Below are 228,945 nucleotides of genomic sequence, written 5' to 3'. Positions count from 1 at the left end.
CGCCTACCAGCGGCCGGAGGGACGGCGCTTCGGTGACGGCGATGAGCACACCGTCGAATCGGCCGTGCTCCTCGACCCGGAGTCGCGTCTGGCCGCGGACGGAACATACGCCCGATGAGCATTGTCGGAGTGGGGATCGACATGGTGTCGGTTCCCGAGTTCAGCGAGCAGTTGTCGACACCCGGCTCGACGTTCATCGGCCACTTCTCGGTCGGTGAACGGCGGGACGTCGCAGATCGCACCGGCGACGGCGCACGGAACCTCGCGGTCCGCTGGGCGGCGCGTGAGGCTGTCATCAAAGCGTGGTCGTCGAGCCGGTTCGGCCTGACGCCCCTGCTGCCGGACACCGCCGTCAACCAGGTGGAGATCCAGTCGGACGCCTACGGTCGGCCGCGTGTGCGGCTGCACGGCGATCTAGCGAATGCGATCGGGCACTTGAACATTCATGTGTCGTTGACTCACGACGGCGACATGGCTGGCGCCGTCGCGATCCTCGAAGAGCCTGCCGCCGGGTAGGAGGAGTGGCCCGACCGGTGCGGGTCAGACGCGCTGGGGGTCAGACGCGGTCGACGGACTCTTCGAGGAGCAGATAGCCGGCGAGCATCCGCTTGAGTTCGCCGACCACGCTGTCGTGGTCGTGCGGCGCCTGCACCGAGAAACTCAGCAGCGAGTACGCGGCGTGCACGAGGACCTCGGCCATCATCTGGCGGCGGTCCCGCTCGGACGTCGGCGTCAGCGGGGCGAGGATGCGCGCGACCTGCTCGGCGAGGATCTTCTCGGTGATCGACGCCGTCGCGCGGGTGGCGGGCGTCGACTGGACGGCCAGCCACACCGCGCGACGGGACGGGTCGGTGCGCCACAGGTCGGCGAGATGGTCCAAGAACTTCTCGAGGAGTTGCGGCCACTGCAGTGACGGGATCTCCGACGCGAACGCCGAGAGCTCCTCGCTCACCGCGGTCGTGTCCTGGCGGTCGAGCTCGCACACCACGACGTACTTGTTGGCGAAGTACTGGTAGATGGTGCCGATGGGGAGCTCGGCGCGCTGCGCGATCTGCTCGCACGTCAACGACTCGAAGCCGACGTCGGTCAGCACGTCTCGTGCCGACGTCAGAATGGCTTCGAAGGTGCGCCGACTCCGTTCCTGCGTCGGTCGTTTACGCGGGACCAAGGGTTCCGGCGCCGGCTCTGGCTCGGTCATGCCGCCTCGCGTCAGATCGAGAGGTCGCGTCGCAGCTTCGCGACGTGTCCGGTGGCGCGCACGTTGTATTGGGCGGCTTGGATGACGCCGTTCTCGTCGACGAGAAACGTCGACCGGATGACGCCCTGTACGACCTTGCCGTACATCTTCTTCTCGCCGAACGCGCCCCATGCGGTGAGCACAGTCTTGTCGGGGTCACTCAGGAGCGGGAACGTGAGCTCGTCGCGTTCGACGAATTTCGCGAGCTTGGCGGGCTTGTCGGGCGAGACGCCGATGACGTCGATCCCCTGACCGTTGAGCTCGGCGAGGCTGTCGCGGAAGTCGCACGCCTGTTTGGTGCATCCGGGCGTCATCGCCGCAGGGTAGAAGTAGACGATCACCTTGCGTCCCGCGTAGTCCGAGAGGGACACCGGCTTCTCAGCCGAGTCGAGAAGAGTGAAATCGGGGGCGGTGTCGCCGACGGAAAGACGCGCGTTCTCAGACATACCGCCAGGCTATCCGATGGGAGTGACACTGAACTCCCATAGGCGTCAACACCTTGTAGGCTTCAACCCGAAGTAGAACCCTGATAAGTCGACGAGTAGTGGAGGACGACCGTGGCCGGTGACACCGAACGGATCGAGAAGGACATCGCCCAGGCGCGCGAGGATCTCGCGAAGACCCTCGATCAGCTGGCGGTGAAGGCGAATCCGCAGCGTCTGGCCGACGATGTGAAGACCAAGGCACTCGCGATCGCGAACACGCCCGCCGTGAAGTACGGCGCCGCAGGGGTTGGCGTCCTCGTCCTGGTCGTGGTGATCCGCAAGATTCTGCGCTGACACTCTGCTGGTCAGCACGCCCGCATGGCCCGTCGGTCTGATTCAGACTGGCGGGCCATGCTGCGTCCCGGACCCGATAGCCGATCCCGACCAGGCGATTTGGGTTATCTCGACGCGTGCTGTTAATGTTTCTTTTCGCAAGGCCAAGCGCCATTAGCTCAATTGGCAGAGCAGCTGACTCTTAATCAGCGGGTTCGGGGTTCAAGTCCCTGATGGCGCACTTTCGAAACCCCCGGTCTGGACCGTCTGGTCCGACGGGGGTTTCTCGGTTCTCCGAAGTCAGGCCTCGACCACGTCCGGGTTCCGCATCGACTCCAGGAGCATGATCGCTTCAGTCGTCGCACCGTGAACCGATACCGGCTCCTTCTCGTGAGTCGCCGCACGCAGCAGCACTCGCTGCCGTCGAGACCGTGTAGTACGTAATCTTTGCGCGCCGACGTGCGCGGCGGCTATAGATCAGGCCGCGAGGTGGTGTCGGTCCTCTCGCTTGATGGTGACAGCGGCGACGAGCACGCCGATGGCCACTCCGATGAGGGTGTCGCAGACGCGCGTCGCGGCGACCGCGGCGCCACCGGACGCGCCGAGACTGGTCAGCACCAGCGCCACTGTGGTGATGAAGATCTGGGCGACGGCGTAGTTGCGGGTCACGAACATCTCGCCGCAGGTCTGGCAGACTATCGCGACGACGACCAGCGGCCAGTATCCGGGCTCGACCGCGAAGATGCCGACGGCGATCATCGCGCCGACGACGTTCCCCATGACGCGCTGGATGCCGCGCTGCACGGTGTGTCGATAGTGTGCGCCCTGCAGGGCGGTCAGTGCGCCGATAGTGGCCCACAGTGGATGATCCAAGCCCAGGGCTGCGGCGACGAGTCCGGCGATCAGGCATGCCGCGGTCAGCCGAGCGACGTCCAACAGGATGCCGCGGTCGCCGACGCGCCGTACTCCCTCACGGAAGACGCCGTCGGGTCGAAGCGCTTCGATGCCGGCGATCTCGGTCGTCGACGGCGGGCGGACGTCGGCGCGGATTCTGCGCAGGTCTGCGGTGAGACCGGCGAAGTCGCGGTGCGCGGGATCGAGGCCGTCGCGTGAGCCGCCGTCGACGACCCTCTCGGCGGCGTCGATGAGCGCGAACAGTTCGCGGGTGTGCTCGTCGACGCGTCGCCGCGGGGTCAGCGCGACGACCTCGCGCGCCTGTGAGACGGCGTGCCGTGCTGCGGATTCCGACGCGTCGTCGCCGGCCTCGATCGCAGATGCGGCGGCGAGTGCACGCGCCACCGCGACGCGGGCGGGGGCGTGCGGGTGCAGCAGCGCGGGCCACATCGTGACGACCCACCCGAACACCGCGCCGACGGTGATCGCGAGGGTGACCACGCCGACGTCGTGAGCGGTGTCGGCGAACCCGGCGGCGCCTGCGGCCGCGAAAACCATGATGGCCGCGCCGGGACCGGTGATGCGGAAGGCCTGCAGCAGCCAGAAGGCGAGGCCGCCTGCGGCCGACAGCAGGACGACCTGCGTCCAGATGGTCAATCCGAGGGCGCCGAGCGCGGCGCCGAAGGCTGCGCAGACGATGACGGCTCCGACGACGACCGCCAGTTTGGGAGCCAGTCGCGGGTACGGCTCGTAACGCAGGAACGCCGAGCTGAGTGTGCCGAGGGCTGCGAACGCGGCGACGTCGGTGAATCCGAGGAGCCCGCACCCGACGAGCGCGACCATGGTGGCGAACCCGACTCGCAGTGCGAGCGCCACGGTCGGGTCGGCCTGACGCATCTCAAGAGCTCCCCGCCATGCTGCGGGCGATGCCACATGCGCCAGTGCCAGCCCCGACTGGCGAGCGCGAGTCTGGGGGACAGGGGAGGGGGCGGTGCGCATGAACTCAGAATAATAGTTCACGGATAAAATATCTATGAAATACTTCCGCGAACTCGGTATGGTGTGTCACATGGCTCCGCAAACCACTCCGGGTGGACCCGATACCCCGGGTGAACTCGACGCTCCGGGTGGGCTCGACGCTCCGGGTGGACTCGACTACGTGGAGCGGGCTCGCAGCGATTGGGCGAAGCGGTTTCCGGGCATGGATGTGCGGCCGATCGACGTCATCGGACGCATCACGCGGATCAGCACGCTCGCGCTCGCGCGTTTCGAACGCGAACTCGACGCCACCGGCATCGGCCGCACCGAGTTCGATGTGCTGAGCGCGTTGGCGCGCAGTGACCATCCGTTGCGTGCGAGTGAGGTGACCTCGGTGACCGGGGCATCGGCCGCCTCGACCACCAAGCATGCGGAGCGGCTCGCGACGATGGGGCTGATCGAGCGTGAGCGACTCGAACGCGATGGTCGAGTCGTGCTCCTATCGTTGACCGAGGCCGGCCGCGAGGTCGTCCACGAGCAGTTTCCTCGGCGGGTCGAGAGTGAACTGCAGATGCTCGACGGGCTCGATGACGGTGAGATCCGGTTGCTCACCGACATGCTCAGGCGGATCACCGAGAACGTCGAGAAGCGGAGCTGAGGCTCGGTACCGCGTGTCCGGTGATTTGCCTGGTGGTGGGCGCGAGACCTCAACCTCTGGTCGACGTTGGAACCCATTCGACCGAATGGGTTACAGCAATGTGATCTTCGGGTCGGTGCTGTGGTCGATGTCGGACCTACCAGGTACTGTCGGAGTCGATTCATCGAGGTAGTGGAGCTTCTGTTCATCGGTAACGTCGCCGACCGCAGCGACGACAAATTGGACAGTGCTGCACCTGCGTGTGGCGAATCGGTCCGGCCGTTCTCGACGACGAGGAAAGCGGTCGGCATCTCGTACAATCGACGAGAACCGGAACACGGTCCGCTTTGGGTCCCATGACCATGTGTCGGGGACGGTAAGAAGAGGTTTGGGAGCAAGATGGGCATCACTCGGAGTGGTCGACGCCGATCCGCAGTCAAGATTTGGGCGATCATGTTACTGGTCGGGGCGACCGCATTCGTGTCGGCCTGTGGCAGTACGTATGGCACTGAAGTGCATGCGAACGGCGAGTTCGCCGACATGATCAAGCCTGCGGTCTCGGTTACCGACACGGCCGGTAAGGCGCTTGATAAGAACGAGGTCGATGTCCAGCCCGGGCAGCCGATCGTGGTGAAGGCGACCGAGGGCGCCATCACCGACGTGAAGATCAAGAAGGCGAGCGGCGGCTACATCAAGGGCGACGTCAGCGACGACGGTGCTACCTGGACGAGCGCGGAGGCGTTCGGTTACGGCCGCACCTACTCGGTCAAGGCGACCGCCTCGGGTGTCGGTGGCACCACCACCAGCACCACGAGATTCACCACGCGCTCTCCGGAGAATCAGACGGCCGCCTACATCAGCCCGCCGGACGGCGAGACCGTCGGCGTCGCGCAGACGGTCGGCGTCCGATTCGACGAGCCGATCGCCGATCGCGAGGCCGCACAGAAGGCCATCACGATCACGACCAACCCGAAGACCGAGGGTGCGTTCTACTGGATCAGCGACCAAGAGGTCCGCTGGCGTCCCAAGGAGTTCTGGAAGACCGGCACCAAGGTCGACGTGAAGGTCAACATCTTCGGCATCGATCTCGGCGCCGGGACGTTCGGCCAGGACAACGTGTCGTCGAGCTTCAAGGTCGGGCGCGACATGCAGTTGTCGGTCGACGACAGCAACAAGATGGTCGTCGTCAAGCGTGACGGCAAGGTGATCCGCCGGATGCCCACGTCGCTGGGCAAGGATGCGACCCCCACCGACAACGGCATCTACATCATCGGCGACCGCCTCGACCACATCATCATGGACTCGTCGACCTACGGTGTGCCCACCAACTCACCTGACGGCTACCGCACCCCGATCGACTATGCGACGCAGATGTCCTACAGCGGCATCTACCTGCACGCGTTGCCTGCGACCGTCTGGGCCCAGGGCAACACCAACACGTCGCACGGCTGCCTCAACCTGAGCAACGAAGATGCGCTCTGGGTGGTGCAGAACACACTGCGCGGCGACCCGGTGACTGTCTCGGGCACCGTCGGCGGAACTCTGTCGGGGACCGATGGGCTCGGAGACTGGAACATTCCCTGGTCTGAGTGGTCGAAGGGTAACGCGTAGCCACGGAGACGCGCGCCGGGACATTCCTCGGCTGCCATAAGTGAACATATGATGCAGGGTCCGGCCGAGTGTTCTCGGCCGGACCCTGCCATTGGTTGGTGTTAGTATCGCCTCCGATAGAAAAAATCACTGAAGATTGGTATGCACACCATGGCTCGTCCCTCCTGGGAAACTGAGGATCTGACCGCGCTGCGTGAGATGGCGCGTGCCTTCTGTGAGAAGGAGATCGCCCCCAACACCGAGCGGTACATCGACCAGCACCACGTCGACCGCGATCTCTGGAGCAAGGCAGGCGAACTCGGCCTCCTCTGCATGTCGATCCCGGAGGAGTACGGCGGCGGTGGCGGCACCTTCGCCCACGAGGCCGTCCTGATCGAGGAACAGGCCCGCGTCGTCGACTCGTCGTGGGGCCAGAGCCTGCACAACGGGATCATCGCGCATTACATCCTGGCCTACGGTTCCGAGGACCTGAAGAAGAAGTGGCTGCCGAAGCTGGCCTCCGGTGAGGTCGTCGGCGCCATCGCCATGACCGAGCCCGGCACCGGCTCGGACCTGCAGAGCGTTAAGACCAAAGCGATCAAGGACGGCGACGACTACGTCATCGACGGCTCCAAGACGTTCATCACCAACGGCGGCCAGGCAGACCTCGTGATCGTCGTCGCCAAGACCGATCCGACGGCAGGCGGCAAGGGGATCTCGCTGATCCTCGTCGAGACCGACCGCGACGGTTTCAGCCGCGGCCGCATCCTCGACAAGGTCGGCATGCGCGGCCAGGACACCGCCGAACTGAACTTCGCCGGTGTGCGCGTTCCGCAGTCGAACCTGCTCGGTGAGCAAGAGGGCCTCGGCTTCATCCAGCTGATGACACAGCTGCCGCAGGAACGACTGATCATCGCCGTCGCATCCGTGGCGGGTATGGAGACCGCCCTGCAGAAGACCCTCGAATACACCAAAGAGCGCACCGCATTCGGCAAGCCGGTGTTCGCGTTCCAGAACACCAAGTTCAAGCTGGCCGAGGTCGCGACCGAAGCACACATCGCACGCCTGTTCGTCGACGACTGCATCGAGAAGCATCTGCGCGGCGAACTCGACATCCCGACCGTCGCGATGGCCAAGTGGTGGACCACCGATCGCGCCATGCAGGTCGCCGACACCTGCCTCCAACTGTTCGGCGGCTACGGCTACATGAACGAGTACCCGATCGCCCGCCTGTGGGCCGACAACCGCGTCCAGCTGATCTACGGCGGCACCAACGAGATCATGAAGGAAATCATCTCGCGCTCGTTGTGAGACGTCGGCGGTCGAGCCGCATCGACTGACGGGAAGGGCCCGGTCACCAGCGGTGGCCGGGCTCTTCTGCTGGCCCCCTTCCGTTGTCCCCCTCCGTCGTCGCAGGTTCACGGGGCCGGATTCGAGTACGCGGCCAAGAACTCGGCGAGCATCTTCGCAGTGACGAGCTTCGGCAGCGACTCGATGGCGGCGATCACCGCACTCAGGTCGAGCGAGCCCGCGGCGTCGGACGGATCGGTGTGCGGGTCGATACCCGCGCCGACGAGAACAGCTTCGGTGGAGGCGGAGTCGAGCGCCAGCGCGTCGTCGACGCTCACGGCTCCGGAGTCGAACGCGGCCGCGAGCTCCCGCAACATGGCAGGCGCCACCGAGCGTTCGAGTCCGCGTGCCGCGTCCGCGCCGTCGCGCAGTGCGTGCGACAGCTCGTCGACGACGGCCGAGGTCACGGGCGTGATCGTCAGGTGGGTGCTCGCGGCGAGCGTCGACCCGTCGGCCTGCACATACGCCGGCTGCGGTTGCAACGTGAATCCGCGTGCGGCCACCTCGTCGGCCCAGCGGTGCGGATCGATCGGCGTCGCCGCGTCGGGGTCGGCCGCGACGGCGAACACCGGTCCCGTCGGATCGCCGACGACACGCAGCCCGTCGATGCCGCCGACGACGTCAACCAGCCGCCCGGCAGTGGCCGCGATGTCGGCGACGAGCCGGGTGAACCCGGCCGCGCCGAGGTACCGCGTGATGGCCCACGCGGCGGTCGCGCCCGCCGCCGACTTCGATCCGAGAAGGGTGGGGCTGACCACCGGATACCCCGGCCAGTCGGTGGTCGCGAAGAAGGCGGCGCGATGTCGGTCGCGGTCGGTGTGCAGGAGTACGGACGCGCCCTTCGGTGCGTAGCCGTACTTATGGAAGTCGGCGGACAGACTCGTGACGCCGGGTGCCGTGAGGTCCCAGTCGGGCAGCGGCGTCGGCCACCAAGCCAGGGCGAGTCCGCCGAGGCACGCGTCGACGTGGAGGCCGACCCCTCGTCGTAGGGCTAGATCTCCGAGTTCGACGATCGGGTCGAGTGTTCCGGTCGGATAGTTCGGAGCCGACCCGACCAGCAGTATGGTGTCGTCGTCGATTGCACCCGCCATCGCGTCGACGTCGGCCCGCGTGGTGGTCGGATCCACCGGCACGCGTCGCACCGTGACTCCGAGAAGCTTCCCGGCCTTGTCGAACGCGGCGTGAGCCGTCGAGGGGACGACGACATTGCCCGCTCCGGCGGGCGTGCGCGTGTATTCGCGCGCGGACAACACCGCCAGAACGCAACTCTCGGTTCCGCCGGAGGTCACCGAGCCGACCGCGTCCGACGATCCGAAAGCAGTGCGCGAGAACGAGATCAGGTCGCGTTCGATGGCTGCCACCGAACCGAACGTCGTCGGGTCCAGACCGTTGACCGGCTGCACGAGCGCTGCGGCGTCGGCGGCGAGCCGGTCGACGGCCGCCAGACCCGAATCGTAAACGTAGGAGAGGATCCGTCCACCGTGAGTCGGGGCGTCCGTGGCCCGGAGACGTCGGAGTTCGGCGACTATCTCCTCGGGGGTGTTCACCGGTTCGGTGTCCTTTCGTAGCGCAGGAGTACGACGATGCTGACCGCGACCAGGACTGCGGGCAGGAGCGAGAATCCGCCTGCGACGCCGGCGACGGCCGTGTCGGTCTGGGTGTGCGTCTCGTCGCCGGTCGACGAGACGAAACCGGTCACCGCGAGCACGAGCAGATATGCACCGGGACCGAGCGCCAGCCCCAGCGTCTCGCCCGCGGTCCACAGTCCCGACAGCGCGCCGCCCTGGTCGCGACCGCGCGCGGTGGACACCTCGTCGATCACATCGGGGAGCATCGCGAGCGGGAACGTCTGCATGCCCGCATAGCCGATTCCGGCGACAGCGACCAGCCCGAAGATCCACGGCCCCGGCGCGGTCATCGCTCCGGCCAGCCCGAGCGCGGCGACACCGAACAGCAGCGACGCGACGATCAACGCGACACGTTTGCCGTAACGGGCGCCGACCCGGACCCACACCGGCATCACGAGGAGCGCGGGCCCGACGAGCGCCGCGAACAGGTAGGTCAACGCGGCCGAGTCGTCCAGTACGTACGTCGCCATATACTGCGCGCCCGCGAGCATCACCGCGCTCGCCAACGCCTGCACGACGAAGACCGTCAGGAGGATCCGGTAGTGGGCGTTCTCGCGCACCGCGGTGAACGCGTCGCGGTGGTGGACGCGAGCATCGTCGACGACGGATCGCGCGCGAGTACCGGTCGCCGCGAACGAGGTGGCGGCGACCATCCCTGCCGCGATGAGGGTCGCGGCCGCGGCCGCCATGACCAGGTATCCGACGGCTCCGCCGCCCAATGCGTCCCGGATCGCGGGCGCCCCCGCACCGACGATGAGGATCGTCAACGCCAACACCGCGATACGGACCGAGATGAGGCGGGTCCGCTCGTCGTACCCGTCGGTGAGTTCGGCTGGCAACGCGATGTACGGGACCTGGAAGCATGCGTACGCGATCGCTCCCGCGGTGAAGAACAGCAGGACCCAGACGGCCGAGGCCGCGGGGCCGAATCCGGTCGGAGTCGCGAACGTCAGAACGAACGTCGGCACGAGTGCGGCCGCACCGAACCACATCAACCCGGTGCGGGTGCCCGCCGTCGCAGCATGGCGGTCGCTGATCGCACCGATGACCGGGTTGACGACGACGTCGACCGCTTTGGGAACCACGACGACGATCGACGCGACGAGGGCGGCGACCCCGAGGGTGTCGGTGAGGTAGTACGCGAGAACCAGCCCAGGCAGGACCCCGAAGCCGCCCGTCCCGACGCTGCCGGCCGCGTAACCTGCGACGATGCGGCGACTGAGCCGACCGGCGGTGCGTTGCGACGTCACGCCCGGCGACTTTCGACGCGCTCCGGCGTGTGTGCGGTGGCCATTTCGTGAACCTATCGGACCAGGCGAGAATTGTCGCCGAGTTCAGCCTATGGCGCTCACGGGTCCCGTCCGCGTCACGCCCACCGCGGCCGTGTAGAACGGGAGGCATGCTGACCAACGACGACCGGATCGCAGCACTCGAGGCGATCGAGTCGATCAAGAGCCTCAAACACGGCTACTGGCGAGCCTGCGACGCCAAAGACCCGGACGGGTTCGCGGCGTCGTTCATCGCCGACGGTGCGGTGATCGACTACGGGCCCCTCGGCAGATTCGATGACGTGAAGCCGATGGTGGACATCTTCCGCACCATCGCGTGCCGCAAAGTCGACGGGCGGTACGCGGTGCTCGACATGCACCACGGCACGCACCCGATGATCGAGTTGACGGCGCACGACACCGCGGTCGGCCGCTGGTCGTTGCGGTTCCGTCAGGTGAACACGATCGAGCGGACCGAGACCGTGAGCATCGGAGAATACGACGACGAGTACCGCTTCTCCGACGGCGCGTGGCGCATGTCGGTGTGCCGATTCACGCAGCGGTGGTCGATCACGAGGCCGCTGAGTGACGACGTGGTGCTCGAAGAGGGTATTTTCGATAACCGTGGTTGACTTCGCATATGTGATCGCCGGCTCGGAAGCGACCGGCGGCGCCGGTATCCAGACCGACCTCAAGACCTTCCAGACGCTGGGCGCGTTCGGACTCGGCACCATCACGTGCATCGTGTCGTTCGATCCGAAGAACGGGTGGGGTCACCGGTTCGTGCCGATCGAACCGGCCGTCATCGCCGACCAGATCGAGGCAGCGACGAGCGCATACGATCTCGACGTCGTCAAGATCGGAATGCTCGGCACACCCGCCACCATTGATGTCGTGGCCGATGCGTTGGCGGCGCAGCCCTGGCGGCACGTGGTCCTCGACCCGGTGCTGATCTGTAAGGGGCAGGAGCCCGGTGCGGCGCTCGACACCGATCAAGCGTTGCGGGCGAAAGTGCTGCCGCACGCTACCGTCGTCACCCCGAACCTGTTCGAGTCGCAGACCCTGTCGGGGATGGACGAGATCACCACCGTCGACCAACTCGCTGAAGCCGCGCGACGGATCGCCGAGCACGGACCCCGGTACGTGCTGGCCAAAGGCGGGGTCGAACTACCGGGCGACGAGGCGGTCGACGTTCTGTTCGACGGTCAGGATGTGACCGTGCTGCGCGCACCGAAGATCGGTGGCGAACGGGTCTCCGGCGCAGGCTGCACGCTGGCTGCGGCCCTCACCGCCGAACTCGCGAAGGGCGCGGGTGTCCTCGACGCTGCCCGTCGTGCCAAAGAGTTCACCAGGGCGGCGATCGAAGCCCGGGTGAGCGGCAACCTCCCGTTCGACGCGGTCCGGCAAGGAACGTAGGGGTTCAGCCTTCGCCTAACTGGCCGGACAGGCGGTCGCGGCGTTCGGCGGACGGCTGGTTCAATCCGACGATCTCCACCTGCTTGCCCTTGGCGTGGTACTTCGCCTCGATGGCGTCGAGCGCGGCGACCGTCGATGCGTCCCACACATGTGTGTCGGCGAGATCGATGACGATGCGTTCGGGATCGTCGACGTAGTCGAACTGGTAGACGAGGTCGTTACTGGAGGCGAAGAACAGTTCGCCGCGCACATGGTAGGTCCGGACGGTGTGGCCGTCGTGGACACTGTCGGCGTGCGTGACCTCGGTGAAGTGGGCGACTCGCCGCACGAACAGCAGAGTCGCGACGACGACGCCCGAGATGACGCCGATCGCGAGGTTGCTGGTGACGACGGTCGCGACGACGGCGATCACCATGACGGCCGTCTCGCTCTTCGGCATCCGGCGGAGGGTGGACAGACGGATGCTGTGCCAGTTGAACGTGGTCGCCGAGACCATGATCATGACGGCGACGAGCGCAGCCATCGGGATCTGCCCGACGATGTCGCCCAACCCGACGACGAGCACCAGCAGCGCCACACCGGTCAGGAACGTCGAGATGCGGGTGCGCGCGCCCGCCGTCTTCACGTTGACCATCGTCTGGCCGATCATGGCGCAGCCGCCGATCCCGCCGAAGAAGCCGGTGACAACATTCGCGACACCCTGGCCCCAGGCTTCACGAGTCTTGTTCGAGTGGGTGTCGGTGATGTCGTCGACCAGTTTCGCGGTCATCAGTGACTCGAGCAGCCCGACGAGCGCCATGCCGACCGCGTACGGGGCGATGATCTGCAACGTCTGGAGGTCGAACGGGACGTCGGGGATCAACCACTGCGGTAGGGAACTGGGGAGCTCGCCCTCGTCGCCGACTGTTGGCACGCCCACGCCGAAGGCCATCGCGACGGCCGTCAACACGATGATCGCGATGAGCGGCGACGGCACGACGGTGGTGAGTCTCGGCAGCCCGACGATGATGGCGAGTCCGGCCGCGATCATCGGATACACCATCCACGGAACATTCAGCATGTGCTGGACCTGCGCGGAGAAGATCAGAATGGCGAGAGCGTTGACGAAGCCGACCATCACACTGCGCGGAATGAACCGCATCAGTTTCGCGACCCCGCACACGCTGAACACGATTTGCAGGACACCCGCGAGAATGACGGTCGCCAACAGGTAGTCGATGCCGTGATCGCGGACGACGGGCGCGATCACGAGTGCGGTGGATCCGGCGGCGCCCGAGATCATGGCGGGACGTCCGCCGACGATGGAGATCGACACCGCCATCGTGAAGGACGCGAACAACCCCATCCGCGGGTCGACGCCTGCGGCGATCGAGAACGAGATCGCTTCGGGGATCAACGCGAGCGCGGTCACCACACCGGCCAGCGTCTCCCGTGTCAGGAGGCGAGGACTCCGCAGCGCGGTGATGACTGGTCCGTCGACGAGGCGGGACGCCGGTGCCTGCACTGCGGGCTACTCCTGACGGTCGATGGCTCTACAACCGGGGAAACGATACCCCGATGGTCGTGCAACCTTCGTGTCAGGAACGCAGGAGGTCCGCGAGGATCCCGAGGCCGCGGTCCGCCTGGTCTGTGTCGGCGTGGCTGAAGTCCAGGCGCGCTCCCCACCCCGGATCGGTGACCGCGTCGAGCACGATGTGCTGCGACAGCCGGGAGGTGTGCAGGTCTGTCGCCTGCTTGACCATGACGAGTCTGTCGAAGAGGTCATCGGACGCCGCGATGAACCCGAGGCGCAGTCCCGGCGCGAACGTCTTGGAGAACGAGCCCTGGTAGATCCATGAACCGCCGCCCATCCGGGCCGCGATCGGCGTGCGGTCGCAGGTGTCGTAGACGAGATCGCGGTAAGGGTCGTCTTCGAACAGCACCCGCTGAGGATCATGACGCGATCCGGGGGAGCGTCCACGCCCAGTCCGCGCAGTTGCCGGGACACCGCCGCCCGCAGTTCGGGTTCGCCTTCCGTCGGGCCGTACTGGAGGGTCGACGCCGGCACGACGCCAGAGAGTTGCGGGAGGGTGTCGGTCGCGGGGAGACCGCCGGCGAACGAGATCATGCCGGGCCGGTCGATCACGTCGAGGATCGCACGGATCGGCGACGGTCGGAGACCTTCGATAAGCTGCGAGAACACTCCGGAACCTGTCGGACCAGATCCTCGCCGAGTACGATCTCGGGCGCGCGCGCTCAACTCGAACTTCTGGAGTCGGTGTTCGCCGACGTCGACTCGCATGCCGAGCGCGGACGGCGTGATGTGATGGCGCGCCTGGCTGGTGACGGGGAGGTGCGCACGGATGACCTCTGCTGGTTGGGAATATAAGCGGACCGCGGTACGGTTACGGTCGATATGAAGAAGATCGGATTCCTGTCGTTCGGACATTGGTCGGACGCGCCGGGCTCACAGGCTCGGACCGCGGCCGACGTCCTCCACCAGTCGATCGACCTCGCGGTCGCCGCCGAAGAACTCGGCGCCGACGGCGCCTACCTCCGTGTTCACCACTTCGCGCGGCAACTCGGCTCGCCGTTCCCTCTGCTGGCCGCGATCGGCGCGAAGACGAACAGCATCGAGATCGGTACCGGCGTCATCGACATGCGGTACGAGAACCCGCTGTACATGGCCGAAGACGCAGGTGCGGCCGATCTCATCTCGGACGGCAGGCTGCAGCTCGGCATCTCGCGGGGATCACCGGAGCAGGTGATCGACGGCTACAAGTACTTCGGATACGTGCCGGACGACACGGAGTCCGACGCCGACATGGCGCGCAAGCACACCGACGTCTTCTTGAAGGTCCTCGAGGGTGAGGGCTTCGCGCAGCCGAATCCGCAGCCCATGTTCCCGAACCCGCCCGGACTGCTGCGCGTGGAACCGCACTCGGACGGCCTGCGCGAGCGCATCTGGTGGGGTGCGGGATCGCGGGCGACGGCCGAGTGGACCGCCCGGCAGGGGATGAACCTGATGTCGTCGACCTTGTTGACCGAAGACACCGGGGTGCCGTTCCACCGTTTGCAAGCCGAACAGATCCAGCGCTTCCGTGACGAGTGGGCCAAGCACGGGTTCGACCATGAGCCCCGAGTCTCGGTGAGCCGCAGCATCTTCCCGTTGCTCGACGACATGGACCGCGCATACTTCGGCGGCCGCGGCGACGATCGGGACCAGGTCGGTCACATCGACGGCGGCAGTGCGCGATTCGGCCGGTCGTACGCCGACGAACCGGATCGACTCATCGAGCAGCTGCGTGACGACGAGGCGATCGCGGCGGCGGACACCCTCCTGCTCACTGTGCCGAACCAGCTCGGCGTGGACTACAACGCGCACGTGATCGACGGGATCCTCCAGCACGTCGCACCCGGGCTGGGGTGGCGCTGAGCTTCGCGGGAAATGTCGCGTACTCTCGCTCCCGCGGCCGGCGCCAAGACACGTACGTCCCACGTCGTGGAGTTCACACTCGATCCGGTCTCGACGCAGCTCGTCGCGTCCGATCCGATGAAGGCGGCCGTGTCGTTGGCACGATCACCCGGCGGCAGCATGATCGGCGAGGACGCCTGGTTCGCGATGCTGACGGTGGGCCACATGGCAGACACCATTCGTCAGACGCGCGGACCGCGGCCGTGCCTCGTCGGCACCTATGAGCTGTCGGCGACCGACAGTGCGCGAAGTGCGACGTGGAGCGTCGACCGCTCGTGTGCACGTGTCGTGCCCGAGTTCGCTCGGGTGATCCGCACGTCGGAGCGCGGCCCGGACGGGCGGCCGATCGGCTCGGTCCGTGAGCGTCCCGCCACCGGATGATGCTCGGTATCCTGAGATCATGACGGTCACGCTGCGCGCGCAAGAAGCGTCGGACACCGAATTTCTGCATTCGCTGTTCAGCGACCCGACGGCCGCCCGCTACTGGTTCATCGAGCCATATCTCACTCGGGCGGACGTGCAGACCCAGTTCGAGCGTCGTCGCGGCGACGTCACCGCACGCCGCTTCGTCATCAGCGATGACGGCGCGGACGTCGGGATCGTCGAACTCGTCGACATCTCGCCGTTGCATCGGACGTGCGAATTCCAGATCATCGTCGCGCCCGGCAATCAGGGTCGCGGATACGCGCAGGTTGGGACGCGTCTCGTGGTGGACTACGCATTCGGGACGTTGAACCTGCACAAGGTGTATCTGCTCGTCGACGTCGAGAACGCCGGTGCGATTCATGTGTACGGCAAGGTCGGTTTCGAGACCGAGGCGACGCTGCGGGAGGAGTTCTACGCAGGCGGCAGGTACCGGGATGTCGTGCGGATGGTGATCTTCGCGAGGGATTGGGACGGAGTCTGACCTCGAGTTCCCCGCTCAGCGTCACCATCGACCGGTGAGGCGATGCCGGGCCTGAGCGGGGAATATGACGTCACGGGCTCGGAACGACCCGCGTTCCGTGGTCGTCGACGAGCAGTGCTTGATCGTCGTCGAGCGCGAGCAGACGGAAACGGCTGCCGAACTCGGTGAAAGTCCGCTCGATCGCGGCGGGCGGATACGCGGGCAGCATCCCGCCAGCGTGCGGCACCGGAACCTGCGGGATCCAACCGAAGCCCGCCGTGCTCGACAGACCGGGCGCGTCGGCGGGGTCGTCGAGCAGGCCTGCGGGTTCGATGTCGGGGCCTGCGATCACCGAGCCCGCGCTGAGTCCGATGTAGGGGAGACCGTCGCGGACCCGTTCGTCGAGTAGTGCGGCCGTACCCGATTCGGTGAGCTCGTGCCAGAGGGTGAACGTATTGCCGCCGCCGACGTACACCGCGTCGACGTCGTCCGGCGACGCCGCGAAGTCGATTACCCGGAAGCCTCTGTCGACCAGCAGTTCTCGACCGGCCCCAATCACGTGGCCGATCGTCACCTCGCGCGGGGGCCGCCCGGTCGCGGCGGTGACGAAGCGCACGAGCGCCCCGTCACCGAGGGACAGGAGAAGTAGACGCACGGGAGCGAAGTTACACGTCTCGGGGGTCGTCACCCATCCGATCTCCGAGTCGCTCCGAATCACCCTCGTACGTGTCGTCTGTGATTGGAGAGATTCTCATGTTCCGTCGTCTCATCGTTGCCGCGGTCGCCGCAGCGTCGTTCGCCGCAGTCCTGCCCGTCGCCGCTCCCGCCGACGCCGCACCGCTGCGTCCCGTGCCGCGCGTCGACCTCGAGCGCTATCTGGGCACGTGGCACCAGTTGGCCGCCAATCCTGCGCCTTACAACATCGACTGCGTACGGGACACCACCGCGAAGTATTCGCTCATCGACAGTCGCACTGTTCGCGTGCAGAACTCCTGCACCACGGTGACCGGCCAGAAGCGGTCGATTCTGGGGCGCGCGAGGGTCAACGGACCCGCATCTCTGCACGTGTCGTTCCCGAGCGTTCCGGGACAGAACCGAGTCGACGGACCGAGCAACTACCTGGTCGCGCACATCGCGGACGACTATTCGTGGGCGTTCGTCGGCGATCCGAGCCGCGTCTCCGGATTCGTCCTGTCGCGGAAGGGGTCGGTGGATAGCTCGACGTGGAAGCAGATCCGGACGGTCGTCGAACGCCAGGGCTACAACTCGTGCCTCATGCTGACGTCTCCGGTGACCGGCGGATTCCGTGACATCCGCCCGTTGTGCACCGTCAATTCTTGATCTGCGACCAGCGGTCGAGCGCATCGAGGCGCTCGGCCGCGTGGTCGACGATCTGCGCGGGGTAGTCGTTTGGGCGGTCGTGTCGCAGGCGATGGACTTCGCGTCCGGGGACTGACCGCAGTTCGGGGACCCAGCGGCGGATGTAGTCGCCGTCCGGATCGAACCTTTCGCCCTGCACGGTCGGGTTGAACACCCGGAAATACGGTGCGGCGTCGGTACCCGAACCGGCCACCCACTGCCATCCGTGCTGATTGGACGCGAGATCGCCGTCGATGAGCAGGTCCATGAAGTGGCGGGCGCCCCACTGCCACGGTACGTGGAGGTCCTTGGTGAGGAACGACGCGACGATCATGCGAACCCGATTGTGCATCCAGCCCTCGGCAGCGAGCTGGCGCATCCCGGCGTCGACGATCGGGTAGCCGGTACGGCCGTCGCGCCAGGCGCGGAACGCGGCGTCCGCCTCCGGTCCGGAATCGTAGGGCAGGCGCGCGAACCGCTCGTCGAAATTCTCATAGGCCGTGTCAGGCCGGTGGTGCAGGACGTCGGCGTAGAACTCCCGCCAGCACAGTTCGCTGCGAAACTTCGACGCGTCGGTGTCCGACCTGTCACGCAAGTCGTGCAGCAACGTCCTCGGATGCAGGCACCCGACCTTCAGATACGCGGACAGTCTGCTGGTGCGGTCCAGATCCGGTCGATCGCGATCGCCCGCATAACCGTCGAGCGCATCTCGGAACTGCGTCCAGCGCCGCAGGGCGGCGTCTTCTCCGGGAGCCGTCTTCGGGTCCGCGGCCGGTGGGGGCAGCGGGTTTCGTTCGCCGACGTCCGCCGGGTCGATCCAGGCCACGGTCGAGGCGTCCGTCGATGCGGGGGAACGCCACCCGTGGTCGTGCCACGCCCGCTGATAGGGGCCGAAGACGCGGTACTCGCCGCCGTCGGCCTTGCGGATGCGCCCGGGTGCGACGGCGTACGGCGAACCGGTCCGCACCAACGGGGTGTCGCCGAGTGCCCGTTCGACACGCTCGTCACGACGGACACCGTACGGCGAGTAGTCGGCCGAGACGTGCACAGACCCCGCGCCGAGCCGATTGACGAGTTCCGGCAGCACGACGGCCGGGTCGCCGTCGAGGACGATCAGCCGGTTCTCAAGCGCACGATCGTGCTCGGCCAGGCACGCGAGGAAGAAGTCGGTGCGGGGGCCGGGACGCGCGACGCGGCTGTCGAACACGAACACTGCTGCCGCGCTCTCGGCGTCAGCGGCCGCAGCCGACAGCGTCGGCAGATCGTGGACGCGCAGGTCGCGGCGGAACCACACGATGGCGGGACTCGTCTGATGATCGATCTGCAGCTCCTGTTCGTCGCACGACCGATTCCGACATCCGATGCGTCGGCCGATCGTATCCGCAACGGTAGTCGCGGTGAGCCCCCACGCGATGAATCGGTCATCGAGACCGTCCCGGTCAAGGGGTGTTGCTCATACCCTTACAGTGGCAGGGTCGAAGTATGGACACTTCAGGATCTGCAACCGATCAGCGGTGGCGTGAGACCTCCGATGGACTCGTCGCCACCTTCGCAACCGGCTCGATGGTGCGGGGCCTTGACTTCGTGACCCGCGTCGTCGCCGCGGCGGAAGCCGCCAACCACCACCCGGACATCGACTTTCGGTATCCCAAGGTTGGGCTGACTCTCATCACGCATGACGCCGAGGACACCGTCACCGATAAGGACCGTGCGCTGGCGCGGGAGATCTCGGCGATCGCGGGGGAGATGACGATCGACTAGCCCTGTTTCACCTGGTCATTCGTTCGGCTGACACGGCGGGGCGATGAGTGGTTCTCGGGGCGGAAATGTCGTACCTGCGCGTTAGTTTCCGATTAGCCCGATGATCATCGGTGCCTTCCAGCAATCGAAAGTGTTGCGATGACCAACCCCGACCTCTCCTCCCCGGACCCGTCCTTCGACCAGTACCACGACGCCGAACGTCCTTCGCCGCCGCAGGATCATTACCCGCCGCAGAGTTATGCTTCGCCGCAGGGCTATGTCTCACCGCAGGGCTATGTCTCACCTCAGGGATACGTCTCACCTCAGGGATATGCCCAGCCGCCGATGCCACCGACACCGAAGCGGCGGAACACAGTCGGCCTCGTCGCACTGATCTTTGCGATCATCGGATTCGTATTCGGGTGTATCCCCGGAGCCCTGATCGTCGGCTGGGTGCTCTTGCCGATCGCCTTCATCCTCGGCATCGTCGGACTGTTTCAGGCGGGACAGCCGAAGAAGACGTCGATTTCGGCCATCATCATCTCGGCGATCGGCACGATCGTCGCCGCCGTGGTGTTCCTGACCGTCGTCAGCGACGCGATCGACGACGCGTTCACGCCGGACACGGCTACCGTCGTCGAGGAGGGACAGTCCCAGTCCGACGGTGTCGGCACGCGCGACAACCCGGCGAAGATCGGCGCAACGCTGACCGGGGACGAGTGGAAAGTCGTCGTCAACGGCTTCACCGCAGATGCGACCGATCAGGTCATGGCCGCTAATGAGTTCAACGACGAGCCGAAACCTGGGAACGCATACGCTCTGGTCAACCTGACCGTGACCTACACCGGCGACGAGTCCAGTTACGCGGACTTCGTCTCCGTGGCGTTCGTCGCCGCCGACGGGACCCACCTACAAGCCGTACGATTCGTCGGCGGTCACACCCGAACCGGCTCTCGACGGAGAGCTCTACAACGGAGGCACCGCGACCGGAAACGTCGACATCGAGATTCCGAAGAATGCCGCCGGTCTGCTTCGCATCGAACTCGGACCGCTCGGAGACGAGGCATTCGTCGCGATCCCGTAGGCAGACGTGAAGGTGCGCCGCCCGAGCCGTCGGCTCGAGCGGCGCACCTTCAGGCAAACATCGGCCCACCCCAACTACGATTCTGACCATGACTGACGACGCCGATCAGGCAGCATCCGCCGAACCCACCGAGCACGACGAACGACGTGCCGCGCTGAAGTCCTGGAAACTGTGGCTCGCGCCGGTGATCGCTGTGGTGATCGCGATGGGTGCGATGGCGGGGCTGTACCTGAGCAGCATCCTCGATCCCGTCAAGAATCTGAGTTCGTTTCCGATCGCCGTGGTCAACGAAGATCAGGGTGCGGCCGGTCCGACGGGCGAGCAGAACCTCGGCGACACGATGCAAACCACCGTCGAGCAGAAAGTCGACCGCGACAAAGTCTCGTTGGAGAACCTCAGTTGGGCGGACGCGCAGGAGAAGATGCGCGACGGCGACGTGTACGGAACCATTCGTGTGCCCGCCGACTTCAGCGCGAAGACGATGGCGCTCGCAGAAGGAGCGATGACACCGACGCCGGTCGAGCGGCCCCAGGTCATCGTGTACACGAACCCGAGGTCGGGCACATTGGGTAGCTCGCTCGTCACCGCGCTGAGCAAGGAAGCGCTCGCCGAGATGAACAGGCAGATCGGCGACCAGCTGACGGCGGCCGTCGCCGAACAGACGGCTGCGATGACTCCGCGGCCGGAAGTCAGCGGTGCTGCCGCAACCGTTCTCGCATCACCGGTGGACATCGTGTCGACGACGTTCGACCCGCTGCCGGCAGGCACCGGGATGGGGTTGTCGGCCTTCTACTTCGCGCTCCTCGTCCTCCTCGCGGGATTCACCGGCGCGATGCTCATCAACTCGCTCGTCGACTCGAGCCTCGGGTACATCGCGTCAGAAATCGGCCCCCGCGTCATCGTGCGGAAATCGCTCGACCTCACCAGAACGTCGGTTCTGCTCATCAAATGGGCGATCATGGTCGCCGCGAGCCTCGTCGTCTCCGGTGTGTACATCGGAATAGCCGCGGCCCTCGACATGCCGATCGATCACGGTTGGGCACTGTGGGCCTACAGCGCACTCGCGGCGTCGGCCGTCGGCATCACGGCAATGGCGGTGATCTCGGCGTTCGGCACCATCGGCCTCCTGATCAACATGTTCGTGTTCATCTTCCTCGGCCTGCCGTCCGCAGGAGCGACGACGCCCATCCAGGCGGCGCCCGGCTTCTTCGCCTGGCTGGCGTCGTTCGAGCCGCTGCACCAGGTGTACGAAGCGATCCGCGCGATCCTCTACTTCGACGCCCGCGGCAGCGCAGGCCTCACCCACGGGCTGGTCATGACCGTCATTGGCCTCGCCGTCGGCGTGGTCCTCGGGCTCGGCGTCAATTGGTACTACGACCACAAGGGCCTCTCGCGTGCCACCGTCGGCGAACTGACGCAACCCCAACTATCTCGTCGCAACGTCAATCCGTCGTAGCAACCTGAGCGCAGGCTGCTGAGACAGGTCGAGGTTGCGGGAAGGTAGGTGAGGGTGCGACGACGGAGTTGAGGCTGCGGTAAGGGCGGTTCAGCCGAGGAAGTGGGTGGAGTCGGTGGTGAGGTCGAGGAGCCATTGGGGGAAGATGCCCAACAGGAGCGTCAGGCCAGCGCTGATCGCGATCGGGACGGTCGTCAACGGGCTCGGAGTGATCACCGTCGGCGCGTCGGCGGGCGGGTCGGCGAAGAACATTGTGACGATCACGCGAACGTAGAAGTAGGCGGCGATCGCACTGCACAGGACTCCGACGATCACCAGCGGCCACGACCCCGCGTCGCCTGCCGCGGAGAACACCGCGAACTTGGCGATGAAACCGCCCGTCAACGGGATACCTGCGAACGACAGCAGCAACAGTGACATCATCGCGCCCACCAGCGGATGCCGTCTGCCGAGCCCGGCCCACGCCGCCAAGTCGGACTCCTCGCGGCCCGCCGCGTCCCGCACCACTGAGAGCAGGGCGAATCCACCGAACGCCGACACCGCGTACACGGCGACGTAGAACAACGTCGCGCCGACCGCGTCCGAGGTGATCGTGATCGCGCCGACCAGCGCGAAACCCACATGGCTCACCGACGAATAGGCGAGCATCCGTTTCACGTCGTTCTGCGTCACCGCCATCACCGTCGCGATCACCATGGTCGCGATCGTCACCGTCCACAACGCCGGACGCGCCACATCCGCGAGATCCGGGAAACCGACATGCAGAACCCGGAGGAGCGCGCCGAACGCCGCGGCCTTCGTCGCCGACGCCATCAACGACGTGACCGGCGTCGGAGCCCCCTGGTAGACATCGGGCACCCACGAACCGAATGGGACCGCGCCGACTTTGAACAGCAGACCGACGGCGATCAGACACAACGCGATGACGCCGAACGTCCGCTCGTCGGCGGCGAACAGAGTGGCGCCGATGTCGCGCAGCGAGAGGGAGCCGCTCGCGCCGTACGCGAACGCCGTGCCGAACAGGAAGATCGCCGATGAGAAGGCACCCAACAGGAAGTATTTGAGCGACGCCTCCTGCGACAACAATCGGCGGCGCCGCGCCAACCCGCACAACACGTACAGCGGCAGCGACAGCACCTCCAGCGCGATGAACATGGTCAGCAGATCTCCGCACGACCCGAACAGCATCATGCCGCCGACCGCGAACAACGTCAGCGGATACACCTCGGTCGTCAAGAAGCCGGCGCGGCCCGCGGCGAGCTCGTCGGCCGAACCGGGCACCGTCGCGCCCGACGGCGTGAACGCGTCCGCCGCCAGATCGGCGTCCTCGACGTCGGCGACCTCGTCCGGCCCGCCGCCGACCGCGATCCGCTCGCCCGCGGCGGTACGGACCTCGACGGATGCCCACACCCGGTCGAGTCGTCGCTCGCCCATGAACGCGACCGCGCCGAGCGCCACGACGAGCACTACCGCCTGCACGAACAGTCCCGGCCCGTCGACGAGGACCGCTCCGCTCATCAACGAGCGGGCGGCAGCCGAATCACCGGACGCGGTGGCGGCGACGAAACCGAGCGCGACCATTGCCGCGACGAGTCCCACGCACGTGAGCGACAGTTGCGTCCGGTAGCGGACGCGCGACGACACGAACGCCTCCACCAGGACGCTGACCACGGCGACACCGAACACGATGAGCATCGGCGAGAGCCGGTAATAGTCGATGCTCGGCGCTTCGAGCGCGACGACGTCGACGGTCGCAATCATCGGTCACCTCCGTGCACGGTCGAGACACTGATGTCGACGGTCGGATTCACGAAGTCCAGAATCAACCGCGGATAGAAGCCGAGAACGACGAGCGCGGCGATCAACGGCACCACGACCACCTTCTCCCGGACTCCCAGATCGGTGATCGGCGACGACGATTCCCGTACCGGACCGCCCATCATCCGCTGGTAGGTCCACAAGATGTAGACGGCCGACAGGACGAGCGCGATCGACGCGATGATCCCGGCGACCGGGTAGCGCGTGAACGCTCCGATCAACACCAGGAACTCGCTGATGAACGGTCCGAGACCCGGCAGCGACAACGTGGCGAGCCCGGCGACGAGGAACGTCCCGGCCAGGACGGGCGCGATCTTCTGGACGCCGCCGTAGTCGGCGATCAGGGAACTGCCGCGTCTGCTGACGAGGAACCCGGCGATCAGGAACAGTGCCGCCGTCGACACCCCGTGGTTGACCATGTAGAGCGCCGACCCGCTCTGGCCCTGCGCCGTCAACGCGAAGACGCCGAGGACGATGAACCCGAAATGCGAGATCGACGTGTACGCGATCAACCGCATCACGTCGCGCTGCCCGATCGCCATGACTGCGCCGTACACGATGCTGACCACGGCGAGCGTGCACAACAGTGGCGCGAACGTCGACGACGCGTCCGGGAACAGGCCGACACAGAACCGCAGCATCGCGAAGGTGCCGACCTTGTCCATCACCGCCATCATCATCACGGCGGCGGCCGGCGTCGTCGACACCGCGGCGTTCGGCAGCCACGTGTGCAACGGCCACAACGGTGCCTTCACCGCGAACGCGAACACGAACCCGCCGAACAGCAGATTCTGCGTCGTCGCCGACATGTCGAGCGACCCGTCGGCGACCCCCGAGGAGATCGCGATGAAGTCGAAATCGCCTGCCACCACATACAAGCCGATCACCGCGGCCAACATCACGAGGCCGCCGAGCAGGTTGTAGAGCAGGAACGTGACCGCGGCGCGCGAACGTGCAGGCCGGACACCGGGGCCGGTCGGGCCGAAACCGCCGATCAGGAAGTACATCGGGACGAGCATCGCCTCGAAGAAGATGTAGAACAGCAGAACGTCCGTGGCGACGAAACTCATCAACACCATCGCCTCGACGGCGAGAAGCAACGCCACATAGATGTGGACGGACTTCCCGCCGCTCGAGCCGTCGGCCCGAGACGCGTCGACACCGTCGGCCCGAGACGCGTCGACACCGTCGGCGTCCCGCCACCCGGCGATCAACAGGAGCGGAGTGAGCGCCGCCGTCAACAGGATCAACGCGAGACCCAGGCCGTCGAGAGCGAGCGAGTAGCGCGCGCCGAACTCCGGAATCCAACTGGTGTCCTCGACCAACTGGAACCGGTCGCCGCCCGAGTCGAAACGGAACGCGACGATCACCGCCCACACCAGCACGATCAACGACGCGCCGACCCCCGTCGTCTTCACCTGCGCCGCGCGGTCGGCCGGTAAGAACATGACGACGCCCGACGCGACGGCAGGCAGGAGCCACAACACGGTGAGCCAGGGCATCGTCACAGTACGTTCACCACCAATGTGAGTGCGGCGATCACCACGGTCCCCGCCAGGATCGACAACGCATACGACCGGACGAACCCGTTCTGCGCCCGCCTGGTCACTTCCGACACCTCGGTCACCGCGGTGCCGATACCGGACGGGACAGCGCCGAGACCATGATCGTCGACGACGACCAGGGCGGACGTCGCGGCAGTGCCCGGCCCGACGATCACCTTCTCGTTGAACGCGTCGCCGTACAGGTCGGCGCGCGCCGCCAGCGTCAACGCCGACACGTCGTCCGGCGCCGTCTCCGGGATCGGCGCACGACCGTACTTTGCCCACGCGATCGCCGCACCAGCGACGACGCAGACCAGCACGATCACCGTGACCGCCCACGCGGGCACGCCGCCCTCGTGTTCGGGCACCTCTCCCACGACCGGGGCGAGCCAGTCCTTCAATGTCCCGCCGATCGCCAGGAGGCCGCCGGCCGCGACCGAACCGACCGCCAACGCGATCATCGGCGCTGTCATCGAACCGCCCGACTCGTGCGGATGCGGGGCTCCGCCCTCGGCATCGCTCCGCCACCGTCGAGGTCCGAAGAACGTCATCACCATGACGCGGGTCATGTAGAACGCGGTGATCGCCGCGCCGAGGATCGTCGCGCCGCCGAGCACGACCCCGCGGGCGCCGCCCTCCGCGACCGCCGCTTCGATGATCGAATCCTTGGAGAAGAACCCGGAGAACGGCGGGATCCCGATGATCGCGAGATACCCGAGACCGAACGTCACGAACGTGATCGGCATGACCCGCCACAGGCCGCCGAACCGCCGCATGTCGGTCTCGTCGTTCATCGCATGCATGATCGACCCGGCTCCGAGGAACAGTCCGGCCTTGAAGAACCCGTGCGCCAGCAGATGCATGATCGCGAACGCGTAGCCGGCCGGTCCGAGCCCCGCCGCCAACACCATGTACCCGATCTGACTCATCGTCGACGCCGCGAGCGCCTTCTTGATGTCGTCCTTCGCGCAGCCGACGATCGCACCGAACAGCAACGTCACCGCGCCGACCACCACCACCCCGGTCTGGGCGTTCGGCGCGAGATCGAACAGCGGCCCGGACCGGGTGATCAGATAGACGCCCGCGGTGACCATCGTCGCCGCGTGGATGAGCGCGGACACCGGGGTCGGGCCCTCCATCGCGTCACCCAGCCACGCCTGTAACGGCACCTGCGCCGACTTGCCGCACGCCGCCAACAGCAGCATGAAACCGATACCGGTGACGGTCGCCTCGCTCGCCGACGACGCCGACGCGAACACGTCGTCGAAGTTCACCGACCCGAACGTCGAGAACATCAACATCATCGCGATCGCCAGACCCATGTCGCCGACCCGGTTCATCACGAACGCCTTCTTCGCCGCGGTCGCGGCCGACGGCTTGTCCTGCCAGAAACCGATCAACAGGTACGACGCGACACCGACGCCCTCCCAACCGAGATACAGGCCGAGATAGTTGTTCGACAAGACCAGCACCAGCATCGCCGCCACGAACAGATTCAGGTAGGCGAAGAAGCGGTAGCGGTCCGGGTCGTCCCGCATGTAGCCGATCGAGTAGACGTGGATCAGCGATCCGACCACCGTGATCAGCAGCACGAAGCACATCGACAACTGGTCGAGCGTCATTCCGAAATCGACTCGGAGCTCGCCGACCGGCACCCACGAGTACAGCTCGCTCGTCGCGGCCTTGTCCGGGCCGCCCCGACCGATCATCGCGAGCCACATGACGATCGCGAGCACCGCGGACGCCGAGACGAGCGTCGTAGTCAACAGGTGCGCCCACGCCCGCGTCCGACGACCGGCGATCAACACCGATGCGGCGCCGACCGCGGGCAGAGCCGGAATCAACCAGAGCAGATGGCCGGTCAGCGACTGGTCCATGCCGTCACCGCCTCAACAAGTCTGCGTCGTCCACCGAAGCGGAACGGCGGGTACGGAAGATCGTCATAATGATCGCGAGCCCGATCACCACTTCGGCCGCGGCCACCACCATCGTGAAGAACGCGATCACCTGGCCGTCGAAGCTGCCGTGCATGCGAGCGAACGTGACGAACGCCAGATTGGCCGCGTTCAACATCAACTCGATGCACATGAAGACGACGATCGCGTTGCGCCGCAACAAGACTCCCGCAGCACCGATCGCGAAGACGATCGCGGCGAGATAGAGGTAGTTGGCGGGATTCACGATCTCGGCTCCGCTCGCTCCGAGGTGTTCGGCTGTGAGGTGTGCGACTCCGAGGTGTTCGACTGCGGTGTTCTCGACGCTGGTGGCGAGTCGGCGGCGGGGAGAGCGTGCCCCGCCTCGGTCAGGGCCCGCGGCGTCAGGCGGTTGTTCACCGAGAGGCGGGACGGGCTCCCGTCGGGGAGACGGCCGGGAATGTCGACCGCGTTGTGGCGGGCGTACACGCCGGGCGCCGGGAGCCCCGTGACGTGACCGCCGTGCCGGAAACGCTCGACGGACAGTTCGCGCTGGCCTCGAACGGGCCCGGTCCGTCGGCGGTGGGCGAGGACCATCGCGCCGAGCGTCGCCGTGATCAACAGGGCACCGGTCAGCTCGAACGCCCACAGATAGCGGACGAAGATGATCTCGGCGAGCGCCCGAATGTTGGCGTTGCCGCCGCCGGGAGCCGTGCCGTCGCTCAGATCAGGAGCGCCGACGAACGGGGCGATGGACGCCGAGCCGATCGCCGCGACCAACAGCACACCGAAACCGAGCGAGAGGCCGATCGCGACGAGACGCTGGCCGCGGACGGCCTCCACGAGGGAGTCCGACGAGTCGACACCGATCAGCATCAACACGAACAGGAAGAGCATCATCACCGCGCCCGTGTACACGACCACCTGGACGACACCGAGGAACAGTGCGCCCTGCATCACGTAGAAGACCGCGAAGATGATCATCGTCATCGCGAGGAACACCGCCGAGTACACGGCCTTCGGGCTGAGGACGACGCCGAGTGCGCCGATCACCACGATGACGCCGAGAATCCAGAACGTGACCGCTTCCGTCCCGGGCGTCGTCGCCAGGCTCGCGGCGAGAACCGCGCTCATACCTCACCGCGGTAGTAGTCTTCGGGCCGCGTGCCCTCGGCCATCGGATGCGGTGGCTCCTCCATCGAATCGCTGAGCGGAGCCAGTAGTTGGTCCTTCTCGAAGATCATGCTGTCGCGGTCGGTGCCGACGATCTCGTACTCGCCGGTCATGGTGAGAGCCCGCGTCGGACACGCTTCGATGCACAGACCGCAGCCGATGCAACGCAGATAGTTGATCTGGTAGACGCGGCCGTACCGTTCGCCGGGCGAGTACCGCTCCTCCTCGGTGTTGTCGGCTCCTTCGACGAAGATCGCGTCGGCCGGACACGCCCACGCACACAACTCGCAGCCGATGCACTTCTCCAACCCGTCGTCGTACCGGTTCAGTTGGTGTCGGCCGTGCGAACGGGCCGGCGCGGGCTTGCGCTCCTCTGGGTACTGCTCGGTGATCGGCGTACGGAACATCGACGCGAATGTCGTACCGAATCCGGCGACCGGCTTCAGTCTGTCGGGGATCTCGGGCATCACGGGGCTCCCTTCTGATCGACGGCGAGTTTCTTCTCGAGAGGATGGTCGGGCAGGGTCTGACCGGGAAGGGGCGGGACGGGGAATCCGCCTGCCATCGGATCGAACGGCTCGCGCCCGTCCGGCCGGCGGGGCGCGGAGTCCGGAGGGCGCGGACGGCTCAGCCGGCTGATCGCGTAGATGAGCAGCGCGGTGACGCAGACGCCGGCGGCCGCGAGGATCAACGAGGTCACCAGGTCGGACTGTCCGCGGGTGGCCTGATCGATCACGCCGACCACCATCACCCAGCCGAGGGCGACCGGGATGAGCACCTTCCAGCCGAGGTTCATGAACTGGTCGTAGCGCAGCCGCGGAAGCGCCGTCCGCAGCCAGAAGAACATGAACAGGAAGCACCACATCTTCGCGGTGAACCACAGCAACGGCCACCAGCCGGAGTTCGCGCCGTCCCACACGCTGATCGGCCACGGCGCCTGCCAGCCGCCGAGGAACAGCGTGGTGGCCAGCGCCGACACGGTCGCCATGTTGACGTACTCGGCGAGCATGAACATCGCGAACTTGAGTGACGAGTACTCGGTGTGGAACCCGCCGACGAGCTCCCCCTCGGCCTCGGGGAGATCGAACGGGGCACGATTGGTCTCGCCGACCATTGAGATCAGGTAGATCACGAACGACGGCAGAACCAGCAGGAGATACCAGTGGTGTCGTTGTCCGCCGACGATCTCCGACGTCGACATGGTCGCCGAGATCAGGAACACCGACGCGAACGAGAGCCCCATCGCGATCTCGTACGAGATGACCTGGGCCGTCGACCGTAGACCGCCGAGCAGCGGGTACGTCGAACTCGACGCCCACCCGGCCAGGATGATGCCGTAGACGCCGATCGACGTGATCGCCAGGACATAGAGAACACCGACCGGGAGGTCGGTCAGCTGCAACGGGGTGACGTGACCGAACACCGAGACCTGCGGGCCCATCGGGATGACGGCGAACGCGGTGATCGCCGGGACCACCGCGATGATCGGCGCCAGCAGATAGATCACCTTGTCGACGCCCGCAGGGGTCAGCCCCTCTTTCAACGCGAGCTTCACCCCGTCGGCCAACGACTGGAGGAGACCGCCCGGGCCGAGACGGTTGGGGCCGAGCCGCCTCTGCATGCGCGCCATGATCTTGCGTTCGATCAGGATCCCGGCGAGGACCGTCACGACGAGGAACACGAAGATGCCGATGGCTTTCGCGAGCATCAGCCACCACGGGTCGTACCCGAAGTCGGCGAGCGTCGGATAGTCGGTGGCCGCGATCATTGCGCGCTCCCGATGACGACGGTGTCGCCCGGCCGGGCGCGCAGTGTCGGATACAACCGTGATCCGGGGGAGTTCATCGGCAGCCAGACGACGTCGTCGGTCATCTCGGTGACCGCGAGCGGCAGAGTGATGCGGCCGTGCTCGGTCGACACTGTGAGCGACTGGCCGTCGGCGACACCGATCTCGTCGGCGGTGGCCGACGACAGTCGCGCGACCGGCGGCCGTGCCGTCCCGGCCAGATACGGTTCGCCATCCTGCATGCGACCGAGGTCGAGGAGCATCCGCCAGGAGGCGAGCACCGCGTGCCCGGCGCCGCGGTCGGACCGCGCCACTGCGGCCACCGACTCTGCGGTGTGACGGGGACCGTCCCACGCGCCGACCCGGCCGAACTCGTCGTGGATCGCCGCGGCGTCGTCACAGTTCAGGTCGGTGCCCATCTCGGTGGAGAGTGCGTGCAGCACCCGATGATCCGACAGTGGGACGCTTCCCGCCTCGGTGGACAGCGCCGCCGCGAACGGCCGCGGACGTCCCTCCCAGTCGACGAACGTGCCGGCCTTCTCCGGGGCGGCGGCGACCGGCAGCACCACATCGGCGAGAGCAGTCACCGCCGACTCGCGCTGTTCCAGACTCACCACGAAAGTCGCGGCCCGGAGCGCGTCGGCGGCGGCCGCGGGATCGGGCAGGTCGTCCAGTCCGACGCCGCCCACGACGACGGCGTCCAGGTCACCCGCGGTGAGCGCGTGCAGGATCTGCGACGTCGACCGGCCCGGCCCCGTGGGGATCTCGGCGCCCCAGACCGCGCCGATCTCGGTGCGCGCCCGCTCCGACGACACCGGGCGACCCGCGGGCAGCAGATTGGGCGCCGCACCGACGTCGAGGGCTCCGCGTTCACCCGCGCGGCGCGGGATCCAGGCGAGGCGTGCGCCCGACTGGACTGCCGCAGTCAACGCGCCCGGACTGCCCGCGAGACGTTCGCCGACCACGAGGATCGCGCCCGGTTCGGCCAGGAGATCGGCGACGTCGCCGCTGCGCAGCGCGTGCGCTTCGTCGCCGGGGACACAGCCGATCAACGTCGCCGACAGCTTCTGTGCACCCGCGCTGAGCAGCGGGGCAATCGTGTGCACGCGCTGCCCGCTGGTGCGCACGGCCTTCCGCAGACGCAGAAAGACGATCGGCGACTCCTCCTCGGGCTCGAACCCGGCGAGCACCACCACCGGCGCGGTTTCGAGGTCGGCGTAGGTGACGCCGACTCCGGTGCCCGCGACGTGCGCGGCGAGGAAGTCGGTCTCCTCGGCCGACTCCGCACGGGCACGGAAGTCGACGTCGGACGTGCCGAGGGCGACACGTGCGAACTTCCCGTACGCGTACGCGTCCTCGACCGTCGCTCGACCGCCGACCAGGACGCCGACCCGTGCCGACCCGAGTGCCGCCGCGGCCACCGCGAGCGCATGCGGCCACGACGTCGAGGCGAGTGTCCCGTCGTCACCGCGCACCATCGGCGCGGTGATCCGGTCGCGTTCGGTGACGTAGGCGTGCGCCCACCGCCCCTTGTCGCAGTTCCACTCCTCGTTGACGTCGGGATCGTCACCGGCCAAACGTCGCAACACCTGTCCGCGACGGTGGTCGGTGCGCTGAGCGCAGCCGGACGCACAGTGCTCGCAGACGCTCGGTGACGAGGTCAGATCGAACGGGCGCGACCGGAATCGGTACGCGGCGCCGGTGAGCGCGCCGACCGGACAGATCTGGACGGTGTTCCCCGAGAAATACGACATGAACGGGTCGTCCGCGTAGGCCGAGACCTGCTGCAGGGCACCGCGATCGGCGAGCTCGATCAGCGGATCGCCTGCGATCTGCTCGGCGAATCGCGTGCAACGCGCACACAGTACGCAGCGTTCACGGTCGAGCAGCACCTCCGACGAGAGGGGGACCGGCTTCGTGTACGTCCGTTTCACGCCGCCGAATCGGGACACGGGCCTACCCGCCGACATCGCCTGGTTCTGCAGTGGGCACTCACCGCCCTTGTCACAGGTCGGACAGTCGAGTGGATGGTTGATGAGCAGCAGTTCCATCACTCCGCGCTGGGCCGACGCCGCTTCCACTGACGAATGCTGGGTGCGGACGACCATGTCGGGACTGACCACCGTCGTGCACGAGGCCATCGGCTTGCGCATGCCCTCGATCTCGACCAGGCACTGTCGGCATGCGCCGACCGGAGCCAGCAGCGGGTGATCGCAGAAGCGGGGGATGTCGACGCCGATCATCTCGGCCGCGCGGATCACCAGCGTGCCTGTGGGCACTGAGATCTCGACGTCGTCGATCGTGAGAGTCACCAGGTCGGCCGTTGTGCCCGTCATACCGCACCTCCGCTGGGGAACACCGTCGAGAGCGCTGGGTCGAACGGGCAGCCGCCGTCGCGCACGTGCGCGAGATACTCGTCGCGGAAGTACTCCAGCGACGAGGTGATCGGGCTGCCGGCGCCGTCACCGAGCGCACAGAAACTCTTGCCGACGACGTTGCCGGTGGTCTCGGCGAGCAGTTCGATGTCGGCTTCGGTCCCCGTCCCGTCCTCGATGCGCTGCAAGATCTCGACCAGCCAGTACGTGCCTTCGCGGCACGGCGTGCACTTGCCGCACGACTCGTGTTTGTAGAACTCGGTCCACCGCAGCACCGCGCGCACCACGCACGTCGTCTCGTCGAAGAGTTGGACGGCTTTCGTGCCGAGCATCGATCCGGCTGCGCCGACGCCCTCGTAGTCGAGGGGGACGTCGAGGTGGTCGGCGGTGAACATCGGTGTCGACGACCCGCCAGGCGTCCAGAACTTGAGTTCGTGGCCGTCTCGGATGCCGCCCGCGAGGTCGAGGAGTTCGCGGAGGGTGACGCCCAGCGGCGCCTCGTACTGTCCGGGGCGGGTGACGTGGCCGGACAGCGAGTACAGGGTGAAGCCGGGTGACTTCTCGGTGCCCATCGACCGGAACCAGTCGACGCCGTTGCGCAGGATCGACGGAACGCTCGCGATCGACTCGACGTTGTTGACGACGGTCGGGCTCGCGTACAGGCCTTCGCTCGCCGGGAACGGCGGCCGCAGCCGCGGCTGGCCGCGGCGGCCTTCGAGGGAGTCGAGCAGGGCCGTCTCCTCGCCGCAGATGTAGGCGCCCGCGCCCGCGTGGACCACGACGTCAAGGTCGAAGCCCGACCCGAAGATGTGCGTGCCGAGCAGCCCGATCTCGTACGCTTCGTCGACCGCGGCCCGCAGCCGACGGATGACCGAGGCGACCTCGCCGCGCACATAGATGAACGCGTGCCGCGCACGGATCGCGTACGCCGCGATGATCACGCCTTCGACGAGGGTGTGCGGCGTCGCCAGCATGAGCGGCATGTCCTTGCACGTGCCCGGCTCGGACTCGTCCGCATTCACCACGAGATAGTGCGGTTTGGGGTGTTCTTCGCGCTGCGGGATGAACGACCATTTGGTGCCGACCGGGAAGCCCGCGCCGCCGCGCCCCCGGAGACCGGAAGCCTTGACCAGCTCGATGACCTCATCGGGGGACATCTGCAAGGCCGCCTTGAGACCCTGATAACCGTTGCGGTGCACATAGTTCCGCAGCAACCACGGTTCGTCGTCCGACCAGTACCGCGACAGGACGGGCACCTGCGCGGGCTCGGCGTCCGGGGTGGGGAGGTCGATGGCGATCATGCGGGGCCCTGCTCGTCGAGTCCGGCGAGAAGCCGTGCCGTCTGCCGGAACGTGCATAGTGACGACGCGCCGCGACTCGGCGCCGGAGGCGTCCCGCCGCGCAGCGAGTCGACGAGCGCGCCCGCCGAGTCTGGCGTCTGCGCGTCGAAGAACTCCCAGTTCACCATCACGACCGGTGCGTGGTCGCACGCCGCGTTGCATTCGATGCGCTCGAGAGTGACCGCACCGTCCGCGGTGGTCTCGCCGTCTCCGATACCGAGCTCGGCGGACAGGTGCTCGGCGATCGCGTCGCCGCCCATCACCGCGCACAGCGTGTTGGTGCAGACGCCGACCAGATAGTCACCGGTCGGTTCGCGCCGATACATCGTGTAAAACGTCGCGACGGACGCCACCTGTGCCGTCGTGAGACGCAGCCGTTCCGCGCAGAACGTGATGCCAGCCCGGGTGAGGTAGCCGTCGACGCTCTGCACGAGGTGCAGCAGCGGGAGCAGCGCCGACCGGGACTGCGGGTAGCGCTGGACGATCTCGTCGGCTTCGGCACGCAGCGTGTCGACGACGTCTGCAGGAAAGGCATCAGGTCCGGTGAACTCGATCGGCGGCGTCGGCTCCGACGTCGAGAACAGGATCGGAAGCAGTTCGCGCTTGATGGGTTCGGCGCTCATCGGTCCACTCCTCCCATCACCGGGTCGATGCTGGCGACGGCGGTGATCACGTCGGCGATCAGACCGCCCTCGCACATGGCGGCGACGGCCTGCAGATTCGTGAACGACGGGTCCCGGAAGTGCACGCGGTACGGGCGCGTCCCGCCGTCGGACACCATGTGGACGCCCAACTCTCCTCGTGGCGACTCGATCGACACGTAGCACTGTCCCGCGGGCACGCGCATGCCTTCGGTGACGAGTTTGAAGTGGTGGATCAGTGACTCCATGGAGGCGCCCATGATCTCGGCGATGTGTTCGGGGGAGTTGCCGTAGCCGTCCGGTCCGGCTGCGAGGTCGGCGGGCCACGCGAGTTTGCGGTCGGCGATCATCACCGGGCCCGGCTCCAACTTGTCGAGGGCCTGGTGGACGATGCGGATGGACTGCTTCATCTCCTCGATCCGGATCGCATACCGCCCGTACGCGTCGCAGGCGGTGTCGGTGACGATGTCGAAGTCGTAGTCCTCGTACCCGCAGTACGGTGCGCTCTTGCGCAGGTCATAGGGGAGGCCCGTCGCGCGAAGCACCGGCCCGGTGATGCCGAGCGCCATGCATCCGGTCAGATCGAGGTAGCCGACGCCCCTGGTGCGGGCCTTCCAGATGTAGTTCTCGCTCAACAGTGCTTCGACCTCGCCGATCTCGTTCGGCAGGTCGTCGAGGAGCGCGCGGATACGATCGCCGATCCCGTCGGGGAGGTCGGCGACTACGCCGCCCGGGCGGACGAAGGCGTGGTTCATGCGCAGTCCGGTGATCTCTTCGAACAGGTCGAGGATCTTCTCGCGGGCGCCGAAACCGAGGAACATCGGGGTCACGGCCCCCAGTTCCATCCCGCCAGTCGCGAGCGCCACCAGGTGCGAGGCGATCCGGTTGAGCTCCATCAGGATCACCCGGATCACGCTGGCCCGGGTGGGGATGTCGTCGGTGATACCGAGCAGCTTCTCGACGCCGAGGCAGTAGGCGACCTCGTTGAAGAACGGCGACAGGTAGTCCATGCGGGTGACGAAGGTGACCCCCTGCGTCCACGTCCGGTATTCGAGGTTCTTCTCAATCCCGGTGTGCAGGAAGCCGACCCCGCAGCGGGCCTCGGTGACCGTCTCGCCTTCGATCTCCAAGACCAGGCGCAGAACCCCGTGCGTCGACGGATGCTGTGGCCCCATGTTGACGACGATCCGTTCATCGGCGGTGTTCTCGGCCGCCCGGTCGGCGACCGCGGAGACGATGTCCTGCCAGTCGTTTCCGGTCACGGTGAAGGTGTCGGTCATCAGTGGTACGACCTCCGTTGATCGGGCGGGGCGATGGTGGTGCCCTTGTATTCGACGGGGATGCCGCCCAACGGGTAGTCCTTGCGCTGCGGATGCCCCTCCCAGTCGTCGGGCATCTCGATCCGCGTCAACGACGGATGGCCGTCGAAGATCAGTCCGAAGAAGTCGTAGGCCTCGCGTTCGTGCCAGTCGGTGGTCGGATAGATCAGAAACAGGCTCGGCACGTGGGGATCGTCGTCGGGTGCCGTCGTCTCGAGCGTGACCGCGCGATTGTGGGTGATCGACCGCAGCGGATAGACCGCGTGCAGTTCCCGGCCGGTTTCCTCAGGGTAGTGGACGCCGGACACGCCGAGACACAGCTCGAAGCGCAGCGACGGCTCGTCGCGCAGCGTGGCGGCCACGGCCTGCAGGTGGGTGCGGGCGACGTGAATCGTCATCTCGTCGCGGTAGATCACACACCTGTCGACCGCGTCGTCGAACGCGATGCCGTGGGCGGTGAGAGCATTCGCCAGGTCGTCGGCGATCTCGTCGAAATAGCCGCCGAACGGCCGGTCCGTCTTGCCCGGCAGCGTGATCGGTGCGACGAGCCTGCCGTAACCGGAGGTGTCGCCGGTGCCGGAAGGACCGAACAGGCCGTGCCGGGTCGCGATCACCTCCCGTCCCTCGGGCCCGGTGGAGAGTTCCCCACTCATCGCAGGAGCCCCGTGAACTCGATCGTCGGCTTCGATGCGAGGGCGGCCTGCTCGGCGGCGCGGATCGCCTCCTCGCGGTGCACGCCCAACGGCATCTGGCCGATCTGCTCGTGCAGGGTGATGATCGCGTTGAGCAACGCTTCCGGGCGCGGCGGGCAGCCCGGCAGGTAGATGTCGACCGGGACGACGTGGTCGACGCCCTGCACGATCGCGTAGTTGTTGAACATGCCGCCGGACGACGCGCAGACGCCCATCGCGAGAACCCATTTCGGTTCGGCCATCTGGTCGTAGATCTGGCGGAGCACCGGAGCCATCTTCTGGCTCACGCGGCCGGCGACGATCATCAGATCCGCCTGCCGCGGCGACGCGCGGAACGCCTCCATGCCGAATCGGGCGATGTCGTAGCGGCCCGAGGTGCTAGCCATCATCTCGATCGCGCAGCACGCGAGACCGAACGTGGCAGGCCAGAGTGATCCGCGGCGCATGTATCCGGCGAGCTTCTCGACCGTGGTCAGCAACAGACCGCCGGGCAGGTTCTCTTCGATTCCCACAATCAATCCCACCTGAGTCCGCCGCGCCGCCACTCGTAGGCGTAGGCGACGGACACGTTGACGACGAACAGGGCGACGGCGATGAGCCCGAACCAGCCGAGACTCTCGGACGCGACCGCCCACGGGTAGAGGAAGACGATCTCGATGTCGAAGATGATGAAGAGCATCGCCGTCAGGTAGTACTTCACCGGGAAGCGTTGGACGATGTCGGCGGCCGGCGGCAGCGGTTCGATACCGCACTCGTAGGCGGCGAGCTTAGCGGCGTTGCGGCGCCGGGGTCCGACGATAGACGCGATGATCACGGACACGACGGCGAACGCCACAGCGATCGCAGCGAGCACCAGAATCGGTCCGTACGCGTTCATCTCCAAGCCCTCCACTGTCTCGACGGCGTCGAAGCGAGTGCCTTCGGCGTCGATCGGTTTCTTGTGACTTGAACCACACCCTACTCACGGAATGATGTGTGCCGTGGGAGGTTTCGGCTATCTGTGCTCGGCCGGCCGCGTGCGCTGGGACAACGCGACCGTGCCGGTCAGCGAAGAAGGTCGATGAGCGTGCGCGAGAGTTCGATCGGGTCGACTGGGACGCGCGCAGTCGCGTCGGCGCGCGACCAGTCGGCCAGCCAGCGGTCGGCGTCGCGGGCGATCAGCACCACCAGCGGCGGGCAGGGATCGTATTCGTCGCGGACCTGTTTGGCCATGCCCATCCCGCCTGCGGGGGAGGCCTCGCCGTCGAGGATGGCGACGTCGACCGTGCCGCCGTCGAGGTGCTTCAACAGCATCGGGGACGTCGCCACTTCGACGAACTCTAGGTCGGGCAGGTCGGGATGCAGCGTGGTCCCCAGTGCTCGGAGCACCTCGCGCCGCGTCCCCGAGTCATCGGAGTAGACGAGGACGCGAACAGTGACACGATCGGTGGAGGTGCTCACGGATCCGACCCTAACGGCCGGGATGCTCCCGACGGTGGCTATTCGCAGACACGCACGTCCGGAGATAGTGCGCGACCGTGTGATCGTCCCAGCCGTGGGTCTCACGAAGTCCGCGGCTGATCATCGCGAGATACGGTTCGCTCGGCCCGGTGTGCGGCACGTCGCCGATGCCGCGGGGCGAGGTGAACGTGAGCGCGGACCGTCCGTCGATGGTGCCGACCCGGACCAGGCGCGAGTAGATCCCGTCGTCCACGATGTGCGCGTCGCCGTGCCGCCGAAGGATCTCGCCGTTGCGGAGCGCGGCTTCGAGCGGGCCGTCGACGACGGGTTCGCGGTCGGACTCCTGTGCGGCGACGTCGGCGAACTGTTCGATCGAGATCAGGTAGGCGCCCGCCGGTGTCGGGCCCGGCGTCTGATGGTCGTAGAACGCCATGCCGCCGCGCCAGGTGCGGGACTCGCCCGCGAAGAAGATCCGGCCGGGCAGCGTCGTCGGTCGAGCATCGAGCGGCGGCGTGGTGTCGCGTGCGCCCGGGTAGGTGCGGAGTCCGCCGTCCGGCCGACCGCCCTGCAGATAGCAGGAGAGTCGGTCGGCGCACAGGTTGGAGCCGTAGCTGACGTACCAGAGGTGAGTCGCACTGGGATTACTCACACGGGAATCGGCCGCACGGGGTTGGGCAACGGGGTCGGGCATGATCTGCACGGTAGCGCGCTGTCCGGGGGTTGCAAGGCGTTGCATGCTGGTGTGACGGCGACCACCGGACCTACCGTGAACCCATGAGAGCCGCACGCTACTACGACCGCAACGACATCCGCGTCGAAGACATCCCCGAGCCGACACTCCTACCGGGGACCGTCGCCGTCGACGTCGGCTGGTGCGGGATCTGCGGCACCGACCTCCACGAGTTCCTCGAAGGACCCATCTTCATTCCCCCGTCGGGTTGCCCGCATCCGATCTCGGGGGAGTCGGCGCCCGTCGTGATCGGCCACGAGTTCTCCGGCACGATCACCGCGCTCGGCGACGGGGTGAGCGATCTGTCGGTCGGCGAGAACGTAGTCGTCGAGCCGTACATCATCGCCGACGGAGTCGACACCGGCCCCGGCCAGGACTACCAGCTGTCCCAAGACATGAACTTCATCGGACTCGGCGGTCGCGGCGGCGGCCTGGCGGAGAAGATCGTCGTACAGCGACGGTGGGTGCACCCGGTCGGCGACATCCCGCTCGACCAGGCGGCGCTCATCGAGCCGTTGTCGGTCGGCCACCACGCCTATGTGCGGTCCGGTGCGCGAGCGGGCCAGGTCGCGATCATCGGCGGCGCCGGGCCGATCGGTCTGCTCACCGCGGCCGTCTTGAAGGCGGAAGGTCTCACCGTCTACATCTCCGAACTGTCGGACGCGCGCAAACAGATGGCGCACTCGACAGGCGTCGCCGACGAAGTCCTCGACCCGAGGGACGGCGACGTGGCCGCGCGAGTGCGTGCGCTGACCGGCGGCGCGGGCGCCGACGTCGGCTTCGAATGCTCGTCCGTGCCCGTCGTCCTCGACATGCTCCTCGACGCCGTCCGGCCGGGCGCGGTGATCGTCAACGTGTCGATCTGGGGACATAAGCCCGAAGTCGACATGCCGAAACTCGTGCTGAAGGAGATCGATCTCCGCGGAACCATCGGCTATTCGAACGATCATCCCGCGACAATCGCGCTGGTACAGAGCGGGAAGGTCGACCTCGCCCCGTTCATCACCGGACGGATCACGCTCGACGGCCTCGTCTCCGACGGCTACGACCAGCTCATCCACCACAACGAGCAGCACGTGAAGATCATCGTCGACCCGCACGCCTGAGCTACCCGATCGTCCCGCGCGGCGACGTCGACGTGGCGAGCAAGGCGGCGAGGTAGTCGTCCTCGGCCTCGTTCCCAGGCAAGTGCCGGGCGCGGCGGTACGCGTCGGCGGCGTCGGCGGCCTCGCCCAGCTCGGTCAGGGTGAGGGCTCGGGCGATGTGGAACGGGCGGTACCGGTCGAGAACGGGCTCGGAGGCCAACGCGTCGAGCATTCTCAAGCCGACACGCGGTCCGAAAGCTCGCCCCACGGCGACGGCCCGACCCACGCGCACGACCGGACCCGGATCGAACGACTCCAGGATCCGGTAGAGCACGGCGATCTGCTGCCAGTCCGTGGCGGCCGCCGTCCGCGCTTCCGCATGGACGGCAGCGATCGATGCCTGCACCGCGTACGGCCCGGCGTCGGGGTCTGCGGCGGCCTGCTCGGCGAGGACGACGCCTTCGGCTATCAACGCCCGATCCCATCTGGTCCGATCCTGATCGCCCAGCGGGATCGGCCCACCTACGTCGTCCAGCCGTGCCGGGCGCCGGGCGTGCGTGAGCAGAAGGAGCGCGAGCAGGCCCGCCGTCTCCGCGCATGGCAGCAGACCGTGGAGGACGTGGGCCAGACGAATCGCCTCGGCGGCGAGGTCGTCGGCGACGTGCGCATCGCCAGCGGACCGGGCGAAGCCCTCGGCGAACATCAAGTACACGACGCGGAGCACGACGTCGAGACGAGCAGGCAGCTCGTCGATCTCCGGTGGGCTGAACGGGACGCCCAACGTCCGAATCCGCTTCTTGGCGCGCACGATCCGCTGCTGCACCGTGGGCGTCGGAACGAGTAGCGCGTGAGCGACTTCTGGCGCGCTCAACCCACCGACGAACCGGAGCGTCAACGCGATCCGGTCTTCCGGCCGCAGCACCGGATGGGTGCACGCGAAAAACATGCCGAGGCGGTCGTCGCCGATCACTGACCCATCGATCGGCTCCCGCGCAGCAGGCGCCCGCGTCGACTCGATGTGGAGTTCGGCGAGTTTCGTGGCGAGAACCGCATCGCGTCGGACGGTGTCGATCGCCTTGCGCTTGGCAGTCGTCATCAGCCAGGCTGCAGGCGAATCAGGGACGCCGGTCATCGACCACGACGTCAGGGCCTGCTCGAACGCGTCTTGGAGGACGTCTTCGGCGAGGTCGAGATCGCCGAACCGCCTCGTCAACGCGGCGAGCAGGCGAGAGCGGTCGTCTCGGTCAACGGCCGCCAACGCCTGCCGCGTCGTGGTGTCACCCATCAGTCAGTACGGCGCGAGCGGTCGGATCTCGACATGGCCGCCTGCTGCCGACCCCGGACTTCGCCGGGCCCAAGCGATCGCCTCGTCGACGTCGGCGACGTCGATGATGTAGCCGCCGCCGACGAACTCCTGGACTTCGGCGAACGGGCCGGACGCCGCGACGACTCGCTCGCCCGAATCGTCGGTGTGGACGACGACGCGTTCGTCTTCGAGGGCGAATGAACTGACGACGACACGGGCGGCGGTGATCTCTTGATCGAACGCGAAGAACTCCTCTGGTGTCGCGCCGCCCTCCTCACCGCACGCGGGGTCATCGACATGTCCCATGAGAAGCAGTGCGTACTTCATGATTTCCTCCTGTGTGGTGCGGCGAACCCGTGCGGTTCGACACCATGGTGACGGACGGGGAGCCGCAGAATCGACAGGTCGGCCAAAGAATCTTTCCCGCGCGCTCGCCTCACGTGAGCGCGTACACCGTCGTTCCGCCGACCGTCGTCGCGGTGAAATACAGGAGCGATGCCAGTTCGGCGTTGTCGGACATTCCTTCGCCGGGGCCGCCGCCCTGCCCGCCCTGCCCGCCCTGCCCGCCCTGCCCGGTCCGCCCATGCCACCGGATTCGGCGGAAGTCTCGACAGCGGTCGGGATGGACCCCTGGTGCGCAGTAGCCGCGGTGGCGATCGAGAAGGCAGCCGTGCCCGCGAAGCCGGCGAGTGAGCCCGCGACGATCGCGGCGACGACGGTCTTGCGCCATCCGAGTGGGCTGCCGACGAGCAGGACAGCGCCCAGACCGATGAGCACACCGATCGCCGGAGCCAACGCCGACGTGTAATACGGGTGGATGGTTCCGCTCATGAAGCTGAACACCAGTGCGGTGACGAGCAGCCAGCCACCCCACGCGACGACAGCAGCGCCCTCGATGCGCGACAGGCCGCCGTCGGACGGACGGCGTCGCCACCACCAGCGCCGCCACCACCAGCGCCGCCACCGCCACCGCCGCCGCTGAGGCGGGCGACACCGTTGTAGCCGAGTACGAGGTCCATGAACGTGTCGTCGGCGGATCCGCCGATGTACGGGCGGGCCGACGTCGGAACGATCATCGTGGCCACCACGAACCAGCCGGCCGACACGATCATCGACACCGTGGCGATCGCGAGTTGGCCGATGCGTGCGATCCACGCGTTGTTCGCCATCAGCAGATATGCGAGACCGAAGGGGGGAGCACGAGGAATCCCTGCAGCATCTTCGTCAGGAATGCGAAACCGAGGGTGACCCCGACGAGCGCGAGCCAGCGCGTCGAGTTCGTCGCGACGGCGCGGGTCAATGCGTACCCGGCGGCCACCATCAACAGTAGGAGCAGGGCGTCGGGGTTGTTGAAGCGGAAGATCAATGCGGCGGCCGGCGTGCACGCGAGGATGGCGCCCGCGATCAGGCCGGCCGTCGTCCCGTGGACTCGGTCGGTGAAGGTGCGCCTCATCGCGCAGTAGACGAGTGCGACCGAGGCCACGCCCATCAACGCCTGCGGGACGAGCACCGCCCAATTGTTCATGCCGAACATGCGGACTGACAGGCCGGTCGCCCACAGGGAGGCGGGAGGCTTGTCGACCGTGATGAAGTTCGATGAGTCGAGCGCTCCGAAGAACCACGCGGTCCAACTCTGCGACCCGGCTCGTGCGGCCGCCGCGTAGAAGGTGTTGGCGAATCCGCTGGTCGCCAGGTTCCACAGATACAGAACCGCGGTGGCGATGAGCAGGACGGCCAGCGCCGGTCGGCCCCACCATCCCGGGGTGCGGGCGCGGGCACCGACCGCGGCGCCCGCTCAGCCGTGCGGCAACCAGGTCGACGTGCGCGCGGCGACGTCGATCATCGTCTGCGCCGCGGGGGAGAAGGCGACGTCACGAGGCCAAGAGATGCCGATCTCCCGGTGGGCGGCGGTGTCCGCGATGGACAGTTCGACGATCCCCGCAGGTGCGGGCGCGGCGGGCGGCAGGATCGCGACTCCGAGACCGACCGCGATCAGACCGCGCAGCGTGTGCAGGTCCTCGCCCTCGAATCCGCGCTCGGGCTCGGCGCCGGCCCGTGCGAGCAGTGCGTCCACGTGGCCGCGGAGCCCGAACTCGGGACGCAACTGAACCATGTGCTCCCCGGTCAGCTCACGCAGCCGGACACGACCGCGGCCTGCCCACCGGTGACCGGCCGGAACGGTGAGGACGAGGGGTTCGGCGAACAAGCGGGCGGTCTGCACGTCCAACCCTCCCGCGTACGGCGGCGAGACGATCGCGGCGTCGACGTCACCGGCCTCGAGCGCGTCGGTGCACAACGTCCGCGAGCCCTGTCGGAGATCGAAGCGGGCACCGGGGCGCAGTTCGAGGACGGCGCGCAACAACGCCGGGACCACGACCCGGCCCATGTCGTTCTGGAACGCCAGCGACACCGTGTCCGCGCGTTCGTCAGCGCGCCGCGCGGTCGACTCGATCCCCGCGCGGGTCGCGTCGATCGCACGGTGCGCGTACGGAAGGAACTCGGTGGCCTCCGGAGTGAGTGCGACGCCGCGACCGTCGCGGACGAGCATCGGCGCACCGAGCCGTTCACCGAGCCGGGTCAGCCCGCGACTGACCGTCGGCTGCGGGACGCCCAGCTCGTCCGCCGCGGCCGTCACGCCGCCGGTCTCGGCGACAGCGATCAGATACGGCAGATCGGCGAGGATCTCGCGCAGCGCCGACGTGGTCAGTTCACTCACAGCTGTCCCGGAACACTCATAGCGATATCGTATTCGTCGACGCCTATCTATGCATTGGTGTCGGATGGTCGGCGCTCGTAGCGTAGACGCTCGTGACAGATACTCTCCGCGCGTTCTCGTCGCCCTGGGCGGGTCACCCGAAGGGGTCGAGCGAGTATCGGCGGATCCTGTTCGCGTTGGCGTGCGCAGGCGTGGCCACGTTCGCCCAGCTGTACTCGCCGCAGGGCATTCTCCCCGAGATCTCGGAGTCGTTGGACGTGACGGCCGACCAGTCGGCTCTGTTGATCTCCGTCGCCACGCTCGGTCTGGCCGCCGCGGTGCTGCCGTGGTCGATCGTCGCCGACCGGATCGGCCGCCTTCCGGCCATGCGGCTGTCGCTGATCGCAGCCACCACTTTCGGGCTCGCGGTGACGGTGTGTCCAAACTTCACCGGCGTCCTCGTCCTGCGTGCGCTCGAAGGCGCGGCTCTCGGCGGCCTGCCTGCCCTCGCCATGACCTACCTGCAGGAAGAGATCGCGCCGGCGCACACCGCCGTCGCGGCGGGAACCTACATCTCGGGGACGACGATCGGCGGACTGTCGGGGCGGATCGTCGCCGCGCCGTTCACCCAGTGGTTGGACTGGCGCTGGGGTGTCGCCTCGGTCGTCGTCCTGTCGGCACTGGCCGCGACCGCGTTCATGCTGTTGACACCGGCCCCGCGCGGCTTCCGCCGAGCCCGCCGCGAGGACCGCCCGTCGCTCGCGTACGTGCTGTGGGCCAACCTGCGCAGTCCGCAGATGCTCGTCCTATACGTGCAGGGGTTCGCGTTGATGGGCGGGTTCGTGACGATGTACAACTACCTGTCGTTCCGATTGCAGGCGCCGCCGTTCCTGCTGCCGAGTTCGCTCATCGCCTTCCTGTTCCTCGCCTACCTCGCGGGCACCTGGTCGTCGCGCCGGGCCGGGATCATCGCGGGGACGCGGGGGAGGCTGCCGGTCCTGCTCGTATCGATCGCCGTCATGGTGGCCGGCGTGCTGATCACGCTCGTCGACTCGCTGCCGGTCATCATCGTCGGTCTCGTCGTCCTGACCATCGGATTCTTCGGCGCCCACTCGATCGCGTCCGGCTGGTCGGCGGCCCGAGCGAGAGTCGGTCGCGCGCAGGCGGCGTCGCTGTACAACCTCTTCTACTACGCGGGTTCGAGCGTGGTCGGTTGGGCGGGCGGCGTCGTCTTCATTCATGCGGGGTGGACGGCGACGGCACTCCTCGTCGCCGGACTCGCGGTGATCGCCGGCGGATGCGCCGCGACGGTGCTGCGGAGTCGGTAGCCCGACGCCTCGGCGGGCTGGCTGGCCGCATCAGACGCTGGAGATCTTGTTCTCCCATGCCCCGCGGGTGTCGACGCCGATGCTGTCGGCGAGGGTCTCGATCTCGTCGATCTCGGCTCGGCTCAGGGCGAGGCCGGTCGCGTTGACGGCGTCGCCGATGTACTCGGGTCGGGTCACGCCGATGATGGGGACGGTGCCCTTCGCGATCGCCCACGCGGTGGCGACATCGGCGGCCGACGAGTCTCGGCCGTTACCGATGGACGTGAGCAGATCGGTCAGGGCCTTCAGCCGGGGGAGCATCCTGTTGTAAACGGCGGCCCGCGTGCTGCCCTCGGGCAGCGGGTGGTCGGGGCGGTAGACGCCGGTGAGCGCGCCCTGCTCCAGAACCATGTAGGAGAAGAAGGCGATGCCGTTCTCGGCGCAATGGTCCAGGATTCCCGCGCGCTCGGAGTTGCGGTACAGGAGGCTGTAGTGATTCTGGACGGCGTCGACGCGGAATCCGGCTTGACGCAGGATCGAGTCCGCGAGTTCGATCTCGTCGAGGTCGTGGTTCGAGACGCCGACCCGCTTGACGGTGCCTGCCTGCAGAAGTGGGATGAGCTGCGGTGTCCACCGCGCGACGTCGGCCGGACTGTGAATCCAATAGAGATCGACATAGTCGGTGCCGAGCCGGGTGAGACTCTCGTTCAGCATGTCGGCGACCGGGTTCTCGCCGTCGCCTGCGATGCGTGGCGTGAACTTCGTCGAGATCTGGTAGTCGCCGCGCTCGTAGCCGCTCAGTGCGTGGGCGAGGACCGTCTCGGACCGGCCCATTCCGTAGATCGCGGCGGTGTCCCAGAAGGTGAGACCGCTCGACTGTCCGCGGTCGACGATCTCGGCGATGTCGGACTCGGTGAACCGGCTGCCGAAGATCCCGTCGCCGGACTCGCCGGTATCGCCCCATGCCCAGGTACCGAGCGCGACAGTGGGGAAGGACGGGTCGATGGTCGCCATGGAAAGCCTCCGGGACGGGTCGAGGATGTGTCGTCTCCATGGTGCAGCATCGGCGAGCGGAGTTCGTCGCCATGCAAAAATACTGGGTTGAAGGGCAAAAAAGTGGGAGACCCTGGGCAGGGTCTCCCACTTGCGGGGTGGATGACGGGACTCGAACCCGCGACAGCCAGGATCACAACCTGGTGCTCTACCAACTGAACTACACCCACCATCGGCGCCGACTTCTCACGTTCACACGTTGTTGGCCGAGCCAGGCTCATACTCTAGCCGGTTCCGCGCAGTAATTTCCAATCGGTTATTGACCTGCGTGTTTCGTCAGAGCATTCGTCAGGTCAGACGGGCGGAAGCTCGTCGACGATCGTCTCGAGTTTCTTCGCGTCGGGGCCGGGCGCCGACACGAATGCGGCGGCGCGGTAGTAGCGGAGCTCCTGGATCGACTCGCGGATGTCCGCGAGCGCCCGATGGGCGAGACCCTTGCGCGGCTGACCGAAATAGATCGACGGGAACCAGCGGCGGCACAGTTCCTTGATCGAGCTGACGTCCACCATCCGGTAGTGGAGGAACGAGTCGAGCTCTTTCATATCGCGCGCGATGAAGCCCCGGTCGGTCGCGATCGAATTGCCGGCCAGAGGTGCCGCCGCATCGCCGCTGATGTGCTCGCGCAGATAGTCGAGCACCATCCTCTCCGCTTGTGCGAGCGTCACCGTCGAGGCGCGGACCTCCTCGGTGAGCCCGGAGTCGGCGTGCATCTTCACGACCACGTCGGGCATGTTGGCGAGCGCGTCGTCGTCGGCGTGGATCACCACGTCCACCCCGTCGCCGAGAATGTTCAAGTCACTGTCAGTGACGAGCGCGGCGATCTCGATCAGCTTGTCGGAGCCCACATCGAGGCCGGTCATCTCACAGTCGATCCACACGAGTTTGTCCTGCACGCGATCGACTCTATGCCCGACGCGGGTGGCGCGGGTCAGTCGCCCTCGCCGAGCTTGCTGTAGAAGCGGCCGACGATCGGCGCGACCGCTGCCCGCGGCGAGTAACCGCCCGCCACCGACATCGCCTTCGACAACGTGCCGGGGACCACGCGCATCTTGTTGCGCCGCAAAGCGTTCAGGCTCATCTGTGCGACCTTCTCGGACGAGTGCCACAAGAAGTCTGGCACCATCTTGTCGACGATCGACTGATCCTCCGGAGCGGGTTCAGCGGTCCGCACCGGCCCAGGAGCCAGCAGGGTGACGTGGACGCCGGTGTCCTTGAGTTCGCCCCGCAGCGACTCGCTGAAGGTGTTCACGAACGCCTTCGTCGCCGCGTACGTGGCGTTGTTCGGGATCGCCATGTTGCCCGCGGCCGAACCGACCATCAGGATCCCTCCCGATCCTCGCGCGATCATCTGCGGGAGCACGGCGAGCGTGAGATCGTGGACGGCGTTCGCGTTCAATCGGACCTGTGCTCGCTCGTACTCGAAGTCGGAGTCGGCGACCGGACCGAAAGTGGCGATACCCGCGTTGTTGCACAGAACCGAGATGTCGCGGCCACGCAACTCGTCGCACAGCACGCCGACCGCGTCCAGATCGGACAGATCGACCGCGCGCACCTCCGCGTCGACGTCGAAGCGGCTACGGAGCTCCGTAGCCAGCTCGTCGAGGATCTCGCCGCGTCGAGCGACGAGGATGAGTGAGTGGCCGCGACGCGCGAGCTCCCGCGCGAGCGCCATCCCGATCCCGGACGACGCACCGGTCACGACGGCACGGGCAGCGTTACGAGGAGCTACAGGCATGGCGTCATGGTATCGGCAACGACTCGCGGGGCCGACTCATCACGACCGACGAGTGGAAGGGTGACGGCTCAGATCACTCGATGCCTGCGGCGACCTCCGTGCCCTGGCGGATGGCGCGCTTGGCGTCGAGCTCGGAGGCGACGTCGGCGCCGCCGATCACATGGGTGATGACGCCGGCCTCGGTCAGCGGGTCGACGAGCTCACGAACCGACTCCTGGCCTGCGCAGACGACGACGTTGTCGACTTCGAGCACGCGAGTCCCGGTCTTGTTGCCCTCCCGGTCGTGCAGGGTGATGTGCAGGCCGGCGTCGTCGATCCTGTCGTACGTCGCGCCGGAGATCTGCTCGACGCCCTTCATCTTGACGGTCGCACGGTGCACCCAGCCGGACGTCTTGCCGAGGGTCTTGCCCTGGCCGCCCGGCTTGCGCTGCACCATGTACACCTGGCGAATGGCGGGCAGCGGACGGCTCTTGGTGACGAATCCGGGGGTGTCAAGGTCTTCGGTGACGCCCCACTCCTGCTCCCATTCCTTCAGATTGAGGGTGGGGGACTCGTCGGTCGTCAGGAACTCGGTGACGTCGAAGCCGATGCCGCCCGCACCGATTACCGCGACGCGCTTGCCGATCTCGCGGTGGCCCAGAACGGCTTCGGCGTACGACATCACCATCGGGTGGTCGATGCCGTCGATCGACGGGACGCGCGGGACGACGCCCGTGGCGACGATGACCTCGTCGAACCCGCCCGCGACGATGTCGCTCGCCGACACCCGGGTGTCCAGGTGGACGGCGACGTTGTTCACTTCGAGCTGCCGGGTGTAGTACCGGACCGTCTCGTTGAACTCCTCCTTGCCCGGGATGCGGGCGGCGATGGAGAACTGTCCGCCGATCGTGTCGCCGCCCTCGAACAGGTCGACGCGGTGCCCGCGCTGCGCGGCCGACACCGCGGCCGACAGGCCGGCCGGGCCTGCGCCGACGACGGCGACCCGCTTGGCGCGACGCGTCTGCCCGAGTGTCAGGACCGTCTCGCGGCCCGCCCGTGGATTCACCAGGCAGGACACCTTCTTCCCGACGAACGCGTGGTCCAGGCACGCCTGGTTGCAGCCGATGCACGTGTTGATCTCGTCCGCGCGGCCGGACTCGGCCTTGTTCGCGAAGTCGGGGTCGGCCAGCAGCGGCCGGGCCATCGAGATGGCGTCCACCTTGCCGCCGGACAGGATCTCTTCGGCGAACTCCGGTGTGTTGATGCGGTTCGATGCGATCAACGGGATGGACACGACGTCGCGCAGACGCTCGGTGAACTTCACGAACGCGCCGCGCGGGACCGACGTGACGATAGTCGGGACCTGCGCCTCATGCCAGCCGATGTCGGTGTTGATCGCGTCGACACCGAGCTCCTCGGCACGTTTGGCGAGCAGCGCGATCTCCTCGAACGTCTGACCGCCCTTCACGAAGTCGGCGACCGATTGGCGCAGGATCACCGGGTAGTCGCGCGGCACCTGCTCGCGGATCTCCTTGATGATCTCAAGGAGGAAACGCTGGCGGTTCTTCGTCGACCCGCCCCACTTGTCGGTGCGGTCGTTGGTGTGCGGGCACAGGAACTGGTTGATCAGGTAGCCTTCGCCGCCCATGATCTCGATCGCGTCGTAGCCTGCGCGGCGTGCCAGTTTGGCGCTCTGGCCGAACGACCGGATGACGTGTGTGATGATCGCGTCGGTCATCTGGACGTGCTTGAACGGGTGGATCGGCGACGGTGCGCTGCCAGCGGCCACCTTGAACGGCGTGTAGCCGTAACGGCCTGCGTGAATGATCTGCAGGGCGATCTTGCCGCCCTCGTGGTGCACCGCCTTGGTGAACTCGCGGTGCCGCATCACGTCGGCCTGGTTGGTCATTTTGCCGGCGAACGGCAGCAGGAGGCCGGTGCGCGACGGGGAGAACCCGCCGGTGATGATGAGGCCGACCCCGCCGCGTGCGCGCTCAGCGTAGTAGGCGGCCAGTTTAGGGGTGTCCCACAGGCGGTCTTCCAGGCCGGTGTGCATCGAACCCATGACGAGCCGGTTCTTGAGTGTCGTGCCGCCGATCTGCAGCGGCTCGAACAGGAGCGGGTAGTGAGTGTTGGGTTCGGCCGTCGGGGCTGACATGGCTGGACCTTTCTTTCGTGGGGCTGTTCGCTCGTGGATCGAGCGGCAATCAGATCTGGGAGTCGAGTTCGCGACGCAGGCCTTCGATGACCTCGTCGCACCAGTCGACGGAGCCCTGAGTGGCGCGAACTCCACCGCGAAGTACCAGGTACTGGTGCAGTTTGCGTCCGCTCAGCGCGTTCGGTTCGGGATAGTAGTCGCGCTCGAAACCGGTGTAGAGGGCGAGCGCTGCCGCCGCTTCGGCGCGATGCTCTTCCAACTGCTTGATGATCTCGGCGAGGTCGCCGAACTCGGCGGCACGCAGCTTGACGCCGAGGTCGCTGCGCAACGGCGGAAACGGAGTCGGGCTGACGACCCACCGGGCCAGGACCTCTCGTCCGGCGTCGGAGATCGTGTACACCTTCTTGTCCGGTCGGCCGTCCTGGCTGACCGACTCGAAGCTCACGAGCTCGTCGTCGTGGAGCTTCTTGAGCGTCCGATAAATCTGCTGGTGGGTCGCCGACCAGAAGTATCCGATGGACCGCACGAACTGCTGTCCGATCTCGTAGCCGGTTCCCGGGCGCTCGGACAGCGACACGAGGATGGCATGTTCCAAGGCCATGGCGCCACAATAGCAGTGCAACAGAGTGGTATGCAATCAGGTGGTATGCAACAAGGTGCGTATACTGCGCGTTCGCGTGAACCCTGCTAAGAATGTGCCGTGACCAGCTTGCGTCGAATCCCCGTTCCCGGATCAGCTCCCGAAGACGTCGTCGTACTGTCCGACGGGCGGGTCGGCACCGGACTGGCGGACGGGCGTCTGTTCGCTGTCACACCGGATTCCGGCGACGTGGAACTGCTCGCCGACACGGCTGGACACCTCCTGGGCCTCGATGCGCGCGCCGACGGGTCGATCGTCATCTGCGACCACGATCGCGGACTTCTACTCCTCGAATCGGGACGGCAACGGGCGACGGTTCTCGCCGACACCGTCGACGGCCGACCGCTGCACTTCGCGTCGAACGCGACGACGGCGACCGACGGGACCGTGTACTTCACCTCGTCGACCCAGCGGTTCACGATCGACAAGTGGCGCGCCGATCTCATCGAGCACTCGGGGACCGGACGCCTGATGGCACGCAGGCCGGACGGGCGCGTCGACGTCCTTCTCGGCGGGCTGCAGTTCGCGAACGGTGTCGTGCTCGGTCCCGACGAGTCGTACGTCCTGGTCGCCGAGACCGGGGCCGCTCGCATCACCCGCTATTGGTTGACCGGCGACGCCGCTGGCACCGCCGACCTCTACGTCGACGACCTCCCCGGCTATCCCGACAACATGTCGGTGGGTAGCGACGGCCTCGTCTGGGTCGCTCTGGCGTCGCCGCGGAACGCAGTCCTCGAATCGCTGTTCAAGTTGCCGCCACGGGCACGGAAGGTCCTCGCCCGGGCGCCGCAACGTGTCGGGCCCGCGCCCGAGGAGACCGTCTGGGTGCTGGGTCTGCAGTTCGACGGCACCGTGGTGCACGACGTTCACGTCGACGCCCCCGACTTCTCGTTCGTCACCGGTGTCGCCGAGCGGGACGGCGTCCTGTACCTCGGCACGATCATGCATGACGCGATCGGCGTGCTCCCCGTCCCCTGACCCGCAGACCCCTGACCCGCAGACCCCTGACCTGCAGACTCCTGACCCGCAGACTCCTGACCCGCAGACCCCTGACGTGCGCGGGTGACGGCGCGGCGGTTCACAGAGACAGTCCTTCGGATGAGACGCCGCGTGCACCGGGGGCGGCCATCAGGGCTCCTTCGTGTCGAAGAGGTACGAGGCTGTACCGCTGTTGCGCTGTACCGCTGTACCGCTGTTGCGCTGTGGCGCTGTTGTTCTCGGCGCCACACGGATCAAGGTTTGAGCGGTTCCTGGACGCTGGAGGGGAGGTCTCCTGCCGGTTTCCTGAGCGCCCTCACACGCGGTGGCCCCGCCGTGCGAGGTGTTCATTACTTCGCGGTGACAGCTCCTGCGCTCGCGCGCAACACATGATTCTTAAGGTTCGTCAACATGAGCCCGACGGACCCGCCGTCGGCGTGACGAGAGGCGGAGCGCGTGCGAGGAAGTCACACGATCGACCACTGGGATCCCGAAGACACTCGAGCGTGGGAGGCCGGTGGGTCGGCGATCGCGCGACGCAACCTGCTGTGGTCGGTGGTCGCCGAGCACGTCGGATTCTCAGTCTGGTCACTCTGGTCGGTGATGGTGCTGTTCATGCCGACCGACGTCTACGGAATCAGCACCGGCGACAAGTTCCTGATCGGTGCCGTCGCCACCCTGACCGGTGCGCTGCTGCGGTTTCCGTACACGATGGCGACCACTCGTTTCGGCGGCCGCAACTGGACGGTCTTCTCCGCGGTGGTCCTGCTGATCCCGGTGTCGGCGACGATCATCCTCCTCGCCAACCCCGGCCAGCCGCTGTGGATGTACCTGGTGTGTGCGGCGCTCACCGGCTTCGGCGGCGGCAACTTCGCGTCGTCGATGACGAACATCAACGCGTTCTATCCGCAGCGGCTCAAAGGGTGGGCGCTCGGTCTCAACGCAGGCGGCGGCAACCTCGGGGTGCCGGCCGTGCAGCTGCTCGGTCTGCTGGTCCTGGCGTGGGCCGGTGACACCGAGCCGTACTGGGTGTGCGCGTTCTACCTCGTGGCACTGGTGATCGCGGGCATCGGCGCCGCCGTGTACATGGACAACCTCGACGGCCCCGGCGTCGACACCGCCGCGATGCGGTCAGCGTTGAAGAACCGCCACACGTGGACCATCTCGCTGCTGTACATCGGGACGTTCGGGTCGTTCATCGGCTTCTCGTTCGCCTTCGCGCAGGTGTTGGCGATCGACTTCCGTGCAGGCGGACAGTCGGCGGCCGACGCAGCGCTGCACGCGGCGTCGATCGCGTTCATCGGACCGCTCCTCGGCTCGATCAGCCGGGTCTACGGCGGCAAGCTCGCCGACCGGTTCGGCGGCAGCAACGTGACCCTGAGCGTGTTCGTCGGCATGATCGGCGCGGCGGCGATTCTCATCGCGGGCAGCGGGTCACTCGTCACCATGTCGGTCGCGTTCGTCCTTCTGTTCATCCTGTCCGGCATGGGCAACGGCTCGGTGTACAAGATCATCCCGTCCGTGTTCGACGCCGCGTCGCGATCCCTTCCGCTGGACGCCGCGGGTCGCGCCGCCTACTCGCGGTCCATGTCGGGTGCGGTCATCGGCATCGCCGGCGCCCTCGGCGGTCTCGGCGGTGTCGGCATCAACCTGGTGCTGCGGCAGGCCTACCAGTCGGGCGACGGCGGTTCGCCCGCGTGGGCGTTCATCGTGTTCGCCGCGTTCTACGCAGTGGCTGCGCTGGTCACCTGGCGGGCGTACGTCGCCGTTCCGGCGCCGGCTGCTCCAGCGAACGAGTCGGCACCCGTGTCTGGAACGATGACGTCATGACATCAGGCACCGATCAGAGAACCCCGCCGACTCTGGCGGGGTTCTCGGTTGCGATCACCGCGGCACGTCGGGCGGAGGAATTCGAGGCGCTGCTGACTCGTCGCGGTGCGCGGGTGGTGTCCGCGGCGGCGATCTCGATGGTCCCGCTCGCCGACGACCAGGGGCTTCTGGAAGCGACGCGCAGCCTCATCGACGCGCCGCCCGACATGGTGATCGCGACGACGGGCATCGGTTTCCGCGGGTGGATCGAAGCGGCCGACGAGTGGGGGATGGCTGCTCAGCTGCTGACTTCGCTCGGCTCTGCGCGTGTCATCTCCCGTGGCCCGAAAGCCACGGGCGCGCTGCGGGCGGCGGGTCTACGCGAAGAATGGTCGCCGGTGTCGGAGTCGTCCGCCGAGGTGCTTGCGTGGCTGTCCGCCGCCGATCTCGACGGCAAGCGGGTCGCGGTCCAATTGCACGGGGCGACGGACTCGTGGGATCCGAATCCGGGCTTTCTGGACGGACTGGCCGCGCTGGGCGCCCAGGTGGTCGGCGTCCCCGTCTACCGCTGGGAGGGCCCGAGCGACGTCGCCGCGTTCGATGCGCTCATCGACGACGTCGTGCACGAGCGGGTGGACGCCGTCGCGTTCACGTCGGCGCCCGCGGCGGCGTCGATGTTGTTGCGGGCCGGCGAACGCGGAGTCCGGGAGCGGCTCGTCGCCGCGATGCGCGGCCCGGTGACCGCCTACAGCGTCGGCCCGGTCACGTCGGTGCCGCTGGACACCGCCGGGGTGCCGACCGTTGCGCCGGATCGGATGCGGCTGGGCGCGTTGGCTCGACTCATCGCCGAGGATCTGCCTGCGGGCGATCCCGACATCGCCGTGGCCGGACATCGTCTCGGCGTGCACGCGTCGGCCGCCGTCGTCGACGGCGACGTGCGTGAGGTGTCGGCGACCGGCCTGGCCGTGTTGAAAGTCTTGGCGGAGGTCCCCGGCGACGTCGTCTCCCGCCAGGATCTGCTCGAGGTCCTGCCCGCTGCAGGCGAGGACGCGCACGCGGTGGAAGTCACCGTCGGGCGGCTCCGGAACGCACTCGGTGCGCGCGAAATCATCGGAACGGTCGTCAAACGCGGTTACCGGCTGGCCGTCGACTGACCGGGCTCGGCACCGACGCCAGAATCGCGTTGCACAACGGTCGCCAGGCGACCGTTGTCCAACGCGATTCTCGTGACCGAACTCAGCAGGCGGTGGACACCGCAGTTCGGTCGGTGGCCAGTCGACACGCGCGCTCGACGATGAGCGGGTGCAGGCCCAGCGGCCGGGCGACGACGTCGGCGCCCGAGCTCTCCAACCGGGTCTGGAACAGGCCGGGCGCGAGGAGATGCGAGGCGACGGCCACGCGGGCGTGCTGTCGCCGAAGGCGTGCGACCGTGTCGCCGACCGCCGAATACTGCGGGGCCTTCGCGGTCGGCGCGGCGAACGCGACCTCGACGGGTGTGTCGAGCAGGCGTCCGAGCGCGGCGGCCACTGAGTCGACGTCGCGGTGCGAGGCGGGATCAGACGAGCCAGCGGCGGCCAGGACGACGGCGTCGTCCGAGCGCAGCCCGGCGGCACGGAGACGGTCGGCGAGCGCCTCGACGACTGCGTCCGACGGGCCGAGGGAATCGGTCACACGCGTCGCCGGGAGGCTCGGACGCCCCAGATGCTCGGGGAGATCGCGCCGCACGTGGTAGCCGCGGCCGAGGAATGCGGGGACGACGGTGACCGGGTCCCGACCCCGTTCGGCGAGCGGGTGAGACTCGACCAGCGACGCGAGCGCGTCGGACGGACTCGGGCCGAGAACGTCGACGAACGAGACGGCTACGCGGTCGGCGAGTCGCTCGCGCATGGCGGCGGCGAGATCCCCGATGAGCGCGACCCCGTGCGGGTTACGCGTGCCGTGGGCGACGAGGAGGACGGTCATGAGCCTGCGGTGACAGGTTCGGGGCGTCGTCCGAAACCGATGAGCGGCGAGTTCGCGACGAAGACCGTCCCGTCGATGCCGATCCGTGTCGCGAACACCGGGACCTTCACTCCGTCCGCATCGAGGCACCGGCCGTCGACCAGACTGAACGCCTGCTTCTTCAGCGGCGACTGCACCACCGGGAATCCGTTGCGGTCGCCGACGATGCCTCGGGACAGGACTGCGGCGCGGCCGATCGGGTCGATGTTCCCGACCGCGCGCAGCGAGTCGTCCGCCAGCCGGAACAGGGCGACCTGGCCGTGGTCGGGGAGCAGGACGGCGACGCCCCGCAGCGGCTGCAGCTTGTCGTACGCGCAGGCCGGAGTCCAGTCGCGCGTCCAACGGTGCAGGTCGAAGTTGATGGTCATGCGTTGCTCCTGACAGCAGACGAGCGGATCTGGGGCTGGCCGAGCAGCACCGGCACTTTGCGGCCGTGGCTCTCACCGAACGAGACGGTGGGATCGGGCACCCCGGGGGCATTGACGAACGAGACGAATCGCGAGAGCTTGTCGGGGTCGTCGAGGACCCCCTTCCATTCGCACTGGTAGCCGTCGACGTGCCGGGCCATGTCGGCTTCGAAGTCGGCGGCCAGCGACAGACTGTCGTCGACGACCACGGCGCGCAGGTGCTCGAGTCCGCCGTCGAGGTTCTCCAACCACGGCGCGGTGCGCTGCAGGCGGTCGGCAGTCCGGATGTAGTACATGAGGAACCGGTCGATGTAGGCGATGAGGGTCGCGGTGTCGAGGTCGCCCGCCAGGAGTTGTGCGTGTTTCGGCGTCATCCCGCCGTTGCCTGCGACGTACAGGTTCCAGCCGCTCTCGGTCGCGATGACGCCGACGTCCTTGCCGCGGGCCTCCGCGCATTCACGAGCACAGCCGGACACGCCCATCTTGAGCTTGTGCGGCGAACGGAGGCCCCGGTAGCGGAGCTCCAAGTCGATCGCCAACTGGACCGAATCCTGCTGCCCGTACCGGCACCAGTCCGATCCGGCGCAGCTCTTCACCGTGCGCAGCGACTTGCCGTACGCCTGGCCGGACTCCATACCGCCGTCGACGAGTCGCCGCCAGATGTCGGGCAGCTGGTCGACGGTCGCACCGAACATGTCGATGCGCTGGCCACCGGTGATCTTCGTGTACAGCCCGAAATCGCGGGCGATCTCGCCGATGAGGATGAGCTGTTCGGCGGTGATGTCGCCGCCGGGCACACGCGGAACCACCGAGTAGGTGCCGTTGCGTTGGATATTCGCCAGGAAGTGGTCGTTCGAGTCCTGCAGCGAAGCCTGCTCGCCGTCGAGGATGTGGTCGCTGCTCGTCGACGCCAGGATGGAGGCGACGGTCGGCTTGCAGATGTCGCAACCAGTTCCGCTGCCGAACCGTTCGACGAGACCGGAGAACGTCCGAATGCCACTGGCCCGAACGAGTTCGAAGAGCTCGGCACGCGAGACGTCGAAGTGTTCGCACAACGCCTTCGACTGTTCGACACCCGAGTCGGCGAGGATCTGCGACAGCAGCGGGACGCACGAACCGCACGACGTGCCGGCACCCGTGCACTTCTTAAGGGCCGCGACGTCGCAGGCGCCGTCGGCGATGGCGCTGCACAACGTCCCCTTCGAGACGTCATTGCACGAGCAGATCTGCGCGTCGTCGCCGAGCGCGCCGACGCCGAGCGCCGGGGCGTCACCGGTGACCGGGCTGATCAATGCGACCGGGTCGCCGGGGATCGACGAGCCGACGAGCGGTCGCAGGACGCCGTACGACGAGGCGTCGCCGACGAGTACGCCGCCGAGCAGAGTCGACGCGTCGTCGGAGAGGACGAGCTTGGCGTACGTTCCGTTGATCGGATCGCTGACCACGACGTTCAACGCGCCGTCGGTGGTCCCGTGAGCGTCACCGAAGCTCGCGACGTCCACGCCGAGGAGTTTCAACTTGGTGGACATGTCGGCGCCCGGGAAGTACGCGTCGCCACCGAGGAGTTGGTCGGCGACCACTTCGGCGCTGGCATAGCCGGGGCCGACGAGGCCGTAGCACCGGCCCTCGATGGCCGCGACCTCACCGATTGCGTACACGGCCGGATCGCTGGTGACACCCGTGAGGTCGGTGAGGACGCCACCGCGCTCGGCCGTCGCCAGCCCGGATTCGCGACCCAGTTCATCGCGCGGCCGCACGCCGGCCGCGAAGACCACGAGTGCCGCGTCGACCGTCGCCTCGTCGGAGAACGTGACCCGCACGTCGTCGCCGACCGGCTCGATCGATCTGGTCCCGGTCTCCAGCGAGATGTCGATGCCGAGGGCTCCGATCATCCGTGCGAGGTGTTCGCCGCCCGCCGGGTCGATCTGCTGCGGCATCAACCGCGGGTTCATCTCGATGACGTGTGGTCGCAGGCCGAGTTGGCGGAGTGCGTTCGCCGCCTCGAGGCCGAGGAGCCCGCCGCCGACGACGATGCCGATCGGCTGGTCGCCGGTGCTGCGTGCGATCGCCGCTTCGGCGTCGGCGCGGATCGCATCGAGATCGTCGAGTGTGCGGTAGACGTGGCAGTGGTCGACGTCGTGTCCCGGCACGGGCGGCACGAAGGCGTACGAGCCGGTCGCAAGCACGAGGGCGTCGTAGTCGACCGTGGTGCCGTCGTCGAGGTGCACCGTCGTGGTGGCGCGGTCGATGGACGCTGCGCGACGCCCGGTCAGCACGCGCACTGCGCCGTCGTCGTCGTACGCGTTGCCTGCCAGCGCGAGCGTGCTGCGGTCCCATCCGCCGACATACGAGGAGAGCCCCACGCGGTCGTACGCGCGATCGGCTTCCTCGCCGATCACCACGATGTGCCACGACGCATCCTCATCGCGAGTGCGGAGTGCTTCGACGAAACGGTGCCCCACCATTCCGTGCCCGATGACTGCGACTGTTCTACTCATGTCGACGACGGTATGGATCCGGTGTTGCGGCAGATCGCGGGTCTCGTTGCTCGCGAGTCACCAGGTTCTCACCGTGTTACGCACGCGTGTGTGAGGAATCGAGCGTCGTCAGTACACGTCGCGGACGTAGCGGTGCTCGGCGGCGAGGGCGGCGACGTAGGCGTCAGCGCTGCGCGGCGCGAGGCGGCCCTCCTGCGCGACGATCTGGTGCAGGACGTCGTCCACGTCGCGGGCCATTCTCGATGCGTCACCGCACACGTACACGTGGGCGCCGCGGGAGAGCCACGCCCAGATCTCGGCGGCGTGCTCGCGCATCAGATCTTGGACGTACACCTTGTCGGCCTGGTCTCGGGAGAAGGCGACATCGAGTCGTGTCAGCACGCCGGTGTCCCGTAGTTCGGTGAGTTCGTCCTCGTAGAGGAAGTCGGTGGCACGGTGCTGCTCACCGAAGAAGAGCCAGTTGTCACCGGGGGCGCCTGCGGCGGCCCGCTCGCGCAGGAAGCCGCGGAACGGGGCGACACCGGTGCCGGGGCCGACCATGATCATCGGGGCGCTGGGATCGTGCGGCGGAGCGAAGTGTTTGTTGGGCTGTACGAACACCTTCACCTCGGTGGTGTCCTCTGCGTCGGCGAGGTAGGTCGAACACACGCCGCCGCGTCGCGCCCGGCCCTCGGTGGAGGCCGCTCCGTCGAAGCGGACCGCCGACACCGTCACCTCGACGCGATCGGGCGTGTGCGCGGGACTCGATGAGATCGAGTACAGGCGCGGTTGCAACGGCCGCAGCACCGTCAACCAGTCGGAGACCTCCGTTGTCACCGGATATTCGGCGAGCACGTCCACCGACTGTCGACCCCACACCCAGTCGTCGAACGCCGCGCGGTGGTCGAGCAGCGACCGCAGCTGGGGGTCGTCGTGGTGGTCGGCGACGAAACTGACGAGGTCGCGGGTGATCCGAGCGATCTCGAAGTGCTCGGTGAGCGCGGCCCGCAGACTCATCGTGTCACCGGCCGCGTCGACCGGGAGGTCGCCGTCGAGCCCGGTGACGGCCAGCCACTCCTCGACCAATGCGGGGCTGTTCGTCGCGATGACGCCGAGTGCGTCGCCTGCCTCATAGGTGAGGGTTCCCGGCGGGAGCTCGAACGCGAACCGTCTGACCTCCTTGGCCGACCCGTCTCGGGTCAGAAGGTGGTTCTCGACGAGGCGGGCCGCGAGCGGGTTGCGTCGCGAATAGTCCACCGGTTCAGCGGACGGCGCCTGGAGGGCCGAGGTCACGGTCTGGACCCAGGAGTCGGCGACCGAGTCGTCTCCCGGCTCACACGAGACCCGGTCGATGATGCGCGTGGCACCCAACAGGCCGAGTCGGCCGTCGAGTTTGCGGGCGAACCCGCAGAAGTCGGCGTACGACGAGTCGCCGAACCCGAGGACCGCGAACCGTAGATCCGGGACGTCCGACGAGGTGGCCGCCGTCAACCGTGTCCAGAGGGCGGCCGCATTGTCGGGCGGGTCGCCGTCGCCCGTCGTCGACACCGCGAACAGGACCGGGCCGGTCAACTCGTCGACACCGACCTCATCGGCGGACCGCACCGCGACCGAGTATCCGGCGTCGCTCAGCGCGGGTGCTGCACGCTCGGCGAACTCCTCGGCGGTGCCGGTCTGCGACGCCCACACGAGGGTCAGGCGCGGACCGGTCGATACCGGATCCGATCCCGGTTCGGCCGCGGTCGCCGACACCGCGGTGCGCGCGAAGTAGCCGGCGAGGACGCCGTCGGCCCACGCCCGCACTGCGGGCGAGAGAGGGGCGGCGGTCGGGATCGTCGGTACCGAGTCGACGGGCGGATTCGCGGCGATTCCCGCAGCGAGGCCGGACAGGTACGCGGACTCCTCCGGTGCGGTCGACGGCGCGGGCGCTCCGCCGAGGACGGATGCGAGGCCGGTCACGGAAGGCTCCTCTTGAGTCGGGCGGACGAGGGCGGGGGACACACGAGTGAGGGACACGGCGCAGGCTTTGAACTCCGGCTGCAGCGAGTCCGGGTCGACAGCGTCGCTCGTGACGCCGTTGACCGCGAGATCGGGGCCGGCCGCGTCGTTGAAGTGCATGGGGACGAAACAGCAGCCGGGCACGATGTCGGTGGTCACTCGCGCGGGCACGGTCACCGAACCGCGACGGGACGCGACGACGACGCGGTCGTCGTCGGCCACGCCGTGCTGTGCGGCGGTGTCCGGGTGCAGTTGGACGAAGCTCGACGGATCGAGTCTGTTGAGCTTCGCGACGCGTCCGGTCTTGGTCATCGTGTGCCACTGGTGCGCGAGACGCCCCGTCGTCAACACGACCGGGTACTCGTCGTCGGGGAGTTCGGCAGGCGGGAGGAACGGACGCGGCAGAAAACGCGCGCGACCGTCCGCCGTCGGGAACCGCAGCGTGTCGCCGTCGCGATACCGGATCGGGTTCCGGTCCGAACACCCTGGAGCGGCAGGCCACTGGACGGGGCCGTGGCGTAGACGTTCGTGGCTCGCGCCGCGCACGTCCCACCCGGTCATCGGATTGTGGAAGCCGCTCAGTTCGTCGAAGACGGCGGCCGCGTCCGGATAGTCGAAGGCGTCGCCGCAGCCCATCGCCGCGCCGACGTCGGCGATGAGCCGCCAGTCGGGTCGCGAGTCGCCCGGCGGCGCGACTGCGGGCCGGCACAGGGTCAGGTTCCGTTCGGAGTTGATCATCACCCCGTCGGTCTCCGACCACAGCGCCGCGGGCAGCAGGATGTCGGCGTACGCAGCGGTCTCGACGCCGTCGAACGCTTCCTGGACGACGACGAGGTCGGCGGCTTCGAGGGCCGCTATCACCGTGTCCCGGTTGGCGACCGACGCAACGGGGTTGGTGCAGATGATCCACGCGGCGCGGATCTCGCCCGCAGCCATCCGCTCGAACATGTCGATCGTTCCGCCGCCCGGATCGTCGCGGATCGTGCCCGCCGGGAGGCCCCACAGCGCTTCGGTATGCGCGCGGTCGGCCGGATCGAGTGCGGTGCGCTGCCCGGGCAGCCCGGGCCCCATGTAGCCCATCTCACGGCCGCCCATCGCGTTCGGCTGGCCGGTCAGCGAGAACGGCCCCGACCCGGTGCGGCAGATCGTCCCGGTCGCCAGGTGCAGGTTCACCAGCGCGTTGGTGTGCCAGGTGCCGTGGGTCGACTGGTTGAGGCCCATCGTCCACAGCGAGACCCAGTCGTCGGCGTCGACGACCCACTGGGCGAGGGTCCGCAAGTCGTCGGCGGCCAGCCCAGTGGTCTCGGCGACCACGTCGACCGGGTACTCGGCCAGGAGCGGGCCCATCGTCTCCCAGCCGGTGGTGTGGGCGGCCACGAACTCGTCGTCGACGCCGCCTGCGTCGACGATCAGCCGGAGCAGTCCGTTGAGCAGTGCCAAGTCGGTTCCGGGCCGGACTTGCAGATACATGTCGGCTCTCGCGGCTGTCGCCGTTCGTCGCGGATCGATCACCACGAGACGGGCGCCCGCGTTGACCCGCTCCATCATGCGGAGGAACAGGATCGGATGGCAGTCCGCCATGTTGGCGCCGATCACCAGGAACAGGTCGGCGTGGTCGAGGTCGTCGTAGCTGCCGGGCGGGCCGTCTGCACCAAGTGACTGCTTGTACCCGGTCCCCGCGGACGCCATGCACAGTCGCGAGTTCGATTCGATCTGGTTGGTCCCGAGGAACCCCTTGGTCAGCTTGTTCGACAGGTATTGGGCTTCGACCGTCATCTGGCCGGACACGTATACGGCGATCGAGTCCGGGCCGTGCTCGTCGCGGATAGCGGTGAGACGCCGCGCCGTCTCGGCGACGGCGTCGTCGGTGCTCACCTGCGCGCCGTCGACTGTCGCCGACGTCAACCGGCCGGGCGCGGAGAGCATCTCGGCCGTCGTCGCGCCCTTCGTGCACAGGCGGCCGCGGTTCGTCGGGTGGTCGCGGTCGCCGGTCGACGACGTGACGCGGTCGCCGTCGAGGGTCAACGTCATTCCGCAGCCGACCCCGCAGTAGCCGCACACGGTCGACACGGTGCGCGAAGGATCGTCCATGTCCAGAATCGTCGATGTGACATGTTTCCAGTTGCGCCGTTTCGTGTTACGCGAGTGTCAACAGTGCTACAAGATGGTTTGCATGCGTGATGCAGTGATCGTCGATGCGGTTCGCACCCCCATCGGCAGACGAAACGGTTCCCTGTCCGACATCCACCCCGGCGACCTGTCCGGGCACGTTCTCACCTCGCTCGCCGAACGCGTCGGGTTCGATCCGGCCATCGTCGACGACGTGATCTGGGGTTGTGTGAGCCAGGTGGGCGACCAGGCGGGCCACATCGGTCGTCTCGGCGTCCTCGCCGCCGGATGGCCCGAATCCGTGCCGTCGGTGGTCGTCGACCGCCGCTGCGGGTCGGGGCAGCAGTCAGTCGCGTTCGCTGCCGGGGGCGTGATCTCCGGGCAGTACGACGTCGCGATCGCGGGCGGCGTCGAATCGATGTCGCGGGTGCCGATGGGCACGGCGGGGAAGGGCGGTCAGCCCACCCCGCAGTCGGTGCTCGACCGTTACGAGATCGAACGCTTCGATCAGGGCATCGGCGCCGAGATGGTCGCCGCGAAATGGGGGATGACCCGCACCGAGCTCGACGAGTACTCGGCTCGGTCGCACGAGCGCACCGCCGCAGCAGTCGACGCGGGCGCGTTCGACGGTCAACTCGCCCCGATCGGCGGTCTCACACAGGACGAGGGTCTGCGTCGCGGAACCACGGTGGAGAAGCTCGCCGGACTCAAGACGCCATTCGACCCGAACGGCATGATCACCGCGGGCAATGCGTCGCAGATCTCCGACGGCGCGGGTGCGCTGCTGGTCACGTCGAGTGAGACGGCCGCCGCCAACGGGTGGACGCCGATCGCGCGGGTGCACACGACGGTCCTGGCGGGGGACGACCCCGTCATCATGTTGACCGCGCCCATTGCGGCGACCCGTAAAGCGCTCGACCGCTCGGGTCTGAGAGTCGACGAGATCGGAGCCTACGAGGTCAACGAGGCGTTCGCACCCGTCCCGCTCGCGTGGCAGAGGGAGATCGGCGCGTCCGACGACGTCCTCAACCCGCTCGGCGGTGCCATCTCGGTCGGGCATCCGCTCGGCGCGTCCGGTGCGATCCTGATGACCCGTCTCGTGCACCACATGCGCGACAACGGGATTCGCTACGGTCTGCAGACGATGTGTGAGGCCGGCGGCATGGCCAACGCGACGATCCTGGAATTGCTGTGAGCGCGACCCTGCGATGAGGAAGGCCCTGCAATGAGCGAGGAACTACTTGTCGAGCGGGACGGCCATGTCGTCACGTGGACGATCAATCTGCCCGAGGTGCGCAACGCGATCTCCGATGTGCCGGTCATTGATGCGATCGTCGACGCGGTCGCGCAGGCGAACGCCGACCAGAGCGTGCGCGCGGTGATCCTCACCGGCGCCGGTTCGGCCTTCTCGGCGGGCGGCAACGTCAAGGCGATGCAGGCGGGCGAAGGGCTGTTCGGCGGCGCCGCGCACGACCAGCGGATCGGCTACCGCGACGGCATCCAACGGATCCCGCGCGCCCTGTACGCGTTGGAGGTCCCGGTGGTCGCCGCCGTCAACGGCCCGGCGGTCGGGGCGGGCTGCGACTTGGCGATGATGTGCGATCTGCGGATCGCGTCGACGACAGCGTTCTTCGCCGAGAGCTTCGTCAAGCTCGGGATCATCCCGGGCGACGGCGGGGCCTGGTTCCTGCCGCGCATCATCGGCCCGGCGCGTGCGGCCGAGATGGCGTTGACCGGCGACCGGGTGGACGCCGCCACCGCCCTCGATTGGGGGATGGTGTCGCAGGTCGTCGAACCGGACGAACTGCTGGGAGCCGCGCGCGTGCTCGCCGATCGCGTCGCGGTGAACCCACCGATCGCAGTTCGGATGGCCAAGAAACTCCTACGCGAATCGTCGCAGCAGACGCTAGACCAACTCCTGGAGATGTCGGCGGCACTCCAGGGGATCGCGCATCAGACTCACGATCATCAGGAAGCGGTGGCGGCGATGCTCGACAAGCGCGCCGGAGTCTACCGGGGTCGGTGAGATCTGTGCGCGTGATCGTCGTCGGCGGTGGGATAGCGGGGCTGACCACAGCGCTGGCCCTGCACCGCGACGGACACGACGTGCGGGTCCTTGAGGCCCGCGACGACACTGTCGCGGGTGCTGGAATCAGCTTGTGGCCCAACGCGTTGGCCGCACTCGACCGGATCGGTGCGGGCGACGCGGTCCGGGCGGCCGGCGGGCGCGTCACGGCCGGGGCAGTGCGGTGGCGCGACGGCGGCTGGATTCGGCGACCCGACCCCAATCGGCTCGTCGACGCGCTCGGCGAGCCGTTGGTCGTGGTGGAACGGCCGATCCTGCGGGACGTATTGTCGCGGCTCCTGCCGCCGGGCACTGTGCGGTTCGGGACGAGCGTCGAAGGTTCGGCCGGACTCGACGCCGACCTCATCGTCGGAGCCGACGGAATCGGATCGGTGCTCGCGCGGGAACTCAACGGCGCGTTGCCGCGGACGTACGCCGGGTACACGGCGTGGCGCGGCGTCGCCGACGCGACCTTCGACCCGGTGTTCGCGGGCGAGGTGCTCGGGCCGGGCAGCCAGTTCGGCCTGGTCCCGCTGGGCGCGGACCGCACCTACTGGTTCGCCACCGCGCAACTGCCCGAAGGCGCCTGGTTCGACGACGAGTACGCGTACGTCCGCGGGCTGGTCGACGGGTGGGCGGACCCGTTGCCGCGGCTGGTCGCGGCAACCGATCCGGCAGTCCTACTGCGCAACGACCTGTACGACAGGCCGACCGCGAAAGTCCTGCACCGTGGCCGCATCGTGTTGGTCGGCGACGCCGCGCACCCCATGCGACCGCATCTCGGGCAGGGCGGTTGTCAGGCGATCGAAGACGCGGTGACGCTCGCCGACTGCGTGCGGACCTGTGACGACCTTCCGCGGGCGATGATGCGGTACGCCGGGGCCCGGCGCCGCCGAACCCGGGCCGTGGTTCGGGATTCGAATCTGATCGGGCGAGTGGTGAACGGGCGTCCGGCCGCAGTGTGGGGTGCCCTCATCCGGTCGAGCGTCCTGGTGCCCGACGCCGTCGTGCGCACCCGCCTGGCGACCATCGCCTCCCGCCGAGCGTTCACGCGCACCCTGGAGTCGTAACGGCGGGAGTGCTCGCGTCAGTGTCGTGCGGGCCAGCGGAGTCCGCCGCCGTCTTTGATCGGGCAACCATCGCCTCCCGCGACGGATTCTCCCGCACACTGGAGCCATGGTGACGATTCCCGCGCGTATCAGCATCCCCGTCCGTGCCGTGCTGTTGGACATGGACGGGACGCTCGTCGACTCCGACGCTGTCGTCGAACGGCTCATGGGACGGTGGGCGGCCGCCCACGGGCTCGACGTCGACTCGGTGCTGAGGATCTCGCACGGTCGACAAGGCCACGAGGTGATGGCGGAGTTCCTGCCGGACCGCCCGATGGCCGAGAACCTCGCCGACAACGAGGAAATGCTCGCCGCCGAGATCTCCGAGACCGATGGGATCGTCGCGATCGCGGGCGCCGCCGAACTGCTCGATGTGCTCGCCGACGTCCCACACGCCCTCGTGACGTCCGCGACCCTGCCGTTGGCGCGGGCGCGGATGGGCGCTGCCGGACTCGCCGTTCCCGCCGTGGCGGTCACCGCCGACGACATCACCGAGTCGAAGCCGAGCCCGTGCGGCTTCCTGCACGCCGCCGCGCTGCTCGGCGTCGACCCGACGCAGTGCGTGGTGATCGAGGACTCGGGTGCGGGGATCGCGGCCGGTCGGGCCGCGGGGGCGACAGTGGTCGGGGTCGGCGCGGCGTCCGCCGCCCACGGACCCGACTACGTCGTGGACGACCTGACCGCGGTGACCGTCGATCGCGAACCGCTGCGGGTGCGCCTAGTCGACAGGTAGCGGGAGCGGGGCTACGTGTGCGTATGCCTCGTCACACCGGGTGCACGGACATCGATGCGCCCCGGCGTGGCACGTTGCGCGCACGAGTCGTCCGGGACAGTCGCCACTGAGGCTGTGACCACTGCTTATGTGGTGCCCCCGGCAGGACTCGAACCTGCGACCTAGAGATTAGAAGGCTCTTGCTCTATCCACCTGAGCTACGGAGGCGTCCGCTGTCGCCGCGAGAGCGGCAGCGATGGATGAGTATATCGGGTCCTACGATGGAGGCATGTCAACGACGTCCCCGACGGCCGATACCGAGACCGGTTCGCCACATGTGATCGATCGCGACCGCCTCACCGACCCGTCGGGTCCACGGCGGGTGATCGTCGCCGCGATGATGGTCGTCGGTGCGGTCGCGGGGGCCCTGGTCACCGCGGCGTCCGCAGCGACCGCATTGCGTCTCGCGGGCGTCCCGGACGCGGGGGCGCTCACGACGTACGGCGTGCCCGTCGTCACGGCCGTCGGACAGCTCAGTGCCGCAATCGGTTTCGGCGGCGCGATGTTCGCCGCGTTCTTCGTCCCGCCCCAGCGCGGCGGGCACCTCGACGTCGGAGGTTTCCGCGCCATCCGATGGACGTACGCGGCGATGCTCGTCTGGGCGATCTGCGCACTCGCGATGATCCCGTTGACGATCTCGAACGTCAGCGGCTTCTCGCTCACCGAGACCTTGCAGCCCGACCACCTGGTCACCGCCTACAGTCAGGTCGCCGACGCGAAGTACTGGCTGTGGACGGCGATCTTCGCGCTGCTCGCCGCGGTCCTCGCGCGGGCCGCACTCAAGTGGGGATGGACGTTCGTCATCCTCGCGCTAGCGTTCCTGTCGTTGATGCCGTCCGCGCTGGCCGGGCATTCCTCGGCGGGCGGCGGACACGACGTGGCGACGAACAGCCTGATCCTGCACATCGTCGCAGCGGCCGCGTGGGTGGGCGGACTCCTCGTCGTCCTCGCCTACTCGTTCGGCGACGGGCGGTGGCGTGTGCTCGCGGTGCGACGCTATTCGCGAGTGGCCTTCTGGTGCTTGATCGTCGTCGGCATCAGCGGTGTCGTGAACGCGCTGGTGCGGATGCCGATCGAGCAACTGTTCACGACCACGTACGGGCTGATCGTCGTCGGGAAGCTGTCCGCGTTCGTCGTCGCCGCCGCGATCGGCGGGGTGCACCGGCGGATCACCATCACCGAACTGGAAGCCACCGACGAACCGCGTAAGTCGTTGTTCGTGCGTTTCGCCGCCGTCGAACTGATCGTCTTCGCGATCGCGTTCGGGTTCGCGGCAGGCCTGGCTCGGACGCCGCCGCCGGACCTGGCGACGACCGACGTGTCGCCGATGGCGCTGAAGATCGGCTACGACCTCGACGGCCCGCCCACCCTGGCGCGGCTGCTGTTCGACTGGCGGTTCGATCTGATCTTCGGGACAGCCGCCCTCATCGCCGCAGCGGTCTATCTGCGCGGCGTCTGGCGACTGCGCAAGCGGGGGGACTCGTGGCCGGTCGGCCGGACCGTCGCCTGGCTTCTCGGCTGTTTGAGCCTGCTGGTCGCAACGTCGTCGGGCCTGGGCAGGTACGGGCCCGCGCTGTTCAGCACGCACATGATGGCGCACATGATGTTGACGATGCTCGTTCCCGTCCTGTTGGTCCTGGGCGGGCCGATGACATTGGCGTTGCGGGCGATCCCGCCCGCCGGCCGCGGCAACCCGGACGGGCCGCGCGAATGGATCTTGACCGGGTTGCACAGCAAGTACTCGAAGATCGTGACGCATCCGGCGGTCGTGGTGGTCGTCTTCGTCGGCAGCTTCTACGTCCTGTACCTGGGTGGCCTCTTCGACGTCGTCGTGGACCACCACTCGGCCCACCTCCTGATGAACCTGCACTTCCTCATCAGCGGATATCTGTTCTACTGGCTGGTGATCGGCATCGATCCGGCTCCGCGGGAGACGACTCACGTCGCCAAACTCGGCGTCGTGCTCGGCGCACTGCCCTTTCACGCCTTCTTCGGCGTCGCATTGATGATGACGACGGCGCTCATCGCCGAGAAGTACTACGAGTCGCTCCAGCACCCGTGGGCGCTCGACCTGGCCGCCGACCAACGCGTCGGTGGCGGTATCGCGTGGGCGACGGGAGAGTTCCCGCTCGTGATCGTGATGCTCGCGCTGCTCGTCCAGTGGCGCAGGCAGGACGAGAAGGTCGCCCGCCGGTTCGACCGGAAGGAAGCGCGCGACGAGGACGCCGAACTGGAGGCGTACAACCAGATGCTGCGCGGCATGGGCGCGCCGACCCCGGCAGAGCACGAGACTCCGACAGACGAGGAGACGGGGGCAGCGGCAGCCGCGTCAGAAACGGGATCGGGCGAGACTGATCGGTGACGGCGTGAGCGCTGCTCGCGCGGTCAGGCGAACGCGTACGGCGTCTGGAACGACCACTGGAAGTCGCGCCAGGTTCGAACGAAGCGCACGCCCGTGACGCGCTCGACGCGACGGTGAACGGCGGCGTCGAAGGTGTTCCACCACGAGCGGGTGAGCTCGCCGACGCGGCGCAGCGACGCGAACATGAACGATGTGACGCGATGCGCCCACTCGAACTCGGTGGAGAGCGCGCCGAGGCCGAGGAAGAACGATCCCCACCCGGGGCCCGGGATCGGCAGCGGGATCATCACGAGCCCGGCCAGGATGAGCACGGTGCCGACGACGGCGACCCCGACGCGGTAAGTCATGTTGAGCTTGCGGTGGCGTCGGATCGTGTAACGCTGCTTCCGATGCCAGATCTTGATCCGCAGACGAGTGCTCAAAATCTTCGACCTCTCGTGGTTTCCGGTGTCGTTTCCGTCGGACGTGGGCTGCAGGGGTAACGGACGGACCGTTCCGTGCAGTTCCCAGTGTGACACACGACACCCTTTCGTCGCGGCGCGAGGGTGGGCGTGTCAGTCATGCGGCGCAGTCCGGGTTCGCCCGCCCGGCGCAGTCCGGGGTCGACCCGGTCGGCCCGATAGGATGGTCGCCGAACCAGGCCGACGCGCGACATGCCGGCGTCGGCGACCAAGTCCGCAACCGCAGCGAAGGCTGCAAGGCAGGAGCGATACCCGGTGGCCGGAGAATTCATCTACACCATGAAGAAGGTGCGCAAGGCGCACGGCGACAAGGTGATCCTCGACGACGTCACCATGAGCTTCTACCCAGGCGCCAAGATCGGCGTCGTCGGCCCGAACGGCGCGGGCAAGTCGTCGATCCTGAAGATCATGGCGGGTCTGGACCAGCCGTCGAACGGCGAGGCGTTCCTCGATCCCGAAGCGACCGTCGGCATCCTCCTGCAGGAGCCGCCGCTCAACGAGGAGAAGACGGTCAAGGAGAACGTCGAAGAGGGCATGGGCGAGATCGGCGTCAAGCTGGCCCGTTACAACGAGGTCGCCGAACTGATGGCGACCGACTACTCCGACGAACTCATGGAGGAGATGGGCAAGCTCCAGGAGGATCTGGACAACGCCGACGCGTGGGATCTCGACAGCCAGATCGAGCAGGCGATGGACGCGCTGCGTTGCCCGCCCGGCGACTCGCCGGTCACCCACCTGTCCGGTGGTGAGCGACGCCGCGTCGCACTGTGCAAACTGTTGCTGAGCAAGCCCGATCTGCTGCTGCTCGACGAGCCGACCAACCACCTCGACGCCGAGTCGGTGCTGTGGCTCGAACAGTTCCTCGCCAACTACGAGGGCGCTGTCCTGGCCGTCACACACGACCGCTACTTCCTCGACCATGTCGCGCAGTGGATCTGTGAGGTCGACCGCGGCAAGCTGCACCCGTACGAGGGCAATTACTCGACGTATCTGGAGAAGAAGGCCGAGCGCCTGGAAGTCCAGGGCAAGAAGGATCAGAAGCTGCAGCGACGCCTCAAGGAGGAGCTCGAGTGGGTCCGATCCGGGTCGAAGGCCCGTCAGACCAAGAACAAGGCGCGCCTGGCCCGCTACGAGGAGATGGCGACCGAAGCCGAGAAGCACCGCAAGCTCGACTTCGAGGAGATCCAGATCCCGACGCCGCCGCGTCTGGGCAACGTCGTCGTCGACGTCAGCAACCTGGATAAGGGCTTCGACGGCCGCGTGCTCATCAAGGACCTGTCGTTCACGCTGCCGCGCAACGGCATCGTCGGCGTCATCGGTCCCAACGGTGTTGGTAAGACGACGCTGTTCAAGACCATCGTCGGTCTCGAGTCTCCGGACTCGGGCGAGGTGAAGGTCGGCGAGACGGTGAAGCTCAGCTACGTCGACCAGGGTCGAGCCAATATCGATCCGAAGAAGACGGTATGGGAGGTCGTCTCCGACGGTCTCGACTACATCGAGGTCGGGCAGAACGAGATGCCGTCGCGTGCGTACGTCAGCGCGTTCGGCTTCAAGGGGCCGGATCAGCAGAAGCCGTCCGAGGTGCTCTCCGGTGGTGAGCGCAACCGCCTGAACCTCGCGCTGACCCTGAAAGAGGGCGGCAACTTGATCCTGCTGGACGAGCCGACTAACGACCTCGACGTCGAGACCCTGAGTTCGCTGGAGAACGCGTTGGAGCAGTTCCCGGGCTGTGCCGTCGTGATCTCGCACGACCGTTGGTTCCTGGACCGGACCTGCACCCACATCCTCGCGTGGGAGGGCAACGTCGCCGAGGGGCAGTGGTTCTGGTTCGAAGGCAACTTCGAGGCGTACGAAGCGAACAAGGTGACGCGCCTGGGCGCAGAAGCGGCCCGTCCGCACCGCGTGACGCACCGCAAGCTCACCCGCGACTGACACCAACGCCTACGATTCCCCGCTCAGGGTCGGCGTCCTCCTCTGAGGGTATGCCGACTCTGAGCGGGGAATTTCGCGTCAGAGCTCCGACAAGTTGCCGAATGATACAACTGGTTCTAGTGTGTAACACTACTGGCGAAGACGGCGACGTACTCAGACGGAGGGTTCGATGACGAACACGATGGGCGCGGTTAATCCGAACGTGGGCAATCCGGTGGTTGTGGGCACCACGGGCGACCAGCAGGACGGGCGGAGCCCACGGCGCGGCTATGTGCCGAACTGGCGGAGCACCCCGCCGACGTTGACCGTCCACGACACCCGGATCACGATCTCGACGCCGGAGCGCAAACCGAACGACGAATACCATCGCGCCGACCTGCAGGACGCCTTCGACTTCTGGGCCGCAGCGGGATCGGCGACGAATGTCGCCATGCAGCTCGGCTGGCCCGAGGTGGCCTACGGCGTGATGGAGTCGAAGGTCGAATCCGGCGCACTCATGCATCACCCGTGGAAGCGTCTGCGCACCACTGCGACCTACCTGGCCGTCGCTGTCCTCGGTACGCAGGCCGAGCGCGACGCCTACCGCGACGCGATCAACACTGCGCACCGGCACGTCCGCAACGACGAGAACTCACCCGTCAAGTACAACGCGTTCAATCGTGAGCTCCAGATGTGGGTCGCCGCCTGCCTCTACATCGGTTTCGAGGATGCGCACGAACTCCTCCACGGGAAGATGAATGCGGAGCAGGCCGAACAGTTCTACTCGGGTGCCAGCCATCTCGCGACGACGTTGCAGGTGACCGAAGAGATGTGGCCGAGTACGCGCGAAGAGTTCGACCACTATTGGAATGTCGCCTGCGAACGGGTCTCGTACGACGAGACGCAGATCCAGTTCATCAACGATCTCATCGATCTGAAGATGATCACTCCGATACTCGGGCTTCCGCTGCGGAGTCTGCTCCGCTTCCTGTCCATCGGCATGATGCCGCGGTTGTTCCGGGAGAAGATCGGTCTGCGATGGCGGCCGGCCGATCAGCGCCGTTTCGAGAATCTCTTTCTGTTCGTGGGGTTCGTCAACCGATTCCTGCCGCGGCCGCTGCGCTTCGGAAGCTTCTACTTCAACATGTTCGACCTGCGCCGCAAGATCGAGAAGAACAAGAATCTGATCTGAGTGGGCCAGGCGAGACACTTCCACCCTTCACGCGACACGCGAAAGGATTCCCTCCTGTGTGGAATCGAATCAGCAAGATCCTCGACCATGAGATGAAGGTGTCCGAATTCCTCGGTGCCCTGATCCTCATCGGAATTCCGTACGGGATCGTCGGCATCATCTGGACGCTCACGCACACCTCGCATCTGAGCGACATCGACAACCCCGTCGACCAGGTCATCTCGTTTCTGGGCTCCATCGTGTGCTGGCCGGTCCTGACGTTCTCGAACGTCACGATGACGTAGGAGGTGACTCGACATGATGCTTCTGGTTCAACTCATCGACGTGATCGTCGAGTACGTGAAACTGCTGGTCGGCGCACCGGGCCATCGAAACGTGTTCGCACGCGTCGTCGCGTGGCTGGTCCTGATCGCGTTGATCGGCGCCGTCGTCGGCCTCATCGCGTGGGGCGTGTCGCTGATCCCCGAACTGATCGGACTGCTCAACGGCGACTGAGTCGTCTCCGGCCCGCTCGACTGTCCGGCGAGAGTCCGACGAGACGCCATCGCCCGTCGTAGGCTTGAGGTTCGTAGGCTTGGGGTTCAGAGCTTGCGGCAGTCGATGAGAGGTTGTGGGGCATCAGTGAGATCGGAACTCGCGGCACGCTATCGCACCGGAGCGGGCGACGTGTCGGCGGAACAGATCGACCGACGACTCGAACGACATCTGGCGGTGGGGGAGAACAGGTCACCGGGGGAGATCCTCGTGTCGGCGACACGCGTCGACGGCGGCGGGGTCGATGTGCATGCCGTGCTCGACGACGTGCCGCTGCTCGTCGAATCGATCCTCACCGCGGTCAGTGACGCCGGGTACACGATCGTCGCGATCGACCACCCACAGTTGACCGTCGCGCGCGATCCGGCCGGCCGACTCGTCGGCCTCGACGACCACGGCATCGTCGAATCGTGGATCACTGTCGTCACCGCGCCGTCGGCCGACAGTGACCCGGCCGCGCTCGAGTCCGCCGTCACAGCGGCCGCCTCACGAGCGACGTCGGTCCGGGACGACACCGCAGCGATGCGCGAACGGCTGGCCGAAGTCATCGCCTCGATCGCCGATGCCGGGGCCGACCTCGAACAGATCCGCCTCCTCGAGTGGTTCGGGTCGCGGTCGAACTTCGTCGGGGTCGGGTACCGCGCCGCGACCATCGACCCCGACGGCGGCGAGGTGCTGGGCGTGTGGCGCGACCGCGGCACCCATCGACCGACGCCGGTGTCTGTCGACTCGGGAGTCGACGTCGATCGTGTATGGCTGGCGACTGGGCTCCTGCGAGGACAGTTCCCGACCCTGGTCCGGGCGACCCGCGACGGCGTCGAACATCAGTTCCTCGGAATCATCACCGCGACGGGCGCCCATCAATCGATCTACGACATCCCCGGCGTGCGCGTGACGGTGAACCGGGTACTCGACGGCCTCGGATTCGCCGCCGACTCGTACGGCGGGATGGCCACCGTCGAACTGCTGCAATCGTTCCCGCTCGTCGAGCTGTTCGCCGCCGACCCCGCCGACCTCACCGCGCGAGTCAGCGACCTCCTCGACGCGCAATCCGCGCGGACCCCGCGCTTTCATGTCCGCCCAGGCGTCGACGGCCACACGGTCTCCGCAATGGTGTTCATGGCGAGGGAGGCGTACTCGACAGCCGTCCGGATCCGACTCACCGAGATCATCAAAGCCGCGCACGGCGGACAGGAGACGGAGTTCACCACTCGGCTGTCGCAGGCGCCGCTCGCGCAGCTGCAACTGCTCATGCACGTTCCGCACCCGGTGGTCCTCGACGACGAGGAGGGCCGGTCCTGCCAGAAGCAGCTGACGGACGCGGTCCGCACCTGGGACGATCGGGTCCGCGAGCGCTGGAACGACCAGGTGCGCGAGGGCGGGCACGACACGTCGCCGCTGCGGCTGCTCCACTACGTGTCCGAGCGCTATCGCGACGGGCGCGACCCCGCTGCCGCGGCCGCGGATCTGCCGATCGCGACCGCGTTGGCCTCCGGCGATCTGCACGTGGCGGTCGACGTTCCCGATACCGGCGTGTGGACGTTCACGCTGTATCTGTGCGACCGTCAGGCCGCGCTCACCGACGTGCTGCCGGTGTTGCAGAGTCTCGGATTGACCGTCGTCGACGAGCATCCGTTCACGATCGACCGGCCAGACGGGGCGGCCGTTGCCGTCTACGAGTTCACCGTGACTCCGGCGCCCGGCATCGAGACCGAACGCGCGCCGGACCTGTCCGCTCGCGTGGCCGACGCATTCGAACAGATGTGGTTGGGGCACGCCGACGTCGACCGCCTCAGCGAACTCGTCCTCCGCGCGGGCCTCACGTCGCGGTGGGTGGCGATGCTGCGCACGTACGCCCGATACCTCGGACAGTGCGGATTCGGGTACAGCCTCTCGCACATCGCGGGCGTACTCGGCGACCAGCGTGCGGCGACCGACGCGCTCGTCGACCTGTTCGCCGCGTCGTTCGATCCCGACGAGCACGACGACGCGCGACGAGACGAGGCGTCCGCTCGGCTCGACACACAGATCGCAGGCATCCTCAGCCTCGACGCCGACCGGGTCATGTCGGCGTTAGCAGCCCTCGTCCGCGCGACGCTGCGCACCACGTTCTACACCGAGTCCGACGGCTGGACGCAGCCGACGATCGCGGTGAAGCTGCGGACCGGTGATGTTCCGCAGGCACCCCAGCCGCGCCCGAAGTACGAGATCTTCGTGCACTCGCCGCTCGTCGAGGGCGTGCATCTGCGGTTCGGCGACGTCTCGCGTGGCGGACTCCGCTGGTCCGACCGACTCGAGGACTTCCGCACCGAGATCCTCGGCCTCGTCAAAGCACAGGCCGTCAAGAACGCGGTGATCGTCCCGGTCGGCGCGAAGGGCGGATTCGTCGTCCGTCGTGGTCCGGCGACCCGCGACGACGCGATCGAATGCTATCGGGCATTCATCGCCTCACTGCTGCAGATGACCGATGATCTCGACCCCGCGACCGGTCAGGTCGTGCCGCCGCGTCGCGTCGTGCGCCGAGACGGCGACGACACGTACCTGGTGGTGGCCGCCGATAAGGGGACCGCGTCGTTCTCCGACATCGCCAACGAGGTGTCGGCGCACTACGGATTCTGGCTCGGCGACGCGTTCGCGTCGGGCGGCTCCGTCGGCTACGACCACAAGGCGATGGGCATCACCGCGCGTGGCGCCTGGGAGTCGGTGAAACGGCACTTCCGTGAGATGGGCGTCGACGTGCAGACGCAGGACTTCACCGCCGTCGCCATCGGTGACATGAGCGGCGACGTCTTCGGCAACGGCATGCTGGCGTCCCGCCACACGCGCCTGGTTGGCGCGTTCGACCACCGCCACATCTTCGTCGACCCCGACCCGGACGCGGCGACGTCGTATCTCGAACGCGAACGACTGTTCCGGCTGCCGCGGTCGTCGTGGGCCGATTACGACACATCGCTGATCTCCGCGGGCGGCGGAGTGTGGGGGCGCGATGTCAAGTCCATTCCGATCAGTGCGCAGATGCGCACGGCGCTCGGCCTGGCCGACGATGTCACCGAACTCGAACCGCCCGAACTGATCCGGGCCGTCCTGGCGGCACCGGCCGACCTGCTGTTCAACGGCGGGATCGGCACGTATGTGAAGGCGAGCGACGAGGCCGACGCCGACGTCGGGGACAAGGCCAACGACCCGATCCGGGTGGTCGGTGCGCAGCTGCGTGTCAAGGTCGTCGGGGAGGGTGGAAACCTCGGAGTCACCGAGCACGGGCGCATCGAAGCGGACCTGTGCGGGGTGCGGATCAACAGCGACGCGATGGACAATTCGGCCGGCGTGGACTGCTCGGACCACGAGGTCAACATCAAGGTGCTGCTCGACTCGCAGATCGCGTCCGGCGCGTTGGACGCCGACGACCGGGTGGACTTCCTCGAGTCGATGACCGACGACGTCGCGAACCTTGTCCTCGCCGACAACATCGCGCAGAACGCCGAACTCGGGCTGGCGCGAGCCACCGCCGACGACGACGTCGAACTGCACGCCCGCATCCTCGCCGAACTCGCCGACGACGGCGTCGACCTGGAGTTGGAGGCGCTGCCGTATCCGCGTCGGCTGCGGGCACGTCGTGACAGCGACCTCGGCCGCGGGCTCACCAGTCCCGAACTGGCGACGGTGATGGCGCACGTGAAGCTCCAAACGAAGGGACGGCTGCTGGCGACGACTCTCCCCGACAACGATCTGTTCACGCCGCTCGCCGCCGGATACTTCCCGGCGGCGATCCGCGAGCGATTCCCGGAGGGCATCGCCGGCCACCGGTTGCGCCGCGAGATCGTCACGACCCGGCTGGTGAATCGGATCGTCGACGGCGGCGGTATCGGACACCTGCTGTCGGTGCAGGAGTCGACGGGCGCGGACACCGGTGAGGGCGCCCGCGCGTTCGTGGTCGCCGACGGAGTCTTCGGGGTCAGCGATCTCATCGATGAGATCCGGCAGCAGCCGGTGCCTGCCGCGGTCGGTGACGAGATGACCCGCCGTGTGCGTCGCCTGCTGTCGACGTCGTCGCGCTGGCTGCTGGCGCACCGTCCGCAGCCGCTGGCGACGGCTGCGGAGATCACGCGCTACTCGGACGTCGCCGGGCTGGTGCCCGACCTGAGCGGATGGCTGCGCAGGGTGAACGGCGACGACCTGGAGAAGGCGTACCTCGACGCCGGGGCCGCTCCCTCGGTCGCGCGTGCGGTCGCCGAGATCCCGTACCGCGTACATCTGCTCGACGTCCACGACCTCGCCGACATCGCCGACCGCGAGCCGGCCGAGGTGGGGGAGCTGCTGTTCGCGGTGCTCGACCACTTCGGGATCGATCGGCTCATCTGGGCCGTCGACGGCCTCGATCGGGGCGATCGGTGGCACCTGCTCGCTCGGGTCGCGCTCCACGACGACCTGCTCAGCGTGCTGCGCGGGCTGACCGGTTCGATCCTGTCCATGAGCGAGCCGGACGAGTCGTCTCAGGAGAAGATCGCCGAATGGTCGGCGGGCCGGAGCACGCTCCTGGCTCGCGCACGTGCGACCCTCGACGACCTGACCGCGTCCGCACACTGGGACATCGCCACCCTGTCGGTGGCGGTCCGCTCGTTGCGTAGTGTGATCGGGTAGGCGACATCGGGTAGGCGACATCGGGGTAGGGGACGGGAGTTCAGTTCAGTGACAGCGCAGGCCGACCGACGGTTGTTCGACGACCGAGGACACCGCACCGACGCCGGTTACGTGGTCACAGTGCCGGTCCGGTGGTCCGACATGGACGTCTTCCAGCACGTGAACCACGCGCGGATGGTGACGTTGCTGGAGGAGGCCCGCATCCCGTGGCTGTTCTACGACGACAAGCCGACCGCGCCGATGCGTCAAGGCTGCCTCGTCGCCGACATGCACGTGAAGTACCAGGGACAGATCCGCCACGACGAGTCGCCGATCTCGGTGACGATGTACGTGCAGCGGCTGCGTGCCGTCGACTTCACTGTCGGCTACGAGGTCCGTCCGCACGGCGCCTCGCCCGACTCGAAGCCCGCCGTCGTCGCCAGCACCCAGCTGGTCTCGTTCGACATCGACACCCAACGCCCGCGCCGCATGACCACTGAGGAGAAGGCGTACCTGTCGGAATTCGTGCGGCCGTGACCGGCCTCTCGCCGTATCGGGAGTCCGACCGCTCCGACATCGCGGCCTTCGTCGCACGCGCTCGCCGCGCCGACGACACGGGTGTGCTGCGCTTACATGAACGCGACGACGCGCGCGTCGGCCTGTGGGTGCGCACTGGGTTCGACGTGTTGGCGACCCGCTCGGTGTTCGGCACGGTGACCCCGAACGACGTGGTCGCCGACGCGAACGCCATGGCGACCTCGTTGGCGGCAGGCGACGACGTGATCAACATCGGTGCGCTGCCGACGATCGCGTGGCAGGGGGCGCTGCCGGGAAGCGCGGGTTTCGTGCACGTCGACGACGTGCCCGCACGTGAGGTGATCGGTCTCGCCCGACGTGGCGCCGACGTCGCACGCGACGAGTCCGGCCCGATGGGCATGGTGCCGTCGCTGCTCGACCAGAAGGTCCTCTCGGTGAGCGGCGCAGCTGAGGCCGTCGACGTCAGTATGCGGGCGGTCTTCGCGCTCACCTCCATGGGCTTCGTCCGTGACTCGGCGGGCCGTGAGATCACCGGCGACTCATCGCTCGAGGCGATCTCACCCGACGAACCCGTCCGCGTCCGAGCGTCCGCCGCATGGCTCCGTCTGGACGCCCGCTTCGGTTCGGTCTTCCAACGCCGAAACGTCCTGAACCTCAACGTCGGCTGAGCCGCCGCACGTCGACTGAGCAGTCGAGGGACCGTCCGGCCGACACCGCCCTCAGACGAGCCAGGCGGCGGTGTTCGGCGGCAGCAGCCCGTTCTCGAGCGGTGTGCTCACCAACAAGACCTGGCCGGGCGGCAGCGGGATCGGTGCCGCCGACGCGTTGAGGGCGCAGATGAGCCCGCCGGGGCGGCGGAAGGCGATGCACCCGTCGGGGGCGCCGTACCATTCGACGGTGTCACCGGAGAACTCCGGACGGACATAGCGCAACTCCAACGCCTGGCGGTACAGCGACAGCGTCGAGAAGATGTCTTCCAACTGTGCTTCGACGGTCAGCCCCGCCCAGTCGGCCGGGATCGGCAGCCACGTGTCCGCGGTCGAACTGAACCCGAACGGCGGCTCGGCGCCCTCCCACGGGAGCGGCACGCGGCACGCATCGCGACCACGGTCCGTGTGACCGGAGTTCTCCCACACCGGGTCGACGAGGACATCGTCGGGCAGGTCGGCGTCGGGGAGCCCAAGTTCGGCGCCGTTGTAGATGAACACGGTGCCGGGCAACGCCAGCTCGACCATCGCCATGGCGCGGGCCCGCAGCGCGCCGACCGCGAGCGCCTGGCCGTCGGCCAGTCCCTGCTCGGCGGCGTCGGGCGCGTAGCGCGTCACCTCGCGCGGGACGTCGTGGTTCGACAACGTCCACGTCGGGACCGCGCCCACCGACGTCGTCGCGGCGAGCGACTCGGTGATCGCCTCCTTGATACGGTCGGCGGCGAAGTCGGCGCTCGCCAACCGGAAGTTGAAACCGAGGTGCAGTTCGTCGGGACGCACATAGTCGGCGAACGCATCGTTCGACGACACCCACACCTCGCCGACGTTCGCGGTGCCCGGGTACTCGTCCGACACCGAGCGGATCTCGCGGTGGATCGCGTGGACGCCCGGATCGTTGAACCGCGGATCGTCGTCGGTGTGCTTGAGGATCTCGACGGCATCGGGCATGTCGGGCAGCCCCTCGGGCTTGGCCAAGCCGTGCGAGACGTCGATGCGGAAGCCGTCGACACCGCGATCGAGCCAGAACCGCATGGTGGTGCGCAGGTCGTCGAGGACGTCGGGGTGCGTGAAGTCCAGATCCGGCTGCTCCGGCGCGAACAGGTGGAGGTACCACTGGCCGAGCGAGCCGTCGGGTTCGGTGACGCGGCTCCACGCCGGGCCGCCGAACACGCTCGTCCAATTGTTCGGCGGCTGCGAGCCGTCGTCACCGAGTCCGTCGCGGAAGAAGTAGCGGGCGCGTTCATCGCTGCCCGGTTCGGCGGCCAACGCCTGCGAGAACCATGCGTGCTGGTCGCTCGTGTGGTTGGGCACCAGGTCCATGGTGACCTTCATGTCCCGGTCGTGAGCTTCTGCGACGAGTCTGTCGAAGTCGTCGAGATCGCCGAACAACGGGTCGACGTCGCGGGGGTCGGAGACGTCGTACCCGTGGTCGACCATGGGCGACCGCATGATGGGCGAGAGCCAGATCGCGTCGACGCCGAGTAGTTCGAGGTAGCCGAGCCTGTCGATCACGCCGGCGAGGTCGCCGACACCGTCGCCGTTCAAGTCCGAGAACGATCGCGGATACACCTGGTAGACGACGGCGTTGCGCCACCAGTCGCCAGCGGGCCCGGAATTGGTCACGTACTGTTCGCTCACCGTCGCGATTCTTCCATATTCGTCACACCGGGCTGTTGATCAACGAGTTGGCGGCCATCTCCATGTACCCGATCAGTTGCGCGCGGTGTTCGTCGTCGAGCACGTCCGACTCGATGGATCCGATGGCGATCATCATGCAGCGCAGCCACGCGTCGCGCTCGATCGGGCCGACGTGGTACGGGACGTGACGCATGCGAAGACGGGGGTGCCCGCGCTCGTCGGAGTAGGTGTGCGGTCCGCCCCAATACTGTTCGAGGAACATCCGCAGACGACGTTCGGCCGGGCCGAGGTCGGTCTCTGGATACATCGGTCGCAAGATCTCGTCGTCGGCGACCTCTTCGTAGAACCGCGCGGTGATCCGCGCGAACGTGTCGTGTCCGCCGACGTCGTCGTAAAAGGTGCTCACGGGCCCCATTGTCCACGATGGTCGCGAGAATGCGCGGGCGGACCGCAAACGTCTACGACGCTCTGTAGGCCCTATGGGGACATCGGGGAGGCGGTGCGATAAATTGGTCATCAGATGATCTGCACACGGCAGGTCGTGCGCTTCTCAATCCAGGCGCGAGTCGAAAGGGTGGGGTGTGGACCAGCTTCTTGTCCCCGTCGGTATGACGGTCGTGGTGCTGTGTGTGATCTCAGTGCTGCTGTGCGTCGTCTCGATGACGTTCTCGTGGGGCGTCAAGCGCCCACGGCCGAAGGAATACACGCTCGATCAGCGGTGGGACCGTAATCCGCAGTTGTTCTCCGCAACCGAGATCGAGCCGATGACTCTCGCACGGCACGCTTCGCCGGGCGACACCGAGGGAGGCTCCGCAAGTGGCAAGTGGTGACATCGCGCACGTCGATCCCGCATCGCTCCCAGTGGGCTCCGCAGTCACCTCGAGTGGCCGCGTCTCGGCAGCACTGTGGCCGCGCCAGGCCTTCGACACCCCGCCGTTCTCGCAGGACGACCTGATCCTGCTCGACGACACGCTCAAGGAGACCAGCGAGGTCGCACTCGTGCGGTTCTCGGTCTACATCGGTGACCTCGGCACCGACGTCGTCGCAGGCGCCCGCGCCGCACTCGCGGAGGCGCCCGAGCCGTACAACGCTGCGCTCCTGGCAGTTTCGCCCAACACGCGCGACGTCGTCGTCGTCTCGGGCTCGGACGTCGCAGGCCGCGTCAACGACCGTGTCGCCGAACTCGGTGTGCAGGCTGCGCTGGCGTCGATCAAGCAGGGTGACCTCATCGACGGCCTCGTCTCGTCGCTGCGCGTCATGGCGACCGCCGTCGCCCGCCCGTAGCACTGAATCTGCACTCACTGCAGTGAATCACTGCGGCCCCCGACCTCGGAGAGGTCGGGGGCCGCAGTCGTTCCAGGGGCGGTGGTGTCAGCGGTTCGACTCCGCGTCGAACGCGCGGGCCCGCCTGGCACGCTGCGCCGAATCACGACCTTCGACGATCAGTCGCCGCAGGGCGGCTGGGAGATCGTCCGCGAGGAGGGCGTCGGCGGCGGCGATCGCGTCGTCGCGCAGATCCCAACTCGGGTACAGCCCGACGACGACGGTCTGCGCGACCTCACTCGTGCGGCGCGACCACAGGTCGACGACCGCGTCGAAGTAGCGCTGCGTGAACGGTGCCAGGAGCGCGTCCTGCCCGGGCCGGGTGAGACCCTCGACGATCGAACGGACCGTCACATTGGCGATGGAGTCGTCGTCGAATGCGGTGGTCCACGCCGCCTCCTTCGCCTCCGGGGTCGGGATCGCCGCGCGTGCCGCTGCGGCGTGGCGGGCGCCCGCGGCCGTATTGTCGCGGGCGGCTTCGGCCGCGATCACCGTCTCGTCGATGCTGCCGTGCGTCGCGAGCGCCTTGACCAGACGCCAGCGAAGTTCGTCGTCGACGACGAGACCGTCGAGGCCGACGCTCGACGGGTCGGTGCCGTCGAGCAGCGAATGCAGGACCGGCTGCTGGGCGTCGGTCGTGACACCGCCGAGGAACGTGTTGACGAACGCGAGCTGATGGTCCGAGCCTGCTGCGGCGCCACGCGCCAGCTCGAGGAGACGGTCAGCGAACCGCGGCAACCCCGTCGACTCGGCCCACTCGGGCGCGGCGTACGCCTCGAGCGCGGTCGTCGCCTGCAGGAGCACGCGCTGCACGACGCCGACCTCGGTCTCGGTGGCGATGCCGCGGCCGACGAGTTCGATGAAGTCGCGGGCGCTCATCTCCGCCTGGCGGGTCATCTCCCACGCGGCGGACCACACGAGTGTGCGCGGCATCGGATCGTCGATGTCGCCGACCCGCGCCGTCGCCGTCGCGAGCGACTCAGGGTCGAGCCGGACCGAAGCGTAGGTGAGATCGTCGTCGTTGAGCAGGATCAATGCGCCGCGATGCGTGCCGACGAGTGCGGGCACCTCAGTGCGCGTCCCTTCGACGTCGAGCTCCACCGATTCGGTGCGGACGAGCTTTCCGTCGTCGGACGGGGCGTACACGCCGATCTTCATCCGGTGCACACGCGTCTCGCCCGCGCCGGGAGCCGCACCGTCCTGCACGACGGTGAACGACGTGATGACGCCGTCGGAGTCGGTCTCGAACTCGGGCCGCATCACGTTGATTCCGGTGGTCTTGAGCCACTGGCCGCCCCAGTCCGACAGGTCGCGGCCCGACGACGCCTCCAGCGCGCCCAACAGGTCGGCGAACGTGGCGTTCGAGAAACGGTGCGCCGCGAAATAGTCGCGCAGGCCGGCCAGGAACGGGTCGAGACCGACGTAGGCGACGAGCTGTTTGAGGACCGACGCGCCCTTCGCATAGGTGATGCCGTCGAAGTTGACCTCCACGGCGGCGATGTCCGGGATGTCCGCGGCGATCGGGTGGGTCGACGGCAGCTGATCCTGCCGGTAAGCCCACGACTTCTCGACGTTCGCGAACGTCGTCCACGCATTCTTGTACTCGGTGGCCTCCACCTGCGACAGCACCGACGCGAACGTCGCAAACGATTCGTTGAGCCACAGGTCGTCCCACCAGGTCATGGTGACGAGGTCGCCGAACCACATGTGCGCCATCTCGTGCAGGATCGTCTCGGCGCGGCGCTCGTACAGGTAGCGGGTCACCCGCGACCGGAAGACGTAGTCCTCGAGGAACGTGACGGCTCCCGCGTTCTCCATCGCGCCCGCATTGAACTCCGGGACGAACAGCTGGTCGTACTTCCCGAACGCGTACGGCACGCCGAAGACACGGTGATAGAAGCCGAAGCCCTGCTTGGTCTCGGTGAACAGCCGCTCCGCATCCATGTGCTCGGCGAGTGACGCGCGGCAGTACAGGCCGAGCGGGATGGTGCCGTGCTCGTCGGTGTACTCGTCCGTCCACTTCGCGTACGGGCCTGCGATCAGCGCCACGAGGTAGGTGCTCATCAGCTCGGTGGTCGCGTAGCGATGGATCACGGCGCCTGAGTCGACGGTCTCGGGCTCGCCGTGCGGTGCGCCGTTCGTGATGACCTGCCAGTCGGCGGGGGCGGTCACCGTAGTGGTGAACCGTGCTTTCAGGTCGGGCTGGTCGAAGCACGCGAACATGCGCTTGGCGTCGGCGGTCTCGAACTGCGAGTACAGGTAGACGGCGCCGTCGGCGGGATCGACGAAACGGTGCAGGCCCTCACCGGTGTTCGAGTACGCGCACTCGGCGACCACGGTCAGCGTGTTCTCGGAAGCCAGGTCGGGCAGAGCCAATCCGACCGACTCGTCGTAACCGGTCACGTCGAGGTCGGTGCCGTTGAGGGTCGCGGACGTCAGGCGGGGAGCGATCAGGTCGATGAACGTCGAGGCCCCCGCCGACGCGCGGAAGGTGACGGTCGTCGTCGACGAGAACGTCGACTCGCCTGGGCGTCCGGCCCCGTCGGTCAGGTCGAGGTCGACGACGTATGCGTCGACGTCGAGGAGTGCTGCGCGCTGCTGCGCCTGGTCACGTGTCAGATTCGGTGCGCTCACTCGGCCCACTCTAGTGATCTGCGGACCGCTGTGCGGGGCGGGGCGCTGTCGGTTTCGCCATCCGTGCGCGACAGCGGCGACGGCGTCCTCGCGGGCGCTGCGACCGATCCGGTGGTTCAATCGGAGTCATGGCTGAAAACGATCGCGTTGACTTCTGGTTCGATCCCTTCTGCCCGTGGTGCTGGATCACCTCGCGCTGGATTCTGGAAGCCGCGCAGGTACGCACCCTGGACGTCCACTTCCACATCATGAGCTTGGCAGTCCTGAACGAAGGCAAGGACATTCCCGACGACTACCGGGAGATGCTCACCCACGCGTGGGGCCCGGTCCGGGTGCTCGCGGCGGCGCAGGCACGGCACGGTGACGGCGTGCTCGCGGGGCTCTACACGGCGATGGGCACGGAACTGCACGACAACGGCAACAAAGACGTTCCGTCGATGGTCGCCGCAGCCCTGTCCTCGGCGGGCCTGGAAGCAGATCTCGCCGACGCCGTCGACGCCGCCGAATTCGACGAGGCGATTCGTACGAGCCACCACGAGGGGATGGACAAGGTCGGCGACGACGTCGGCACGCCGACCATCCACGTCAACGGCGTCGCGTTCTTCGGTCCGGTCCTCTCGCGGATCCCGCGCGGCGAGGATGCGGGGAAGGTGTGGGACGGGGTCGTCGCACTTGCGTCGTACCCGCACTTCTTCGAACTCAAGCGCACTCGGCACGAGGACCCGCAGTTCGATTGAGTCGGGCTCTGACACCGCTCGAGGCACTAGTACATGCTGGTCTCAGACAGTTCGTTGGGCAGCGAGCCCTCGGCGACGGCGGCCGGCGGATGCGGCGTCGCGACCAGTGCGACGTGTCCGCTGCCGGTGCCGCGGACGAACGACCGCGGCCGGAGGAGGATGGCTCCGCTGCGTGTCCGGTCGCGCAGCGCGGCCGCCCGCCAGGTCAGTACCGGGTGTGACGACAACGCGTTGACGGCGGTGATGAAGAATCCGCGCTCATGGACCGCTCGGTCGGCGAACTGGTCGAAGTCGATGGCGCTCAGCAGATACTTGCCCGATGCGAGGAGCCCGATCATCGGAGCAGCCCCGTCTGGTCGCGAGTAGTAGCCGTAGTTGTCGGCGGTGTACTCCTGCGCGCGAGATAGCAGCGACCCCAGGATCGGAATGCTCATGATCAGACTGCTGAACAGTTGCCGCCAGTACGACGTGTGCCCGGCCGCGATGTGCCCGATCTCGTGGCCGATCACGAACTCCAGCGCCTCCGGGCTGCGGGCGCGGCCGCCGACTTCGAACAGATCCGAGTAGACGACCACATACCGCCGGAAGCCGTGGCCGGACGCGAACGCGTTGATCTGGCCGTTGCCGTTCATCACGTAGGCGTCCGGCACGTACTCCATGCCGTACCGTGCCGCGGCTTCGACGACGGTCGTGAACGCTTCGGGGAACTGGGTCGGCGTGATCTGGACGGCGTTGGCCCGCATGCTGGCGTAGCCGACGCCGCGTCCCAGAAATACCAGGACCGGCAGTACCAGCGGGATCAACAGGAACTCGCTGATGAGTCCGAGCGCGACCAGGCTGATCACCACGGCGTACGCGGCGACTGCGGCGAGGACCGCGATCACCAGGACCGGGATCTCCCACGGGTGGCGGCGCGGAGCGCCCGCATACAGTGCGGGCGTCTGCCACACCGTCGTCGGCCCGACCGGACGAGGTGCGGCGGGGACGACGGAGTCGTCGACGCCGGGCACCGACGGGATCGGTGCGCCGGGCAGGCGGGTGCGGGGGATCGGTTCAGCGTTCTCCACCCCTCCAAACTATAGTGACGGCATGCGCATATACCTCGGGGCCGACCACGCCGGATTCGAATTGAAGAACCAGATCGCCGATCATCTCAAGTCCGCGGGGCACGACGTGGTCGACTGCGGTGCACACGAGTACGACGCCGTCGACGACTATCCGGCGTTCTGCATCGCGGCCGCTGAGCGTGTCGTCGCCGATCCGGGCAGCCTCGGATTCGTCCTCGGCGGGAGCGGCAACGGCGAGCAGATCGCCGCGAACAAGGTCAAGGGTGCGCGCTGTGCCCTCGCGTGGAGCGTCGAGACCGCGCAACTCGCCCGCCAGCACAACAACGCGCAGTTGATCGGTATCGGCGGCCGCATGCACAGCACCGAGGAGGCACTGGCGATCGTCGACGCGTTCATCGGAACGCAGTGGTCCGACGAGGCTCGCCACCAGCGTCGCATCGACATCCTCGCCGAGTACGAGGGCACCGGCGTCGCACCGGAACTTCCCGAACCGCCGCGCTGACCCGGCAGGGCGGCCGTGCCTGAAGGCCACACCCTGCACCGGCTCGCGCGTCGGCAGCAGCGATTCTTCGGCGGACATCAGGTCCGTGTCACCAGCCCGCAGGGCAGGTTCGCTCACGAAGCGGCCCTGCTCGACGGACTGGTGTTCCGTCGTGCCGAGGCGTGGGGGAAGCATCTGATCCACCGGTACACCCCGGGCCCGACCGGACCGGTGGACGCCGGGCCGATGGTGCACGTCCACCTCGGCATCTACGGCGCCTTCAGCGAGGAACCCGTGCCGATGGGGCAGCCGACCGGACAGGTCCGGATGCGGATCGAGGGCGCCGAGGTCGGCACTGACCTGCGCGGTCCGACGGCCTGCGAAACGTACACGCCCGACGACCTCGCCGCGCTGGTCGCTCGGCTCGGACCGGACCCGTTGCGCAGCGACGCCGAACCGGAGAAGGCGTGGCAGGCGATCTCACGATCGCGACGCGCGATCGGTGCGCTTCTCATGGACCAGAAGGTGCTCGCCGGAGTCGGCAACGTCTATCGCGCCGAGGTGTTGTTCCGTGCAGGTATCGAGCCGCACCGTCCGGGAACGACGATCACCCGAACCGAGTTCGACGCGCTGTGGGCCGACCTCCTGTTCCTCATGCCGGTCGGTGTCCGACGCGGCACGATGCACGTGGTCCGACCCGACGACGATCACGGCGCGCCGTCGTACGCCGCCGACCGCCCGCGAACCTACGTGTACCGCCGTGCGGGGGAGCCGTGCCGCGTCTGCGGAACGCCGGTCGCCTGGCAGGAGATGGACGGTCGCAATCTGTTCTGGTGTCCGTCCTGCCAGACCTGACCGGAGGGCTCGACACCGATCTTCAGGCTGCGCTCAGTGTCTGGGACGGAGATCTGTCAGAGTGCGGGGGCAGCATGGAGTTCATGAACGAGGCCCGCACACCGATCACAGTCCTGGCCGTGGGTGGAACCGGCGAATCGCATCCCGGTGACGACCGAACCGAGGTCACCGGCATGCTCGCAGGCGTCACAGACGCGCTCGACCGCAGGTTCGTCAGCCGATGGGTCGGCTATCCGGCCACCTACGGGCCCACCGCGGGGCGGGACGGCATGGCGTACGTCGACAGCGTCGCCTGCGGGGTCTCTGCGCTCGCCCGGGCGGTGCGCGCCGCGGAGGGACCGGTGATGATGGTCGGATACTCGCAGGGGGCAGCCGTCATCCGAACCTTCCTCGCGCACCCCGCATCGGCTGCACTCGCCGAGCGGGTGCTCGCGGTCGGGTTCGTCGCCGACCCCCATCAGCCGCCGGGCACAGTCGCCGGGTGCGCGGGCTGGGGCGTCGCAGGACCCGGCGCCGCGATCCCGGGAAGGGTTCCCGCCTTCTGGGTCGGCGCCCCCGACGACGTCATCTGCAACGCATCCGACGACTCGTTGATTCGGGACGTCGCCGACCTCACCGATTCGCTGTCGATGCTGCACGTGCGCCGCTGGATCGCGGCCATGTGCGCGGCTGTCATGTCCCGCCGGATGCAGAACGCGGACCGCACATCCGTCACCCCGAGACAGTGGCGGCGCGACACTCAGCGTGTCCGTGCGGCGTTCCGGGAGGTCCGCGGCTATCTGCCGCCCGACATCACGCTCGGAAAGTGGCGGTTGACCAACCCGCGCGGCGGGCGGCACATCTCGTACGACGGTGAGCCGTACCGTCGTGCACCGCTCACCGATCCGGACGTCACCGGGTGCCAAGTGCTCGCCCAGTGGCTGCAGGTGGAGGCGACCATGCACCGCTGCGGAGTTGCGCTCGCCGCTTGAGGCGACCGGGCGGGTGAGTGAAGACTTGCGGGTGAGTGAAGACTTGCGGGTGAGTGAAGACTTGCGGGTGAGTGAAGACTTACTGACGAGACCGGGCCCCTCCCGACGATGTCGGAAGGGGCCCGGTCGCTGTCTGCGTGCGGCAGGCTGTGGTACTAGTCGCCGGTGTACTTGCCGCCGACGGTGCCGCGGACCACGATCGGCGTGCCGCGTCCGACGTTGTCGAACACCCACTTGCCGTTAGCGGTGCTCACGTTGATGCAGCCGTGGCTGGCGTTGGAGACGCCCTGCTGGGCGACCGACCACGGCGCGGCGTGGATGAAGATGCCGTCCCAGGACATGCGCGTCGCGTACTCGACGTACGTGCGGTAACCCTCGGGCGAATCGATCGGGACACCGTACGTGGACGAATCCATGTACATGTCGCGGTACTTCTCCTTGGTGTGGTACACGCCGTTGGAAGTCGGGTGCTTGTTAGTGCCCATCGAGATCGGCATCTGCTTGATGAACTCGCCGTTCTTCCACCAGTAGATCTGGTGTGCGCCGTCGACAGCGAGTGCAACGTAGCCGGTCTCCGACTTGACGTTCGGCATCGCCGGGATAGCGGGCTTGGCCGGGGTCGTCGACTTCGGAGTCGGCTTCGGCGACTCCTTCTTCTTCGGAGTCGGCAGCGTCGGGAGGGTCGGAGCCTTGGGAAGCTCGGGGACCTCGACCGGCGGGAGACCCGGGATGACTGTGACAGGCGTCGCAGAGGCAACGGCGGGAAGGCCGGTACCGAGGGCCGCCACACTGACTGCGATGGCGGTCAGGCGAGCAGCGCGGCTCGCACTCTTCTTCTTGAACACGTCGTTTCTACCTTCGTTTCGTCGTAACGACACGCCACCCCCGTGGACGCTGTCCGATCATCGTTACACAACCGTTGCCTCTCTGCCAATCGGAAACGCCGGGACGATAGAGGTGTATGCCGGATTTGCTCCAGATTTGCGCATGATGCTCATCACCGTGCGGTGGCAGATGGTGTGGGTGGTGCCGGTGGTGCACGCGCAACGCGCGAGTCAGGCCCGGAGCCTGCCGCGAGACCGGACCGACTATTGGCCCGGCATCAGCGACCCCGGGTGGCCAACTCTCGGTTGATCGCTCCTGCATCGTCTCGCGCTATGTGCAACGCCGTCATCACCTGGTCGAGCACCGCGATCGGCACACTGAACTGTCGCGGGGTGTGACCATCGGTGATCGAGATAGCGGCGTCCTGGGCGGTCACGCGCCCGTCGATCGCCTGCATCGTCTTGATTCGGGTCTCGATCCGCACCCCGCGATGAAAAGTGACGCGCGCGCGGGACCAGGTCTCACTACCGTCCGGATCGCGGTAGGTGCGTTCGGGGTCGGTTGCGACCCCCTCGTGCGGGTCGTCGACGAGAGCTTTCGAGTCGGCTCGTACATCCGACAGGCTTTCTCGGCGTAGGGCTTGAGTCACGGCGAGCCGCCAGCGGTCCGGGCTCTCGTCGAACGGGGTGTCCTCGGCGAGCAGGAGCAGCAGAAGCCGACCGACGTCGCCGGCAGCGCTCGGCGGGTCGATGCGGTACGCGACTACGTCGCCCAGCCGGCTGTCGTCCTCGCGTTGATGAAACGCTACTTTCCACGCGGTGGCGTCGGGAGAGTCGGACATGTGCAGTCCGTGATCGATGACTCGTGGTGTCTGAGCGTGCCCGGGCCGGTTCTGGTGGTACTGAACTGCGGTCGCGAAGACCTGGTAAAAGTGCCGGCCGACATCGACTGGTGTTGGGGAGGTCATCGGGCGACGCCACCTTGCCCGAGGTAGTGCGCCTCGGTCGATCAGTCGGGACTTCAGCGGTACGCTGCTTGTTCTCTCCGGCTGCTTCCTCCAGCGTACGCGGGGTTGGACCGCCTGCTTTACGTCCTAGTGCCGGTGACCGCTTTGACCACCCAGAGCAGGATGACCGAACCCAGTAAGCACGTCAGGAAGCTGAAGAACCAGCCGCCGGCTTCGACGTCGAAGAGTAGACCCAGGATCATTCCGCCGATGAGCCCGCCGATGATGCCCACGACGATATTGAGAAGCAGGCCCTGCTGCTTGTCGGTGCCCATGATCTTGCTGCCGATCCATCCGGCGAGTCCGCCGATGATGATCCAGCCCAAAAAGCCGAGTGAAAGCATGGTGTCGTCCTTTGATCGCGAGAGTCTTGCGTGATTCGCGGGGCGGTCCCCACGGCTCAATGGTCCAGCATCCCGTCGACTGCTGCGCGACGAATCGCCGATCAATTCGATCCCGTCACCGGAACGTGACTGGCCGTAGTTCGACGGTCGTCGGCTCCGTGCGCAACCAATAAGGCGTGCGCAAGGTAAAGGCCCCGGCGGCAGGCTCTGACCAGCATATTCAGCAACGTTGCTAAGAAGACGGCGGGCCGATAACTGGATAGCGACAACTGAATAGCGAAGCGCCCCACCGGGTAACCAGGTGGGGCGCTATTCGTGTTTCTAAGCTAGTTCGCAGCGTGCCGTGGAGCCGGGCGAGGCTTCGAGCGGACGAACCACGCTGCGGCGAACGCTAGCCAGAGGGCGACCACGACGGCAGCTTTCACGGGCTGGCCGGTGACCGCCCACGACGTGCACACGATCGTGATGAGGACGGCGGCGAGCGCGGTCGAGATGAATCCTGGTCGGCGGTGAAGCGTCACGGCGGCTCCTATCGTGTCGTGTCCGCTTTCAGTATATCGGGTATGTCGGCGTCTCAGCGGGCGGCGGTCGCGGTCGAGTACGAACGGATCATCGCGGAACAAGCGAGGGTTCGGCAAGTTGCAGCGGGCGAGAACTTTGGGCGCGGAAAGCTTGTGGAAAATTTGCCACAAGCTAATCCGTCTCGCGCCTCCGACGAGGCGGGCGACATGTTCCAGGTCTCGGGCCGCTCGGTACAAGAGGGTTGGGCCGGACGGGGTGGAGTTCTGGTCGGGCCGCGACATTATGGGGCCGCTCGGCTACGTGCAGTGACGGCGGTAAGGTTACAAGCCCTCCGGAACGTCCTGAAAATACAAACAGGCCAGAAGGCAAAGACACCTTCTGGCCTGTTATGGAGCGGGTGACGGGAATCGAACCCGCGTAGCTAGTTTGGAAGACTAGGGCTCTACCATTGAGCTACACCCGCGTTGCACTGCTGTGCGTGGCAAGACACTACAGCAGTCGGGCGCGGAACTTCAAAACCAGTGCCGGGTTCGTCTCCACGCACCGGTGGGCCGTACTATGTGCGTTTGGCCGTGTCCGAAGCCTGGACCGACCACGGGATGTGGCGCAGCTTGGTAGCGCATCCGCTTTGGGAGCGGAGGGTCGCAGGTTCAAATCCTGTCATCCCGACGATCACGAGTCGTCCGTAAGACCTTAAGGAGCATCAACGCCGTGAAGAGCATCGTCGAGCAGCTGAGCCCGACCCGAGTCAAGCTGAATGTCGAGGTCCCGTTCGAGGAACTCTCCGGCGACTTCGACCAGGCCTACAAGGCTCTCGCTCAGCAGATCCGTATCCCCGGCTTCCGTCCGGGCAAGGCCCCCGCGAAGCTGATCGAGGCCCGTGTCGGTCGCCAGTCGATCCTCGAGCAGGTCGTCAACGACGCACTCCCGAACAAGTACTCGCAGGCCGTCGCCGAGGCTGACGTCAAGGCCATCAGTCAGCCGGAGATCGACGTGGACGAACTCGTCTACGGCGAGCCGGTCAAGTTCACCGCCGAGGTCGACATCCGTCCCGAGATCACGCTTCCGGACTTCTCGACCCTCTCGGTCGAGGTCGATCCGATCGAGATCGCCGACGCTGACATCGAAGAAGAGCTCGAGAGCCTGCGCGCCCGTTTCGGCACTCTCGTCGGTGTCGATCGTGGCGCTCAGGATGGCGACTTCGTCTCGATCGACCTCGAAGCGAAGGTCGACGGCGAGACCGTCGAGGACGCGACCACCGAGGGCCTCTCGCACGAGGTCGGCAGCGGCAACCTGATCGAAGGTCTCGACGAGGCGCTCGTGGGAGCCAAGGGCGGCGAGACGAAGACGTTCACGACCAAGCTGGTTGCCGGCGAGCACGCCGGAGCCGACGCGGACGTCACGGTCACCGTCAACTCGGTCAAGGAGCGCGAGCTCCCCGCCGTCGACGACGACTTCGCTCAGCTCGCCAGCGAGTTCGACACCGCCGAAGAGCTGCGTGCCAGCCTGTCGGACCGTGTCGCCGAGTCGAAGAAGTACGAGCAGGCGTCCGCGATCCGCGACGCGGTGCTCGAGCAGCTCCTCGACACCGTCGAGTTCCCGCTGCCCGAGGCTGTCGTCGACGCCGAGGTCGAAGGCGTCCAGCACCAGCTGGTCCACGCGCTCGGCCACGACGACGCGCAGGTCGACAAGTTCCTCGAAGCGCAGGGCAAGACCCGCGAGGAGTGGGACGCGGAGAGCCGCGCCGACGCCGAGAAGTCGGTCCGCACGCAGCTCCTCCTCGACTCGATCGCCGACGAGGCGGGCACCGAGGTCGGCCAGGACGAGCTGACCCAGCAGATCCTCATGCAGAGCCAGCGCTACGGCGTTGCACCCCAGGAGTTCATTCAGCAGTTGCAGAGCGCCAACCAGATCGGGGCCCTGTACGCGGACGTGCGACGCAACAAGTCGCTCGCCGACGTCATCGGCAAGGTGTCGGTCGCCGACACCAACGGTGAGACCATCGACACCGACGCGTTCTTCGGCGGCGAGTCCGACGACGACGCCGAAGGCGACGACGCCGACGCGTGATTCACCCGCCCGCACGCGGGCACACTTCGACAGCCGGGACGGCGAGAACGTCCCGGCTGTCGTGTTCTCCGGCCGGGTTCGGGTGTTCTCCACACCGAGCAGTCGACCGCGATCTTGTTCTGCTGTGAGCGAATAAGGGGTGTCGGCGGAACAATCCGGGGGGTGAAGTTGATTAACCTCGGTGACAACGCCGCACACCGTTCGCGGGAGCACGGCCATCATTTCGACAGATAGGGACAACCAGTGAGCAATCTCTACACGCCCTCCATGAGCTCGGGCGTCGCCGGCCTGAACCTGACTGATTCAGTGTTCGAGCGACTGCTCCGCGAGCGCATCATCTTCCTCGGCACCCAGGTGGACGACGACATCGCGAACCGGCTCTGCGCGCAGATCCTCCTCCTCTCGGCAGAAGACCCGGAGAAGGACATCAGCCTGTACATCAACTCGCCGGGCGGTAGCGTCACCGCCGGCATGGCGATCTTCGACACGATGACCCTCGCGCCCTGCGACGTCGCGACCTACGCGATGGGCATGGCCGCCTCGATGGGCCAGTTCCTCCTCGCCGCAGGCACCAAAGGCAAGCGGCACGCCTTGCCACACGCGCGGATCATGATGCATCAGCCGTCGGCAGGCATCGGCGGCACCGCTGCCGACATCGCCATCCAGGCTGAGCAGTTCGCCGCGACCAAGCGTGAGATGAACCGGCTCAACGCCGAATTCACCGGTCAGACTCTCGAGCAGATCGAGGCCGACGCCGACCGTGACAATTGGTTCACCGCGATCGAAGCCAAGGACTACGGCCTCGTCGACCACGTCGTGACGCACGTCGCCCGTCCCGGCGCCTGAACGCCAACCGTCCAACTCCCTTCACCGGTTACGGAGACACCATGAACACTTCTCTTCCCGCCGACGTGCGTGCGGGCATCCCCGACGCGGCACTCGCGCTCAAGCGCATCGAGGCCCGCTACATCCTGCCGTCGTTCATCGAGAACACGCCGAACGGTCAGCGCCAGTACGACCCGTACGCGAAGCTATTCGAAGAGCGCATCGTGTTCGTCGGCACGCCGATCGACCAGACGGTCGCGAACGATGTGATGGCGCAGTTGCTGGTCCTGGAGAGCCAGGACCCGGACCGTGACATCACGATGTACGTCAACTCGCCGGGCGGCAGCGTCCCTGACATGCTGGCCATCTACGACACCATGCAGTACGTGCACTGCGACGTCGTCACCGTCTGCCTCGGTGAAGCGGCGTCGGCAGCCGCGATCCTGCTCGCCGGCGGCACGCCCGGAAAGCGTGCGGCCCTGCCGAACGCGACCGTGCTGATCCACCAGCCGCGCACCGGCGGCGCCTACCAGGGGCAGGTCTCCGACCTGGAGATCCAGGCCGCCGAGATCGAGCGCATCCGGAAGCGCCTCGACGAGATCCTCGCCTCGCACACCGGCCAGGATCCGGAGAAGATCCGCAAGGACACCGACCGCGACAACATTCTGACGGCCGAACAGGCCAAGGAGTACGGCATCATCGACGAGGTCTTCGACTACCGCAAGAAATCGGCGCGCAAGTAAGTCCCGATCTTCTCTTCGAACCCGCCCCCGCGCGAGTACCGTTCACGGTGACGCGCTTAGCCCCCGAGAAAGTAGGTGTGGCCACATGGCCCGAATGGGAGACGGTGGTGACCTCCTCAAATGCTCGTTCTGCGGCAAGAGCCAGAAGCAGGTCAAGAAGCTCATCGCAGGTCCGGGCGTGTACATCTGCGACGAGTGCATCGACCTGTGCAACGAGATTATCGAGGAGGAGCTCGCGGAGACCAGCGGTGACGTGAAGCTCGACGAGCTTCCCAAGCCTGCGGAGATCAGCGACTTCCTCGACAATTACGTTGTCGGACAGGACACGGCCAAGCGAACGCTCGCGGTCGCCGTCTACAACCACTACAAGCGGATTCAGGCCGGGGAGCGCAAGAGCGACAAGCGGTCGTCGGCGGAGCCGGTCGAGCTGGCGAAGTCGAACATTCTGATGCTCGGCCCCACCGGGTGCGGTAAGACATATCTGGCGCAGACGCTCGCCAAGATGTTGAACGTGCCATTCGCCATCGCCGACGCCACCGCTCTCACTGAAGCCGGATACGTCGGTGAGGACGTCGAGAACATCCTGTTGAAGTTGATCCAGGCCGCTGACTATGACGTGAAGCGAGCCGAGACCGGGATCATCTACATCGACGAGGTCGACAAGATCGCGCGGAAGAGCGAGAACCCGTCGATCACGCGCGACGTCTCCGGTGAAGGCGTTCAGCAGGCACTCCTGAAGATCTTGGAGGGCACGCAGGCGTCGGTACCGCCGCAGGGCGGACGCAAGCATCCGCATCAGGAGTTCATCCAACTCGATACGACCAACGTCCTGTTCATCGTCGCCGGCGCGTTCGCCGGGCTGGACAAGGTCGTCGCCGACCGGATCGGCAAGCGCGGCATCGGCTTCGGCAACGAGGTGCCGAGCAAGGGGTCGGTCGACACGAGCGACTACTTCGCCGAGGTGATGCCGGAGGACCTGATCAAGTTCGGTCTGATCCCCGAGTTCATCGGTCGTCTGCCGATGGTCGCGTCGGTGCGCAACCTGGACAAAGAGGCGCTCGTCTCCATCCTCGCGGAGCCGAAGAACGCTTTGGTGAAGCAGTACACCCGGTTGTTCGAGATGGACGACGTCGAACTCGAGTTCACCGACGAAGCTCTCGAGGCGATCGCTGACCAGGCCATCCACCGGGGCACGGGTGCGCGTGGTCTGCGCGCGATCATGGAGGAAGTCCTTCTGCCCGTCATGTACGACATCCCGAGCCGCGACGACGTCGCGAAGGTCGTCGTCACCGGTGAGACCGTCCGCGACAACGTCCTGCCGACCGTCGTCCCGCGCAAGGACGACGACAGTCCCGCCGAGAAGTCGGCGTAGTCGGCAGTCATCCCGCGCCAGACTCTGCGCCCAGGGCACTTTCGTTAGTGCCCTGGGCGCTTGTTTGTGCTTAGGGGCAGACCCTGGGCGCAATGGCGGTGCCCAGGGCACAAACGACGTCCAGGGTACAAGCGGCGTCCAGGGCACAAGCGGCGTCCAGGTTCACCGAAGCAGCCCGGCGCGCTCCATCCGGTGCTTGAGCATGGGAATCATCGCACCGGAGCGGAGGTCGGCATGGATCCAGCGGGCGACGTCGCCTACCAGGTCCCGGAGTCGGTCCTCACGGATCTTCTCGGCGACGACGGCGTCTTCGGTGTTCTGGCCGGGCTTGAGGTCCCGGCAGTACTTCCGCAGTCCGTCGAACTCGCCGACGAGACGGTCGCCCCAGCCGTAGTCGGTGTAGACGGTGCGGCCATCGCGCAATGAGAACTCGCACTGCAGATCAGGGAGGGGGAGCCTCGCCTCGATGATCTGGGCCCGACCCCACGACTCTCCGGGGTTCGCCGATCGGCGGTCGGCATAGCGCAGTGCTGCGGCGACCACCGCGGCACCGCGCACTCGGCGACGCGAAAGCTCGGCCTCGATCTCGGCGGCAGTCAGACCGAGGCGCAGAGCGCCGTCGACTGCGGCGAGAGCCTGCGCGAACGACCGTCCAGCTGCGACGTCCACAGTCGTCCGCGCGAGGCTCGAGACGAGAAGTCCGTTGACCACGACGACGGAGTCGTCCGGGAGGCCGCTGTGGACATGGCGGTAGCGCGTCGACCGTCCGCCCCCTCGTCGTTCCTTGGCGAAGTGGACTCGCGCCTGGTCGGGTGCCAGGAGGTCCAGACCGTGCACGGCGGCCGCCGACTCATGGGTCAACGCCAGTTCCGACTCGCCAGCAGCAGCGATACATCGCAGAAGGTAGATTGCGTCGGCGACGTCGTACTCCGGCAATGAGTCGGTGAGCGCGTACATTCCGGGCTCGAGCAGCGTCAACTCGTTGCTCCGGACTGCGCGCAGAACATCCCGATCGCTACGTCCGACGTCGCGCGCCGCGTCCTTGCGAATGATTCCGAACTCGTCTGTCGGCCACATGATTCGAAGTGAACACCCGGAGGCCGGATTTGTCTCCGATGAATTCCACAGCCCCGTCGTTGAGCATATTTGTGCCCAGGGCACGTGCATTGCGCCCACCTTCTGACCCTGCGCACAAAGTCGTGCCCTGGGCGTCAACGTCGGCGCCCTGAGCGGAAACGCACTGCCCTGGGCACAAAGCACGACACCGGACGACGTGCGCGGCTACGGTGTCGGTATGAGCCAGAACACAGTCGCCGGAATCATTCTCGCGGGCGGGCGTTCGCGCCGCATGGGGCAGGACAAGGCAGCGTTGGACTTCGAAGGGGCGACGATGCTGACGCGGATCGCGGCCACCGTCTCGCAGCGCTGCGCTCCGGTCCTCGTCGCGGCGCCGGAGACGTCGCAGGCCTACCGCGAACTGTCGAAGGAATCGGATCTGGAGTGGGTCACCGACGAGAAGGAAGGGAGCGGTCCGCTCGGCGGACTCGTCGCGGCGCTGCGTGCGGCCGCCGAGGTCGGAGCGGACGCCGCCTTCGTCTGCGCCACCGACATGCCGCTCATCGAAGTCGGCCTCATCGATGAGCTCGTTGCCGGACTCACCGACTCCACCGACGCCGTGATCGCCCGCGACGCGCAGCGCGACCACCCGATGGCAGGGGTCTACCGCACGTCCGCGGTGGGTGCGCTCGAAGCGCTCGTGGACGCCGGGGAACTCCGCATGGGAGCGGCGATCGACGCCATCCACACACGCCGGGTGACCGTCACCGATGAGAACTGGCTCACCAACGTCGACGCCCCCGAGGACCTGCACCGACTACGCGCAACCGGCGTTTCCTAGAATCAAAGGGTGAGCAACCCCGAGCTGAGCAACGCACTGCCCAAGAACTGGGACCCTACCGACCACGAATCGGCCCTTTACCAGGGCTGGGTAGACGCCGGATACTTCGAGGCCGACGCCATGAGCGACAAGCCCGGCTACTCGATCGTGCTCCCACCGCCCAACGTGACGGGCTCGCTGCACATGGGCCACGCGCTCGACCACACCCTCATGGACACGTTGACCCGCCGCAAGCGGATGCAGGGCTACGAGGTTCTGTGGCTGCCGGGCATGGACCACGCCGGAATCGCGACACAGACCATCGTCGAGAAGCAGCTCGCCGCGGAAGGCACCACCCGGCAGGAGTTGGGCCGCGAGAAGTTCATCGAACGTGTCTGGAAGTGGAAGGCCGAATCGGGCGGCACCATCCAGGGCCAGATGCGACGTCTCGGCGACGGCGTCGACTGGAGCCGTGACCGCTTCACCATGGACGACGGACTCTCGCGCGCCGTCCACACCATCTTCAAGAGGATGTTCGACGACGGGCTGATCTACCGCGCTGAACGTCTCGTCAACTGGTCGCCCGCCCAGCAGACCGCGATCTCCGACATCGAGGTCAAGTACGCCGACGTCGACGGCGAGCTCGTCTCGTTCCGTTACGGGTCGCTTGACGACGCGCAGCCGCACATCGTCGTCGCCACCACTCGGATGGAGACGATGCTCGGCGACACCGCGATCGCCGTCCACCCCGACGATGCGCGCTACGCCGATCTGATCGGCGTCGAACTCGACCACCCGTTCCTCGATCGTAAGATCCCAGTGATCGCCGACGACTACGTCGACCCCGAATTCGGTTCCGGCGCAGTCAAGATCACGCCCGCCCACGATCCAAACGACTTCGCGATCGGGCAGCGCCACAACCTGCCGATGATCACGATCATGGACAAGACCGCCGTCATCGAGGGCACCGGCACACAGTTCGACGGCCTCGACCGTTTCGCCGCGCGCGTCGCGGTCCGCGAAGCGCTCGCCGAACAGGGACGTGTCGTCAAAGAAGTGCGCCCCTACCTGCACAGCGTCGGCCACTCCGAGCGCGCGGGCGAGCCGATCGAGCCGCGACTGTCCATGCAGTGGTGGGTCAACGTCGAATCCCTCGCCAAGGCGGCGGGCGACGCGGTCCGCGACGGCGACACCGTCATCCACCCGACGAGCCAGGAACCGCGTTGGTTCGCATGGGTCGACGACATGCACGACTGGACGATCTCGCGCCAGCTGTGGTGGGGCCACCGCATCCCGATCTGGTACGGCCCCGACGGCCAGATCGAGTGCTTCGGCCCCGACGACGCCGTCCCCGACGGCTGGGAGCAGGACCCTGACGTTCTCGACACCTGGTTCTCGTCGGGTCTATGGCCGTTCTCCACGATGGGCTGGCCGGAGCAGACCGCCGAACTCGACAAGTTCTATCCGACGTCCGTGTTGGTCACCGGATACGACATCCTGTTCTTCTGGGTGGCCCGCATGATGATGTTCGGCACCTACGTCGGCAACCTCGACCTCGCCGGTTTCGACACCCGCGCGGCCAAGGTCCCGTTCTCCGACGTCTTCCTGCACGGGCTCGTCCGCGACGAGCACGGCTCCAAGATGAGCAAGTCCAAGGGCAACGGCATCGACCCGCTCGACTGGGTGGACCGCTTCGGCGCCGACGCGCTGCGTTTCACCCTCGCGCGCGGAGCCAACCCGGGCAGCGACATCTCGGTCGGTGAATCGCACGCGCAGAGCTCCCGGAACTTCGCGACCAAACTCTTCAACGCCACCAAATTCGCATTGATGAACGGCGCTCGCGTCGGCGAACTGCCCACCGCGGAACAGCTGACGACCTCCGACCGCTGGATCCTCGGCCGCCTCGACGAGGTACTCGCCGACGTCGACACCGGTTTCGAGACCTACGAGTTCTCGAAGGCGTGCGAAGCGCTGTACCACTTCGCGTGGGACGAGTTCTGCGACTGGTACCTGGAGCTGTCGAAGGTGCAGGTCGCCGCAGGCGGCGAACGCGCCGACACCACCGCGCTCGTCCTCGGCACCGTCCTGGACAAGCTGCTCCGCGCGCTGTCTCCGGTCATGCCGTTCGTCACCGAAGTCCTGTGGAAGACGCTGACCGGCGGCGAGTCCGTCGTCGTCGCCGACTGGCCCGCACCGTCCGGGGAGCCCGCCGACGCCGCGGCGGCCCAACGCATCGACGACCTGCAGAAGCTCATCACCGAGGTCCGACGATTCCGCAGCGATCAGGGACTCAAGCCCGGCCAGCGGGTGGCTGCGGTCGTCGACGGACTCGATGAACTGGGCCTCGCCGAGCTCCGCGGTCAACTCGATTCGCTGGCCCGCCTGGAGACGGCAGACGAGGACTTCACGGCGACCGCCACCGTCGAGGTCCGGCTGTCGACGGGTACGGCGAACGTCGCCATCGACACGTCCGGCACCGTTGACGTCGAAGCCGAACGGAAACGTGCAGCTAAAGACCTCGCCGCCGCCGAGAAAGAACTCGCGGGGACGACGGCCAAGCTCGGCAACGAACAGTTCCTGTCGAAGGCTCCGGACGCCGTCGTCGACAAGATCAAAGCTCGCCGCGACGTCGCCGAAGCCGACGTCGCCCGACTCGCCGCCAAACTCGACGCGCTGGGCGCCTGATGAGTGCCGACGAGACGGACGCCGCCGCGTCCGACGATCTCGCCGAACTCGCGGCAGTCGAAGCCGAACTCGACACGCGGTGGCCCGAGACGAAGATCGAGCCGTCGCTGACCAGGATCACCGCGCTGCTCGAACTGCTCGGCAACCCGCAGCACGCGTATCCGTCGATCCACATCGCGGGCACCAACGGCAAGACGTCGGTCACCCGCATGATCGATGCGCTGCTGCAGGCGTTCCACCGTCGCACCGGCCGCATCACCAGCCCCCACCTGCAGCTGGTGACCGAGCGGATCGCGATCGACGGGGCGCCGATCAGTCCGCGGTTGTACATCGACACGTACCGCGAGCTCGAACCGTTCATCACGATGGTCGACGACTCGTCGACCGCGCAGGGCGGCCCGCGGATGAGCAAGTTCGAGGTGCTCACCGCGATGGCGTACGCCGCGTTCGCCGAGGCGCCGATCGAGGTGGCCGTCGTCGAGACCGGGATGGGCGGGCGCTGGGACGCGACCAACGTGATCGACTCGCAGGTCGCCGTCATCACCCCGATCGCGATGGACCACGCCGACTACCTGGGCGACACGCTCACCGCGATCGCGGGGGAGAAGGCCGGGATCATCAAACCGGGGCCGTCGGACGCCGTCGTCCCCGCCGACCCGGTGACGATCATCGGCCCGCAGGCGCCCGAGGTGGCCGACGTGCTGCTGCGGGCGAGCGTCGAAGCGGGCACGATCGTCGCCCGACAGGATTCCGAGTTCGCGGTGCTGTCGTCGGCGACCGCCGTCGGCGGCCAACTCCTGTCCATTCAGGGCCTCGGCGGCGTCTACGACGAGGTGTTCCTCCCGCTGCACGGGGCACACCAGGCGCAGAACGCGGCGCTCGCTCTCGCGGCCGTCGAAGCGTTCTTCGGCGCGGGCACGGAGCGGCAGCTCGACGTCGACTCCGTCCGTGAAGCGTTCGCGGGCATCACGACGCCGGGACGGTTGGAGCGTCTGCGCAACGCGCCGAGCGTCTTCATCGACGCAGCCCACAATCCGCACGGCGCGCAAGCCCTCGCGCAGGCTCTCGCCTCCGAGTTCGACTTCCGCCGCCTCATCGGAGTGATCGGTGTGCTCGGCGACAAGGACGCGCGCGGACTGCTCACCGAACTCGAACCGATCCTGGACACGGTCGTCCTGACCAACAACGGTTCCCCGCGCGCCCTCGACACCGAGGCCCTCGCCGACATCGCCCGCCCGATCTTCGGGGACGAACGCGTCGAGACATCGGCGTTTCTGCCCGACGCGGTCGAACGCGCCATCGCGCTCGCCGAAGACGGCGAGACGGGCGCGGTGTCCGGTGCTGGCGTGATCATCACCGGCTCGGTCGTGACCGCGGGCGCCGGCCGCACCCTGTTCGGGAAGGACCCGTCGTGACTCAGACTCCGCCTCCGGGCGTCAACCCGCCGGCCACCGATCCGTGGAAGGGATTCCGCGGCGTGATGGCCGGAACGCTCATCCTCGAAGTGATCGTCGTCCTGCTGGCGTTTCCAATCGTCGCGAAGATCGGCGGCGGACTGTCGTGGGGCTCCGGCCTGTTCCTCGGACTGCTGACCCTTGCGTTCATCGTCCTGTCCGGAATGTGTGCACGACCGTGGGCGCTGCCGACGATCCTCGCGCTCCAGGTGGTCCTCATCTTCGGCGGTCTGTATCACTGGTCACTCACCGCTATCGGAGTGATCTTTCTTTGTGTCTGGGCTTACATCGCGTACATTCGACGCGACGTCGCGCGACGGATCGAACTCGGCCTGCTGCCGAGCCAACGCATGAACTGAACGCTCGCGCGGCACCATCTACTCAGATGAACCGGTCGGTTAGACTCGGTGGATCGACGACCTCGCCCGTGCGGGAGACAAGGTGTGCTCAGTGGGATTTCGGTACGACGGGGGATTTCGGTACGACGGGGGATTTCGGAACGGGGGCAAGCGGCCGATCGTTCGAATCGCGCTCCTCGCGGCAGCATGTGCGGCGACGACGCTGATCGCGGCTCCCGCGCATGCCGATGCGGACCGATCATCGACCCCGTCGACGCATGCCCCGTCCAGTACGTCCCCTTCGACTACCGGGCCGTCGTCGAATGTCCCGTCGACCAGCACCCCGTCGATCGACGAGTTGGCGACTAAGCCCGGGGTGCCCCAACCGGTGGCCGAAGGGTCGTTCGGTTACATCGCGACGGCGAGCGCCACCCGGTGGATGGCCGAGCGCGAGCCCGAGAACATCGTCGCGAACTTGCCGGTGGGGCACCGCGACGACAACAAGGCGATGGCTAAGGTCCTCGGCGGCCAGTTGGACGCCGCGGTCGCCGAGCGCGGAGCGTGCCTTCAGGTGATCGTCGGCGGCCCCCGCGACGGTGGCCTGTTCACCTACGGCTTCTACGCGGTCGAACGCGAATACTGCCCCCGCTGAGTCGAGCGCGGACGCCCGGGCCGTTAGAGTGTGCTGGTGACTGAACAGACTCTCGTACTCATCAAGCCCGACGGCGTACAGCGCGGCGTCATCGGTGACGTGATCTCCCGTATCGAGCGCAAGGGCCTCACCCTGGCAGCGCTCGAATTGCGGACGGTCACCACCGAGATCGCCTCCGAGCATTACGCCGAACACGCCGAGCGGCCGTTCTTCGGGTCGCTGCTGGAATTCATCACCTCCGGCCAGGTCGTTGCGGCCGTCGTCGAAGGCCCGCGCGCCATCGCCGCGTTCCGTCAGCTCGCGGGCGGCACCGACCCGGTCGAGAAGGCCGTCCCCGGCACGATCCGCGGCGACTTCGGTCTCGAGACCCAGTTCAACCTCGTCCACGGATCGGACTCGCCGGAGTCGGCCGCACGCGAGATCGCACTCTGGTTCCCGTCCCTGAACTCCTGAAACACCGCGTGCGACGCGGCACGCGATGGCCGATTTTCAATGCTGTGCGGGTCCCGACCCGTTCGTGTGGGATACTTGATCGGGTTCGCGAAGTCACGCTTTGACTTCGAGGGCTCGGCGGAACGCTTGCGACCCGCCCGCCATCCGTTGCACCCCACAGGGTCCGGGTGAGCGGTGGTCGTCTGGCGAACCGCCACCGCAAGGCGTCGAACTTGAGACGCGAAGACCACACAACACCCGGTCAGACTTGACCGGCACACATTGAGAAGGCCCTCGCGTGGCCGCGTCGTACAGCTCGTTCGACGCGCCCGGGGGTCTCAAGGAGACCACGTGACCGATAACGGGTCGCCGGTGAACGCCGATTCGGCGCATCTCACGGCGGAAGACATTCCCCTCCGACTCCGCGTGCACGCACTCGCCCGACTGCTGGGTTCCACCAGCCGGGACGTGCTGGGGCACCTCGGAGAGTTGGGGGTGACGGCGCGCACCGCGCAGTCGTCGATTTCACGAGACGACGCGATGCTCGTCGCGGCGCGCTACGGTGCCGTCGCAGACGACGACGCTCCCGCCGCGCCTGCAGCAGACGCTCCAGCCGGGCGCACGTCAGCAGACCCCAAGCCGTCGCTGTTCTCGGCCGTCGAGGTCGTCGAACCCACCGCGTCCGCGTCCGCGGGCGAAACCGCGGCTCCGCTGTTCCTCTCGGCGGGTTCGGAGGCCGCGAAGAAGGCCGAACAGGCCAAGAAGTCTGAGCCTGCGGCGAAGAAGGACGAGCCTGAAGCCGAGACCGACGCGGCGACGAGCTCCGGCCAGAAACCCGAAGCCCAGAAAGCCGGGGCCCAGAAAGCCGAAGCCCAGAAAGCCGGGGCCAAGAAAGCCGGAGCCAAGAAGTCCGGTTCGAAGAAGGCTGACGACAACAAGTCCGACGACAACAAGTCAGGCGCGGAAAAGTCAGGCCCCGAGAAGTCAGCCGAGAAGACGTCCGACGGTAAGAAGACCGCGAGCAAGAAGGCCGGCGGTAACAAGAGCGCGGCGAAGACGACGGGCGACGAGTCCGTCGAGACCCAGGCAGTGGATGCACCTCCGGCCACGGAGGCCACCGACATCGCCGACGCTCACGCGGGCGAGGATGCGGATGGAAGCCACGAGTCCGCTGACTCGGACAGCGATGACGCCTCGTCCTCCGATTCCCGGTCACGTCGACGTCGCCGTGGACGCCGCGGCCGCGGTCGCGGTCGCGGAGATCAGGCCGACGGCGGCGAGCAGGGCGACACCGACGATGAGCAGAACGGGCCGTCGCACGGCGCGAACGACTCGTCAGCAGACGGCGCACCTGACGACAAGCAGACCGGCGACAAGCAGGCAGGCGACAAGCACGCCGGGGACAAGCACGCCGGCGGCAAGCAGGCCGGGGAGAAGAAGTCCGGCGAGGACGCGACAGACGAGGCGGACGACGACTCGTCCGACGACGCGAACCCGTCGAGCAAGCGCCGCCGTCGCCGTCGTCGGCGCCGCGGCGCGGGCGACACCGACGACGCGACCGTGGACGATCCGCCGAACACTGTCGTCCATGAACGTGAACCACGCACCAAGCGCGTCCGCGACGAGGTGCAGGGCATCTCCGGGTCGACCCGTCTGGAAGCGAAGCGTCAGCGTCGTCGTGACGGCCGCGACGCGGGACGTCGCCGCCCACCGATCCTGACCGAGTCGGAGTTCCTCGCCCGCCGCGAGGCGGTCGAGCGCGTCATGGTGATCCGTGAGCGCAGTGCGAACGCCGCGGTCGCGTCGCACGACGCGCATTCGGCTCCGACCGAGGACTACACCCAGGTCGCCGTTCTCGAGGACGGCGTCCTCGTCGAGCACTTCGTCACCACGGAGACCTCGCAGTCGATGGTCGGCAACATCTATCTCGGCCGCGTCCAGAACGTGCTCCCCGGTATGGAGGCTGCATTCGTCGACATCGGTCGCGGCCGCAACGGCGTCCTGTACGCCGGTGAGGTCAACTGGGAGGCTGCCGGGCTCGACGGGCGGTCCCGCAAGATCGAGCAGGCGCTCAAGCCGGGCGACTATGTTCTGGTCCAGGTCAGCAAGGACCCGGTCGGACACAAAGGCGCCCGTCTGACGACGCAGATCTCGCTCGCCGGACGGTACCTGGTGTACGTGCCGGGCGGCTCGTCGACCGGCATCAGCCGCAAACTGCCGGACACCGAGCGCAAGCGTCTCAAGCAGATCCTCTCCAAGGTCGTTCCCGACGGTGCGGGCGTCATCATTCGGACCGCCTCCGAGGGCGTCAGCGAGGACGAGCTCGCCGCCGACGTCGCGCGCCTGGAGTCGCAGTGGAAGCGGATCGAGTCCGCTGCCGCCGAGTACAAGAAGAAGGCGTCCGGCGCACCGCACGCCCTCTACGAGGAGCCGGACCTTCTCGTCCGCGTGGTCCGCGACCTGTTCAACGAAGACTTCAGCAAGCTCGTCGTCGAGGGTGACAAGGCGTGGAAGCTCGTCTCCGGGTACGTCCGCGACGTCGCACCCGACCTGTTCGAGCGTGTCGACGAGTTCACCAAGCCGCACGCCGATGCACCCGACTCGTTCGATGTGCACCGCATCGATGAGCAACTGGCGAAGGCGCTCGACCGCAAGGTCTGGCTGCCGTCGGGCGGCACGCTGATCATCGAGCACACCGAGGCGATGACCGTCGTCGACGTCAACACCGGCAAGTTCACCGGTTCGGGCGGCAACCTCGAAGAGACCGTCACCCGCAACAACCTGGAGGCGGCCGAGGAGATCGTCCGCCAGATGCGTTTGCGCGACATCGGCGGCATGATCATCGTCGACTTCATCGACATGGTCCTCGAGAGCAACCGCGACCTGGTCCTGCGACGGCTCACCGAAGCGCTCGGTCGAGACCGGACTCGCCACCAGGTGTCGGAGGTGACGTCGCTCGGGCTCGTGCAGATGACCCGCAAGCGTCTGGGCACCGGCCTGCTCGAAGCCTTCTCGACGACGTGCACCGCATGCGCCGGGCGAGGCGTCATCGTGCACGCCAACCCGGTCGAGGTCCGTCAGTCCGACGATGGCTCGCGTTCGGATGCGGGAAGCCGACGGTCGCGTCGCAAGAAGGGGAGCGGCCGTTCGGAGACGACCGCGCCCTCGACGCCGGAGCAGCCGAAGTCGGCGGCTCCGCACAAGCCCGCAGCCGAGCACCCGCTGTTCCGCGCGATGGCCCACCACGAGGACGACGAGGCGGCAGACGAGGGCAAGCGGGACGAGACGCATACCCGCCAGAAGGACGCCGACACGACGTCCGGCCCCCGGGGTAAGGCGCCAGAACCAGCGAAGACACCGGAGCCGGAGAAGACACCGGAGCCGGCGAAGGTCGCAGCCGGCGAACCCGAGCCCGCGCCTGTCGCGACGGTGACACGTCGCCGTCGCGCCGTACGGCGCACGTCTGCGCCGACGTCGGTGGCGCCGGAGCCGGTCACGGTGACCACGGCCGAGCCGGTGACGACCGTCGCGGCGCAGACCGCGGAACCAGTCGTCGCCGTCACACGAACGCCTCGGCGGCGTACCGGGCGACGTGCCGCCGGACCTCCGCCGTCGGAGCAGTGACACGCCATCGGACCAGTTTGACCCGATAGGCTGCGGTCCCGTAGCCTTGACAAGTCGCCTTCCGTAGACGCGCGCTGCTGTGCGCGCATGGCGCGGAAGTTGCTTCGAGGGTTTCTCGGAGTTGCAGCACACCAAAGATTCGCTGATGAGCAGGACTGGCCTGCGGATTCGGCCCTATGAGACGAGTAAGAGGACAGCGGGAATGGCAACGTACGCGATCGTCAAGACCGGCGGTAAGCAGTACAAGGTCGCCGAGGGCGACATTGTGAAGGTCGAGAAGATCGACGCCGAGCAGGGTAGCGCCGTGTCGCTGCCGGTGGCGCTGGTCGTCGACGGTGCGAACCTCACCACCGATGCTGACAAGCTTGCAGGCAAGTCGGTCGATGCAGAGATCCTCGAGCACGTGAAGGGCCCGAAGATCCGCATCCACAAGTTCAAGAACAAGACCGGCTACCACAAGCGCCAGGGACACCGTCAGAACCTGACGGTTCTCAAGGTCACCGGCATCAAGTAGCCCACACTTTTTCTCGATTCCCAGGAGGAATGAACCATGGCACACAAGAAGGGTGCATCCAGCTCGCGCAACGGTCGCGATTCGAATGCTCAGCGACTCGGCGTGAAGCGTTTCGGCGGCCAGGTCGTCAGCGCCGGTGAGATCCTGGTCCGCCAGCGCGGAACCAAGTTCCACCCGGGCGTCGGCGTCGGCCGCGGCGGCGACGACACGCTGTTCGCTCTTGAGTCGGGCGCTGTCGAGTTCGGCAGCAAGCGCGGTCGCAAGACCGTGAACATTGTTCCGGAGCCGGCCTCGGTCTGAGACCCGGTCGAACTGGTAACAACTCAGCTCTGCAGCAGGGCGGGTCAGGGTCATCGAGAACCCCGACCCGCCCTGCTTCGTTTTATAGGCCAAGTCTGGGTTCTTTAACGGCCAAGTCTGGTTCTCTAATGGCCGGTTCTGGTTCTCTAACGGCCAAGTCTTGGTTCTCTAATGGAAGGAGACGCCGTGTCGCGCTTCGTCGACCGCGTCAAGATCGATGTCGTCGCCGGTAACGGTGGGCACGGTTGCTCGTCGGTTCACCGCGAGAAGTTCAAGCCGCTCGGTGGGCCGGACGGCGGCAACGGCGGCAACGGCGGCGACGTCCGCTTGGTCGTCGACCCGCAGGTGCACACGCTGCTCGACTTCCACTTTCGTCCGCACGCCCGAGGCACCAACGGTGGTACCGGCGAAGGCGGGCACCGCAGCGGCTCCAGCGGCACCGAACTCGTCCTCCCCGTCCCCGACGGGACCGTCGTGCTCGACGACAAGGGGAACATTCTCGCCGACATGGTCGGCGAAGGCACCGAGTTCATTGCGGCCCAGGGCGGGCGAGGTGGTCTCGGTAATGCGGCGCTCGCGTCGAGAGCGCGCCGCGCCCCCGGGTTCGCGCTGCTCGGCGAGCCCGGCGAGGAACGTGAACTCGTCCTCGAACTCAAGTCCGTCGCCGATGTCGGTCTCGTCGGCTTCCCGTCGGCGGGCAAGTCGTCGCTCGTCTCGGTCCTGTCGGCGGCGAAGCCGAAGATCGCCGACTACCCGTTCACCACTCTGACGCCGAACCTCGGGGTGGTCACCGCGGGCGCGGAAGTGTTCACGGTCGCCGATGTGCCCGGCCTGATCCCGGGCGCCTCGGAGGGACGCGGCCTCGGGTTGGAGTTCCTGCGCCACCTGGAACGGTGCGCGGTCCTCGCGCACGTCGTCGACTGCGCGACCCTCGATCCCGGCCGTGACCCCGTGTCGGACATCGACGCGCTCGAGGCCGAACTCGCCGCCTACCGGCCCGCGCTCGACGTCGACCACTCGCTGGGCGATCTCGCGAACCGTCCCCGGATCGTCGTCCTCAACAAGGTCGACATCCCGGAGGCCGACGAACTCGCCGACCTCGTGGAAGCAGACATCGCCGAACGCGGTTGGCCGGTGTTCCGGGTATCTGCCGTCGCACACAAGGGCCTGCAGGAGTTGACGTTCGCGCTCGCCGAGATGGTCCGCGAGTACCGCGCCGCGCACGCCAAACCGGTGGCTCGTCGACAGGTGATCCGGCCGAAGGCCGTCGACCACGGCGAGTTCACCGTCGTCGCGGACCCGGCCAATGACGGCGGATTCATCGTCCGCGGCGAACGCCCGGAACGCTGGATCCGGCAGACGCAGTTCGACAACGACGAGGCCGTCGGCTATCTGGCAGACCGTCTTAACCGTCTCGGGGTGGAGGCCGCGCTGGTCAAGAAGGGCGCGAAACCTGGTGCGGCGGTCACGATCGCAGGGGTCACGTTCGATTGGGAGCCGACGGCTCCGACTGGCGCCGAGGTCCCGCTCACCGGCCGAGGGACCGACGCCCGACTCGACCGTCCCGACCGTGTCGGCGCCGCTGAACGCAAGGTCGCCCGCTCGATGCGTCGTCAGCGCCCAGACGACGAGCAGGAGGAGTCTCTCGGTTGGGACGACGACACGCTCGACGACGATGAGTGAGCTTCGCAATGTCATAGCGTCCGCGCGCAGCATCGTCGTGAAGATCGGCTCGTCCGCGGTCACCGACCTGGAGACGGGTCTCGACCGGGACCGGCTCGACGCGCTCGTGGACGCGCTGGAAGACCGGATGCGGGCGGGTTCGGACGTGGTCGTTGTGTCGTCCGGCGCGATCGGCGCCGGGATCGCGCCACTCGGTCTGCGTAAACGACCGAGCGACCTCGCGACGAAGCAGGCGGCCGCCAGTGTCGGTCAGTTGGCGCTCGCGCATGCGTGGGGGACCTCGTTCACCCGGTACGACCGCGTCGTCGGCCAAGTGCTGCTGACCGCCGACGACTTCTCCAACCGTGTGCACCACGCGAACGCGCAACGCACCCTCGACCGGTTGCGGTCGCTGCATGCCGTGGCCGTCGTCAACGAGAACGACACGGTCGCGACCAACGAGATCCGGTTCGGCGACAACGACCGGCTCGCCGCGCTCGTGGCGCACCTGGTGAGTGCGGACGCGCTGCTGCTGCTGTCGGACGTCGACGGGCTGTACACGGGCGATCCGCGTCGACCTGGCCCGGACGGTGAGCCCGCCCGACTGATCGAACAGGTCGACGGCCCTGACGACCTCGACGGCGTGATCGCCGGGTCAGGCGGCGCCCTCGGTACCGGCGGAATGGCGTCCAAACTCGCTGCTGCGCGCCTCGCGTCCGATTCGGGTGTGCCAGTGCTGCTGGCGTCGGCAGCCGACGCCAGCGCGGCGTTGCGCGACGCGAGCGTCGGCACAGTGTTCGCCGCGCGGCCTGAACGACTGTCGGCCCGACGGTTCTGGGTCCGGCACGCCGCGCAAGCGCACGGACGTCTGGTCCTCGACGACGGCGCCGTCACTGCGGTCTGTCTGCGACGTCGCTCCCTGCTCGCTGCGGGGGTCGTGGAGGCGGTCGGCAACTTCTCGTCGGGCGACGTCGTTGACCTCGTCGATCTCGCCGGCCGAACCCGGGGTCGGGGAGTGGTCGGCTACGACGCCGACGACGTCGCCCGGATGATCGGGAAGTCGACCGACGACCTTCCGCCCGACCTACAGCGCCCCATCATCCACGCCGACCACTTGGTCCCGGTGTAGGGGGTCTCGCCAAACGACTTCGGCACTTTCTTTCGGCGTACAGCCGAAAGAAAGTGCCGAAGTCGTTAGAGCTTTAGCCGCCGATGCCTCAGGCGCGGTGCCGACCGGGATCGGACTCACGCGGCGGGACCTCGACGAGCGGGTAGACGCCGTTCTCGTCGTGGACCTCGGTGCCGACGACGGGCGGGTTGAAGACGCAGAGCATGCGCAGCTGGGTCTTCGCCGTGACCGTGTGGCGGTCGTACTTGTCCATCATGTACATGGTTCCCTCGGCGAGGGGGTAGGTGATGCCCGTCTCGCGGTCGAGGAGTTCGCCCTCGCCCTCCACGAGCCAGACGGCTTCGATGTGGTTGGCGTAGTGGAACTCGTTGACCGAACCGGCCTTGATGGTGGTCTCGTGGAACGAGAAGCCGACGTGGTCACCACCGAGCACGATCCGCTTCGAGACCCAGTTGCCGTGCGGGTCTGCGACCTCGCGGTCGGTGCCGGTGATTTCCTTGGTGGTGCGAACGATCATCGGAGTACCTCCTCGACGGATGCGGTCAGAATGTCCATGCCCTGGTCCAGCTCGTCGTCGCTGAGCGTCAGGGGCGGCAGAAGCTTGATGACCTCGTCGGACGGCCCCGAGGTCTCGGCCAGCATGCCGTTGTCGAATGCCATGGCGCAGGCCTTGCCCGCCTTCTCGGGATCATCGAACGCGAGGCCCTGGATCATGCCGCGGCCGCGACGCTTGATGCCCTCGTTGCGCTGGCTCAGCTCCTCGAAGCGGTCAGCGATCCGCTGACCCTTCCTCTTGGTCTCTTCGGCGAAGGCGCCGTCGGACCAGTAGTTGTCGATGGCGGCCTTGGCCGTCACGAAGGACGGGTTGTTGCCGCGGAAGGTGCCGTTGTGCTCGCCCGGCTCCCAGACATCGAGTTCACGACGGAAGAGAGTCAGTGCCATCGGCAGGCCGTAGCCGCCGATCGACTTCGACAGCGTGACGATGTCCGGCGTGATGCCCGACTCTTCGAAGGAGAAGAAGTCGCCGGTGCGGCCGCAGCCCATCTGGACGTCGTCGACGATCAACAGCATGTCCTGGCGCTTGCACAGCTCGGCCAGGCCCTGGAGCCACTCGGCGCGAGCGACGTTGACGCCGCCCTCGCCCTGAACGGTTTCGACGATGACGGCTGCGGGGTGATTGAGACCGCTGCCCTCGTCGTTCAGGACGCGCTCGAACCAGCTGAAGTCCTCGTGGGCGCCGCCCATGTAGTTGTCGAACGGCATCGGGGTCGAGTGGACCAGGGGGATGCCCGCGCCTGCGCGCTTCATCGCGTTGCCGGTGACCGACAGCGAACCGAGGGTCATGCCGTGGAAAGCGTTCGTGAAGTTCACGATGGCTTCGCGGCCGGTGACTTTGCGCGCCAACTTCAGCGCGGACTCGACGGCGTTGGTGCCGGTGGGGCCGGGAAACTGGACCACATAGTCCAGGTCGCGAGGGGCCAGGATCTTGGTGGCGAAGGCCTCCAGGAACTCGCTCTTGGCGACGGTGTTCATGTCGAGACCGTGCGTGATGCCATCACGCGATATGTAGTCGATCAGGGCTTCCTTGAACTTCGGGTTGTTGTGCCCGTAGTTCAGCGCACCGGCTCCGGCGAAGAAGTCAAGGTAGCGATTACCGTCGACATCGGTGATCCAACTGCCCTTGGCAGTGTCGAACATCGCCGGCCAGTTGCGGCAGTAGGAGCGGACTTGGGATTCGTACTTGGCGAAGGTGTCTTCAGCCTCTGCGCTATTCTGCGTCGTCATCTTGAATTGTCCTTACTTTTTGTCGGCGTCGTCTTTAGTCGGACGCCGGCGAAAGCCGGTACAGGTCTTCCGGCTCGTGCGAATCGCCGAACAGTTCGGCCTTGAGGAAGGGCTCGCGGGTGAACTCCAAACCGAGTTCTCGGGCGACGCCGGCGAAGAGAGCCTGCGACGCCTCGTTATCGGGGCTGATCGTCGTGTGGATCGCGGTCACGCCCGATCCGGTGTTGCGCTTGAACAGCTCACGCAACATGGTTCCGGCGATCCGCTTACCGCGCTGATCGGAGTCGACCGCGACCTGCCACACCATCAGGGCGTCATCTGCCCGTGGTCGGCGGTACCCGGTGACGAAGCCTACAACCCTCTCCTCTACTACGGCGACGATGGAGGTTTCGGAGAAATCTTCGCCCCACAACACGTAGGCGTAGCTCGAATTCACGTCGAGTACCTGCGAGTCGCGGGCGATTTCCCACATTCTGATTCCATCGGTCGCCCGTGGCCGCCGGTAGGCGACACCGTGGTGGTCCTTCAGGTCGAACGTGATCTCTGTTTGCGGGTTCATGACTTGATCGAGGCTAACGAGCCACCAAGACGATGTCACCCGCACGGTCGATGGGCCGTCGGGATGTCCGATCTTTGTGCAGTTCATCGATACGATGTGTGATAAATCACAGTAACGTCAAATGTTTGTATTCCGAGGCGGCCTCGGTGACCGACATGTCCGCTATGAGTGGCAGGATGATCTCGCATCGGTGATCGACCTTGATGGCGGCGAAGCGGTCCCCGCGCGTGCCCCCGCGATTGACGATCACGATCGGTTTGCCTGCGTCGGCCGCGCGGCGGACAAACCGCAGTCCCGACATCACCGTCAACGACGATCCGGCGACTATCATCGCGTCCGCGTCATCGACCATCGCGTATGCCCGGTCGGTCACCTCGCGCGGCACTGTCTCGCCGAAGTAGACGATGTCGGGTTTCAGGGTGCCGCCGCAGTCGGTGCAGTCGACCATGACGAACCCCGCGGTGTCGTGCAGAACCGCGTCCGCGTCGGGCGCGACTTCGATCGCCCCCGCACTACGCACCTGATCGGCGAATCCGGGGTTGGCGTCCTCGAGGCGTTCGGCGAGGCGATGTCGGGACGTCCGGACGCCGCAGTCGAGGCAGATCACTCGGCCGTACGAGCCGTGCAGGTCGAGGACGGGGCGCGAGCCTGCCTTCATGTGGAGCATGTCGACGTTCTGAGTGATGACTCCGGTCACCGCGCCCGCGAGTTGCATGTCGGTGATGGCGTCGTGGGCGGCGTTCGGTGTCGCGGCGTCCATGTGGCGCCACCCGAGGTGGTTGCGCGCCCAGTAGTGGCGTCGGAAGTCGGCGGAAGAGCGGAACTGGTCGATCGTCATCGGGTTGCGCGGGGTGGCGTCCGGGCTCCGATAGTCGGGGATTCCGGATGGGGTCGACACTCCAGCCCCGGTGAGTACGACGGCGCGTCGCCCGTCGAGCGTTTGCGCGACCTGGTCGGCGCGGACGACGGGATCGGCGTCGGCGACGGTCGGTGGAGCCGGTGTCCAAGCATTGACGCGCATCCGCATGCCACGACGATACGGCCGTCCACAGGTTGGGGTTCCCGGGTAGTGGTTCCCAGATAGGATGGCTCTCCGATATGACCAGAATTATCGCCGGAGAGTTCGGGGGGCGTCGGCTTGCGGTCCCCGCCGAGTCCACCCGCCCCACGTCCGACCGGGTTCGTGAGGCCGTCTTCTCGATGCTGGGCGCCCGCGCAGACCTCGACGGCCTGCGCGTCGTCGACCTGTACGCGGGTACCGGCGCGCTCGGTATCGAAGCCGTGTCGAGAGGGGCGGCGTCGGCGGTGCTCGTCGAAGCTGACCGCCGCGCAGCCAGAGTGGTGCGCGACAACGTCGCGATCTGCCGGGCTGGCGACCGTGTACGGGTGGTGGATCGGACCGTCGAATCGTTCCTCACGGCGGCGGCCGGACCGTTCGATCTGGTTTTCATCGATCCGCCCTACGATCTGTCGTCCGACGACGTCGCCGCGGTCCTGGCGCTGGTGCTTCCCGCGTTGACCGACGGCGCGTGGGTCGTCGTCGAGCGCGGATCACGGAGCGTCGCGGTTGACCTGCCGGACGGCCTCGAAGCCGTGGCGGACAAGAAGTACGGCGATTCGAGAGTGCAACTCGCGCAACGGGTAGATTCGCCGTCATGAGTGCTGCCGTGTGCCCCGGATCGTACGACCCGTTCACGCTTGGCCACCGGTTCGTCGTCGAGCGGACGGCCGCTCGCTTCGACCGTGTGGTCGTCGCGGTGGTGGTCAATCCCAACAAGCAGGGGATGTTCTCCATCGATGAGCGGATCGACCTGATCCGGCGTGACTGTGCCGACCTGTCGAATGTCGACGTGCGGAGTTGGTCGGGTCTGCTCGTCGATCTGCTCCGCGACGACGAGGCGCCCACCATCGTGAAAGGCCTGCGGTCGGCGACCGACTTCGCCTACGAGACGCCGATGGCGCAGATGAATCGTGAGCTCGCCGACGCCGAGACGCTGTTCATGCTCACCGACCCGAAGTTCGCGCACGTGTCGAGTTCGCTTGTGAAAGAGGTCGCCAAGCTCGGCGGTGACGTCACTCCTTACCTCGCACCGCACATCCACTCCGCGCTTAGCGACAAGCTCGACGGGGTCCACGAGATCTAACCCCGACACGCCGACGGAACCTCTCCAGTCACAGGCGCAACATCCGGCACAATGGCATCAAAGACGTCGAGGCCATAAAGATCTCGAGGCCCCAATGATCTCGAGGCCACTGTGCCGGATCGGAGTTACTGTGTACCGCGTATTCGAAGCGCTGGACGAGCTCGTCGCTCTCGTGGAAGAGGCGCGCACCGTCCCGATGACCGCAGGCTGCCTCATCCCTCGTGGTGACGTGCTGGAGTTGCTCGACGACCTGCGCGATGCGCTGCCCGCCGAGCTCGACGACGCCCAGGATGTGTTGGACGAGCGCGACACTCTCGTCAGCAACGCTCGCGAGACGTCGGACAAGCTGATCTCCGGAGCCGAGAACGACTCCGAGGTGATGTTGGCGCATGCCAAGGCGGAGTCGGATCGACTGCTCGCTGAAGCCGAGGCCAAGGCGGAGCGCATCGTCGGCGAGGCAGGCGTCCACGCGCAGCAGACCGTCGACGCCGCCGCCGAGGAAGCACATCGGCTGGAAGCCAGCGCGAACCGCGAGTTCGAGGCGGTCACCGGTCGGGCACGCTCGGAGGCTTCCCGCGCCGTCGAAGCTGGCGATGCGAGCTACCACAAGTCGGTCGCCGACGGCATCGCCGAACAGCAGCGACTGGTCTCCGACTCGGAGATCGTGGCCGCGGCCAAGAGCGAGGCCGAGCGCATCGTCGACGCGGCGCACGCCGAGTCGGATCGTCTGCGCGGCGAATGCGACGTCTACGTCGACGACAAGCTCGCCGACTTCGAGGACATCCTCACCGGCACCTTGCGCTCGGTGAATCGCGGACGCCAGCAGTTGCGCACCGGTGCGGGCATGCACGATTACGTCGAGTATCCGCACAGCGTCGACGTCGCTCACGACGACGACCGCAGCCCTGCGCCGATGGCGGGCTGACCCCGGCTTGAGCACTCGCGTAAAATCGTTGATCGTGAGTGTTAAGCCCTTCGTCATCGACATCCGCAGCGTGCCGCGCCGTGCCGGCTCGCTAGTCGAGGTCGACCGCACAGTTGTGACGCCAGACCGTATCGGAGCCGAGATGATCGGCATCCCAGCCGATTCCGAGGTCCAACTCGATCTGCGTCTGGAGTCGGTCACCGAGGGCGTACTTGTCTCGGGGACGGTCAGCGCGCCGACGGCAGGCCAGTGTGGCCGTTGTCTCGATGCGCTCGACGATTCGGTCTCGGTGTACCTGACCGAACTGTTCGCGTACCCCGACTCCGAGACGGACAAGACCAGCGACGAGGAAGACGTCGAGCGGATCGTCGACGAAGAAGTCGACCTCGAGCAGACGATCATCGACGCGATCGCCACCGAGCTCCCGCTGTCGCCGGTGTGTAGTCCGGACTGCCCCGGCCTGTGCCACGTGTGCGGTGTGCGGCTGGCCGACGCCGAACCCGACCACGGTCACGACATCATCGATCCGCGCTGGGCGAAGCTCGCCGACAAGCTCGTCGAGCCGGCGCCGGAAGACCCGGACGCGGACGGGCGCTCATGAGCAAGCGTCCCGACCCGTCGGTCCTGCTCGACGCGCTCGGCGTCGAGATCAGCCCGGAACTGTTGACGCTGGCGTTGACGCACCGTTCGTACGCGTACGAGAACGGCGGTCTCCCCACCAACGAGCGTCTCGAGTTCCTCGGCGACGCGGTGCTCGGGGTCGTCGTCACCGAACGTCTGTATCTGGGGTTCCCTGACCGGCCCGAGGGCGAGCTCGCAAAGATCCGGGCGAGCGTCGTCAACATGCACGCGCTGGCCAGTGTCGCCCGCGACCTCGGCGAAGGTGGCCTGGGCGCACACATCTACCTCGGGCGTGGCGAGGAGCTGACCGGCGGCCGCGACAAGGAATCGATTCTGGCGGACGGCCTCGAGTCGGTGTTCGGCGCGCTCTTCCTCGATCACGGCATCGAGACCGCCAAGCGGGTCATCATGAACCTGTTCGAGCCGATCATCGCCCGCGCGGGTGAGCTCGGCGCCGGCCTGGACTGGAAGACATCGCTCCAGGAGTTGTCGGCCGAGAAGGGCGCCGGGCAACCGCAGTATCAGATCACCTCCACCGGGCCCGACCACGACAAGGAGTTCACGGCGGTCGCCGTCGTCGCCGGTCGGGAACTGGGCGAGGGGACCGGACGGACCAAGAAGGAAGCCGAGCAGAATTCAGCGGCTCTCGCCTGGCGCGCGCTGAACGACGCGAAGGATTTCGTCGGCCGCTCCGACGATGCCGCGGCGGCGAGCAGCTAGCACTCCCGTGCCTGAACTCCCCGAGGTCGAGACGATCCGGTCCGGCCTGGCGCCGCACGTCACCGGCCGACGGATCGCCGGTGTCTCCGTGCTCCACCCGCGCGCCGTCCGCCGGCACGTCGGCGGTGCCACCGACCTGGAGAGCCGGTTGCGCGGCAAGCGATTCGACGCTGTCGAACGTCGCGGCAAATACCTCTGGCTGACCGGGGCCGACGCGTCCGACGAGGTCGCCGTCGTCGTCCATCTCGGCATGAGCGGTCAGTTGCTGATCAGCGATCCGGACGTCCCGCACCAGAAGCACCTGCGAATCCGCGTCACGCTCGACAATGGGCGTGAGGTGCGATTCGTCGATCAGCGCACGTTCGGCGGCTGGCACGTCGACGACCTCGTGGCGGTCGGCGGGCGGGACCTGCCGGAGTCGGTGGCGCACATCGCACCCGACCCGTTCGAGGACGCGTTCGACCCCGACCGGGTCGTCGGGGTGCTGCGCCGCAAGGAGACCGAGGTCAAACGTGCGATCCTCGACCAGACGGTGGTCTCCGGGATCGGGAACATCTACGCGGACGAGTCGTTGTGGCGTGCCCGGGTGCACGGCGCGCAGAAGACCAACCGGACGTCCATGCCGCGGCTGCGTGGCGTGCTCGACGCGGCGAGCGAGGTGATGGCCGCAGCCGTCGAGGTGGGCGGCACGTCGTTCGACGCACTGTATGTGAACGTCAACGGGCAGTCGGGCTACTTCTCCCGCGAGTTGAACGTCTATGGGCGTTCGGGGCAGCCGTGCAAGCGCTGCGGCTCCCTGATCGTGCGCGAGCGCTTCATGAACCGCTCCAGTTACTATTGTCCGAAGTGTCAGCGCAGACCGCGGACCAGGACGTAGACGACTGCTCACTCGGCTCTGCAAGTGCGCAGAGCAGACTCACCTCAACGCACGTGTTCTCCGAGAGCGTGAATGGGCGTTGGTGGAAGTCGCCGCGGCCAGGATTGGGCTGGGTGAGGTGATCAACACGACTCCGTGCGTCACAGCAGCCCGATCACGACGGACATCGCTAGGAACATGGCGAGCTGATAGCTCGGAGATCCCCATGGTGAGTCCGACGGCGGTCACGAATGGTCATGCGAATGATCATTCGCATGACCATTCGATGGGGATTCGACTCGCACTCGAGGTCCCGCTGCACCGGAGCGCTGCAGATCTCAACCCTTCTTGGCGATGCTGAAGCTCTCCGCCGAGCATTCCCTGAAACGCACTGAGCCGCGCCTCCTTTGACCAGCATCCAGCATGCGCAGTCGCCGGTCGAAGTCGATGACGTTCTCTGCGTGCCTCAGCGTCGCGCCCACCGTGTGGTCGCAGAGAATTCGGATCTGCGCGTCGGAACGAGAACCAGGCAGATGCATGGTGAGGTCAAGGGCGAAGATCTGGCGGCTCGTCGATGAGGCGGTGGCCACCGGATCCTGGCTGCGACGGGGCGCGTTGCCGGTATCCTGAAGGCATGCCGAAGACCGTCGTGACGCTCGAGACGCTCGCCGTGCGCGAGCTCATCGAGGAGCGCCGAGGCGAGTTTCAGGCGCTGCTGGTCAAGTACGGTGCGACCAATCCGAAGCTCTTCGGCTCCGTCGCTCGTGGCACCGCGCACTCTGACTCCGACATCGACATCCTCGTCGAGATGGATCCCGAAGACGGCAATCTCCTCATGCGGGCCTCCGGGCTGATGGAGGAAACGCGGGCACTGTTCGGTCGCGACGACATCGACGTGTTCCCGCGGCAGTTGCTCAAGCACCCGATCTCGGCCTCCGCCCTCGTCGACGCGGTCGCGTTGTGAGCCGCGACGTCGGCCAGCGCGTCACTGACGTCCTGGTGGCCGTCGAGCGGTGCCGTCGGTATGTCGGCGCTCTTGACGGCGATGGGGATGTCGTGGAGATGGCCGAGGACGCGATCGAGCGCAACCTGCAGTCATCGGCGAGGCCGTGAACCATCTCCCGGCGGAGATCACCGACGCGCACCCGGAGATCGGCTGGCCACAGATCCGAGGCTTCCGCAACATCCTCGTCCATCAGTACTTCGGGGTCGACGTCGATGTTGTCCGCGATGTCGTCGACACCTACCTCCCGCCGCTCGCCGAGGCGCTGCGGAACCACGTCGCCGAGGACTGATCCGACCCAGAACGTGCACACATGTCCACGGTGCGAGGCCCTGGTCGCACGGGAAACGTTCATGAACCGATCGAGTCATTTCTGCCCGGTCTGCCAGCGAAGACGCTAGACGTTTCTCTTCCGTGCACGCCGAGTTCGTTCGGCGGCCATGCACGACGCGACCGGCGAACTTGATCGTCGTGGCCTTGCCTCGGGCTGCTGCACGTTATGTATGGTGAGTGCCATCGCCGTGGATGCTGGGCCGCAGGCCGACGTTCTCGCCTGTCAGCGGGTCAAACCGATCTGCCGACGCCAGAACGGCGTCGTCAGCAATGTCTCGGCGATGCCTGTGCTGCGAAGGTTCATCGCGGACCGAGAGCTGACTAGCGCGCGAGGCTGGCGATGCCAACTAACGCAGGGAGAGCTCGTCTCGAGGACCGTCTGCGTTACGGGTCGTCCGGAGCGGTGATCAGCGCCTCGGCGGTCCCGTGGGCGTCCTGGACGGCGGCTGTCGAACTCGACCTGGACGCCTGCGGCCTGGACTCAGATCCCGAGATCGATGGAGCCCGAGCGCGAGGCCTACTGAAGCTCCTCCTCGATGAGAGGCGTCAGCACCGCGATCCGCCAACCGTCTGAGGTCTGGACGAGCTGGTAGATGTATTGCTCAGCCAGCGTGCCGTCGTAGGACCAGCTGACCTCGACCCAGGAACTGTGGCCGGTCTCAGCAACCGTCCTCACGGCAGGCGTGACGTTCTCGACGTCTTCGTACTGGGCGAAGGAGGCCGCGAAGAACTGTTCGGTCTGAGAGGAGTCGGAGACGGCCACGGCCTGGCCGGGGAATTCGACAAGGGCCGGTACGGCGTAGAGGTCTGCGATCGCCTTCGAGTCTCGTGCGAGCATCGCGGCCGCGTAGGCGTCGAAGAACTGCTGGGGGTCGAGCTTCTCGTGGGTGTTCATCGTTGTGTTCCTCTCTATCGGGAGCCGTGAGTCGGCTCGGTCTGGTGCTCGGGAAGCGGATGGTGGTCGGCGTCATGTTTCGTGCGTCGCAGCAGGATGCCGGCGAGGATCGCCGCGGCGACGAGGATCCCGGCGCTGACGGCCAGGGCGGTGGTGTATCCGTGAATAATGGCCCCGTCGTCGCTCGCCGTTCTCGTGGCTTGGTACGCGGTGCTGGAGACGACGGCGACAGTGTTGAGCAGAGCGACGCCGATCGCGGCACCGAGCTGTTGGGAGGCGTTGTAAGCCGCCGATGCAGCCCCGATCTCGTGGGCGGCGACGCCCTCGGTGGCCGTGCTCGCGGTCGCGGTGATCACCAGTCCCATCCCCAGGCCGGTCAGCACCATGGCGGGCACCAGGTAGATGGTCAGGACATTCGTCGACCCGGCGTCGAGGAACGTGAGGATGACCAGCCCGGCCGCAGCAGCGAGGAGCCCGGACACCACCAGGGTTGCCGGTGAGATGCGGCCGAGGAGCCGCCCGGCGATGACCATCGATCCAAGCAGCGCGGCGACGGCGTGGATGAGCAGTACGAGGCCGGCGTTCAGCGGCGAGTAGCCCAACTGGGCCTGCATGTAGTAGCTCATGAACAGGTAGAAGCCGAACATCGCCAGGAACATCAGCGCGATCGCGATGAACGAGCCGGCGCGGGCCCGGTTCGTGAGGATCATCAGCGGGAGGATCGGGTTGGGCACGGTGCGCTCGACGAAGACGAACGCGACGAGCAGGGCGAGGCCGCCGCCGATCAGGGCGGTCACGACGGACACCGAGACCTGCTGGCCGTCGAGCTGGCTGATGCCGATCACGATCGCGGCAATGCCGCCGGCACTGAGCAGCGCACCGAAGACGTCGATGCGACCGGACTGCTTGACTCCCGGCGTCCGCGGGATGAGGGCGGCACCGATGGCGACGAGCACGGCGATCGGGACATTGATGTACAGGCACCAGCGCCAGCTGGCGAAGTCAGTCAACGCTCCGCCCAAGAGTAGACCGATCGCGGACCCGGCCGCGCCGACGGCGGCGAAGACGCCGAACGCCCGGCCCCGTTCCCTGGCCTCGGTGAACGTCATCGCGAGCAGCGACAGCGCAGCGGGTGCCAGCAAAGCGGCGAACGCCCCCTGGAGTGCACGAGCAGCGATCAGCACTTCGGCGTTCCAAGCCAGTCCACCGATCAAGGACGGGACCGCGAAACCGAGCAGTCCAATGACGAATGCGCGTCGGTGCCCGATCGCACTGCTGATGCGGCCGCCGATCAGCAGTAGGCCCCCGAACGTCAGCAAGTAGGCGGTGATGACCCAATGCCGATTCGCCTCGCCGAACCCCAGATCGGCGTCGGCCGAGGGCAGGGCGATATTGACGATGGTGCCATCGAGGACCACCAGCAACTGTGCCAGCGCCACCAGTACCAGCGTCCACCAGCGCCCCGTCGATTCCTTGTGTTCTTCCATGCTCAGCTCTCGTCTCCCTAACAGTGATCATGGCTCCCGAACAGTGTTAGTCTAAGCTAGCAGGACACCGGGACCCGGTGACGAACCAAGGAGAGCGATCGGATGCCAGAACCCCGAGGAGGCCACGCGGAGGCGTCGAATGTGTGGCTGCGCCCGCAGCGCAGCCGGCGCGGCGAGCCACCGGTCACCAGCGAGAGAATCGTCGAAGTCGCCGTCGAAATCCTCGACGCCGGCGGACTCGAGGCACTCACCATGCGGCGTGTGGCCGAGCAACTCGGCGTCGTTGCTCCGTCGCTGTACTGGCATGTCAAGACCAAGGACGACATCATCGACCTCGCCGTCGACCACGCGTTCGCCGAGACCGACGCCCCCACCGCAGCACAACACGACGATTGGCGGACCTGCATCGAGGCCATCGCCCTCGCGTGGCGGGCGACCCTGGTCGACCATCCGTGGGTGGCACCGGTGGCGGCGTCGCGTCCCAGCTTTGGCCCGAGCTACCTCGATCAGCTGGAGTTGGTCATGTCGACCCTGCACCGTGCCGGTTTGGACGGCGCTGAGCTGTCGGCGGCGATGTGGACGCTGCACAATCTGATCTTCGGCTCGGCCTCGACCGAGGCGACGTTGAACATCAGCGACCACGACCGTGAGGTCGGGCAAGCCCTGTTGCAGGAGCACGCGGACCGCTACCCGACGCTGTCCGGCCACCGGTATCTCGATGACGATGACTGGCTCGGCGACTTCACCAGAGGCCTGGCCTATTTCCTTGACGGACTCAAGCTCCGCATCCGCGCCCAGCCGGAACCCACCTCATAAACACGGACCCCACTTGGAGAGGAGAACGACCATGAGCCAGCAAGACGTTGCGTCGATTCGCCGAATCCGCGGCCCCATCACAGCGGGGGACGGTGGAGCGGAGCCGGACTGCATGCAGACTGCCGTCACGGTCCGCCCCGAACTGTCGGTCGAGCCGCTCGACAGCGACGACGTCGTCCGCGCGGTCGGCCATGCCGCCGAGCAGCGGATGCCGCTGTCCGTGTCCAGCACCGGGCATGGTGCAACGTCATTCACCGGCGGCCTGCTCATCCGCACCCACCGGATGTCGGAGATCAGGATCGACCCGGCGGCTCGGACGGCCGAGATCGGGCCTGGTGCCACCTGGGGGCAGGTCACGGCGGCGGCTGCGCGGCACGGTCTGGCCCCGCTCAGCGGCACCGCCGGCACGGTCGGGGCCGTGGGCTACACCCTCGGCGGCGGAATCTCACCCCTGTCACGGGCATTCGGCTATGCCGCCGACTACCTCGTCGATCTCGACATCGTCACACCCGACGGACGCCTGCGGCACGTCAGTGCCGAGGACGAACCGGACCTGTTCTGGGCCGCCCGAGGGGGCGGAGCCCAGCTCGGCGTCGTCACCCGCATGACCTGCCGCCTCCTTCCCATAGGCCAGGTGTGGGCCGGGGCCTTGCCGGTCGTCGGCGACGACTGGGCCGAGACTGCTGATCGGTTCGCGACCTGGTCGGCGAGCCTCCCCGACCACACGGGTGCTTTCCTGTCGCTGAAGGCCTTCCCCGACCTGCCGAGCCTGCCCGAGGTCATCCGCGGCAAGCGGACCGCGTCGATCTACGTGACATCGCTGGGCACCGAGACCGAGGCAGCCGAGCAGGTCAAGGCCCTCGGCGGGCTCGTGGACGATTCCGCTCGTCTCGCTCCGACCCCGCCGGCTGCGTTGGCGGACGTGTTTCGTGAGCCGACCGGGCCGCACGCGTTCCAGGGCGACGCCATGGCGACGTCGGGCATCAACGCAGAAGCACTGATTTCTCGCCGGGTCGAGCTGGAGGCCGAGGATAGGCCACAGTTTGTGTTCATCCACCGCCTCGGCGGGGCGATGAGAACTGCGCCCGACGGAGGTTCTTCGATCGGCAACCGTGAGGCTGAGTACCTCGCCAGGATCATCACAGGCCCGAGTCCTTCGGACGATCCAGTGACGATCGCGGAGGAGCAGGACCGACTACTGCGGTCGCTGAGCACCGAACCCTCCGGGCGCGTGCTCAACTTCCTTTTCGGCGACAACCAGAACGTCGCCCGCACCCGGGACTGCTACGCGCCCGACGACCTGAGCAGACTCACGGGCATCACCGTACGCGTGGACCCGGACCGACTGCTCAGACCGGCCCGAGGACGACTCGATGACGTATGAACGCATCGACTGCCAGCACCGGGCGTGATCGCTACCCACTGATTGTCGCTCGTGAAGGGTCCTTCAGGAATCGAGAAGTACCACGACCAGGCTCCCCATAGCCTCGAAGCACCTGAGTTCACACCCACCAGAAGAGAAGAGAGAAATGACTGAGAAGACAGCCCATCCCGATCCCCATGCCGATGGCGACACGATGTCTGCGCAGGAGCGCGCCGCGATCAAGGAACGCGCCGCGGAGCTCAAGGCCCAGGGCCGCGCCGGCAAGGCCGCCGAGAAAGCCGCTGCCAACGAGGCGGCCCTGCTGGCGAAGATCGCGGAGATGCCCGAGCCCGACCGCGGCCTCGCTGAGCGGGTGCACGCCATCGTCGCCGCGTGCGCCCCAGACCTGGAGCCGAAGCTGTACTACGGCCAGCCCGGCTACGCGAGGAAGGGCAAGGTGCTGTGCTTCTTCCGCAGCGGCCAGGGCGACAAGGAGCGGTACTCCACGTTCGGATTCAGCGTCCAAGCCGACCTCGACGACACCAGCGGACTCTGGGCGACCTCCTACGCGCTGACCGAACCGACCGAGGCCGCCTGGGCCGAACTGGAGTCGCTGATCAGGAAGGCCGCCCAGTGAACGAGCAGACCCGCCACACCGACACGACTCTTGCCCTGGACGTCGTTACCCTCGCAGGCGACGTCTCCGCATCCAAGGACTTCTACGCCGCAGCCTTCAGCCCGCTGAGGACCGAGAGCGCCGGGACCGTCGAGGTGGACATGCACGGTACAGGCCGCTTCGAACTCGCTCCGACGACTGCCGGAGTGGCACCCGAGGTCGCGTCATCGCCGTTCCCGGGATACGTCGTCACCTACGCGCTGGCCCAGCCGTCCGAGGTGCAGGCAGTGATGGACGCCGCCGCCCACGCTGGCGCACAAGTGCTCAAGCCGGCCAAGAAGGCCCTGTTCGGATCGTTCTCCGGATCCTTCCGAGCCCCCGACGGCTCGATCTGGAAGGTCGCCGCGGACTCCAACAAGAACAAGGAGCCGGCCGCAGCGGCTCCTCGGCCCACTGAGATCAGCATCATCCTCGGCGTCAAAGACCCCAAGGCATCGCGGACGTTCTACCAGGCACTGGGATTGAAAACTGATCGTGACTACGGGAACAAGTACATCGATTTCCAGCCCGCCGATAATGCGGTACGTCTCTGCCTGATGCAGCGGAACGTCCTGGCCAAGGACGTTGGCATCAACGACCCCGGCGACGGCACCGGGGGACTCACACTGAGCCACCGCGCCGAAACCAGCGAGGACATCGACCAGCTCATATCTACTGCCGAATCCGCCGGCGGCCGCTCCGCAACGCCGCAAGCGCACCATGCCGGGTCGGGCTCGGGCCACTTCGCGGACCCGGACGACTTCCGCTGGAATCTGTCGACCTCGAAATGATGGGAGTGGTCCGTGGTTCTGCAGCCACGCGACGTCGCGACGCTGTACGACGCCTCGCGCCCCGGCTGGTCCGAACTCTCCAGATCGCGCCCTATCGTGACCCGGATCTGGTCACCTCCCGAACAGGACTATCCCGCACCGGCCATCCTGCTCTCCCATGGAACCGGGGGAGCTGCCGAGGACCTCGATTGGCTCGCCGAGCCCTTGAACGCGGCGGGCTATCTCGTGGCCGCGGGGTTCTCACTCGGCGGGTACACCGTCGCTGCGCTCCTGGGCGCACGGATCGATCAGGCCGTAACCCAAGCGGTCTTCCAGGGTGCGCTGCCGGCACCCGAGGTACCTGAGTTCCCTGATCTGGTTGCCACGCTGTGCGCCAGCTACTCCGACGAGCAGCTCGCTGCGATCGTCAGGGAGGGCGCGCAGAGCGTTGCCGATCCACGGATCCGCGCCGGCTTCGCCATCGCGCCGGCCATCGGCCGGATGCTCGACACCGGCAGCCTCGAGTCGATGACCACACCCTTTCGAGTTCGGTGGGGCGAGGCCGACGACATCGCCCCGCCCGAGGACAACGCCCTCGTCTACCTGGACGCCATCCCCACGGCGACCGGTGAGCGGCGGCCCAGGCGTCGGCCACTACGACTTCAGGACCGAGAACGACGACCCGCACAGAGTCAGGCCGAGTGTCGCTGCAGATGCGCGCAGATTCTTCGACTCGGTCCTCGGGGCCAGCTGACACCAGCCTATGAATTCCACGCCCGCCTTCACCGGCCAGTCGTCCCTGGACAAAGAACCGATCATGAACCGTCGATCCACACGCCTCGACACGGCTCGGGTCCGCGCGGCGAGAGAGGTGATCGACCCCGTCTTCCTCGACACGCCGCTGTACCGCTGCGAGGCGCTGGAGCCGGATGGACACCGAGCTGCTCACCGACGCGCTTGAAAACGCCGCCGCGGGTCTCAGGATCCTTGCGGGCGTCGATCGCCATGCGCGTCGCTCGCTCTTTGAGCTCGACGGGGTACTTGCGAGGTGCTGCCATGATGGCGGGTCCTTCCGGGTGTTCCTACCCTCCATCAAACCCGACACGATCCAGGTGATCCTCGGCATCATCACATCCCATGGACGATTCAAACGGGTTCATCGAACCAGATCGGAGAAGGCGAGTGGCCAGAGCAGAACAGAAACGCGCCAGCGCCATGGCGCTTCCTGATGTCACGGAGAAGTCGCACTTCGGCCGTCCCGCGTTCCGGATCGGAGAAGGCTGATTCTGAGCATCCACGCCGACCACAGGAGCCGTTCGTGATTGCTCACATTGATCACGGAGATGCCGGGGCACTTCCCAGCCGTTGTCGTGTTCGGCACAGCCCGCGGCCTCCTTGGCGGCCCGCGAGCAAGGTCTTCGGGCTGATGCTTTCGGGTCGGCCTCCGCGTTGCACCAGTGGAGCCGCGCGCGGCCCTCGGGCTCGAGATAGCCCAAGCGAGCAGAGTGCCCAGCCGAGCCAATATCGCCAAACAGGGTCGTTCTGAGCCCGGTCGCGACTTCTGGGACCGCGACCATCGCCGAAAGCGGCTAGTTAGGAGGACCGTGGGGAGTGGTCCGGTCAGGACTCCGCCAGGCAGGAGAGGGCAGTCATTGCCGATGTCTCGATCGTCGCGATGTCATCGAGTAGTTGACTCGCTTTGACGAGATGGTCCGGGCTACCCGTGGCACCGGCCTGCTCGATGAGTTCGGAAACGCTCGTCCAGAGCAGCGCGGATTCGGCGAAGAGATCCCTTCCCTGCTCCACGAGGTCCGCGCCCGGCTCACCTTCGAGCAGTCCCTGGCACTCCGCCAGGAAGTCTCGGTACAGGTTGCGGAACAGTGCGCCTCCGGTGCCCGCGCGTTCCATCATCGTGGAGATAACGGCGAGGTCGCGGCCGGGGTCCTCGACTCGATCGAACCACGACTGCACGCGCTTGGATGCTGTGCGGATTCCTCGGCTGCCGAGGTTGGCGATCGGGGGCGCTAGGAAGTCCGCAGCGCACGCGGTGATCGCGGGGATGATCGCCGGGATGATGTGCCTGCCATTCGTGTTCGACGCCGCGACCTTCACGGTGAAGGACCGGTGGCGGGCCGACATCGGCCCGCGTGCGGCTCGCGCCCTGGCCAGGCTCTCCAGGCTCGTGGACACGGATCCGCCCTGCTGTGCGGTGTCGACGAGATACGCCCGCTCGGCGTCGTAGCCGTACATGGCGACGATGTGACCGGCGAAGTGCACCCGGGATCCGAAGTACTCCAGGTCATGACTGTCGAGCTGTAGCCCTACCGGGATCCCATCGTCGATAGAGGAGCGGACCTGGTCCCAGGCCTTTCGTGCGGAGGTGGTCTCCTGCACGCGCAGTTTGAGCCCCAGCCGTTGGGTCAGGTTCTGGGTGAGCGCGAAGGGCTTCACCCTGCCGCCCAGGAAGGGCAGCTCCTGCTGCTTCGAGTCCCAGTAGATGAAGGACAGCCCGCTCCCCAGCCCGAAGAGCATCGGTTCGGAGAGGTCGAGTCCGGCGTGTCGCAGGAGCACGCCGAGCGCGGTGGTCTCGCAGTGTGCGCCGCCGGCCGCGGAGACTCCGTCGATGATCGTCGTGTCGGGCGGCTTGAGTTCGAGTTTGTCACTCATCGGATACCTGGACTCGTTCGGCGAGCCACGACCTTTCCGCCTCCAGGAGGCTGAGGGAGTAGGAGAAGACCTCACGCGCGGAGCGTGGCAGGGGAGATTGCGACCGCTCGGCGTCCATGACTGATGCGATCCTGGCCTCGAGCTGAGTCAGCCTGCTGCGTAGCGCCTCGTCGTAGGCGGGCTCCGTGATCAGCGGCAGGTTGGCAAGTCCGACCAGGACTGGATGTGGGACCGCCTGAAGATCGGCGATGACCGCAACGGCTTCGTCTGCTTCGATCTGACGCCCCTCGGCAGTGGCCTGGAACACCCGCCGAGACTTCACGCCAGAACGGTCCCCAACGGCGGCCTCGACGAGGCCGCGCCCGGACCGTCTGCAGTGGCGCACCACGGTGGTCTTCCCTGATCCGGCGGGCGCACGGCGAGGCGGAGGTCGCAGGAGCGTTGCTGGTCATCGTTCTCCTTTCGGCGTCATGCCCTCAAGCAGTGCGTCGCGGCGCGTGGCGCAGAAGCAGCCGACAAACACTCCCGCCGGGATTATGCCGATGCTGACGACAACGGCGAGGGCCGGGTGAACCTGGGGAAATATGTCGGCGAGCATGTTGCTCCCGGCGAGAGAGCCGAAGATCCCATCGCGTCACGAGGATGTCATTGTCGTAGTCCGGGTCGACGGTGGTATGGCGGACGACGACCTCTGCCCCGATGAGCTTGCGGCCCGCGAACGGACCAGGCAGCGGAGACTCGATCGTCCGTGGCAGCGTACGGTGCTGGCCGTCATCGCTCGTTGCCTTCCACATTCGTCGGAGCAGAGAGGACTTTTCCTGCCCGGCGGCCTCTTCAGCGCTCATGACTCGAACACCCAGGGCGAGTCCGCACGGAACGGTGGCGATCCGGGACCTGGGGTGACCGGTCCGCTCTCGACCAGCGCCGGATCCGTGCGCGGGACCAGTCCGTGGCCCGTCATCGTGCGGCCATAACGTGTCGGGATATATCTGTGCGGCGAGGTAGCTGGGGTGGCCTCGACGCGGGAGTACCCGTGCGCGCGATCGCAGCGGTGTGCTGTCACACGCCGCCTCCTTCCCGGCCGGATCAGGGATCGCCACGGTGCGATACGACTGTCGCGCGCTCCCGAACGGGCCGAACCTCGGCTCCGGCTTACTGCGAATCCACGCGCATCGCGATGGCGAAACTGTCGGCGGCCAAGCGGCTTCCGTCGAAGACAGGAGTCTCGTCGAGCGTGGCCACGACGCGAGGATCTCTGGTGGCAGCCGCTGTACCGCGGTCCCGGACCTCTCGTGACGGCCATTCCGTGACGGTTACGACTACGGACTCCGCGTCGGTCGCTCCGGCGATGCTCGCGATCCCCCGTAGTGCGCCAGGCGCATAGGTCGCCCCGTCGCAGTGAAATCCGGCCTGGTCTGCAGAGCGTTCTGCCTGCCAGTAGTCCACGATGTTCGTCGCCCCGTGCTCGCGGTAGACCTCTGCCATCCGGCGCGAGAACTCGAGGTAAGCATCCTTGCGTTCGCTGGGCACCGGCACGATGGTGATGTCGGCGAATGTCACGGGGCCTCCGTCGAGTCGAGGTTCTGTTCGCGGACAGCTCCTGCCCGTCGCACCTGGTCAGCCTAACGCCGCGAGGCGTGACGCGGCGATCGTCCGAGGAGTTCGGCCGCAGGTCTGCCGACGGTCGACGCCCGATTACGATTAGCCCGTGAACCGAGGAATCGATGCGACGGCGACGTCGTTGGAATCCTCAGGGCGAGTGAAGTCGCCCATTTCGAGACTGAAGGAGTCGTTCGGCCATGACTGATCTGTGGGTGCAGCGCACCGGGACCCGCCGGTACACCGGCCAGAGTTCGCGTGGCGCGGAGGTGCTCATCGGTTCGGAGGACGTCGACGGTGTCTTCACTCCCGGCGAGCTCCTGAAGATCGCGCTCGCCGCGTGCACCGGAATGTCGTCGGACCGGCCGCTGTCACGTCGTCTCGGCGACGACTACGACGCCACCGTCCGCGTGTCCGGTGCCGCCGACCGCGAGAACGAGGTGTACCCGGTGCTGTCGGAGACCCTCGAAGTGGACCTCTCCGAACTCGACCCGGAAGCAGCGCAACGCCTCCTCGTCGTCGTCGAGCGCGCCGTGGACAAGGTCTGCACCGTTGGACGCACCATCAAAGCGGGTGCGCAGGTCGACCTGACGATCGAGACGGACTGAGCCGATGGCCGAGGCGTCGGCGTCCCCGTCGGGTGCGCAGCGTGTGAGCGCGTGGGTGCACGGGCGCGTCCAGGGAGTCGGCTTCCGGTGGTGGACGCGGTCGCGGGCACTGGAACTCGGACTGGTCGGTTATGCGGCGAACCACGCGGACGGTCGGGTGCACGTCGTCGCCGAGGGGCCGCGGGGCGATCTCGACGCGCTGGTCGCCGCGCTGCGGTCGGGTGACACTCCGGGCCGCGTCGACCTCGTGGTCGAGGACTTCGCACCGGCGCGCGGAGACCACGCCACTTTCGTCGAGCGGTGACCTGCCGCAGGTAGACTGGCTGGTCGTGCACCTGAAGAGCCTCACCCTGAAGGGTTTCAAATCGTTCGCGTCGTCGACGACGCTGCGATTCGAGCCCGGCATCACGTGTGTGGTGGGGCCGAACGGGTCGGGCAAGTCGAACGTCGTCGACGCTCTGACCTGGGTGATGGGCGAACAGGGTGCCAAAGCGCTGCGCGGCGGAAAGATGGCCGACGTCATCTTCGCGGGTACGTCCGGCCGTGCGCCGTTGGGGCGTGCCGAAGTGACGCTGACCATCGACAACTCCGACGGCGCTCTCCCGATCGACTACTCCGAAGTATCGGTGACGCGGCGCATGTTCCGCGACGGCGCGGGCGAGTACGAGATCAACGGAACCTCATGCCGCCTCATGGACGTGCAGGAACTGCTCTCCGACTCCGGTATCGGCCGCGAGATGCACGTCATCGTCGGGCAGGGCCGCCTGTCGGCGATCCTCGAGTCCAAACCCGAGGATCGCCGCGCGTTCATCGAAGAGGCGGCTGGCGTGCTCAAGCACCGCCGTCGCAAGGAGAAGGCGGTCCGCAAGCTCGATGCGATGGCCGCGAACCTGGCTCGGCTCACCGACCTCACCACCGAGCTCCGCCGCCAGCTCAAACCGCTGGGCAGGCAGGCCGAGGTCGCGCGCCGGGCCGCGACCGTGCAAGCCGACCTGCGCGACGCTCGTCTGCGTCTGGCCGCCGACGACCTCGTCGCGCGCCGCACCGAGATGGCCGAGCACAGCAGCACCGAACAGGAGATCCGCGCAAGACAGGACGAGGTTGCGGCACAGCTGGACACCGCGACCACGGCGTTGACCCAGGCCCAGGAGCATCTGGCGCAGGTGGCGCCCGCCGCCGCCGAAGCGGGACGCGTCTTCCACCAGTTGTCCACCCTCCGTGAACGCGTCGACGGGACGTGCCGCGTCGCAGGCGAACGCACGACGCACCTCGCGAGCCCGGCGGCCGCACCCACCGGGCCCGACCCGGAAGAACTCGAAGCGCAGGCCGAACGCGCCGCGATGACCGAGGCCGAGCACCAGCAGACTGTCGAAGAGGCAGCAGAACGACTCGAGTACGCAACCGCCGCGCTGCAAGCGGCCGAACAGGCTGCGGCCGCGGCCGAACAGGCGCACATGGCGGCGGTGCGCGCCGTCGCCGACCGACGAGAAGGTCTCGCCCGGCTCGAAGGGCAGGCCGCGAACCTGCGCACCAAGGTCGAGTCGGTCGACGCCGAGACTGCGCGACTCACGGCGGCGATCGAGGCGGCGCACGAGCGGGCCGACGCCGCACAGGTCAGACTCGACGAGCAGGCGGCTGTCACCGCCGAACTCGAGTCGCGCGAGCAAGGCCTCGACGAACACCACGAACGTTGCATGGCCGCACTGGAGACGGCCAACACCGCCGTCGAAGAACTGCGGAAGACCGAGCGCGACGCCGAACACGCGATCGCGTCCCTGACCGCGCGCATCGAGGCCCTCGCGATGGGACTCGAACGCGGTGACGGCGGAGCCTGGCTGCAGGAGAACGCCGCTGACGGACTGCTGTCACCGCTGTCGGACCTGCTGACCGTCCACACCGGGTACGAGACCGCAGTGGCGTTGGCGCTCGGACCCGCCGTCGACGCGATCGCGACCGTCGACGGGCTGACCGCGGTGCGGGCACTCGCCGCGCTGCGCGACGGAGACGGCGGCCGGGCCGCACTGATCGTGGGCGGCCTGTCCGGTCGCACGCGCGCCGACCGGCCGACCGTGCCGTCGGGTGTCGTGTGGGCGCGCGACGTCGTCGACGCACCCCAATCGGTGAGCGGTGCCGTCGACGTCCTGCTCGGCGATGTCGTGATCGTCGACGATGCCGCACGGGGCCTGGATCTGGCGATCGAGCACGGCCTCGTCGCGGTGACCGCCGACGGCGACCGGATGTCCGCGGCCGCCGTGGAAGGCGGATCGTCGACACGTCCGTCGACCCTCGAAGTGCAGTCGGCGATCGACACCGCCACCAGTGATCTCGCTGTCGCGCGCACGACCGTCGAGACGTCCACGCACGAATTGGCGGCCGCGACAGCCGCGCAGGAGCAGGCGCAGGAGGCGGCCGAGGGGTCGCTCGCCGCGTTGAACGAGTCGGACGCGAACGTCGGCGCCGCCTACGAACAGCTCGGCCGACTCGGGATGGAGATCCGCGCCGCCAGCGGCGAAGCCGACCGTCTGACTCGCCAGCGGCGTCTCGCCGAAGAGGGCCGCGCCGACAATCTGACGGCGCTCACCGAAGTCGAGGACCGGCTGGCGCGTGCCCGCGACGAGAACGACGACCCGGACACGTCGACCGACATGGACAGCGAGATGCGTGAGGCCGCCGCCGCCGAAGTCGCCGAAGCGCGCTCGATCGAGGTCGAGACGCGATTGACGTTGCGCACCGCAGAGGAACGTCTCGGGTCGGTGCGGGGGAAGGCCGAGGGGCTTCGTCGCGCCGCGGTCAACGAACGCGCCAGCCGGGAACGACTCAAACGGCAGGACGCCGCACGCCGGTACGCGGCGGGCGTCGCGCGCGCGGTCGTCGACGCCGGAGCGCTGGTCGCCGACGCCGTCGTGCAAGCCGTCGACAACGCCGCTCGCGGTCGTGACGAACTCGAAGCAGTCCGGACCGCCCGCACCACCGAAGTCGACGAGCTCCGCCGACTCGTCGACGAACTGACCGCCACGATGAACCAGCTCCGCGACGCCGTCCACCGCGACGAGATCGCGAAAGCTCAAGCCGCGCTGCGCATCGAACAACTCGAAGAACAGGTCCTCGAACAGTTCGCGATGGCGCCGGACGATCTCGTCGCCGAGTACGGGCCCGACGTTCCGATGCCGCCGTCCGAACTCGAGATGCGCGAATACGACGAGGCGAAAGCGCGCGGCGAGCAGGTCGTCGCGCCCGCGCCGATGCCGTACGACCGGGCCACGCAGGAGGCGCGCGCCAAGAAAGCCCAGAAGGACCTGACCACACTCGGCAAGGTGAATCCACTGGCGCTCGAAGAGTTCGCGGCCCTCGAAGAGCGGTACACGTTCCTGTCGACGCAGCTCGAAGACGTCAAACAGGCGCGCGACGACCTCCTCGACGTCGTCGCCGACGTCGACGCCCGCATCCTGCAGGTGTTCACCGACGCCTACACCGATGTGGAGAAGGAGTTCTCCCAGGTGTTCTCGACGCTCTTCCCGGGCGGCGAAGGACGACTCGTCCTCACCGATCCGACGGACATGCTGACCACCGGCGTCGAAGTCGAAGCACGACCGCCGGGCAAGAAGGTGAAACGCCTGTCCCTGCTGTCCGGCGGCGAGAAGTCGTTGACCGCGGTGGCCATGCTCGTCGCGATCTTCCGCGCCCGACCGTCCCCGTTCTACGTGATGGACGAGGTCGAAGCCGCACTCGACGACGCCAACCTGCGTCGACTCATCAGCCTGTTCGAGCAGTTGCGCGAGAAGTCGCAGCTGATCGTCATCACCCACCAGAAGCCGACCATGGAGATCGCCGACGCGCTGTACGGCGTGAGCATGCGCGGCGACGGCATCACCCAGGTCATTTCGCAACGACTCCGCGGAGTCGACCTCGCACCCTCCACCTGAAAGGCATCCTTCCAGTGAGCACAGAAGTCCTGATCGGCATCATCGTCGGAGTGGTCGCTCTGATCGTCCTGATCGGCGTGGCCGGTTATCTGGTCAACCGCAGACGACAGATCTCGATCTCCGACAAGTCTGCCGACCAGATGGAGGCGACCGACGGCACCACCCGTGAAGTCGACCGGTCCGGCGGATACCAGGCCGGTTCCGGATTCAACTTCAGTCAGGGCGGCGCCGGATCGGCGACGCTGGACAGGCCCGAGCCGAAGCGCGAACCCGAGCCGAAGCCAGAATCCGCCCCGGAGCCAGAACCCGCCCCGGAGCCGGAGCGTGATGTCGCTTCCGAAGCCGACGAGTCCCCAGAGTCGGAAACCGACACCGCTGTAGTACCCGAGCCGGCCGTCGAGCCCGAGGCTGCTGTCGAGCCCGAGGCTGCCGTCGAACCCGAGGCTGCCGTCGAACCCGAGGCTGCTGTCGAACCCGAGCCTGCCGTCGAACCTGAGCCGGTGCCCGACGCGAAGCTCGACGAGATCGAACCGACTGCGGGCCGTCTGTCGCGTCTGCGCGGCCGACTGTCGCGGTCGCAGGGCGCGATCGGCGCCAGCGTCCTCGGTCTGCTCGGTGCAGGCGATCTCGACGAGGACTCGTGGGAGGAGATCGAGGACACCCTGGTCATGGCCGACCTCGGCACCGACGCCACCGGAGCCGTCGTTGAACGCCTGCGTGAGGAACTGGCCGCAGGAAAGGTGCGGACGGCCGACGACGCGCGTGCCGCGCTCAAGCGGATCCTCGTCGAACAGTTGCGTCCCGAACTGGATCGGTCGGTCAAGGCGCTGCCGCATGCGGACGGGCCCGCGGTCGTCCTCGTCGTCGGTGTCAACGGCGTCGGCAAGACGACAACCACCGGCAAACTGGCGCGCGTCCTCGTCGCCGACGGCCGCCGGGTCACGCTCGGCGCGGCCGACACGTTCCGCGCTGCGGCAGCCGATCAGCTCCAGACGTGGGGCGAACGCGTCGGCGCGGGCATCGTCCGCGGCAGGGAGAGCGCCGACCCGGCCTCGGTGGCGTTCGACGCGGTCAGCAAGGGGATCGACGACGGCGTCGACGTCGTCCTCATCGACACCGCGGGCCGGCTGCACACCAAGGCCGGGCTGATGGACGAGCTCGGCAAGGTCAAGCGCGTCGTCGAGAAGAAGGTCCCCGTCGACGAGGTGCTGCTGGTGCTCGACGCGACCGTCGGCCAGAACGGCCTGATGCAGGCCAAGGTGTTCGCCGAGGTCGTCTCCCTGACCGGCGTGGTCCTCACCAAACTCGACGGCACGGCTAAGGGCGGCATCGTCTTCCGCATCCAAGAGGAGCTCGGCGTACCGGTCAAGCTGGTCGGTCTCGGCGAAGGCGCCGACGACCTCGCCCCCTTCGAGCCGGAGGCGTTCGTCGAAGCTCTGCTGTAGCAGCACTCACCGCAACCTCAGCTCTGTCACCACAACCTCACTTAGCTCACCGCAACCTCAATGCGTCGTAGCAGCCTGCGCTCAGGCGGCTACGACGCATTCAGTATGCGACGACCTAGGTGAGGGTGCGGCAACGTAGGTGAGGGTGCGGAAACGTAGGTGAGGGTGCGACGACAGAGTTGAGGCTGCGGCTCGCGTTCGTCCTTCCTCGGCGTGCGTGGTCGTCGTCACCTGTGGTAAGAATTGAAACAGGATTCAATGTTTCGATCGGCGGGAGACGACCGTGCCGTACCGGCCCACCGAGCAGACTCGGCGCAGTGCGCAGGCCAAGCGTGCCGCGATGCTCGCGGCCGCACGTGGGCTGGTCGCCGACGCGGGATTCTCGGCGGCGACGGTCACCGCGATCGCGGAGGGCAGCGGCGTCAGCGTCGGATCGGTGTACTCGTACTTCGACAACCGCGACACACTGCTCGCCGAAGTATTCCGGGACGCCGCCGAGTACGAGTTCGCGCAGGTGTCGGCGGCCGTCGAAGCCGCGGACGGGCCGATCGCTCGACTCGACGCGCTCATCTGCACCTTCGCCGACCGTGCACTCCGCGGGCGACGTCTCGCGTGGTCGCTGTTGTTCGAACCGGTGATCCCTGCGGTCGACACCGAACGACTCCGGCTGCGTCGCTGGTACCGCGAGCTCTGTGTCCGAGTCATCGCCGACGGTGTCGCCGCGGGCGTGTTCGCCGATCAAGATCCAGACGTCACCGCGTCCGCGCTGCTCGGCGCGATCTCCGAGTCGCTCGTCGGAGTGCTCGACCCCGACATGCCAGATCCCGACCTACTGATCGCCACAATCCGCGCCTTCTGCTTCCGAGCACTCGGCGCACTCCCGCCACCGGAGAAGGAGAAGTCATGACCGCCACCCACGAGGTCTTCAACCAGGCGTCGCCGCGCGTCGACGTCAACGAGTACACGAGCAATCTGCCCCTGGTCGAGGCCGTCCACGCCTACGGTGCCGACTGGGCGAGCGGCGACCTCGCCGAAGCAGGCGCCCTCGTCGGACGGGCCGACTTCCAACGCGATGCCGAACTAGCCAACACGATCACCCCGGTCCTGCACACTCACGACCGGTGGGGAAATCGGGTCGACGAGATCGAGTTCCATCCCGCCTACCACCGCATCATCGGCGACGCGATCGCGCACGGCGCGCACACGAGCTGCTGGGACGACCCACGTGCGGGCTCACACGTCGCACGCGCTGCGATGTTCACTCAGTTCGGTCAGATCGAACCCGGCCATGCGTGCCCGGTGAGCATGACGCACGCGGTGGTCCCGTCGCTGCGCGTCGACCCCGACCTCGCACAGCAGTGGATCCCGCGGACACTGTCACGCGACTACGACCCGTCACTTGCCGACCCGGCGAAGAGCTCCGCCATCTTCGGCATGGCGATGACCGAGAAGCAGGGCGGCTCCGACGTGCGTGCCAACACCACGCGTGCCGTCTCGAACGGCGACGGAACCTACCGGATCACCGGGCACAAGTGGTTCTGTTCGGCTCCGCAGTCGGATGCCTTCCTCGTCCTCGCCAAGACCGAGCCCGGCGTCACCTGTTTCGTCGTGCCACGCACCCTGCCCGACGGGACACGTAACGTGTTCGCGATCCAGCGACTCAAAGACAAGCTCGGCAACAAGTCGAACGCGTCCTCGGAGGTCGAGTTCTCCGACACGGTGGGTTGGCGGCTCGGCGACGAGGGGGCCGGTGTCCGCACCATCATCGAGATGGTCAATCAGACCCGCCTGGACTGTGCGCTCGGCAGCGCCGCGGGCATGCGGCAGTCGGTGGCCGAAGCCGCCTGGCACGTCCGTCACCGTGCGGCGTTCGGTGCGACACTGATCGACCAGCCGGCGATGACCGCGGTGATCGCCGATCTGCAACTCGAAGCCGAGGCCGCCACGTGGACGGCGATGCGTCTGGCCGCGGCCTACGACGACGACTCCGTGCAGTCGCAGGCGTTCCGTCGTCTCGCGACGGCGGTCGGCAAGTACTGGGTGTGCAAGCGCGGCCCCAACCATGCCTACGAGGCGCTGGAATGCTTGGGCGGCAACGGTTACACCGAGGCGTTCCCGCTCGCCCGCAGGTTCCGAGAACAGCCTGTCATGGCGGTCTGGGAGGGGTCGGGCAACGTCATCGCGCTCGACGTGCTGCGCGCGATGGTCCGGGACCCGTTGTCGGTGGAGGCGCTCGACGCCGAGTTCGAGCTCGCGCTCGGGCAGCACCGCGGCTACGACCTCCATGTGGAACGAACACGCAAGATCGTCGCGCAGGCGGCGGCCGATCCGACGAGTGCCCCGGCGATCGCGCGTCGTCTCACCGAGTCGTTGGCGTTGGCGTTGCAGGGGTCGATCCTGATCCGGCAGGCTCCGTCGTTCGTGGCGGACACATTCGTCTCCGGCAGGCTCGAGGACGCCGGCCAGATGTACGGGGTGCTCGACTCCCGGCTCGACCTGAACGCGCTCGCCGCCCGGGCCTGAACCGCGCACGAGCAGGAGCGACGCGCGTAACGCGCCCGAAACCTGCCGCGTCCACGGTTGACGCCCGCGAAACACGAGGGCACCGACAGCGCAACGTGAGCGCGACAAAGTTTCCTCACACGTCGACAACCGACGAGTGAGGAGGCCTGCGAGAAGTGAATGCAGCATTGCCGGACGAAGTGTTCGGCTCCATCGACACCGGGAACACCGCCTGGGTCATCATGAGCGCGGCGCTCGTGCTCTTGATGACACCGGCGCTGGCGTTCTTCTACGGCGGACTGACCCGAGCCAAGTCGGTCCTGAACATGATGATGATGTCGTTCGCCGCGCTCGGCGCGGTGACGATCGTCTACGTCCTGTGGGGATTCTCGATGTCGTTCGGCAACGGGCTCACCGGGTCCGACGACATCGCGGGCATCTTCGCCAACCCGTTCGCCCTGTTCGGCTCCGACCAGTTGACTCAGACGCGTGACGTCGCGGGGGAGACCCAGGTCGTGGTCTGGGGGAGCACCGGCATCCCGGCGATCGTGTTCATGGCGTTCCAGTTGACGTTCGCGGTCATCACCGTCGCACTCATCAGCGGTGCGGTGGCCGAACGCGTCAAGTTCGGCACCTGGGTCGTGTTCAGCGTGCTGTTCGCGACCATCGTGTACTTCCCGCTGTCGCACATGGTGTGGGGCGGCGGACTCCTATCGGGCGACGAGCACGGATTCGCCTCGTGGATGTTCGGATCCACTGACGGCGAAGCGAACGTCGTGCCGATCGACTTCGCGGGCGGCACCGTTGTCCACATCAACGCAGGCATGGCAGGTCTGATCCTGGCGCTCGTCGTCGGACGCCGCCGCGGCTTCGGACGGACCGCGTACCGTCCCCACAACATTCCGTTCGTGATGCTCGGCGCCGCACTCCTGTGGTTCGGCTGGATCGGCTTCAACTCCGGTTCGGAGCTCGCTGCGGACGCGACCGCAGGCCTCGTGTGGATCAACACCGCAGCCGCGACCGCGGCCGCGATGGTCGGCTGGTTGGTCGTCGAATGGTTCCGGGACAAGCACGCGACCAGTGTCGGCGCAGCGTCCGGTGTGGTCGCCGGGCTCGTCGCCATCACCCCGGCGTGCGGTGCGCTGACCCCCGTCGGCTCATTGCTCCTCGGTCTGGTCGCGGGCGCACTGGCCGCCGTCGCCATCGGCCTCAAGTTCAAGCTGGGGTTCGACGACTCCCTCGACGTGGTGGGCGTGCACCTGGTGGCGGGGCTCTGGGGCACGATTGGCATCGGCTTTCTCGCCAAGGAATCCGGTCTGTTCTACGGCCACGACGCCCGTCAGCTCGCCGTCCAGACCGTCATCGCGTTGGTGGCCCTCGCCTTCACCGCAGTGCTGACGACGGCCATCGCGTTCGTCCTCAAGCCGCTCGGCTGGCGCGTCGACCGCGAAGCAGAACTGACCGGCATCGATGCCGCCGAGCACGCGGAGAGCGCGTATGAGACCGCATGAATTCGCCGAACACGTTGCAGTCTCACGTGACTCGCGCATTAGGCTCGAAGTAGAGGGAAGGGTTCAACCATGAAGCTGATCACCGCGATCGTCAAGCCGTTCACGCTCGAAGACATCAAAGCCGCACTCGAACAGATCGGGATCGTCGGCATGACCGTCAGCGAGGTGCAAGGCTACGGGCGGCAGAAAGGCCACACGGAGGTGTACCGCGGCGCGGAGTACGCGGTCGACTTCGTCCCGAAGGTGCGGGTCGAGGTGATCGTCGACGACGATCTGCTCGACCAGGTCACCGACACCATCGTCGACGCCGCGCGCACCGGCAAGATCGGCGACGGAAAAGTGTGGGTCACGTCCGTGGATTCGATCATCCGGGTGCGAACCGGTGAACGCGGACCAGACGCGATCTAGCGCGCAAGCGCTCGCCGAAGGGCGGAAGGCGCTGCTCCAGGCAGGGGATCTGCACGGTCAGGCGTTGCGCGACGCGCTCGCCGACCGTGTGGAGGCCTGGCTGGCGGCTCGCGCGGCCGAGTTGGGCGTCGGCGATGGCAGCGGCTTCGCTCTCGTCGCTGTCGGGAGCCTCGGCCGGCGGGAGATGGTCGGCTACTCCGACCTCGACCTGGTGCTCGTCCACGACGATCGGAATCGGGATCGGCTGTCCGACGTGGCAGACGGTTTCTGGTACCCGATCTGGGATGCCGGGATCGGATTGGACCACAGCGTCCGGTCGATTCCGGAGGCGATGAAGGTGGCCCGCGAGGACGTCACGGCGGCGCTCGGACTGCTCGATGCGCGGTTCGTCGCCGGCGACGAAGACCTTGCGGCGTTGATGATCTCGTCGGTGCGGGGACTGTGGCGGGCGGAGGCCCGCATGCGCCTCCCCGAAGTGATCGACAGCGCCCGCGCCCGCTGGGATCGGACCGGGGAGATCGCGCACCGCGCCGAACCCGATCTGAAGAACGGGCGTGGCGGGCTCCGCGACATCCAACTGCTCGACGCGCTGGCCTTCGCGCAGTTGACCGACGGCCTCGGGCGCCTCGACCCGGGTCGTGCGGAGTCGCCGTTGCGGACCGCCTACCGCGACCTTCTCGCAGTCCGGACCGAACTGCACCTGGTGGCCGGCCGGGCCCGCGACCAGGTGCGGGCTCAGGACGCGGACGAGATCGCTGCGGCGCTCGACGTCGGCGACCGCTTCGACCTGGCGCGCGTGATCTCCCGCGCGGCACGCACCACGTCGTACGCCGTCGACGCCGGATTCCGGACCGCGCAGAACGCGGTCGGCAAGCGTGGACTCTCGAAACTCCGACGGATGCCGATGCGTCGTCCGCTCGACGAAGGCGTCGTCGAACACAGCGGGGAAGTCGTCCTCGCGAAGAACGCGACACCCAGCTCGGATCCGGGACTGGTGCTGCGGGTGGCGAGTGCGTCGGCCCGCAACAGCTTGCCGATCAACGGGCAGGCGTTGGCGCGCCTGGCGAACTATGCGCCGCCGATCCCGGAGCCGTGGTCGGCCGAGGACCTGTCGGACCTGTTGGTCCTGTTGGCGTCCGGCGACGAACTCGTCGGCGCCGTCGAAGCACTCGACGCGATGGGACTGTGGGAGACGATCGTCCCCGAATGGCCGGTCGTCAGGGACCTTCCGCCGCGCGACGCCGTCCACTCGTGGACCGTCGACCGGCACCTGTTGGAGACAGTCGCGCACGCGGGCTCGTTGACCACGAGTGTCGCTCGACCCGACCTTCTGCTGTTGGGTGCGCTGCTGCACGACATCGGAAAGGGGCGCGGCGGTGACCACAGTGTGGTCGGCGCCGAACTCGTCGGCCCGATCGCCGACCGATTCGGGCTGTGGCCCGACGATCGCCGAATCCTCGTCGAGTTGGTCCGGCACCACCTACTCTTCCCGGCGGTCGTCACCCGGCGCGACGTCTCCGATCCGGAGACGATCGCGTGGGTCGCCGAGAAGGTCGGCGGAGATCGAGTGCTCGTCGAATTGCTGGGCGCCCTGTCGGAAGCCGATTCGCGCGCGACCGGCCCCGGCGTGTGGAACGACTGGAAGGCGACGCTCGTGGGCGGGCTGGTCGAGCGGGTCATCGACCATCTCGGCGGCCGGGAGATCCCGCAGCCCGAACCGCTCGGCCCGGAGGTACTGGCGCTCGCAGAGGCTGGTGGGTTCCAGGTGCACACCGAACGCGGCGATGGTCCGAACATGACGAAGGTGACGATGATCGCGCCCGACCGGTCGGGCGTCCTGTCGAAGATGTCGGCGGTCCTCGCATTGGCCGACCTGCAGGCGCACGCGGCGACAGTCCGCACCCACGCGGGTTCGGCGGTGGACACGTTCGTCGTCATGCCGACCTTCGGGTCGCCGTCCGATCCGGTACTTCTGCGGCAGCGGTTGGCGGCAGCGGTCGACGGCGGGTTCGACGTGCACGGCGTGCTCGCGAAGCGGACCGCAGAACGTGGATCGACCGGGCGCGTCGGGCGGGCCGCGGTTCCCGGCTCACGGATAGCGGCGGCGCCCCGCGTCCGGTGGCTCGCCGCAGACCAACCGGGGCTCGAACTCCTCGAGTTGCGTGCCCGTGACGACGCGGGACTCCTGGCGAGGGTGACCGTGGAGCTCGAGAAGTCGGGAGTCGACATCGCATGGGCCACCGTCGCCACGATGGGCGCCACCGCGGTCGATACGTTCTGCCTCGCGCTCCCCGACACGTCGGACGCTGCTCGAGAATCTGTGGCGGCAGCCGTGCTGTCCGTGTGTTGAGGGTCGGTGAGGAGATGGTGTCATCTGATCGGATTAACCGTCCTGGCCAGGGATTCTGTTTGTCGTCGCCGTGGGTGATCATGAATGCATGACAGATCCGAATGCACAGTTCCCATCCGGCCAGCAGCCTCAGTTCCCGGGCGCGATGCCACCGGGGGGGTATGCCGCCCGGGCCGGGCTACGGCGGGGTCGGCGGCACCTACTTCGTCCGCACCTTCGATCAAGAACAGGGCCCGTACGACATCGGGACCCTCGCTCAGATGGCGAGCGCTCGCCAACTCAAGCCGGAGGACGGCGTGCGGTCGTCCACCGGCCAGCAATACCAGCCGGCCTCGTCGCTGCCGGGCGTCTTCTCCGACAAAGAGTGGATGACCGCTCTGCTGCTGTCGGTGTTCCTCGGCGGACTCGGGATCGACCGGTTCTACCTGGGGTACACCGGACTCGGTGTGGCGAAGCTCGTGACGCTCGGCGGCTGCGGCATCTGGGCGCTCATCGATCTGGTCCTGATCGCCATGCGCAACGTCCCGGACGTGGACGGACGAGCGCTGCGTTGATCGCACGACGGGATTGACCGCATGACGGGGGTCGACCGCATGACGGGGCATGTCGCCGAGTCGACCATGCTGGCGTCCGGCGGTGCGGCCGCCGTCGTGGCGGCGGCGTGCATTCCGGTGTCCGCCGTCGACGACGGACCGGTGATCTGCCCGTTCCGCCGTCTCACCGGTCTCCCATGCCCCGGGTGCGGTCTGACGCGCGCCTTCGTCTACACGATGCACGGTGACCTCCCGTCGGCGTTCGCCGCGCACGCGTTCGGTCCCGTCGTCGTCGCCCTCGCCGTGCTGTCTGCTGTCGTGATGGTGGTCCGCCGCGTCCGAGGCGACGGACCGGTCGCGCTACGTCGGGCGGTCAAGCACCCGGTGGTGGTGCTCGCCGTGATCGGGTGGGCGGCCTACGCGTTCGGCCGGATGGTCACCGCCGGGTGATCCGCTCGCCACCGAACGCTCCACGCATGGAAAGATGGAGGAATGTTCGAATCCCTCTCTGACCGGTTGACCGGTGCGCTGAAGGACCTGCGCGGCAAAGGTCGACTGACCGACGCAGACATCGATGCGACCGCCCGGGAGATCCGGCTCGCGCTGCTCGAAGCCGACGTCTCGCTACCCGTCGTCCGAGCATTCATCGGCCGGATCAAAGAGCGAGCGAAAGGCTCCGAGGTCTCCGCGGCGCTGAACCCCGCACAGCAGATCGTCAAGATCGTCAACGAGGAACTCGTCGGAATCCTCGGCGGCGAGACCCGCCGCGTCCAGTTGGCGAAGACGCCGCCGACGGTCATCATGCTCGCCGGTCTGCAGGGCGCCGGTAAGACGACGCTCGCCGGCAAGCTCTCGCACTGGCTGGCCGACCAGGGGCACACCCCGCTTCTCGTGGCGTGTGACCTGCAGCGTCCCGGCGCCGTCCAGCAGTTGCAGATCGTCGGTGAGCGCGCAGACGTCCCCGTGTTCGCGCCGCACGCAGGCACCTCGGTCGGCGGCGAAGGCGACCTCGGCGTCGACGGATCACAGGCCGCAGTCGCGGTGGCGCAGGCCGGTCTCGACGAGGCGCGAGCCCGCCACTACGACGTCGTCATCATCGACACCGCGGGCCGTCTGGGCATCGACGCCGAGCTGATGAAGCAGGCGTCCGACATCCGCGACGCGACGAACCCCGACGAGGTGCTGTTCGTCCTCGACGCGATGATCGGTCAGGACGCGGTCGCGACGGCGCAGGCGTTCGCCGAAGGCGTCGACTTCACCGGTGTGGTCCTGACGAAACTCGACGGCGACGCTCGCGGCGGCGCGGCGCTGTCGGTCCGCGAGATCACCGGGCGTCCGATCATGTTCGCGTCGACCGGCGAGAAGCTCGAAGACTTCGACGTCTTCCACCCCGACCGCATGGCCAGCCGCATCCTCGGCATGGGTGACGTCCTGTCGCTCATCGAGCAGGCCGAACAGCACTTCGACGAGGCCGAGGCGCAGCGCACCGCGGAGAAGATCAGCCAGGGCGAACTCACACTGGACGACTTCCTGCAGCAGATGCTGATGATCCGCAAGATGGGGCCGATCGGCAATCTCCTCGGCATGCTGCCCGGCGCGGGCGACATGAAGGACGCGTTGTCGCAAGTCGACGACAAGCAGCTCGACAAGATCCAGGCGATCATCCGCGGTATGACGCCGGAGGAGCGAGACAACCCGAAGATCATCAACGCCTCCCGCCGCATCCGCATCGCCAAGGGGTCCGGTGTCACCGTCACCGACATCAACCAACTCGTCGACCGATTCTTCGCGGCCCGAAAGATGATGTCGCAGATGTCCGGTCGGATGGGCATGGGCGGCAACCAGCGCAAGACCAACCGGAAAGGCAAGAAGGGGAAGAAGGGCAAAGGGAAGAACCGCGGGCCGACGCCGCCGAAGGGCATGCGTGGCGGCGGATTCCCGGGCATGCCTCCCGGGATGGGCCTGCCGCCGGGCATGGACCTCTCGGACATGCCGCCCGGCCTCGATCAGCTTCCGCCCGGCCTCGACGGCATCGACTTGAACAGCCTGAAGTTCCCGAAGAAGTAGGAGTCGTCGTCGTGGTGGCGCAGCGTTTCGCAGGAACCGATCCGTTCACCGGGGAGCCGCTCGCATTCTGGGTGGCCGACGGCGTCATCTCGTTCGACGAGGTCGCCGACGCGGAGACCGCTGTCGACGGCGGCTGGATCGTCCCCGGCCTCGTCGACGCTCACAATCATGTGGGGATCGCGCCCGGGCTCGGCGTCACCACCGAGCAGGCGCGCGGACTGGCCTATCAGGATGTGCGCGCGGGGACGCTGCTGATCCGTGAGGTCGGCTCGCCTGTCGACACCCACCCGCTCGACGACGATCCGCTGTGCCCGCAGTTCCTGCGGGCGGGCAAGCACATCGCACGGCCGAAACGGTACCTGCGCGACTACGGCGTCGAACTCGACGACCCCGACTCTCTCGCCGACGAGGTGGCGACGCAGGCGAAGGCGGGCGACGGCTGGGTCAAACTGGTCGGCGACTGGATCGACCGCAGCGTCGGTGACTTGGCTCCGCTGTGGACACGCGAACAACTCGATGCGGCCGTGGTCGCCGCGCACGAGAACGGGGCGCGCATCACCGCGCACGTCTTCGGCTCGGACGCCCTGCCCGACATCGTCGGCGCAGGCTTCGACTCCATCGAGCATGGGTCCGGTCTCGACGAAGACCTCATCGACGAGATGGTGCGACGCGACATCGCCCTGGTGCCCACGCTGATCCAACTCGACACGTTCCCGAGCATCGCCGACGGCGCCGACAAGTATCCCGTCTACCAGGCCAACATGCGGTCGCTGTACGCGCGCGGCCGGGACGTGGTTGGCAAGGCCCGGGAGGCCGGTGTGCGGATCTACGCCGGAACCGATGCGGGCGGCACCATCGAGCACGGCCGCATCGTCGACGAGATCGAATCACTGGCCGCGATCGGCTTCTCGGCATCGGACGCGGTCGAGGCGGCGTCCACACGACCACGTGACTGGCTGGGCGTCGCAGGCATCGCCGACGGTGCCCGCGCCGACTTCCTCGTCCTCGACGCCGATCCGACGCAGGATCTGTCGACACTCCGCCGCCCCGTGCACATCGTGTGCTCGGGGGAGAAGGTGGGGTAAGCGCAGGAACAGGGGTCGAAGAGCAGGAACAGGGGTCGAAGAGGCGGGGACCGGCTCGTTCAGGAGACGATCTGGAGGATGCCGATCGCCAGCAACAGGACGGTGACGAGCCAGCCCGCCCACCGGGTGACCTGAGCCTGGTTCTGGCGTGCGCGGGCGAACAAGCGCCCGATCCAGGAGTGCGGGCGGGCGCGGACGGCGACCAGGGCGAGTCCGGCGAGCAACGGAAGAATCATCGCGACCGTCGCGTACAGGAACAGACCCAGGTAGCGGTGCAGCGGGTCGATATCGCTCGCCGAGAGCACCGCGAGCCCCGCGTAGAACGGGACCGATGTTGCCGACTGGACGACGCCGAGAACGAATCCGACGAGCACCGTCAACGCGGACGGGGCGCGCAGCGGCGCGAGGATCCGGTCGACGAGGTCAGACGAGTCGCCTCCACGCCACGTCAGGACGGCCGTCAACACGGCCGTCAAGATCAGCAGGATGCCGAACAGCGGCGACGAGATCACCGCGTCGACCAGTGACTGCAGGCCGTCGAACAGCAGCAGGACCAACAGCGCCAGCACGAGGACGCCGAGCCAGTCGCCGAGCAACAGCAGTGGCGAGATCTGGCGGTACTTGCCAGGGGCGGCGATGATTGCGAGCGCGACGAGGACGCCGATGAGAAGAACATTGATCGAGTCGACGAATGCGAACGACAAGGCGTGCAGCATGGGCTCGTAGATCTCCGGTCGTCGCTGGGCGCTTTCGGTTTGCAGTGCCCGAGGTTCGCTGCCACGGTACCGGCACCGGCAGGCGAGGCAGGATTCGCGCCGGTGACCAGGACGCTGACGCCCGTTCGGTTTGGGCAACGCGCCCCACTCTGGCAGAATCAGACGCTGGTTCGTCGGAGCCGGCCACGGCCGACCGACGGTCACCCCGTAAGAGATCGCAAAACCGGGCTCGTCGACAATCGTCGGGTCGCTGAATTGCGCTGTGACACAAGGAGACGCCACATGGCTGTCAAGATTAAGCTCACCCGCCTGGGTAAGATTCGCAACCCCCAGTACCGCATCGTCGTCGCCGACGCGCGCACCCGCCGCAACGGCCGCGTCATCGAGACCATCGGCAAGTACCACCCGAAGGAAGAGCCGTCGCTGATCGAGGTCGACTCGGAGCGCGCTCAATACTGGCTGGGTGTCGGCGCACAGCCGACCGAGCCCGTCGCCGCCATCCTCAAGGTGACCGGCGACTGGCAGAAGCACAAGGGCCTCCCGGGCGCCGAGGGCACCCTGAAGACCGCTCCCGAGAAGACCTCCAAGCTGGACCTGTTCAACGCTGCGCTCGCCGCCGCCGAGAGCGAGCCCGCCGCCGCAGCCACCACCGCGAAGAAGAAGACCAAGAAGGCCGACGAGAAGGCCGACGAGGCCGCCACCGAGGCTCCGGCAGCCGGCGAGGACAAGGCACAGGCGTGAGCACTGTCGTCGCTGACGCAGTAGAGCACCTGGTCCGCGGGATCGTCTCGAACCCCGACGACGTGCGCGTCGACCTGATCACCGGCCGTCGCGGCCGGATGGTCGAGGTCCACGTGAGCCCCGAGGATCTCGGCAAGGTGATCGGTCGTAACGGCCGCACCGCGACCGCGCTGCGCACCCTGGTCACCGGTATCGGCGGCCGCGGGATGCGCGTCGACATCGTCGACACCGACCGCTGACGAGTTCGTTTCGATGGATCTCGTTGTCGGTCGCGTCGTCAAGACGCACGGCGTCCGCGGAGAACTCGTCGTTGATGTCCGCACCGACGATCCGCAGACGCGATTCGCCGTCGGTGCACGCCTGACCGGGCGCGCACCGAAGGGCGCGGATACGACCGAATACACAGTGACAGCCGCCCGGAACCACTCCGGGCGGCTGTTGCTGTCGTTGCAGGGCGTCGCCGATCGGAGCGCCGCGGACGCTCTGCGTGGCACCCTGTTCATCGTCGACGCGTCGGACGTCGACTCCGGAGACGACCCGGACGAGTTCTACGACCACGAACTCGAAGGCGCGCAGGTCGTGACCGTCGACGGCGCCGATGTCGGCGTCCTCGCGTCGATCCTGCATCTGCCCGGCGGCGACGTTCTCGCCGTCCGGGCCGACGACGGACGCGAAGTCCTGGTGCCGTTCGTGCGAGACATGGTGCCGACCGTGACGCGCGAACGCATCGAGATCGACCCGCCCGAAGGTCTCATCGACCTCGACGCGGCCGTCTCGGAACGAGACTGACCGGCGTGCGGATCGACGTCGTCACGATCTTCAGTGAGTATCTCGAACCGCTGAAGGCCGCCCTGCTCGGCAAGGCGGTCGACGCGGGGCTCCTCGAGTTCGGTGTCCACGACCTGCGGCAGTGGACCTACGACGTCCACCACAGCGTCGACGACGCCCCGTACGGCGGCGGGCCGGGCATGGTGATGAAACCGCAAGTGTGGGGTGAAGCCCTCGACGCCGTCTGCCCGGATGACGCGCTGCTGGTGGTTCCGACGCCGGCGGGACGGCCATTCACCCAGGCCACCGCGCAGCGGTGGAGCATCGAAGCCCATCTGGTCTTCGCGTGCGGCCGGTACGAGGGCATCGATCAGCGCGTCTTCGACGACGCCGCGCGCCGCGTCCGCGTCGAGGAGGTCTCGCTCGGCGACTTCGTCCTCATCGGCGGGGAGGTCGCGGTGCTCGCAATGGTCGAGGCCACCACCCGTCTGATCCCCGGCGTGATTGGCAATCCCCAGTCGCACCAAGACGATTCATTCTCCGACGGGCTCCTCGAAGGGCCCAGTTACACGCGTCCGAAAATGTGGCGCGACCTCGAGGTCCCGCCGGTTCTGCTGTCCGGCGACCACGGCAAGGTCGCGCAGTGGCGGCACGAGCAGTCGCTCGAACGCACCCGGGACCGTCGCCCGGACCTGCTGCCCGACGACTAGTGCCTCGTATCGCTAATTCCTTAATGGTTGGCAGCGCCCCGCTGCACATCTGGCGGCGTTGTCGTCGGTCGCGATACCTACCGGTATCCCTTCCTCCTCCGCCTTGCCAGCTGCACAGCGGAACACCACCAACCGTCGAGGAATTATCGACACGCGACACTAGGGCCCGGCCGACGAGCACGTTCCCGGCGTGTCGCGGAACCGGGCGGCGGCGCGGCGCGTCTGACCTGATGTGGGCACCGTCTGGAGCGACATCGAAACAACCCTCGCACGCATCGACTCCATGGACGCAGGCGCGGCGTCCGCCGATGCGGCCGAGATCCGACGCATCGTGGCGGCAGCGCAGACGGTCGCCGCACGACTGACGTCGGTTTTCGCGGAGAGCGATGTGCTGGCGGGAGCATCCGCTGACGCGTCGACGGTGAGAGGTACCGCGCTCGCCTCGCTCGTCGACACGTCGGTGGCAGGCCTGCAGACCGGTGCGAATGCTCTGGACAACGCGTCAACTGCGCTCGCCGCCAGCATCAGCCACCGTGAACGCATTGCCGGGCTCACGAGTGTCGAGATGATGCCCGAGACGCGGATCGCGCTCGAGTCGGCCCTGCAAGGGCTGATGACTGGCGCCTACAACGTGCCGATGTCGTCGAGCACGTCCGGGGTCGTCGTTCCGGAAAGTGAGGTCTCGAACTGGACCGCGGCCGGGACATCCGGAGTGTCGGCCGAGTCGGGGGCGATCGGCTCCGCGTGGTCTCCCGGAGTCGCCGACACCGCAGACACGGCATCGCGCGCGGACCTCGCGGCGGGCGGCCCGGGATCGATGCCGTCCGGCGTCACGGACGGCACGATGACAGGAGAGCAGGCCGGATCGCCCCGCGAGTCAGTGAACTCCGCCGGCGCGGCTCGGGCTGCCGGGGCGCCGGCCATGAGTACCACCACAGGTTCCGGTCGACCCGACTTCGACCCTGCGGGCTCCGGGCCGTCGCCGAGCGGTCCCGTCGTCGTGACGCCGACAGTGACGAGCATCGCCGGAGACCTGACGTCGACATCGCCGCTCGGGCCGTGGCTCCTGGCTCCCGGGGTCTCGGGCGTCCCGGTCACGGGCGGTAGCCCGACGTCGTCGATGCGCTCACCCGGTGTGCCGGGAACGTCACTGTCGGGGCAGACGTCGACCGGACAGTCATTATCGGGGCGGTCATTATCGGGACAGTCGGCGTCGGCCGGCGCCGCGGCAGCGGCGAGGACGTCGAGCGCGAGCCCGGCGATGGGGCCCGGTGCCGTCCGCCGCAAAGACGACGACGACCACACGACCGCGGACTATCTGCGGTCGACGCGGGAGGGCGAACTGCTCTTGGGTACGGCACCGCTCGTCACACCGGCGCTCCTGCCACCGCCGGTCGCCTCGATCGCAGACCCGGACGACGAGTCGGGCGACGACCTGGGCGTCGTCGCGGACGTCGACGTCGACCAGCGACTCGATCCGACGTTGTGACCAGGCGCCGCACCGATTTCGTCTCGGTGCGATCGTCTGGCAGAATGTTTCAGGTTGCCTGTGCCGACCTGCCGGTCCACAGTGCACGAAGACCAATGATTCGGGCACGAACCGGTCGAACCCGCTTTCCGCGGGCCGCCAGGTTCCTCTGTCCAGCCGAACGAAACGGATCAGACATGAACACCCTCGACTTCCTCGACAAGCAGTCGCTGCGCGACGACGTCCCCGACTTCGCCGCAGGCGACACCCTTGACGTGCACGTCAAGGTCATCGAGGGCAGCAAGGAGCGCGTCCAGGTCTTCAAGGGCGTCGTGATTCGCCGCCAGGGCGGCGGCGTGCGTGAGACCTTCACCGTCCGCAAGGTCTCGTTCGGCGTCGGCGTCGAGCGTACCTTCCCGGTGCACAGCCCGAACATCGCCAAGATCGACGTCCTCACCCGTGGCGACGTCCGGCGCGCCAAGCTGTACTACCTGCGCGACCTGCGCGGCAAGGCTGCCAAGATCAAGGAGAAGCGCTGACCTCATAGCGCCTCGTGGGGCCCCGACCGCTGCACCTGCAGCGGCCGGGGCCTCTTCTCTTGGTCCTGAGCTACGCGGTACTGCGGACTGCGTTCTGGTTCTCACAGGTACAGTCGCTACGCTGTTCGAGTGAATGACAGCACCGACGACGAGCCGAAGTTCGTCATCAGAGACGGCTCGGGCGACGCGACAGGCAGCGACACGACAGACGGCGACGAGAAGCGCTCGGGTTGGTCGCGGCTTGTAAAAGAGGTCGCGATCGTCGTCGCGATCGTCCTCGCGCTGATGTTCGTGTTCACCCAGTTCTTCTTCCGGCAGTACGTGGTGCCGTCCGAGTCGATGGAGTCGACGCTCCACGGTTGCGCAGGCTGCACCAACGACCGCATCGTGATCGACAAAATGGTCTACCGGTTCAGCGACCCCGAACCCGGCGACGTGATCGTGTTCAAGGCTCCGTCCGAATCGTGGGACGACGTGTGGCAGTCGCCTCGATCGTCGAACGCCGTCGTCCACAAAGTCCAGGACGTGCTGTCCTGGTTCGCGTTGCAGCCGCCCGACGAGAACAACCTCGTCAAGCGAGTGATCGCGACCGGCGGCCAGAGAGTCGAGTGCCACAACGCGGACGGCAAGGGCGTCACCGTGGACGGGAAACCGCTCGACGAGCCGTACATCGACAAAGACCTCCAGGTCGACACGAGCGCAGCGACGGACGGCGTCCTCGGCAAGGGGTCGTGCTACGGCAAAGACTTCGGCCTCACGGTGCCGGACGGGAACGTCTGGGTGATGGGCGACAATCGGTCGAACTCTGCCGACTCCCGGGCGCATCAGGGCGACCAATACCACGGCACCGTCCCGATCTCGGATATTCGCGGCAAGGTTCGTTTCGTCATGTACCCGTTCTCGCGGATCGGTGGTGTCGGCGACCACGACCCGCAGGGCTGATCGGCCGAGAGACTTGATGCACGATGACCTCTACTGAGCGTTGGCCGCCGCGTTCGCCGGTCCGTAAAGCGGCGTCGCTGCGCACCCTGGAGTTCACGTTGGCCCGACACCGGCTGGGACCGGTGGCGGGCGTCGACGAGGCGGGGCGCGGGGCGTGCGCAGGCCCCCTCGTCGTCGCGGCGTGCGTGCTCGGGTCGACGCAACTGAAGTCCCTCGCCGACCTCGACGACTCCAAGCGGCTGTCCGAGGCCACCCGGGAACGGTTGTACGACGCCGTGCAGCGGCACGCCGTCAGCTACAGCGTCGTGGTGGTGCCCGCCGCCGAAGTCGATCGGATCGGCGTGCACGTCGCCAACATCGAAGGGATGCGTCGCGCCGTCGCAGGACTGGACGTGCGCCCTGGCTACGTCCTGTCCGACGGATTCCAGGTCCCCGGACTGCCCGCGCCGTCGTTGCCGGTGATCGGCGGCGACGCGAACGCCGCCTGTATCGCCGCGGCGTCGGTGCTTGCCAAGGTGACCCGCGACCGCATCATGGTCGCTCTCGACGAGGCCGTCCCCGGCTACGACTTCGCAGTTCACAAGGGGTACAGCACGGCCACCCATATGGCTCGACTCGACGCGCTCGGGCCGTCGGGCGAGCACCGACTCTCGTACCGGAACGTCCGCGATAGGCTTGCATGATGAGCGCTGAAGATCTCGAGAAGTACGAAGCCGAGATGGAGCTGTCGCTGTACAAGGAGTACAAGGACATCGTCGGTCAGTTCACCTACGTGGTGGAGACCGAGCGTCGTTTCTACCTCGCGAACGGCGTCGACCTCATCCCGCGCAGCAACGACGGTGAAGTGTATTTCGAGATCCACATGACCGACGCGTGGGTGTGGGACATGTACCGACCGGCCCGCTTCGTCAAGCAGGTGCGCGTGGTGACGTTCAAGGACGTCAACGTCGAAGAACTCGAACGGGCAGAGCTGCGTCTTCCCGACGCGCCGTGACGCTGCGGGGTTGATGCTGCGGGGTTGATGCCGCAGGGTCGGGAGCCATTCTGCCCAGGTGAATCTGTGGATGACTTCCACGTTGTCCACAGATTGACGTTTTCGTCGGGAATCGTCTTCCGCTGGTCGGAGTCGTCGGCCATTGTCTGCGCATGGGGGACAAGACGAAGCGCCCGGACCGGCGCAGACAAATCGGTCGACTCGGCGAAGACGTGGCCGCCGAGCATCTCGCCGGTCTCGGGTGGGAGATCCTGGCACGGAACTGGCGGACCCGGTACGGCGAACTCGATCTGATCGCCGCGATCGGCGACACACTGGTGATCGTCGAGGTCAAGACACGCGCGAGTCGGACGTTCGGTGACCCGGTCGCCGCGGTCACCCCGCACAAGTTGCGGACGATGCGCCTCGTCGCCCGGCAGTGGTTGGCCGAACAGGAACGGTATTGGCCGATCATCCGTTTCGACATCGTGTCGATTCAACTTGACATCGCCGATCCTGAGGACCTCGAACGGGCGACGCTGGCCCACCACACCGGCGTCGTCGAATGAGGCGGCGGCCATGAGCGGGCTGGGGCGCGTTCACTCGGTCGGACTCAACGCGTTCGCCGCGGACGTCATCGAGATCCAAGCCAACATCAGCAACGGGCTACCCGGCTTCACCGTCAGCGGCAGCGCCGACACCTCGCTCCGCGAAGCGAAGGACCGGGTGCGCGCCGCGATCGGCAACAGCGGTGCGAAGTTCCCCGAGAAGAAGATCGTCGTCGCCCTCGCCCCGGCGAACCTGCCCAAGTCCGGAGCCGGGTTCGACCTGCCGATGGCGATCTCGGTCCTGATCGCCACCGGGCAGGCGCAGACCCCACTCCTCGGCGAGACCGTGCTGATCGGCGAGTTGGCGCTCGACGGACGCGTCCGCCCGGTACGCGGCGTCCTGCCGCTGCTCCTCGGCGCGCGCGACGCCGGATTCCGGCGCGCCGTCGTCCCGATCGGGAACGTCCGGGAGGCGGCGCTCGTCGACGGACTCGACATCGGTGGAGCCGACTCCCTGTCGGACGTCGTCGCGTGGCTTGCCGGTGACCGCGTGCTCGACACCGTGTCGGACACCGGCGAGGCGCCCGCGTCGACGCCGATCCCGGACATGACCGACGTCGTCGGCCAGCCCGCGGCCCGACACGCGCTCGAAGTGGCCGCGGCCGGCGCACACCATGTCCTCATGACGGGCCCACCGGGCATCGGGAAGACGATGCTCGCGTGCCGGCTGCCAGGCATCCTCCCGCCGCTGGGCCATGAGGAATCCCTCGAAGTGACGGCGATCCACTCGGTCGCCGGGACGTTGCCCGCCCACCGTCCGCTGATCGAGACTCCGCCGTTCATCGCGCCGCACCACAGCGCCAGCATCACCTCGCTCCTCGGCGGCGGGACCGGCCTGGCCAAACCCGGAGCCGTGTCCCGGGCGCATCGCGGCGTCCTGTTCCTCGACGAGTGTGCCGAGATGGGGGCGAAGGTCCTCGACGCACTGCGCCAGCCCCTCGAAGACGGGGTCGTGCGTGTGTCGCGGCGCGACGGCACCGCGTCGTATCCGGCCCGCTTTCAACTGATTCTCGCGGCGAACCCCTGCCCGTGCGCACCGGTCAACGACGTCGACTGCGTGTGCACCTCCATCGTCCGACGTCGGTACCTCGGCAAGCTGTCCGGGCCGTTGATGGACCGGGTCGACATCCGCGTGCAGATGGAGCCGCCCGGGAACAGCGCGTTGATGACCGAGCAGGGGGAGCCGACCGACGTCGTCGGCGCGCGAGTCGCGCAGGCGCGGGCCGCCGCACAGGAACGGTGGCGCGAGCACGGCTGGCTGACGAACGCCGAGGTGCCGGGCAGCGAACTGCGACGGCGGTATCGGCTCGCGGCCGACGCGATGCGGCCCATCGAATCGTTCCTGGGGCAGGGGAGGATCACCGCACGCGGCGCCGATCGGGCGCTCCGGCTCGCGTGGACGCTCGCCGATCTGCGCGGCACGCAACGACCGGACGTCGACGACGTCACCCAAGCATTGATGTATCGGGACCGGGGGACAGGCAGATGACCGACATGAACGACGCCGAACGCCGGGCGTGGGCCTACCTCGCCGCCGTCGCCGAGCCGCCGTCCGCGTCCGTGATCGCGCTCGTGTCGGCGATCGGAGCGGTCGCCGCCGCCGCGGCGGTGCGCGACCGTAAGGCTCCGGCAGGTCACCTCGCGGCACTCGCCGCGACCGAAGCACGACATGCGACCGACACGTCTGTCGCCGACCTCGACACGGCGGATCGGGTCGGCGCACGGCTCGTCACACCCGGCGACGACGAGTGGCCCGGCTGGTCGCTGTCGGTCCTCGATCGCGCATCGACGGCAGCGCGCGGCGGTGGGCCGCTCGCCCTGTGGGTGCGTGGGCCGGGTGCCCTGTCGTCGTTGGGCGACGCAGCCGTCGCACTCGTGGGTTCGCGGGCGGCATCGTCGTATGGCGAATACGTGGCGGGACATTTCGCCTCCGGCTTGGCCGCACACGGTCGGGCGGTCGTGTCCGGCGGTGCGTACGGGATCGACGGCGCCGCCCACCGCGGATCATTGGCGGCAGGCGGTCTCACGGTCGCGGTGCTGGCGTGCGGCATCGACCGCGACTATCCGACCGGGCACGCCCGGCTCCTGCACGAGATCGCCGCGCGCGGTCTGGTCGTCTCCGAATACGCTCCCGGCACGACGGCGGCCAAGCATCGCTTCCTCACCCGGAATCGGCTCGTCGCCGCACTGTCGGGGGCGACGGTCGTCGTCGAGGCGGGTCGACGCTCGGGTGCGGCGAACACCGCGGCGTGGGCGACGCGTCTGGGCCGCCCGCTCGGTGCGGTGCCCGGCGCGGTCACCTCGGCGACGTCGGTCGGTACGCACGCGATGATCGCGGACGGTCAGGCGACGCTCGTCGCCGACGTCGACCGGGTCGCGTCCCTCGTGGTACCCGACGGCGAGGACACGCGAGGTCCGGCGCCGATCCGCGACACCGACGGACTGCCGCCCGACCAGTTCCGCGTGATCGAAGCGTTGCCGGCCCGCGAGTCGCTGTCGATCGACGAGATCTCATTCAGTGCGGGCATCCCCGTCGACGCGGTCCGCCGTGCGCTCGCCGCCCTCGACGTCGCGGGCCTCGTCGACGAAGAATCCGGCCTGTGGCGCCTGCGCAGGTGAGCCCGTGAACGCGACCGGGACCGGGGTCACGCGTGGTCTCACTCCACGGTGAACGTCGCGGTCGCCCGCTCGGTAGGCGCGCAGAGCGGCGGACGATCGTCGCGCGCCGCGGCCGGCGGCGTCTCCAGCGCCGCGGTCACCCGGTACTCGCCTGGATCGCCGGTCGGCCACGTCGTCCGCACCAGCGTCCCGCCGCCGTCGATCCGGTGGCTCTCGACCGCTGCCGGATCGGTCGACGTCTGGATGTCGAGGGCGAGCGCTTCGCCGGGCGGCAGCGGGGTGAGGGCGGCCCGGACCGCGTCGATCGACGGCGCGAATGTGGGGACGGGCCGGGACGTCGACGCGACGTCGCCCCCGTCGCGTGTCACCGACGTGACGATCGCGCTGCCGATGCCGTGGGAGGGCAGCGAACACGCCGCATTGGAGTCGTTGTGCACCACCAACATCAGCCGCGGAACGGTCCCGCTGGGACTGCGGTCGGTCGACGAGCGGAGCTCGGTGGTGACCCCGCCGGGTGTGTCCCCGCCAGGTGTGTCCCCGCCGGGTGTGTCCCCGCCGGGCGAACACGCCGTGGCGACCCCGCCGAGTGCGGCCACAGCACACGCGGCAGCGATCACTCGTGCGCGAGTCATCGGCCGTCTCCGGTAGTCATGAATGCAGTTGTACACCCGCTGCCCGGCCGCCCGCTCGGCGACGAATCGGGTACGGTTATTAGGATTACCTAAGAGGGGATGCTGCGTAATGGCGAAGCGACAGAACACGATGACGGTGCTGCGCACCGAAGATCTGACGACGCATATGCGCCGGGTCTGGCTCGGCGGGCCGGGCTTCGACGACTTTCAAGCGACCGATGACACCGACATGTACGTCAAGCTCCAGTTCGCGCAGCCCGACCGGGAGGAACCGGTCCTGCGCACCTACACCGTGAGCACCTACGATCCGACGGCGCGGGAGATCTCGATCGACTTCGTCGTCCACGGCGATGAGGGCATCGCGGGCCCCTGGGCCGCGCACGTGGAGCCGGGGGAGACCATCGGATTCTTCGGCCCCGGCAGCGGATACCGCCCGGACCCGGATGCCCCGTGGCACCTGCTCGTCGCCGACGAGGCCGGGCTGCCCGCGCTCGCGGCTGCCGTCGAAGCTCTGCCCGCCGACGCCGTGGCGAAGGTCTTCGTCGAGGTCGCCGGGCCCGATGACGAACTCGAGCTGAACGGTCCGGCCGGCGCGGAGATCACCTGGGTGCACCGTGGATACGGGTCCGACGATGCGCCCGACGACGTCGCCGGAGACAACGCTCCGATCATCGCGGCCGTCAAGGCGGCCGAGTGGCTCGACGGAGAACCGCAGGTGTTCATCCACGGCGAGGCGCAGGCCGTGATGAAGAACCTCCGTCCGTACATCCGGAAGGAGCGAGGCGTCAGCAAGGCGCGCGCCGGGTCGATCTCCGGCTACTGGCGGCGCGGCCGCACCGAGGACGGCTTCCGCAAGTGGAAAGCCGACCAGCGTGCGGTGAACGACGCCGACGAAGCCGCGTGGTCCAAAGCTTGAGCCCTGCCCGTCTTACCGCTACCGCTGGACCGACTGTCCTACCCTGAACACCATGGCCGACGTCCTGGGCGCATTCGCCGATCACCTGCGCTACGAGAAGGCGCGCAGTGACCACACGGTGCGCGCGTACGTCGGCGACGTGCGAGGCATGATCGCCTTCGCGGGCGCGCGCGGCGTCGAACTCGCCGACATCGATCTCGCACTGCTGCGCGCATGGCTCGCCGAGCACACCCGACGCGGCGCCGCCCGCTCATCGGTCGCCCGCGAGGTGTCGTCGGCGAAGACGTTCTTCGCCTGGGCTCAGCGCGAAGGCCTCGTCGCGACCAATGTCGCCGGACGACTGCAGGCGCCGAAGGCCCACCGCGTCCTGCCGCATGTCCTCGACCCCGAGGCCGCCGCCGAGGCGGTCGACGCCGCGGCGCCCGCCGATCCGGCCGACCCCGTCGCGCTCCGCGATCGGCTGATCGTCGAACTGCTCTACTCATGCGGGATCCGCGTCGGTGAACTGTGCGGGCTCGACCTGGGCGACGTCGATCCCGACCGACGCGTGCTGCGCGTGATCGGCAAAGGCGATAAGCAGCGGTCGGCCCCGTACGGCGGGCCGGCGCAGACAGCGCTCACCGACTGGCTCCGACTGGGCCGTCCGGCGCTGGCGACGGCAACGTCGGGGGACGCGCTGCTCCTCGGAGTCAAGGGCGGCCGCCTCGACCAGCGAATGGCGCGCACCGTCGTGCATCGAGCCACCGACGACGGCAACGGGGGCTCCATCGGCCCGCACGGGTTGCGCCACAGCGCCGCCACCCATCTGCTCGAGGGCGGCGCCGACCTGCGCGTGGTCCAGGAGTTGCTCGGGCATTCGTCGTTGTCGACGACGCAGCTCTATACGCACGTCAGCGTCGAGCGACTGCGAGCGGTCCACGACCAGGCACATCCTCGGGCATGAGCGGCTTCAACCGCACCCGCAGCACCCCGAGAAGCCCGAGCGGATTCAGATACACGGCGTCACGGCCGCTTCCTTGTCGAGCACCCCAGTGCAGGCAGGCCGCCGCCCGACATCCCGCGTGGCCGACGGCGAGCACACCGATCACCTGACCGCGCCCGATATGCTCGCCGCGCCGTACCCGTGCGACGACCGGCTCATACGTCGTCACGATCCCGTCGGCATGTCGGATCGACACTGTCGGCTTCCCGGCGACCACACCCGCGAAGTGCACAGTGCCGGCCCGTGCGGCCAGTACCGGCGCGTCCGGTGCAGCGGCCAGGTCGACGCCGCGATGACCGGGCTGCCATCGCTTCTCCGGCGGGTCGAACGGACGAACGACCGCCGGTCGCGGCGCCAACGGCCAGTCGTAGGAAGTTCGGGGTGCGGCAGTGTGGGGTGCGGACGCAGTTTGGGGTGCGGACATGGCCGTCGCCCCGAACGGAAGCAGGACCGGGACGCATGCAAGAACAAGCACGCACGCAAGGACGAGGACGCACGCGAGGACGCGACAGACGAGTGCACGCGGGCGGACCGATCTCATACAAGGTCAGACGCATCGGCTCCATCGGCGGTTCCGCGACGCGCCGCAGGGCACGATCATCGAACACGATCGCTGGGTGTCGATCGGCGTGATTTTGCTGGTCGTGCCGTATCGGAGTAGTCTTTCCGACGCACCCGGGTATGTCTCGGGTGACTTCGCGCGTCCGCGCGGGCCGTCACCGAAAGTCGACGGTCCACCGGTCGTCCTGCGCAGTCTCGAACCGCGGAATCGGTTGGAGTGCAGGCGATTGCGGGCGCTAGGGTCCGACCCCGGCCTGGGGGAGGACGTCGAACTGCTAGAGAGGACAATCATGGCTGTCGTAACCATGAAGCAGCTGCTGGACAGCGGCGCGCACTTCGGTCACCAGACCCGTCGTTGGAACCCGAAGATGAAGCGTTTCATCTTCACTGACCGCAACGGCATCTACATCATCGACTTGCAGCAGACGCTGTCGTACATCGATCGCGCCTACGAGTTCGTCAAGCAGACCGTCGCCCACGGTGGCACGATCCTGTTCGTCGGCACCAAGAAGCAGGCGCAGGAGTCGATCGCCGCAGAGGCGACCCGCGTCGGCATGCCGTACGTCAACCAGCGTTGGCTCGGTGGCATGCTCACCAACTTCCAGACCGTGCACAAGCGCCTTCAGCGTATGAAGGAGCTCGAGGCCATGGAGCAGACCGGTGGCTTCGAGGGTCGCACCAAGAAGGAAATCCTCATGCTCACGCGTGAGAAGAACAAGCTCGTCCGCACCCTCGGTGGTATCCGCGACATGGCCAAGGTGCCCTCGGCCGTGTGGGTCGTCGACACCAACAAAGAGCACATCGCCGTCGGTGAGGCCCGCAAGCTGAACATCCCGGTCATCGCGATCCTGGACACCAACTGTGACCCCGACGTCGTCGACTACCCGATCCCGGCCAACGACGACGCGATCCGCAGCGCAGCGCTGCTGACCCGCGTGATCGCTTCGGCCGTCGCCGAGGGCGTTCAGGCGCGCGCCGGCCAGGGTTCGAGCGATGCGAAGCCGGAAGCGGCTGCAGAACCGCTCGCCGAGTGGGAGCAGGAACTGCTCACCGAGGCGTCCGCGCCGACCGAGGCTGCAGCGGCTGAGGCTGTCGCGACCGAGCCTCCGGCGACCGAAGCTCCGGCTGAGGCTCCGGCCACTCCGGCCGCAGAATAGATCTCTGCGACACCGGACGACTCGTCACACCGAAGAATCCTAAGAAGGAGGATCGCCTCACATGGCGAACTACACCGCAGCGGACGTGAAGCGTCTGCGCGAAATGACCGGTTCGGGCATGCTCGACTGCAAGAACGCGCTGGCCAACAACGACGGTGACTTCGACAAGGCCGTCGAAGAGCTGCGCATCAAGGGCGCCAAGGACGTGGGCAAGCGTGCGGAGCGCTCCACGGCCGAGGGTCTCGTCGCCGCTCGTGACGGCGTCATGGTCGAGCTGAACAGCGAGACCGACTTCGTCGCCAAGAACGACGAGTTCCAGAAGCTCGCCGATGACATCCTGACCGCAGCCGTCGAGCTGCGCACCAATGATGTCGCCGAACTGTCGGCTGCCAAGCTCGGCGACGGTACCGTCGCCGAGGCCGTCGAGGCGCTCTCGGCCAAGATCGGCGAGAAGCTGGTTCTGCAGCGCGTCGCAGCGTACGACGGCCCCGTCGCCGTCTACCTGCACAAGCGTGCGTCGGACCTGCCGCCCGCCGTCGGCGTCCTGGTCTCGTACACGGGCGAAGGCGACGCCGCTGCGGAGGCCGCTCGCGGCACCGCGATGCAGGTCGCAGCGCTCAAGGCCAAGTACGCGAGCCGTGACGAGGTCCCCGCGGACGTCGTCGAGAACGAGCGTCGTATCGCCGAAGAGACCGCGAAGGCTGAAGGCAAGCCGGAGCAGGCTCTGCCGAAGATCGTCGAAGGTCGCGTCAACGGCTTCTACAAGGACGTCGTCCTCGTGGACCAGCCGTCGGTCACCGACTCGAAGAAGACCGTGAAGGCGATCCTCGACGAGGCGGGCGCCGCCGTCGTCGCGTTCTCGCGCTTCGAGGTCGGCCAGGCCTGATCGAGCCGCCGACTCACCAGAGTCGAACGAAAGGTCCGGTGCCCACGACGGGTGCCGGACCTTTTCGTCGTTCGCATGCGCGGCGGCGGCCCCTCGTGGCGCCAGGCTCGGCCAGGATCGAGACCGTGCCGGGTCCCGCGGCCAGTCGTTCCACGATGCGGCGTCTGGTGGCGTCGCCGGTTCTGACACGCGTTCAGCATCCAGTCGGCGTCTGCGGAGACCGTTCTTCTAAGATGAATGAGATCTGTCTCGGGGCGTCGACTGCTGCCGAGGCGACGATGTCGAGGTGGAAGAGGATCGATGACTGCTCAGTCTCCGGCCGGTCAGCGGAACGGTGGTTACCGGCGAGTCATGCTCAAGCTCGGAGGGGAGATGTTCGGCGGCGGCGAGGTGGGCCTGGACCCCGACGTGGTCGGTGCGGTCGCCGACCAGATCGTCGAGGTCGTCAACTCGGGCGTCCAGGTCGGCATCGTGATCGGCGGCGGCAACTTCTTCCGCGGGGCCGAACTGCAGCAGCGTGGACTCGACCGTGCCCGCTCGGACTACATGGGCATGCTTGGCACGGTCATGAACTGTCTTGCGCTGCAAGACTTTTTGGAGAAGCGCGGGGTCACCACACGTGTTCAGACGGCCATCACGATGGGGCAGGTGGCCGAGCCGTATCTGCCGTTGCGGGCGGTGCGTCACTTGGAGAAGGGTCGCGTGGTGATCTTCGGTGCGGGCATGGGGATGCCGTACTTCTCCACCGACACGACAGCCGCTCAACGCGCACTGGAGATCAAGGCCGAGGCCGTCCTGATGGCGAAGGGCGTCGACGGCGTCTACTCCGACGACCCGCGCACCAACCCGGACGCCGAACTCTTCCGTTCGATCACTCACCGCGAGGTGATCGAGAAGGAGTTGAAGGTGGCCGATGCGACGGCGTTCAGTCTCTGCATGGACAACAACATGCCGATTCTCGTGTTCAACCTGCTCGAACGAGGCAATATCGCACGTGCGGTCGCGGGCGAGTCGATCGGGACCCTGGTCAGCACCGAATCGGCCGACTAGAAACGCTTCTTAACAAGATAAGGACATCGACATGATCGACGAAGCTCTGCTCGACGCCGAGGAGAAGATGGAGAAGGCCGTCAACGTCGCACGCGACGACATGGCCTCCATCCGCACCGGCCGCGCCAACCCGGCGATGTTCAACCGGATCGTCATCGACTACTACGGGTCGATGACGCCGATCACCCAGGTCGCGGGCATCAACACGCCGGAACCCCGACTGGTCGTCATCAAGCCGTACGAGCCGTCGACGATGCGTGACATCGAGACCGCGATCCGCAACTCCGACCTCGGGGTCAATCCGACCAACGACGGCAACGTCATCCGGGTCGCGATCCCACAGCTCACCGAGGAGCGTCGTAAGGACCTCGTGAAGCAGGCGCGCGGCAAAGGCGAGGACGCGAAGGTCTCGATCCGCAGCGTGCGACGCAAGGCGGCCGACGAGCTCAAGCGCATCCAGAAGGACGGCGAAGCAGGCGAAGACGAGGTGTCGCGCGCCGAGAAGGAACTCGACAAGACCACCCACTCGTACACCGATGTCGTCGACGAGCTGGTGAAGAACAAGGAAGTCGAGCTTCTCGAGGTATGACGACCCCGTCGACGTCCAAGGCCGGACGTAACCTCCCCGCTGCCATCGGGGTCGGCGTCGGCCTGGGCGCCTTGCTCATCGCGGTCCTGACGCTGGTGCCGATGGCCTGGTACGGCATCGTCTCGGTCGCCTTGGGCATCGCGACGTGGGAGGTCTGCAAGCGGCTCCACGCCGGCGGCTTCGGGGTGCCGGTCTGGCCGCTCCTCGTGGGTGGGCAGGCCACCATCTGGGTCTCGTGGCCATGGGGGATCGAAGCGTCGTTCGTGGCGTTCGCCGCCACCGTCCTGGTGCTGATGGTGTGGAAGCTGTTCGCGCAGGGCCTCGCGAACGCTCCGCAGGACTACGTTCGGGACGTCTCGATGTCGATCCTGGTGCTGGCGTGGTTGCCGATGCTCGCGACGTTCGGCGCCGAGATGGTGGCGCAGAGCGAGGGGCGCTACCGGGTGTTGACGCTCGTGATCGTCGTGGTCTGTTCCGATGTGGGCGGTTACGCGGCGGGCGTCCTGTTCGGCAAGCACCCGATGGCTCCGGCGATCAGCCCGAAGAAGTCGTGGGAGGGTTTCGCCGGATCGTTCGTCGTCGGCACCGTCGGCGCCGTGCTGTGCTCGCTGTTCCTCCTCGACACCGATTGGTGGGTCGGGATGGCACTCGGTCCGCTCATGGTGATCGTCGCGACCACCGGTGACCTCGTCGAGTCGCAGTTCAAACGCGACCTCGGGATCAAGGACATGGGCTCGTTGCTGCCCGGCCACGGCGGAATCATGGACCGGCTGGACTCGCTGCTTCCGTCAGCGCTGGTCACCTGGGCGGTGCTCACCGTTCTTCTGTGAGGTGTCGGCCGTGAGAGAATGGACGCATGACGTCTCTGCCACTGGTCTTCGACGCGCCTAAACGCGGTCGTCCACCCACGCATTTCGCCGATCTCGACGAGGCCGGGCGGATCAAGGCGGTCGCCGACCTCGGACTCCCGAAGTTCCGCGCCAACCAGTTGGCCAAACAGTATTACGGCCGGTTGACCGGCGACGTCGCCGAGATGACCGACCTGCCCGCAGGTCGGCGCGACGAGGTCGGTGAGGCGCTGTTCCCGACGCTGATGACGCCGGTGCGGCACGAGGCCGTCGACGACGGGTCCACCCGCAAGACCCTGTGGCGTCTGCACGACGGAACGCTCCTCGAGTCGGTCCTCATGCGATACACCGATCGAAACACCCTGTGCATCTCGTCGCAGGCGGGCTGCGGCATGGCCTGCCCGTTCTGCGCGACCGGGCAGGGCGGGCTCGACCGGAATCTGTCGACCGCCGAGATCGTCGACCAGGTACGCGCGGCGTCACGCGCCGTGCGCGACGGCGACATGGGCGAGCCGAGCAGACTGTCGAACGTCGTGTTCATGGGGATGGGCGAGCCGCTCGCGAACTACAAACGAGTCGTCGACGCCGTCCGCAAGATCACCGCGCCCGCCCCGGACGGATTCGGCATCTCGGCGCGGCACGTCACCGTGTCGACCGTCGGTCTGGCCCCGGCGATCCGCCGTCTCGCCGACGAGGGCCTCGCGGTGACGCTCGCCGTCTCCCTGCACACGCCCGACGACGAACTGCGGGACACCCTCGTACCGGTGAACAACCGATGGTCGGTGTCCGAGGTACTCGACGCCGCCCGCTACTACGCCGACCAGACGGGCCGACGGGTGTCGATCGAATACGCGCTGATCCGCGACGTCAACGACCAGCCGTGGCGAGCCGATCTGCTCGGCGAGAAGCTGCGCCACAAGCTCGGCGGACTCGCGCACGTCAACGTCATCCCGCTCAATCCGACGCCGGGTTCGGAGTGGGATGCCAGTCCGAAACCCGTCGAAGCCGAGTTCGTGCGGCGAGTTCGTGAGCAGGGGATCTCGTGCACGGTCCGCGACACTCGCGGGCAGGAGATCGCCGCGGCGTGCGGACAGCTGGCCGCCGAAGAACGTTAGCGCCGATCCACGGTAGCGCCGATCCATCGCACGAGTAGGGCCGGTCACCTGTGGTGACCGGCCCTACTCGCGTGAAGCCTTGCTGAGTGTGTCGCTAGCGTCGCCACGCGCCCTTGCGGGGGATCATCTTGTAGCCTGCGAAGCCGATCAGGCCGACGGCGAACACGATGAGGTAGATGTCCTCGACGTGTCCGACGTGGTTGCCGACCAGCATGGCCAGGCAGATCAGGCCCGAGACGAACGCGGCGATCGCGTAGGTACGGGGCGCGGTGCCGCTCCAGCCGAAGCGGGCCGACGGCGCGTCTGCGGGTTCGCGGACCCAGCCGGTATCGATCTGTTCGACCTCAGTGCTCGCCACGTCCACTCCTTATGACAGCCGGTAGTAGTTCGGGCTACAGCATAGCCTGACGCCCTGCGTCCGCGTGCACGTGGTGGACCGTGGCGCGAGTGCGCCACAATGGCTCTCGTGAGGACACGCGTATTGATTCTCGGTTCGACGGGATCCATCGGCACCCAAGCGCTCGAGGTGATCGCCGAGCACCCCGACCGGTTCGAGGCGGTCGGTCTCGGTGCGGGCGGCGGCAACCTGGATCTGCTGCAGCAGCAGGTGGCCGCGACGGGTCTCGCGCCCTCGCAGGTGGCGGTGGCCGACGACGACGCGGCAGCGGCGTTGTCCGACCGCATCGGCGGTGTGTCGGCCGGTGGTGGCGGCTCGTCCGGTGGTGGTGTGCTGGCGGGTGATGGAGCGATGGTCCGGCTGGTCGAGTCGGTGGAGGCCGACGTCGTGCTGAACGGCGTGGTCGGCGCGATCGGCCTGGGCCCGAGTCTCGCGGCGCTGCGGTCCGGTGCCCGGCTCGCCCTGGCCAACAAGGAGTCCCTCGTCGCGGGCGGGTCCCTCGTCCTCGACGCGGCGGCCCCCGGACAGATCGTGCCCGTCGACTCCGAGCACTCGGCCATCGCTCAGTGCCTGCGCGGCGGAACCGCCGACGAGGTCGATCGGCTCGTGCTCACCGCGTCCGGCGGGCCGTTCCGCGGCTGGACTGCCGAGCAGGTCCGCGACGTGACGCCCGAACAGGCCGGAAAGCATCCGACCTGGTCGATGGGGCCGATGATCACCCTCAACTCGGCGACATTGGTCAACAAGGCACTCGAGGTCGTCGAAGCACATCTGCTGTTCGACGTGCCCTACGACCGGATCGACGTGACCGTGCACCCCCAGTCGATCGTCCACTCGATGGTGACGTTCGTCGACGGCGCGACCATCGCGAAAGCGTCCCCGCCCAGCATGAAGCTTCCGATCGCGCTCGCGCTCGGTTGGCCCGACCGCGTTCCCGGGTCGTCGGCGGCATGCGACTGGACCCAGTCCGCGACATGGACGTTCGAGCCGGTGAACGATGACGTCTTCCCCGCGATCGCGCTCGTGCGGGAAGCCGGAAGGATCGGCGGCAGCCTCACCGCAGTGTTCAACGCCGCCAACGAGGTCGCCGCCGAAGGATTCTTCGCGGGCGCGCTCTCGTTCCCGGCGATCGTCGGGACGATCGCCGACGTGCTCGCCGCCGCCGATCAGTGGTCGGGCGAGCCGGGTACGCTGGACGAGGTTCTGGCAGCAGACCGGTGGGCGCGTGAACGCGCAGCAGCCCTGGTCGCTGCCGCCTCGAAGTGATGTGAGCGGAGTCGGCAGTTGAGTTACGTCCTGGGCATCGTGCTGTTCGCAGCAGCCCTGCTGATCTCGATCGCCTGGCACGAGCTCGGGCACCATCTGGCGGCGAAGGCCACCGGAATGAAGGTTCGGCGCTTCTTCGTCGGTTTCGGCCCGACCCTGTGGTCCGCGCGCATCGGCGAGACCGAGTACGGGTTCAAAGCGATCCCGCTGGGCGGATTCTGCGACATCGCGGGCATGACGCCTCACGACGAGCTGTCGGTCACCGAACGCGGCCGGGCGATGTACGAGCAGAAGACGTGGAAGCGGCTCGTCGTCATGATCGCCGGACCGGTACAGAACTTCATCCTCGGCTTCATCTTGATCGTCGTCCTCGCTCTCGGGTGGGGTCTGCCGATCCTCGGCGACCAGCCGGTGCACGCGACGCAGATCTCGTGTGTGTCGCCGACCACCGATGCGAAGGGCAATCCTGATCCGTGCACCGGCCCGGCTCCGGCCGCGGACGCCGGACTCCGCGTCGGCGATCAGATCCTCGCCGTGAACGGATCGGGGGTGTCAAGTTCGTCCGACCTGGTCGATAAGGTGCGGGACTCGAAGTCGGCCGCGACGCTCACCATCGACCGGGACGGTCACACGATGGACCTCACGATCCCGGTCAAGCAAGTGCAGCGGATGGCGGAGAAGGACGACGGGACGCTCGTCCCGGTGACCGTGCCCGCGATCGGAGTGAGTCTCGACCGCGTCCTCGTGCAGCACTACGACTGGGGATCGGTGTGGGGCGGCGCCGTCTCGTTCACCGGCGACATCTTCGAGCAGACCTACCGGGCGCTCATCTCGTTGCCGTCGAAGATCGACGACCTGTGGACGGCGGTGACCGGTGGGGAGCGCGGCGACGACACCCCGGTCAGCGTGGTCGGCGCGTCGAGGCTCGGCGGTGAAGCGGTCGACCGCGGCTACTGGGACATGTTCCTGGGGTTGCTGCTGAGCATCAACTTCTTCCTCGGGGCATTCAATCTCGTGCCGCTGCTGCCGCTCGACGGCGGTCACATGATCATCGCGATCTACGAGAAGTTCAGGAACCTGGTCCGCCGGCTGTTCGGCAGACCCGACGGCGCGCCCGTCGACTACTACAAACTGCTGCCGTTGACCTATGCGGTCGTCGCGGTGATGGGAGTGTTCATGGTGTTGACCGTGACGGCCGACATCATCAACCCGATCCGCATCTTCTGACCGGTAGTCTGGCCAATGACTATAGGAGTGATGTCGATGACCGAATCGTCCGGACCGCTGGCCGTAGGCCTCGGGATGCCGGCAGGGCCGCCACCCGTGCTCGCGGCGCGCCGGAAGACCCGTCAGATCCAGGTCGGATCCGTCGGAGTCGGCAGTGACCACCCGATCTCGGTGCAGTCGATGTGCACCACCAAGACGCACGACGTGAACGCGACGCTGCAGCAGATCGCGGAGTTGACCGCTTCGGGCTGTGACATCGTCCGCGTCGCGTGCCCGCGCCAGGAAGACGCGGACGCCCTCGCGACGATCGCCAAAAAGTCGAAGATCCCGGTGATCGCCGACATCCACTTCCAGCCGAAGTACATCTTCGCCGCGATCGACGCGGGCTGCGCCGCGGTCCGCGTCAACCCCGGCAACATCAAGGAGTTCGACGGGCGCGTCAAAGAGGTCGCGAAGGCCGCGGGCGATGCGGGCATCCCGATCAGGATCGGCGTCAACGCAGGCTCGCTCGATCCGCGCCTGCTCAAGAAGTACGGGAAGGCCACCCCCGAAGCGCTCGTCGAATCCGCGCTCTGGGAGGCCGGGCTGTTCGAGGAGCACGGATTCGGCGACATCAAGATCTCGGTGAAGCACAACGACCCGGTGATCATGGTCGAGGCGTACCGGCAGCTTGCCGCGCAGAGCGATTATCCGCTGCATCTCGGCGTCACCGAGGCGGGGCCGGCATTCCAAGGCACCGTCAAGTCGGCTGTCGCGTTCGGCGCGCTGCTGTCCGAGGGGATCGGCGACACCATCCGCGTCTCGCTGTCGGCGCCGCCTGCCGAGGAGATCAAGGTCGGCGACGCGATCCTGCAGTCGCTCAACCTGCGTCCCCGCAAACTGGAGATCGTCTCATGCCCGTCGTGCGGGCGCGCGCAGGTGGACGTCTACAAGCTCGCCAACGAGGTCAGTGCCGGACTTGAAGGCATGGAGGTCCCGCTGCGTGTGGCCGTCATGGGATGCGTGGTCAACGGGCCGGGCGAAGCTCGTGAAGCCGACCTCGGTGTCGCGTCGGGCAACGGCAAGGGCCAGATCTTCATCAAGGGCGAGGTCGTCAAGACCGTCCCCGAGGCCCAGATCGTCGAGACGCTGATCGCCGAAGCGCTGCGTATCGCCGAGGAGTCAGAGGAGACTGGTAGCGGGACACCCACCGTGTCCGTGAGTTGATGTCACCGACCTGACCATCGGAGGTGCGAGGTGCTTCGTCTGCTCGGCGGTCGCCCGCTCGGGGCGCGAGACGCGCAAGCGGTGATGCATGCCCTGGAAGCGAATCCGGTCGCGGCGTGCATGGTGGCCGCGCGCGTCGAAGCGTATGGCATGGCGCCCCGCCTGCTCGGCGGTGAGATGTGGAGTGCGTCGGTCCCCGAGGAGTCGTTGTGCTTCTCCGGCGCGAACCTGATGCCGCTCGCCGGCGACGCCAACGACCTCGACTACTTCGCCGACCGTGTGTTGGCGGCGCCGCGCATGTGTACGTCGCTGGTCGGCGACACGGAACTCGCTCTCGGGTTGTGGAGCCGGGTGGAACCCGAGTGGGGGAGCCCGCGTGAAGTCCGATCCGAGCAGCCGTTGCTCGCCCTGCAGGGAGCGCCGTCGATCGAGCCGGACCCGCATGTCCGACTCGTGCGGGAGAGCGACCTGGACATCTACTTTCCCGCAGCCGTCGAGATGTTCCGCGGCGAAGTGGGTGTCGACCCGTGTGCGGGCGACGGCGGCCAGTCGTACCGTCGGCGTCTGGCGGCGTTGATCGCGGCGCGGCGCGTGTTCGCCCGGTTCGAGGACGGCCGGGTGGTCTTCAAAGCGGAGATCGGCTCCATGTCGCGCCGCGTCGGACAGATCCAGGGTGTGTGGGTCGATCCCGCGGCACGCGGCCGAGGGCTCGGTGCGTCAGGGACGGCGGCCGTCGCGTCGGCGATAGCCCGCCAGGGACGGACAGCCAGCTTGTACGTCAACAACTTCAACTCCGCTGCTCGAGCCGTCTATCGCACGGTCGGTTTCACGCAGGTCGGGACGTTCGCCACGGTTCTCGTCGACTGACCCGATAGTCTCATCCACGATGATTCTCCGACGGTCCCTCGCGGTCTTGTGCGCCCTTGTTCTCGTGGTGACCGCTGCGGCGTGCACATCCGACGACGACGGGCCGCGATCGGCGGCCGACGCGTTCGTCGGAGCCTTCGCCGACCACGACGTCGACGGCGCGGCGGCGCAGACCACGATGCCCGACCGGGCCCGCTCTGTGTTGGCCGCAGCCTGGGACGGGCTGGCAGCCGAATCGTTGTCGGCACGGACCGGCCGTGTCCGCCTCGACCAGGACGTCGCCGACGTCGATGTCACCTACGCGTGGACGCTGCCGGGCGGACGGACCTGGGAGTACGACGCCACGCTGCCGCTGGGTCGCAGCGACACCGGATGGACGGTCCGGTGGTCGTCGACCGCCGTCCACCCGCATCTCGGTGCCGACCAACGACTGGTCCTCGGTGACCTGAGCCCGCCGCGCGCGGCCGTCAACGAGTCCGACGGGTCCGAGGTGATGGTCAACGGTACCGTCACGTCGGTGTCGTTCGACGGTCACGCTGCGGTCGACGGTGGAGACGTCATCGGTTCGGCCACCCGGCTGGTCCAGGTGATGGGGCCGCTCGTTCCCGGACTGTCCGTTCAGCGGATCGCCGAGCAGGCGACGGCGTCGGACGACCCGCTGCCCGTCGGGGTGCTGCCCGCGGGCGACGTTGAGCGGCTCCGCCCGGAACTCGACCTTCCGGGGATCGTGCTGAGCGAACGGTCGGTGCTGCAGCCACGTGATCGGAACTTCGCGTCCGCGGTCCTCACGCGTGTCGCGAACGCGGTGGGTGGCGATGTCGTCGGAAAGCCCGGATGGCAGGTGGCTGTGGTGAATCCGAACGGTGTCGTCGCCGATGTCGTGCACCACGAGCAGAGCGTCCCGGCGCCCGCGGTGTCGTTGTCGCTGTCGCGGTCCGTGCAGGACGCAGCGCAGCGTGCGGTCAATTCGGTGCAGGGACGTCAGGCGATGACCGTCGCGATCCAAGCGTCCACCGGGAAGATCCTCGCGATCGCGCAGAACGGCGATGCCGATCGGATCGGGCTGCCGGCCACCGCGGGACAGTATCCGCCGGGTTCGACGTTCAAGATGGTGACGTCGGCGGCGGCGATGAATGCCGAGCTGTCGGCGCCGGACGCAATGGTGGCGTGCCCGGGCGAGACCACGATCGGCGACCGCACGATCCCCAACTACGACGGTTTCGCCCTCGGCCAGGTGACGTTGCGGCAGGCGTTCGCGGCGTCGTGCAACACGACCTTCGCCCAGCTCGCGTCGCGGATGGGGCCGTCCGATCTCGCGCACGCCGCGGCCGCGATGGGGCTCGGAGCCGACTACGACATCGCGGGCATCGAGTCGGCGTCCGGGTCGGTGCCGATCGAGCCGGAGCTCGTGCAGCGCAGCGAAGACGGTTTCGGGCAGGGCAAGGTGCTCGCCAGCCCGCTCGGCATGGCCCTGGTCGCCGCGACCGCGGCCACCGGCACACTGCCGGTGCCGACGTTGATCAACGGTCGCGAGACGACGGTCGACGGCCCGAAGGTCACGCTGGACAGCGACGTATACGCCCGGCTGCGGCCGATGATGCGGGCGGTGGTCACCGACGGCACGGCATCGGCGATCGCGGGACAAGGCGAGGTGTTCGGCAAGACCGGTGAGGCCGAAGTGGCAGGCGGATCACACGCGTGGTTCGCCGGGTACCGCGGCGACATCGCGTTCGCGACGCTGATCGTCCTCGGCGGCGGCTCCGACGCAGCCGTCGGCATCACCCGCGACTTCCTCGCCGGGATCCCCGCCGACTTCCGGCCGTGAGGGTGAGGATTCGATCCGTTCGGTCGTTCAAATGACTCATTATGTTCGAACCCGGTGACCCGGGCAACTACGCCGTGACATGCTCATATGACCTTCATCACGAAAGGCGGTATCGGTCATGAGCGGTCCCACCCCTCATCCGCAAGACCCGAACCAGCAGTACTCACCACCCGGAACACCCCAGGCCCCGACTCCCCAGCAGGCTCCGACTCCCCAGCAGGCTCAACCGCACGGGGCGCCACCACAAGCGGCCCCGACACCCCAGGCCCCGCTGCCACACGATCCGCCGCAACAGAACCCATCGCCGCAACACGGTCCGCCCCAGCAGTACGCCCCGCCGCACGCGCACTACGGGAGCCAGACTCCGTACGGTGCACCCCGGCAACCCGGGCAAGACCCGCACCAGGGGCACGCCCAGCAGGCCCCAGCGGGAGGGGCTGCCAGCTTCGGTGAGTTCGGCAAGAAGTACACCGACCTCGCGAAGGCCAACACCACGGTGACCCCGAAGCTCGTTCCGTACCTGTGGGCCATGGTGATCGTGGCGCTGGTCGTCATCGTGTCGGCGTTCCTGCCGTGGGTGTCGATCAGCGGCGAGTTGGTCTCCGGCACGGTGTCCGGGACAGAGGGCGGCGGCGACGGCGTGTACACGCTGATCCTCGCACTGATCGCGGGCGTGGTGGCCGCCGCGACAATCTTCCTCACGGCCAGACAACAGTTGCTGCCACGCGCCGCGGGCATCGTGGCGACCGTTGTCGGCGTCATCGTCACCCTGGTCGCGATCATCGACATCTCCGACGTCGGCGACACTCAGGAGACGGGTTTCGGATTCATGGTGGATTTCTCGGTCGGATTCGGACTCTGGCTGACTCTCGTCGGCGGGCTGGCGTTCCTCGCGCTCGGGATCGCCACTCTCGTCGTCCACAAACGGGCCTGACGGGGAAGCACCGGCCGGGTCACCTGACGGGATTCACCAGTGGCAATCACCGGCGGGGGACGATCATCCGTTCGCCGGTCTCCGGGTGATCGAACACCATCACCGGATGGTCGTAGGTGTCGGTCAACAAGTCCTCGGTCATCACGTCGGCGACCGGGCCGATCGCCCGCACCCGACCGTCCTTCATGACGGCGACCCGGTCGGCGTAGGCGGCGGCCAACGACAAGTCGTGGACCACCAGCAGCACGGTGGCTCCGGCCGACGCCCGCGCGGACAGGATCGACAGGACCTGCTCGCTGTGTCCGATGTCGAGGGCCGCGGTCGGCTCGTCGAGCAGCAGGACCGGCGTGTCCTGGGCGAGAGCCCTGGCGAGTGATACGCGCGCCTGCTGCCCGCCGGACAGGTGGGCGAACGGCCGGTCGACGAGGTCGTCGAGCGAGCACTCGGAGATCGCCGCGTCGATCAGGTCCTCCGAGCGCAGGGCCTCGGGCATCCGCGTCCACGGATAGCGGCCCATCTCGACGACCTCGCGAACGGTGAAGGGCGTGTCCAGTCGGTTCGACTGGGTGACCAGTGACCGCAGTCGCGCGAGTGAACGCGCGTCGGCGTGCGCGACGTCGTCGGCGCCGATCATCACGCGGCCCGCGGCGGGGGATCGGATGCCGGAGATAGCCGACAGCAGCGTCGACTTGCCGCACCCGTTCGGTCCGACGAGCGCGACGAGTTCGCCGGGTGCGACGTCGAACGTCACGTCGCGGACCACGACGCGGTGGCCCAGCTCGATGCTGACGTCCTCGACGAGGATCGGGGCTCCGGGGCGGGTCGCGTCGTTCACCAGCCCGCCCCCGCGCTCCGTCGACGCAGCAGGATGAAGAACGCCGGACCGCCGATCAACGACGTCAGCATGCCGAGCGGGAGCTCTCCCGCGGTGAGGGTGCGGGCCGCGAGGTCGGCGGCGGCCACCACGAGCGCACCGCCGAGCGCGCTGGCCGGAAGCAGGACGGCGTGCCGCGGTCCGACGATCAACCGCATCACGTGCGGGACGATCAGGCCGACGAACATCAGGATGCCGGTGAATGCGACCCCGGCGGCTGTCAGGATCGCGACCAGCACGATCACCTGTCGCCGCACCACCTCGACCTTGATGCCGAGCGCCGCTGCCTGCACCTCGCCGAGCGCGAGGAGATCGAGTTTGCGGACCAGCGCCATCCCACCGGCCACACCGGCGACGACGAGCGGCGCGACGATCTTGACCTGATCCCACGTCACGTTGCCTGCCAGCGACCCGAGCTGCCAGAACACGATCTGCTCGCGTGCGGCAGTGCTCGCCACATAGGTGAGGTAGGCGATGATTCCGAGCGCGAACGCGTTCACCGCGATGCCGGTCAACACGAGCATCACCGTCGACGACGCGCCGTCACGCATGCTCAAGGTGTAGACGGCGAACGTGGTGAGCAGCCCGAACAGCCCGGCGGCGCCCGCGATCGCCCAGCCGTTGGTGCCGGTGCCGCCGATCACGATCATCAGGCAGGCGCCGACCGCCGCACCGGACGAGATGCCGATGATGCCCGGCTCGGCGAGCGGATTGGACAGCATCCCCTGCAGCAGGCAGCCCGCCGCGCCGAGAGCGACGCCGACCAGCAGGCCGAGGACGATGCGCGGAAACCGGGTGACCCACAAGGCGTTCTCACCGTTCGGGTGCGACGGCAGCGGCCCGATGTTCAGATGCCAGTGGTGAGCGATCGATCCGAGGACCTCCGACGGCGGGACGTGCACCGCGCCGACGCCCGCCGACGCCACGACGATCACGGCGAGGAGCACGAGGAGGACGCCGCAGGCGATCACGGTGCGGCTGAGCGAGACGCTCAGAATCCGTGTGCGCAGCGTCGAGTGCTCAGGCATAGATCGCCCTCGCGAGCGCCTGCAACACCTGGCCGGTGTCCGGACCGAACATGAGGATCTGGGTCTCGTCCATCGCGACGATCCGCTTGGCCCGGCCGGCCTTCGTCTCCGCGACGGCAGGCAGGTCCAGCACCTTGTCCATGCCGCCGACCGAGTCGGCGCCCTGGGTCATCACCAGGATCACGTCCGGGTCGGCCCTCATCATCTTCTCAGCGCTCACCTGGGTGAATGCGGCTGTCAGCCCGGCTTTGGTGCCTGCGTCGACGCCGCCGAGCTGTTCGATGAGGTCGTCGGCTCCGGAGTCCGGGCCGGACATGAGGATGAGGTGTTCGCCGCGGATGTACAGGAAGGCGATCGTCGGATGACCCGACGGATCGGGGATCGATCGTTTCGCGGCGTCGATCTGCTGCTGCGTGCGCGCGACGAGCTTCTCGCCTGCCGCTGGGACGCCGAGAGCGTCCGCGACGTCGCGGATCAGCTGCGGCGTGGTAGCGACCGATCGTTCGGAGTCGAAGGTGACGACGTCGATCTCGGCGTCACGCAACGCGTCGACCGCGGTCGTCGGATTGGCGTCGGTGCCGGTGAGGACGATCGTCGGATCGGTGTCGAGCACCCGTTCGGTGTTGATCGTGTGGCCGGTGTCGGTCACTTCGGGGACGCCGCGCGCCGACGGGAACGTCGTCGACTTGTCGCGGCCGACGACATGCGGCCCGAGTCCGAGCGCGTACACGATGGTGCCGAGCGTCCCGTTGCGATCGAGCGCGACGATGCGTTCGGACTGCGCCGACACCGGCGGATCGGTCTGAACCGGCACCACATCGGCGTCGGCGATGTGGGCGACGGTCGGGCCCGACCGCAGGGGCGCGGTCGACTCGGAGTGCAGTGCGCCGGTGTCGATCGGCTCGGTGGTGCATCCGGCCAGGGCGACGAGGATGAGTAGAGCGGTCGCCGCAACGGCGACGAGCGAGTGGATGCGTCGAGAGTCAACCACCGTCGGACCCGCCTGTCTGCACTCGTGAACTCGCGCCGGTAACCGGCTGTTAGGACCACCTTACCTAAGCGTCCGGTCGCACTGACCGGCCGGTCCCGGGCTGTGTGGCGTCGCCGCCGCGACGAGTGAAACAATCGAGCGCATGACAGTTCGCGCTCCGTTGACCCCCGGCGTCGTCTCGCCGATCCTGCCCGTGCCCGACTCCGTCGAACGACCGGAGTACGCGTGGAAGGACACCGTCAACGAAGGCCATGAGCCGTGGGTGCAGACTCCTGAGACCATCGAGAAGATGCGGGTCGCGTCGAAGATCGCGGCCAACGCCCTCGCCGAGGCCGGTCGTGCCGTCGCGCCGGGAGTGACCACCGATCAACTCGACCGGATCGCCCACGAGTACATGATCGATCACGGCGCCTACCCGTCGACGCTCGGCTACAAGGCGTTCCCGAAGTCGTGCTGTACTTCGCTCAACGAGGTGATCTGCCACGGGATCCCCGACTCGACAGTGATCGCGGACGGCGACATCGTCAACATCGACGTGACCGCGTACATCGACGGGGTGCACGGCGACACCAACGCCACGTTCCTGGCAGGCGACGTGTCGCAGGAGGCCCGTGACCTCGTCGAGCGCACGCGCATCGCCACCGAGCGCGCCATCAAAGCCGTCAAGCCCGGGCGTGCGCTGAATGTGGTCGGCCGCGTCATCGAGGCGTACGCGACCCGGTTCGGGTACAGCGTGGTCCGTGACTTCACCGGCCACGGCATCGGCGAGACGTTCCACAACGGGCTCGTCGTGCTCCACTACGACCAGCCCGCCGTCGACACCGTCCTCGAGCCCGGGATGGTGTTCACGATCGAGCCGATGATCAACCTCGGCGGACTCGACTGGGAGATGTGGGACGACGATTGGACCGTCGTCACCGCCGACCGGAAGTGGACCGCTCAGTTCGAGCACACGCTCGTCGTCACCGACACCGGCGCCGAAGTCCTCACCCTGCCCGACGCGTGAATCCGGGCGAGTCGTGACAGCGGCCGGCGCGTTGCTGGTGGGCGGGACCAGCAGTGACGCCGGAAAGAGCCTGATCGTCGCCGGCCTGTGCCGTGCGCTGGCTCGCGACGGTGTCCGAGTGGCGCCGTTCAAAGCGCAGAACATGTCGAACAATTCGGCGCTCACCCTCGACGGCGGCGAGATCGGGCGCGCGCAGGCGCTGCAGGCGACCGCATGCGGTTTGCTGCCCGACACCCGGTTCAACCCGGTGCTCCTGAAGCCGGGCAGTGACCGCCGGTCGCACGTGATCGTCCGCGGCCGCCCCTACGGCGACGTGGGGGCCGTCGACTACCACGCGCGTCGCGCCGAACTCGCGGACGTCGTCGCCGCCGAGCTGTCGTCCCTCCGTGACGAGTTCGACGTGGTGATCTGTGAGGGCGCCGGTTCGGTCGCCGAAGTGAACCTGCGGGCCACCGACATCGCGAACATGGGGTTGGCCCGCGCCGCACACATCCCGGTGCTGGTGGTCACCGACATCGATCGTGGCGGTTCGCTCGCGCACCTGTTCGGGACGCTAGCGCTACTGGAACCCGCCGACCAGGCGCTCATCGCAGGCTTCGTCGTCAACAAGTTCCGCGGGGACCCGTCGCTCCTGGCGCCCGGACTGGACACGATTCGTGAGCGCACCGGCCGCCCGACGCTCGGGGTGCTGCCGTTCGCGGACGACCTGTGGATCGACGCCGAGGACTCGCTGGCCTCCCCGGTGGGACGTCGTGTCGGCGGACGGACGGCGTACTCGGGCGGACCTCGGTTGGCAGTCGCGGCCATCCGGTTGCCCCGCACCTCGAACACCACCGACGTCGAAGCGCTCGCCTGCGAACCAGACGTCGACGTGACGTGGGTCGACGATCCGTCCTCCGTGCGCGCTGCCGACCTCGTCGTGCTGCCCGGCTCCCGCGCGAGCGTCGACGACCTCGACTGGCTCCGGGAGAGGGGACTCGCCGACGCGGTGGTCGAACGCGCACAGTCGGGGCGGCCCGTCCTCGGCGTGTGCGGCGGTTTCCAGATGCTGAGCCGACGGATCGTCGACTCGGTCGAGTCCGGTCGGGGAGCGGTCGACGGACTCGGTCTCCTCGACGTCGACATCGAGTTCCGTACCGCGAAGACGCTGCGCCGGTTCTCCGGGCACAGCCGAAAGTCCGTCGGGGCCGGATCGGCCGCCGTGTCCGGATACGAGATCCATCACGGTGTCGCCGTCCGCAACGGTGAACGGACGTGGCTCGTCGACGACGAGACCGGCCCGGAAGGAGCGCGGTCGGGCGTCGTCGCCGGAACCCACTGTCACGGCCTGTTCGAGGCCGACGACTTCCGCCGCGACTACCTGCTCGACGTGGCGCGCGCGGTCGGGAAGGACGCCTTCGCGCCCGCGCCCGGACTCTCGACTCGCGCAGTGCGTGAACGACAACTCGACGCGATGGCCGACCTCGTCACAACCCACCTCGACATGAGAGCTGTCCACCGATTGCTGGCGGGCGGTGCAGGGTCGATGCCGACCGTCCTATCCTGGCTGAGTGGAGACCGAACATCTGACCATCGACCATGACGGCCTGAGCTTCGACGTACGACTGTCCGGACCGGCCCGCGGACCGGTCGCCGTGCTTCTACACGGCTTCCCGGTGGACTCGCGGTGCTGGGACGAGGTGATCCCGCGACTGCACGAGTCGGGTATGCGGACGGTGACCATCGACCAGCGCGGCTACAGCCCGGGTGCGCGACCGGAGGGCGTCGACGCCTACACCCTCGACAAGTTGACCGGCGACGTCCTCGCGATCCTCGGCCATCTGAACATCGCGTACTCGATGGTCGTCGGCCACGACTGGGGCGGGATCGTCGCATGGCATCTCGCCGCGAACAACCCGGGCCGGTTCACCAGCCTCGTCGCGATCAGCACCGGGCACCCGTCGGCGATGCGCGACGCACTCGCCGGCAGCGACGATCAGCGCGAACGGTCGTCGTACATCAAATTGTTCGTCGCACCCGACGCCGAGGACACGATCGCCGCCGACGGCGGCGCACGCCTGCGCGCGTCCGGGGTCACCGACGCCGAACTCGAGCCGCTGCTCGAGCCGGGAGCCCTCACCGGCCCGCTCAACTGGTATCGCGCCAACTTCACCGGCGACATCGCGACCAAGTTGGCGTGCCCGCCCGTCGAGATCCCGACGACCATGGTGTGGAGCGACGCCGACAGTGCGTTGGGCCGCGACCAGGCCGAGCTCAGCGGGCGATACGCGTACGGCGACTACCGCTTCTCGGTGGTGACCGGCGTCGACCACTGGGTGCCGCAGAACGCTCCGGCCGCCGTGGCCAGCGAGATCGCGCTGCGCTCGAGTCTGTTCTGAGGGACCGGCCGCTATCCCCACACCCGCGAGTATCCCCACACCCGCGAGTATCCCCACACCCGCGAGTATCCCCACACCCGCGAGTATCCCCAGACTCGCGTGAGCCTCAGATGTCCAACCCGAGCAGAGCGTTCTCGACGACCTCGGGGAGGGCCGGGTGAATCCAGTACTGGCCGCGCGCCATCTCGTGGGCGGTGAGACCGAAGCTCATCGCCTGGATCACCGGTTGGATGATCGACGACGCCTGTGCGCCGAGCAGGTGGGCGCCGAGGATCCGGCCGGTTCCGCGTTCGGCGATCACCTTGCAGACGCCGACGGTGTCCTCCATCGCCCACCCGTACGCGACATCGCCGTAGTTCTGCACCTTGACCGTGATGTCGAAGCCCTGTGCGCGAGCCGCGTCCTCGGTGAGGCCGACAGTCGCGATCTGCGGATGCGTGAACACCGCGGCCGGGACAGCCCGATAGTCGAACGCATCGAGGTCGGCGGCGTCCCAACCCTTCAACAGGTTGCCTTGCACGACGCGCTGCTCGTGGTTGGCGACGTGTTTGAGCTGGTACGGCGAACTGACGTCGCCGAGCGCCCACACGCCGCGCGCCGGGGTGCGCCCGTGCGCGTCGACGGGGACCCGGCCGTCGTCGGTGAGATCGATTCCGATGCTCTCCAGTCCGAGCAGGTCCCCGTTCGGGGTCCGTCCGGTCGCGACCAGGAGTGAGTCGGCGTCGAGCGACCCACCGTCGGCGAACTCGAGCCGGATCCCGCCGTCGGGCAGCTGTGACGCCGCGGTGACCGGCGAGTCGAGGCGGACGTCCCACAGCGTCGACGCGACGTCAGTGAACCGGTCGGCGATGTCGGAGTCGAGGGCCCGCAGCAGCTTCGGGCCGCGTGCGATGACCGACACCTGGGTGCCGAGTGCCGAGAAGACGTGGGCGAACTCGGCGGCGATGTAGCCACTGCCGAGGATCGCCAGCCGTTTCGGCAGTTCGGGGAGACGCATGACGTCGGCGTTGGTGTGGAACGGGACACCCGATGTGGCGATCACCTCGGGGATGTCGCTGCGCGCGCCCGCCGCGATGACGACCTCGGTCGCCAGCACGACGTCGCCGTCCGCGGTGAGCAGTCGGTAACGTCCGGTCTCGTCGTCGCGTCCGTCGAAGACCACGTGGCTCGCGTAGACCGTCACGTTCTCGCAGCGGTCGACGCGGTACTCGCGTCCGCCCGCCTCGATCGGGTCGATGCGACCGAACACGCGGGCGACGATGGCGGGCCAGTCGACGGCCTCCACGCGAGCGTCGACCCCGTATTTGCCGGATTCGCGGGCGGCGGCCGCGATGTCCGCGGCGTAGACGAACATCTTGGTCGGGATACAACCGACGTTCATGCACGTTCCGCCGAACAGTCCCTCCTCGAAGATGGCGATGCTCGTCGCGTCGAATCGTTCGTCGGGGACCGAGTTGCCGCTGCCCGCCCCGATGATCGCCAGATCGACCTGAGCCGTACCTGCTTGCAGTGTCACTGTTCGAACTCGCTTTCCATCCACCGGTCGACCTCTGCGTACGCGGTTGTGCGGACGCGTTCGATCGACAGGAACACGTCGTGGCGGGCGTCGGGTACCGCGACCGCGAGAACCCGCTCGCCGAGACAACCGGACCACTGCGCGATTTGTTTCACGTCGAGCACGCAGTCGGCGGTGTCGACCGCGGGATCGTAGCGCCCGTGGAATGCCGACTTGTCCGATCGAAGGACGAGCGTCGGCACGCCGACGTTGATGCCGCCGTGCACCTTCCGGTGTCCTGCGCGGACGGCCGTCATCCAGCCGAACGTCGCAGGGAACCCGCCCAGCGGCTTGCGGACGAGGTCGTACGTCCACTCGCCGTGGGCATCCGAGTGGAGGCTGTCGCCGTACGCCGACGACGACGGCCGCGGAATCTCCTGCTTGCCGCGGACCGATCCGACCGCCGAGATCAGCCTGCCCGCGGCAGCCGTCCGAAGCCTCGGATCACCCTGCAGGTCGAGCCACGGACTGTTCAAGAGCAGACCGATCACATGGCCGTGCCGTTCGGGATCGTCGGTGCGGAGCCGGTCGAGCCACAGCGGGGCGACGAGCCCGCCCGTCGAATGCGCGGCGACGATGACCTGCGGGGATCCGCCCGCAGCGCTCACCTCGTCGGTGACGATGTCGAGCGCAGTTCCCAGTTCCTCGTCGTAGTAGGCGAGGTCGCTGGTGTAGTGCGGAGAGTGTTGGGCCGACAACGACCGGCCGCACTTGCGCAAGTCCAACGCGTAGAAGGCGAAGCCGCGCTCGTGGAAGAAGTCGGCCAACTCGGTCTGGAAGAAGTAGTCGGTGAAGCCGTGCACATAGAGGACGGCGCCGCGCGGCGTATCGACGGCGCCCGGTTTGCGGACCAGGTGCGCGTTGATCGGGTCTTCACCGTCGGGGTCGGGGGTGAGTGGGAGGGTGCGGACCTCGTAGCCCTCAAGGAATTCATCGGGTCGCCAGTCGGTGATCACGCCCCTACTCTAAGGCTTGTCGCTCACGACACATTTGCGTGCACCGATGCGACGTGTCAACGCGCGATGGTGAACAATGACTGTCGAAGAATCTCCGCGGTGGTACGCGGAGAGGCAGCCAGGCACCCCGAGGGCGGAAGAGAGCAGCAGCGTGTCGCAGAAGGTCATCAAGACGGACGTGGCGTTGATCGGCGCCGGAATCATGAGCGCGACCCTGGGCACGCTCATCCGACAGCTGGAACCGAACTGGTCGATCAGCCTCTTCGAGCGGCTCGACGCGGCAGCCGCCGAGAGCAGCGATCCGTGGAACAACGCGGGCACCGGCCACTCGGCGCTGTGCGAGCTCAACTACACCCCGGCCGGTGCGAACGGTGACATCGACATCACCAAGGCGCTCAACATCAACGAACAGTTCCAGACGTCCCGCCAGTTCTGGGCGCACGGCGTCGACAACGGTGTCCTCGGCGCCCCGGACGAGTTCATCAACCCGATCCCGCACGTCAGCTTCTGCCACGGCGCAGACGGCGTCGAGTTCCTGCGTAAGCGTCACGCCGCCCTGTCGAGCCAGACGGTCTTCGAGGGCATGGAGTTCATCGACGACGACGATGTGTTCGCTGAGCGTCTCCCGCTGATGGGTGAGGGCCGCGACTATTCGGATCCGGTGGGCCTCAACTGGTTCACGCAGGGCACGGACGTCGACTTCGGAGCTCTCACCCAGCAGCTCCTCAATTACGTCGGACGCGACGCCGATCTGTACTTCGGCCATGAGGTCCGCAACCTGACCAAGCAGTCCGACGGCAGCTGGGTCGTGAAGATCCGCAACACCCGCACCGGCGAGAAGCTTCGCGTCGAGGCGCGTTTCGTGTTCGTCGGCGCAGGCGGCGGCGCACTGCATCTGCTGCAGCGTTCGGGCATCAAGGAGGCCAAGGGCTTCGGCGGCTTCCCGGTCAGCGGCGAGTTCTTCCGTTGCACCAACCCGGACGTCATCGCCGAGCACTCGGCCAAGGTGTACGGTCAGGCGGCTGTCGGCGCCCCGCCGATGTCGGTGCCGCACCTGGACACGCGCGTCATCAACGGCGACAAGGGGCTGCTGTTCGGCCCGTATGCCGGCTGGTCGCCCAAGTTCCTCAAGACCGGCGGCGTCATGGACCTGCCGAAGTCGGTGAAGCCGGGCAACCTGCTCCCGATGATGTCGATCGCGCCGAAGGAGTTCGGCCTGCTCAAGTACCTGATCTCGGAGCTGTCCGCGAGCCTCAACGACCGCGTGACCACACTCCGGGACTTCGCTCCGAAGGCGGTCGGCGACGACTGGGAGCTGATCACCGCGGGCCAGCGTGTCCAGGTGATCCGCAAGAACGGCCTCGGCGGCAGCCTTGAGTTCGGCACGGCCGTCGTCACTTCCGAAGACGGCTCGATGGCGGGCCTGCTCGGCGCGTCGCCGGGCGCGTCGACCGCGGTCCCCGCGATGATCTCGATTCTCGAGAAGTGTTTCACCGCCCACTTCGACGGCTGGAAGCCGAAGCTGACGGAGATGATCCCGTCGTTCGGCCAGAAGCTCAACGACAACCCCGCGCTCTACCGCGAGATGTGGGACTGGACCAATAAGAGCCTGAAGCTCACCGAGAGCGCTGTCGAGAAGCAGTGACTCCCGAGATCGGTGCCTGACCTCGTGTCGGCCTCTGGCGCGCATTTCCCGTTCAGCGCGGTCGTCGGCCAGGATCGGCTGAAGCTCGCGCTCGTCCTGTCGGCCGTGTCGCCGGGTATCGGCGGTGTGCTGATCCGTGGCGAGAAGGGCACTGCGAAATCGACGATCGTGCGCGGTCTGGCACCACTGCTCGGCGAAACGTCTCGCGTCGTGGAACTGCCGATCGGCGCCACCGAAGACCGAGTGGTCGGGTCGTTGGACCTGACGCGAGTGCTGCGCGACGGGCAGGCGCACTTCACGCCCGGTCTGCTCGCACAGGCCGACGGCGGAGTCCTCTACATCGACGAGGCCAACCTGCTGTCAGATCACCTCGTCGACGTTCTGCTCGACGCCGCGGCGAGCGGCCGGGTGACCGTCGAACGTGACGGGGTCTCGCATACGCAGTCGGCCAAGTTCGTGCTCGTCGGCACCATGAACCCGGAAGAGGGCGAACTGCGGCCTCAGCTGCTCGACCGGTTCGGTCTCGTCGTCGACGTCGCGGGACCGCGCGATGTGGACGAACGCGTGTCCATCGTGACCTCCCGAATGGCGTACGACGCCGACCCCGACGCTTTCGCCGCCGACCATCGGGTCGCCGAGGACACGCTGGCTGCGTGGATCGCGCAGGCCCGCGCACTGTTGCCGACCGTCGCACTGCCCACCGCTGAGCTCCGGCGGATCGCGGGCATCTGTGCGCACCTGGACGTCGACGGTCTGCGCGGCGACATCGTCATGGCGCGGACCGCGTCCGCACACGCCGCCTGGCGGGGTGCCGTGGAGGTCAACGAGGACGACGTCCGCATCGCCGCCGAGCTGGCGCTGCCGCACCGTCGTCGCCGGAACCCGTTCGACGACTCGTCGATGTCGGAAGAACTGCTCGACGAAGCACTGGGCGCCGGAGACGAAGCGGCAAGCGACGACACGACTGCACGCGACGAAACAGGCGAGAGCGAGACAGGCGAGAGCGAGACAGGCGAGAACGATCCTGACGGGCCCGACCCCGATGGCCCAGACACCGATGGCCCAGACTCTGATGGCCCAGACCCTGATGGCCCAGATCCGGACGGTCCCGACACCGATCCGCCGGGCGGCGGGGGAGCGACCGGCCCGCAGTTCGGGGCGACACCGGGCTCCGGCAGTGCGCGGATCCGCACGTTCCGCGCCGCGGGCGTCGGCGACGGGGAGCCGGGACGTCGTTCGCGGGCGCGCAGCACGCGCGGCGCGACGGTCCGCGACATCGAGTTCGGTACGAGGACACCCGTCCACCTCTTCGGCACGGTCTTGTCGGCGGCACGGCGCAGCGCGGGCGACGGGGTGCCGGCGGTGGAGCCGTCGGATCTGCGTGGCGCCGAACGTGTCGGCACCGAATCGAATCTCGTCGTGTTCCTCGTCGACCTGTCCGGGTCGATGACGGCGCGATCACGCCTGGCGGCCGTGCGGGACGCCTGCGTGGAACTCCTCCGCGACTCGTACACGCGGCGCGACCGGGTGTCGGTCGTCGTCGCGTGCGGGAAGGACGCGTACATCGCGGTCCCGCCGACCCGGTCGGTCGACCTCGCGGTCGCGCGCCTGGCCCAAGTCCGCACCGGCGGTCGGACGCCACTCGGCGAAGGACTCATGCGCAGCGTCGAAGTCATCGACCGTGCCGCACGCACCGATCCACAGCGACGTCCGCTCCTCGTGGTGGTATCGGACGGTCGTGCGACCGGCGGAAAGGACGCCGCCCGTCGAGCCGAGGCCGCGGCCGACGACGTGGCCCGGCGGGGTGTGGCGAGTGTCGTCGTCGACTGCGAACAGGGTTTCGTCAAGCTCGGAACCGCGGTCTCCCTCGCTCGCCGTCTCGGCGCCGAGTACGTGCCGTTGGCCGACCTCGCCGACGTCGGCCTCGCCGGCCGCGTGCGCGGCGTCGCCTGATACCACCATCAGGCCGGGGGTAATCAACCCGGGGTTCCTGGCTAGGGTAGAACGCATGCCTCAAGGAGTCCCCGAGTCCGTGCCGAACGACGGGCTCACCACCCGTCAACGGCGTAACCAGCCCGTCCTGGGTGTCCACACCGGCCCCGGAAAGGGCAAGTCGACGGCGGCGTTCGGAATGGCGATGCGGGCGTGGAACGCGGGCATGGACGTCGCGGTTTTCCAGTTCGTCAAGAGCGCCAAGTGGAAGGTCGGCGAGGAGTCGACGTTGCTCACGCTGGGGCGACTTCACGAGCAGACCGGCGAGGGCGGTCCCGTCCAATGGCACAAGATGGGACAGGGCTGGTCGTGGATCCGTAAGAACGAGGACGCCGAAGCCGACCACGCCGAGGCAGCCCGTGCCGGGTGGACGGAGATCTCACGCCGGATCGCCGCCGCCGAGCACGACTTCTATGTCCTCGACGAGTTCACGTATCCGTTGCACTGGGGCTGGATCGACGTCGACGAGGTCGTCGCAGCACTTCGGGAGCGGCCGGGGCGACAGCACGTGATCATCACCGGCCGGTACGCGCCCGAGACATTGATGGACGCCGCCGACCTCGTCACCGAGATGACGAAGGTGAAGCATCCGATGGACGCCGGACGCAAAGGCCAGAAGGGCGTCGAGTGGTGACAGGCGCACCACCGACCGTCGTCATCGCAGCCCCCGCGTCGGGCAGCGGTAAGACGACGATCACGACCGGCCTCGTCGGCGCGCTCGCCGCGGCGGGGCACACTGTCGCGCCGTTCAAAGTGGGGCCCGACTACATCGACCCCGGCTACCACGCGCTGGCCGCGGGTAGGCCCGGACGCAACCTCGACCCGAACCTGGTGGGCGAGCACCGGATCGGACCGCTGTTCGCGGCAGGCTGCGTCGGCGCCGACATCGCGGTAGTGGAAGGCGTGATGGGGCTCTTCGACGGCCGGATCACCGATGATCCCGGCACCCTCGGAGTCGGTTCCACCGCACACGTCGCCACGCTGATCGGGGCGCCGGTGATCCTCGTCGTCGACGCGGGGGGCCACAGTCAGTCGCTCGCCGCGCTCTTGCACGGCTTCGTCGCGTACGACCCGGCCGTCCACGTCGCAGGCGTGATCCTCAACCGGGTCGGCTCGGATCGACACGAGGCGGTGCTCCGACAGTCGTGCGACCGCGTCGGTCTACCCGTGTTCGGCGTCGTCCGACGCGATGCGGCGTTGACGGTGCCGTCCCGCCACCTCGGGCTGATCCCGGCGGCCGAGCGCAGCGCGGACGCGGTGGCGGCCGTCGCCGCCATCACCGAGAAGGTCGGCTCGGGTCTGGACGTCGACGCCCTCGTACGACTGGCGAGATCGGCGTCGGGAACATCGGCCGCGCGTTGGTCGGCGGACGACGAGATGGCCGACCACCGGGTCGCAGGCGGACCGGTGATCGCCGTGGCGCACGGGGCGGCCTTCACGTTCGGCTACGCCGAACACCCGGAACTGTTGGCGGCGGCGGGTGCCCACGTGGCCGGCTTCGACCCGCTGCACGACCGCCTGCCGACCGACACCGCAGGCGTCGTCATCGGCGGTGGCTTCCCCGAAGAGCATGCCGCCGACCTGGCCGCGAACGACGGTCTGCGCCGCGACCTGGCGGCGCACGTCGCCGCGGGCCGGCCGGTCCACGCCGAATGCGCTGGACTGCTGTACCTGACGTCGATGCTCGACGCGCACCCGATGGTCGGGGCCGTCGACGCGGTCGGCGCCTTCGGGCCCCGACTCACCCTGGGCTACCGCGACGCCGTCGCCGTGGCCGACTCTGTCCTCTACCGGACCGGCGAGCGCGTGACCGGACACGAGTTCCACCGCAGCACAGTCGACTTCGCCGGTGAACGGACCCCGGCGTGGGCGTGGCGCGGTGTCGACGGGAATGCCGTCGACGGTGTGGTCGGGCGCGGCGTCCACGCCTCCTATCTGCACGTCCACCCGGCAGGCGTCCCACACGCTGTCGGACGGTTCGTCCAGGCGACCCGAACGGTTCGGGCGCCCCGGGACGCTCTCCTGGATCGGGCGGGACGATGACCGACCGCCGACGTATCGACAGCAAGGCGTTCACCGAGGTCCGTGCGGCCGTCGACGCGCTCGCCGCCAAGGACGGCAACGATCCGACCGCACTGCGGGACGTCCTGGAGGCGGTGCTCCTGGTCGGCCAGGGGCTCGAGATCGATGCCGCGCTGCAACGGATCGTGGAGGTGGCGGCCGCCGTCCTCGACGCCCGCTACTGTGCGCTCGGCGTCCGCGGCCCGGAACTGAGCCTGCAGGCGTTCGTGTACACCGGCATCACGCCTGAGCAACGTGTGCACATGGGGCCGCTGCCCATCGGTCGCGGTGTGCTGGGGGAGTTGCTGCACCATCCCGAGGTGCTCCGCATCCCGCGGCTGTCCGACCATCCGTCGTCGGTCGGATTCCCGCCGAACCACCCGCCGATGGACACGTTCCTCGGTGCGCCGATCATCGTGCGCGGTGAGCTGTTCGGCAGCATCTATCTGACTGAGAAGCAGGGGGCGGACGAGTTCACCGAACTCGACGAGACGATCGTCGGTGTCCTCGCTGTCGCGGCGGGCATCGCCGTCGACAACGCCCGATCGTACGAGGGCGCGCAGACGCGGATGCTGTGGATGAAACTGCTCGCCGACCGGGGCAGCGAGCCGCTGCGCGGGATCTCCGTCGACGAGACGCTCGACGGCATGTGTCGCGACGTCGCGGCGCTCACCGACGCCGCCGACGTGTACATCGTGACGGGATCGCGGTTGGACGCACACACCGGTGACGAGGTCGACGTCACCGATCTGGCGACCGTCGTCGAGGCGACGGGAGGGGTACTGGCTCTCCGCCATTTCGACATCGAACGCAGCTGGCTGCGGCATGGTGCGCGCTGGGTGACGGTGCAGCCGGTGCAGAGCGAGCCCGGCCAGTTCCGTGCACTGGTCCTGACCCACACCGAACGTCGGTTCTGGACGGCAGAGGAGTGGGCGGGCATGGCGGGGGTCGCGCGTGTCGCGTCCCTGTCGATCGCGTACTCCGAACAGCAGCGGCTCACCGGCGAGATGACGCTGCTGGCCGAACGTCATCGGATCGCCCGCGACCTGCACGACCTGGTGATTCAGCGCCTATTCGCGATCGGCATGTCGATGCAGGCCATGCGGCCCGCGGTCGGCGACCCCGACCTGGACGCGCGGATGGATCAGATCGTCACCGATCTCGACGCGACCATCGCGCAGATCCGCACGTCGATCTTCGACCTGCAGAGCCTGCCGGGCGGCGACGAGACCCGGACGCTGCGTCGTCGGGTGCTCGACGTGGTCTCCGAGCTGGCCGCGCACGCGTCGATGAGCCCGAACGTCGTATTCGTCGGGCCGGTCGACACAGTCGTGCCGGAGACCCTGTCGCCGCACATCGAGGCGGTGCTGCGCGAAGGACTGTCGAACGCTCTCCGGCATTCGGGCGCGGATTTGATCAGTGTGCGCATCGTCGCCGCAGAAGAGGTGACCGTCGAGGTCACCGACAACGGACGCGGTGTTCCGGCGGACGTCACCCAATCGGGTCTGCGGAATCTGGCGCGGCGCGCCGACGACTGCGACGGCGTCTTCACGATCGCGGCGCGTACTGGCGGCGGGACGACGATCACCTGGACCGCCCCGCTGGGGTGACTACTCGCGCCGCGGCCGGTTCAGTGCTCGCGGCCACGCAGCTCGGTGGCGAGCACGGCGACCTGGGTGCGGCGCTGCATGTCGAGTTTCGACAGGATCCGCGACACGTAGTTCTTGATCGTCTTCTCGGCGAGGAACATCCGATCGGCGATCTGCCGGTTGGTGAGGCCTTCACCGATGAGCTGGAACACTTCTCGCTCCTGCGCGGTGAGCTGGGCGATCGGATCGGTCGGCTCGCCCTGGCGCAGCTTCGCCAGGAGTGCCGACGTGCTCTTCGCGTCGAGGAGTGATCCGCCGTGGCCGACGGTCCGGACCGCGTCGATCAGATTGTGGCCGAGGATCTGTTTCAGGACGAAACCCGAGGCTCCGGCGAGCACTGCCGCGAGGAGCGCGTCGTCGTCGGCGTAGCTCGTCAACATGAGGCAGTGGATCGCCGGGTTCTCGGCGCGGACGTCGCGGCATAGCTCCACCCCGTTGCCATCGGCGAGTCGGACGTCGAGGACTGCTACGTCGGGCGCGGTCGCCGCGATCTGGACCCTTGCCTCGCCGACGGTCGCCGCCTCGCCGACCACGTCGAGGTCGGGAGCGGTCGACAACAGGTCGCGGAGTCCGCGTCGGACGAGTTCGTGATCGTCGACGAGGAACACACGGACTCGGCGATGCGGTGACTGCGATTGCACTGAACTCATGGGTGCCAGATTACCGCAGGTGAGGGCGGGACTCGGGGCCCCGGCGGGTCAGGACTTTCGCCCCGGGCGCGAGCCGACGCGACACGTGAGAGTGGAGGCATGACCACTCTCATCGGCTCATCCATGACTGGATCGGATCTGCTCCGCGAACTGCTTCCCGCCTGTGAGACGGAGGTGGAGCGGCACATGCGCATGACGCGTGACTGGCATCCCCACGACTACGTTCCGTGGGACGACGGACGGAACTTCGCGGCGCTCGGCGGCGCCGACTGGGATCCGGCGCAGTCGCAGCTGTCGGAGACGGCGAAGGCCGCGATGATCACCAACCTGCTCACCGAGGACAACCTGCCGTCCTATCACCGGGTGATCGCTGAGAACTTCAGTCTCGACGATGCGTGGGGCTTCTGGGTGGGACGGTGGACCGCGGAGGAGAACCGGCATTCCATCGTGATGCGCGACTACCTCGTGGTGACACGCGGTGTCGACCCGGTCGAGCTCGAGAACATCCGCATGGAGCACATGACGCACGGCTTCAACCCGCTCCCCGAGGACGACGGCCAGCGCGACCACAGTTTCGACATGTTGTTCGCCGTCGCCTACGTCTCCTTCCAAGAGTTGGCCACGCGGGTCAGTCACCGGAACACCGGCAAGGCGTGCGGAGACCCGATAGCGGACCGGATGCTGCAGCGCGTCGCCGCCGACGAGAATCTGCACATGCTCTTCTACCGGAACATCGTCTCGGCGGCGCTCGAGGTGGTGCCGGACCAGGCGATGGTCGCGATCCACGCGATCGTCAGCAACTTCGCCATGCCCGGGTCGACGATGCCGAACTTCCGACGCAACGCAGTCTTGATCGCGAAGGGTGGGATCTACGATCTGCCGCAGCACATGGCGGAGGTCGTGATGCCGGTGCTGCGCAAATGGCGGATCTTCGACCGCGACGACTTCGGTCCGCTGGGTGAGCTGTACCGCGAGAAGCTCGCGGACTATCTGGCTCAGATGGACGTGAAGGTCGCGCGTTTCGAGGAGTCGAGGGCTCGCGCCCTCGCGCGCGCCGCGAGATCCGCCTGAACGCACACGCGCAGTCGATCCTCTCACCACCGGTCGAGCGCAGTCGAGACCACACGCCAGACTAGGCTGGACTGCCATGGTGCAAGCTCATTATCTGGCGGGACTCGACCTGCGTGGACGCCGGGCGGTCGTCGTCGGAGGCGGCAGTGTCGCTCAGCGTCGGATCCCGAATCTTGTGGCGGCCGGAGCCGACGTGCATGTGATCGCGATAGATCCGACGCCGACGGTGGAATCGGAGCCTGCGATCACGGTGCATCAACGCGCGTACGCGGCGGGGGACCTCGACGGCGCCTGGTACGCGATCGCGTGCACGGACGACCCCGACGTGAACGCGGCAGTCGTCGCCGAGGCGACGGAGGCGCGGGTGTTCTGTGTCCGCGCCGATGACGGGAAGGCGGGCACCGCGGTGACGCCGGCGTCCGGCCACCATCGTGACCTCCAGTTCGGCGTTCTCGCCGGCGGCGACCACCGGCGTTCAGCTGCGGCTCGTGCCGCGATCACGGCGGCGTTCGCCGACGGTTCGTCGTTGACCGTCACCGAGAGCGCGAGCCACGCGCCCGGCGTCGCACTGGTCGGCGGCGGTCCAGGCGCCGCCGACCTCATCACGGTGCGGGGGCGTCGCCTGCTGGCCGAGGCCGATGTCGTGGTCGCCGACCGACTCGCTCCGGTCTCGTTGTTGGACGAACTAGGCCCGCAGATCGAGGTGATCGACGCGGCGAAGGTTCCGTACGGCCGGGCGATGCGGCAGGAGAAGATCAACGAGATCCTTGTCGCGCGCGCGAAGGCCGGGAAGTTCGTGGTCCGACTCAAGGGCGGTGACCCGTACGTCTACGGCCGGGGATTCGAGGAACTGCAGGCGTGTGTCGACGCGGGTGTCCCGGTGACGGTGGTGCCCGGCGTGACGAGCCCGATCTCGGCGCCGGAACTCGCGGGCATCCCGGTGACGCACCGGGGACTGGCGCACGAGTTCGTCGTCGTCTCCGGGCATGTCGCGCCCGACCACCCGGACTCGTTGACCGACTGGAGTGCTCTCGCCAGGTTGCGGGGCACGATCGTGTTGATGATGGCGGTCAAGCGGATCGACGCCTTCGCGCAGGCCTTGCTGGACGGCGGTCGTCCCGGTGCGACGCCGGTGGCGTTCATCGAGAACGCGTCCCGCCCAGACCAGCGGCTCATCCGCGCTGATCTCGCCGATGCCGCTCGGGTCGCGGGCGAACAGAATCTGATCGCGCCCGCCATCGCGGTGATCGGACCGGTCGCCGGGTTCACCGACGCCGACCGCGCGGTGCCGCTGTGACCGCTCGAATCGTCGGCTGGTCGACGGGCGCGCTACTTCTGGTCGCGGCGATCGTCTCGTGGTTCGTCCATCCGGCCCAGACGGCCGCGTTGATCGCCCTCGCGGTGCTCGTCATGTCGTGCTGGCAGGTGTATCGGCGTCGCGCGGGGATCGAACCGCTCGCACCGAGCACATGGACCACGATCGTCGTTCCACTCGTGTTCGGAGCGCTCGCGGTCACCGCGTTGAACGGTTGGATCTACCGGATCTCCGCGGACGCCGGGACCGAGTCGGGCGACGTCCAGATGGTGATCGGCCTGGCCACCGGAGTGATCGGCATGGCGGCCGCATACGGCTACGGCCGGCTCCGCGCGCAAAAGGCCCAGCTCGACGAGGTCGTCGACGTCAGCATCGACGACGACGAACCGGGCGAAGCCGACGACGACCAGTGGTTCTTCCCGCAAGCCAAGTAGCAGGGCGAACAGGTGCTCTGAGTGCTCGCCGGAGTCGCTGTGAGCGCTCGACGACCACTCGCGCGTCATTCGTCGTCTCTGTACATCACGCCGCCATACATCACGCAGCCGTACATCACGCAGCCGTACACCACGACCCCTTGCGAACGTGTGTTCGACACTGTAATATAGAACACACGTTCGAACACAGGGGGATGCCATGACCACCACGATGACCGGCCCGGCCAGTGTCGCCGGTTCCTCGGTGGAGGTGACCGACGACGCGATCATCATTCGGGTCCCGCGGCCTGAGGGTGAGGCGGGTTCGCGCGATGAGCGCGCTGCGCTGGCGGCGTTCGCTGCCCGCGCGGACGGGTTCGCCGGTCTCATCCGGTGGTATCAGTTCGAGGCCGTCAATCGGCTGCGGCGGATGACCGTGGCCGCCGCCGACGAGGTCAGTGCCGACGGGCAGGCGGCCGACGTGTTCACGCGCGTCTACGACCCGATCTGCCAGACGGCGACGTTGTACGCGCAGGCTGCGGGTGCACGTCAGCACACGGCGGAGCGGTTCGTGGAGAATGCCGAGCGGTGCATCGACGAGGCCCCGATGCTCGGCAAGCTCATGCGCGACGGCGTCCTCACGCCGTACTTCTTCGACGGCGTGCTCGCCCAGGTGGCGCTGGTCGACGACGTCGACGTGCTCGCGGCGATCGACGCCGAGGCCGCGCTGCGATTGCAAGAAGCGGGCAAGCTCTCGCGCGCGATCGTCGAATCGATCGTCGCGGCAGTCGTCGCCGAGTTCGACCCGGATGCGGCTCGACGCACGCGCGCGGCAGCGAGGGCGTCGAAGAGAGTAGCGGTCAACCCGGTCAACGAGGAACTGTCCGAGTTCGTCGTCACCGCCGACGCCGCGGACGTGGCCGTGTCGAAGAAGGTGGTCGACGCGATCATCAACGGTGTGTGCTCGAACGATCCACGCACCAAGAACGAGCGTCGCAGCGACGCGGCGATCGCGCGCATCAACGGCACACCGTTCGTCTGCGAGTGCGGTCGTGACGACTGCGCAGCCGAACTCGACGACGATTCCGTCGCAGCCCGCTGCAAGCGGGTCGTCCTGCACGTCGTGGTGCGCGGCGAGACGTTGTCCGGGCAGTCCGATCTGCCCGCCTACCTCGACGGGTTCGGTCCCATCTCGGCTCCGCACGCCCGAGAACTGGCGCAGCGGTCCGACGCCGTGGTTCGCGACCTCGACCTCGGCGACCTGCTCGGCGGAATGGCGCAGGCCGGAAACCCGTGCCGTCCGACAGCCACCGCGGACGCGGCGATCCGCGCCCTCCACGGCCAGTGCACGTGGGTCGGATGCGACCGGCCCGCATACGAGTCGGACCTCGACCACGTCGTCGAATTCGACCACTCCGACCCGCGCGCAGGCGGACCGACGTGCGCATGCAACCTGGCGCCCAAGTGCGAATTCCATCACGGCGTGAAGACTCACGTCCCCGGGTGGGTCGACGAGTTGATCGTCGACGCGAACGGCGTGTTCTGGGTCGAGATCACCTCGCCCGACGGGATCACCACGCGTTCGCGCGCGATGAACTCGTGGCTGCTGCCCGAACTCGGGTTGATCCCGTGCACGCACGGCCCGATCGTCGAACCCCCGACGATCGAGTTCGGCGCAGGCCCGAACCGTCCCTACTCGCGCACGCGAGCCAAACACCGCTATCGCATGCGGGTCCGCGCGGCGAACCGTCGGGCGCGAGAAGCCGAACAGGCCCGCGTCGCCGCCTCGGCCCACGATTGGGGCGAGCCGCCGTTCTGATGCGTACCGGTCGCGGACCACACCGAGAAGAGGGACCCTGAGAAGAGGGCACTGAGAACAGGACCCTGAGAACAGGGGAGAGGAGGGAACGTGTCCGACGTACCGAACCTGACCTTCCGCGCTGCGACCCAAGACGTGTTCGACGACGTGGAGACCATGCTCGGGCCGAAACGTCGGCCCGACGCCATCGCATGTTGGTGCCTCACCTACCGACTGGGGGCCTCCGCGACAAACCTCGACGCCGAGGCCCGTCGCCAAGCGGTGTTCGAGCTGTGCGGTCGTCGCCCCGAACCGGGAGTTCTCGCGTACGACGAGGTGGGCGACGTCGTGGGTTGGGCGGGCGTCGCGAGACGCAGCGACATCCGTGCCATGGCCGATCACAGCACGTATCCGCCGACCAGCGACGGCGACCCGTGGACGATCTTCTGCCTCCGGACGCGTGGCGGCCGCCGACGCCGCGGGATCGGACAGCGGCTCCTGCACGGCGCTGTCGAATACGCTGTCGAGAAGGGTGCAGACGTCATCGGCGCCTACCCCGTGGACCCACGCGAGCGGGTCACTCCGATCTTCGCGTACCCGGGCGTGCGATCGATGTTCGAGAAGGAGGGCTTCTTTGTCGTCGGCCCAGCCGGGCCGGTGCCCGGAGGGCCGAACCGCGTCGCCATGCGGCTCACCCCGGCGACCTGAGCGCCCTCGAGTCCTCGCCAGATCAGTCCTCGGTCACCACCGTGATCTCCAACGGCGACGTGATCTCGACGCGTTGGCCCGCGTCCGCGAGCACCGCAGCGAGTCCGTCGACATCGCGGACGGTGCGGCGCGTCCGCACCAGCTCGTGCGCGACGAGACCCTTGTAATGCTTGTTGAAATGGCTGACCACCTTGCGTGAGCCGTTGGCGAACTCGGTGACGACGGTGGCCGACACCGCGCCGTCCACCGGCCCCAGCTTCTGGTAGACACCCGACCGCAGATCGACGACGAAATCGTCGAGCGCATCGAGGGCGGGCGACAGTGCAGGCTTCCACGCCGCACCCAGGGTTCCGAACCCGGGCAGCTTGGAGCCGCCAGACAAGCGGTACGCCGGAATCAGGTCGGCCGCCGACACCACACCGAACAGCGCCGACCCGATCATCAGCCGGTCGGCGGCCTTTGCCTTCGACGCCCGCGTCATACCCGGATAATCGAGGGCGTCGTACAGCACGCCCGTATAGCGCGTGATCGCCGGACGCGTCGGCGCCCTCCACAGTTCGGCGTTGCGCGCCACCTCGGCGATCGCAGCGTCCGTGGCACCGAGACCGAGCGCGGCGCGTGAGGCCTCGAGGTCGCCCGCGAGTTCGACGACAGCGTCCGCGATACGGCGTCGAACGCCGTTCAACTCCGGCAGCGACAACGAGTCGAGGTCGAGCGGGGCGGACTTCCCGCCGTCGGACTTGGTCTCCGAAGGAGGCAGGATCACGAGCACGCGACCACCCTAACGAACCCGTAGGCGCCACAACTAAGCTGGTACACCGTGATCACACGCATGTCCGACCTGTTCCTCCGCACGCTTCGAGACGACCCCGCCGACGCGGAGGTGCCGAGCCACAAGCTGCTGGTGCGCGCCGGCTACATCCGACGCAGCGCACCCGGTGTGTACTCGTGGCTGCCGTTGGGGCTCAAGGTGTTCCGCAACGTCGAGAACCTCGTGCGCCAGGAGATGGACGCGATCGGCGCGCAAGAGATCCTGCTGCCCGCGCTGCTTCCGCGTGACCCGTACGAGGCGACGGGGCGCTGGACCGAGTACGGCCCCAACCTCTTCCGTCTCAAGGACCGCAAGGGTGCGGACCTGCTCCTGGGCCCGACCCACGAGGAGATCTTCACTCAACTGGTGAAGGGCGAGTACAGCTCGTACAAGGATCTGCCCGTCATCCTCTACCAGGTGCAGACCAAATACCGCGACGAGGAGCGTCCCCGCGCCGGCCTGCTGCGCGGGCGCGAGTTCGTCATGAAGGACTCGTACTCGTTCGACCTCGACGACGACGCGTTGCAGACGTCCTACGACAAGCATCGCGCCGCCTATCAACGGATCTTCGACAGCCTCGGCGTCGAATACGTCATCGTGCGGGCGACCGCGGGAGCGATGGGCGGCAGCAGGTCTGAAGAGTTCCTCGCCGTGTGCGACGTCGGCGAGGACACATTCGTCCGCAGCACCGAATCGGATTACGCGGCCAACGTCGAAGCCGTCGCCACCACGGCGCCCGACGCGCTACCGTTCGACGGACTGCCTGCCGCCGTGTCGTACGAGACCGGCGACACCCCGACCATCGAGTCGCTCGTCGCCTGGGCCGACGCGACCCTCGACGGCGACTACACGGCCGCCGACACGCTCAAGAACGTCATGGTCAAGATCCGTCAGCCCGGCGGCGACTGGGAGATCACCGCGATCGGCGTGCCCGGCGACCGCGAAGTCGACTTCAAACGTCTTGAAGCATCGGTCGAACCGAGCGAAGTCGAACTCCTCGACGACGCCGATTTCGCCGCTAATCCGGCACTCGTCAAGGGATACATCGGCCCGAAGGGCGTCCAGGCCGCAGAGCTCACCTACCTGGTCGACCCGCGCGTCGTCGACGGCACGTCGTGGATCACCGGAGCCGACGAGAAGGGCCGTCACTACGTGAACCTCGTCGCAGGCCGCGACTTCACGCCGGACGGCGTGATCGAAGCCGCCGAGGTCCGCGACGGCGATCCGTCGCCCGACGGCGCCGGGGTCCTCGAATCGGCCAAGGGCATCGAGATCGGCCACATCTTCCAACTCGGCCGCAAGTACGCCGACGCCTTCGGCCTCGACGTCCTCGGCGAGAACGGCAAACCGGTCCGCGTGACGATGGGCTCATACGGGCTCGGCGTCTCGCGCATGGTCGCGGTCCTCGCCGAACAGATGCACGACGAGAAGGGGCTGCGCTGGCCGCGCGAGGTCGCGCCGTTCGACGTACACCTCGTGATCGCCAACAAGGACGACGCCGCGATCACCGGCGCAGGCGAGCTCGCCGAGAAACTCGACGCCGCCGGACTCTCGGTCCTGCTCGACGATCGCAAGGCGTCGCCGGGCGTGAAGTTCAAGGACTCCGAGCTCCTCGGCATGCCCGTCGTCGTGGTCGTCGGGCGCGGCTGGGCCAACGGCACCGTCGAAATCCGTGATCGTTTCAGCGGAGAGTCGACCGAAGTGCCGGTCGACGGCGCGCAAGACGCCATCGTGCGGGCTGTGCGCCGCTGACGCGCATTCCCCGGAGGCTCGGGGCCAACTGGCTCAGGGCCAACTGGTTCAGGCCAACTACCGTGCGCCCGGAAGCGCGACGGTCGACGGGGACAGGCCTGCCACGCCTCGCCAGAAGGCGATCCGCATGGCGGTGTCGGTGAGTCCGTCCACCCCGAGCCGCCGGATCTTGCCGTCGTCGGCCTGCTCGACGAGCGCACGGTAGGCGCTCGCGCACGTCGTCTCGGCCTGCAAGAGGGCCTTGACCGCGGTCGCGTCGTCGGTCACCTCGAACGGGAGCGTGTAGCCGGCGTCCGGGACCTGCTCGGCCACTCCCGCCGAGACCAGTGCGGCGTTCAACTCGTCACGGCGCACCCGGTGCTCGGCGATGTACTCGCCGACGGTGTTGCGCTGGTCGGATCCCACGAACGCGGTCGTGAGGCCATAGGTGAAGATTGCCGCGAACTCGGCGTCGACCGCTGTGGTGAGGGCGTCGTTCTGGGTCATGCGAGCTGGACCTCCGCGAGAGTCTTACAGGACGCCGAGATCGACGCGAGGAGACCCGCGACGAAGTCGGATTCGAGGACGGCGCCGTCGGCCGCCACACGCGTCGACGAGGCGAGTGCGCCGCGCAGCGCGTCGAGCGTCGGCAGCGCTGGACCTGGAACGTCGATCTGATCGGCCGACGACGAGTGGACCCGGTCGATCTCGTCGCGCAACGCCTGCGCATGCTCGCCTCGCTGCTGCGCGACGACGGTCAACGCCGCCGTGTACTCGGTGGTGCGGGGCGCCAACGCCGCCGCGGCCTTCTGCTGGCGGACCGCGGCCTGCGCATGCGTCACCAGCATGTCGCCGAGGTCGCGTTCCTCGTCCGTCGTCGGCCCGCACGCGGACACCGCGGCACCGGTCGCGACCGCTACCGGAATGGCGGCGGCGCCGCGCAGCACAGTGCGACGGGAGGGACTGAAGTCTGTTGAACGGACGCTCACGTCGTCAAATTCTGCCAGGGTCGGAAATCGACTACACTCAGCAGGCCCTGAACGGGCACCGCGTCGCACGTAAACTCGGTACCGCCGCGCCGCGGGCGCGGTGGGTGGCACGGACGACAATCACGACATCACCGATGCCGCCGACCCGGCCAGAACACGACCCGGCCAGAACACAACCCGGCTAGAACACAACGAGGAGACGATTGCGCATGAGCGGTGATAAGACCGAAGCCATCGGGCTCGTCGTGGAGCCGATCCTCAGCGCGGTCGGTTACGACCTCGAAGAGATCGCGGTGTTGACCCCGCCGGGACGTCGCGACATCCGCGTCGTCGTCGACCGTGATGGTGGGGCCGACCTGGACGCGCTCGCCGAGCTCAGTCGCGAACTCGACACGGCGCTCGAAGAGGCCGACCTCATGGGCGCGCAACCCTACGATCTGGAAGTCACCACGCCGGGGATCGGACGGCCGCTCACGTTGCCCCGGCACTGGCGACGCAACGCTGGCCGTGCCGTGAAACTCGACTACAGGCTCGACGGCAGCACTGTGAGCCTCGCCGCGCGCATCGGCCCGCTCGACGGTGACACGGTCACGCTGGTCATCGCCGACAAGGGGCGGATCACGACTGTGGGCGTGCCCCTCGACAGCGTCGAGAAGGCCGTCGTAGACGTCGACTTCCGGCGGCCTGGTGAAGCGGAGCTCCGCGCGTGCGGGCTCGACGATACGGAGATCGCGCGCCGCCGCGCTCCCGCGGACACCGCCGCGCCCGATCACGACTGAGCCCGATCACGACTGAGCCGGATCACGACTGAACACTCAGACAATTGAATACATAATCGCGAACACATAACTGGAACCGACAAGCGAATAGGAGCACCTGCCATGCACATCGACATCAACGCGCTGCGGCTGATCGAAGCGGACAAGGGCGTGTCGATCGACACGGTCATCACCGCCATCGAGACGGCCCTGCTCACCGCATACCGCCACACCGACGGATTCGCTCAGCACGCTCGCATCGACGTCAACCGGAAGTCCGGGGCGGTCCGCGTGATGGCGCAGGAAGTCGACGAGGCCGGTGCCGTCGTCCACGAGTGGGACGACACCCCCGAGGGCTTCGGCCGCATCGCCGCCACGACGGCGCGCCAGGTGATCCTGCAGCGTCTGCGCGACGCCGAGAACGAGAAGACCTACGGCGATCTCGTCGCGCACGAGGGTGAGGTCGTCGGCGGCGTCGTGCAGGCCGACGCGCGTCTGAACTCGAAAGGCATCGTCGTCGTGCAGATCGGCACCGACGCGAACGCCGCCGAAGGGATCATCCCGTCCGTCGAGCAGGTTCCGGGGGAGAGTTACAACCACGGCGACCGGATCAAGTGCTATGTCGTCGGGGTCGCCCGTGGCATGCGCGGACCGCAGATCACGCTGTCGCGGACCCACCCGAACCTCGTCCGCAAACTGTTCTCGCTCGAAGTCCCCGAGATCGCCGACGGCTCCGTCGAGATCGTCGCGGTCGCCCGCGAGGCGGGCCACCGATCGAAGATCGCGGTCCACACCGGCGTTAACGGACTCAATGCGAAGGGCGCCTGCATCGGCCCGATGGGGCAGCGCGTGCGCAACGTGATGAGCGAGCTGTCCGGCGAGAAGATCGACATCATCGACTTCGCCTCCGATCCGGCCGTGTTCGTCGGCAATGCGCTCTCGCCCGCCAAGGTGCTCTCGGTGACCGTGATCGACCATGAGACGAGCGCTGCCCGCGTCATCGTGCCCGACTATCAGCTGTCGCTGGCCATCGGCAAGGAGGGGCAGAACGCTCGGCTGGCGGCCCGGTTGACCGGGTGGCGAATCGACATCCGCTCGGACACCGGCGACGGCGGTCCGCGTGAGGACGCCGACGTGAGTGAGGGAGTCGTCACAGATGGCGGCGTCGCTGACGGTGACGTATCGACTAGCCCCGCTGATGAGATAGACTGATCGATGGCTCCTCTAACGTCGACCGTTCCGGTCCGCACGTGCATCGGATGCCGACGCCGCGATCTCGCATCATCCCTGGTTCGAGTCGTGCGACCGGCGCCCGACAGTACGCAGACCGTCGTGGTAGATGTGAGCAGGACGCTGCCGGGACGAGGAGCCTGGCTGCATCGCGACCCCGACTGCGTGTCGGCAGCGGTGCGGCGCAAGGCATTCGGACCGGCGCTACGGGATCGCGGTTTCACCGTGGCCCCCGACGACCTCGCCGATCTGATCGTCGAGATCACCGAGACGATTCCGTAGGGAATCAGGACAGGTAGCAGAAGACATGAGCACACCGTGAAGTCTCCACGATGAGCACGTTGACCCGAATTAACTGAGGTCGCAGCGGGATGCCCGCTCGACCTCCAAGTGAGGAGAGCAGTGGCAGGCAAGGCCCGCGTTCACGAACTGGCCAAGGAGATCGGCGTCCCCAGCAAGAAGGTGCTGGAACGTCTGAAGGAACAAGGCGAGTTCGTCAAGTCCGCGTCATCGACAGTCGAGGCCCCCGTGGCCCGTCGACTCCGCGAATCTTTCTCCGGCGGCGACGCCGGAGGTGACGTCCAGAAGGCGTCGTCCCAGAAAGAGTCGTCCCAGAGCGACTCGTCCCAGAGCGCTTCACAGAAGCCGTCGTCCCCCAAGCCGTCGGCGGCCAAGCCGGGCGGCCCCAAGCCCGGAGCCCCGAAGCCGGCCCCGGCTGCGCCGTCCGCTCCCGAAGCATCGGCTCCGGCCGCTCCGGGGCCGAAGTCGGCGTCGACCCCGGGCCCGCGCCCCGGACCGAAGCCCGCGCCGGCCCCGACTCCGGCGCCCGCACCCACTCCGGCCCCGAAGCCGGAGACTCCGCAGGCTCCCGCCGCATCGGCGCCCGCGCCCGGTGGTCAGAAGGCTCCCGGACCCCGCCCGGGTCCGCGTCCCGGCCCGCGCACCCCGCGTGTCGGCAACAACCCGTTCTCATCGGCGCCCGCGCCGACGCCCCGCCCGCAGGGGCCGCGTCCCGGCCCCGGCCAGGGTGGACCCCGCCCCGGCGGCGGTCGTCCCGGTGCGGGACGTCCCGGCCAGCAGGGCGCAGGCTCCGGCCGTCCGCCCGCAGGTCAGGGCGGTCCCCGTCCTAGCCCCGGCAACATGCCGTCCCGTCCGTCGCCGGGTGCGATGCCGCAGCGGGCGGCTCGTCCCGACGCACGACCGGGCGGTCGTGGCGGCGGCGGTCGCCCCGGCGGCGGCGGTTTCCGTGGCGGCCCCGGTGGTGGCGGTCCCGGTGGCGGCGCACCGGCAGGCGGCGGTTTCCGCGGTCGTCCCGGTGGCGGCAATCGTGGTCGCGGCGGTGCCGCGGGTGCGTTCGGACGTCCGGGCGGCGCCCCGCGCCGTGGACGCAAGTCGAAGCGTCAGAAGCGTCAAGAGTACGACTCGATGCAGGCTCCCGCAGTCGGCGGCGTCCGTCTGCCTCGCGGCAACGGTGAGACCATCCGTCTCGCCCGCGGCGCATCACTGTCGGATTTCGCGGAGAAGATCGACGCCAACCCGGCAGCGCTCGTCCAGGCGTTGTTCAACCTCGGCGAGATGGTGACGGCGACCGAGTCGGTCAACGACGAGACGCTCGAGCTGCTCGGCTCGGAGATGAATTACAGCGTCCAGGTCGTCAGCCCGGAGGACGAGGACCGCGAGCTTCTCGAGAAGTTCGACCTCACCTACGGCGAGGACGAAGGCGACGAAGAAGATCTCCAGCAGCGTCCGCCGGTGGTGACCGTCATGGGTCACGTCGACCACGGTAAGACGCGACTGCTCGACACGATCCGTAAGGAGAACGTCGGCGGTTCGGAGGCCGGCGGCATCACCCAGCACATCGGTGCGTACCAGGTGAACACTCACCTCAACGGTGACGATCGCCTGATCACGTTCATCGACACCCCGGGTCACGAGGCGTTCACCGCCATGCGTGCCCGTGGCGCCAAGGCCACCGACATCGCGATCCTCGTGGTCGCCGCCGACGACGGCGTCATGCCGCAGACGGTGGAGGCAGTGAACCACGCGCAGGCGGCTGACGTGCCGATCGTCGTGGCGGTCAACAAGATCGACAAGGAAGGCGCTGACCCGCAGAAGATCCGCGGCCAGCTAACCGAGTACGGTCTGATCCCCGAGGAATACGGCGGCGAGACGATGTTCGTCGATATCTCGGCGAAGCAGGGCGAGAACATCGACGCACTGCTCGAAGCCGTGCTGTTGACGGCCGACGCATCGCTCGATCTGCGTGCCAACCCCGACATGGACGCACAGGGTGTGGCCATCGAAGCGCACCTCGACCGCGGTCGCGGTCCGGTGGCGACGGTGCTCATCCAGCGCGGCACCCTGCGGGTCGGTGACTCGATCGTCGCGGGCGACGCCTACGGTCGCGTCCGTCGCATGGTCGACGAGCACGGCGAGGACGTCGCGGAAGCGCGGCCGTCCCGTCCGGTGCAGGTGGTCGGCTTCACGTCCGTCCCGGGCGCAGGCGACAACCTGCTGGTCGTCGAAGAGGATCGGACCGCGCGTCAGATCGCGGACCGTCGTAATGCGCGCAAGCGCAATGCGCTGGCCGCACGCAGCCGCAAGCGCATCAGTCTGGAAGACCTGGACTCGGCTCTCAAGGAGACCAGCCAGCTCAACCTGATCCTCAAGGGCGACAACTCGGGTACGGTCGAGGCCCTCGAAGAGGCGCTCCTGGGCATCGAGATCGACGACGAGGTGTCGTTGCGCATCATCGACCGCGGTGTCGGTGGCGTCACGGAGACCAACGTCAACCTCGCTGCCGCGTCCGACGCGATCATCATCGGCTTCAACGTCCGTGCTGAAGGCAAGGCGACGGAGTTGGCGAACCGCGAAGGCGTCGAGATCCGCTACTACTCGGTGATCTATCGGGCGATCGAGGAGATCGAAGCAGCGCTCAAGGGCATGCTCAAGCCGATCTACGAAGAAGTCGAGTTGGGCCGCACCGAGATCCGCGCGATCTTCAAGTCGTCCAAGGTCGGCAACATCGCAGGCTGCATGGTGCAGTCGGGTGTGGTCCGTCGCAACGCCAAGGCGCGTCTGCTGCGTGACAACACCGTGGTCGCCGAGAACCTGACCGTGTCGTCGCTGCGTCGTGAGAAGGACGATGTCACCGAGGTCCGCGAAGGCTTCGAGTGCGGTCTGACGCTCACCTACGGCGACATCAAGGTCGACGACGTCATCGAGACCTACGAAATGATCGAGAAGGCGAGGGATTGATGACGGCGTCGCAGGAGTTCAACGCAGTCGACGTCAGCAAGAGCTACGAGACGGTGGAGAAGGCACGAGACTGATGGTCGATCATGCACGAGCCGCGCGGCTCGCGAAGCGGATCACCACCATAGTGGCGAGCGCTATCGGGTCGGAGATCAAGGATCCCCGCCTGGCCCACGTGACGATCACGGATTGTAGGGTGACCGGGGATCTGCACGATGCGACGGTGTTCTACACGGTGATGGGCGAATCGGTCGACGCCGAACCGGATGTCGTGGGGGCGGCGGCCGGCCTGGCCGCCGCCACCGGGGCGCTGCGTTCCAAGGTCGGCGCAGGAACCGGCGTCCGGTTCACTCCGAGCCTCCGGTTCGAATTGGACACGGTGCCGGACGCGACACGCGCGATGGACGAGCTGTTGGCTCGTGCGCGCGCACAGGACGAGATGGTGGCGCGGGCCGCAGAGGAAGCGAAGCCTGCGGGCGACAGCGACCCCTACCGGCATGACGGCGATTCCGAAGCCGATGATTCCGAAGCCGATGAGCTCCATGACCCCGCTGTGGGTCTTACTGGGGACGAACGCTCGTCCGGTGAGGACCGACGCGGGTGACGCGGGCGTCCGCAGCACAGATAGCAGACGCGCTACGTGACCGGGCTTCGGTCGTGATCATCAGTCACGTCCGACCCGACCCCGACACGATCGGCAGTGCGCTGGGGCTCGGCCTCGGACTGAGGTCCCTCGGCGTCGCCGTACGGTGCGGGTTCTCCGGTCCGGAGACGTTGCCCGGTGTGCTGCACGAGCTGCCCGGCGCCGACCTCATCGCGCCGTTGACCCCTCCCGCGCCGGGCGAGGTCGCGGTCGCGGTCGATGCGGCGACGGTCAGTCGTCTCGGCGCCTACGAGGACGTGTTCACGGCGGCGGACACCCGAGTCTGCATCGATCACCACGTGTCGAATGCGGGATTCGGTGATCTCGATTTCATCGATCCCGAGTCGGATTGCACAGCGGTGCTGGTGCTGCAAGTGTTGGACGAGCTCGGCGTCGATCTGACGTCCGACATCGCGACCTGCCTGTATGCGGGGCTGGTCACCGACACGGGTTCGTTCAAGTGGGCGCGGCCGGCGTCGTTCCATGTCGCGGCCCGACTCCTCGAATCGGGGGTGGACGCGGCGCAGTGGAGTCGTGCGCTGCTCGACTCGCACCCGTACTCGTGGCTGCAGATGGTCTCTACCGTTCTGGGCACGTCCGTGCTCGACGAGCAGGCGTGCGACGGTCGAGGTCTGGTGTACGCGACGGTCACCGCCGATGAGATGGCCGGACTCGCCTGGGACGATTCGGAGAGCGTCATCGACGTCGTCCGGACTGCGCGCGAAGCCGAAGTGGCGGCAGTCTTCAAGGAGGCGACGCCCGGCGAGTGGACGGTGTCGCTGCGCAGCAAGACGTCCGTCGACCTCGTTCCGGTGGCGCGTGCTCTCGGTGGCGGTGGGCACACCCGCGCCGCTGGATACTCCGATTCGGGGACGGCGGCCGACGTCATCGCCCGGTTGCGCGCTCAACTGTAGGCACTCGTGCTCCGGCTCGCCGCGTCGGCGCTCGTCGTGCTCGTCGCGCCGCCGCTCTACCTCATGCTCGACCTCGCGGTCGTCGGTCGTCTCGGCGCCGCCGAGCTCGCCGCGTTGGCGGTCGCGACGCTCGTCCTGTCGGTCATCAGCACCCAGTTGACGTTCCTGTCGTACGGGACGACGGCGCGGTCTGCGCGCGCGTACGGCAGCGGCGACCGTGATCGCGCGATCGTCGAGGGCGTGCAGGCGACCTGGATCGCGCTCGGTGTCGGCGCCGTGATTGTGGTGGTCGGCTGGCTGGCAGCACCGTGGGTGACCGGCGCTCTCGTCCCCGACGAGACGGTCGCCGCAGACGCTGCGGGATGGTTGCGGATCGCAGTGTTCGGTGTGCCGTTGATTCTCGTCGCGATGGCGGGGAACGGGTGGTTGCGCGGCGTTCAGGACACGCGTCGACCCGTCTACTACGTGGTGGGCGGCCTCGCTGTCGGCGCCGTGCTGTGCGTCGGGTTGGTACACGGGGTGGCCGGTCTGCCTCGTCTGGGACTCAACGGCAGTGCGGTAGCCAATCTCGTCGGGCAGTCGATCACCGGTGTGCTCTTCGGTACACGGTTGGTCCGCGCAGCGCCCGCCGGTCTCGCCCCGGATCGTTCGGTGATCGCCGCGCAGGTGCGGATGGGCCGCGATCTCATCGTGCGGAGTCTGTCATTCCAGATCTGTTTCGTGTCGGCTGCCGCGGTCGCCGCCCGCTTCGGCGTCGCGCAGGTGGCCGCGCATCAGGTCGTGCTGCAATTGTGGGAGTTCACGTCGCTGCTGCTCGACTCCCTCGCGATCGCCGCGCAGCAACTCGTCGGCGCGGCGTTGGGCGCCAAGACTTTCGATGTCGCTCGACGTACTGCCCGCAGCGTCACCGGGACGTCGCTCGCGGTGTCTGCGGTGCTCGCCGCGACGCTGGCGGCCGGCGCAGGCGTGCTGCCGAAGATCTTCAGTTCGGACGCCGCGGTCCTCGACGCGATCACCACCCCGTGGTGGTTCTTCGTCGCGATGCTGCCCATTGCCGGAATCGTGTTCGCGTTGGACGGCGTTCTGCTCGGCAGCGGAGACGCCGCGTTCCTGCGGACCGCGACGCTCGCCGGCGCTCTGTGCGCGTTCTTCCCGATGATCTGGCTGTCCCTCGTCTTCGACTGGGGGCTTGCCGGAATCTGGACGGGCCTGCTGCTCTTCATGCTCACGCGGCTCGGAGCCGTCGCCTGGCGGGTCCGTTCCGGAGCGTGGGTGCGGTAGGGGTCAGACCTCGTCGAGGGGGACGTTCGGATCGGCGAGCCTGTCGACGTCCACGGTCCTCCCGGATGCGATGAGTTCGGCGATGGCGTCGCCCTGATCCCAGATGTTCACGTTCATACCTGCGCCGACGGCGCCGTCGGCGAGCCAGAAGGCGAGGAACTCGCGCGTCGCAGTGTCGCCGCGGACGACGACGGCGTTCTCGCCCGACGCGTATCCGCGGTACTCCATGCCGAGGTCGTACTGGTCGGTGAAGAAGTAGGGGAGGCGGTCATAGACCTGTGTGCCGCCGAGCATGTTCGCGACCGCGACCGCTGGCTGATTCTGGGCGTTCGCCCAGTGCTCCACGCGCAGACGCCCGAGCGTCGGGTGATCGTGGTTGGCGATGTCGCCGACCGCATAGATGTCGGGGTCGCTGGTCTGCAGGCGCGCGTTCACGTCGACGCCGTTGGAGACATCCAATCCGGCGTCGCGGGCGAGGTCGACGTTCGGGACGGCGCCGATGCCGACGAGGACAGCGTCGGCGGGAATCTGATCTCCGTCGCCGGTCGTGACCGATCGGGGCGCCACCGTGTCGACGCCCACGCCGAGTCGGAGGTCGACCCCGTGCTCGCGGTGCAGGTCGGCGAACACACGTCCGATCCGCGAGCCGAGGATCTTCTCCAACGGCTGCTCCTGGGGTTCTATCAGCGTGACGTCGCTGCCCGACTGGCGTGCGGTGGCGGCGACTTCCAGGCCTATCCAACCGCCGCCGACTACCACGAGGTGCCGCCCCGGGCCGATGGCGTCGCGGATCTGCTCGGACTGGTCGATGCTCCGCAGATAGAGCGCTCCGTCGGCGCCGTCCATGCGTCGCGACGACGAACCGGTCGCCAGCAATAGCTTCGAGTACGCGACGGATGTTCCGTCGTCGAGATGCACCTCGTGCGCGTCGCGGTCGATACGAACGGCGCGGACACCGATCCGGACGTCGATGTCGTGGGCCACATACCAGTCCGCGTCGAAGGTGAACGCGTCCGCGCGCTCGTCGCTGCCCGCGAGGTATCCCTTCGAGAGCGGTGGTCGCTCGTAGGGGAGATGCTGCTCCTCGGCGATCAGCACGATCGCCGCGTCGTACCCTTGATCGCGGAGCGCCTCCGCAGCTTTCGCGCCCGCCAATCCTCCACCGATGATCACCTGTGCGTCGCTCATGACCCCACCGTACGCCCGGCCTCGGTGCGGCAGAAGGGCTCGATCGTGTCCTTGTTCAGCCCGCTCGGGGAGCGGTCTGCCAGGGTGATCTCAGGCGGCCCGGATCGATTCGCGCACGGCGACTTCCATGCGCAGGACGCCGTTCGCAGCGAGCGCGGTGACGCTGCTGATGACGGCGGCTCCGGTGACCGTGGTCGTCATCGGGTCGTCGCTCAACGCGGAGCCGATAATGAAGACGAACATGCAGAAGTAGCCCAGTCCGGTGACGAGGGAGGCCCCGATCACGCCGAGGACGCCGATACTGCGCCCCCGTGCGACCGACCACGCGAGGACATACGTGCACGGCCAGCCGATCAGGACCGGCACGGTGAGATCGCCGGAGAGCAGGGCCGCGGCCAGCGGGATGATCGTTGATCCGAGCGCGGTGTACGCGGCGGCCCGCTTGCGGTCGGCTTTCGCGTACACAGCGAGGAAGGCGCTGTAGGCGACGGCGTTCGCGAGCAACACGAGGACGATCAGCCACGGTTCGAGCGTCGTCGACATCGTGAACATGACCGCTGGGATGCAGCTGGACACGGCGAGGACGGCCGTACCGGACGCGGCCCGTAGAAGTGCGCTCACAGCGCGAGCATAGGCCGCGGCGGTGGCCGCGTCGTTCAGACGGGAGACTGGCGAGACATCACGCCTGCTCGACGGAGGTGGCCGGCCAACCCCCGCGTGAGGGGCAGCGAGTCCAGCTCGTCGTCGGTGCACCACCGGACTGCGTCCGCATCGTCACCGGCGTGCAGCGTTCCGCCGAGGACGGTCGCCGCGAAGTCGTGAATCTCGAACACGCCGAACTCGCCGTACGGCACTTCGACGGCCCACAGCTCGACGCCGATCTCCACGTGCAGGCCGGTCTCTTCGAGCACTTCTCGGCGCGCCGCCTCAGCGAATGTCTCGCCGTCTTCGACGTGGCCGCCGGGCACCGACCAGCGCCCCTTCTCGGGTTCGTGGCCACGTTGGACGAGGAGGACGCGGCCCACGTCGTCGACGATCACGGCGCTGGCCGCGAGTACTCGTGTCATCGCTCCACCGTAATCCCACGCGAGTGCCGATCGGTACCGCCGTGGCAGCATGGTCGCCATGGCGACACTCTGGGCGATCAGCGATCTGCACGTGGCGCATCGTGGAAACGAAGACATGATCGACCGGATCCGGCCGACGGGGGAGGGCGACTGGCTGATCGTGGCAGGCGACGTCGCCGAACGCACCGACGACATCATCGACACCCTCCGCCGTCTCGCGGCTCGTTTCGAGACGGTCGTCTGGGTGCCTGGCAACCACGAGTTGTACACGACGGCGAAGGACCCGCTGCAGATCTTCGGGGTGGCCCGCTACGACTACCTCGTCCAGGCGTGTCGGGAGATCGGCGTCGTCACCCCCGAGGACATCTACCCGCTGTTCGACCCGCGCGACGGGAGTGGTCCGGTGCGCGTAGTCCCCATGTTCCTGCTGTACGACTACACGTTCCGACCGGAAGGGACCACGACGGCGCTCCAGGCCTTGGCCGTCGCCCGCGACCGAAACGTGGTCGCAACCGACGAGTTCCTGCTGTCGCCGGAGCCGTTCGGCACACGCGACGCGTGGGGCCGCGACCGCGTCGCGCAGACGCTCCGACGTCTCGAAGCGCTCGACCCGGCGGAGGAGACGGTCCTGATCAACCATTGGCCGTTGCGGCGCGAACCCTGCGACGTGCTCATGTACCCGGAGTTCGCGCTGTGGTGCGGCAGCGAGCTGACCGCGGACTGGCACACCCGCTTCAACGCGATGTGCAGCGTCTACGGACATCTGCACATTCCGCGGACCACCTGGTACGACGACGTCCGGTTCGAGGAGGTGTCGGTCGGTTACCCGCGCGAGTGGAAGCGGCGTGGTCTGCCCGAGCCGCTGCTGCGGCAGATCGTGCCCGACCCGGGAACCCGACCCGCAGACGTGCCCCATCAGGGGCTTCGATTCGAGGTGCCGCCGGACTACGAGGAGCGTGCAGCCGAGTTTCGGCGCAGCATCGAGGACCGGCGGGCGCGGCGAGCGTCCCGCGAATCGGAGTAGTTCCAGCGCATGGCACCATTGACGGCATGATTTCGCGACTCATGCCAGCCGGTGTCGGCGCGGCCGAGACGTTCGACGACCCGCCCGGTCTGACAGCGATGCCCGCCGAGGAACCGTTGATCGCGAAGGCTGTCGAGAAGCGTCGCCGTGAGTTCATCACGGCGCGCCACTGTGCTCGGCAAGCGTTGGCCCAGTTGGGTTTCGACCCGGCGCCCATCCTGCGTGGCGAACGGGGCATGCCGTTGTGGCCCGGCCAGGTGGTCGGCAGCATGACGCACTGTGACGGGTACCGCGCAGCAGTCGCCGCCTACTCGATGCAGGTGCGGTCGCTCGGCATCGACGCCGAACCACACCTCGCGCTGCCCGACGGTGTGCTCGACCACACCTCGGTGCAGGCCGAACGCGATGTCCTCGCGACTCGTGACGACGCCATCGCATGGGATCGTCTCCTGTTCTGCGCAAAGGAGGCCACCTACAAGGCGTGGTTCCCGATCACGCACCGCTGGCTGGGCTTCGAGGACGCGCACATCGTGTTCGACCGCGATCCGGCCGGTACCGGTGACCCGATCAGTGCCGACGGCCCGATCACCGGCACTTTCACCTCGACCATCCTGATCGACGGTACGACGATCGACGGTGGTGCGCCGCTGCTCACACTGCCCGGCCGCTGGGCCGTCGCCGACGGCCTGATCCTGACCACGATTGCGCTGACCTGACATGGCAGATCTGTCCATCGAGAACGCCGGGCTCCTCGTCCTCGACAAGGCGGCAGGCGTCACCAGCCACGACATGGTCGCCAAGTCGCGCAAGGCTTTCGGGACTCGCCGCGTCGGCCACGCCGGCACGCTCGACCCGATGGCCACCGGGGTCCTCGTACTCGGCATCGAACGCGCGACCAAACTTCTCGGCCTGCTGTCGTTGACGACGAAGTCGTACACGGCGACCATCCGGCTCGGACAGTCAACCGACACCGACGACGCCGAAGGCGCCCCGATCGGCACGTTCGACACGTCCGCGGTGACCGGCGACCAGATCGCGGCCGGAGTCGCCGAGCTGACCGGAGAGATCGATCAGGTGCCTGCACGCGTCAGCGCCATCAAGGTCGACGGCAAACGCGCGCACGCGTTGGCCCGGACCGGTGAGGAGTTCGAACTCGCCGCGCGGCGGGTGACGGTGTCTCGCTTCGACGTACTCGACACCCGACGGACCGACGGATTCATTGACCTCGACGTCGAAGTCGACTGTTCGTCGGGTACCTACGTTCGCTCCCTCGCACGCGATCTCGGGGCCGGACTCGGTGTCGGCGGGCATCTCACTGCGCTGCGCCGAACCGCGGTCGGACCGTTCACCCTCGAACGCGCCCGCACGATGGACGCGGTCACCGCACAGCCCGGCCTCAGCATGGGCATCGACGACGCTGCGAAACTCTGCTTCCCGCTGCGCGACATCTCCGACGACGAAGCCGAGTCGATCAGCCAGGGACGTTGGCTCGAGCCGATCGGCCACAAGGGCGTCTACACCGTCGTCGACCCGTCCGGGCAGGCTATCGCGCTGGTCCAGGAGAAGGGGCGGCGCGCCAGCTCGGTCATGGTGGTGCGGCCAGCCAACCTGCGCTGAGAATCCGGTGCCCCTATAGCGGGAGTGCGCGCGTCGACGACAGACTTCACGCCGTCGCGGCTCGCCGCCGGGAGATCACCACATCTTCCGCTTCCGGACCGGTCGCTGGGAATTGAGTTCGTCGTGTTGCATCCGGAGGACCTGTTCTTGGCGACGCTGCATGAGTGTCGCATGCCGTTGCTGCCGTCGAGCATCCGCGAGCGACGCCTTCTGTTGGAAATCGGCGCGCTTGCGGCGGCGACGGTTGAGATACCACCGGCCGATGTTCGCCGCTTCGGAACCGGTCGAGCGCAATGTCGACCGCACGATGCTCGGTTGGTCAACCCCTGGAACGACTGGCGTGATCGCCGGCGCTGCGGTGGCGGCTACGAACGGTGCACTGAATCCATCCGTGATCGACAGGACCATCCGCATGGATTGCGATTGGAGGCGTCGATACTCATCCTGGGTCGGCGGAAGCGCTCCACGCAGCCAGTCGAGGAGGGGCGCGATGCCTTCGGAGGCGGCGACCAGTGGCGGGTGTGTACCCGCCATGGAGTTGTCGACGGTGATCGTGCCCGGGCTGCTCGGGTGCAGAAGCACAGCGGCGCCTACTTCGATCGGGTGGAACATCTGCCGAACCACAGTGACGCCATGGGTGAACCCACTGTCGCGTACCTGTTGATCCTGGTCGGCCCCGCCGACCATCGCGTCGCCGAACCATCGCCAGTGCATCGCCTGCCAGTACTTCGAGTCCACCAGGAGCACACGATTCGCGCACACGAGTGCATGATCGATGTCGGCGTGGACCGAGCCGGGGTACTTCAACCCGTGCACGATCTGAACGTACGGAGCCAGCCCGGCCCGTTCGATCTCCCGCAGGAAGATGTCACCGGAGAGTTGCTCCCCGATCATCCCTTTGCGAAGTGCGTCTATATCCATTCCTGACTCGTGCAAGGCCTGTTCAGACATCAACCCGATGCCGGGTTGGCCGATCACCCGCTGTGCGGTCAGTCGATCATCGATGGTCGGTGCGATCGGTCGTGTCGCGACAAGGGCGTTCTTCGAGATGACCGCGGCGATCAGAAAGGCCCAGCCGATCAGCAGTGGTACGAAGACCGGCGGTGAGGTCGTCGCCGCTCCCAAGAGAATGGAGACGAGGATCGTCGCGCCGGCGGCGAACCATGAGTTGAGTCGAATCGCGTATCCGCTTGCGACGACGAACCCGATTGCGAGGATCACTGAGACAGACAGCGAAACCGGTAACGCGAAGGTCGACGCGGATGCGCCTGTGGCATGGAAGAGCAGCGATGCGAACGGGATGAGTGCCGCCGCGACCGCGATGGCCAGACAGAATGCTTCGAGTCGACGTGCGGTCGACTCTCCGGTGATCGTGTATTCGTACTGCGGTGGCAGTGTGGTTCCCGCGTAATGCCCAATGAGGTGTCCGTGGTTCGACATGCCGCTCCTGGATAGCCAACGAAGTGCAACTGCACATCATGTTGTGTATCAGACGCCAGGTGTGCTGCGTCATTTGACTGCCGTACGTCTACGTCTACGTCTACGTCGGCAACTGTGTGGCCGTCGTCGGATCGCCTGGATATCAGACCAGTAGGTGCGGCTCGTCGCCGGGGCGATACGCTGCCCACCCCGGGTCGCCCGTCATCGCGAACGACGTCCACGCGGCGTGCATTCGCTCGGCGAGCCCGTGGTCGGGGTCGGGGCCGACGAGTGAGTGGGCGTCGTCGACGTGGTCGAAGACGTACGGGATCTCGACGGCGTGACCCGCGCGGATCCCCATCACCGGACTGTGTCGGCCGAACTCGTACACGAACGTCTGATCGTCGGGTCGGGCGTCGGCGATGGCGCGTGTCGGGTCGGAGAAGCCGTGGCGGGTGAGTTCGGCGCAGAGCGCGTCGCCCGCTGTCGCGCCGGCCGTCACGAGGTCGTCGAACCGGTCCGGCGACGCTCCCATTCGGTCCAGGACGGCACGCGCGGCGGCGGTGTCGACGGCGGCGACCACACCGGAGGGTGCGAGAAAGAAGTGGAACTCGTCGGCGTTCCACCCGGCCAGGAGCCGAACACCGCGTCCGCCACCCGCGGCGATCGACGAGATCGGGATGTCCGGGAGCACGTCGCCGTCGACGACGGGCATGAAGCTCATGACGCCGAGCCCGGCCGCCACGACCGACTCGCCCCACACCGTCGGATCGGGGTTCACCGAGAGTTCCAAAGCCGTGTCAGTCTGTGCCCGGAGCAGTCTGTCGGCGTCGATGCTCGCCCACGCCTGGGCGGTCGGTTCCACGCCGAGGATCTCCGACGTCCGCGCGGTGACCCGCCGGGCGTCGTCGACCGTCGCCGCGCTGATCCCGTTGCCGCTCTCCATGATCGCCCGATCGAACAGGCCGACGGACCGTGGCGAGGACAGCAGTGCGGCGACGCTCATGGCGCCCGCGGACTCGCCCATCACGGTGATCTGCGACGGATCGCCGCCGAACGCGGCGATGTTGTCGCGGACCCACTCGAGCGCGGCGATCTGGTCGAGGAGACCGCGGTTCTCGGGTGCGCCGTCGAGGGAGGCGAAACCGGGAGCGCCGAGACGGTAGTTGACGCCGACGAACACCAGTCCGTCCCGGGCGAAGGTGTCGCCCGCATAGATCGCGATGCGATTGGCGCCGCGGGTGAACGCGCCGCCGTGGATCCACACCAGAACGGGCAGACTGTCCGCCGCCGGGTCGGGAGTCCACACATTGACGTTCAGGTACTCATCACCCGGAGCGACAACGTTCTCCAGGATCGACGCGATCGGCTCCGGGTATCCGACCTGCGGCGCCGCCGGACCGTACTCGGTCGCGTCCCGAACCGCCGTCCACGGCGTGGGAGGCATGGGCGCGTCGAACGCGAGGGCGCCGACAGGTGGTGCGGCATAGGGGATTCCGAGGAAAGCCGCAACGGTCGAGCCGCTGCTCGTGGCGACTCGTCTGCCACGGACAGGGCCGTGAACGGTTTCGACGTGGCAGTCAGGAGACGCATTGGGCATACCGTCGACCTTAACCGGGGCATTTGGCTCCGAGGTGAGACGCCGACGATGCTTTGATTCTCGCTGCACCCGTTCTTCACTGCCGTCGCGATGGCGGCTCTCTGGGGAATCATCCCGGGCGCGTTGATCGGACTAGCAGTACACGCCTTCAAGGCTCGCAGGAACATTCCACGCGGTCCGGGCGGTGCGTACCCGACGGGGCCTATCGGATGGGGAGCCCCGCCACAGCCTGTCTATCCACGTGGAATGCAACGTCCACCTACTGCGCCGGCCCCGTGGCCCACAGTTGTGCCGACTCAGAGGCCTCCGTCCCCGCAGAGTCCCCCGCCGCCGCAGAGTCCCCCGCCGCCGCAGAGGCCGGGGCCCGGAGAGTGGCCTCCGCGCTGACGTGATGGTCGACGCCGGTGAACGGTGGAGGGGCTCGAGTGGAATCGGTTCCGCCGCAGCGTCAACCCCAGTGCCGCAGCCTCAACTGCGGCCTCGCGCTCTCATTTCGTCGTAGCAGTCTGCACCCACGCTGCTACGACACATTGAGGCTGCGACAAGAGAGGTGAGGCTGCGATAGGGGAGCTCAGCCTCGGTGGAGGAAGATGGCGCGGGCGGCGATGTCGCCGAGGTGGATCGGGTCGCCGTCGTCGACGCAGATCGTGACCGTCCCGGCGAACGGCCGTTTCTCGGAGATGCGGACGCGGCAGTCCAACGCGATGCCGATCTCCTCGAAGTAGCGGAGCATCTCCGGATCCGAGTCGGAGATGCGGTTGATGACACCGGACTCGTCCACGCCGAGATCGGCGAGCTGAAGGGCCGCAGCATCGGGGACGCTGCCGTCGACTCCCGGGATCGGGTCGCCGTGCGGGTCGCGCTTCGGGTGGCCGAGTTTGACGTCGATGTGCCGGAGCAGCCGTTCGGAGACCGCGTGCTCGAGCACTTCGGCGTCCTCATGGACCTGGTCCCAGCCGTACCCGAGCTCGCGCACCAGGAACGTCTCGAGCAGTCGGTGCCGTCGCACCATACTGATCGCAGCCTCGCTGCCTTCGTCGGTAAGCGTCACCGCACCGTACGGCGCGTGATCGACGAGGCCCTGATCTGCGAGTTTCCGGATACCTTCGGAGGCTGTGGAGGGGGAGACCCCGAGCTTCTCGGCGAGCAGCTTGGTCGTGACCTTCACATCGGACCATTCCTGCGTCGTCCAGATCACCTTGAGATAGTCCTGGGTCACAGACGAGAGTTCGTCGACCGGTCGAGAGTCGGGCATATGCATGACCATACCCATCGTCGTGAGCTGAGTCGTCCACCGCGCCGTGCCCGACCGAGTCCCGCGCCGTACTGTAGAAGCGTGTTGCGTTGGCGAGGATTGGACGATGTACCTGCCGGGTGGGGCCGCTGTGTGGTGACCATCGGTGTGTTCGACGGTATTCACCGTGGGCACGCCCAATTGGTGACTGCGGCGACGCGGGCCGCTGCCGAGCGAGGTGTCCCGTCCGTGCTGATGACGTTCGACCCGCACCCGTCTGAGGTCGTCCGCCCGGGGACACACCCGCCCCAGCTGTCGACACTCCGTCGTCGCGCCGATCTCGCCGAGGAGATGGGAGTCGACGTGTTCTGCGTCATCCCGTTCACATCGACGGTCGCGGCGCAGTCGCCGGAGGAATTCGTTCACGAGGTCCTCGTCGAAGAGTTGCATGCCGCGGAGGTGGTCGTCGGAGACAACTTCACCTTCGGCCACAAGGCGCTCGGCGACGTCCCGAAACTGCGCGAACTCGGGCAGCGGTTCGGGTTCGAGGTGACGGCGGTGTCGCTGTTCGGCGAGCATGCCGTGACCTACTCGTCGACGTATATCCGCTCGTGCATCGCATCCGGCGACGTCGAACTCGCGGCCGAAGCCCTCGGCCGACCGCACCGCGTGGAGGGCGCTGTCGTCCACGGTGAACGACGAGGCCGCGACCTCGGGTATCCGACGGCGAACATCGCCCCGCCTGAGCATGCCGCGATCCCCGGCGACGGCGTGTACGCGGCGTGGTTCACCGTCCTCGGCGACAAGGAAGGGGAAGGGTTCCGGCTCGGCAGGCGCTACGCGGCGTCGGTCTCGGTCGGCACCAATCCGACGTTCTCCGGTCGCAACCGGACCGTCGAGGCGTACGTCCTCGACCTCGACGCAGACCTCTACGGTCAGCACGTCGCCGTCGACTTCGTCAGCAGGCTGCGTGGCATGGAGTCGTACGACGGTGTCGACGCGCTGATCGCCGCCATCAGCGACGATGTGACGCGCACGCGGACGATCCTGTCCGCGGACGAGAACTGAACGATTCTTCGCTTGGGCGTCGGCCCTGGTAAGGTCACCCGCTGGTGTCAGCTGCGGTCCGTGGTGGCGCACCCTCGCCCGCTGGTGGGTGAGTCCGAGCACGGAACTGAAAATCAAGGAGACTCTCATGGCTCTTACCGCCGACGAGAAGAAGGCCATCCTCAGCGAGTACGGCGTCCACGAGACCGACACCGGTTCGCCGGAGGCTCAGGTCGCGATGCTGACGAAGCGGATCAAGGACCTGACCGAGCACCTCAAGGAGCACAAGCACGACCACCACAGCCGTCGTGGTCTGCTCTTGCTGGTCGGTCGCCGTCGTCGCCTGCTCAAGTACTTGGCGAGCGTCGACATCACCCGCTACCGCTCGCTGATCGAGCGCCTGGGCATGCGTCGCTGACGCACCCCCGTGATCTCTTCGAGGCCGCGACCCGCCAGGGTCACGGCCTCGAAGTGTATTACGCAGCGGAAATGGTAAGATCGACCCGGTGCGATGACCTGCCTGCAGCGGCAACCCAGTCGTGAATCGTCAGATCGGTCCTCGGTAGTGGCTGTCGGAAGTGACAAACTCCGGCCGCTTCGATCGAAGGCCGTCTACTCACAGCGCACGACGCGCTGGCCACGACTCCCGCGGCCGCTCCTGTCTCTTATCCACCCCGATCCGTCGCGAAATGCGACGGGTCTGCAACTGCATATGCCGGTCGCGACAGACCGCGGCCGAACTACACGAGGGATTCTCACTACATGACTGATGTCATCACCGACGACTTCGACGAATCGATTACCGAAGTCTCCGCCGTCATCGACAACGGCGCGTTCGGCCAGCGGACCATCCGCTTCGAGACCGGACGTCTGGCCCTGCAAGCCGCAGGCTCGGTCGTCGCATACCTCGACGAGGGGACGATGCTCCTCTCGACGACCACCGCGTCCAAGTCGCCGAAGGAGCACTTCGACTTCTTCCCGCTGACCGTCGACGTCGAAGAGCGCATGTATGCCGCGGGCCGGATCCCGGGGTCGTTCTTCCGCCGCGAAGGCCGCCCGTCGACCGACGCGATCCTGACCTGCCGTCTCATCGACCGTCCGTTGCGCCCGTCGTTCGTCGACGGTCTCCGCAATGAGATCCAGGTCGTCGAGACCATCCTGTCGCTCGACCCGAAGGACCTGTACGACGTCCTCGCGATCAATGCGGCATCGGCGTCCACCCAGATCTCGGGTCTGCCGTTCTCCGGCCCCGTCGGCGGCGTCCGCGTCGCCCTCATCCCGACCCTCGCCGGTGAAGGCGAAGGCCGCGACGAGAACAAGGCGGGCCAGTGGGTCGCGTTCCCGACCGTCGATCAGCTCGAAGGCGCCGTGTTCGACATGGTCGTCGCCGGCCGCATCGTCTCCGGTGAAGGCGCCGACGCCGGGAGCGGAGCGAGCGGGTCGGTTGAGGCCGCCGACGTCGCCATCATGATGGTCGAGGCCGAGGCCACCGAGAACGTTCTCGACCGCATCGCAGGCGGCGCGCAGGCCCCGAGTGAAGCGATCGTCGCCGAAGGCCTCGAGGCCGCCAAGCCGTTCATCGCCCAGCTCTGCGAGGCGCAGAAGCAGCTCGCCGCCGCAGCAGCCAAGGAGACCCGCGAGTTCCCGCTGTTCCCGGCCTACGCGGACGACGTCTACGACGCGGTCGCCGAGTTCGCCACCGCGCGGCTGAGCGAAGCTCTCGCGATCGCGGGCAAGCAGGAGCGCGACGACGCGACCGACGCGCTCAAGGGCGACGTCCTCGCGGCGTTGGGCGACAAGTTCGAAGGCCGCGAAGGCCAGATCGGCGCGGCCTACCGCTCGCTCACCAAGAAGCTCGTGCGCCAGCGCATCCTCACCGACCACTTCCGTATCGACGGTCGCGGCATCACCGACATCCGCGCACTCTCGGCGGAGATCGGCCTGATCCCGCGCGCTCACGGCAGTGCGCTGTTCGAGCGAGGCGAGACCCAGATCATGGGTGTCACCACGCTCGACATGGTCAAGATGGCGCAGACCATCGACTCGCTCGGCCCCGAGACGAGCAAGCGTTACATGCACCATTACAACTTCCCGCCGTACTCGACCGGTGAGACCGGTCGCGTCGGTTCGCCGAAGCGCCGCGAGATCGGCCACGGCGCGCTCGCCGAGCGTGCACTCGTGCCGGTCCTGCCGAGCGTCGAAGAGTTCCCGTACGCGATCCGTCAGGTGTCCGAAGCCCTCGGCTCCAACGGTTCGACGTCGATGGGTTCGGTCTGCGCGGCGACCATGTCGCTGCTCAACGCCGGTGTCCCGCTGAAGGCGCCGGTCGCGGGTATCGCGATGGGCCTCGTCTCCGATGAGGTCACCATCGACGGCAAGACCGAGACGCGCTACGTCGCACTCACTGACATCCTCGGCGCCGAGGACGCGTTCGGCGACATGGACTTCAAGGTCGCAGGCACCAAGGAGTTCGTGACCGCGCTCCAGCTCGACACCAAGCTGGACGGCATCCCGTCGAAGGTTCTCGCCGGCGCTTTGAGCCAGGCCAAGCAGGCACGCCTGACGATCCTGGACGTCCTGTCCGAGGCCATCGACGAGCCGGACGAGATGAGCCCGTTCGCTCCGCGGATCACGACCATCAAGATCCCGTTGGACAAGATCGGCGAGCTGATCGGCCCCAAGGGCAAGACGATCAACGGGATCACCGAAGACACCGGTGCCAACATCTCCATCGAGGACGACGGCACCGTGTTCATCGGCGCGGCCGACGGCCTGTCCGCTCAGGCTGCGATCGACAAGGTCAACGCCATCGCCAACCCGCAACTGCCGAAGGTCGGCGAACGCTTCCTCGGCACGGTCGTCAAGACGCCCGCGTTCGGCGCGTTCGTCTCGCTGCTCCCGGGCCGCGACGGACTGATCCACATCAGCAAGCTGGGCAACGGCAAGCGCATCGGCAAGGTCGAAGACGTCGTCAAGGTGGGCGACAAGCTCCAAGTCGAGATCGCTGACATCGACGAGCGCGGCAAGATCAGCCTCGTCCTCGTCCGCGACGACGCAGACGAGAAGTCCGACGAGACGGCAGACGCCTGATCTGATCTGACCTGATCTCGCTCCGGCCCGCGATGCTCTTCCCGGCATCGCGGGCCGGAGTCGTCTTCGCTGAGCGATCGCTGGGTAGTGTCAGCACTACCGGGAACAGTCGACGTCGCACCAGTGAGATCGTCGATGCAGGTCAATAGCGTTGAGCACATGACGACAGATGAGATGACAGCGACCAGATCGCCGTGGCGGGCCCTCGGACGGTCGCCGCTGCGCTACTTGACCTCGTCCGATCCGTGGCGGGGCGTCGCGTACACCCTCACGACCCTGGTCCTCGGATGCCTGATGTTCCTGGCGTACGTGGTGATCGTGCTGCTGCCGTTCGCACCCGCCTGGTCGAACCTGCTCGGCAAGATCGACCGACAGCGGGTCAGGCTCCTGGGCGTCCCGGCGATCGGCGACCCGCACACCCCGGTCGACGGGAACGTCCCGACCCGGATGGGCGTCCGCCTCGGTGAGCCCGCCACGTGGCGTGAAGTGGTCTATTCGCTGTTCCTCGCGATCTACGCACCGCTGGTCGGGATCGGTCTGTCGATCGTCGCATTCGCCGTCGGCGTCTTCGCGTTCGCGCCGGTGATCGCTAGGCAGGGGGAGGTCATCAATCTGTGGAGCTGGACGGTCGAGTCGGTCGGCGAATCCTGGTCGATGGTGCCGATCGCGCTGCCGCTCATCATCATCGGTCTGTACTTGAGCGGTGTCGCGGCGGCGATCACCGCGTCGATCGCGACGTGGCTGCTCGGCCCGCGAGAAGAGGAATTGGCCGCGCAGGTCGCAGCTCTGGAGTCCTCTCGCGGCGTCCTCGTCGGGTCGTTCGAAGCCGAGCGGCAGCGCATCGAGCGCGACCTGCACGACGGGCCGCAACAGGACCTCGTGGGAGCCGCCATGCAGCTCGGCGAACTCGCGCAGACCCGCGACGACCCGGCATTGCGCACCGAAGTGGAAGCGGCCCAAGCACGCGTCGAACGCGCCCTGTCGGGACTGCGCGAGACGGTGCGCGGAGTGAACCCGAAGGTCCTCGAGGACTTCGGCCTCGAGGCGGCGTGCGCCGAACTCGGCGACCCGATCAGCGTGCGGGTGCTCCCCAGCGCCGGATGGTCTCCGGGCCGTCGGCTTCCCGCACCGTTCGAACGGGCGATGTACTACACGGCGAGTGAATCGGTGACCAACGCGGTCAAGCACGGGCGCGCGTCGTCGGTGACGATCGAACTGTCCGACGTGCTGGGCGTCGTGAGCATGGTCGTCACCGACGACGGGGTCGGCGGGGCCGACCCGTCACGCGGCAGCGGACTCGCGGGGCTCGTCGAACGCGCCCACTCACTCGGCGCGACGCTCACCGTCACGAGCCCGCGCGGCGGTCCCACCGTTCTTCGGTGGACCGGTCGCGCAGGCCAGTAGGCGATCGGGAAGACTCGATCGGGTGGGAGTGCGCATTGTTCTGGCCGAGGACTCGGTTCTGCTCGCCGAAGGCCTCGTGAGGATTCTCGAACGGGCCGGACACGAGGTCATCGCCACCGTGAGTGACGCGGCCGCGCTGCGGAACGTCGATCTGACCGGCGTCGACCTCGTGGTCACCGATGTCCGCATGCCGCCGGGCGACGGCGACGACGGGCTGCGCGCCGCCCTCGACCTCCGACGCCGCCGGCCCGCGTTGCCGGTTCTCGTGCTGTCTCAGTACGTGGCGGCGGCGTACGCGCGCCGACTGCTGTCGTCGGAGCAGGGCGGCGCCGTCGGCTACCTCCTCAAGGAACGGGTCGGTCGCGTCGACGACTTCCTCCGGGCGATCGAGACCGTGGTGTCCGGCGGTGTGGTCGTCGACCCCGAAGTGATCTCGAAGATGTTCGGGTCCGCAGTCATCGAACGCCTCACCCCGCGCGAACGGGAGGTCCTCGCGCTCATGGCCCGCGGTGACAGCAATTCGGAGGTCGCCGCGGCGCTGTTCGTCTCCGACGCGGCCGTCGCGAAACACGTGTCGAACATCTTCACCAAACTGGAGCTGCCGCCCGAGACGGAGAACCGTCGGGTGCGGGCGATCCTGATGTACCTCGCGCAGGCGTGAACCTCGTCTCAGGCCATCTGCGCGTCAGGCGACCTTGATCCGTCCTGTCGCTCCGCTGATCTCGCGCAGCGTGCCCGACGACGATTTCACGTCGCCGAAGTAGCGGATCCGGTAGTCGCCCGGAGCCGCGTTCCGCGGCACGCGCCAGGTGACGGTGACCTTCGATGCGGACGGACTGCCGCCCGGCCGGACCCACGTCATCTCCGTGGACTCGTGGTCGTCGTCGTAGACCGTCTCCCACCGGGCCCCGGTGAACTTCTCGATCGAGAAGTAGCGCCGCGATCCGCGTCGCACCCGGTTGCTCGGGTAGGCGCCGCAGAAGCTCGCCGACACCGTCGAGCCGGCCCCGACCGAAGTCGGGACCTTCGAGACCCTCTGGCCGAAGCGGCGGCCGGGCATCGGCGTGTCGGCAGGCTGGGCGCCGAGCAGATCGGGCTGCAGATCGGCGCGATCCGCCGGCGCGCGGCCAGCGGACGGCTTCGCGCCCCGCTTCAGCGACCGGGCGAGCGAGTCCATCTCCTGCATGTACGCGCACAGCGTCCACCGCCCGAACAGCGTCTCGCCGCCCTCGTACTGCTGCGAGACGTACTCCTCGGGTGTCACCACATACTGGCTGTAGCCGTTCGAATAGCCCTGCAGCAGCACGTTCTGCAGCGGCACGTCCATCGCGTCGGCGACGATGCGTCGCACTCGCAGGCCGGCGACGATGGTCGACTCGGTCGGTAGCGCCGCCAAGACGAGATCGCCGATCCGCAGGATCTGGATCGGAAGACGCTGCTCGATCCACGAGCGGGGCGGCATGATGCCGAGCGGGAACAGGATGGCCTTCGGCGCCTGGCTGTCGGCGATCCACGCAGCGGGTGTCGGAGTGTCGCCCGCTCCGAGTGCCATCGCCAACTCGTTCCGGACACCCTCGTTCAGGAATCCGAGTTGACTGCGCGTGTTCTCCTCCTGGCTGGTCGCGGCCGCCGCCGCGCCCATCATGGCGGGGGAGGTGCGCGTCGCCTTGCCGTGCGGGGTGTAGTGGCCGTTGACGTGGACGTTCGCCATGTCGACGTAGCGCGTGGCCGCGTCGACACCGCCCGCGGTCATCGGTCGTGCCGACGACAGGGCCGACTGACCCGCCTGGTCCTGGCGTCGTCCGATGATGATCCGGTTGCTGCGGTGGTTCGACGTCGGGCCGCCGGGATTCATCTTGCGGGCCCACAGGTTCGGCGTCATGTCGCCCGCGTTGGTCTGGGCGTGGGCGCTCACGATGTTCGGGTCGCGCTGTTCGCCGAGGTACGCCGCGTATCCCTTGTTGTCCGGGCCGATGAGGAAGTTGGCGTCGGTGAGTGACGTGCCGTGGGTGGCGAACCACGTGACCTCACCGATCGTCGACCCGCCCTGGCGTAGCCGGATCGCGGTGACCTGGGGGTCGATGTGGTCGGGGAAGTGCTTGCGGTCCGATTCCGGGTTGAGCTTGAACGCGTCGTACGAGCGGTTGGCGCTCGCGTTGTGGAGTTCGGAGTGGCCGAGTTCCACCGTGCCCGGGGCGAGCGACTCGTGCGCCTGCGCGACGGCGTCGAGCAGTCCGTCGACCTCGGCGCGGAACGAGTTGTGGCGGTGGCCCTTCGCCGCCAGCACATAGGCGTAGTCCCACGATGTCCCGCCGCACGAGTTGTGGTTGTGGGTCGCGTTCACATTCACGTTGTGGACGTTGTACGTGTTGCCGTAGCGCGCGCGGAGCTCGGCGAGCAGCGTGTTGTGGTGGGAGGTGAACACGCAGGCGATGTCGGCGGTGATGAACAGGACTCGGCGATCGGTCGCGGCGTCGGCGATGATGTACGCCCGCGCCCAGGTGCGTTGCAGTAGTCCGTTCGCGACCTGGTCGAGGTCGGAGTAGCCCATCATGCCCTGCCCGGCGATCGCGCCGGTCATGTCGCCCTTGCCCGCGCCGACGAGGTATCCGGTAGCGGCGCGGGCTGGTCCGGCCGCGTCCGTGGCAGCGGCGCCGAGGCCGACGGCGGCAGCGGCGGCGGCTGTCCCGGCGGCGGTCGCGTGCAGGAAGGTGCGGCGTGAAACGTCGGACATCGGACTCCTTGAATGACGCAGGCTCTTGTGGATCGGCAGTGTGACTCTAGCCTCAGTAGATCGATCGATCAATACTCGGGGGTGTGTGCGACCGGACCGCCTCGGGCCCCGCCTTCTAGACTGGAGGACCATCAGCGACGAAAGGCTTGGAAGTCATGGGTGACGCCATCCGCACGGGTGTGTTGGGCAGCAACGGCAAGGTCGGCAAAGCGATCGTCGAGGGAGTCGAATCCGGTGACGGCGTCGAGTTCACCGTCGGAGTCGACAAAGGTGATTCGCTCCAGTCGTTCGTCGACTCCGGCACCGAGGTGGTCGTCGACTTCACCCATCCCGATGTCGTCATGGACAACCTGAAGTTCTTGATCGACAACGGAATCCACGCCGTCGTCGGTACCACCGGGTTCACCCGGGAGCGGCTCGACACGGTCCGCGGCTGGCTCGGCGACGACCCGCGCAGCGGCGTGCTGATCGCGCCGAACTTCGCGATCGGCGCGGTCCTCTCGATGCGCTTCGCTCAGCAGGCGGCACGGTTCTTCGACTCGGTCGAGGTCGTCGAACTGCACCACCCGCACAAGGCCGACGCTCCGTCCGGCACCGCCGGGCGTACCGCCGAGCTGATCGCCGCCGCCCGCGCGGAGGCGGGCTTGGGGGTGTCGCCGGATGCGACGTCGACCGGGTTGGACGGCGCCCGCGGCGCGGACGTCGACGGGGTGCGCGTGCATTCGGTGCGGCTCGCCGGCCTCGTCGCGCACCAGGAGGTGCTGTTCGGTACGCAGGGTGAGACGCTGACGATCCGCCACGATTCGATCGACCGCAACTCGTTCGTACCGGGCGTCCTGCTCGGTGTGCGCGAGATCGGTTCGCGGGCGGGACTCACCGTGGGCCTCGAACACCTGATGGATCTGTGACTCGTGGCCGCTCGTAAGTCCGACGCACGGCCGATCGTCGCCGTGATCGCCTTCCTGGTCATCGCGATGTGCGTGTACTTCCTGATCCTCGGCCGTATGGCGTACCGGTTGCTCGAGCACGGAACCGCGGTGTCGGTCGGCCTCGGTATCGGCATCGTCATCCTCCCGCTGCTCGGCGTGTGGATGATCGTCTCGACACTCCGCTCGGGGATCGAGCACCAACGGATGGCAGCCGACGTCGCCGAACTCGGTCGGGAGCTCGACGTCGACGATCTGCCGCGCCGACCATCCGGTCGGATCGAGCGCGACGCAGCCGACGACTTGTTCGCGCAGGTCAAACAGGAGTGGGAAGCCGACCCGAGCGACTGGGTCCGCACCTACCGGATCGCGCGGGCCTACGATTACGCTGGCGACCGTTCCCGAGCCCGCGAGATGATGAAGCGTGCGTCGGGCCAATACCGACAGGCCAAGGCCTGAAATATTCACGCACCGGCAGGCTTCTCGCGTTCACAGCGGCGTGACGGTCACCGACGTCGTGACCACATCGTCGACGATGAACCACAGGGCGAGGCCGCCGTCGTAATCGGCGGTGGCGATGGTTGCCTCGTCTCGCGGCGTGATCGGCCGCAAGTACTCGATCACCGCGCGATGCGGTGCCGCAGTCAGTCCGGGAAAACGCGCGAGGACGGCGTGCACCGCGTGCCAGTACGCGACGTTGTTCATGTGTCCGTAGGCGTCGAAGTCGGTGGTGCGCAACGCGAACGATGCGTACTCGGGCGCATCGGTGACGGCGTCGGGCGACGCCGGCGTCATCGACTTCCATTTGAGCCGGGTCTCGGTGACGTCGCCGTTCCAGTCGTCGATGGTCTCATCGTCGATCCGTGAAGGCCGACCCTCCCGCGTCACGTTGATGCAGAAGCTCGACGTCTCGATGAGTCCGGCGGGACGGTCCGCGTCGGCGAATCCGGTTGCGCTCGGGACTCCGGTCAGCCGCTGCCGCATGCCGACCCACCGCGACGACGTGGCCTCGCACCATCGCTCGATGTGCACGTCGCCCGGCCAGGTGATCGGCTCGAGCACGTCGATCACGTTCCGGCGCACGATCCAGAACGGGTTCTTCTTCCCCCACGCCGACTCGTCGATCATGTCCATCGCGATGTTCTGCAGTAGGCGTGCGATCGCGTCGTGGCGGACGTCCATGGCGGGCGTCACGTCCTCCATCCGGAGGCGGTACGTGCGCTCGTAGGTTCGCGCCTGCGGCGGGCGGGCGGCGAGCGTACTGGTGTGCGGCATGAGTTCCCCTCGGTTGTGCGTCGGAACGATCGTGCCACGGGGCCGAACGGGCGCTTCGCGGGCACAGGGGCTTCGGGTTCTGCCAGAGTGGACGCATGGCTCGTCTACTGATCGTCCATCACACGCCGTCGCCGCACTGCCAGGCGATGTTCGAGGCGGTGGTGGACGGCGCGACCGATCCCGAGATCGAGGGCGTCGAGGTGGTGCGCCGTGCAGCCTTGTCGGTGTCGGCCACCGACTTCCTGGAGGCCGACGGATACGTGCTCGGCTCGCCGGTGAACCTCGGCTACATCTCCGGCGCCTTGAAACACGCATTCGACTCCAGCTACTACCAGATCCTCGACTCGACGCGGGGTCGCCCGTTCGGGCTGTACCTGCACGGCAACGAGGGGGCCGAAGGCGCGGTGAACGCCGTCGACCGGATCACCGCCGGGCTCGGCTGGGAGAAGGCCGCCGAGTATGTGATCGCGTCGAACAAACCGGACAAGGAACAGCTCGACGCGTGCTGGGAACTGGGCGCGACGGTCGCCGCCGGGGTCATGGGATAAGCATCGGCGTCGGCGCGTCGACCAGCCGCCGTAGGGCGCCTCGGTACACTCGGCGAGGTGAGCACGCCCATCCCGACACCGTACGAAGACCTGCTGCGACTGGTGCTGGAGACCGGCACGCCAAAGGCGGACCGCACCGGCACCGGAACGCGGAGTGTGTTCGGCCATCAGATGCGGTTCGACCTGTCGGCGGGCTTCCCCCTCGTCACCACCAAGAAGGTGCACCTCAAGTCGATCGTCTACGAACTCCTGTGGTTCCTGCGCGGCGACTCGAACGTCACGTGGCTGCGCGAGCACGGTGTCACGATCTGGGACGAGTGGGCGGCCGACGACGGCGAACTCGGTCCCGTCTACGGCGTCCAGTGGCGCAACTGGCCGACACCCTCGGGCGAGCACATCGACCAGATCGCGGTGGCCTTGGAGACGTTGACGACAGACCCGGATTCGCGGCGCAACATCGTGTCGGCGTGGAACGTCGGCGAGATCCCGCAGATGGCGTTACCGCCGTGCCACGCGTTCTTTCAGTTCTATGTGGCCGACGGCAAACTCAGCTGTCAGCTGTATCAGCGCAGCGCCGACCTGTTCCTCGGCGTCCCGTTCAACATCGCGTCGTATGCGCTGCTGACACACATGATGGCGCAGCAGGCCGGCCTCGGGGTCGGCGACTTCGTGTGGACCGGCGGCGACTGCCACATCTACGACAACCACGTCGACCAGGTGCGCGAACAGCTCTCCCGGGACCCGTACCCGTACCCGCAGCTGGAATTGCGCAAGGCCGCGTCGATCTTCGACTACGACTACGACGACGTGAAGATCGTCGGCTACACATCGCATCCGGCGATCAAGGCGCCCGTCGCCGTCTGAGTCAGGAGTACCCGATGACCGTCTCCCTCGTGTGGGCGCAAGACCTGGCCGGTGCCATCGGCAAGGCCAACGCCATCCCGTGGCGCGTGCCGGAGGACATGGCACGGTTCAAAGCACTCACCGGGACCGGCAGCGTCATCATGGGGCGCAAGACGTGGGAGTCGCTGCCTGCCAAGTTTCGGCCGTTGCCCGGACGACGGAACGTCGTCGTGACGCGCAACCGCGCGTTCGACGCGTCCGGCGCCGAGATCGTTCCCGGAGTGCGCGAGGCACTCGACCTCGTCGGCGGTGTCGCGTCGATCATGGGCGGCGGCGAGATCTATGCGGCTGCAATGGAGTTCGCGACCCATCTGCGGATCACCGAGATCGACGTGTTCGTCGACGCCGCCGACGCGTTCGCCCCCGAGATCGACACCGACGTGTGGACGGTCGTTGAGCTCGGCGGCTGGGAGACGTCGAAGACGGGGACCAGGTACCGGTTCGTCGACTACCAGCGGTCCGCCCGGTGACCTGGTTCGCAACCGGCGGCGCCGAGTACGCGGAGCACCGCCCGACCTATCCTGCTGAGCTCGCCGACGTGCTGGCGTCGTCGGCGCCGGAGCGGGAACTGGCCGTCGACGTCGGGTGTGGCACCGGCCAGTTGACGCGGCTCCTCGCCGAGCGTTTCGACTCAGTCGTCGGCGTCGATCCGTCGGCGAGCCAGATCGATGCCGCGGCCGGGCCCCCGAACATCGAGTACCGCGTGGGGTCGGCCGAGAGTCTCCCCGTCGCCGACGGCTCGGCGTCGTCGGTGACCGCCGCGCAGGCCGCGCACTGGTTCGACCTCCCCGCGTTCTACAACGAAGTGCAGCGCATCGCCCGACCCGGCGCGCTGGTGGCCCTGATCACCTACGGTGTCGTGGCCCCCGGCGACGACATCGCCGAACGATTCGACCGCTTCTACCGCCACGAGATCGGTCGGTACTGGCCGCCCGAACGGGCACACGTCGACTCCGGGTACGCCGACCTGCCGTTCCCGTTCGAGCGGGTCGACATCGCGGCGTCGCCGATCGCGCGCGACTGGAACCTCGACGATTTCGTCGGCTACGTCGAGACGTGGTCTGCGGTCCGACGTGCCCGAGATACCGGGGCGCCGGACCTCGTCGCAGCGTTGCGGGCCGACCTCGCACCGCACTGGCGGGAACCCCGGAGTGTCAGACGGCCGGTCACTGTCGTCGCCGGATACCTGTGATGGACGATCTGTCGATCGGCCAGGCTCGCCGGATCGCCTTGGCCGCACAGGGATTCACGGACCCGATGCCGAGCGGGCAGCCGACCAGGAGGCACCTTCGTCGCGTGCTGGGCCGCACCCGCCTGCTGCAGATGGACTCGGTGAACATCCTCGCGCGGGCCCACTATCTGCCGGCGTTCAGTCGGCTCGGCGCGTACGACGACGCCGTCCTCGA

The 228,945-nt window shown here is 67.5% G+C and carries 221 protein-coding genes, 5 tRNA genes and 1 pseudogene (2 of these 227 running past the window's edge); 145 read left to right on the top strand and 82 right to left on the bottom strand.

What is annotated here, in order from left to right:
• Positions 1 to 118, top strand: partial view of a type I polyketide synthase gene (locus tag L5G28_RS13025; RefSeq protein ID WP_237001888.1) — the end only. 9,140 nt of this gene lie to the left of the window's left edge; the window shows 118 of its 9,258 coding nt (coding positions 9,141-9,258); the start codon falls outside the window, past its left edge; it ends in the stop codon at positions 116 to 118.
• The gene (acpS, locus tag L5G28_RS13020; RefSeq protein WP_237001887.1) at positions 115 to 516 is read left to right on the top strand and encodes a holo-ACP synthase AcpS; all 402 of its coding nucleotides are present in this window, start codon (positions 115 to 117) and stop codon (positions 514 to 516) included. The genes L5G28_RS13025 and acpS overlap by 4 nt, the downstream gene beginning before the upstream one ends.
• A gap of 40 nt (positions 517 to 556) precedes the next feature.
• Here acpS and L5G28_RS13015 read toward each other — a convergent pair whose 3' ends face one another.
• Both L5G28_RS13015 and bcp read right to left on the bottom strand, forming a co-directional pair.
• Complete coding sequence (locus L5G28_RS13015; protein WP_236997581.1) at positions 557 to 1,198, bottom strand: TetR/AcrR family transcriptional regulator; 642 nt, start codon at positions 1,196 to 1,198, stop codon at positions 557 to 559.
• 11 nt (positions 1,199 to 1,209) lie between these two features.
• Positions 1,210 to 1,683 carry a thioredoxin-dependent thiol peroxidase gene (gene bcp, locus L5G28_RS13010; protein WP_236997580.1) on the bottom strand — a complete coding sequence of 158 codons (474 nt, stop codon included), beginning with the start codon at positions 1,681 to 1,683 and terminating at the stop codon, positions 1,210 to 1,212.
• Positions 1,684 to 1,794: 111 nt separating this feature from the next.
• On the opposite strand from bcp, the gene L5G28_RS13005 reads away from it, so the two are divergent.
• A complete protein-coding gene (locus L5G28_RS13005; protein WP_237001886.1) occupies positions 1,795 to 2,016 on the top strand; it encodes a DUF3618 domain-containing protein in 222 nt (73 codons plus the stop codon).
• Positions 2,017 to 2,163: 147 nt separating this feature from the next.
• Positions 2,164 to 2,236 (top strand) — tRNA-Lys (locus L5G28_RS13000).
• 236 nt (positions 2,237 to 2,472) lie between these two features.
• Here L5G28_RS13000 and L5G28_RS12995 read toward each other — a convergent pair.
• Positions 2,473 to 3,888: an FUSC family protein gene (locus L5G28_RS12995; RefSeq protein ID WP_237001885.1), complete on the bottom strand. Its 1,416-nt coding sequence runs from the start codon at positions 3,886 to 3,888 to the stop codon at positions 2,473 to 2,475.
• Positions 3,889 to 3,958: 70 nt separating this feature from the next.
• Here L5G28_RS12995 and L5G28_RS12990 point away from each other — a divergent pair, with 70 nt between their 5' ends.
• The 3 genes from L5G28_RS12990 (at position 3,959) to L5G28_RS12980 (ending at position 7,405) form a co-directional block, all read left to right on the top strand.
• A complete protein-coding gene (locus L5G28_RS12990; protein ID WP_237001884.1) occupies positions 3,959 to 4,525 on the top strand; it encodes a MarR family winged helix-turn-helix transcriptional regulator in 567 nt (188 codons plus the stop codon).
• Between the two features lie 378 nt (positions 4,526 to 4,903).
• On the top strand, positions 4,904 to 6,115 hold the full coding sequence (locus L5G28_RS12985) for a L,D-transpeptidase (protein WP_237001883.1): 1,212 nt from the start codon (positions 4,904 to 4,906) through the stop codon (positions 6,113 to 6,115).
• A 141-nt stretch (positions 6,116 to 6,256) separates the two neighbouring features.
• Positions 6,257 to 7,405, top strand: coding sequence for an acyl-CoA dehydrogenase family protein (locus L5G28_RS12980; RefSeq protein WP_372477222.1), 1,149 nt, complete (start codon positions 6,257 to 6,259; stop codon positions 7,403 to 7,405).
• 107 nt (positions 7,406 to 7,512) lie between these two features.
• On the opposite strand, the gene L5G28_RS12975 is transcribed toward L5G28_RS12980, so the two are convergent.
• Positions 7,513 to 8,991, bottom strand: coding sequence for a pyridoxal phosphate-dependent decarboxylase family protein (locus tag L5G28_RS12975; protein WP_237001881.1), 1,479 nt, complete (start codon positions 8,989 to 8,991; stop codon positions 7,513 to 7,515).
• Positions 8,988 to 10,322: an MFS transporter gene (locus tag L5G28_RS12970; protein WP_237001880.1), complete on the bottom strand. Its 1,335-nt coding sequence runs from the start codon at positions 10,320 to 10,322 to the stop codon at positions 8,988 to 8,990. The genes L5G28_RS12975 and L5G28_RS12970 overlap by 4 nt, the downstream gene beginning before the upstream one ends.
• A gap of 149 nt (positions 10,323 to 10,471) precedes the next feature.
• Here L5G28_RS12970 and L5G28_RS12965 point away from each other — a divergent pair, with 149 nt between their 5' ends.
• Together L5G28_RS12965 and thiD are read left to right on the top strand one after the other, a co-directional pair.
• Positions 10,472 to 10,972, top strand: a complete 501-nt coding sequence (locus tag L5G28_RS12965; RefSeq protein ID WP_236997572.1) for a nuclear transport factor 2 family protein — start codon at positions 10,472 to 10,474, stop codon at positions 10,970 to 10,972.
• Positions 10,965 to 11,756 (top strand): bifunctional hydroxymethylpyrimidine kinase/phosphomethylpyrimidine kinase, encoded by a 792-nt coding sequence (gene thiD, locus L5G28_RS12960; protein WP_236997571.1) that lies wholly within the window; start codon positions 10,965 to 10,967, stop codon positions 11,754 to 11,756. The genes L5G28_RS12965 and thiD overlap by 8 nt, the downstream gene beginning before the upstream one ends.
• A 4-nt stretch (positions 11,757 to 11,760) precedes the next feature.
• Here thiD and L5G28_RS12955 read toward each other — a convergent pair whose 3' ends face one another.
• Complete coding sequence (locus L5G28_RS12955; protein ID WP_237001879.1) at positions 11,761 to 13,260, bottom strand: SulP family inorganic anion transporter; 1,500 nt, start codon at positions 13,258 to 13,260, stop codon at positions 11,761 to 11,763.
• Between the two features lie 73 nt (positions 13,261 to 13,333).
• The gene (locus tag L5G28_RS12950; protein WP_237001878.1) at positions 13,334 to 13,678 is read right to left on the bottom strand and encodes an aminotransferase class I/II-fold pyridoxal phosphate-dependent enzyme; all 345 of its coding nucleotides are present in this window, start codon (positions 13,676 to 13,678) and stop codon (positions 13,334 to 13,336) included.
• A 473-nt stretch (positions 13,679 to 14,151) separates the two neighbouring features.
• Between L5G28_RS12950 and L5G28_RS12945 the strand changes: the two genes are divergently transcribed.
• Genes L5G28_RS12945 through L5G28_RS12935 form a run of 3 tightly spaced genes read left to right on the top strand, consistent with a single transcriptional unit; the run spans position 14,152 to position 16,117 of the window.
• Positions 14,152 to 15,171 carry an LLM class flavin-dependent oxidoreductase gene (locus tag L5G28_RS12945; RefSeq protein ID WP_237001877.1) on the top strand — a complete coding sequence of 340 codons (1,020 nt, stop codon included), beginning with the start codon at positions 14,152 to 14,154 and terminating at the stop codon, positions 15,169 to 15,171.
• A 12-nt stretch (positions 15,172 to 15,183) separates the two neighbouring features.
• The gene (locus L5G28_RS12940; RefSeq protein WP_237001876.1) at positions 15,184 to 15,591 is read left to right on the top strand and encodes a hypothetical protein; all 408 of its coding nucleotides are present in this window, start codon (positions 15,184 to 15,186) and stop codon (positions 15,589 to 15,591) included.
• A 19-nt stretch (positions 15,592 to 15,610) separates the two neighbouring features.
• The gene (locus tag L5G28_RS12935) at positions 15,611 to 16,117 is read left to right on the top strand and encodes a GNAT family N-acetyltransferase (protein WP_237001875.1); all 507 of its coding nucleotides are present in this window, start codon (positions 15,611 to 15,613) and stop codon (positions 16,115 to 16,117) included.
• A gap of 70 nt (positions 16,118 to 16,187) precedes the next feature.
• On the opposite strand, the gene L5G28_RS12930 is transcribed toward L5G28_RS12935, so the two are convergent.
• A complete protein-coding gene (locus tag L5G28_RS12930) occupies positions 16,188 to 16,751 on the bottom strand; it encodes a Type 1 glutamine amidotransferase-like domain-containing protein (protein WP_237001874.1) in 564 nt (187 codons plus the stop codon).
• A 98-nt stretch (positions 16,752 to 16,849) separates the two neighbouring features.
• Here L5G28_RS12930 and L5G28_RS12925 point away from each other — a divergent pair, with 98 nt between their 5' ends.
• Entirely contained in the window at positions 16,850 to 17,437 is a 588-nt protein-coding gene (locus tag L5G28_RS12925; protein WP_237001873.1) for a lipocalin family protein, read from the top strand.
• On the opposite strand, the gene L5G28_RS12920 is transcribed toward L5G28_RS12925, so the two are convergent.
• Entirely contained in the window at positions 17,427 to 18,752 is a 1,326-nt protein-coding gene (locus L5G28_RS12920) for a cryptochrome/photolyase family protein (RefSeq protein ID WP_237001947.1), read from the bottom strand. The genes L5G28_RS12925 and L5G28_RS12920 overlap by 11 nt on opposite strands.
• Before the next feature lie 185 nt (positions 18,753 to 18,937).
• Here L5G28_RS12920 and L5G28_RS12915 point away from each other — a divergent pair, with 185 nt between their 5' ends.
• From L5G28_RS12915 to L5G28_RS12905, 3 genes are all read left to right on the top strand, one after another.
• Complete coding sequence (locus L5G28_RS12915; protein WP_236997563.1) at positions 18,938 to 19,216, top strand: 4a-hydroxytetrahydrobiopterin dehydratase; 279 nt, start codon at positions 18,938 to 18,940, stop codon at positions 19,214 to 19,216.
• A gap of 138 nt (positions 19,217 to 19,354) precedes the next feature.
• Positions 19,355 to 20,365, top strand: coding sequence for a hypothetical protein (locus L5G28_RS12910; RefSeq protein WP_237001872.1), 1,011 nt, complete (start codon positions 19,355 to 19,357; stop codon positions 20,363 to 20,365).
• A gap of 2 nt (positions 20,366 to 20,367) precedes the next feature.
• Positions 20,368 to 21,735: a YhgE/Pip domain-containing protein gene (locus tag L5G28_RS12905; RefSeq protein WP_237001871.1), complete on the top strand. Its 1,368-nt coding sequence runs from the start codon at positions 20,368 to 20,370 to the stop codon at positions 21,733 to 21,735.
• Positions 21,736 to 21,825: 90 nt separating this feature from the next.
• Here L5G28_RS12905 and nuoN read toward each other — a convergent pair whose 3' ends face one another.
• The 16 genes from nuoN to L5G28_RS12825 all read right to left on the bottom strand — a co-directional run bounded on the left by nuoN (position 21,826) and on the right by L5G28_RS12825 (position 38,467).
• Positions 21,826 to 23,496: an NADH-quinone oxidoreductase subunit NuoN gene (gene nuoN, locus L5G28_RS12900; RefSeq protein ID WP_237001870.1), complete on the bottom strand. Its 1,671-nt coding sequence runs from the start codon at positions 23,494 to 23,496 to the stop codon at positions 21,826 to 21,828.
• A complete protein-coding gene (locus L5G28_RS12895; RefSeq protein ID WP_237001869.1) occupies positions 23,493 to 25,061 on the bottom strand; it encodes an NADH-quinone oxidoreductase subunit M in 1,569 nt (522 codons plus the stop codon). Before L5G28_RS12895 ends, nuoN begins: the two co-directional genes overlap by 4 nt.
• Positions 25,058 to 26,974 carry an NADH-quinone oxidoreductase subunit L gene (gene nuoL, locus L5G28_RS12890; RefSeq protein WP_237001868.1) on the bottom strand — a complete coding sequence of 639 codons (1,917 nt, stop codon included), beginning with the start codon at positions 26,972 to 26,974 and terminating at the stop codon, positions 25,058 to 25,060. Before nuoL ends, L5G28_RS12895 begins: the two co-directional genes overlap by 4 nt.
• A 4-nt stretch (positions 26,975 to 26,978) precedes the next feature.
• The gene (gene nuoK / locus L5G28_RS12885) at positions 26,979 to 27,278 is read right to left on the bottom strand and encodes an NADH-quinone oxidoreductase subunit NuoK (protein WP_236997557.1); all 300 of its coding nucleotides are present in this window, start codon (positions 27,276 to 27,278) and stop codon (positions 26,979 to 26,981) included.
• A complete protein-coding gene (locus L5G28_RS12880) occupies positions 27,275 to 28,144 on the bottom strand; it encodes an NADH-quinone oxidoreductase subunit J (protein WP_237001867.1) in 870 nt (289 codons plus the stop codon). Before L5G28_RS12880 ends, nuoK begins: the two co-directional genes overlap by 4 nt.
• Positions 28,141 to 28,650, bottom strand: a complete 510-nt coding sequence (gene nuoI / locus L5G28_RS12875; protein WP_236997555.1) for an NADH-quinone oxidoreductase subunit NuoI — start codon at positions 28,648 to 28,650, stop codon at positions 28,141 to 28,143. The genes L5G28_RS12880 and nuoI overlap by 4 nt, the downstream gene beginning before the upstream one ends.
• A complete protein-coding gene (gene nuoH / locus L5G28_RS12870; RefSeq protein ID WP_237001866.1) occupies positions 28,650 to 29,951 on the bottom strand; it encodes an NADH-quinone oxidoreductase subunit NuoH in 1,302 nt (433 codons plus the stop codon). The genes nuoI and nuoH overlap by 1 nt, the downstream gene beginning before the upstream one ends.
• Positions 29,948 to 32,305, bottom strand: coding sequence for an NADH-quinone oxidoreductase subunit G (locus L5G28_RS12865; RefSeq protein ID WP_237001865.1), 2,358 nt, complete (start codon positions 32,303 to 32,305; stop codon positions 29,948 to 29,950). The genes nuoH and L5G28_RS12865 overlap by 4 nt, the downstream gene beginning before the upstream one ends.
• Positions 32,302 to 33,645, bottom strand: coding sequence for an NADH-quinone oxidoreductase subunit NuoF (gene nuoF, locus L5G28_RS12860; protein ID WP_237001864.1), 1,344 nt, complete (start codon positions 33,643 to 33,645; stop codon positions 32,302 to 32,304). Before nuoF ends, L5G28_RS12865 begins: the two co-directional genes overlap by 4 nt.
• Positions 33,642 to 34,307, bottom strand: a complete 666-nt coding sequence (nuoE, locus tag L5G28_RS12855) for an NADH-quinone oxidoreductase subunit NuoE (RefSeq protein WP_237001863.1) — start codon at positions 34,305 to 34,307, stop codon at positions 33,642 to 33,644. The genes nuoF and nuoE overlap by 4 nt, the downstream gene beginning before the upstream one ends.
• Complete coding sequence (gene nuoD, locus L5G28_RS12850) at positions 34,304 to 35,605, bottom strand: NADH dehydrogenase (quinone) subunit D (RefSeq protein ID WP_237001862.1); 1,302 nt, start codon at positions 35,603 to 35,605, stop codon at positions 34,304 to 34,306. The genes nuoE and nuoD overlap by 4 nt, the downstream gene beginning before the upstream one ends.
• Entirely contained in the window at positions 35,605 to 36,297 is a 693-nt protein-coding gene (locus L5G28_RS12845; protein ID WP_237001861.1) for an NADH-quinone oxidoreductase subunit C, read from the bottom strand. Before L5G28_RS12845 ends, nuoD begins: the two co-directional genes overlap by 1 nt.
• Complete coding sequence (locus tag L5G28_RS12840) at positions 36,294 to 36,848, bottom strand: NuoB/complex I 20 kDa subunit family protein (protein WP_237001860.1); 555 nt, start codon at positions 36,846 to 36,848, stop codon at positions 36,294 to 36,296. The genes L5G28_RS12845 and L5G28_RS12840 overlap by 4 nt, the downstream gene beginning before the upstream one ends.
• 2 nt (positions 36,849 to 36,850) lie before the next feature.
• A complete protein-coding gene (locus L5G28_RS12835; RefSeq protein ID WP_237001859.1) occupies positions 36,851 to 37,213 on the bottom strand; it encodes an NADH-quinone oxidoreductase subunit A in 363 nt (120 codons plus the stop codon).
• A 167-nt stretch (positions 37,214 to 37,380) separates the two neighbouring features.
• A complete protein-coding gene (locus L5G28_RS12830; protein WP_237001858.1) occupies positions 37,381 to 37,776 on the bottom strand; it encodes a DNA-binding transcriptional response regulator in 396 nt (131 codons plus the stop codon).
• A 10-nt stretch (positions 37,777 to 37,786) separates the two neighbouring features.
• A complete protein-coding gene (locus tag L5G28_RS12825) occupies positions 37,787 to 38,467 on the bottom strand; it encodes a histone deacetylase (protein WP_237001857.1) in 681 nt (226 codons plus the stop codon).
• Between the two features lie 83 nt (positions 38,468 to 38,550).
• Here L5G28_RS12825 and L5G28_RS12820 point away from each other — a divergent pair, with 83 nt between their 5' ends.
• The gene (locus L5G28_RS12820) at positions 38,551 to 39,612 is read left to right on the top strand and encodes a 2,3-butanediol dehydrogenase (protein ID WP_237001856.1); all 1,062 of its coding nucleotides are present in this window, start codon (positions 38,551 to 38,553) and stop codon (positions 39,610 to 39,612) included.
• A 1-nt stretch (position 39,613) separates the two neighbouring features.
• Here L5G28_RS12820 and L5G28_RS12815 read toward each other — a convergent pair whose 3' ends face one another.
• From L5G28_RS12815 to L5G28_RS12800, 4 genes and pseudogenes are all read right to left on the bottom strand, one after another.
• Positions 39,614 to 40,876: an RNA polymerase sigma factor gene (locus tag L5G28_RS12815; protein ID WP_237001855.1), complete on the bottom strand. Its 1,263-nt coding sequence runs from the start codon at positions 40,874 to 40,876 to the stop codon at positions 39,614 to 39,616.
• Positions 40,877 to 40,879: 3 nt separating this feature from the next.
• Positions 40,880 to 41,224 (bottom strand): YciI family protein, encoded by a 345-nt coding sequence (locus tag L5G28_RS12810; protein WP_237001854.1) that lies wholly within the window; start codon positions 41,222 to 41,224, stop codon positions 40,880 to 40,882.
• 199 nt (positions 41,225 to 41,423) lie between these two features.
• Positions 41,424 to 42,635 (bottom strand): annotated as a pseudogene (locus L5G28_RS19560) (ArnT family glycosyltransferase); the annotation flags it as partial.
• Positions 42,636 to 42,692: 57 nt separating this feature from the next.
• A complete protein-coding gene (locus L5G28_RS12800) occupies positions 42,693 to 43,613 on the bottom strand; it encodes a LysR family transcriptional regulator (RefSeq protein WP_237001853.1) in 921 nt (306 codons plus the stop codon).
• Positions 43,614 to 43,705: 92 nt separating this feature from the next.
• Here L5G28_RS12800 and L5G28_RS12795 point away from each other — a divergent pair, with 92 nt between their 5' ends.
• Positions 43,706 to 44,920 (top strand): MFS transporter, encoded by a 1,215-nt coding sequence (locus L5G28_RS12795; protein ID WP_237001852.1) that lies wholly within the window; start codon positions 43,706 to 43,708, stop codon positions 44,918 to 44,920.
• Between the two features lie 30 nt (positions 44,921 to 44,950).
• Here L5G28_RS12795 and L5G28_RS12790 read toward each other — a convergent pair whose 3' ends face one another.
• The 6 genes from L5G28_RS12790 to L5G28_RS12765 all read right to left on the bottom strand — a co-directional run bounded on the left by L5G28_RS12790 (position 44,951) and on the right by L5G28_RS12765 (position 50,425).
• Positions 44,951 to 45,913 carry an aldo/keto reductase gene (locus tag L5G28_RS12790; RefSeq protein WP_237001851.1) on the bottom strand — a complete coding sequence of 321 codons (963 nt, stop codon included), beginning with the start codon at positions 45,911 to 45,913 and terminating at the stop codon, positions 44,951 to 44,953.
• Between the two features lie 136 nt (positions 45,914 to 46,049).
• Positions 46,050 to 46,122: transfer RNA gene (locus L5G28_RS12785), tRNA-His, on the bottom strand.
• A gap of 123 nt (positions 46,123 to 46,245) precedes the next feature.
• Positions 46,246 to 46,845: an oligoribonuclease gene (gene orn, locus L5G28_RS12780; protein ID WP_237001850.1), complete on the bottom strand. Its 600-nt coding sequence runs from the start codon at positions 46,843 to 46,845 to the stop codon at positions 46,246 to 46,248.
• A gap of 35 nt (positions 46,846 to 46,880) precedes the next feature.
• Positions 46,881 to 47,687 carry a mycolate reductase gene (cmrA, locus tag L5G28_RS12775; RefSeq protein WP_237001849.1) on the bottom strand — a complete coding sequence of 269 codons (807 nt, stop codon included), beginning with the start codon at positions 47,685 to 47,687 and terminating at the stop codon, positions 46,881 to 46,883.
• A 73-nt stretch (positions 47,688 to 47,760) separates the two neighbouring features.
• Positions 47,761 to 49,824, bottom strand: coding sequence for an NADPH-dependent 2,4-dienoyl-CoA reductase (locus L5G28_RS12770; RefSeq protein ID WP_237001848.1), 2,064 nt, complete (start codon positions 49,822 to 49,824; stop codon positions 47,761 to 47,763).
• Positions 49,825 to 49,873: 49 nt separating this feature from the next.
• Positions 49,874 to 50,425, bottom strand: a complete 552-nt coding sequence (locus tag L5G28_RS12765; RefSeq protein ID WP_236997533.1) for a PadR family transcriptional regulator — start codon at positions 50,423 to 50,425, stop codon at positions 49,874 to 49,876.
• Between the two features lie 99 nt (positions 50,426 to 50,524).
• Between L5G28_RS12765 and L5G28_RS12760 the strand changes: the two genes are divergently transcribed.
• The 3 genes from L5G28_RS12760 (at position 50,525) to L5G28_RS12750 (ending at position 54,405) form a co-directional block, all read left to right on the top strand.
• Entirely contained in the window at positions 50,525 to 51,442 is a 918-nt protein-coding gene (locus L5G28_RS12760) for an SMP-30/gluconolactonase/LRE family protein (RefSeq protein ID WP_237001847.1), read from the top strand.
• Positions 51,443 to 51,898: 456 nt separating this feature from the next.
• A complete protein-coding gene (locus L5G28_RS12755; RefSeq protein WP_237001846.1) occupies positions 51,899 to 53,272 on the top strand; it encodes an MFS transporter in 1,374 nt (457 codons plus the stop codon).
• A complete protein-coding gene (locus L5G28_RS12750; RefSeq protein ID WP_237001845.1) occupies positions 53,269 to 54,405 on the top strand; it encodes a uroporphyrinogen-III synthase in 1,137 nt (378 codons plus the stop codon). The genes L5G28_RS12755 and L5G28_RS12750 overlap by 4 nt, the downstream gene beginning before the upstream one ends.
• Positions 54,406 to 54,487: 82 nt before the next feature.
• On the opposite strand, the gene L5G28_RS12745 is transcribed toward L5G28_RS12750, so the two are convergent.
• The 4 genes from L5G28_RS12745 to L5G28_RS12730 all read right to left on the bottom strand — a co-directional run bounded on the left by L5G28_RS12745 (position 54,488) and on the right by L5G28_RS12730 (position 62,225).
• Complete coding sequence (locus tag L5G28_RS12745; protein WP_237001844.1) at positions 54,488 to 55,213, bottom strand: sirohydrochlorin chelatase; 726 nt, start codon at positions 55,211 to 55,213, stop codon at positions 54,488 to 54,490.
• Positions 55,210 to 55,620, bottom strand: coding sequence for a nitrite reductase small subunit NirD (nirD, locus tag L5G28_RS12740; RefSeq protein ID WP_237001843.1), 411 nt, complete (start codon positions 55,618 to 55,620; stop codon positions 55,210 to 55,212). The genes L5G28_RS12745 and nirD overlap by 4 nt, the downstream gene beginning before the upstream one ends.
• Positions 55,617 to 58,157: a nitrite reductase large subunit NirB gene (nirB, locus tag L5G28_RS12735; protein ID WP_236997526.1), complete on the bottom strand. Its 2,541-nt coding sequence runs from the start codon at positions 58,155 to 58,157 to the stop codon at positions 55,617 to 55,619. Before nirB ends, nirD begins: the two co-directional genes overlap by 4 nt.
• A 108-nt stretch (positions 58,158 to 58,265) precedes the next feature.
• Positions 58,266 to 62,225 carry a bifunctional nitrate reductase/sulfite reductase flavoprotein subunit alpha gene (locus L5G28_RS12730; RefSeq protein WP_237001842.1) on the bottom strand — a complete coding sequence of 1,320 codons (3,960 nt, stop codon included), beginning with the start codon at positions 62,223 to 62,225 and terminating at the stop codon, positions 58,266 to 58,268.
• Between the two features lie 82 nt (positions 62,226 to 62,307).
• On the opposite strand from L5G28_RS12730, the gene L5G28_RS12725 reads away from it, so the two are divergent.
• The 4 genes from L5G28_RS12725 (at position 62,308) to L5G28_RS12710 (ending at position 66,150) form a co-directional block, all read left to right on the top strand.
• Positions 62,308 to 63,438: a thiolase family protein gene (locus L5G28_RS12725; RefSeq protein ID WP_236997524.1), complete on the top strand. Its 1,131-nt coding sequence runs from the start codon at positions 62,308 to 62,310 to the stop codon at positions 63,436 to 63,438.
• Positions 63,439 to 63,468: 30 nt separating this feature from the next.
• Positions 63,469 to 64,269: a crotonase/enoyl-CoA hydratase family protein gene (locus tag L5G28_RS12720; RefSeq protein WP_236997523.1), complete on the top strand. Its 801-nt coding sequence runs from the start codon at positions 63,469 to 63,471 to the stop codon at positions 64,267 to 64,269.
• Positions 64,270 to 64,274: 5 nt separating this feature from the next.
• Complete coding sequence (locus L5G28_RS12715) at positions 64,275 to 65,378, top strand: FAD-dependent oxidoreductase (protein WP_237001946.1); 1,104 nt, start codon at positions 64,275 to 64,277, stop codon at positions 65,376 to 65,378.
• 106 nt (positions 65,379 to 65,484) lie between these two features.
• Positions 65,485 to 66,150: an HAD-IA family hydrolase gene (locus L5G28_RS12710; RefSeq protein WP_237001841.1), complete on the top strand. Its 666-nt coding sequence runs from the start codon at positions 65,485 to 65,487 to the stop codon at positions 66,148 to 66,150.
• Positions 66,151 to 66,280: 130 nt separating this feature from the next.
• On the opposite strand, the gene L5G28_RS12705 is transcribed toward L5G28_RS12710, so the two are convergent.
• Positions 66,281 to 66,357: transfer RNA gene (locus tag L5G28_RS12705), tRNA-Arg, on the bottom strand.
• A gap of 61 nt (positions 66,358 to 66,418) precedes the next feature.
• Between L5G28_RS12705 and L5G28_RS12700 the strand changes: the two genes are divergently transcribed.
• Entirely contained in the window at positions 66,419 to 68,551 is a 2,133-nt protein-coding gene (locus tag L5G28_RS12700; protein WP_372477219.1) for a bifunctional copper resistance protein CopD/cytochrome c oxidase assembly protein, read from the top strand.
• A gap of 23 nt (positions 68,552 to 68,574) precedes the next feature.
• On the opposite strand, the gene L5G28_RS12695 is transcribed toward L5G28_RS12700, so the two are convergent.
• Positions 68,575 to 68,973 (bottom strand): PGPGW domain-containing protein, encoded by a 399-nt coding sequence (locus L5G28_RS12695; RefSeq protein WP_237001840.1) that lies wholly within the window; start codon positions 68,971 to 68,973, stop codon positions 68,575 to 68,577.
• Between the two features lie 294 nt (positions 68,974 to 69,267).
• Here L5G28_RS12695 and ettA point away from each other — a divergent pair, with 294 nt between their 5' ends.
• The 7 genes from ettA (at position 69,268) to L5G28_RS12660 (ending at position 78,471) form a co-directional block, all read left to right on the top strand.
• The gene (ettA, locus tag L5G28_RS12690) at positions 69,268 to 70,944 is read left to right on the top strand and encodes an energy-dependent translational throttle protein EttA (RefSeq protein WP_308191544.1); all 1,677 of its coding nucleotides are present in this window, start codon (positions 69,268 to 69,270) and stop codon (positions 70,942 to 70,944) included.
• 169 nt (positions 70,945 to 71,113) lie between these two features.
• A complete protein-coding gene (locus L5G28_RS12685; RefSeq protein WP_237001839.1) occupies positions 71,114 to 72,115 on the top strand; it encodes an oxygenase MpaB family protein in 1,002 nt (333 codons plus the stop codon).
• Between the two features lie 92 nt (positions 72,116 to 72,207).
• A complete protein-coding gene (locus tag L5G28_RS12680) occupies positions 72,208 to 72,399 on the top strand; it encodes a hypothetical protein (protein WP_265742682.1) in 192 nt (63 codons plus the stop codon).
• 13 nt (positions 72,400 to 72,412) lie between these two features.
• A complete protein-coding gene (locus L5G28_RS12675) occupies positions 72,413 to 72,610 on the top strand; it encodes a hypothetical protein (RefSeq protein ID WP_236997517.1) in 198 nt (65 codons plus the stop codon).
• Positions 72,611 to 72,736: 126 nt separating this feature from the next.
• Positions 72,737 to 77,287, top strand: a complete 4,551-nt coding sequence (locus tag L5G28_RS12670; protein ID WP_237001838.1) for an NAD-glutamate dehydrogenase domain-containing protein — start codon at positions 72,737 to 72,739, stop codon at positions 77,285 to 77,287.
• A 48-nt stretch (positions 77,288 to 77,335) separates the two neighbouring features.
• Complete coding sequence (locus tag L5G28_RS12665) at positions 77,336 to 77,803, top strand: acyl-CoA thioesterase (RefSeq protein WP_237001837.1); 468 nt, start codon at positions 77,336 to 77,338, stop codon at positions 77,801 to 77,803.
• Positions 77,800 to 78,471, top strand: a complete 672-nt coding sequence (locus tag L5G28_RS12660; protein WP_237001836.1) for a DUF8185 domain-containing protein — start codon at positions 77,800 to 77,802, stop codon at positions 78,469 to 78,471. Before L5G28_RS12665 ends, L5G28_RS12660 begins: the two co-directional genes overlap by 4 nt.
• A 51-nt stretch (positions 78,472 to 78,522) precedes the next feature.
• On the opposite strand, the gene L5G28_RS12655 is transcribed toward L5G28_RS12660, so the two are convergent.
• Together L5G28_RS12655 and L5G28_RS12650 are read right to left on the bottom strand one after the other, a co-directional pair.
• Positions 78,523 to 80,148: a glycoside hydrolase family 13 protein gene (locus L5G28_RS12655; RefSeq protein ID WP_237001835.1), complete on the bottom strand. Its 1,626-nt coding sequence runs from the start codon at positions 80,146 to 80,148 to the stop codon at positions 78,523 to 78,525.
• Positions 80,149 to 80,170: 22 nt separating this feature from the next.
• Positions 80,171 to 80,563: a globin gene (locus L5G28_RS12650; protein ID WP_236997512.1), complete on the bottom strand. Its 393-nt coding sequence runs from the start codon at positions 80,561 to 80,563 to the stop codon at positions 80,171 to 80,173.
• A gap of 166 nt (positions 80,564 to 80,729) precedes the next feature.
• On the opposite strand from L5G28_RS12650, the gene ctaJ reads away from it, so the two are divergent.
• Together ctaJ and L5G28_RS12640 are read left to right on the top strand one after the other, a co-directional pair.
• Positions 80,730 to 80,978, top strand: coding sequence for an aa3-type cytochrome oxidase subunit CtaJ (gene ctaJ, locus L5G28_RS12645; protein WP_236997511.1), 249 nt, complete (start codon positions 80,730 to 80,732; stop codon positions 80,976 to 80,978).
• Positions 80,965 to 81,432, top strand: coding sequence for a DUF5130 family protein (locus L5G28_RS12640; protein ID WP_236997510.1), 468 nt, complete (start codon positions 80,965 to 80,967; stop codon positions 81,430 to 81,432). The genes ctaJ and L5G28_RS12640 overlap by 14 nt, the downstream gene beginning before the upstream one ends.
• A gap of 87 nt (positions 81,433 to 81,519) precedes the next feature.
• On the opposite strand, the gene pepN is transcribed toward L5G28_RS12640, so the two are convergent.
• Positions 81,520 to 84,105 carry an aminopeptidase N gene (gene pepN, locus L5G28_RS12635; RefSeq protein WP_237001834.1) on the bottom strand — a complete coding sequence of 862 codons (2,586 nt, stop codon included), beginning with the start codon at positions 84,103 to 84,105 and terminating at the stop codon, positions 81,520 to 81,522.
• A gap of 128 nt (positions 84,106 to 84,233) precedes the next feature.
• Here pepN and L5G28_RS12630 point away from each other — a divergent pair, with 128 nt between their 5' ends.
• A complete protein-coding gene (locus tag L5G28_RS12630) occupies positions 84,234 to 84,842 on the top strand; it encodes a mycothiol-dependent nitroreductase Rv2466c family protein (RefSeq protein ID WP_236997508.1) in 609 nt (202 codons plus the stop codon).
• 26 nt (positions 84,843 to 84,868) lie between these two features.
• Here the strand turns inward: L5G28_RS12630 and L5G28_RS12625 are convergent, their stop codons facing one another.
• Positions 84,869 to 85,909, bottom strand: coding sequence for a M48 family metallopeptidase (locus L5G28_RS12625; protein ID WP_237001833.1), 1,041 nt, complete (start codon positions 85,907 to 85,909; stop codon positions 84,869 to 84,871).
• A gap of 22 nt (positions 85,910 to 85,931) precedes the next feature.
• Here L5G28_RS12625 and L5G28_RS12620 point away from each other — a divergent pair, with 22 nt between their 5' ends.
• From L5G28_RS12620 to L5G28_RS12610, 3 genes are all read left to right on the top strand, one after another.
• Entirely contained in the window at positions 85,932 to 86,411 is a 480-nt protein-coding gene (locus L5G28_RS12620) for a ribose-5-phosphate isomerase (protein WP_237001832.1), read from the top strand.
• 15 nt (positions 86,412 to 86,426) lie between these two features.
• Positions 86,427 to 87,245, top strand: coding sequence for an Fpg/Nei family DNA glycosylase (locus L5G28_RS12615; protein WP_237001831.1), 819 nt, complete (start codon positions 86,427 to 86,429; stop codon positions 87,243 to 87,245).
• A gap of 83 nt (positions 87,246 to 87,328) precedes the next feature.
• Positions 87,329 to 88,216, top strand: a complete 888-nt coding sequence (locus L5G28_RS12610; RefSeq protein ID WP_237001944.1) for a PE-PPE domain-containing protein — start codon at positions 87,329 to 87,331, stop codon at positions 88,214 to 88,216.
• A 155-nt stretch (positions 88,217 to 88,371) separates the two neighbouring features.
• Here the strand turns inward: L5G28_RS12610 and L5G28_RS12605 are convergent, their stop codons facing one another.
• The 5 genes from L5G28_RS12605 to L5G28_RS12585 all read right to left on the bottom strand — a co-directional run bounded on the left by L5G28_RS12605 (position 88,372) and on the right by L5G28_RS12585 (position 91,376).
• The gene (locus L5G28_RS12605; protein ID WP_237001830.1) at positions 88,372 to 89,061 is read right to left on the bottom strand and encodes a L,D-transpeptidase family protein; all 690 of its coding nucleotides are present in this window, start codon (positions 89,059 to 89,061) and stop codon (positions 88,372 to 88,374) included.
• 257 nt (positions 89,062 to 89,318) lie between these two features.
• Positions 89,319 to 89,882 (bottom strand): hypothetical protein, encoded by a 564-nt coding sequence (locus tag L5G28_RS12600; protein ID WP_237001829.1) that lies wholly within the window; start codon positions 89,880 to 89,882, stop codon positions 89,319 to 89,321.
• Positions 89,883 to 90,127: 245 nt separating this feature from the next.
• Positions 90,128 to 90,391 carry a GlsB/YeaQ/YmgE family stress response membrane protein gene (locus tag L5G28_RS12595; RefSeq protein ID WP_236997501.1) on the bottom strand — a complete coding sequence of 88 codons (264 nt, stop codon included), beginning with the start codon at positions 90,389 to 90,391 and terminating at the stop codon, positions 90,128 to 90,130.
• 326 nt (positions 90,392 to 90,717) lie between these two features.
• The gene (locus L5G28_RS12590) at positions 90,718 to 90,912 is read right to left on the bottom strand and encodes a hypothetical protein (RefSeq protein WP_237001828.1); all 195 of its coding nucleotides are present in this window, start codon (positions 90,910 to 90,912) and stop codon (positions 90,718 to 90,720) included.
• A 390-nt stretch (positions 90,913 to 91,302) separates the two neighbouring features.
• Positions 91,303 to 91,376: transfer RNA gene (locus tag L5G28_RS12585), tRNA-Gly, on the bottom strand.
• Positions 91,377 to 91,508: 132 nt separating this feature from the next.
• On the opposite strand from L5G28_RS12585, the gene L5G28_RS12580 reads away from it, so the two are divergent.
• From L5G28_RS12580 to clpX, 5 genes are all read left to right on the top strand, one after another.
• Positions 91,509 to 91,582: transfer RNA gene (locus L5G28_RS12580), tRNA-Pro, on the top strand.
• Between the two features lie 42 nt (positions 91,583 to 91,624).
• A complete protein-coding gene (gene tig, locus L5G28_RS12575; RefSeq protein ID WP_236997500.1) occupies positions 91,625 to 92,983 on the top strand; it encodes a trigger factor in 1,359 nt (452 codons plus the stop codon).
• A 267-nt stretch (positions 92,984 to 93,250) separates the two neighbouring features.
• Entirely contained in the window at positions 93,251 to 93,829 is a 579-nt protein-coding gene (locus L5G28_RS12570; protein ID WP_237001943.1) for an ATP-dependent Clp protease proteolytic subunit, read from the top strand.
• A gap of 41 nt (positions 93,830 to 93,870) precedes the next feature.
• Positions 93,871 to 94,551, top strand: coding sequence for an ATP-dependent Clp protease proteolytic subunit (locus L5G28_RS12565; protein WP_236997498.1), 681 nt, complete (start codon positions 93,871 to 93,873; stop codon positions 94,549 to 94,551).
• Between the two features lie 85 nt (positions 94,552 to 94,636).
• Positions 94,637 to 95,923, top strand: a complete 1,287-nt coding sequence (gene clpX, locus L5G28_RS12560; protein WP_237001827.1) for an ATP-dependent Clp protease ATP-binding subunit ClpX — start codon at positions 94,637 to 94,639, stop codon at positions 95,921 to 95,923.
• 162 nt (positions 95,924 to 96,085) lie between these two features.
• Here the strand turns inward: clpX and L5G28_RS12555 are convergent, their stop codons facing one another.
• Positions 96,086 to 97,000, bottom strand: coding sequence for a type IV toxin-antitoxin system AbiEi family antitoxin (locus L5G28_RS12555; protein ID WP_237001826.1), 915 nt, complete (start codon positions 96,998 to 97,000; stop codon positions 96,086 to 96,088).
• Positions 97,001 to 97,217: 217 nt separating this feature from the next.
• Between L5G28_RS12555 and L5G28_RS12550 the strand changes: the two genes are divergently transcribed.
• The 11 genes from L5G28_RS12550 (at position 97,218) to proB (ending at position 110,589) form a co-directional block, all read left to right on the top strand.
• Entirely contained in the window at positions 97,218 to 97,820 is a 603-nt protein-coding gene (locus L5G28_RS12550; RefSeq protein WP_237001825.1) for a molybdenum cofactor guanylyltransferase, read from the top strand.
• A gap of 9 nt (positions 97,821 to 97,829) precedes the next feature.
• Positions 97,830 to 100,484 (top strand): valine--tRNA ligase, encoded by a 2,655-nt coding sequence (locus L5G28_RS12545; RefSeq protein WP_237001824.1) that lies wholly within the window; start codon positions 97,830 to 97,832, stop codon positions 100,482 to 100,484.
• Positions 100,484 to 101,899, top strand: a complete 1,416-nt coding sequence (folC, locus tag L5G28_RS12540) for a bifunctional tetrahydrofolate synthase/dihydrofolate synthase (protein WP_237001823.1) — start codon at positions 100,484 to 100,486, stop codon at positions 101,897 to 101,899. Before L5G28_RS12545 ends, folC begins: the two co-directional genes overlap by 1 nt.
• Positions 101,900 to 101,964: 65 nt before the next feature.
• The gene (locus L5G28_RS12535) at positions 101,965 to 102,297 is read left to right on the top strand and encodes a DUF4233 domain-containing protein (protein WP_237001942.1); all 333 of its coding nucleotides are present in this window, start codon (positions 101,965 to 101,967) and stop codon (positions 102,295 to 102,297) included.
• 91 nt (positions 102,298 to 102,388) lie between these two features.
• Positions 102,389 to 102,928, top strand: a complete 540-nt coding sequence (locus L5G28_RS12530; protein WP_237001822.1) for a hypothetical protein — start codon at positions 102,389 to 102,391, stop codon at positions 102,926 to 102,928.
• A gap of 36 nt (positions 102,929 to 102,964) precedes the next feature.
• Positions 102,965 to 103,381 carry a nucleoside-diphosphate kinase gene (gene ndk, locus L5G28_RS12525; protein WP_237001821.1) on the top strand — a complete coding sequence of 139 codons (417 nt, stop codon included), beginning with the start codon at positions 102,965 to 102,967 and terminating at the stop codon, positions 103,379 to 103,381.
• A 330-nt stretch (positions 103,382 to 103,711) separates the two neighbouring features.
• On the top strand, positions 103,712 to 106,984 hold the full coding sequence (locus L5G28_RS12520) for a translation initiation factor IF-2 N-terminal domain-containing protein (protein ID WP_237001820.1): 3,273 nt from the start codon (positions 103,712 to 103,714) through the stop codon (positions 106,982 to 106,984).
• Between the two features lie 202 nt (positions 106,985 to 107,186).
• Positions 107,187 to 107,498: a 50S ribosomal protein L21 gene (rplU, locus tag L5G28_RS12515; RefSeq protein ID WP_236997489.1), complete on the top strand. Its 312-nt coding sequence runs from the start codon at positions 107,187 to 107,189 to the stop codon at positions 107,496 to 107,498.
• 36 nt (positions 107,499 to 107,534) lie between these two features.
• Positions 107,535 to 107,798, top strand: coding sequence for a 50S ribosomal protein L27 (gene rpmA / locus L5G28_RS12510; RefSeq protein ID WP_236997488.1), 264 nt, complete (start codon positions 107,535 to 107,537; stop codon positions 107,796 to 107,798).
• A 186-nt stretch (positions 107,799 to 107,984) separates the two neighbouring features.
• Positions 107,985 to 109,481: a GTPase ObgE gene (gene obgE, locus L5G28_RS12505; protein ID WP_236997487.1), complete on the top strand. Its 1,497-nt coding sequence runs from the start codon at positions 107,985 to 107,987 to the stop codon at positions 109,479 to 109,481.
• Positions 109,474 to 110,589 carry a glutamate 5-kinase gene (gene proB / locus L5G28_RS12500; RefSeq protein ID WP_237001819.1) on the top strand — a complete coding sequence of 372 codons (1,116 nt, stop codon included), beginning with the start codon at positions 109,474 to 109,476 and terminating at the stop codon, positions 110,587 to 110,589. Before obgE ends, proB begins: the two co-directional genes overlap by 8 nt.
• Positions 110,590 to 110,677: 88 nt before the next feature.
• Here the strand turns inward: proB and L5G28_RS12495 are convergent, their stop codons facing one another.
• From L5G28_RS12495 to L5G28_RS12480, 4 genes are all read right to left on the bottom strand, one after another.
• Positions 110,678 to 111,106 (bottom strand): ectoine synthase, encoded by a 429-nt coding sequence (locus L5G28_RS12495; RefSeq protein ID WP_236997485.1) that lies wholly within the window; start codon positions 111,104 to 111,106, stop codon positions 110,678 to 110,680.
• A complete protein-coding gene (gene ectB, locus L5G28_RS12490) occupies positions 111,103 to 112,374 on the bottom strand; it encodes a diaminobutyrate--2-oxoglutarate transaminase (protein ID WP_237001818.1) in 1,272 nt (423 codons plus the stop codon). Before ectB ends, L5G28_RS12495 begins: the two co-directional genes overlap by 4 nt.
• A gap of 34 nt (positions 112,375 to 112,408) precedes the next feature.
• A complete protein-coding gene (gene ectA, locus L5G28_RS12485) occupies positions 112,409 to 112,933 on the bottom strand; it encodes a diaminobutyrate acetyltransferase (RefSeq protein ID WP_265742671.1) in 525 nt (174 codons plus the stop codon).
• Between the two features lie 106 nt (positions 112,934 to 113,039).
• A complete protein-coding gene (locus tag L5G28_RS12480; RefSeq protein ID WP_237001817.1) occupies positions 113,040 to 113,960 on the bottom strand; it encodes a Sir2 family NAD-dependent protein deacetylase in 921 nt (306 codons plus the stop codon).
• A 71-nt stretch (positions 113,961 to 114,031) separates the two neighbouring features.
• On the opposite strand from L5G28_RS12480, the gene rsmD reads away from it, so the two are divergent.
• The 6 genes from rsmD (at position 114,032) to mutM (ending at position 118,220) form a co-directional block, all read left to right on the top strand.
• On the top strand, positions 114,032 to 114,592 hold the full coding sequence (gene rsmD / locus L5G28_RS12475; protein WP_237001816.1) for a 16S rRNA (guanine(966)-N(2))-methyltransferase RsmD: 561 nt from the start codon (positions 114,032 to 114,034) through the stop codon (positions 114,590 to 114,592).
• Positions 114,589 to 115,077 carry a pantetheine-phosphate adenylyltransferase gene (gene coaD, locus L5G28_RS12470; RefSeq protein ID WP_237001815.1) on the top strand — a complete coding sequence of 163 codons (489 nt, stop codon included), beginning with the start codon at positions 114,589 to 114,591 and terminating at the stop codon, positions 115,075 to 115,077. Before rsmD ends, coaD begins: the two co-directional genes overlap by 4 nt.
• A gap of 130 nt (positions 115,078 to 115,207) precedes the next feature.
• Positions 115,208 to 116,002 carry a DivIVA domain-containing protein gene (locus tag L5G28_RS12465; RefSeq protein WP_236997480.1) on the top strand — a complete coding sequence of 265 codons (795 nt, stop codon included), beginning with the start codon at positions 115,208 to 115,210 and terminating at the stop codon, positions 116,000 to 116,002.
• Positions 116,003 to 116,036: 34 nt separating this feature from the next.
• Positions 116,037 to 116,603: a YceD family protein gene (locus L5G28_RS12460; RefSeq protein WP_237001814.1), complete on the top strand. Its 567-nt coding sequence runs from the start codon at positions 116,037 to 116,039 to the stop codon at positions 116,601 to 116,603.
• Positions 116,600 to 117,343: a ribonuclease III gene (gene rnc, locus L5G28_RS12455; protein ID WP_236997478.1), complete on the top strand. Its 744-nt coding sequence runs from the start codon at positions 116,600 to 116,602 to the stop codon at positions 117,341 to 117,343. The genes L5G28_RS12460 and rnc overlap by 4 nt, the downstream gene beginning before the upstream one ends.
• A gap of 7 nt (positions 117,344 to 117,350) precedes the next feature.
• Positions 117,351 to 118,220 carry a bifunctional DNA-formamidopyrimidine glycosylase/DNA-(apurinic or apyrimidinic site) lyase gene (mutM, locus tag L5G28_RS12450; protein ID WP_237001813.1) on the top strand — a complete coding sequence of 290 codons (870 nt, stop codon included), beginning with the start codon at positions 117,351 to 117,353 and terminating at the stop codon, positions 118,218 to 118,220.
• 317 nt (positions 118,221 to 118,537) lie between these two features.
• Here mutM and L5G28_RS12445 read toward each other — a convergent pair whose 3' ends face one another.
• A complete protein-coding gene (locus L5G28_RS12445) occupies positions 118,538 to 118,789 on the bottom strand; it encodes a hypothetical protein (RefSeq protein WP_237001812.1) in 252 nt (83 codons plus the stop codon).
• Positions 118,790 to 118,833: 44 nt separating this feature from the next.
• Here L5G28_RS12445 and L5G28_RS12440 point away from each other — a divergent pair, with 44 nt between their 5' ends.
• Genes L5G28_RS12440 through L5G28_RS12425 form a run of 4 tightly spaced genes read left to right on the top strand, consistent with a single transcriptional unit; the run spans position 118,834 to position 119,603 of the window.
• The gene (locus L5G28_RS12440; RefSeq protein WP_237001811.1) at positions 118,834 to 119,163 is read left to right on the top strand and encodes a nucleotidyltransferase family protein; all 330 of its coding nucleotides are present in this window, start codon (positions 118,834 to 118,836) and stop codon (positions 119,161 to 119,163) included.
• Positions 119,160 to 119,312 (top strand): hypothetical protein, encoded by a 153-nt coding sequence (locus L5G28_RS12435; protein WP_237001810.1) that lies wholly within the window; start codon positions 119,160 to 119,162, stop codon positions 119,310 to 119,312. Before L5G28_RS12440 ends, L5G28_RS12435 begins: the two co-directional genes overlap by 4 nt.
• Positions 119,309 to 119,494 (top strand): HepT-like ribonuclease domain-containing protein, encoded by a 186-nt coding sequence (locus L5G28_RS12430; protein WP_237001809.1) that lies wholly within the window; start codon positions 119,309 to 119,311, stop codon positions 119,492 to 119,494. Before L5G28_RS12435 ends, L5G28_RS12430 begins: the two co-directional genes overlap by 4 nt.
• The gene (locus L5G28_RS12425; protein ID WP_308191976.1) at positions 119,418 to 119,603 is read left to right on the top strand and encodes a zinc finger domain-containing protein; all 186 of its coding nucleotides are present in this window, start codon (positions 119,418 to 119,420) and stop codon (positions 119,601 to 119,603) included. Before L5G28_RS12430 ends, L5G28_RS12425 begins: the two co-directional genes overlap by 77 nt.
• Before the next feature lie 449 nt (positions 119,604 to 120,052).
• Here the strand turns inward: L5G28_RS12425 and L5G28_RS12420 are convergent, their stop codons facing one another.
• Positions 120,053 to 120,430 (bottom strand): DUF6841 family protein, encoded by a 378-nt coding sequence (locus L5G28_RS12420; protein ID WP_237001807.1) that lies wholly within the window; start codon positions 120,428 to 120,430, stop codon positions 120,053 to 120,055.
• A 14-nt stretch (positions 120,431 to 120,444) separates the two neighbouring features.
• On the bottom strand, positions 120,445 to 121,917 hold the full coding sequence (locus L5G28_RS12415) for an MFS transporter (protein ID WP_237001806.1): 1,473 nt from the start codon (positions 121,915 to 121,917) through the stop codon (positions 120,445 to 120,447).
• A 102-nt stretch (positions 121,918 to 122,019) separates the two neighbouring features.
• Here L5G28_RS12415 and L5G28_RS12410 point away from each other — a divergent pair, with 102 nt between their 5' ends.
• From L5G28_RS12410 to L5G28_RS12390, 5 genes are all read left to right on the top strand, one after another.
• On the top strand, positions 122,020 to 122,733 hold the full coding sequence (locus tag L5G28_RS12410; protein ID WP_237001805.1) for a TetR/AcrR family transcriptional regulator: 714 nt from the start codon (positions 122,020 to 122,022) through the stop codon (positions 122,731 to 122,733).
• Positions 122,734 to 122,764: 31 nt separating this feature from the next.
• Positions 122,765 to 124,117: an FAD-binding oxidoreductase gene (locus tag L5G28_RS12405; protein ID WP_237001804.1), complete on the top strand. Its 1,353-nt coding sequence runs from the start codon at positions 122,765 to 122,767 to the stop codon at positions 124,115 to 124,117.
• A 145-nt stretch (positions 124,118 to 124,262) separates the two neighbouring features.
• Complete coding sequence (locus L5G28_RS12400; protein WP_237001803.1) at positions 124,263 to 124,733, top strand: DUF1801 domain-containing protein; 471 nt, start codon at positions 124,263 to 124,265, stop codon at positions 124,731 to 124,733.
• Positions 124,730 to 125,542, top strand: coding sequence for a VOC family protein (locus tag L5G28_RS12395; RefSeq protein WP_237001802.1), 813 nt, complete (start codon positions 124,730 to 124,732; stop codon positions 125,540 to 125,542). The genes L5G28_RS12400 and L5G28_RS12395 overlap by 4 nt, the downstream gene beginning before the upstream one ends.
• A gap of 908 nt (positions 125,543 to 126,450) precedes the next feature.
• The gene (locus L5G28_RS12390) at positions 126,451 to 126,750 is read left to right on the top strand and encodes a hypothetical protein (protein ID WP_237001801.1); all 300 of its coding nucleotides are present in this window, start codon (positions 126,451 to 126,453) and stop codon (positions 126,748 to 126,750) included.
• 391 nt (positions 126,751 to 127,141) lie between these two features.
• Here L5G28_RS12390 and L5G28_RS12385 read toward each other — a convergent pair whose 3' ends face one another.
• From L5G28_RS12385 to L5G28_RS12375, 3 genes are all read right to left on the bottom strand, one after another.
• Positions 127,142 to 128,188 carry a BtrH N-terminal domain-containing protein gene (locus L5G28_RS12385; RefSeq protein WP_237001800.1) on the bottom strand — a complete coding sequence of 349 codons (1,047 nt, stop codon included), beginning with the start codon at positions 128,186 to 128,188 and terminating at the stop codon, positions 127,142 to 127,144.
• Positions 128,181 to 128,510, bottom strand: coding sequence for a hypothetical protein (locus L5G28_RS12380; RefSeq protein WP_237001799.1), 330 nt, complete (start codon positions 128,508 to 128,510; stop codon positions 128,181 to 128,183). The genes L5G28_RS12385 and L5G28_RS12380 overlap by 8 nt, the downstream gene beginning before the upstream one ends.
• An 830-nt stretch (positions 128,511 to 129,340) precedes the next feature.
• Positions 129,341 to 129,748 (bottom strand): DUF1428 domain-containing protein, encoded by a 408-nt coding sequence (locus L5G28_RS12375; RefSeq protein ID WP_237001798.1) that lies wholly within the window; start codon positions 129,746 to 129,748, stop codon positions 129,341 to 129,343.
• Positions 129,749 to 129,987: 239 nt separating this feature from the next.
• Between L5G28_RS12375 and L5G28_RS12370 the strand changes: the two genes are divergently transcribed.
• The 13 genes from L5G28_RS12370 to L5G28_RS12310 all read left to right on the top strand — a co-directional run bounded on the left by L5G28_RS12370 (position 129,988) and on the right by L5G28_RS12310 (position 146,219).
• The gene (locus tag L5G28_RS12370) at positions 129,988 to 130,395 is read left to right on the top strand and encodes an OsmC family protein (RefSeq protein WP_237001797.1); all 408 of its coding nucleotides are present in this window, start codon (positions 129,988 to 129,990) and stop codon (positions 130,393 to 130,395) included.
• 4 nt (positions 130,396 to 130,399) lie between these two features.
• Positions 130,400 to 130,699, top strand: a complete 300-nt coding sequence (locus L5G28_RS12365) for an acylphosphatase (protein ID WP_237001796.1) — start codon at positions 130,400 to 130,402, stop codon at positions 130,697 to 130,699.
• 25 nt (positions 130,700 to 130,724) lie between these two features.
• Entirely contained in the window at positions 130,725 to 134,318 is a 3,594-nt protein-coding gene (gene smc / locus L5G28_RS12360; RefSeq protein WP_237001795.1) for a chromosome segregation protein SMC, read from the top strand.
• 14 nt (positions 134,319 to 134,332) lie between these two features.
• Complete coding sequence (ftsY, locus tag L5G28_RS12355) at positions 134,333 to 135,763, top strand: signal recognition particle-docking protein FtsY (protein ID WP_237001794.1); 1,431 nt, start codon at positions 134,333 to 134,335, stop codon at positions 135,761 to 135,763.
• 283 nt (positions 135,764 to 136,046) lie between these two features.
• A complete protein-coding gene (locus tag L5G28_RS12350) occupies positions 136,047 to 136,670 on the top strand; it encodes a TetR/AcrR family transcriptional regulator (protein ID WP_237001793.1) in 624 nt (207 codons plus the stop codon).
• The gene (locus tag L5G28_RS12345) at positions 136,667 to 138,286 is read left to right on the top strand and encodes an acyl-CoA dehydrogenase family protein (protein ID WP_237001792.1); all 1,620 of its coding nucleotides are present in this window, start codon (positions 136,667 to 136,669) and stop codon (positions 138,284 to 138,286) included. The genes L5G28_RS12350 and L5G28_RS12345 overlap by 4 nt, the downstream gene beginning before the upstream one ends.
• Positions 138,287 to 138,441: 155 nt before the next feature.
• Positions 138,442 to 139,776: an ammonium transporter gene (locus tag L5G28_RS12340; protein WP_237001791.1), complete on the top strand. Its 1,335-nt coding sequence runs from the start codon at positions 138,442 to 138,444 to the stop codon at positions 139,774 to 139,776.
• 69 nt (positions 139,777 to 139,845) lie between these two features.
• Positions 139,846 to 140,184, top strand: a complete 339-nt coding sequence (locus tag L5G28_RS12335) for a P-II family nitrogen regulator (protein WP_236997467.1) — start codon at positions 139,846 to 139,848, stop codon at positions 140,182 to 140,184.
• Positions 140,135 to 142,534: a [protein-PII] uridylyltransferase gene (locus L5G28_RS12330; RefSeq protein ID WP_504864850.1), complete on the top strand. Its 2,400-nt coding sequence runs from the start codon at positions 140,135 to 140,137 to the stop codon at positions 142,532 to 142,534. Before L5G28_RS12335 ends, L5G28_RS12330 begins: the two co-directional genes overlap by 50 nt.
• Before the next feature lie 161 nt (positions 142,535 to 142,695).
• Entirely contained in the window at positions 142,696 to 143,088 is a 393-nt protein-coding gene (locus L5G28_RS12325; protein WP_237001789.1) for an NINE protein, read from the top strand.
• Between the two features lie 21 nt (positions 143,089 to 143,109).
• A complete protein-coding gene (locus tag L5G28_RS12320) occupies positions 143,110 to 143,517 on the top strand; it encodes a DUF2752 domain-containing protein (protein ID WP_237001788.1) in 408 nt (135 codons plus the stop codon).
• A 42-nt stretch (positions 143,518 to 143,559) separates the two neighbouring features.
• Positions 143,560 to 145,134, top strand: coding sequence for a signal recognition particle protein (ffh, locus tag L5G28_RS12315; protein WP_237001787.1), 1,575 nt, complete (start codon positions 143,560 to 143,562; stop codon positions 145,132 to 145,134).
• A gap of 14 nt (positions 145,135 to 145,148) precedes the next feature.
• The gene (locus L5G28_RS12310) at positions 145,149 to 146,219 is read left to right on the top strand and encodes an amidohydrolase family protein (RefSeq protein WP_237001941.1); all 1,071 of its coding nucleotides are present in this window, start codon (positions 145,149 to 145,151) and stop codon (positions 146,217 to 146,219) included.
• A 59-nt stretch (positions 146,220 to 146,278) separates the two neighbouring features.
• On the opposite strand, the gene L5G28_RS12305 is transcribed toward L5G28_RS12310, so the two are convergent.
• Positions 146,279 to 146,935, bottom strand: a complete 657-nt coding sequence (locus tag L5G28_RS12305) for a hypothetical protein (RefSeq protein WP_237001786.1) — start codon at positions 146,933 to 146,935, stop codon at positions 146,279 to 146,281.
• A gap of 282 nt (positions 146,936 to 147,217) precedes the next feature.
• On the opposite strand from L5G28_RS12305, the gene rpsP reads away from it, so the two are divergent.
• The 12 genes from rpsP to dprA all read left to right on the top strand — a co-directional run bounded on the left by rpsP (position 147,218) and on the right by dprA (position 156,303).
• Entirely contained in the window at positions 147,218 to 147,676 is a 459-nt protein-coding gene (rpsP, locus tag L5G28_RS12300; protein ID WP_237001785.1) for a 30S ribosomal protein S16, read from the top strand.
• Positions 147,673 to 147,915 carry an RNA-binding protein gene (locus L5G28_RS12295; protein WP_161896119.1) on the top strand — a complete coding sequence of 81 codons (243 nt, stop codon included), beginning with the start codon at positions 147,673 to 147,675 and terminating at the stop codon, positions 147,913 to 147,915. Before rpsP ends, L5G28_RS12295 begins: the two co-directional genes overlap by 4 nt.
• 13 nt (positions 147,916 to 147,928) lie before the next feature.
• A complete protein-coding gene (gene rimM / locus L5G28_RS12290; RefSeq protein WP_236997459.1) occupies positions 147,929 to 148,465 on the top strand; it encodes a ribosome maturation factor RimM in 537 nt (178 codons plus the stop codon).
• Between the two features lie 5 nt (positions 148,466 to 148,470).
• Positions 148,471 to 149,154: a tRNA (guanosine(37)-N1)-methyltransferase TrmD gene (trmD, locus tag L5G28_RS12285; protein WP_237001784.1), complete on the top strand. Its 684-nt coding sequence runs from the start codon at positions 148,471 to 148,473 to the stop codon at positions 149,152 to 149,154.
• A gap of 232 nt (positions 149,155 to 149,386) precedes the next feature.
• Positions 149,387 to 150,643: a hypothetical protein gene (locus tag L5G28_RS12280; protein ID WP_237001783.1), complete on the top strand. Its 1,257-nt coding sequence runs from the start codon at positions 149,387 to 149,389 to the stop codon at positions 150,641 to 150,643.
• A 176-nt stretch (positions 150,644 to 150,819) separates the two neighbouring features.
• Entirely contained in the window at positions 150,820 to 151,161 is a 342-nt protein-coding gene (gene rplS, locus L5G28_RS12275; RefSeq protein WP_236997456.1) for a 50S ribosomal protein L19, read from the top strand.
• A 129-nt stretch (positions 151,162 to 151,290) separates the two neighbouring features.
• Complete coding sequence (gene lepB, locus L5G28_RS12270) at positions 151,291 to 152,103, top strand: signal peptidase I (RefSeq protein WP_372476870.1); 813 nt, start codon at positions 151,291 to 151,293, stop codon at positions 152,101 to 152,103.
• 23 nt (positions 152,104 to 152,126) lie between these two features.
• Positions 152,127 to 152,786, top strand: a complete 660-nt coding sequence (locus L5G28_RS12265; RefSeq protein WP_236997455.1) for a ribonuclease HII — start codon at positions 152,127 to 152,129, stop codon at positions 152,784 to 152,786.
• A complete protein-coding gene (locus tag L5G28_RS12260) occupies positions 152,786 to 153,097 on the top strand; it encodes a DUF2469 domain-containing protein (protein WP_236997454.1) in 312 nt (103 codons plus the stop codon). The genes L5G28_RS12265 and L5G28_RS12260 overlap by 1 nt, the downstream gene beginning before the upstream one ends.
• 152 nt (positions 153,098 to 153,249) lie before the next feature.
• The gene (locus tag L5G28_RS12255; protein WP_236997453.1) at positions 153,250 to 153,645 is read left to right on the top strand and encodes a YraN family protein; all 396 of its coding nucleotides are present in this window, start codon (positions 153,250 to 153,252) and stop codon (positions 153,643 to 153,645) included.
• A gap of 10 nt (positions 153,646 to 153,655) precedes the next feature.
• Positions 153,656 to 155,173, top strand: coding sequence for a YifB family Mg chelatase-like AAA ATPase (locus L5G28_RS12250; protein ID WP_237001782.1), 1,518 nt, complete (start codon positions 153,656 to 153,658; stop codon positions 155,171 to 155,173).
• Positions 155,170 to 156,303 (top strand): DNA-processing protein DprA, encoded by a 1,134-nt coding sequence (gene dprA, locus L5G28_RS12245; RefSeq protein ID WP_237001781.1) that lies wholly within the window; start codon positions 155,170 to 155,172, stop codon positions 156,301 to 156,303. Before L5G28_RS12250 ends, dprA begins: the two co-directional genes overlap by 4 nt.
• Positions 156,304 to 156,341: 38 nt before the next feature.
• Here dprA and L5G28_RS12240 read toward each other — a convergent pair whose 3' ends face one another.
• The gene (locus L5G28_RS12240; protein WP_237001780.1) at positions 156,342 to 156,935 is read right to left on the bottom strand and encodes a hypothetical protein; all 594 of its coding nucleotides are present in this window, start codon (positions 156,933 to 156,935) and stop codon (positions 156,342 to 156,344) included.
• 109 nt (positions 156,936 to 157,044) lie between these two features.
• On the opposite strand from L5G28_RS12240, the gene L5G28_RS12235 reads away from it, so the two are divergent.
• Together L5G28_RS12235 and L5G28_RS12230 are read left to right on the top strand one after the other, a co-directional pair.
• Positions 157,045 to 157,851: a siderophore-interacting protein gene (locus tag L5G28_RS12235; RefSeq protein WP_237001779.1), complete on the top strand. Its 807-nt coding sequence runs from the start codon at positions 157,045 to 157,047 to the stop codon at positions 157,849 to 157,851.
• A 52-nt stretch (positions 157,852 to 157,903) separates the two neighbouring features.
• The gene (locus L5G28_RS12230; protein ID WP_237001778.1) at positions 157,904 to 158,794 is read left to right on the top strand and encodes a tyrosine recombinase XerC; all 891 of its coding nucleotides are present in this window, start codon (positions 157,904 to 157,906) and stop codon (positions 158,792 to 158,794) included.
• Here L5G28_RS12230 and L5G28_RS12225 read toward each other — a convergent pair.
• The gene (locus L5G28_RS12225; protein ID WP_237001777.1) at positions 158,742 to 159,257 is read right to left on the bottom strand and encodes a M23 family metallopeptidase; all 516 of its coding nucleotides are present in this window, start codon (positions 159,255 to 159,257) and stop codon (positions 158,742 to 158,744) included. The two genes, L5G28_RS12230 and L5G28_RS12225, sit on opposite strands and share 53 nt — an antisense overlap.
• Positions 159,258 to 159,684: 427 nt before the next feature.
• Between L5G28_RS12225 and rpsB the strand changes: the two genes are divergently transcribed.
• The 6 genes from rpsB to rlmN all read left to right on the top strand — a co-directional run bounded on the left by rpsB (position 159,685) and on the right by rlmN (position 165,039).
• A complete protein-coding gene (gene rpsB, locus L5G28_RS12220) occupies positions 159,685 to 160,551 on the top strand; it encodes a 30S ribosomal protein S2 (RefSeq protein ID WP_237001776.1) in 867 nt (288 codons plus the stop codon).
• A gap of 61 nt (positions 160,552 to 160,612) precedes the next feature.
• Positions 160,613 to 161,437 (top strand): translation elongation factor Ts, encoded by an 825-nt coding sequence (gene tsf / locus L5G28_RS12215; RefSeq protein WP_237001775.1) that lies wholly within the window; start codon positions 160,613 to 160,615, stop codon positions 161,435 to 161,437.
• 300 nt (positions 161,438 to 161,737) lie between these two features.
• Positions 161,738 to 162,487 carry a UMP kinase gene (gene pyrH / locus L5G28_RS12210; RefSeq protein ID WP_237001774.1) on the top strand — a complete coding sequence of 250 codons (750 nt, stop codon included), beginning with the start codon at positions 161,738 to 161,740 and terminating at the stop codon, positions 162,485 to 162,487.
• A 31-nt stretch (positions 162,488 to 162,518) separates the two neighbouring features.
• Positions 162,519 to 163,076, top strand: a complete 558-nt coding sequence (gene frr / locus L5G28_RS12205) for a ribosome recycling factor (protein ID WP_237001773.1) — start codon at positions 162,519 to 162,521, stop codon at positions 163,074 to 163,076.
• The gene (locus L5G28_RS12200; protein WP_237001772.1) at positions 163,073 to 163,906 is read left to right on the top strand and encodes a phosphatidate cytidylyltransferase; all 834 of its coding nucleotides are present in this window, start codon (positions 163,073 to 163,075) and stop codon (positions 163,904 to 163,906) included. The genes frr and L5G28_RS12200 overlap by 4 nt, the downstream gene beginning before the upstream one ends.
• Before the next feature lie 26 nt (positions 163,907 to 163,932).
• On the top strand, positions 163,933 to 165,039 hold the full coding sequence (gene rlmN, locus L5G28_RS12195; protein WP_237001771.1) for a dual-specificity RNA methyltransferase RlmN: 1,107 nt from the start codon (positions 163,933 to 163,935) through the stop codon (positions 165,037 to 165,039).
• A 94-nt stretch (positions 165,040 to 165,133) separates the two neighbouring features.
• On the opposite strand, the gene L5G28_RS12190 is transcribed toward rlmN, so the two are convergent.
• Positions 165,134 to 165,397, bottom strand: a complete 264-nt coding sequence (locus L5G28_RS12190) for a DUF2631 domain-containing protein (RefSeq protein WP_236997440.1) — start codon at positions 165,395 to 165,397, stop codon at positions 165,134 to 165,136.
• Positions 165,398 to 165,496: 99 nt separating this feature from the next.
• On the opposite strand from L5G28_RS12190, the gene dxr reads away from it, so the two are divergent.
• The 6 genes from dxr (at position 165,497) to L5G28_RS12160 (ending at position 172,761) form a co-directional block, all read left to right on the top strand.
• Positions 165,497 to 166,702, top strand: coding sequence for a 1-deoxy-D-xylulose-5-phosphate reductoisomerase (gene dxr, locus L5G28_RS12185; protein WP_236997439.1), 1,206 nt, complete (start codon positions 165,497 to 165,499; stop codon positions 166,700 to 166,702).
• Positions 166,703 to 166,720: 18 nt separating this feature from the next.
• Positions 166,721 to 167,929 (top strand): M50 family metallopeptidase, encoded by a 1,209-nt coding sequence (locus L5G28_RS12180; protein WP_237001770.1) that lies wholly within the window; start codon positions 166,721 to 166,723, stop codon positions 167,927 to 167,929.
• 36 nt (positions 167,930 to 167,965) lie between these two features.
• Positions 167,966 to 169,135: a flavodoxin-dependent (E)-4-hydroxy-3-methylbut-2-enyl-diphosphate synthase gene (ispG, locus tag L5G28_RS12175; protein WP_236997437.1), complete on the top strand. Its 1,170-nt coding sequence runs from the start codon at positions 167,966 to 167,968 to the stop codon at positions 169,133 to 169,135.
• Positions 169,136 to 169,165: 30 nt separating this feature from the next.
• A complete protein-coding gene (locus L5G28_RS12170; protein ID WP_237001769.1) occupies positions 169,166 to 170,002 on the top strand; it encodes a GNAT family N-acetyltransferase in 837 nt (278 codons plus the stop codon).
• Between the two features lie 19 nt (positions 170,003 to 170,021).
• The gene (locus L5G28_RS12165; RefSeq protein ID WP_237001768.1) at positions 170,022 to 171,827 is read left to right on the top strand and encodes a penicillin-binding transpeptidase domain-containing protein; all 1,806 of its coding nucleotides are present in this window, start codon (positions 170,022 to 170,024) and stop codon (positions 171,825 to 171,827) included.
• A gap of 118 nt (positions 171,828 to 171,945) precedes the next feature.
• Entirely contained in the window at positions 171,946 to 172,761 is an 816-nt protein-coding gene (locus tag L5G28_RS12160; protein WP_237001767.1) for a hypothetical protein, read from the top strand.
• A gap of 46 nt (positions 172,762 to 172,807) precedes the next feature.
• Here the strand turns inward: L5G28_RS12160 and L5G28_RS12155 are convergent, their stop codons facing one another.
• Genes L5G28_RS12155 through L5G28_RS12145 form a run of 3 tightly spaced genes read right to left on the bottom strand, consistent with a single transcriptional unit; the run spans position 172,808 to position 175,654 of the window.
• Positions 172,808 to 173,596, bottom strand: a complete 789-nt coding sequence (locus L5G28_RS12155; protein ID WP_237001766.1) for a heme ABC transporter ATP-binding protein — start codon at positions 173,594 to 173,596, stop codon at positions 172,808 to 172,810.
• A complete protein-coding gene (locus L5G28_RS12150) occupies positions 173,593 to 174,663 on the bottom strand; it encodes a FecCD family ABC transporter permease (protein ID WP_237001765.1) in 1,071 nt (356 codons plus the stop codon). Before L5G28_RS12150 ends, L5G28_RS12155 begins: the two co-directional genes overlap by 4 nt.
• Positions 174,656 to 175,654 (bottom strand): heme/hemin ABC transporter substrate-binding protein, encoded by a 999-nt coding sequence (locus L5G28_RS12145; protein WP_237001764.1) that lies wholly within the window; start codon positions 175,652 to 175,654, stop codon positions 174,656 to 174,658. The genes L5G28_RS12150 and L5G28_RS12145 overlap by 8 nt, the downstream gene beginning before the upstream one ends.
• A 142-nt stretch (positions 175,655 to 175,796) precedes the next feature.
• On the opposite strand from L5G28_RS12145, the gene map reads away from it, so the two are divergent.
• The 3 genes from map to L5G28_RS12130 are packed head-to-tail and all read left to right on the top strand — an operon-like array spanning position 175,797 to position 179,038.
• Positions 175,797 to 176,660 carry a type I methionyl aminopeptidase gene (map, locus tag L5G28_RS12140; protein ID WP_236997430.1) on the top strand — a complete coding sequence of 288 codons (864 nt, stop codon included), beginning with the start codon at positions 175,797 to 175,799 and terminating at the stop codon, positions 176,658 to 176,660.
• A gap of 13 nt (positions 176,661 to 176,673) precedes the next feature.
• The gene (locus L5G28_RS12135; RefSeq protein ID WP_237001763.1) at positions 176,674 to 178,242 is read left to right on the top strand and encodes a cobyric acid synthase; all 1,569 of its coding nucleotides are present in this window, start codon (positions 176,674 to 176,676) and stop codon (positions 178,240 to 178,242) included.
• The gene (locus L5G28_RS12130; protein WP_372477218.1) at positions 178,211 to 179,038 is read left to right on the top strand and encodes an alpha/beta fold hydrolase; all 828 of its coding nucleotides are present in this window, start codon (positions 178,211 to 178,213) and stop codon (positions 179,036 to 179,038) included. The genes L5G28_RS12135 and L5G28_RS12130 overlap by 32 nt, the downstream gene beginning before the upstream one ends.
• Before the next feature lie 106 nt (positions 179,039 to 179,144).
• Here L5G28_RS12130 and mtr read toward each other — a convergent pair whose 3' ends face one another.
• Complete coding sequence (mtr, locus tag L5G28_RS12125; protein WP_265744228.1) at positions 179,145 to 180,548, bottom strand: mycothione reductase; 1,404 nt, start codon at positions 180,546 to 180,548, stop codon at positions 179,145 to 179,147.
• Positions 180,549 to 180,550: 2 nt separating this feature from the next.
• On the bottom strand, positions 180,551 to 181,549 hold the full coding sequence (locus tag L5G28_RS12120) for an alpha/beta hydrolase (protein WP_237001762.1): 999 nt from the start codon (positions 181,547 to 181,549) through the stop codon (positions 180,551 to 180,553).
• A gap of 151 nt (positions 181,550 to 181,700) precedes the next feature.
• Between L5G28_RS12120 and mqo the strand changes: the two genes are divergently transcribed.
• Genes mqo through L5G28_RS12095 form a run of 5 tightly spaced genes read left to right on the top strand, consistent with a single transcriptional unit; the run spans position 181,701 to position 188,857 of the window.
• Positions 181,701 to 183,194, top strand: coding sequence for a malate dehydrogenase (quinone) (mqo, locus tag L5G28_RS12115; RefSeq protein ID WP_237001761.1), 1,494 nt, complete (start codon positions 181,701 to 181,703; stop codon positions 183,192 to 183,194).
• A 24-nt stretch (positions 183,195 to 183,218) separates the two neighbouring features.
• Entirely contained in the window at positions 183,219 to 185,147 is a 1,929-nt protein-coding gene (locus L5G28_RS12110) for an AAA family ATPase (RefSeq protein WP_237001760.1), read from the top strand.
• Between the two features lie 55 nt (positions 185,148 to 185,202).
• A complete protein-coding gene (cobO, locus tag L5G28_RS12105) occupies positions 185,203 to 185,820 on the top strand; it encodes a cob(I)yrinic acid a,c-diamide adenosyltransferase (protein ID WP_236997424.1) in 618 nt (205 codons plus the stop codon).
• Positions 185,817 to 187,229 carry a cobyrinic acid a,c-diamide synthase CobB gene (locus L5G28_RS12100; protein ID WP_372477217.1) on the top strand — a complete coding sequence of 471 codons (1,413 nt, stop codon included), beginning with the start codon at positions 185,817 to 185,819 and terminating at the stop codon, positions 187,227 to 187,229. Before cobO ends, L5G28_RS12100 begins: the two co-directional genes overlap by 4 nt.
• The gene (locus L5G28_RS12095; RefSeq protein ID WP_237001758.1) at positions 187,226 to 188,857 is read left to right on the top strand and encodes a GAF domain-containing sensor histidine kinase; all 1,632 of its coding nucleotides are present in this window, start codon (positions 187,226 to 187,228) and stop codon (positions 188,855 to 188,857) included. Before L5G28_RS12100 ends, L5G28_RS12095 begins: the two co-directional genes overlap by 4 nt.
• Positions 188,858 to 188,877: 20 nt before the next feature.
• Here L5G28_RS12095 and L5G28_RS12090 read toward each other — a convergent pair whose 3' ends face one another.
• The gene (locus L5G28_RS12090; RefSeq protein ID WP_236997421.1) at positions 188,878 to 189,546 is read right to left on the bottom strand and encodes a response regulator transcription factor; all 669 of its coding nucleotides are present in this window, start codon (positions 189,544 to 189,546) and stop codon (positions 188,878 to 188,880) included.
• Between the two features lie 99 nt (positions 189,547 to 189,645).
• On the opposite strand from L5G28_RS12090, the gene L5G28_RS12085 reads away from it, so the two are divergent.
• From L5G28_RS12085 to L5G28_RS12065, 5 genes are all read left to right on the top strand, one after another.
• Positions 189,646 to 190,617, top strand: a complete 972-nt coding sequence (locus L5G28_RS12085; protein ID WP_237001757.1) for an acyl-ACP desaturase — start codon at positions 189,646 to 189,648, stop codon at positions 190,615 to 190,617.
• Between the two features lie 76 nt (positions 190,618 to 190,693).
• A complete protein-coding gene (gene cobA / locus L5G28_RS12080) occupies positions 190,694 to 191,914 on the top strand; it encodes a uroporphyrinogen-III C-methyltransferase (RefSeq protein WP_237001756.1) in 1,221 nt (406 codons plus the stop codon).
• Positions 191,911 to 192,366, top strand: coding sequence for a hypothetical protein (locus L5G28_RS12075; RefSeq protein WP_237001755.1), 456 nt, complete (start codon positions 191,911 to 191,913; stop codon positions 192,364 to 192,366). The genes cobA and L5G28_RS12075 overlap by 4 nt, the downstream gene beginning before the upstream one ends.
• A gap of 199 nt (positions 192,367 to 192,565) precedes the next feature.
• Positions 192,566 to 194,164 carry a DUF222 domain-containing protein gene (locus tag L5G28_RS12070; RefSeq protein ID WP_237001754.1) on the top strand — a complete coding sequence of 533 codons (1,599 nt, stop codon included), beginning with the start codon at positions 192,566 to 192,568 and terminating at the stop codon, positions 194,162 to 194,164.
• A gap of 90 nt (positions 194,165 to 194,254) precedes the next feature.
• Complete coding sequence (locus tag L5G28_RS12065; RefSeq protein ID WP_237001753.1) at positions 194,255 to 194,851, top strand: GNAT family N-acetyltransferase; 597 nt, start codon at positions 194,255 to 194,257, stop codon at positions 194,849 to 194,851.
• A 22-nt stretch (positions 194,852 to 194,873) separates the two neighbouring features.
• Here L5G28_RS12065 and L5G28_RS12060 read toward each other — a convergent pair whose 3' ends face one another.
• Complete coding sequence (locus L5G28_RS12060) at positions 194,874 to 195,623, bottom strand: YaaA family protein (RefSeq protein ID WP_237001752.1); 750 nt, start codon at positions 195,621 to 195,623, stop codon at positions 194,874 to 194,876.
• Positions 195,624 to 195,683: 60 nt separating this feature from the next.
• Between L5G28_RS12060 and L5G28_RS12055 the strand changes: the two genes are divergently transcribed.
• Positions 195,684 to 197,414 carry a proline--tRNA ligase gene (locus L5G28_RS12055; protein WP_237001939.1) on the top strand — a complete coding sequence of 577 codons (1,731 nt, stop codon included), beginning with the start codon at positions 195,684 to 195,686 and terminating at the stop codon, positions 197,412 to 197,414.
• Between the two features lie 57 nt (positions 197,415 to 197,471).
• Here L5G28_RS12055 and L5G28_RS12050 read toward each other — a convergent pair whose 3' ends face one another.
• Both L5G28_RS12050 and L5G28_RS12045 read right to left on the bottom strand, forming a co-directional pair.
• Positions 197,472 to 197,900, bottom strand: coding sequence for a ferritin-like domain-containing protein (locus L5G28_RS12050; RefSeq protein ID WP_237001751.1), 429 nt, complete (start codon positions 197,898 to 197,900; stop codon positions 197,472 to 197,474).
• Positions 197,897 to 198,382 carry a hypothetical protein gene (locus L5G28_RS12045; protein WP_237001750.1) on the bottom strand — a complete coding sequence of 162 codons (486 nt, stop codon included), beginning with the start codon at positions 198,380 to 198,382 and terminating at the stop codon, positions 197,897 to 197,899. Before L5G28_RS12045 ends, L5G28_RS12050 begins: the two co-directional genes overlap by 4 nt.
• Positions 198,383 to 198,591: 209 nt before the next feature.
• Here L5G28_RS12045 and rimP point away from each other — a divergent pair, with 209 nt between their 5' ends.
• The 7 genes from rimP to L5G28_RS12010 all read left to right on the top strand — a co-directional run bounded on the left by rimP (position 198,592) and on the right by L5G28_RS12010 (position 206,463).
• Positions 198,592 to 199,161, top strand: coding sequence for a ribosome maturation factor RimP (rimP, locus tag L5G28_RS12040; protein WP_237001749.1), 570 nt, complete (start codon positions 198,592 to 198,594; stop codon positions 199,159 to 199,161).
• Positions 199,162 to 199,263: 102 nt separating this feature from the next.
• Positions 199,264 to 200,352: a transcription termination factor NusA gene (gene nusA / locus L5G28_RS12035; RefSeq protein ID WP_236997412.1), complete on the top strand. Its 1,089-nt coding sequence runs from the start codon at positions 199,264 to 199,266 to the stop codon at positions 200,350 to 200,352.
• 3 nt (positions 200,353 to 200,355) lie between these two features.
• Positions 200,356 to 200,652, top strand: coding sequence for a YlxR family protein (locus L5G28_RS12030; RefSeq protein WP_236997411.1), 297 nt, complete (start codon positions 200,356 to 200,358; stop codon positions 200,650 to 200,652).
• Positions 200,653 to 200,772: 120 nt separating this feature from the next.
• A complete protein-coding gene (infB, locus tag L5G28_RS12025; protein ID WP_237001748.1) occupies positions 200,773 to 203,628 on the top strand; it encodes a translation initiation factor IF-2 in 2,856 nt (951 codons plus the stop codon).
• A gap of 73 nt (positions 203,629 to 203,701) precedes the next feature.
• Complete coding sequence (gene rbfA / locus L5G28_RS12020) at positions 203,702 to 204,229, top strand: 30S ribosome-binding factor RbfA (protein ID WP_237001747.1); 528 nt, start codon at positions 203,702 to 203,704, stop codon at positions 204,227 to 204,229.
• Positions 204,226 to 205,182 carry a DHH family phosphoesterase gene (locus L5G28_RS12015; RefSeq protein ID WP_237001746.1) on the top strand — a complete coding sequence of 319 codons (957 nt, stop codon included), beginning with the start codon at positions 204,226 to 204,228 and terminating at the stop codon, positions 205,180 to 205,182. The genes rbfA and L5G28_RS12015 overlap by 4 nt, the downstream gene beginning before the upstream one ends.
• A gap of 6 nt (positions 205,183 to 205,188) precedes the next feature.
• Positions 205,189 to 206,463, top strand: coding sequence for an MATE family efflux transporter (locus L5G28_RS12010; RefSeq protein ID WP_308191975.1), 1,275 nt, complete (start codon positions 205,189 to 205,191; stop codon positions 206,461 to 206,463).
• 3 nt (positions 206,464 to 206,466) lie between these two features.
• Here L5G28_RS12010 and L5G28_RS12005 read toward each other — a convergent pair whose 3' ends face one another.
• From L5G28_RS12005 to L5G28_RS11995, 3 genes are all read right to left on the bottom strand, one after another.
• The gene (locus L5G28_RS12005) at positions 206,467 to 207,651 is read right to left on the bottom strand and encodes an NAD(P)/FAD-dependent oxidoreductase (RefSeq protein WP_237001745.1); all 1,185 of its coding nucleotides are present in this window, start codon (positions 207,649 to 207,651) and stop codon (positions 206,467 to 206,469) included.
• A 90-nt stretch (positions 207,652 to 207,741) separates the two neighbouring features.
• Positions 207,742 to 208,272, bottom strand: coding sequence for a hypothetical protein (locus L5G28_RS12000; RefSeq protein ID WP_237001744.1), 531 nt, complete (start codon positions 208,270 to 208,272; stop codon positions 207,742 to 207,744).
• A gap of 35 nt (positions 208,273 to 208,307) precedes the next feature.
• Complete coding sequence (locus L5G28_RS11995) at positions 208,308 to 208,718, bottom strand: NUDIX hydrolase (protein ID WP_237001743.1); 411 nt, start codon at positions 208,716 to 208,718, stop codon at positions 208,308 to 208,310.
• A gap of 58 nt (positions 208,719 to 208,776) precedes the next feature.
• Here L5G28_RS11995 and L5G28_RS11990 point away from each other — a divergent pair, with 58 nt between their 5' ends.
• Genes L5G28_RS11990 through truB form a run of 3 tightly spaced genes read left to right on the top strand, consistent with a single transcriptional unit; the run spans position 208,777 to position 211,359 of the window.
• Positions 208,777 to 209,742: a metallophosphoesterase family protein gene (locus L5G28_RS11990; RefSeq protein ID WP_236997404.1), complete on the top strand. Its 966-nt coding sequence runs from the start codon at positions 208,777 to 208,779 to the stop codon at positions 209,740 to 209,742.
• Between the two features lie 26 nt (positions 209,743 to 209,768).
• Positions 209,769 to 210,458 carry a 4'-phosphopantetheinyl transferase family protein gene (locus tag L5G28_RS11985; protein WP_237001742.1) on the top strand — a complete coding sequence of 230 codons (690 nt, stop codon included), beginning with the start codon at positions 209,769 to 209,771 and terminating at the stop codon, positions 210,456 to 210,458.
• Position 210,459: 1 nt separating this feature from the next.
• Positions 210,460 to 211,359 carry a tRNA pseudouridine(55) synthase TruB gene (gene truB, locus L5G28_RS11980; protein ID WP_237001741.1) on the top strand — a complete coding sequence of 300 codons (900 nt, stop codon included), beginning with the start codon at positions 210,460 to 210,462 and terminating at the stop codon, positions 211,357 to 211,359.
• A 75-nt stretch (positions 211,360 to 211,434) separates the two neighbouring features.
• Here the strand turns inward: truB and L5G28_RS11975 are convergent, their stop codons facing one another.
• The 3 genes from L5G28_RS11975 to L5G28_RS11965 all read right to left on the bottom strand — a co-directional run bounded on the left by L5G28_RS11975 (position 211,435) and on the right by L5G28_RS11965 (position 215,633).
• Positions 211,435 to 212,799: a nuclease-related domain-containing protein gene (locus tag L5G28_RS11975; protein WP_237001740.1), complete on the bottom strand. Its 1,365-nt coding sequence runs from the start codon at positions 212,797 to 212,799 to the stop codon at positions 211,435 to 211,437.
• Between the two features lie 142 nt (positions 212,800 to 212,941).
• Positions 212,942 to 214,378, bottom strand: coding sequence for a carboxylesterase/lipase family protein (locus L5G28_RS11970; protein ID WP_237001739.1), 1,437 nt, complete (start codon positions 214,376 to 214,378; stop codon positions 212,942 to 212,944).
• 571 nt (positions 214,379 to 214,949) lie between these two features.
• On the bottom strand, positions 214,950 to 215,633 hold the full coding sequence (locus L5G28_RS11965) for a metal-dependent transcriptional regulator (protein WP_236997396.1): 684 nt from the start codon (positions 215,631 to 215,633) through the stop codon (positions 214,950 to 214,952).
• 81 nt (positions 215,634 to 215,714) lie between these two features.
• Here L5G28_RS11965 and L5G28_RS11960 point away from each other — a divergent pair, with 81 nt between their 5' ends.
• The 5 genes from L5G28_RS11960 to L5G28_RS11940 all read left to right on the top strand — a co-directional run bounded on the left by L5G28_RS11960 (position 215,715) and on the right by L5G28_RS11940 (position 221,814).
• The gene (locus L5G28_RS11960) at positions 215,715 to 216,680 is read left to right on the top strand and encodes a bifunctional riboflavin kinase/FAD synthetase (RefSeq protein WP_236997395.1); all 966 of its coding nucleotides are present in this window, start codon (positions 215,715 to 215,717) and stop codon (positions 216,678 to 216,680) included.
• Between the two features lie 127 nt (positions 216,681 to 216,807).
• A complete protein-coding gene (rpsO, locus tag L5G28_RS11955) occupies positions 216,808 to 217,077 on the top strand; it encodes a 30S ribosomal protein S15 (protein WP_236997394.1) in 270 nt (89 codons plus the stop codon).
• A gap of 344 nt (positions 217,078 to 217,421) precedes the next feature.
• Entirely contained in the window at positions 217,422 to 219,749 is a 2,328-nt protein-coding gene (locus L5G28_RS11950) for a polyribonucleotide nucleotidyltransferase (protein WP_237001738.1), read from the top strand.
• A gap of 159 nt (positions 219,750 to 219,908) precedes the next feature.
• A complete protein-coding gene (locus L5G28_RS11945; RefSeq protein WP_237001737.1) occupies positions 219,909 to 221,153 on the top strand; it encodes a sensor histidine kinase in 1,245 nt (414 codons plus the stop codon).
• 22 nt (positions 221,154 to 221,175) lie between these two features.
• On the top strand, positions 221,176 to 221,814 hold the full coding sequence (locus tag L5G28_RS11940; protein ID WP_236997391.1) for a response regulator transcription factor: 639 nt from the start codon (positions 221,176 to 221,178) through the stop codon (positions 221,812 to 221,814).
• A 24-nt stretch (positions 221,815 to 221,838) separates the two neighbouring features.
• On the opposite strand, the gene L5G28_RS11935 is transcribed toward L5G28_RS11940, so the two are convergent.
• On the bottom strand, positions 221,839 to 223,887 hold the full coding sequence (locus tag L5G28_RS11935) for a neutral/alkaline non-lysosomal ceramidase N-terminal domain-containing protein (protein ID WP_237001736.1): 2,049 nt from the start codon (positions 223,885 to 223,887) through the stop codon (positions 221,839 to 221,841).
• Positions 223,888 to 224,042: 155 nt separating this feature from the next.
• Here L5G28_RS11935 and dapB point away from each other — a divergent pair, with 155 nt between their 5' ends.
• Both dapB and L5G28_RS11925 read left to right on the top strand, forming a co-directional pair.
• Entirely contained in the window at positions 224,043 to 224,795 is a 753-nt protein-coding gene (dapB, locus tag L5G28_RS11930; RefSeq protein WP_237001735.1) for a 4-hydroxy-tetrahydrodipicolinate reductase, read from the top strand.
• Between the two features lie 3 nt (positions 224,796 to 224,798).
• Positions 224,799 to 225,272 carry a hypothetical protein gene (locus L5G28_RS11925; RefSeq protein ID WP_237001734.1) on the top strand — a complete coding sequence of 158 codons (474 nt, stop codon included), beginning with the start codon at positions 224,799 to 224,801 and terminating at the stop codon, positions 225,270 to 225,272.
• 30 nt (positions 225,273 to 225,302) lie between these two features.
• On the opposite strand, the gene L5G28_RS11920 is transcribed toward L5G28_RS11925, so the two are convergent.
• Positions 225,303 to 226,088, bottom strand: a complete 786-nt coding sequence (locus tag L5G28_RS11920) for an acyl-ACP thioesterase domain-containing protein (protein ID WP_237001733.1) — start codon at positions 226,086 to 226,088, stop codon at positions 225,303 to 225,305.
• 95 nt (positions 226,089 to 226,183) lie between these two features.
• Here L5G28_RS11920 and L5G28_RS11915 point away from each other — a divergent pair, with 95 nt between their 5' ends.
• The 5 genes in view from L5G28_RS11915 to L5G28_RS11895 are tightly spaced (at most 57 nt apart) and all read left to right on the top strand, a layout consistent with a single transcriptional unit that may run on beyond the window.
• The gene (locus tag L5G28_RS11915; protein WP_237001732.1) at positions 226,184 to 226,636 is read left to right on the top strand and encodes a flavodoxin family protein; all 453 of its coding nucleotides are present in this window, start codon (positions 226,184 to 226,186) and stop codon (positions 226,634 to 226,636) included.
• Positions 226,637 to 226,693: 57 nt separating this feature from the next.
• Positions 226,694 to 227,500 carry a thymidylate synthase gene (locus tag L5G28_RS11910; RefSeq protein WP_237001731.1) on the top strand — a complete coding sequence of 269 codons (807 nt, stop codon included), beginning with the start codon at positions 226,694 to 226,696 and terminating at the stop codon, positions 227,498 to 227,500.
• 14 nt (positions 227,501 to 227,514) lie between these two features.
• The gene (locus tag L5G28_RS11905) at positions 227,515 to 228,009 is read left to right on the top strand and encodes a dihydrofolate reductase (RefSeq protein WP_237001730.1); all 495 of its coding nucleotides are present in this window, start codon (positions 227,515 to 227,517) and stop codon (positions 228,007 to 228,009) included.
• Positions 228,006 to 228,731, top strand: coding sequence for a class I SAM-dependent methyltransferase (locus L5G28_RS11900; protein ID WP_237001729.1), 726 nt, complete (start codon positions 228,006 to 228,008; stop codon positions 228,729 to 228,731). Before L5G28_RS11905 ends, L5G28_RS11900 begins: the two co-directional genes overlap by 4 nt.
• A protein-coding gene (locus L5G28_RS11895) for a winged helix-turn-helix domain-containing protein (RefSeq protein ID WP_237001728.1) crosses the window boundary here: on the top strand, positions 228,731 to 228,945 show its start. 1,000 nt of this gene lie beyond the right edge of the window; the window shows 215 of its 1,215 coding nt (coding positions 1-215); it begins with the start codon at positions 228,731 to 228,733; its stop codon lies off the right edge, out of view. Before L5G28_RS11900 ends, L5G28_RS11895 begins: the two co-directional genes overlap by 1 nt.

It is taken from the genome of Gordonia liuliyuniae, from assembly GCF_021739025.1.
GTDB lineage: Bacteria > Actinomycetota > Actinomycetes > Mycobacteriales > Mycobacteriaceae > Gordonia > Gordonia liuliyuniae.
Note: the sequence above shows the minus strand (reverse complement) of the source record. Positions and strands in the feature narration are given on the sequence as shown.

Bases quoted from the DNA above. Each gene is read 5' to 3' on its own strand.
- acpS (WP_237001887.1), top strand. From the start codon at position 115: ATGAGCATTGTCGGAGTGGGGATCGACATGGTGTCGGTTCCCGAGTTC.
- L5G28_RS13015 (WP_236997581.1), bottom strand. From the start codon at position 1,198: ATGACCGAGCCAGAGCCGGCGCCGGAACCCTTGGTCCCGCGTAAACGA.
- bcp (WP_236997580.1), bottom strand. From the start codon at position 1,683: ATGTCTGAGAACGCGCGTCTTTCCGTCGGCGACACCGCCCCCGATTTC.
- L5G28_RS12995 (WP_237001885.1), bottom strand. From the start codon at position 3,888: ATGCGCACCGCCCCCTCCCCTGTCCCCCAGACTCGCGCTCGCCAGTCG.
- L5G28_RS12990 (WP_237001884.1), top strand. From the start codon at position 3,959: ATGGCTCCGCAAACCACTCCGGGTGGACCCGATACCCCGGGTGAACTC.
- L5G28_RS12985 (WP_237001883.1), top strand. From the start codon at position 4,904: ATGGGCATCACTCGGAGTGGTCGACGCCGATCCGCAGTCAAGATTTGG.
- L5G28_RS12980 (WP_372477222.1), top strand. From the start codon at position 6,257: ATGCACACCATGGCTCGTCCCTCCTGGGAAACTGAGGATCTGACCGCG.
- L5G28_RS12965 (WP_236997572.1), top strand. From the start codon at position 10,472: ATGCTGACCAACGACGACCGGATCGCAGCACTCGAGGCGATCGAGTCG.
- L5G28_RS12945 (WP_237001877.1), top strand. From the start codon at position 14,152: ATGAAGAAGATCGGATTCCTGTCGTTCGGACATTGGTCGGACGCGCCG.
- L5G28_RS12940 (WP_237001876.1), top strand. From the start codon at position 15,184: ATGTCGCGTACTCTCGCTCCCGCGGCCGGCGCCAAGACACGTACGTCC.
- L5G28_RS12935 (WP_237001875.1), top strand. From the start codon at position 15,611: ATGACGGTCACGCTGCGCGCGCAAGAAGCGTCGGACACCGAATTTCTG.
- L5G28_RS12925 (WP_237001873.1), top strand. From the start codon at position 16,850: ATGTTCCGTCGTCTCATCGTTGCCGCGGTCGCCGCAGCGTCGTTCGCC.
- L5G28_RS12915 (WP_236997563.1), top strand. From the start codon at position 18,938: ATGGACACTTCAGGATCTGCAACCGATCAGCGGTGGCGTGAGACCTCC.
- L5G28_RS12910 (WP_237001872.1), top strand. From the start codon at position 19,355: ATGACCAACCCCGACCTCTCCTCCCCGGACCCGTCCTTCGACCAGTAC.
- L5G28_RS12905 (WP_237001871.1), top strand. From the start codon at position 20,368: ATGACTGACGACGCCGATCAGGCAGCATCCGCCGAACCCACCGAGCAC.
- nuoN (WP_237001870.1), bottom strand. From the start codon at position 23,496: ATGATTGCGACCGTCGACGTCGTCGCGCTCGAAGCGCCGAGCATCGAC.
- nuoL (WP_237001868.1), bottom strand. From the start codon at position 26,974: ATGGACCAGTCGCTGACCGGCCATCTGCTCTGGTTGATTCCGGCTCTG.
- L5G28_RS12880 (WP_237001867.1), bottom strand. From the start codon at position 28,144: ATGAGCGCGGTTCTCGCCGCGAGCCTGGCGACGACGCCCGGGACGGAA.
- nuoI (WP_236997555.1), bottom strand. From the start codon at position 28,650: ATGCCCGAGATCCCCGACAGACTGAAGCCGGTCGCCGGATTCGGTACG.
- nuoH (WP_237001866.1), bottom strand. From the start codon at position 29,951: ATGATCGCGGCCACCGACTATCCGACGCTCGCCGACTTCGGGTACGAC.
- L5G28_RS12865 (WP_237001865.1), bottom strand. From the start codon at position 32,305: ATGACGGGCACAACGGCCGACCTGGTGACTCTCACGATCGACGACGTC.
- nuoF (WP_237001864.1), bottom strand. From the start codon at position 33,645: ATGATCGCCATCGACCTCCCCACCCCGGACGCCGAGCCCGCGCAGGTG.
- nuoE (WP_237001863.1), bottom strand. From the start codon at position 34,307: ATGAGCGCCGAACCCATCAAGCGCGAACTGCTTCCGATCCTGTTCTCG.
- nuoD (WP_237001862.1), bottom strand. From the start codon at position 35,605: ATGACCGACACCTTCACCGTGACCGGAAACGACTGGCAGGACATCGTC.
- L5G28_RS12845 (WP_237001861.1), bottom strand. From the start codon at position 36,297: ATGAGTGGGGAACTCTCCACCGGGCCCGAGGGACGGGAGGTGATCGCG.
- L5G28_RS12835 (WP_237001859.1), bottom strand. From the start codon at position 37,213: ATGAACGCGTACGGACCGATTCTGGTGCTCGCTGCGATCGCTGTGGCG.
- L5G28_RS12825 (WP_237001857.1), bottom strand. From the start codon at position 38,467: ATGCCCGACCCCGTTGCCCAACCCCGTGCGGCCGATTCCCGTGTGAGT.
- L5G28_RS12820 (WP_237001856.1), top strand. From the start codon at position 38,551: ATGAGAGCCGCACGCTACTACGACCGCAACGACATCCGCGTCGAAGAC.
- L5G28_RS12815 (WP_237001855.1), bottom strand. From the start codon at position 40,876: ATGGGTGACACCACGACGCGGCAGGCGTTGGCGGCCGTTGACCGAGAC.
- L5G28_RS12810 (WP_237001854.1), bottom strand. From the start codon at position 41,224: ATGAAGTACGCACTGCTTCTCATGGGACATGTCGATGACCCCGCGTGC.
- L5G28_RS12790 (WP_237001851.1), bottom strand. From the start codon at position 45,913: ATGGCGACCATCGACCCGTCCTTCCCCACTGTCGCGCTCGGTACCTGG.
- cmrA (WP_237001849.1), bottom strand. From the start codon at position 47,687: ATGCCTGTAGCTCCTCGTAACGCTGCCCGTGCCGTCGTGACCGGTGCG.
- L5G28_RS12770 (WP_237001848.1), bottom strand. From the start codon at position 49,824: ATGTCAGCCCCGACGGCCGAACCCAACACTCACTACCCGCTCCTGTTC.
- L5G28_RS12765 (WP_236997533.1), bottom strand. From the start codon at position 50,425: ATGGCCTTGGAACATGCCATCCTCGTGTCGCTGTCCGAGCGCCCGGGA.
- L5G28_RS12750 (WP_237001845.1), top strand. From the start codon at position 53,269: ATGACATCAGGCACCGATCAGAGAACCCCGCCGACTCTGGCGGGGTTC.
- L5G28_RS12745 (WP_237001844.1), bottom strand. From the start codon at position 55,213: ATGACCGTCCTCCTCGTCGCCCACGGCACGCGTAACCCGCACGGGGTC.
- nirD (WP_237001843.1), bottom strand. From the start codon at position 55,620: ATGACCATCAACTTCGACCTGCACCGTTGGACGCGCGACTGGACTCCG.
- nirB (WP_236997526.1), bottom strand. From the start codon at position 58,157: ATGAGTAGAACAGTCGCAGTCATCGGGCACGGAATGGTGGGGCACCGT.
- L5G28_RS12730 (WP_237001842.1), bottom strand. From the start codon at position 62,225: ATGGACGATCCTTCGCGCACCGTGTCGACCGTGTGCGGCTACTGCGGG.
- L5G28_RS12725 (WP_236997524.1), top strand. From the start codon at position 62,308: ATGCGTGATGCAGTGATCGTCGATGCGGTTCGCACCCCCATCGGCAGA.
- L5G28_RS12720 (WP_236997523.1), top strand. From the start codon at position 63,469: ATGAGCGAGGAACTACTTGTCGAGCGGGACGGCCATGTCGTCACGTGG.
- L5G28_RS12710 (WP_237001841.1), top strand. From the start codon at position 65,485: ATGGTGACGATTCCCGCGCGTATCAGCATCCCCGTCCGTGCCGTGCTG.
- L5G28_RS12700 (WP_372477219.1), top strand. From the start codon at position 66,419: ATGTCAACGACGTCCCCGACGGCCGATACCGAGACCGGTTCGCCACAT.
- L5G28_RS12685 (WP_237001839.1), top strand. From the start codon at position 71,114: ATGACGAACACGATGGGCGCGGTTAATCCGAACGTGGGCAATCCGGTG.
- L5G28_RS12680 (WP_265742682.1), top strand. From the start codon at position 72,208: ATGAAGGTGTCCGAATTCCTCGGTGCCCTGATCCTCATCGGAATTCCG.
- L5G28_RS12675 (WP_236997517.1), top strand. From the start codon at position 72,413: ATGATGCTTCTGGTTCAACTCATCGACGTGATCGTCGAGTACGTGAAA.
- L5G28_RS12650 (WP_236997512.1), bottom strand. From the start codon at position 80,563: ATGGGGCCCGTGAGCACCTTTTACGACGACGTCGGCGGACACGACACG.
- L5G28_RS12630 (WP_236997508.1), top strand. From the start codon at position 84,234: ATGGCTGAAAACGATCGCGTTGACTTCTGGTTCGATCCCTTCTGCCCG.
- L5G28_RS12620 (WP_237001832.1), top strand. From the start codon at position 85,932: ATGCGCATATACCTCGGGGCCGACCACGCCGGATTCGAATTGAAGAAC.
- L5G28_RS12610 (WP_237001944.1), top strand. From the start codon at position 87,329: ATGAACGAGGCCCGCACACCGATCACAGTCCTGGCCGTGGGTGGAACC.
- L5G28_RS12600 (WP_237001829.1), bottom strand. From the start codon at position 89,882: ATGTCCGACTCTCCCGACGCCACCGCGTGGAAAGTAGCGTTTCATCAA.
- L5G28_RS12595 (WP_236997501.1), bottom strand. From the start codon at position 90,391: ATGCTTTCACTCGGCTTTTTGGGCTGGATCATCATCGGCGGACTCGCC.
- L5G28_RS12570 (WP_237001943.1), top strand. From the start codon at position 93,251: ATGAGCTCGGGCGTCGCCGGCCTGAACCTGACTGATTCAGTGTTCGAG.
- L5G28_RS12565 (WP_236997498.1), top strand. From the start codon at position 93,871: ATGAACACTTCTCTTCCCGCCGACGTGCGTGCGGGCATCCCCGACGCG.
- clpX (WP_237001827.1), top strand. From the start codon at position 94,637: ATGGCCCGAATGGGAGACGGTGGTGACCTCCTCAAATGCTCGTTCTGC.
- L5G28_RS12555 (WP_237001826.1), bottom strand. From the start codon at position 97,000: ATGTGGCCGACAGACGAGTTCGGAATCATTCGCAAGGACGCGGCGCGC.
- L5G28_RS12550 (WP_237001825.1), top strand. From the start codon at position 97,218: ATGAGCCAGAACACAGTCGCCGGAATCATTCTCGCGGGCGGGCGTTCG.
- folC (WP_237001823.1), top strand. From the start codon at position 100,484: ATGAGTGCCGACGAGACGGACGCCGCCGCGTCCGACGATCTCGCCGAA.
- L5G28_RS12535 (WP_237001942.1), top strand. From the start codon at position 101,965: ATGGCCGGAACGCTCATCCTCGAAGTGATCGTCGTCCTGCTGGCGTTT.
- rplU (WP_236997489.1), top strand. From the start codon at position 107,187: ATGGCAACGTACGCGATCGTCAAGACCGGCGGTAAGCAGTACAAGGTC.
- rpmA (WP_236997488.1), top strand. From the start codon at position 107,535: ATGGCACACAAGAAGGGTGCATCCAGCTCGCGCAACGGTCGCGATTCG.
- proB (WP_237001819.1), top strand. From the start codon at position 109,474: ATGAGTGAGCTTCGCAATGTCATAGCGTCCGCGCGCAGCATCGTCGTG.
- L5G28_RS12495 (WP_236997485.1), bottom strand. From the start codon at position 111,106: ATGATCGTTCGCACCACCAAGGAAATCACCGGCACCGACCGCGAGGTC.
- ectB (WP_237001818.1), bottom strand. From the start codon at position 112,374: ATGACGACGCAGAATAGCGCAGAGGCTGAAGACACCTTCGCCAAGTAC.
- ectA (WP_265742671.1), bottom strand. From the start codon at position 112,933: ATGAACCCGCAAACAGAGATCACGTTCGACCTGAAGGACCACCACGGT.
- L5G28_RS12480 (WP_237001817.1), bottom strand. From the start codon at position 113,960: ATGCGGATGCGCGTCAATGCTTGGACACCGGCTCCACCGACCGTCGCC.
- rsmD (WP_237001816.1), top strand. From the start codon at position 114,032: ATGACCAGAATTATCGCCGGAGAGTTCGGGGGGCGTCGGCTTGCGGTC.
- coaD (WP_237001815.1), top strand. From the start codon at position 114,589: ATGAGTGCTGCCGTGTGCCCCGGATCGTACGACCCGTTCACGCTTGGC.
- rnc (WP_236997478.1), top strand. From the start codon at position 116,600: ATGAGCAAGCGTCCCGACCCGTCGGTCCTGCTCGACGCGCTCGGCGTC.
- L5G28_RS12440 (WP_237001811.1), top strand. From the start codon at position 118,834: ATGCCGAAGACCGTCGTGACGCTCGAGACGCTCGCCGTGCGCGAGCTC.
- L5G28_RS12425 (WP_308191976.1), top strand. From the start codon at position 119,418: ATGTTGTCCGCGATGTCGTCGACACCTACCTCCCGCCGCTCGCCGAGG.
- L5G28_RS12420 (WP_237001807.1), bottom strand. From the start codon at position 120,430: ATGAACACCCACGAGAAGCTCGACCCCCAGCAGTTCTTCGACGCCTAC.
- L5G28_RS12415 (WP_237001806.1), bottom strand. From the start codon at position 121,917: ATGGAAGAACACAAGGAATCGACGGGGCGCTGGTGGACGCTGGTACTG.
- L5G28_RS12410 (WP_237001805.1), top strand. From the start codon at position 122,020: ATGCCAGAACCCCGAGGAGGCCACGCGGAGGCGTCGAATGTGTGGCTG.
- L5G28_RS12405 (WP_237001804.1), top strand. From the start codon at position 122,765: ATGAGCCAGCAAGACGTTGCGTCGATTCGCCGAATCCGCGGCCCCATC.
- L5G28_RS12400 (WP_237001803.1), top strand. From the start codon at position 124,263: ATGACTGAGAAGACAGCCCATCCCGATCCCCATGCCGATGGCGACACG.
- L5G28_RS12390 (WP_237001801.1), top strand. From the start codon at position 126,451: ATGGACACCGAGCTGCTCACCGACGCGCTTGAAAACGCCGCCGCGGGT.
- L5G28_RS12385 (WP_237001800.1), bottom strand. From the start codon at position 128,188: ATGAGTGACAAACTCGAACTCAAGCCGCCCGACACGACGATCATCGAC.
- L5G28_RS12370 (WP_237001797.1), top strand. From the start codon at position 129,988: ATGACTGATCTGTGGGTGCAGCGCACCGGGACCCGCCGGTACACCGGC.
- L5G28_RS12365 (WP_237001796.1), top strand. From the start codon at position 130,400: ATGGCCGAGGCGTCGGCGTCCCCGTCGGGTGCGCAGCGTGTGAGCGCG.
- L5G28_RS12345 (WP_237001792.1), top strand. From the start codon at position 136,667: ATGACCGCCACCCACGAGGTCTTCAACCAGGCGTCGCCGCGCGTCGAC.
- L5G28_RS12335 (WP_236997467.1), top strand. From the start codon at position 139,846: ATGAAGCTGATCACCGCGATCGTCAAGCCGTTCACGCTCGAAGACATC.
- L5G28_RS12325 (WP_237001789.1), top strand. From the start codon at position 142,696: ATGCCGCCCGGGCCGGGCTACGGCGGGGTCGGCGGCACCTACTTCGTC.
- L5G28_RS12320 (WP_237001788.1), top strand. From the start codon at position 143,110: ATGACGGGGGTCGACCGCATGACGGGGCATGTCGCCGAGTCGACCATG.
- ffh (WP_237001787.1), top strand. From the start codon at position 143,560: ATGTTCGAATCCCTCTCTGACCGGTTGACCGGTGCGCTGAAGGACCTG.
- L5G28_RS12305 (WP_237001786.1), bottom strand. From the start codon at position 146,935: ATGCTGCACGCCTTGTCGTTCGCATTCGTCGACTCGATCAATGTTCTT.
- rpsP (WP_237001785.1), top strand. From the start codon at position 147,218: ATGGCTGTCAAGATTAAGCTCACCCGCCTGGGTAAGATTCGCAACCCC.
- rimM (WP_236997459.1), top strand. From the start codon at position 147,929: ATGGATCTCGTTGTCGGTCGCGTCGTCAAGACGCACGGCGTCCGCGGA.
- rplS (WP_236997456.1), top strand. From the start codon at position 150,820: ATGAACACCCTCGACTTCCTCGACAAGCAGTCGCTGCGCGACGACGTC.
- L5G28_RS12265 (WP_236997455.1), top strand. From the start codon at position 152,127: ATGACCTCTACTGAGCGTTGGCCGCCGCGTTCGCCGGTCCGTAAAGCG.
- L5G28_RS12260 (WP_236997454.1), top strand. From the start codon at position 152,786: ATGAGCGCTGAAGATCTCGAGAAGTACGAAGCCGAGATGGAGCTGTCG.
- L5G28_RS12255 (WP_236997453.1), top strand. From the start codon at position 153,250: ATGGGGGACAAGACGAAGCGCCCGGACCGGCGCAGACAAATCGGTCGA.
- L5G28_RS12250 (WP_237001782.1), top strand. From the start codon at position 153,656: ATGAGCGGGCTGGGGCGCGTTCACTCGGTCGGACTCAACGCGTTCGCC.
- dprA (WP_237001781.1), top strand. From the start codon at position 155,170: ATGACCGACATGAACGACGCCGAACGCCGGGCGTGGGCCTACCTCGCC.
- L5G28_RS12240 (WP_237001780.1), bottom strand. From the start codon at position 156,935: ATGACTCGCGCACGAGTGATCGCTGCCGCGTGTGCTGTGGCCGCACTC.
- L5G28_RS12235 (WP_237001779.1), top strand. From the start codon at position 157,045: ATGGCGAAGCGACAGAACACGATGACGGTGCTGCGCACCGAAGATCTG.
- L5G28_RS12230 (WP_237001778.1), top strand. From the start codon at position 157,904: ATGGCCGACGTCCTGGGCGCATTCGCCGATCACCTGCGCTACGAGAAG.
- L5G28_RS12225 (WP_237001777.1), bottom strand. From the start codon at position 159,257: ATGTCCGCACCCCAAACTGCGTCCGCACCCCACACTGCCGCACCCCGA.
- rpsB (WP_237001776.1), top strand. From the start codon at position 159,685: ATGGCTGTCGTAACCATGAAGCAGCTGCTGGACAGCGGCGCGCACTTC.
- tsf (WP_237001775.1), top strand. From the start codon at position 160,613: ATGGCGAACTACACCGCAGCGGACGTGAAGCGTCTGCGCGAAATGACC.
- pyrH (WP_237001774.1), top strand. From the start codon at position 161,738: ATGACTGCTCAGTCTCCGGCCGGTCAGCGGAACGGTGGTTACCGGCGA.
- frr (WP_237001773.1), top strand. From the start codon at position 162,519: ATGATCGACGAAGCTCTGCTCGACGCCGAGGAGAAGATGGAGAAGGCC.
- L5G28_RS12200 (WP_237001772.1), top strand. From the start codon at position 163,073: ATGACGACCCCGTCGACGTCCAAGGCCGGACGTAACCTCCCCGCTGCC.
- rlmN (WP_237001771.1), top strand. From the start codon at position 163,933: ATGACGTCTCTGCCACTGGTCTTCGACGCGCCTAAACGCGGTCGTCCA.
- dxr (WP_236997439.1), top strand. From the start codon at position 165,497: ATGGCTCTCGTGAGGACACGCGTATTGATTCTCGGTTCGACGGGATCC.
- ispG (WP_236997437.1), top strand. From the start codon at position 167,966: ATGACCGAATCGTCCGGACCGCTGGCCGTAGGCCTCGGGATGCCGGCA.
- L5G28_RS12165 (WP_237001768.1), top strand. From the start codon at position 170,022: ATGATTCTCCGACGGTCCCTCGCGGTCTTGTGCGCCCTTGTTCTCGTG.
- L5G28_RS12160 (WP_237001767.1), top strand. From the start codon at position 171,946: ATGAGCGGTCCCACCCCTCATCCGCAAGACCCGAACCAGCAGTACTCA.
- L5G28_RS12150 (WP_237001765.1), bottom strand. From the start codon at position 174,663: ATGCCTGAGCACTCGACGCTGCGCACACGGATTCTGAGCGTCTCGCTC.
- map (WP_236997430.1), top strand. From the start codon at position 175,797: ATGACAGTTCGCGCTCCGTTGACCCCCGGCGTCGTCTCGCCGATCCTG.
- cobO (WP_236997424.1), top strand. From the start codon at position 185,203: ATGCCTCAAGGAGTCCCCGAGTCCGTGCCGAACGACGGGCTCACCACC.
- L5G28_RS12095 (WP_237001758.1), top strand. From the start codon at position 187,226: ATGACCGACCGCCGACGTATCGACAGCAAGGCGTTCACCGAGGTCCGT.
- L5G28_RS12090 (WP_236997421.1), bottom strand. From the start codon at position 189,546: ATGAGTTCAGTGCAATCGCAGTCACCGCATCGCCGAGTCCGTGTGTTC.
- L5G28_RS12085 (WP_237001757.1), top strand. From the start codon at position 189,646: ATGACCACTCTCATCGGCTCATCCATGACTGGATCGGATCTGCTCCGC.
- cobA (WP_237001756.1), top strand. From the start codon at position 190,694: ATGGTGCAAGCTCATTATCTGGCGGGACTCGACCTGCGTGGACGCCGG.
- L5G28_RS12070 (WP_237001754.1), top strand. From the start codon at position 192,566: ATGACCACCACGATGACCGGCCCGGCCAGTGTCGCCGGTTCCTCGGTG.
- L5G28_RS12055 (WP_237001939.1), top strand. From the start codon at position 195,684: ATGTCCGACCTGTTCCTCCGCACGCTTCGAGACGACCCCGCCGACGCG.
- L5G28_RS12050 (WP_237001751.1), bottom strand. From the start codon at position 197,900: ATGACCCAGAACGACGCCCTCACCACAGCGGTCGACGCCGAGTTCGCG.
- rimP (WP_237001749.1), top strand. From the start codon at position 198,592: ATGAGCGGTGATAAGACCGAAGCCATCGGGCTCGTCGTGGAGCCGATC.
- nusA (WP_236997412.1), top strand. From the start codon at position 199,264: ATGCACATCGACATCAACGCGCTGCGGCTGATCGAAGCGGACAAGGGC.
- L5G28_RS12030 (WP_236997411.1), top strand. From the start codon at position 200,356: ATGGCTCCTCTAACGTCGACCGTTCCGGTCCGCACGTGCATCGGATGC.
- rbfA (WP_237001747.1), top strand. From the start codon at position 203,702: ATGGTCGATCATGCACGAGCCGCGCGGCTCGCGAAGCGGATCACCACC.
- L5G28_RS12005 (WP_237001745.1), bottom strand. From the start codon at position 207,651: ATGAGCGACGCACAGGTGATCATCGGTGGAGGATTGGCGGGCGCGAAA.
- L5G28_RS11995 (WP_237001743.1), bottom strand. From the start codon at position 208,718: ATGACACGAGTACTCGCGGCCAGCGCCGTGATCGTCGACGACGTGGGC.
- L5G28_RS11990 (WP_236997404.1), top strand. From the start codon at position 208,777: ATGGCGACACTCTGGGCGATCAGCGATCTGCACGTGGCGCATCGTGGA.
- L5G28_RS11985 (WP_237001742.1), top strand. From the start codon at position 209,769: ATGATTTCGCGACTCATGCCAGCCGGTGTCGGCGCGGCCGAGACGTTC.
- truB (WP_237001741.1), top strand. From the start codon at position 210,460: ATGGCAGATCTGTCCATCGAGAACGCCGGGCTCCTCGTCCTCGACAAG.
- L5G28_RS11975 (WP_237001740.1), bottom strand. From the start codon at position 212,799: ATGTCGAACCACGGACACCTCATTGGGCATTACGCGGGAACCACACTG.
- L5G28_RS11970 (WP_237001739.1), bottom strand. From the start codon at position 214,378: ATGCCCAATGCGTCTCCTGACTGCCACGTCGAAACCGTTCACGGCCCT.
- L5G28_RS11965 (WP_236997396.1), bottom strand. From the start codon at position 215,633: ATGCCCGACTCTCGACCGGTCGACGAACTCTCGTCTGTGACCCAGGAC.
- rpsO (WP_236997394.1), top strand. From the start codon at position 216,808: ATGGCTCTTACCGCCGACGAGAAGAAGGCCATCCTCAGCGAGTACGGC.
- L5G28_RS11950 (WP_237001738.1), top strand. From the start codon at position 217,422: ATGACTGATGTCATCACCGACGACTTCGACGAATCGATTACCGAAGTC.
- L5G28_RS11945 (WP_237001737.1), top strand. From the start codon at position 219,909: ATGACGACAGATGAGATGACAGCGACCAGATCGCCGTGGCGGGCCCTC.
- L5G28_RS11935 (WP_237001736.1), bottom strand. From the start codon at position 223,887: ATGTCCGACGTTTCACGCCGCACCTTCCTGCACGCGACCGCCGCCGGG.
- dapB (WP_237001735.1), top strand. From the start codon at position 224,043: ATGGGTGACGCCATCCGCACGGGTGTGTTGGGCAGCAACGGCAAGGTC.
- L5G28_RS11920 (WP_237001733.1), bottom strand. From the start codon at position 226,088: ATGCCGCACACCAGTACGCTCGCCGCCCGCCCGCCGCAGGCGCGAACC.
- L5G28_RS11915 (WP_237001732.1), top strand. From the start codon at position 226,184: ATGGCTCGTCTACTGATCGTCCATCACACGCCGTCGCCGCACTGCCAG.
- L5G28_RS11905 (WP_237001730.1), top strand. From the start codon at position 227,515: ATGACCGTCTCCCTCGTGTGGGCGCAAGACCTGGCCGGTGCCATCGGC.